This is a genomic window from Salmonella sp. SA14318, from assembly GCF_029866905.1.
Classification (GTDB): Bacteria; Pseudomonadota; Gammaproteobacteria; order Enterobacterales; family Enterobacteriaceae; genus Salmonella; species Salmonella enterica.
In genome coordinates this window covers 1841911-2069718 of the sequence record NZ_CP123282.1, presented here as the reverse complement: position 1 = coordinate 2069718, position 227808 = coordinate 1841911, and the positions used below count along the sequence as shown (strand labels likewise).

General features: G+C 51.7%; 235 protein-coding genes, 8 tRNA genes, 12 pseudogenes and 2 riboswitches (2 of these 257 cut by a window edge). Of the genes and pseudogenes, 106 read left to right on the top strand and 149 right to left on the bottom strand.

The window, feature by feature from the left end; genetic code table 11:
- A protein-coding gene (gene ycgR, locus QEN32_RS09880; RefSeq protein ID WP_023203199.1) for a flagellar brake protein YcgR crosses the window boundary here: on the top strand, positions 1-372 show its 3' portion. 363 nt of this gene lie to the left of the window's left edge; only the last 372 of its 735 coding nucleotides appear in the window; its start codon lies off the left edge, out of view; the stop codon is at positions 370-372.
- A gap of 13 nt (positions 373-385) precedes the next feature.
- Here ycgR and emtA read toward each other — a convergent pair whose 3' ends face one another.
- The gene (emtA, locus tag QEN32_RS09875; RefSeq protein WP_000776974.1) at positions 386-997 is read right to left on the bottom strand and encodes a membrane-bound lytic murein transglycosylase EmtA; all 612 of its coding nucleotides are present in this window, start codon (positions 995-997) and stop codon (positions 386-388) included.
- A gap of 170 nt (positions 998-1167) precedes the next feature.
- Between emtA and ldcA the strand changes: the two genes are divergently transcribed.
- Together ldcA and QEN32_RS09865 are read left to right on the top strand one after the other, a co-directional pair.
- Positions 1168-2082: a muramoyltetrapeptide carboxypeptidase gene (gene ldcA, locus QEN32_RS09870; protein ID WP_061425105.1), complete on the top strand. Its 915-nt coding sequence runs from the start codon at positions 1168-1170 to the stop codon at positions 2080-2082.
- Positions 2083-2178: 96 nt separating this feature from the next.
- A complete protein-coding gene (locus QEN32_RS09865; RefSeq protein ID WP_000338376.1) occupies positions 2179-3912 on the top strand; it encodes a potassium/proton antiporter in 1734 nt (577 codons plus the stop codon).
- A gap of 61 nt (positions 3913-3973) precedes the next feature.
- Here the strand turns inward: QEN32_RS09865 and dadX are convergent, their stop codons facing one another.
- Both dadX and QEN32_RS09855 read right to left on the bottom strand, forming a co-directional pair.
- Positions 3974-5044 (bottom strand): catabolic alanine racemase DadX, encoded by a 1071-nt coding sequence (dadX, locus tag QEN32_RS09860; protein WP_023138816.1) that lies wholly within the window; start codon positions 5042-5044, stop codon positions 3974-3976.
- 13 nt (positions 5045-5057) lie between these two features.
- Positions 5058-6356: a D-amino acid dehydrogenase gene (locus QEN32_RS09855; protein WP_265322389.1), complete on the bottom strand. Its 1299-nt coding sequence runs from the start codon at positions 6354-6356 to the stop codon at positions 5058-5060.
- A 322-nt stretch (positions 6357-6678) separates the two neighbouring features.
- On the opposite strand from QEN32_RS09855, the gene QEN32_RS09850 reads away from it, so the two are divergent.
- A complete protein-coding gene (locus tag QEN32_RS09850) occupies positions 6679-8211 on the top strand; it encodes a SpoVR family protein (RefSeq protein ID WP_000190831.1) in 1533 nt (510 codons plus the stop codon).
- A gap of 46 nt (positions 8212-8257) precedes the next feature.
- Here QEN32_RS09850 and fadR read toward each other — a convergent pair whose 3' ends face one another.
- Positions 8258-8977, bottom strand: a complete 720-nt coding sequence (fadR, locus tag QEN32_RS09845; RefSeq protein ID WP_000234826.1) for a fatty acid metabolism transcriptional regulator FadR — start codon at positions 8975-8977, stop codon at positions 8258-8260.
- 219 nt (positions 8978-9196) lie between these two features.
- Between fadR and nhaB the strand changes: the two genes are divergently transcribed.
- From nhaB to QEN32_RS09830, 3 genes are all read left to right on the top strand, one after another.
- Positions 9197-10741, top strand: coding sequence for a Na(+)/H(+) antiporter NhaB (nhaB, locus tag QEN32_RS09840; protein ID WP_000406444.1), 1545 nt, complete (start codon positions 9197-9199; stop codon positions 10739-10741).
- A gap of 141 nt (positions 10742-10882) precedes the next feature.
- Positions 10883-11413, top strand: coding sequence for a disulfide bond formation protein DsbB (dsbB, locus tag QEN32_RS09835; RefSeq protein ID WP_000943475.1), 531 nt, complete (start codon positions 10883-10885; stop codon positions 11411-11413).
- 108 nt (positions 11414-11521) lie between these two features.
- Positions 11522-11863, top strand: a complete 342-nt coding sequence (locus QEN32_RS09830; RefSeq protein WP_000018967.1) for a DUF1971 domain-containing protein — start codon at positions 11522-11524, stop codon at positions 11861-11863.
- A 70-nt stretch (positions 11864-11933) separates the two neighbouring features.
- Here QEN32_RS09830 and QEN32_RS09825 read toward each other — a convergent pair whose 3' ends face one another.
- The 5 genes from QEN32_RS09825 to QEN32_RS09805 all read right to left on the bottom strand — a co-directional run bounded on the left by QEN32_RS09825 (position 11934) and on the right by QEN32_RS09805 (position 14329).
- A complete protein-coding gene (locus QEN32_RS09825) occupies positions 11934-12107 on the bottom strand; it encodes an addiction module toxin, GnsA/GnsB family (RefSeq protein ID WP_001083582.1) in 174 nt (57 codons plus the stop codon).
- A 191-nt stretch (positions 12108-12298) separates the two neighbouring features.
- Positions 12299-12436 (bottom strand): hypothetical protein, encoded by a 138-nt coding sequence (locus QEN32_RS09820; protein ID WP_001519337.1) that lies wholly within the window; start codon positions 12434-12436, stop codon positions 12299-12301.
- Positions 12437-12787: 351 nt separating this feature from the next.
- Positions 12788-13234 (bottom strand): YcgN family cysteine cluster protein, encoded by a 447-nt coding sequence (locus QEN32_RS09815; RefSeq protein WP_001285703.1) that lies wholly within the window; start codon positions 13232-13234, stop codon positions 12788-12790.
- 92 nt (positions 13235-13326) lie between these two features.
- A complete protein-coding gene (locus QEN32_RS09810; RefSeq protein ID WP_280144451.1) occupies positions 13327-13986 on the bottom strand; it encodes a fumarylacetoacetate hydrolase family protein in 660 nt (219 codons plus the stop codon).
- 49 nt (positions 13987-14035) lie between these two features.
- Entirely contained in the window at positions 14036-14329 is a 294-nt protein-coding gene (locus QEN32_RS09805; RefSeq protein WP_001525604.1) for a YcgL domain-containing protein, read from the bottom strand.
- Between the two features lie 125 nt (positions 14330-14454).
- On the opposite strand from QEN32_RS09805, the gene minC reads away from it, so the two are divergent.
- The 3 genes from minC to minE are packed head-to-tail and all read left to right on the top strand — an operon-like array spanning position 14455 to position 16268.
- Positions 14455-15162 (top strand): septum site-determining protein MinC, encoded by a 708-nt coding sequence (gene minC, locus QEN32_RS09800; protein WP_000072527.1) that lies wholly within the window; start codon positions 14455-14457, stop codon positions 15160-15162.
- A gap of 23 nt (positions 15163-15185) precedes the next feature.
- A complete protein-coding gene (gene minD, locus QEN32_RS09795; RefSeq protein ID WP_000101047.1) occupies positions 15186-15998 on the top strand; it encodes a septum site-determining protein MinD in 813 nt (270 codons plus the stop codon).
- A 3-nt stretch (positions 15999-16001) separates the two neighbouring features.
- Complete coding sequence (gene minE, locus QEN32_RS09790) at positions 16002-16268, top strand: cell division topological specificity factor MinE (RefSeq protein ID WP_001185666.1); 267 nt, start codon at positions 16002-16004, stop codon at positions 16266-16268.
- Between the two features lie 121 nt (positions 16269-16389).
- On the opposite strand, the gene rnd is transcribed toward minE, so the two are convergent.
- The 5 genes from rnd to QEN32_RS09765 form a co-directional block, all read right to left on the bottom strand.
- Positions 16390-17517, bottom strand: coding sequence for a ribonuclease D (gene rnd, locus QEN32_RS09785; RefSeq protein WP_001109124.1), 1128 nt, complete (start codon positions 17515-17517; stop codon positions 16390-16392).
- 72 nt (positions 17518-17589) lie between these two features.
- On the bottom strand, positions 17590-19275 hold the full coding sequence (fadD, locus tag QEN32_RS09780) for a long-chain-fatty-acid--CoA ligase FadD (protein ID WP_000758418.1): 1686 nt from the start codon (positions 19273-19275) through the stop codon (positions 17590-17592).
- A 204-nt stretch (positions 19276-19479) separates the two neighbouring features.
- Entirely contained in the window at positions 19480-20061 is a 582-nt protein-coding gene (locus tag QEN32_RS09775; protein WP_265322388.1) for a Slp family lipoprotein, read from the bottom strand.
- A gap of 71 nt (positions 20062-20132) precedes the next feature.
- Complete coding sequence (gene tsaB / locus QEN32_RS09770; RefSeq protein ID WP_001221014.1) at positions 20133-20828, bottom strand: tRNA (adenosine(37)-N6)-threonylcarbamoyltransferase complex dimerization subunit type 1 TsaB; 696 nt, start codon at positions 20826-20828, stop codon at positions 20133-20135.
- A 57-nt stretch (positions 20829-20885) separates the two neighbouring features.
- On the bottom strand, positions 20886-22796 hold the full coding sequence (locus QEN32_RS09765; RefSeq protein ID WP_265322387.1) for an ATP-dependent DNA helicase: 1911 nt from the start codon (positions 22794-22796) through the stop codon (positions 20886-20888).
- Positions 22797-22926: 130 nt separating this feature from the next.
- On the opposite strand from QEN32_RS09765, the gene QEN32_RS09760 reads away from it, so the two are divergent.
- On the top strand, positions 22927-23271 hold the full coding sequence (locus QEN32_RS09760) for a RidA family protein (RefSeq protein WP_000029550.1): 345 nt from the start codon (positions 22927-22929) through the stop codon (positions 23269-23271).
- Positions 23272-23276: 5 nt separating this feature from the next.
- Here the strand turns inward: QEN32_RS09760 and QEN32_RS09755 are convergent, their stop codons facing one another.
- Positions 23277-23456 carry a YoaH family protein gene (locus tag QEN32_RS09755; RefSeq protein WP_000457328.1) on the bottom strand — a complete coding sequence of 60 codons (180 nt, stop codon included), beginning with the start codon at positions 23454-23456 and terminating at the stop codon, positions 23277-23279.
- An 80-nt stretch (positions 23457-23536) separates the two neighbouring features.
- Between QEN32_RS09755 and pabB the strand changes: the two genes are divergently transcribed.
- The 4 genes from pabB to QEN32_RS09735 all read left to right on the top strand — a co-directional run bounded on the left by pabB (position 23537) and on the right by QEN32_RS09735 (position 28850).
- Complete coding sequence (gene pabB, locus QEN32_RS09750; protein ID WP_265322386.1) at positions 23537-24901, top strand: aminodeoxychorismate synthase component 1; 1365 nt, start codon at positions 23537-23539, stop codon at positions 24899-24901.
- Between the two features lie 3 nt (positions 24902-24904).
- On the top strand, positions 24905-25483 hold the full coding sequence (locus QEN32_RS09745; RefSeq protein ID WP_000381531.1) for a CoA pyrophosphatase: 579 nt from the start codon (positions 24905-24907) through the stop codon (positions 25481-25483).
- 263 nt (positions 25484-25746) lie between these two features.
- The gene (sdaA, locus tag QEN32_RS09740; protein ID WP_000624276.1) at positions 25747-27111 is read left to right on the top strand and encodes an L-serine ammonia-lyase; all 1365 of its coding nucleotides are present in this window, start codon (positions 25747-25749) and stop codon (positions 27109-27111) included.
- 137 nt (positions 27112-27248) lie between these two features.
- Entirely contained in the window at positions 27249-28850 is a 1602-nt protein-coding gene (locus tag QEN32_RS09735; RefSeq protein ID WP_001192523.1) for a cyclic diguanylate phosphodiesterase, read from the top strand.
- A 21-nt stretch (positions 28851-28871) separates the two neighbouring features.
- Here the strand turns inward: QEN32_RS09735 and yoaE are convergent, their stop codons facing one another.
- Positions 28872-30431: a CNNM family cation transport protein YoaE gene (gene yoaE, locus QEN32_RS09730; protein ID WP_000421815.1), complete on the bottom strand. Its 1560-nt coding sequence runs from the start codon at positions 30429-30431 to the stop codon at positions 28872-28874.
- A 472-nt stretch (positions 30432-30903) separates the two neighbouring features.
- Between yoaE and manX the strand changes: the two genes are divergently transcribed.
- From manX to mntP, 5 genes are all read left to right on the top strand, one after another.
- Positions 30904-31872, top strand: coding sequence for a PTS mannose transporter subunit IIAB (manX, locus tag QEN32_RS09725; RefSeq protein ID WP_000150523.1), 969 nt, complete (start codon positions 30904-30906; stop codon positions 31870-31872).
- Between the two features lie 52 nt (positions 31873-31924).
- Positions 31925-32725, top strand: coding sequence for a PTS mannose transporter subunit IIC (gene manY / locus QEN32_RS09720; protein WP_000406918.1), 801 nt, complete (start codon positions 31925-31927; stop codon positions 32723-32725).
- A gap of 12 nt (positions 32726-32737) precedes the next feature.
- A complete protein-coding gene (locus QEN32_RS09715; RefSeq protein ID WP_001518647.1) occupies positions 32738-33589 on the top strand; it encodes a PTS mannose transporter subunit IID in 852 nt (283 codons plus the stop codon).
- Positions 33590-33647: 58 nt separating this feature from the next.
- Complete coding sequence (locus QEN32_RS09710) at positions 33648-34106, top strand: DUF986 family protein (protein ID WP_183060834.1); 459 nt, start codon at positions 33648-33650, stop codon at positions 34104-34106.
- 196 nt (positions 34107-34302) lie between these two features.
- Positions 34303-34404, top strand: a riboswitch (yybP-ykoY riboswitch).
- 111 nt (positions 34405-34515) lie between these two features.
- Positions 34516-35082 carry a manganese efflux pump MntP gene (mntP, locus tag QEN32_RS09705; RefSeq protein ID WP_001518359.1) on the top strand — a complete coding sequence of 189 codons (567 nt, stop codon included), beginning with the start codon at positions 34516-34518 and terminating at the stop codon, positions 35080-35082.
- Here the strand turns inward: mntP and rlmA are convergent.
- From rlmA to mgrB, 6 genes are all read right to left on the bottom strand, one after another.
- Positions 35079-35888, bottom strand: coding sequence for a 23S rRNA (guanine(745)-N(1))-methyltransferase (gene rlmA / locus QEN32_RS09700; protein ID WP_183060835.1), 810 nt, complete (start codon positions 35886-35888; stop codon positions 35079-35081). The genes mntP and rlmA overlap by 4 nt on opposite strands.
- Before the next feature lie 65 nt (positions 35889-35953).
- Positions 35954-37699, bottom strand: coding sequence for a peptidoglycan glycosyltransferase FtsI (ftsI, locus tag QEN32_RS09695; RefSeq protein ID WP_000730322.1), 1746 nt, complete (start codon positions 37697-37699; stop codon positions 35954-35956).
- A gap of 219 nt (positions 37700-37918) precedes the next feature.
- Positions 37919-38128: a transcription antiterminator/RNA stability regulator CspE gene (gene cspE / locus QEN32_RS09690; RefSeq protein ID WP_001062678.1), complete on the bottom strand. Its 210-nt coding sequence runs from the start codon at positions 38126-38128 to the stop codon at positions 37919-37921.
- A 12-nt stretch (positions 38129-38140) separates the two neighbouring features.
- Positions 38141-38284 (bottom strand): DUF2627 domain-containing protein, encoded by a 144-nt coding sequence (locus tag QEN32_RS09685; protein WP_001537930.1) that lies wholly within the window; start codon positions 38282-38284, stop codon positions 38141-38143.
- A 648-nt stretch (positions 38285-38932) separates the two neighbouring features.
- Positions 38933-39220, bottom strand: coding sequence for a YebO family protein (locus tag QEN32_RS09680; protein WP_001000660.1), 288 nt, complete (start codon positions 39218-39220; stop codon positions 38933-38935).
- 70 nt (positions 39221-39290) lie between these two features.
- Positions 39291-39434, bottom strand: a complete 144-nt coding sequence (mgrB, locus tag QEN32_RS09675) for a PhoP/PhoQ regulator MgrB (protein WP_000714547.1) — start codon at positions 39432-39434, stop codon at positions 39291-39293.
- 157 nt (positions 39435-39591) lie between these two features.
- Between mgrB and yobH the strand changes: the two genes are divergently transcribed.
- Positions 39592-39831, top strand: coding sequence for an invasion protein YobH (gene yobH, locus QEN32_RS09670; RefSeq protein ID WP_001236777.1), 240 nt, complete (start codon positions 39592-39594; stop codon positions 39829-39831).
- Between the two features lie 211 nt (positions 39832-40042).
- On the opposite strand, the gene kdgR is transcribed toward yobH, so the two are convergent.
- Complete coding sequence (gene kdgR, locus QEN32_RS09665) at positions 40043-40834, bottom strand: DNA-binding transcriptional regulator KdgR (RefSeq protein WP_001262195.1); 792 nt, start codon at positions 40832-40834, stop codon at positions 40043-40045.
- A 175-nt stretch (positions 40835-41009) separates the two neighbouring features.
- On the opposite strand from kdgR, the gene QEN32_RS09660 reads away from it, so the two are divergent.
- Positions 41010-42383 (top strand): MFS transporter, encoded by a 1374-nt coding sequence (locus tag QEN32_RS09660; protein WP_000416139.1) that lies wholly within the window; start codon positions 41010-41012, stop codon positions 42381-42383.
- A 47-nt stretch (positions 42384-42430) separates the two neighbouring features.
- Here QEN32_RS09660 and htpX read toward each other — a convergent pair whose 3' ends face one another.
- From htpX to QEN32_RS09640, 4 genes are all read right to left on the bottom strand, one after another.
- The gene (htpX, locus tag QEN32_RS09655; RefSeq protein WP_000984498.1) at positions 42431-43312 is read right to left on the bottom strand and encodes a protease HtpX; all 882 of its coding nucleotides are present in this window, start codon (positions 43310-43312) and stop codon (positions 42431-42433) included.
- Positions 43313-43504: 192 nt separating this feature from the next.
- The gene (prc, locus tag QEN32_RS09650) at positions 43505-45553 is read right to left on the bottom strand and encodes a carboxy terminal-processing peptidase (protein ID WP_001091237.1); all 2049 of its coding nucleotides are present in this window, start codon (positions 45551-45553) and stop codon (positions 43505-43507) included.
- A 19-nt stretch (positions 45554-45572) separates the two neighbouring features.
- On the bottom strand, positions 45573-46259 hold the full coding sequence (gene proQ, locus QEN32_RS09645) for an RNA chaperone ProQ (RefSeq protein ID WP_000431401.1): 687 nt from the start codon (positions 46257-46259) through the stop codon (positions 45573-45575).
- 97 nt (positions 46260-46356) lie between these two features.
- Positions 46357-46854 carry a GAF domain-containing protein gene (locus QEN32_RS09640; RefSeq protein ID WP_001518229.1) on the bottom strand — a complete coding sequence of 166 codons (498 nt, stop codon included), beginning with the start codon at positions 46852-46854 and terminating at the stop codon, positions 46357-46359.
- Between the two features lie 128 nt (positions 46855-46982).
- Here QEN32_RS09640 and yebS point away from each other — a divergent pair, with 128 nt between their 5' ends.
- The 5 genes from yebS to QEN32_RS09615 all read left to right on the top strand — a co-directional run bounded on the left by yebS (position 46983) and on the right by QEN32_RS09615 (position 53041).
- Complete coding sequence (yebS, locus tag QEN32_RS09635; RefSeq protein ID WP_001207293.1) at positions 46983-48266, top strand: membrane integrity lipid transport subunit YebS; 1284 nt, start codon at positions 46983-46985, stop codon at positions 48264-48266.
- A complete protein-coding gene (locus QEN32_RS09630) occupies positions 48235-50868 on the top strand; it encodes a PqiB family protein (protein ID WP_001521100.1) in 2634 nt (877 codons plus the stop codon). The genes yebS and QEN32_RS09630 overlap by 32 nt, the downstream gene beginning before the upstream one ends.
- A gap of 77 nt (positions 50869-50945) precedes the next feature.
- Positions 50946-52385, top strand: coding sequence for a 16S rRNA (cytosine(1407)-C(5))-methyltransferase RsmF (gene rsmF, locus QEN32_RS09625; protein WP_001604881.1), 1440 nt, complete (start codon positions 50946-50948; stop codon positions 52383-52385).
- A gap of 117 nt (positions 52386-52502) precedes the next feature.
- Positions 52503-52739 carry a YebV family protein gene (locus QEN32_RS09620; protein WP_024131167.1) on the top strand — a complete coding sequence of 79 codons (237 nt, stop codon included), beginning with the start codon at positions 52503-52505 and terminating at the stop codon, positions 52737-52739.
- 110 nt (positions 52740-52849) lie between these two features.
- Positions 52850-53041, top strand: coding sequence for a DUF1482 family protein (locus tag QEN32_RS09615; RefSeq protein WP_000457838.1), 192 nt, complete (start codon positions 52850-52852; stop codon positions 53039-53041).
- Positions 53042-53059: 18 nt separating this feature from the next.
- Here the strand turns inward: QEN32_RS09615 and pphA are convergent, their stop codons facing one another.
- The 4 genes from pphA to sopE2 all read right to left on the bottom strand — a co-directional run bounded on the left by pphA (position 53060) and on the right by sopE2 (position 55105).
- Complete coding sequence (gene pphA, locus QEN32_RS09610; RefSeq protein ID WP_061425091.1) at positions 53060-53710, bottom strand: protein-serine/threonine phosphatase; 651 nt, start codon at positions 53708-53710, stop codon at positions 53060-53062.
- Positions 53711-53727: 17 nt separating this feature from the next.
- Positions 53728-53943, bottom strand: coding sequence for a serine/threonine protein phosphatase (locus tag QEN32_RS22675; protein WP_306726691.1), 216 nt, complete (start codon positions 53941-53943; stop codon positions 53728-53730).
- Positions 53934-54098 carry a hypothetical protein gene (locus QEN32_RS09605; protein ID WP_001134851.1) on the bottom strand — a complete coding sequence of 55 codons (165 nt, stop codon included), beginning with the start codon at positions 54096-54098 and terminating at the stop codon, positions 53934-53936. Before QEN32_RS09605 ends, QEN32_RS22675 begins: the two co-directional genes overlap by 10 nt.
- Positions 54099-54382: 284 nt before the next feature.
- On the bottom strand, positions 54383-55105 hold the full coding sequence (gene sopE2 / locus QEN32_RS09600) for an SPI-1 type III secretion system guanine nucleotide exchange factor SopE2 (protein WP_265322385.1): 723 nt from the start codon (positions 55103-55105) through the stop codon (positions 54383-54385).
- A 684-nt stretch (positions 55106-55789) separates the two neighbouring features.
- Here sopE2 and QEN32_RS09595 point away from each other — a divergent pair.
- Both QEN32_RS09595 and QEN32_RS09590 read left to right on the top strand, forming a co-directional pair.
- Positions 55790-56185 (top strand): DUF1398 domain-containing protein, encoded by a 396-nt coding sequence (locus QEN32_RS09595; protein WP_000422887.1) that lies wholly within the window; start codon positions 55790-55792, stop codon positions 56183-56185.
- Between the two features lie 327 nt (positions 56186-56512).
- Positions 56513-56989, top strand: a complete 477-nt coding sequence (locus QEN32_RS09590) for a hypothetical protein (protein ID WP_023194965.1) — start codon at positions 56513-56515, stop codon at positions 56987-56989.
- Between the two features lie 254 nt (positions 56990-57243).
- Here QEN32_RS09590 and QEN32_RS09585 read toward each other — a convergent pair whose 3' ends face one another.
- Positions 57244-57417: a CZB domain-containing protein gene (locus QEN32_RS09585; RefSeq protein WP_001518512.1), complete on the bottom strand. Its 174-nt coding sequence runs from the start codon at positions 57415-57417 to the stop codon at positions 57244-57246.
- 1198 nt (positions 57418-58615) lie between these two features.
- Between QEN32_RS09585 and QEN32_RS09580 the strand changes: the two genes are divergently transcribed.
- The 5 genes and pseudogenes from QEN32_RS09580 to QEN32_RS09560 all read left to right on the top strand — a co-directional run bounded on the left by QEN32_RS09580 (position 58616) and on the right by QEN32_RS09560 (position 63797).
- The gene (locus QEN32_RS09580) at positions 58616-58861 is read left to right on the top strand and encodes a hypothetical protein (protein ID WP_223154444.1); all 246 of its coding nucleotides are present in this window, start codon (positions 58616-58618) and stop codon (positions 58859-58861) included.
- A gap of 183 nt (positions 58862-59044) precedes the next feature.
- Positions 59045-59248: a FimD/PapC N-terminal domain-containing protein gene (locus tag QEN32_RS09575; RefSeq protein ID WP_000775184.1), complete on the top strand. Its 204-nt coding sequence runs from the start codon at positions 59045-59047 to the stop codon at positions 59246-59248.
- 696 nt (positions 59249-59944) lie between these two features.
- Complete coding sequence (locus QEN32_RS09570; protein WP_280144450.1) at positions 59945-60958, top strand: acyltransferase family protein; 1014 nt, start codon at positions 59945-59947, stop codon at positions 60956-60958.
- 118 nt (positions 60959-61076) lie between these two features.
- A pseudogene (locus QEN32_RS09565) lies at positions 61077-61815 on the top strand (tyrosine-type recombinase/integrase); the annotation flags it as partial.
- An 889-nt stretch (positions 61816-62704) separates the two neighbouring features.
- Positions 62705-63797, top strand: a pseudogene (locus QEN32_RS09560) (lipopolysaccharide N-acetylglucosaminyltransferase).
- 235 nt (positions 63798-64032) lie between these two features.
- On the opposite strand, the gene QEN32_RS09555 reads toward QEN32_RS09560, so the two are convergent.
- Positions 64033-64452, bottom strand: a complete 420-nt coding sequence (locus QEN32_RS09555) for a GNAT family N-acetyltransferase (RefSeq protein WP_000354405.1) — start codon at positions 64450-64452, stop codon at positions 64033-64035.
- Positions 64453-64822: 370 nt separating this feature from the next.
- Between QEN32_RS09555 and QEN32_RS09550 the strand changes: the two genes are divergently transcribed.
- The gene (locus QEN32_RS09550; RefSeq protein ID WP_077248438.1) at positions 64823-65089 is read left to right on the top strand and encodes a hypothetical protein; all 267 of its coding nucleotides are present in this window, start codon (positions 64823-64825) and stop codon (positions 65087-65089) included.
- A 168-nt stretch (positions 65090-65257) separates the two neighbouring features.
- The gene (locus QEN32_RS09545) at positions 65258-65398 is read left to right on the top strand and encodes a hypothetical protein (RefSeq protein ID WP_001640444.1); all 141 of its coding nucleotides are present in this window, start codon (positions 65258-65260) and stop codon (positions 65396-65398) included.
- A 145-nt stretch (positions 65399-65543) separates the two neighbouring features.
- Here QEN32_RS09545 and QEN32_RS09540 read toward each other — a convergent pair.
- Together QEN32_RS09540 and sspH3 are read right to left on the bottom strand one after the other, a co-directional pair.
- A pseudogene (locus tag QEN32_RS09540) lies at positions 65544-66072 on the bottom strand (transposase); the annotation flags it as partial.
- A gap of 101 nt (positions 66073-66173) precedes the next feature.
- Positions 66174-68594: a type III secretion system effector SspH3 gene (gene sspH3, locus QEN32_RS09535; RefSeq protein WP_265322383.1), complete on the bottom strand. Its 2421-nt coding sequence runs from the start codon at positions 68592-68594 to the stop codon at positions 66174-66176.
- 267 nt (positions 68595-68861) lie between these two features.
- On the opposite strand from sspH3, the pseudogene QEN32_RS09525 reads away from it, so the two are divergent.
- A pseudogene (locus QEN32_RS09525) lies at positions 68862-69209 on the top strand (tyrosine-type recombinase/integrase); the annotation flags it as partial.
- Positions 69210-69591: 382 nt separating this feature from the next.
- Here the strand turns inward: QEN32_RS09525 and QEN32_RS09520 are convergent.
- Genes QEN32_RS09520 through yobA form a run of 3 tightly spaced genes read right to left on the bottom strand, consistent with a single transcriptional unit; the run spans position 69592 to position 71212 of the window.
- Positions 69592-69945 (bottom strand): YebY family protein, encoded by a 354-nt coding sequence (locus QEN32_RS09520; protein ID WP_000722368.1) that lies wholly within the window; start codon positions 69943-69945, stop codon positions 69592-69594.
- A 16-nt stretch (positions 69946-69961) separates the two neighbouring features.
- On the bottom strand, positions 69962-70837 hold the full coding sequence (copD, locus tag QEN32_RS09515; protein WP_000979699.1) for a copper homeostasis membrane protein CopD: 876 nt from the start codon (positions 70835-70837) through the stop codon (positions 69962-69964).
- A complete protein-coding gene (gene yobA, locus QEN32_RS09510; protein WP_000168394.1) occupies positions 70838-71212 on the bottom strand; it encodes a CopC domain-containing protein YobA in 375 nt (124 codons plus the stop codon).
- A gap of 137 nt (positions 71213-71349) precedes the next feature.
- Here yobA and QEN32_RS09505 point away from each other — a divergent pair, with 137 nt between their 5' ends.
- The 3 genes and pseudogenes from QEN32_RS09505 (at position 71350) to exoX (ending at position 73073) form a co-directional block, all read left to right on the top strand.
- The gene (locus QEN32_RS09505) at positions 71350-71580 is read left to right on the top strand and encodes a DNA polymerase III subunit theta (RefSeq protein WP_000856227.1); all 231 of its coding nucleotides are present in this window, start codon (positions 71350-71352) and stop codon (positions 71578-71580) included.
- 107 nt (positions 71581-71687) lie between these two features.
- Entirely contained in the window at positions 71688-72344 is a 657-nt protein-coding gene (locus QEN32_RS09500; RefSeq protein ID WP_000100257.1) for a carbon-nitrogen hydrolase family protein, read from the top strand.
- A 23-nt stretch (positions 72345-72367) separates the two neighbouring features.
- A pseudogene (exoX, locus tag QEN32_RS09495) lies at positions 72368-73073 on the top strand (exodeoxyribonuclease X).
- 36 nt (positions 73074-73109) lie between these two features.
- Here exoX and ptrB read toward each other — a convergent pair.
- The 4 genes from ptrB to yebG form a co-directional block, all read right to left on the bottom strand.
- Positions 73110-75161, bottom strand: coding sequence for an oligopeptidase B (gene ptrB, locus QEN32_RS09490; protein WP_000936990.1), 2052 nt, complete (start codon positions 75159-75161; stop codon positions 73110-73112).
- Between the two features lie 212 nt (positions 75162-75373).
- Positions 75374-76033 (bottom strand): tellurite resistance TerB family protein, encoded by a 660-nt coding sequence (locus QEN32_RS09485; RefSeq protein ID WP_000024707.1) that lies wholly within the window; start codon positions 76031-76033, stop codon positions 75374-75376.
- Between the two features lie 93 nt (positions 76034-76126).
- Positions 76127-76480: a protein YebF gene (yebF, locus tag QEN32_RS09480; RefSeq protein WP_265322382.1), complete on the bottom strand. Its 354-nt coding sequence runs from the start codon at positions 76478-76480 to the stop codon at positions 76127-76129.
- A gap of 67 nt (positions 76481-76547) precedes the next feature.
- A complete protein-coding gene (gene yebG, locus QEN32_RS09475) occupies positions 76548-76838 on the bottom strand; it encodes a DNA damage-inducible protein YebG (protein WP_000257723.1) in 291 nt (96 codons plus the stop codon).
- 130 nt (positions 76839-76968) lie between these two features.
- Here yebG and purT point away from each other — a divergent pair, with 130 nt between their 5' ends.
- Positions 76969-78147, top strand: a complete 1179-nt coding sequence (gene purT / locus QEN32_RS09470) for a formate-dependent phosphoribosylglycinamide formyltransferase (protein WP_000173429.1) — start codon at positions 76969-76971, stop codon at positions 78145-78147.
- 99 nt (positions 78148-78246) lie between these two features.
- On the opposite strand, the gene kdgA is transcribed toward purT, so the two are convergent.
- The 3 genes from kdgA to zwf all read right to left on the bottom strand — a co-directional run bounded on the left by kdgA (position 78247) and on the right by zwf (position 82447).
- Positions 78247-78888: a bifunctional 4-hydroxy-2-oxoglutarate aldolase/2-dehydro-3-deoxy-phosphogluconate aldolase gene (gene kdgA, locus QEN32_RS09465; RefSeq protein WP_080091241.1), complete on the bottom strand. Its 642-nt coding sequence runs from the start codon at positions 78886-78888 to the stop codon at positions 78247-78249.
- 37 nt (positions 78889-78925) lie between these two features.
- Positions 78926-80737, bottom strand: a complete 1812-nt coding sequence (edd, locus tag QEN32_RS09460; protein WP_001069124.1) for a phosphogluconate dehydratase — start codon at positions 80735-80737, stop codon at positions 78926-78928.
- Positions 80738-80971: 234 nt separating this feature from the next.
- Positions 80972-82447 (bottom strand): glucose-6-phosphate dehydrogenase, encoded by a 1476-nt coding sequence (zwf, locus tag QEN32_RS09455; RefSeq protein WP_000301711.1) that lies wholly within the window; start codon positions 82445-82447, stop codon positions 80972-80974.
- Between the two features lie 341 nt (positions 82448-82788).
- Here zwf and QEN32_RS09450 point away from each other — a divergent pair, with 341 nt between their 5' ends.
- Both QEN32_RS09450 and pyk read left to right on the top strand, forming a co-directional pair.
- Entirely contained in the window at positions 82789-83658 is an 870-nt protein-coding gene (locus tag QEN32_RS09450) for a MurR/RpiR family transcriptional regulator (protein WP_001056719.1), read from the top strand.
- Positions 83659-83781: 123 nt separating this feature from the next.
- Positions 83782-85224, top strand: coding sequence for a pyruvate kinase (gene pyk / locus QEN32_RS09445; RefSeq protein ID WP_265322381.1), 1443 nt, complete (start codon positions 83782-83784; stop codon positions 85222-85224).
- Between the two features lie 72 nt (positions 85225-85296).
- Here pyk and lpxM read toward each other — a convergent pair whose 3' ends face one another.
- The 3 genes from lpxM to znuA all read right to left on the bottom strand — a co-directional run bounded on the left by lpxM (position 85297) and on the right by znuA (position 88664).
- Positions 85297-86268, bottom strand: coding sequence for a lauroyl-Kdo(2)-lipid IV(A) myristoyltransferase (gene lpxM, locus QEN32_RS09440; protein WP_000448401.1), 972 nt, complete (start codon positions 86266-86268; stop codon positions 85297-85299).
- 116 nt (positions 86269-86384) lie between these two features.
- Positions 86385-87704 (bottom strand): murein DD-endopeptidase MepM, encoded by a 1320-nt coding sequence (mepM, locus tag QEN32_RS09435; RefSeq protein WP_001184028.1) that lies wholly within the window; start codon positions 87702-87704, stop codon positions 86385-86387.
- Positions 87705-87719: 15 nt separating this feature from the next.
- Positions 87720-88664 (bottom strand): zinc ABC transporter substrate-binding protein ZnuA, encoded by a 945-nt coding sequence (gene znuA / locus QEN32_RS09430; protein WP_000939597.1) that lies wholly within the window; start codon positions 88662-88664, stop codon positions 87720-87722.
- Between the two features lie 78 nt (positions 88665-88742).
- Between znuA and znuC the strand changes: the two genes are divergently transcribed.
- On the top strand, positions 88743-89498 hold the full coding sequence (gene znuC / locus QEN32_RS09425; RefSeq protein WP_000203023.1) for a zinc ABC transporter ATP-binding protein ZnuC: 756 nt from the start codon (positions 88743-88745) through the stop codon (positions 89496-89498).
- Entirely contained in the window at positions 89495-90280 is a 786-nt protein-coding gene (znuB, locus tag QEN32_RS09420) for a zinc ABC transporter permease subunit ZnuB (protein ID WP_000571508.1), read from the top strand. The genes znuC and znuB overlap by 4 nt, the downstream gene beginning before the upstream one ends.
- 78 nt (positions 90281-90358) lie before the next feature.
- Here znuB and ruvB read toward each other — a convergent pair whose 3' ends face one another.
- From ruvB to QEN32_RS09405, 3 genes are all read right to left on the bottom strand, one after another.
- Entirely contained in the window at positions 90359-91369 is a 1011-nt protein-coding gene (gene ruvB, locus QEN32_RS09415; protein WP_000568504.1) for a Holliday junction branch migration DNA helicase RuvB, read from the bottom strand.
- A gap of 8 nt (positions 91370-91377) precedes the next feature.
- Positions 91378-91989 (bottom strand): Holliday junction branch migration protein RuvA, encoded by a 612-nt coding sequence (gene ruvA / locus QEN32_RS09410; protein ID WP_000580335.1) that lies wholly within the window; start codon positions 91987-91989, stop codon positions 91378-91380.
- A 359-nt stretch (positions 91990-92348) separates the two neighbouring features.
- The gene (locus tag QEN32_RS09405; RefSeq protein WP_265322380.1) at positions 92349-93041 is read right to left on the bottom strand and encodes a hypothetical protein; all 693 of its coding nucleotides are present in this window, start codon (positions 93039-93041) and stop codon (positions 92349-92351) included.
- 209 nt (positions 93042-93250) lie between these two features.
- Between QEN32_RS09405 and QEN32_RS09400 the strand changes: the two genes are divergently transcribed.
- Positions 93251-93850: a YebB family permuted papain-like enzyme gene (locus QEN32_RS09400; RefSeq protein ID WP_265322379.1), complete on the top strand. Its 600-nt coding sequence runs from the start codon at positions 93251-93253 to the stop codon at positions 93848-93850.
- Between the two features lies 1 nt (position 93851).
- Here the strand turns inward: QEN32_RS09400 and ruvC are convergent, their stop codons facing one another.
- From ruvC to aspS, 4 genes are all read right to left on the bottom strand, one after another.
- A complete protein-coding gene (gene ruvC, locus QEN32_RS09395; RefSeq protein WP_023203216.1) occupies positions 93852-94373 on the bottom strand; it encodes a crossover junction endodeoxyribonuclease RuvC in 522 nt (173 codons plus the stop codon).
- A gap of 36 nt (positions 94374-94409) precedes the next feature.
- Positions 94410-95150 (bottom strand): YebC/PmpR family DNA-binding transcriptional regulator, encoded by a 741-nt coding sequence (locus QEN32_RS09390; RefSeq protein ID WP_000907242.1) that lies wholly within the window; start codon positions 95148-95150, stop codon positions 94410-94412.
- Positions 95151-95179: 29 nt separating this feature from the next.
- Positions 95180-95632, bottom strand: a complete 453-nt coding sequence (gene nudB / locus QEN32_RS09385) for a dihydroneopterin triphosphate diphosphatase (protein ID WP_000653693.1) — start codon at positions 95630-95632, stop codon at positions 95180-95182.
- Between the two features lie 93 nt (positions 95633-95725).
- The gene (gene aspS / locus QEN32_RS09380; RefSeq protein ID WP_001258633.1) at positions 95726-97498 is read right to left on the bottom strand and encodes an aspartate--tRNA ligase; all 1773 of its coding nucleotides are present in this window, start codon (positions 97496-97498) and stop codon (positions 95726-95728) included.
- A 324-nt stretch (positions 97499-97822) separates the two neighbouring features.
- Between aspS and QEN32_RS09375 the strand changes: the two genes are divergently transcribed.
- Genes QEN32_RS09375 through cmoB form a run of 5 tightly spaced genes read left to right on the top strand, consistent with a single transcriptional unit; the run spans position 97823 to position 101404 of the window.
- Complete coding sequence (locus QEN32_RS09375; RefSeq protein ID WP_000916144.1) at positions 97823-98389, top strand: hydrolase; 567 nt, start codon at positions 97823-97825, stop codon at positions 98387-98389.
- The gene (locus QEN32_RS09370; RefSeq protein WP_280144449.1) at positions 98386-99204 is read left to right on the top strand and encodes a DUF72 domain-containing protein; all 819 of its coding nucleotides are present in this window, start codon (positions 98386-98388) and stop codon (positions 99202-99204) included. The genes QEN32_RS09375 and QEN32_RS09370 overlap by 4 nt, the downstream gene beginning before the upstream one ends.
- Before the next feature lie 52 nt (positions 99205-99256).
- Positions 99257-99652 (top strand): MAPEG family protein, encoded by a 396-nt coding sequence (locus QEN32_RS09365; RefSeq protein WP_000252975.1) that lies wholly within the window; start codon positions 99257-99259, stop codon positions 99650-99652.
- A gap of 40 nt (positions 99653-99692) precedes the next feature.
- A complete protein-coding gene (gene cmoA, locus QEN32_RS09360; RefSeq protein WP_000019607.1) occupies positions 99693-100436 on the top strand; it encodes a carboxy-S-adenosyl-L-methionine synthase CmoA in 744 nt (247 codons plus the stop codon).
- Positions 100433-101404, top strand: a complete 972-nt coding sequence (cmoB, locus tag QEN32_RS09355; RefSeq protein WP_000569034.1) for a tRNA 5-methoxyuridine(34)/uridine 5-oxyacetic acid(34) synthase CmoB — start codon at positions 100433-100435, stop codon at positions 101402-101404. Before cmoA ends, cmoB begins: the two co-directional genes overlap by 4 nt.
- A gap of 235 nt (positions 101405-101639) precedes the next feature.
- Here cmoB and cutC read toward each other — a convergent pair whose 3' ends face one another.
- Positions 101640-102386: a copper homeostasis protein CutC gene (gene cutC, locus QEN32_RS09350; RefSeq protein ID WP_001185780.1), complete on the bottom strand. Its 747-nt coding sequence runs from the start codon at positions 102384-102386 to the stop codon at positions 101640-101642.
- Positions 102387-102405: 19 nt separating this feature from the next.
- Positions 102406-102975, bottom strand: a complete 570-nt coding sequence (locus QEN32_RS09345) for a VOC family protein (RefSeq protein ID WP_197400559.1) — start codon at positions 102973-102975, stop codon at positions 102406-102408.
- Positions 102976-103211: 236 nt separating this feature from the next.
- Between QEN32_RS09345 and argS the strand changes: the two genes are divergently transcribed.
- Together argS and mrdA are read left to right on the top strand one after the other, a co-directional pair.
- Positions 103212-104945 (top strand): arginine--tRNA ligase, encoded by a 1734-nt coding sequence (gene argS / locus QEN32_RS09340; protein ID WP_076937173.1) that lies wholly within the window; start codon positions 103212-103214, stop codon positions 104943-104945.
- Between the two features lie 188 nt (positions 104946-105133).
- Entirely contained in the window at positions 105134-107005 is a 1872-nt protein-coding gene (gene mrdA / locus QEN32_RS09335; RefSeq protein ID WP_265322311.1) for a penicillin-binding protein 2, read from the top strand.
- A 53-nt stretch (positions 107006-107058) separates the two neighbouring features.
- Here mrdA and QEN32_RS09330 read toward each other — a convergent pair whose 3' ends face one another.
- The 15 genes from QEN32_RS09330 to flhD form a co-directional block, all read right to left on the bottom strand.
- Positions 107059-108198: a glycoside hydrolase family 105 protein gene (locus QEN32_RS09330; protein ID WP_000989908.1), complete on the bottom strand. Its 1140-nt coding sequence runs from the start codon at positions 108196-108198 to the stop codon at positions 107059-107061.
- A gap of 236 nt (positions 108199-108434) precedes the next feature.
- The gene (gene flhe, locus QEN32_RS09325; RefSeq protein ID WP_001233619.1) at positions 108435-108827 is read right to left on the bottom strand and encodes a flagellar protein FlhE; all 393 of its coding nucleotides are present in this window, start codon (positions 108825-108827) and stop codon (positions 108435-108437) included.
- Positions 108827-110905, bottom strand: a complete 2079-nt coding sequence (flhA, locus tag QEN32_RS09320; RefSeq protein ID WP_280144448.1) for a flagellar biosynthesis protein FlhA — start codon at positions 110903-110905, stop codon at positions 108827-108829. The genes flhe and flhA overlap by 1 nt, the downstream gene beginning before the upstream one ends.
- Entirely contained in the window at positions 110898-112049 is a 1152-nt protein-coding gene (gene flhB, locus QEN32_RS09315; protein WP_000797081.1) for a flagellar biosynthesis protein FlhB, read from the bottom strand. Before flhB ends, flhA begins: the two co-directional genes overlap by 8 nt.
- 193 nt (positions 112050-112242) lie before the next feature.
- Positions 112243-112887: a protein phosphatase CheZ gene (gene cheZ / locus QEN32_RS09310; protein WP_000983586.1), complete on the bottom strand. Its 645-nt coding sequence runs from the start codon at positions 112885-112887 to the stop codon at positions 112243-112245.
- 10 nt (positions 112888-112897) lie between these two features.
- Positions 112898-113287, bottom strand: coding sequence for a chemotaxis response regulator CheY (cheY, locus tag QEN32_RS09305; RefSeq protein WP_000763861.1), 390 nt, complete (start codon positions 113285-113287; stop codon positions 112898-112900).
- A gap of 17 nt (positions 113288-113304) precedes the next feature.
- Positions 113305-114354 carry a protein-glutamate methylesterase/protein glutamine deamidase gene (gene cheB, locus QEN32_RS09300; RefSeq protein WP_000036392.1) on the bottom strand — a complete coding sequence of 350 codons (1050 nt, stop codon included), beginning with the start codon at positions 114352-114354 and terminating at the stop codon, positions 113305-113307.
- Positions 114351-115217: a protein-glutamate O-methyltransferase CheR gene (gene cheR / locus QEN32_RS09295; RefSeq protein ID WP_000204363.1), complete on the bottom strand. Its 867-nt coding sequence runs from the start codon at positions 115215-115217 to the stop codon at positions 114351-114353. Before cheR ends, cheB begins: the two co-directional genes overlap by 4 nt.
- Positions 115218-115377: 160 nt before the next feature.
- Positions 115378-117039, bottom strand: a complete 1662-nt coding sequence (gene tar / locus QEN32_RS09290; RefSeq protein ID WP_000483265.1) for a methyl-accepting chemotaxis protein II — start codon at positions 117037-117039, stop codon at positions 115378-115380.
- Between the two features lie 236 nt (positions 117040-117275).
- On the bottom strand, positions 117276-117779 hold the full coding sequence (cheW, locus tag QEN32_RS09285) for a chemotaxis protein CheW (protein WP_000147295.1): 504 nt from the start codon (positions 117777-117779) through the stop codon (positions 117276-117278).
- A 20-nt stretch (positions 117780-117799) separates the two neighbouring features.
- Positions 117800-119815: a chemotaxis protein CheA gene (gene cheA, locus QEN32_RS09280; RefSeq protein WP_172496954.1), complete on the bottom strand. Its 2016-nt coding sequence runs from the start codon at positions 119813-119815 to the stop codon at positions 117800-117802.
- Positions 119816-119819: 4 nt separating this feature from the next.
- Positions 119820-120749: a flagellar motor protein MotB gene (motB, locus tag QEN32_RS09275; RefSeq protein ID WP_000795653.1), complete on the bottom strand. Its 930-nt coding sequence runs from the start codon at positions 120747-120749 to the stop codon at positions 119820-119822.
- The gene (gene motA / locus QEN32_RS09270; RefSeq protein WP_000906312.1) at positions 120746-121633 is read right to left on the bottom strand and encodes a flagellar motor stator protein MotA; all 888 of its coding nucleotides are present in this window, start codon (positions 121631-121633) and stop codon (positions 120746-120748) included. The genes motB and motA overlap by 4 nt, the downstream gene beginning before the upstream one ends.
- A 124-nt stretch (positions 121634-121757) precedes the next feature.
- Positions 121758-122342, bottom strand: a complete 585-nt coding sequence (gene flhC, locus QEN32_RS09265; RefSeq protein WP_000605987.1) for a flagellar transcriptional regulator FlhC — start codon at positions 122340-122342, stop codon at positions 121758-121760.
- Positions 122339-122680 carry a flagellar transcriptional regulator FlhD gene (gene flhD, locus QEN32_RS09260; protein WP_001518146.1) on the bottom strand — a complete coding sequence of 114 codons (342 nt, stop codon included), beginning with the start codon at positions 122678-122680 and terminating at the stop codon, positions 122339-122341. The genes flhC and flhD overlap by 4 nt, the downstream gene beginning before the upstream one ends.
- Positions 122681-123362: 682 nt before the next feature.
- On the opposite strand from flhD, the gene QEN32_RS09255 reads away from it, so the two are divergent.
- Both QEN32_RS09255 and uspC read left to right on the top strand, forming a co-directional pair.
- Positions 123363-123479 (top strand): hypothetical protein, encoded by a 117-nt coding sequence (locus tag QEN32_RS09255; protein ID WP_001617301.1) that lies wholly within the window; start codon positions 123363-123365, stop codon positions 123477-123479.
- Complete coding sequence (uspC, locus tag QEN32_RS09250; RefSeq protein ID WP_000122606.1) at positions 123476-123904, top strand: universal stress protein UspC; 429 nt, start codon at positions 123476-123478, stop codon at positions 123902-123904. The genes QEN32_RS09255 and uspC overlap by 4 nt, the downstream gene beginning before the upstream one ends.
- Before the next feature lie 17 nt (positions 123905-123921).
- Here the strand turns inward: uspC and otsA are convergent, their stop codons facing one another.
- The 4 genes and pseudogenes from otsA to QEN32_RS09230 all read right to left on the bottom strand — a co-directional run bounded on the left by otsA (position 123922) and on the right by QEN32_RS09230 (position 127195).
- Positions 123922-125343 (bottom strand): alpha,alpha-trehalose-phosphate synthase, encoded by a 1422-nt coding sequence (gene otsA, locus QEN32_RS09245; protein WP_079971492.1) that lies wholly within the window; start codon positions 125341-125343, stop codon positions 123922-123924.
- Positions 125318-126121 carry a trehalose-phosphatase gene (otsB, locus tag QEN32_RS09240; protein WP_000840114.1) on the bottom strand — a complete coding sequence of 268 codons (804 nt, stop codon included), beginning with the start codon at positions 126119-126121 and terminating at the stop codon, positions 125318-125320. Before otsB ends, otsA begins: the two co-directional genes overlap by 26 nt.
- A 222-nt stretch (positions 126122-126343) precedes the next feature.
- Positions 126344-126520: pseudogene (gene araH / locus QEN32_RS09235) on the bottom strand (L-arabinose ABC transporter permease AraH); the annotation flags it as partial.
- 117 nt (positions 126521-126637) lie between these two features.
- Positions 126638-127195: a DJ-1/PfpI family protein gene (locus tag QEN32_RS09230; RefSeq protein WP_265322310.1), complete on the bottom strand. Its 558-nt coding sequence runs from the start codon at positions 127193-127195 to the stop codon at positions 126638-126640.
- Positions 127196-127745: 550 nt separating this feature from the next.
- Between QEN32_RS09230 and QEN32_RS09225 the strand changes: the two genes are divergently transcribed.
- The gene (locus QEN32_RS09225) at positions 127746-128249 is read left to right on the top strand and encodes a non-heme ferritin-like protein (RefSeq protein ID WP_000741707.1); all 504 of its coding nucleotides are present in this window, start codon (positions 127746-127748) and stop codon (positions 128247-128249) included.
- A gap of 178 nt (positions 128250-128427) precedes the next feature.
- Here the strand turns inward: QEN32_RS09225 and QEN32_RS09220 are convergent, their stop codons facing one another.
- On the bottom strand, positions 128428-129066 hold the full coding sequence (locus QEN32_RS09220; protein ID WP_265322309.1) for an RpiB/LacA/LacB family sugar-phosphate isomerase: 639 nt from the start codon (positions 129064-129066) through the stop codon (positions 128428-128430).
- Between the two features lie 255 nt (positions 129067-129321).
- Between QEN32_RS09220 and QEN32_RS09215 the strand changes: the two genes are divergently transcribed.
- Positions 129322-129657 carry a YecR-like lipofamily protein gene (locus tag QEN32_RS09215; protein ID WP_000803229.1) on the top strand — a complete coding sequence of 112 codons (336 nt, stop codon included), beginning with the start codon at positions 129322-129324 and terminating at the stop codon, positions 129655-129657.
- A 239-nt stretch (positions 129658-129896) separates the two neighbouring features.
- On the top strand, positions 129897-130394 hold the full coding sequence (gene ftnA / locus QEN32_RS09210; RefSeq protein WP_000920618.1) for a non-heme ferritin: 498 nt from the start codon (positions 129897-129899) through the stop codon (positions 130392-130394).
- Positions 130395-130439: 45 nt separating this feature from the next.
- Here the strand turns inward: ftnA and QEN32_RS09205 are convergent, their stop codons facing one another.
- Positions 130440-130679, bottom strand: coding sequence for a YecH family metal-binding protein (locus QEN32_RS09205; RefSeq protein WP_000377240.1), 240 nt, complete (start codon positions 130677-130679; stop codon positions 130440-130442).
- 226 nt (positions 130680-130905) lie between these two features.
- Here QEN32_RS09205 and tyrP point away from each other — a divergent pair, with 226 nt between their 5' ends.
- Positions 130906-132117: a tyrosine transporter TyrP gene (gene tyrP, locus QEN32_RS09200; RefSeq protein ID WP_001562965.1), complete on the top strand. Its 1212-nt coding sequence runs from the start codon at positions 130906-130908 to the stop codon at positions 132115-132117.
- A 74-nt stretch (positions 132118-132191) separates the two neighbouring features.
- Here tyrP and QEN32_RS09195 read toward each other — a convergent pair whose 3' ends face one another.
- From QEN32_RS09195 to uvrY, 10 genes are all read right to left on the bottom strand, one after another.
- On the bottom strand, positions 132192-132857 hold the full coding sequence (locus QEN32_RS09195; protein WP_000781519.1) for a UPF0149 family protein: 666 nt from the start codon (positions 132855-132857) through the stop codon (positions 132192-132194).
- A gap of 238 nt (positions 132858-133095) precedes the next feature.
- Positions 133096-133422, bottom strand: a complete 327-nt coding sequence (locus QEN32_RS09190; RefSeq protein WP_000240837.1) for a glucose-6-phosphate dehydrogenase — start codon at positions 133420-133422, stop codon at positions 133096-133098.
- 212 nt (positions 133423-133634) lie between these two features.
- Positions 133635-135074 (bottom strand): SH3 domain-containing C40 family peptidase, encoded by a 1440-nt coding sequence (locus QEN32_RS09185; RefSeq protein ID WP_242106015.1) that lies wholly within the window; start codon positions 135072-135074, stop codon positions 133635-133637.
- Between the two features lie 213 nt (positions 135075-135287).
- Complete coding sequence (locus tag QEN32_RS09180) at positions 135288-135620, bottom strand: hypothetical protein (RefSeq protein WP_023139758.1); 333 nt, start codon at positions 135618-135620, stop codon at positions 135288-135290.
- A 250-nt stretch (positions 135621-135870) separates the two neighbouring features.
- Positions 135871-135957: transfer RNA gene (locus QEN32_RS09175), tRNA-Leu, on the bottom strand.
- 11 nt (positions 135958-135968) lie between these two features.
- Positions 135969-136042: transfer RNA gene (locus QEN32_RS09170), tRNA-Cys, on the bottom strand.
- Between the two features lie 52 nt (positions 136043-136094).
- A tRNA-Gly gene (locus QEN32_RS09165) sits at positions 136095-136170 on the bottom strand.
- A gap of 151 nt (positions 136171-136321) precedes the next feature.
- A complete protein-coding gene (gene pgsA, locus QEN32_RS09160; protein WP_001160195.1) occupies positions 136322-136870 on the bottom strand; it encodes a CDP-diacylglycerol--glycerol-3-phosphate 3-phosphatidyltransferase in 549 nt (182 codons plus the stop codon).
- Between the two features lie 56 nt (positions 136871-136926).
- The gene (gene uvrC / locus QEN32_RS09155) at positions 136927-138759 is read right to left on the bottom strand and encodes an excinuclease ABC subunit UvrC (protein ID WP_001289468.1); all 1833 of its coding nucleotides are present in this window, start codon (positions 138757-138759) and stop codon (positions 136927-136929) included.
- Positions 138756-139412 carry a UvrY/SirA/GacA family response regulator transcription factor gene (gene uvrY / locus QEN32_RS09150; RefSeq protein ID WP_000611323.1) on the bottom strand — a complete coding sequence of 219 codons (657 nt, stop codon included), beginning with the start codon at positions 139410-139412 and terminating at the stop codon, positions 138756-138758. The genes uvrC and uvrY overlap by 4 nt, the downstream gene beginning before the upstream one ends.
- A 311-nt stretch (positions 139413-139723) precedes the next feature.
- Between uvrY and QEN32_RS09145 the strand changes: the two genes are divergently transcribed.
- Positions 139724-139879, top strand: a complete 156-nt coding sequence (locus tag QEN32_RS09145; protein WP_000546186.1) for a hypothetical protein — start codon at positions 139724-139726, stop codon at positions 139877-139879.
- The gene (locus QEN32_RS09140) at positions 139876-140100 is read left to right on the top strand and encodes a DUF2594 family protein (RefSeq protein ID WP_000106483.1); all 225 of its coding nucleotides are present in this window, start codon (positions 139876-139878) and stop codon (positions 140098-140100) included. The genes QEN32_RS09145 and QEN32_RS09140 overlap by 4 nt, the downstream gene beginning before the upstream one ends.
- A gap of 66 nt (positions 140101-140166) precedes the next feature.
- On the opposite strand, the gene sdiA is transcribed toward QEN32_RS09140, so the two are convergent.
- From sdiA to QEN32_RS09090, 10 genes are all read right to left on the bottom strand, one after another.
- A complete protein-coding gene (gene sdiA / locus QEN32_RS09135; protein ID WP_058821550.1) occupies positions 140167-140889 on the bottom strand; it encodes a transcriptional regulator SdiA in 723 nt (240 codons plus the stop codon).
- A gap of 231 nt (positions 140890-141120) precedes the next feature.
- Positions 141121-141873 (bottom strand): L-cystine ABC transporter ATP-binding protein TcyN, encoded by a 753-nt coding sequence (gene tcyN / locus QEN32_RS09130; protein ID WP_001273034.1) that lies wholly within the window; start codon positions 141871-141873, stop codon positions 141121-141123.
- Entirely contained in the window at positions 141870-142538 is a 669-nt protein-coding gene (tcyL, locus tag QEN32_RS09125) for a cystine ABC transporter permease (protein ID WP_001158238.1), read from the bottom strand. Before tcyL ends, tcyN begins: the two co-directional genes overlap by 4 nt.
- 20 nt (positions 142539-142558) lie before the next feature.
- Positions 142559-143545: a D-cysteine desulfhydrase gene (dcyD, locus tag QEN32_RS09120; protein ID WP_001128188.1), complete on the bottom strand. Its 987-nt coding sequence runs from the start codon at positions 143543-143545 to the stop codon at positions 142559-142561.
- A 153-nt stretch (positions 143546-143698) separates the two neighbouring features.
- On the bottom strand, positions 143699-144499 hold the full coding sequence (gene tcyJ, locus QEN32_RS09115) for a cystine ABC transporter substrate-binding protein (protein ID WP_058821548.1): 801 nt from the start codon (positions 144497-144499) through the stop codon (positions 143699-143701).
- A 146-nt stretch (positions 144500-144645) separates the two neighbouring features.
- Positions 144646-145197 (bottom strand): flagella biosynthesis regulatory protein FliZ, encoded by a 552-nt coding sequence (gene fliZ, locus QEN32_RS09110; protein ID WP_020898906.1) that lies wholly within the window; start codon positions 145195-145197, stop codon positions 144646-144648.
- A 58-nt stretch (positions 145198-145255) separates the two neighbouring features.
- A complete protein-coding gene (locus QEN32_RS09105) occupies positions 145256-145975 on the bottom strand; it encodes an RNA polymerase sigma factor FliA (RefSeq protein ID WP_001087453.1) in 720 nt (239 codons plus the stop codon).
- Positions 145976-146171: 196 nt separating this feature from the next.
- Positions 146172-147377, bottom strand: coding sequence for a flagellin lysine-N-methylase (gene fliB, locus QEN32_RS09100; RefSeq protein WP_265322308.1), 1206 nt, complete (start codon positions 147375-147377; stop codon positions 146172-146174).
- Between the two features lie 78 nt (positions 147378-147455).
- The gene (locus QEN32_RS09095) at positions 147456-148721 is read right to left on the bottom strand and encodes a FliC/FljB family flagellin (RefSeq protein ID WP_135369691.1); all 1266 of its coding nucleotides are present in this window, start codon (positions 148719-148721) and stop codon (positions 147456-147458) included.
- Positions 148722-148738: 17 nt separating this feature from the next.
- Positions 148739-148960 (bottom strand): hypothetical protein, encoded by a 222-nt coding sequence (locus QEN32_RS09090; RefSeq protein ID WP_012210043.1) that lies wholly within the window; start codon positions 148958-148960, stop codon positions 148739-148741.
- A 16-nt stretch (positions 148961-148976) separates the two neighbouring features.
- On the opposite strand from QEN32_RS09090, the gene fliD reads away from it, so the two are divergent.
- The 4 genes from fliD (at position 148977) to amyA (ending at position 152726) form a co-directional block, all read left to right on the top strand.
- Positions 148977-150380: a flagellar filament capping protein FliD gene (fliD, locus tag QEN32_RS09085; protein WP_265322307.1), complete on the top strand. Its 1404-nt coding sequence runs from the start codon at positions 148977-148979 to the stop codon at positions 150378-150380.
- Between the two features lie 14 nt (positions 150381-150394).
- Positions 150395-150802, top strand: coding sequence for a flagellar export chaperone FliS (fliS, locus tag QEN32_RS09080; RefSeq protein ID WP_000287764.1), 408 nt, complete (start codon positions 150395-150397; stop codon positions 150800-150802).
- Entirely contained in the window at positions 150802-151170 is a 369-nt protein-coding gene (gene fliT / locus QEN32_RS09075; protein WP_000204899.1) for a flagella biosynthesis regulatory protein FliT, read from the top strand. Before fliS ends, fliT begins: the two co-directional genes overlap by 1 nt.
- Before the next feature lie 71 nt (positions 151171-151241).
- Positions 151242-152726 carry an alpha-amylase gene (amyA, locus tag QEN32_RS09070; protein ID WP_265322306.1) on the top strand — a complete coding sequence of 495 codons (1485 nt, stop codon included), beginning with the start codon at positions 151242-151244 and terminating at the stop codon, positions 152724-152726.
- Positions 152727-152765: 39 nt separating this feature from the next.
- On the opposite strand, the gene yedD is transcribed toward amyA, so the two are convergent.
- A complete protein-coding gene (gene yedD, locus QEN32_RS09065) occupies positions 152766-153179 on the bottom strand; it encodes a lipoprotein YedD (protein WP_265322315.1) in 414 nt (137 codons plus the stop codon).
- 185 nt (positions 153180-153364) lie between these two features.
- Between yedD and yedE the strand changes: the two genes are divergently transcribed.
- The 3 genes from yedE to QEN32_RS09050 all read left to right on the top strand — a co-directional run bounded on the left by yedE (position 153365) and on the right by QEN32_RS09050 (position 155452).
- Positions 153365-154570: a selenium metabolism membrane protein YedE/FdhT gene (gene yedE, locus QEN32_RS09060; protein ID WP_265322305.1), complete on the top strand. Its 1206-nt coding sequence runs from the start codon at positions 153365-153367 to the stop codon at positions 154568-154570.
- Positions 154567-154800, top strand: a complete 234-nt coding sequence (yedF, locus tag QEN32_RS09055; protein WP_265322304.1) for a sulfurtransferase-like selenium metabolism protein YedF — start codon at positions 154567-154569, stop codon at positions 154798-154800. The genes yedE and yedF overlap by 4 nt, the downstream gene beginning before the upstream one ends.
- 265 nt (positions 154801-155065) lie before the next feature.
- Positions 155066-155452 (top strand): hypothetical protein, encoded by a 387-nt coding sequence (locus QEN32_RS09050; protein ID WP_265322314.1) that lies wholly within the window; start codon positions 155066-155068, stop codon positions 155450-155452.
- Positions 155453-155571: 119 nt separating this feature from the next.
- Here the strand turns inward: QEN32_RS09050 and fliE are convergent, their stop codons facing one another.
- Positions 155572-155886 carry a flagellar hook-basal body complex protein FliE gene (gene fliE / locus QEN32_RS09045; RefSeq protein ID WP_000719042.1) on the bottom strand — a complete coding sequence of 105 codons (315 nt, stop codon included), beginning with the start codon at positions 155884-155886 and terminating at the stop codon, positions 155572-155574.
- 216 nt (positions 155887-156102) lie between these two features.
- Here fliE and fliF point away from each other — a divergent pair, with 216 nt between their 5' ends.
- From fliF to rcsA, 14 genes are all read left to right on the top strand, one after another.
- Positions 156103-157785, top strand: coding sequence for a flagellar basal-body MS-ring/collar protein FliF (gene fliF, locus QEN32_RS09040; RefSeq protein ID WP_039590427.1), 1683 nt, complete (start codon positions 156103-156105; stop codon positions 157783-157785).
- A complete protein-coding gene (gene fliG, locus QEN32_RS09035; RefSeq protein ID WP_000067735.1) occupies positions 157778-158773 on the top strand; it encodes a flagellar motor switch protein FliG in 996 nt (331 codons plus the stop codon). The genes fliF and fliG overlap by 8 nt, the downstream gene beginning before the upstream one ends.
- Positions 158766-159473, top strand: a complete 708-nt coding sequence (gene fliH / locus QEN32_RS09030; RefSeq protein ID WP_000064158.1) for a flagellar assembly protein FliH — start codon at positions 158766-158768, stop codon at positions 159471-159473. The genes fliG and fliH overlap by 8 nt, the downstream gene beginning before the upstream one ends.
- Positions 159473-160843, top strand: a complete 1371-nt coding sequence (fliI, locus tag QEN32_RS09025; RefSeq protein WP_000213257.1) for a flagellar protein export ATPase FliI — start codon at positions 159473-159475, stop codon at positions 160841-160843. Before fliH ends, fliI begins: the two co-directional genes overlap by 1 nt.
- 21 nt (positions 160844-160864) lie before the next feature.
- Complete coding sequence (gene fliJ / locus QEN32_RS09020) at positions 160865-161308, top strand: flagellar export protein FliJ (RefSeq protein ID WP_000046981.1); 444 nt, start codon at positions 160865-160867, stop codon at positions 161306-161308.
- Complete coding sequence (gene fliK, locus QEN32_RS09015; protein WP_079966995.1) at positions 161305-162522, top strand: flagellar hook length control protein FliK; 1218 nt, start codon at positions 161305-161307, stop codon at positions 162520-162522. The genes fliJ and fliK overlap by 4 nt, the downstream gene beginning before the upstream one ends.
- Positions 162523-162626: 104 nt before the next feature.
- Entirely contained in the window at positions 162627-163094 is a 468-nt protein-coding gene (gene fliL / locus QEN32_RS09010; RefSeq protein ID WP_000132169.1) for a flagellar basal body-associated protein FliL, read from the top strand.
- A gap of 4 nt (positions 163095-163098) precedes the next feature.
- Positions 163099-164103, top strand: a complete 1005-nt coding sequence (gene fliM, locus QEN32_RS09005; protein ID WP_265322303.1) for a flagellar motor switch protein FliM — start codon at positions 163099-163101, stop codon at positions 164101-164103.
- Entirely contained in the window at positions 164100-164513 is a 414-nt protein-coding gene (fliN, locus tag QEN32_RS09000) for a flagellar motor switch protein FliN (protein WP_001282115.1), read from the top strand. Before fliM ends, fliN begins: the two co-directional genes overlap by 4 nt.
- Entirely contained in the window at positions 164513-164890 is a 378-nt protein-coding gene (fliO, locus tag QEN32_RS08995) for a flagellar biosynthetic protein FliO (RefSeq protein WP_001648874.1), read from the top strand. Before fliN ends, fliO begins: the two co-directional genes overlap by 1 nt.
- The gene (gene fliP, locus QEN32_RS08990; protein WP_001253411.1) at positions 164890-165627 is read left to right on the top strand and encodes a flagellar type III secretion system pore protein FliP; all 738 of its coding nucleotides are present in this window, start codon (positions 164890-164892) and stop codon (positions 165625-165627) included. Before fliO ends, fliP begins: the two co-directional genes overlap by 1 nt.
- Positions 165628-165636: 9 nt before the next feature.
- Complete coding sequence (gene fliQ / locus QEN32_RS08985; protein WP_000187355.1) at positions 165637-165906, top strand: flagellar biosynthesis protein FliQ; 270 nt, start codon at positions 165637-165639, stop codon at positions 165904-165906.
- An 8-nt stretch (positions 165907-165914) separates the two neighbouring features.
- Entirely contained in the window at positions 165915-166709 is a 795-nt protein-coding gene (gene fliR / locus QEN32_RS08980; protein ID WP_000616949.1) for a flagellar biosynthetic protein FliR, read from the top strand.
- 281 nt (positions 166710-166990) lie between these two features.
- On the top strand, positions 166991-167614 hold the full coding sequence (gene rcsA / locus QEN32_RS08975) for a transcriptional regulator RcsA (RefSeq protein WP_000103971.1): 624 nt from the start codon (positions 166991-166993) through the stop codon (positions 167612-167614).
- Positions 167615-167652: 38 nt separating this feature from the next.
- On the opposite strand, the gene dsrB is transcribed toward rcsA, so the two are convergent.
- Entirely contained in the window at positions 167653-167847 is a 195-nt protein-coding gene (gene dsrB, locus QEN32_RS08970) for a protein DsrB (RefSeq protein ID WP_000867218.1), read from the bottom strand.
- A gap of 128 nt (positions 167848-167975) precedes the next feature.
- Here dsrB and yodD point away from each other — a divergent pair, with 128 nt between their 5' ends.
- Positions 167976-168203, top strand: a complete 228-nt coding sequence (gene yodD, locus QEN32_RS08965; protein WP_000844798.1) for a YodD family peroxide/acid resistance protein — start codon at positions 167976-167978, stop codon at positions 168201-168203.
- A 309-nt stretch (positions 168204-168512) separates the two neighbouring features.
- Entirely contained in the window at positions 168513-169328 is an 816-nt protein-coding gene (locus QEN32_RS08960; protein WP_131041806.1) for a mannosyl-3-phosphoglycerate phosphatase-related protein, read from the top strand.
- Here the strand turns inward: QEN32_RS08960 and dgcQ are convergent.
- The 3 genes from dgcQ to QEN32_RS08945 all read right to left on the bottom strand — a co-directional run bounded on the left by dgcQ (position 169307) and on the right by QEN32_RS08945 (position 172363).
- Positions 169307-171019 carry a cellulose biosynthesis regulator diguanylate cyclase DgcQ gene (gene dgcQ / locus QEN32_RS08955; protein WP_131041805.1) on the bottom strand — a complete coding sequence of 571 codons (1713 nt, stop codon included), beginning with the start codon at positions 171017-171019 and terminating at the stop codon, positions 169307-169309. The two genes, QEN32_RS08960 and dgcQ, sit on opposite strands and share 22 nt — an antisense overlap.
- Before the next feature lie 164 nt (positions 171020-171183).
- Positions 171184-171369 (bottom strand): YodC family protein, encoded by a 186-nt coding sequence (locus QEN32_RS08950; RefSeq protein WP_001521741.1) that lies wholly within the window; start codon positions 171367-171369, stop codon positions 171184-171186.
- 76 nt (positions 171370-171445) lie between these two features.
- Positions 171446-172363 (bottom strand): DUF808 domain-containing protein, encoded by a 918-nt coding sequence (locus tag QEN32_RS08945; RefSeq protein ID WP_086010514.1) that lies wholly within the window; start codon positions 172361-172363, stop codon positions 171446-171448.
- Positions 172364-172532: 169 nt separating this feature from the next.
- On the opposite strand from QEN32_RS08945, the gene yedA reads away from it, so the two are divergent.
- Complete coding sequence (gene yedA, locus QEN32_RS08940; RefSeq protein WP_001212263.1) at positions 172533-173453, top strand: drug/metabolite exporter YedA; 921 nt, start codon at positions 172533-172535, stop codon at positions 173451-173453.
- On the opposite strand, the gene QEN32_RS08935 is transcribed toward yedA, so the two are convergent.
- From QEN32_RS08935 to drpB, 4 genes are all read right to left on the bottom strand, one after another.
- Positions 173442-173912, bottom strand: coding sequence for a very short patch repair endonuclease (locus tag QEN32_RS08935; RefSeq protein ID WP_000785978.1), 471 nt, complete (start codon positions 173910-173912; stop codon positions 173442-173444). The two genes, yedA and QEN32_RS08935, sit on opposite strands and share 12 nt — an antisense overlap.
- Positions 173893-175323 carry a DNA cytosine methyltransferase gene (locus tag QEN32_RS08930; RefSeq protein WP_280144447.1) on the bottom strand — a complete coding sequence of 477 codons (1431 nt, stop codon included), beginning with the start codon at positions 175321-175323 and terminating at the stop codon, positions 173893-173895. The genes QEN32_RS08935 and QEN32_RS08930 overlap by 20 nt, the downstream gene beginning before the upstream one ends.
- Positions 175324-175396: 73 nt before the next feature.
- A complete protein-coding gene (locus tag QEN32_RS08925) occupies positions 175397-176092 on the bottom strand; it encodes a phosphohydrolase (protein WP_000377042.1) in 696 nt (231 codons plus the stop codon).
- 79 nt (positions 176093-176171) lie between these two features.
- Positions 176172-176483, bottom strand: coding sequence for a cell division protein DrpB (gene drpB / locus QEN32_RS08920; protein WP_079842788.1), 312 nt, complete (start codon positions 176481-176483; stop codon positions 176172-176174).
- A gap of 649 nt (positions 176484-177132) precedes the next feature.
- On the opposite strand from drpB, the gene ompC reads away from it, so the two are divergent.
- Complete coding sequence (gene ompC / locus QEN32_RS08915; RefSeq protein ID WP_023137975.1) at positions 177133-178344, top strand: porin OmpC; 1212 nt, start codon at positions 177133-177135, stop codon at positions 178342-178344.
- 259 nt (positions 178345-178603) lie between these two features.
- On the opposite strand, the gene QEN32_RS08910 is transcribed toward ompC, so the two are convergent.
- From QEN32_RS08910 to QEN32_RS08880, 7 genes and pseudogenes are all read right to left on the bottom strand, one after another.
- A complete protein-coding gene (locus QEN32_RS08910) occupies positions 178604-178792 on the bottom strand; it encodes a hypothetical protein (RefSeq protein WP_024131109.1) in 189 nt (62 codons plus the stop codon).
- A gap of 10 nt (positions 178793-178802) precedes the next feature.
- Positions 178803-179015 carry a cold-shock protein gene (locus tag QEN32_RS08905; RefSeq protein WP_000208509.1) on the bottom strand — a complete coding sequence of 71 codons (213 nt, stop codon included), beginning with the start codon at positions 179013-179015 and terminating at the stop codon, positions 178803-178805.
- A gap of 454 nt (positions 179016-179469) precedes the next feature.
- Positions 179470-180738: a Y-family DNA polymerase gene (locus QEN32_RS08900; RefSeq protein ID WP_000457658.1), complete on the bottom strand. Its 1269-nt coding sequence runs from the start codon at positions 180736-180738 to the stop codon at positions 179470-179472.
- Positions 180739-180740: 2 nt separating this feature from the next.
- Positions 180741-181160 carry a translesion error-prone DNA polymerase V autoproteolytic subunit gene (locus QEN32_RS08895; protein WP_000394196.1) on the bottom strand — a complete coding sequence of 140 codons (420 nt, stop codon included), beginning with the start codon at positions 181158-181160 and terminating at the stop codon, positions 180741-180743.
- A 749-nt stretch (positions 181161-181909) separates the two neighbouring features.
- Entirely contained in the window at positions 181910-182728 is an 819-nt protein-coding gene (locus QEN32_RS08885; RefSeq protein ID WP_265322301.1) for a hypothetical protein, read from the bottom strand.
- 475 nt (positions 182729-183203) lie between these two features.
- Positions 183204-183449 (bottom strand): annotated as a pseudogene (locus tag QEN32_RS22670) (hypothetical protein); the annotation flags it as partial.
- Between the two features lie 290 nt (positions 183450-183739).
- Positions 183740-183829, bottom strand: a tRNA-Ser gene (locus QEN32_RS08880).
- A gap of 88 nt (positions 183830-183917) precedes the next feature.
- On the opposite strand from QEN32_RS08880, the gene mtfA reads away from it, so the two are divergent.
- The 9 genes and pseudogenes from mtfA (at position 183918) to QEN32_RS08835 (ending at position 192354) form a co-directional block, all read left to right on the top strand.
- Positions 183918-184715, top strand: coding sequence for a DgsA anti-repressor MtfA (mtfA, locus tag QEN32_RS08875; RefSeq protein WP_000598920.1), 798 nt, complete (start codon positions 183918-183920; stop codon positions 184713-184715).
- Positions 184716-184815: 100 nt separating this feature from the next.
- Positions 184816-184891 (top strand) — tRNA-Asn (locus tag QEN32_RS08870).
- Positions 184892-185058: 167 nt separating this feature from the next.
- Positions 185059-185364: pseudogene (locus QEN32_RS08865) on the top strand (Arm DNA-binding domain-containing protein); the annotation flags it as partial.
- A gap of 421 nt (positions 185365-185785) precedes the next feature.
- A tRNA-Asn gene (locus QEN32_RS08860) sits at positions 185786-185861 on the top strand.
- A gap of 163 nt (positions 185862-186024) precedes the next feature.
- On the top strand, positions 186025-186549 hold the full coding sequence (locus QEN32_RS08855; protein ID WP_001219023.1) for a peptidase: 525 nt from the start codon (positions 186025-186027) through the stop codon (positions 186547-186549).
- Positions 186550-187023: 474 nt separating this feature from the next.
- Positions 187024-187887, top strand: a pseudogene (locus tag QEN32_RS08850) (integrase domain-containing protein).
- Between the two features lie 23 nt (positions 187888-187910).
- Positions 187911-188189: pseudogene (locus QEN32_RS08845) on the top strand (transposase); the annotation flags it as partial.
- Between the two features lie 683 nt (positions 188190-188872).
- A complete protein-coding gene (locus QEN32_RS08840) occupies positions 188873-190567 on the top strand; it encodes an SEL1-like repeat protein (protein WP_094964839.1) in 1695 nt (564 codons plus the stop codon).
- Positions 190568-190623: 56 nt separating this feature from the next.
- A complete protein-coding gene (locus QEN32_RS08835; RefSeq protein WP_000669114.1) occupies positions 190624-192354 on the top strand; it encodes a hypothetical protein in 1731 nt (576 codons plus the stop codon).
- Between the two features lie 57 nt (positions 192355-192411).
- Here the strand turns inward: QEN32_RS08835 and QEN32_RS08830 are convergent.
- Positions 192412-192516: pseudogene (locus tag QEN32_RS08830) on the bottom strand (DUF520 family protein); the annotation flags it as partial.
- A 47-nt stretch (positions 192517-192563) separates the two neighbouring features.
- Here QEN32_RS08830 and QEN32_RS08825 point away from each other — a divergent pair.
- Entirely contained in the window at positions 192564-192737 is a 174-nt protein-coding gene (locus QEN32_RS08825) for a hypothetical protein (protein ID WP_000957535.1), read from the top strand.
- 180 nt (positions 192738-192917) lie between these two features.
- A pseudogene (locus tag QEN32_RS08820) lies at positions 192918-193016 on the top strand (DUF4102 domain-containing protein); the annotation flags it as partial.
- A 248-nt stretch (positions 193017-193264) separates the two neighbouring features.
- Here QEN32_RS08820 and QEN32_RS08815 read toward each other — a convergent pair.
- Positions 193265-194719, bottom strand: a complete 1455-nt coding sequence (locus QEN32_RS08815) for an AMP nucleosidase (protein WP_265322300.1) — start codon at positions 194717-194719, stop codon at positions 193265-193267.
- 45 nt (positions 194720-194764) lie between these two features.
- Between QEN32_RS08815 and QEN32_RS08810 the strand changes: the two genes are divergently transcribed.
- Positions 194765-194926 carry a hypothetical protein gene (locus QEN32_RS08810; protein ID WP_023888257.1) on the top strand — a complete coding sequence of 54 codons (162 nt, stop codon included), beginning with the start codon at positions 194765-194767 and terminating at the stop codon, positions 194924-194926.
- On the opposite strand, the gene QEN32_RS08805 is transcribed toward QEN32_RS08810, so the two are convergent.
- The 4 genes from QEN32_RS08805 to QEN32_RS08790 form a co-directional block, all read right to left on the bottom strand.
- Complete coding sequence (locus QEN32_RS08805) at positions 194915-195241, bottom strand: DUF1493 family protein (protein WP_000228159.1); 327 nt, start codon at positions 195239-195241, stop codon at positions 194915-194917. The two genes, QEN32_RS08810 and QEN32_RS08805, sit on opposite strands and share 12 nt — an antisense overlap.
- The gene (locus QEN32_RS08800) at positions 195235-195699 is read right to left on the bottom strand and encodes an STM2901 family protein (RefSeq protein WP_000381834.1); all 465 of its coding nucleotides are present in this window, start codon (positions 195697-195699) and stop codon (positions 195235-195237) included. The genes QEN32_RS08805 and QEN32_RS08800 overlap by 7 nt, the downstream gene beginning before the upstream one ends.
- Positions 195700-196118: 419 nt before the next feature.
- Positions 196119-196194, bottom strand: a tRNA-Asn gene (locus QEN32_RS08795).
- Positions 196195-196334: 140 nt separating this feature from the next.
- Complete coding sequence (locus QEN32_RS08790) at positions 196335-197792, bottom strand: EmmdR/YeeO family multidrug/toxin efflux MATE transporter (protein WP_001538409.1); 1458 nt, start codon at positions 197790-197792, stop codon at positions 196335-196337.
- Positions 197793-197951: 159 nt separating this feature from the next.
- Here QEN32_RS08790 and QEN32_RS08785 point away from each other — a divergent pair.
- Positions 197952-198027: transfer RNA gene (locus QEN32_RS08785), tRNA-Asn, on the top strand.
- Positions 198028-198192: 165 nt separating this feature from the next.
- Positions 198193-198495, top strand: a complete 303-nt coding sequence (locus QEN32_RS08780) for an Arm DNA-binding domain-containing protein (RefSeq protein ID WP_045343308.1) — start codon at positions 198193-198195, stop codon at positions 198493-198495.
- Between the two features lie 18 nt (positions 198496-198513).
- Here the strand turns inward: QEN32_RS08780 and arsB are convergent, their stop codons facing one another.
- From arsB to QEN32_RS08755, 5 genes are read right to left on the bottom strand one after another with little or no spacing between them, the layout of a single operon-like run.
- Complete coding sequence (gene arsB, locus QEN32_RS08775; protein WP_045343306.1) at positions 198514-199563, bottom strand: ACR3 family arsenite efflux transporter; 1050 nt, start codon at positions 199561-199563, stop codon at positions 198514-198516.
- A gap of 17 nt (positions 199564-199580) precedes the next feature.
- Entirely contained in the window at positions 199581-201341 is a 1761-nt protein-coding gene (arsA, locus tag QEN32_RS08770; protein WP_265322299.1) for an arsenical pump-driving ATPase, read from the bottom strand.
- Positions 201342-201384: 43 nt separating this feature from the next.
- The gene (arsD, locus tag QEN32_RS08765) at positions 201385-201747 is read right to left on the bottom strand and encodes an arsenite efflux transporter metallochaperone ArsD (protein WP_000849417.1); all 363 of its coding nucleotides are present in this window, start codon (positions 201745-201747) and stop codon (positions 201385-201387) included.
- A 33-nt stretch (positions 201748-201780) separates the two neighbouring features.
- Complete coding sequence (locus QEN32_RS08760) at positions 201781-202257, bottom strand: arsenate reductase ArsC (RefSeq protein ID WP_001101539.1); 477 nt, start codon at positions 202255-202257, stop codon at positions 201781-201783.
- Positions 202254-202628: a helix-turn-helix domain-containing protein gene (locus QEN32_RS08755; RefSeq protein WP_001041817.1), complete on the bottom strand. Its 375-nt coding sequence runs from the start codon at positions 202626-202628 to the stop codon at positions 202254-202256. The genes QEN32_RS08760 and QEN32_RS08755 overlap by 4 nt, the downstream gene beginning before the upstream one ends.
- A gap of 413 nt (positions 202629-203041) precedes the next feature.
- On the opposite strand from QEN32_RS08755, the gene QEN32_RS08750 reads away from it, so the two are divergent.
- Positions 203042-203227 carry an Arm DNA-binding domain-containing protein gene (locus QEN32_RS08750; RefSeq protein WP_023195175.1) on the top strand — a complete coding sequence of 62 codons (186 nt, stop codon included), beginning with the start codon at positions 203042-203044 and terminating at the stop codon, positions 203225-203227.
- A gap of 148 nt (positions 203228-203375) precedes the next feature.
- On the opposite strand, the gene ldtA is transcribed toward QEN32_RS08750, so the two are convergent.
- From ldtA to pduF, 23 genes are all read right to left on the bottom strand, one after another.
- On the bottom strand, positions 203376-204305 hold the full coding sequence (gene ldtA, locus QEN32_RS08745) for a L,D-transpeptidase (RefSeq protein ID WP_001252817.1): 930 nt from the start codon (positions 204303-204305) through the stop codon (positions 203376-203378).
- 77 nt (positions 204306-204382) lie between these two features.
- Complete coding sequence (gene cobT, locus QEN32_RS08740; RefSeq protein ID WP_265322298.1) at positions 204383-205453, bottom strand: nicotinate-nucleotide--dimethylbenzimidazole phosphoribosyltransferase; 1071 nt, start codon at positions 205451-205453, stop codon at positions 204383-204385.
- A 26-nt stretch (positions 205454-205479) separates the two neighbouring features.
- Positions 205480-206223: an adenosylcobinamide-GDP ribazoletransferase gene (cobS, locus tag QEN32_RS08735; RefSeq protein ID WP_000039997.1), complete on the bottom strand. Its 744-nt coding sequence runs from the start codon at positions 206221-206223 to the stop codon at positions 205480-205482.
- Positions 206220-206765: a bifunctional adenosylcobinamide kinase/adenosylcobinamide-phosphate guanylyltransferase gene (gene cobU, locus QEN32_RS08730; protein WP_000973192.1), complete on the bottom strand. Its 546-nt coding sequence runs from the start codon at positions 206763-206765 to the stop codon at positions 206220-206222. Before cobU ends, cobS begins: the two co-directional genes overlap by 4 nt.
- Positions 206762-208282: a cobyric acid synthase gene (locus tag QEN32_RS08725; protein WP_080191307.1), complete on the bottom strand. Its 1521-nt coding sequence runs from the start codon at positions 208280-208282 to the stop codon at positions 206762-206764. Before QEN32_RS08725 ends, cobU begins: the two co-directional genes overlap by 4 nt.
- Positions 208279-209094: an energy-coupling factor ABC transporter ATP-binding protein gene (locus tag QEN32_RS08720; RefSeq protein WP_000881542.1), complete on the bottom strand. Its 816-nt coding sequence runs from the start codon at positions 209092-209094 to the stop codon at positions 208279-208281. Before QEN32_RS08720 ends, QEN32_RS08725 begins: the two co-directional genes overlap by 4 nt.
- A gap of 8 nt (positions 209095-209102) precedes the next feature.
- Entirely contained in the window at positions 209103-209780 is a 678-nt protein-coding gene (locus QEN32_RS08715) for an energy-coupling factor ABC transporter transmembrane protein (RefSeq protein ID WP_265322313.1), read from the bottom strand.
- Positions 209767-210048, bottom strand: a complete 282-nt coding sequence (locus QEN32_RS08710; protein ID WP_000753212.1) for an energy-coupling factor ABC transporter substrate-binding protein — start codon at positions 210046-210048, stop codon at positions 209767-209769. The genes QEN32_RS08715 and QEN32_RS08710 overlap by 14 nt, the downstream gene beginning before the upstream one ends.
- A gap of 1 nt (position 210049) precedes the next feature.
- On the bottom strand, positions 210050-210787 hold the full coding sequence (gene cbiM / locus QEN32_RS08705) for a cobalt ECF transporter S component CbiM (RefSeq protein WP_265322297.1): 738 nt from the start codon (positions 210785-210787) through the stop codon (positions 210050-210052).
- Complete coding sequence (locus QEN32_RS08700; protein ID WP_265322296.1) at positions 210784-211497, bottom strand: cobalt-factor II C(20)-methyltransferase; 714 nt, start codon at positions 211495-211497, stop codon at positions 210784-210786. Before QEN32_RS08700 ends, cbiM begins: the two co-directional genes overlap by 4 nt.
- Positions 211494-212288, bottom strand: a complete 795-nt coding sequence (locus tag QEN32_RS08695; RefSeq protein ID WP_061379573.1) for a sirohydrochlorin cobaltochelatase — start codon at positions 212286-212288, stop codon at positions 211494-211496. The genes QEN32_RS08700 and QEN32_RS08695 overlap by 4 nt, the downstream gene beginning before the upstream one ends.
- A gap of 2 nt (positions 212289-212290) precedes the next feature.
- A complete protein-coding gene (locus QEN32_RS08690; RefSeq protein WP_001001983.1) occupies positions 212291-213082 on the bottom strand; it encodes a cobalt-precorrin-6A reductase in 792 nt (263 codons plus the stop codon).
- Positions 213079-213804 carry a precorrin-3B C(17)-methyltransferase gene (locus tag QEN32_RS08685; RefSeq protein ID WP_000953643.1) on the bottom strand — a complete coding sequence of 242 codons (726 nt, stop codon included), beginning with the start codon at positions 213802-213804 and terminating at the stop codon, positions 213079-213081. Before QEN32_RS08685 ends, QEN32_RS08690 begins: the two co-directional genes overlap by 4 nt.
- Entirely contained in the window at positions 213804-214859 is a 1056-nt protein-coding gene (gene cbiG / locus QEN32_RS08680; RefSeq protein ID WP_265322295.1) for a cobalt-precorrin 5A hydrolase, read from the bottom strand. The genes QEN32_RS08685 and cbiG overlap by 1 nt, the downstream gene beginning before the upstream one ends.
- Complete coding sequence (locus QEN32_RS08675) at positions 214840-215613, bottom strand: cobalt-precorrin-4 methyltransferase (protein WP_000004859.1); 774 nt, start codon at positions 215611-215613, stop codon at positions 214840-214842. Before QEN32_RS08675 ends, cbiG begins: the two co-directional genes overlap by 20 nt.
- Entirely contained in the window at positions 215597-216175 is a 579-nt protein-coding gene (locus tag QEN32_RS08670) for a decarboxylating cobalt-precorrin-6B (C(15))-methyltransferase (RefSeq protein WP_000650989.1), read from the bottom strand. The genes QEN32_RS08675 and QEN32_RS08670 overlap by 17 nt, the downstream gene beginning before the upstream one ends.
- The gene (locus QEN32_RS08665; RefSeq protein ID WP_000958841.1) at positions 216165-216770 is read right to left on the bottom strand and encodes a cobalt-precorrin-7 (C(5))-methyltransferase; all 606 of its coding nucleotides are present in this window, start codon (positions 216768-216770) and stop codon (positions 216165-216167) included. Before QEN32_RS08665 ends, QEN32_RS08670 begins: the two co-directional genes overlap by 11 nt.
- The gene (cbiD, locus tag QEN32_RS08660) at positions 216764-217903 is read right to left on the bottom strand and encodes a cobalt-precorrin-5B (C(1))-methyltransferase CbiD (protein WP_265322294.1); all 1140 of its coding nucleotides are present in this window, start codon (positions 217901-217903) and stop codon (positions 216764-216766) included. The genes QEN32_RS08665 and cbiD overlap by 7 nt, the downstream gene beginning before the upstream one ends.
- Positions 217903-218535, bottom strand: coding sequence for a cobalt-precorrin-8 methylmutase (locus QEN32_RS08655; RefSeq protein WP_000558993.1), 633 nt, complete (start codon positions 218533-218535; stop codon positions 217903-217905). The genes cbiD and QEN32_RS08655 overlap by 1 nt, the downstream gene beginning before the upstream one ends.
- Before the next feature lie 10 nt (positions 218536-218545).
- Complete coding sequence (gene cbiB, locus QEN32_RS08650; protein ID WP_000153647.1) at positions 218546-219505, bottom strand: adenosylcobinamide-phosphate synthase CbiB; 960 nt, start codon at positions 219503-219505, stop codon at positions 218546-218548.
- Positions 219502-220881 (bottom strand): cobyrinate a,c-diamide synthase, encoded by a 1380-nt coding sequence (locus QEN32_RS08645; protein ID WP_000741255.1) that lies wholly within the window; start codon positions 220879-220881, stop codon positions 219502-219504. The genes cbiB and QEN32_RS08645 overlap by 4 nt, the downstream gene beginning before the upstream one ends.
- Positions 220882-220977: 96 nt before the next feature.
- Positions 220978-221153: riboswitch (cobalamin riboswitch) on the bottom strand.
- A gap of 325 nt (positions 221154-221478) precedes the next feature.
- Positions 221479-222390, bottom strand: coding sequence for a regulatory protein PocR (gene pocR, locus QEN32_RS08640; protein ID WP_000622326.1), 912 nt, complete (start codon positions 222388-222390; stop codon positions 221479-221481).
- 216 nt (positions 222391-222606) lie between these two features.
- Positions 222607-223401: a propanediol diffusion facilitator PduF gene (gene pduF, locus QEN32_RS08635; protein ID WP_001000023.1), complete on the bottom strand. Its 795-nt coding sequence runs from the start codon at positions 223399-223401 to the stop codon at positions 222607-222609.
- Positions 223402-223925: 524 nt separating this feature from the next.
- Here pduF and pduA point away from each other — a divergent pair.
- The 5 genes in view from pduA to pduE are tightly spaced (at most 18 nt apart) and all read left to right on the top strand, a layout consistent with a single transcriptional unit that may run on beyond the window.
- Entirely contained in the window at positions 223926-224210 is a 285-nt protein-coding gene (pduA, locus tag QEN32_RS08630) for a propanediol utilization microcompartment protein PduA (protein ID WP_001183618.1), read from the top strand.
- On the top strand, positions 224207-225019 hold the full coding sequence (pduB, locus tag QEN32_RS08625; RefSeq protein WP_000097500.1) for a propanediol utilization microcompartment protein PduB: 813 nt from the start codon (positions 224207-224209) through the stop codon (positions 225017-225019). Before pduA ends, pduB begins: the two co-directional genes overlap by 4 nt.
- Positions 225020-225037: 18 nt before the next feature.
- Positions 225038-226702 (top strand): propanediol dehydratase large subunit PduC, encoded by a 1665-nt coding sequence (pduC, locus tag QEN32_RS08620; RefSeq protein WP_001256896.1) that lies wholly within the window; start codon positions 225038-225040, stop codon positions 226700-226702.
- 10 nt (positions 226703-226712) lie between these two features.
- The gene (gene pduD / locus QEN32_RS08615) at positions 226713-227387 is read left to right on the top strand and encodes a propanediol dehydratase medium subunit PduD (RefSeq protein ID WP_000405049.1); all 675 of its coding nucleotides are present in this window, start codon (positions 226713-226715) and stop codon (positions 227385-227387) included.
- A gap of 14 nt (positions 227388-227401) precedes the next feature.
- On the top strand, positions 227402-227808 hold the 5' portion of the coding sequence (pduE, locus tag QEN32_RS08610) for a propanediol dehydratase small subunit PduE (protein WP_001090602.1). 115 nt of this gene lie beyond the right edge of the window; only the first 407 of its 522 coding nucleotides appear in the window; its start codon is at positions 227402-227404; its stop codon lies beyond the right edge, outside the window.

Sequence of the window (227808 nt, the reverse complement as noted above, 5' to 3'; positions counted from 1 at the left end):
CCGCTGTATCCGCCTTATTACGGCGTCACCACGCTACCGGACACCCGTACGTTACGTTTTCGCCTGTTTGATCTTTCCCTGGGCGGCATGGGCGCGCTACTGGAATCCGCCATCCCCGACGGACTAATCGAAGGCGCACGCTTTTCGCAGGTTGAACTGAACATGGGGCCATGGGGGATTTTTCACGTTGACGCCCAGCTTATCGCCATCAGCGAGCGTAAGGTGATTGATGGGAAAAATGAAACGATCACCACTCCCCGCCTGAGCTTTCGTTTCCTTAACGTTAGCCCGGCGGTGGAGCGGGAGTTGCAGCGGATTATTTTTTCGCTTGAGCGCGAGGCCCGAGAAAGAGCGAATAAAGTGCGAGAATAATCTTCACGCTAAACTACATGGCGTCCAGCGCCTGCTGAAGCTTCCAGATATAGCGCGGCGCCTGCGGCGCGGGATGATTATCAACAACATGCTCAAAAAACTCGTCCGCATCCAGATCGTTAATTTTTTCTATCGCCTTCTTCCTGTCGGATGAAAAAGTACGCAATAACGCGCCTGCGCCGTTAGCATAAGAGACGACCAGCGCATATTGCATCACCTGCGGATCTTTGATGCCGGCCAGCGGCCCATTTTCCAGAATGCTCAGATACGCCGCGCCCATTGAGATGTTACGCTCAGGGTTTTTCAGCTCGCTGGTGGTCGGTTCGCCACGCCAGCCCATACGACGGTAAACGTCGCGCCCGGAGGTCGACGCCTTTAACTGCATCAGGCCAATCGCATTGGATTTACTGACCGCGTTAGGGTTGCCGCCGGATTCAATGGCGATAATCGCGGTGATTAAATGCGGATCAACCCCCCATGCCGCCCCGGCTTTTTCACTGATGGGCATCCACTGCATCGCACGCTTTACAGGCACTTCGGCATTCCACGGCGGATTCCTGTAATCCTGTTTTGAGCTACAGCCAGCCAGTATTACTACCAAAAAAGCAAACCATCTTAATTTCACGTCATCTATCCTTATAGCCGTAACTTATCTGCCGAAGAGGTCATACCGCCCCGGCCAGGCACTTAGGTTGCCTCCCTGGTGCGCATCCAGAAACGTCGCACAACGAGGGACATCGCCTAATATATGCGGCATGATATACATTTGCATTCTATTGTCAGCAAGGAATTACCATGTCTCTGTTTCATTTAATCGCCCCCTCGGGCTACTGTATTAACCAACAGGCCGCGTTACGCGGCGTTCAGCGCCTGACTGACGCGGGTCATCAGGTGGAGAATGACGAGGTGATTCGTCGCCGCTTTCAGCGTTTTGCCGGTACGGACGCGGAACGGTTGGCCGATGTTAATTCGCTGGCCTCGCTAACTTCGCCGGATACGATCGTCATGCCGGTTCGCGGCGGCTATGGCGCCAGCCGCTTGCTGGATCGTATCGACTGGCAGGCGCTCGCCTCCCGGCAACAGCGCGATCCCTTACTGATTTGCGGTCATAGCGATTTTACGGCGATTCAGGCTGGACTCCTGACGCAGGCCAATGTCATCACCTTTAGCGGTCCTATGCTGGCGGCAAATTTTGGCGCCGAAACGCTGAATACGTTCACCGAGCAACATTTCTGGCTGGCGCTACGCAAGGCGCAATTTACCGTAGAGTGGCAAGGCGACGGCCCTCAGTGCGACGTACAGGGCACCTTATGGGGCGGAAATCTGGCGATGTTGATTTCCCTTATCGGTACGCCCTGGATGCCGACTATCGATAAAGGAATTTTAGTGCTGGAAGATGTCAATGAGCATCCTTTCCGGGTGGAGCGTATGCTTTTGCAACTGGAGTACGCCGGAATTTTAAACCGCCAGAGCGCCATCGTTCTCGGCAGCTTTAGCGGCGCGGCGCCCAACGAGTATGACGCCGGCTATTCTCTGGAGAGCGTCTACGCGTTTTTACGTTCCCGTCTGTCCGTTCCGCTGATTACCGGTCTCGACTTCGGGCATGAACAGCGTACGGTGACGCTCCCTATCGGGGCAAACGCGACGCTTAAAAATACGCGCCAGGGGACTCAACTCACTTTATCTGGTCATCCTACGCTGCAATTGTAAAAAAAGTCCCCGACAGGCTAAGTAAAACGCTGCCCTGGCCGTTATTATGTTAATGTTAAATAATACGAAGTCGTGTGAGTCAGGAGATATAAAACGTTGGATGCTGCAACAATTATTAGTCTATTTATTTTAGGTTCCATCCTTGTAACCAGCAGTATCCTGTTAAGTTCATTCTCATCGCGACTGGGTATCCCGATTCTGGTCATTTTCCTCGCCATTGGGATGTTAGCGGGTGTGGATGGCATTGGCGGTATTCCTTTCGATAATTATCCTTTCGCTTATATGGTCAGTAACCTGGCGCTGGCGATTATTTTACTCGATGGCGGCATGCGCACCCAGGCCAGCTCTTTCCGGGTAGCGCTGGGCCCCGCGCTGTCGCTGGCGACGCTCGGCGTGCTGATCACGTCGGGGTTAACAGGTATGATGGCCGCCTGGCTGTTTCATCTGGATCTTATCGAAGGTCTGCTTATCGGCGCGATAGTCGGTTCCACTGACGCCGCAGCGGTCTTTTCTCTGCTTGGCGGCAAAGGGCTAAACGAACGTGTAGGCTCCACGCTGGAGATCGAATCGGGAAGTAACGACCCGATGGCCGTTTTTCTGACCATTACATTAATTGAGATGATCCAGAAGCATGAAACCGGCCTGGACTGGATGTTTGCCGTCCATATTATCCAACAGTTCGGTCTCGGTATTGTTTTTGGCCTCGGCGGCGGTTACCTGCTACAGCAGATGATCAACCGTATTTCTCTGCCCAGCGGCCTGTATCCGATGCTGGCGCTCAGCGGCGGTATTCTGATTTTTGCTTTGACGACCGCGCTTGAAGGCAGCGGCATTCTCGCGGTCTATCTGTGCGGATTCCTGTTAGGAAACCGTCCGATTCGCAACCGTTACGGCATCCTGCAAAACTTTGACGGACTGGCCTGGCTGGCGCAGATCGCCATGTTCCTGGTCCTGGGACTGCTGGTGACGCCTTCCGATCTGTGGCCGATTGCCGTCCCTGCGCTTATTCTCTCTATCTGGATGATTTTCTTCGCCCGCCCATTGTCGGTGTTTACCGGCCTGCTGCCATTTCGCGGCTTCAATCTTCGGGAGCGCATTTTCATCAGTTGGGTCGGACTGCGCGGCGCGGTGCCGATTATTCTCGCCGTTTTCCCGATGATGGCCGGGCTTGAAAACGCTCGCCTGTTCTTTAATGTCGCTTTCTTTGTGGTACTGGTGTCGCTGCTCCTGCAGGGAACATCGCTGTCATGGGCGGCGAAGAGAGCCAAAGTGGTCGTGCCTCCGGTTGGCTGGCCAGTATCGCGCGTGGGGCTTGACATCCATCCTGATAATCCGTGGGAACAATTCATCTATCAGTTGAGCGCCGACAAATGGTGCGTCGGCGCGGCGTTGCGCGACCTGCATATGCCGAACGAAACCCGCATTGCCGCGCTATTTCGCAATAATGAACTGTTTCACCCCACGGGTAGCACTCGCCTGCAGGAAGGCGACGTACTCTGCGTGATTGGCCGGGAGCGCGATCTGCCAGCGCTGGGCAAATTGTTTAGCCAGTCGCCGCCGGTTTCGTTAGATCAGCGTTTCTTTGGCGATTTTATCCTCGAAGCGAACGCGAAATTCGCCGACGTGGCGCTTATCTACGGGCTGGAAGAAGGAACGGAATACCGGGATAAACAACAAACTCTGGGTGAAATCATACAGCAGCTGCTGGGCGCTGCGCCGGTCGTTGGCGATCAGGTGGAGTTTGGCGGCATGATTTGGACGGTAGCTGAAAAAGAAGATAACGTGGTACGCAAGATTGGGGTGCGCGTCGCCGAAGACGAAGCAGAATAAGGTCGTCGGACAACGTCGACCCGCCCCCGGTGGACCGGTCGACGCCTTAGCCTGAATTAGGTTACGTTGTCACAAACGGCACGCGCGGCGCTACGGCGCACAGTAGCTCATAGCCCAGCGTGCCTGCCGCAGAGGCGACATCATCAACCTTAATTTCTTTGCCCCATAATTCAACCGGCGTGCCGATTCCCGCCTGCGGACACGGCGTCAAATCCACCGCCAGCATATCCATTGAAACGGTGCCTACTGTTCTGGTACGGATACCGTCCACCAGCACGGGCGTCCCGGTCGGCGCATGGCGTGGATAGCCATCGGCATAACCCGCCGCGACGATGCCAATGCGTTGTTCCTGAGTCACAGAATACCTTCCGCCATAGCCTACCCTTTCACCAACGCTCAGCGTCTGCACGCCAATAATTTCGCTACTCAGCGTCATCACGGGTTTTAGTCCGGTATCGGCAATATCCCGCCACTGTCCTGACGGCGACGCGCCGTACAAAATAATGCCCGGCCTGACCCAGTCATAATGCGCCTGGGGATGCCACAGTGTCGCTGCCGAATTTGATAACGAGTATGAACACTGCAGGCCTTCTGTCGCCAGCGCAATACGCCTCATCGCCTCCCCGATACCTTCCGGATGATCGGCCTGAGCAAAATGTGACATCAGGGTCATTTCACCGACATTGCGCATTGCCCGCAATTGCTGCCAGACGGTCTGCGCCCGCTCAGGCTGAAAACCGAGTCGGTTCATGCCGCTGTTGACTTTGACATAGATATCCAGCGGCGCGTTAAGCCGCGCATTTTGCAGCGCTTTCAACTGCCAGTTACTGTGGATGCAGGTGGTCAGCCGATAAGTGTCATACGCCTCCAGGTCTTGCGCATGGAAAAACCCCTCCAGCATCAATATCGGCCCTTTCCACCCGCGCTCACGCAGGGTAATCGCCTCTTCAAGGTTGAGCATAGCGAAACCATCTGTGGCGCCCAGCGCGCTCCAGACGCGTTCAATACCGTGGCCGTAGGCGTTGGCTTTCACTACCGACCAGACGCGCGCCTCCGGGGCCGCCCGGCGCACAATAGCCAAATTTTGTTTCATTACCTGTAAATCAAGGCTGGCCTGTATAGGGCGGGTCATTTCACTTCCTTTATCAGTTATGCGCGCTATGCAAACGTTGCGGGCGGGTGGGCGTAAAATCGGAACGGTATCGCGCCACGCTCAGATCGTCGTAGGGTATCGCTGGCGTACGACCCGACAAGATATCGCTTAACAACTGGCCTGAACCGCAGGCCATCGTCCAGCCTAAGGTGCCGTGTCCAGTATTAAGCCACAGATTTTTATAACGGGTACGTCCTACTACCGGCGTGCCGTCCGGCGTCATGGGGCGCAGGCCGGTCCAGAATGTGGCCTGCTCAATATGACCGCCGCGCGGAAAAAGATCGCGCACAACCATCTCCAGCGTCTCGCGGCGCGGTTGCAGTAAGTCGGTATTAAAGCCCACGATTTCCGCCATTCCCCCCACGCGAATACGCTTATCAAAACGCGTAATAGCGATTTTGTAGGTTTCATCAAGAATCGTCGATACCGGCGCGCCGTCTGGCTCGACGATTGGGATGGTTAATGAATAGCCTTTCAGCGGATACACCGGGATATCAACAATGCCTTTAAGCATCGCCGTCGAATACGATCCAAACGCCATGACATACGCATCTGCTTTAATGATCTCATCGGCGCATTTCACGCCGTAAATCTGATCATTTTCGTACAGTAATTTTTCCACGGGAGTATTAAAGCGAAAGGTTACGCCCGCCTGCTCCGCCATGCGCGCCAGACGCTGGGTAAAGAGCTGACAGTCCCCGGTTTCATCATTCGGTAAGCGCAGTCCGCCGGTTAATTTATGCGCAACCTCAGTCAGAGCGGGTTCAACTTCCGCCAGTCGGCTGGATTCCAGGAGCTGATACGGCACCCCGGCATCTTCCAGCACGGCGATATCACGGGTGGCGTTCTCATACTGTTGCGCGGTGCGGAAGAGTTGTAGCGTTCCCCCCTGGCGGCCTTCATATTCGATACCGGTCGCGGCGCGTAGCGTTTTCAGGCAGTCGCGACTATATTCCGCCAGACGCACCATGCGGCCTTTATTTTCCATATAATGCCGGGTATCGCAGTTACGCAGCATTTGCCACATCCACTTCAGTTGAAACGGGGTGCCATCCAGACGCACCGCCAGCGGCGCATGGCGCTGGAACATCCATTTTATCGCCTTCAGCGGTACGCCAGGGGCCGCCCAGGGCGCCGCATATCCCGGTGAAATTTGTCCGGCATTCGCCGCGCTGGTTTCTTGCGCCGGGCCGGATTCGCGATCGATGACGGTGACATCATGCCCCGCCTGACTCAAATACCAGGCGCTGGTCACGCCAACTACGCCACTCCCCAGGATGACAACTCGCATAGCCACTCCGTTAATAGTAAAAGAACAATCTTCTGATTACATCTTGATAACCCAGATGAAAATATTATTCAACATATGACTTTTTTATGGTGACGTGCTTCACATATACCCTAAAGACAAGCGATCCCACTGGTTTGGGATCTCCTGCTACGCGGCATGGCTATACAGCATAAAATGATGCCAATACCCGTTTTTTTGCCGTTCAATGTGGAGGAAATCGCAAAGAAAAGTTTTCACGATCAAGTCGTTTTTTAACATGGTGTTCTATGCTTGAAAGGAGGCGCTCCATACAGAGAGCGTCGCCAACAATGAGGGTGCGCGAATGGCAACGATTGATTCCATGAACAAGGACACCACACGTTTGAGCGATGGACCCGACTGGACATTTGATCTGCTGGATGTCTATCTGGCAGAGATAGACCGCGTGGCGAAGCTCTACCAACTGGATACTTACCCGCACCAAATTGAAGTCATCACTTCCGAACAGATGATGGACGCCTACTCCAGCGTCGGGATGCCGATCAACTATCCGCACTGGTCGTTTGGCAAAAAGTTCATTGAGACGGAACGTCTGTATAAGCATGGTCAACAAGGACTGGCTTATGAAATTGTGATCAACTCTAATCCCTGCATTGCCTACCTGATGGAAGAGAACACCATCACCATGCAGGCGCTGGTCATGGCGCACGCCTGTTACGGACACAACTCCTTTTTTAAAAATAATTATCTCTTCCGGAGCTGGACGGATGCCAGCTCTATCGTCGATTACCTGATTTTCGCCCGAAATTACATTACCCGCTGTGAAGAACGCTACGGAGTGGATGAAGTAGAAAAACTGCTCGACTCCTGCCACGCGCTGATGAATTACGGCGTCGATCGCTATAAGCGCCCGCAGAAAATCTCGTTGCAGGAAGAGAAAGCGCGACAAAAAAGCCGGGAAGAGTATCTACAAAGCCAGGTGAATATGCTGTGGCGCACGCTGCCAAAACGCGAGGAAGAAAAAACTGTCGCCGAAGCACGCCGCTTTCCCGCTGAACCGCAGGAAAACCTGCTCTATTTTATGGAGAAAAACGCCCCGTTGCTCGAGCCGTGGCAGCGCGAAATTCTGCGCATCGTGCGTAAAGTCAGCCAGTATTTTTATCCGCAGAAACAGACGCAGGTCATGAACGAGGGCTGGGCGACCTTCTGGCACTACACCATCCTGAACCATCTGTATGATGAAGGCAAAGTGACGGAACGCTTTATGCTGGAGTTTTTACACAGCCATACCAATGTCGTATTTCAGCCGCCCTATAATAGCCCCTGGTATAGCGGAATTAACCCCTATGCGCTCGGCTTTGCCATGTTCCAGGATATCAAACGTATTTGTCAGTCGCCCACGGATGAAGATAAATACTGGTTTCCGGATATTGCCGGTTCCGACTGGCTGGAAACGCTGCACTTCGCCATGCGCGATTTTAAAGATGAAAGCTTTATCAGTCAGTTCCTGTCGCCAAAAGTGATGCGTGATTTCCGTTTCTTCACGGTACTTGATGATGACAGGCATAATTATCTGGAGATCTCCGCCATTCATAACGAAGAAGGTTATCGGGAGATTCGATCAAAACTGTCGTCACAGTATAACCTGAGCAACCTGGAGCCGAATATTCAGGTCTGGAATGTGGATTTACGCGGCGACAGATCGCTGACGTTGCGTTATATCCCGCATAACCGCGCGCCGCTGGATAAAGGCCGCAAAGAGGTGCTGAAACATGTGCATCGGTTATGGGGCTTTGATGTGATGCTGGAGCAACAAAATGAGGATGGCAGCGTAGAACTGCTGGAGCGTTGTCCGCCGCGCATGAACATGCTGTAATCGAGATGCTGCCCGGTAGTGTTTGCGCTTACCGGGCATCGCGGGATTATCGTCCCTGAATCGCTAAATCGCCGGGAAGATTTTTCTGCATCCGATGCCAAATCTCGCCGCTGTCATGCCCGTAACGTCGCACCGTTTCATATACCTGGTCGTGCGCGCCCTGCTCGCATAACGACGATAATTTATGATAGAAACCCAGTGCCAGACTGCGCGCTTCCGGATTGGCGAAATAGTGGCGACCAATGCGGGTGTATAACCCTTTCATGCCGTTCAGGATCAAGCCGTAAATAGGATTGCCGGAGGCAAATGCCAGACCACGAAAGATGTTATAGTCCAGATCGGCGAATGCATCGGCATGGTCGGCCACTTCGTGGGCAGTGGCCAGCACTTCCTGCGCCTTATCCGGGTGTTGACGCAACGCGGTACGAATAAAGATAGTAGAAATATTGGTACGCACCGACAACAAATTGTCGATCAGTTGCGGAACGCTTTCATGATCAAGGCGGGCCAGCGTTTCAAGGATATTCAGCCCTGACGTTTCCCAAAAATTATTAACCTTTGTCGGTTTGCCATGCTGAATGGTCAGCCAGCCATCTCGCGCCAGCCGCTGTAACACCTCGCGTAATGTCGTGCGCGTTACGCCGATCAGTTCGGAGAGTTCTCGTTCTGCCGGTAAGATCGTGCCAGGAGGAAAGCGGTTATTCCAGATACTTTCAATAATATACTCTTCCGCGAAACCCGCCGGGCTCTGCGCCTTAATGACCATAGTGAGATTTCCATTACACAGCAAAACATAGTTGTACTCATCATACCAGACGGGCGTAACACCTGATAGCGGACGCAATGAAGAAAAAGGGGATCAAGGCACCATTTCTGATATCGCCTGCCAATATCGTTAAGGACTTGCTTGCATTCGTCGCGCTCGCTACTCTCTGTGTTTAAACATAAAAACGCTATTTCATTTTTCTAGGTAAGGAAAAATTTCATGGAGATCTCATGGGGTCGCGCCATGTGGCGCAACTTTTTAGGCCAGTCGCCCGACTGGTACAAACTGGCACTACTTGTCTTTTTAATTGTTAACCCATTCATTTTCTTAGCTAATCCCTTTGTTGCCGGTTGGCTGCTGGTGGCAGAGTTTATCTTCACCCTGGCGATGGCGTTAAAGTGTTACCCCCTGCTGCCCGGCGGGTTACTGGCCATTGAAGCCGTCATCATCGGCATGACCAGCGCCGCCCATGTACGTGAAGAGGTTGCCGCCAACCTGGAAGTCTTGCTGCTGCTGATGTTTATGGTGGCAGGCATCTACTTTATGAAGCAGTTATTGCTGTTTATTTTTACCCGTCTGTTACTCAGTATCCGCTCGAAGATGGTTCTGTCGCTGGCCTTTTGCGTCGCCGCCGCGTTCTTGTCGGCTTTCCTTGACGCGCTTACCGTCGTTGCGGTGGTGATCAGCGTCGCCGTCGGTTTTTACGGGATTTACCATCGTGTGGCCTCATCGCGCGGCGAAGAGAACGATATGCTGGACGATAGCCATATCGATCCGCATTACAAAACGGTGCTGGAGCAATTCCGCGGATTCTTGCGTAGTCTGATGATGCATGCAGGCGTGGGGACGGCGCTGGGCGGCGTCATGACCATGGTCGGGGAGCCGCAAAACCTGATCATCGCTAAAGCGGCTGGCTGGCATTTCGGCGACTTCTTTTTGCGGATGTCGCCTGTCACCGTCCCGGTACTGGTATGTGGACTGTTAACCTGTATGCTGGTCGAGAAAATGCGCTGGTTTGGCTATGGCGAAACGTTGCCCGAAAAAGTCCGCGACGTTTTACAGCAATTCGACGATCAAAGCCGTAAGAAGCGCACCCGCCAGGATAAAATTAAACTAATAGTCCAGGCGATTATTGGCGTCTGGCTGGTTACCGCCCTCGCCCTCCATCTCGCGGAGGTGGGACTGATTGGTCTGTCGGTCATTATTCTGGCCACCGCGTTAACGGGTGTAACCGATGAACACGCCATCGGCAAAGCGTTTACCGAGTCGCTGCCGTTTACTGCGCTGTTAACCGTCTTCTTCTCCATTGTGGCGGTTATTATCGATCAACATCTTTTCGCGCCGATTATTCAGTTCGTCTTGCAAGCCTCTGAACACGCGCAGCTAACGCTGTTCTATCTCTTTAACGGCCTGTTGTCTTCCATCTCGGATAACGTCTTTGTCGGCACCATTTATATCAACGAAGCGAAGGCGGCAATGGAAAACGGCGCTATCAGCTTAAAACAGTTTGAGCTGTTAGCTGTGGCCATCAATACCGGTACTAACCTGCCATCGGTAGCGACGCCAAATGGTCAGGCGGCATTCTTATTCCTGCTGACCTCCGCGCTGGCGCCGTTAATCCGTCTCTCCTATGGCCGTATGGTCTGGATGGCGTTACCGTACACTATCGTACTGACCCTGATAGGGCTACTGTGCGTCGAATTCACTCTTGCGCCGGCCACCGAATGGATGACTCAGGCAGGATGGTTAGCAACGCTTTCGTAACGTTTGGCCGGGCAATACACCGCCCGGCTCCGATTTTTGCCTGATAATTATCCAATTACACATTATTTCATTTCCCGCTAGTGGCGCACGAATTGAATTGGTTTACACTGCGGTCTCTACGCATGTTGCAGGGAAATTATTATGTTGCGATTTTTAAACCAGTGCTCACGGGGTCGGGGCGCATGGTTACTGATGGCGTTTACCGCCCTGGCGCTGGAAATGGTGGCGCTGTGGTTCCAGCACGTCATGTTACTTAAACCTTGCGTGCTATGTATTTACGAACGTTGCGCCCTGTTTGGCGTGATGGGCGCGGGTCTGGTCGGCGCAATAGCGCCGAAAACGCCGCTGCGATACGTGGCAATGGTTATCTGGATTTACAGCGCCTGGCGGGGTCTACAACTGGCGTATGAACATACGATGATTCAGTTGCATCCCTCGCCGTTCATGACCTGTGACTTTATGGCGCGCTTTCCAGACTGGTTGCCGTTGGGTAAATGGCTGCCGCAGGTGTTTGTGGCATCCGGTGATTGCGCCGAGCGCCAGTGGTCGTTTTTAACGCTGGAGATGCCGCAATGGCTGTTGGGGATCTTTGCCGCTTACCTTGTGGTGGCGATAGCCGTCGTCATAGCCCAGGCATTTAAGCCTAAAAAACGCGACCTGTTCGGTCGTTGATACACACGCTCCTTCGGGAGCGTTTTTTTTGCCCGAAGCGTTGTTTGCCAGTGATTAAAAGGTGTATATTAAATACACCTTTTAATCACCACATCAGGGAGATGTCTTATGTCCCACTTACGCATCCCGGCAAACTGGAAAGTTAAACGCTCTACCCCCTTTTTCACCAAAGAGAATGTTCCGGCGGCACTGCTCTCTCATCACAACACAGCGGCAGGCGTTTTCGGACAACTCTGCGTGATGGAAGGCACCGTGACCTACTATGGTTTTGCGAATGAAACCGCGACAGAACCAGAAGTGAAAGTGGTGATTAATGCCGGGCAATTCGCCACCAGTCCGCCGCAATACTGGCATCGGGTAGAGCTGAGCGATGATGCGCGGTTCAACATTCATTTTTGGGTAGAGGAAGACCATCAGGGCGAGGAAATGTATCAACAGAAAAAAGCCTGACATCGGTAAACCAGTCACCACTGGGCGGGTCCCGCCCAGTAGCCAGGTGATTAATGGCGCTAATTAAACGCTAGAGTAGTTTAATTTTAACGTGGTATCCCTCAAGCCCTTTCATCGTTTCTCGCGGCGCGAACTCTATTTCGGAAACCTCTTGCCCGGTTTTCTTCCGTAGTTCGGCAACCTTTTTGCTAATGAGTGCCGCGATTTCCTCTTCTGCTTTATGTGTCAACTCTTCGCTGTTCATTGATTTCCTCCTTTGAACTCGCAAACGGCTAAGCGCAATAAGACAGTGTCGTCATGGACGCGCTACTATTTTAACGTACAAAAAATTATAGGCTATCTTTCTGAGGATTATCAGGATGTTTCGCTTTAGAAGATGTAAAAAACCGCCTGGCACAAACAGTGCATCAGGCGGTTGGTTAATAGCACAAGACGCTATCTACGAGGATCTTCAACCTCATTCTGGGTATCCGGGTCGAGAGGATCGTCTCCCTCTGGTGTATCCGGAATATTTTCACCAGGAAGCGGCTCATCCTCTGGTAATGGATCGACTAAATCAGGACGTTCAGACATAAAGCCTCCAACGAACCATAGTTATTAAAGATACCCTACAGCACTACTTTTGGTTTTTCTTTGGATTTTTTCCTTCGTCTTCGGGTGTCTTATCAGGCTTCCTGGGCTGATCCTTTGAAACGCGCAACGGTTGGTTATTCATGGGGTAACTCCTCAGGATAGGCAGCGATATACTGCTTTGAAAGTATAGAGTCGCCGCCATACGTGCGCGAGCGCAGCGACAAGGCGCGTGAGGGAGGAATAGAAGGCGGTGATAACGCCAGGTGACGGAATTTGCACGCAATTCCTGGTTTCAGGGGCCGCCCGGCGTAAATTAAAGAATTGTAAACAATCAGCCGTTTTGCCGAAGACTTATTCTGCCCACGACGGTTTATTTAAAATATGATCCTGCCAGTCCCGTACTTCGGATTCTTTAACCGCGATATGACGGACAGAAATTCGCTCGCCATGCATAGCAGCTTTCGATCCAGTCAGCAGCGGATGCCACGTCGGCAAGGGCTTACCTTCCGCCAACAAACGGTAGGCGCAGGTCATCGGCAACCATTCAAAGTCTGGCAAGTTTTCGCGAGTGAGTTTGATACAGTCGGGTTCAAATTCAAAACGGCGTTCATAATGACGGCACTGGCACGTTTTGATATTTAATTGCCTGCACGCCACGTTGGTGAAGTAGATTTCATCTGTATCTTCATCCATCAGCTTATGCAGGCAGCATTGACCGCAGCCATCGCACAACGACTCCCACTCGGCATCGGTCATTTCATCCAGGGTTTTACGTTGCCAGAAAGGTGTATCGCTCATTAAAGTATCCGCCATTGCACTAAAGCTGCACCTTATAACCAGTCTGGCCTGCAGATGCAAGTTTTACCGCCGCTGAAGGCGGCAAGCAGATTTTACAGAACGCGGGTAGACAACGTTTCGCCATTAAAACGAATGTCCAGCTCATCGCCGCTTAATAATGGCCCCACGCCTGCCGGCGTGCCGGTTAGCACCACGTCCCCGGCTTTGAGCGTAAAATAGCGGCTCATATAGGCGATAAGGGGCACAATAGGATGAATGATATCCGCGGTCGAACCTTGCTGGCGAACCTCGCCATTAACGTTAAGTCCGATAACCGTATTTTGCGGATCGCCGCAGAAGGCCGCGACAGGGATGAAGCCTGAAATCGGACATGCGTTATCAAAACCTTTGGCTTTTTCCCAGGGCTGTCCGGCCTTTTTCATTTTCCCTTGAATATCGCGCAGGGTTAAATCAAGCGCCACGCCATAACCGGCTATCGCTTTACGTACATGATCTTCGGTCGCCTGGCGGAGCGTTGCGCCAATCAGCACAGCAAGCTCAACTTCATGATGAACAGCGCCCATATCCGCCGGAATCGCCAGCGGCTGGCGAATATCACACAATGCGGTTTCCGGCTTGATAAAAAGCACGGGTTCTTCCGGCGTCGCGCTGCCCATCTCCTTGATGTGATTTGCGTAATTACTGCCCACGCAGACCACTTTACTTACCGGGTAATCAAGCAAGGCACCTTGCCAGTTACGATGTTGATACATATTTTCCCCTAAGATCATGATGGAATTCAGACGCGGCGCCGAATACCGTTTAACGGTCAGCGGGCGACGTATTTTGTCCCACCGAAGAAAGATGTTGTTTCAGCAAATCTTCCGGCGGCGGCGGCAATTGTAAATAATAGCCCTGCTCGCTTAACGCCTGTTTTACTTTTTCGAGCTCGGCATTGACTAATTTTTTACGTCCATCAAGCGGCAGCATCATCGCTAACTGCGGCTGACCGAATCCTTTCATCAACGCTTCAGGCACCCGCGAAAAATCGTCTTTTTTTTCGACATACAAATAGGTTTGATCGCGCTTGCTACTTCTATAGATCACACAAAACATACTTTTACTCTGAATTAACGGGATGGTGACTTGCCTCAATATAATACTGACTATAACATGCCTTCTGGACTTCGGAATATCACTCCGTATCGGAGATGATAAATAGCAAATTGAGTAAGGCCAGGATGTCAAACACGCCAATCGAGCTTAAAGGCAGTAGCTTCACCTTATCAGTGGTTCATTTGCATGAAGCGGAACCAGAGGTTATTCGTCAGGCGTTAGAAGACAAAATAGCGCAGGCTCCTGCGTTTTTAAAACACGCCCCTGTCGTTATTAACGTTAGCGGTCTTGAAAGCCCGGTAAACTGGCCGGAACTGCATAAGATCGTGACCTCAACCGGCTTACGCATTATCGGCGTGAGCGGCTGTAAAGACGCCAGCCTGAAAGTAGAAATCGATCGGATGGGTCTTCCTTTACTGACTGAAGGTAAAGAGAAAGCGGTTCGGCCTGCGCCCGTTGAGCCGGCAACGCCCAGCGAGCCGCCGCAAAACGCTAATCCCATCACAAAAACGCGATTAATTGATGTTCCGGTTCGTTCCGGTCAGCGCATTTATGCTCCACAATGTGATCTGATTGTTACAAGTCACGTCAGCGCTGGCGCAGAGCTTATCGCTGACGGCAATATCCATGTCTATGGCATGATGAGAGGTCGCGCGCTGGCAGGGGCGAGCGGCGATCGGGAAGCGCAAATTTTTTGTACCCATCTGACGGCAGAACTGGTCTCTATCGCAGGTGTTTACTGGCTGAGTGATAAAATCCCGGCAGAATTTTATGGCAAAGCGGCGCGCCTGCGTTTAGCAGACAACGCTTTGACAGTTCAACCGTTGAATTGATCCCTTTTTAACAAGGAATTTTTATGGCACGCATTATTGTTGTTACTTCGGGTAAAGGGGGCGTTGGCAAGACCACCTCCAGCGCGGCCATCGCTACAGGTTTGGCCCAGAAGGGAAAGAAAACTGTCGTCATTGATTTTGATATCGGACTGCGTAACCTCGATCTGATTATGGGGTGCGAACGTCGTGTCGTTTACGATTTTGTAAACGTCATTCAGGGCGATGCGACACTGAATCAGGCGCTGATTAAAGATAAGCGTACTGAAAATCTCTTCATTCTTCCGGCGTCGCAGACCCGGGATAAAGACGCGCTAACGCGCGAAGGCGTCGCTAAGGTACTGGACTCACTGAAAGCGATGGACTTTGAGTTCATCGTTTGCGACTCGCCGGCGGGTATCGAAACCGGGGCGCTGATGGCGCTCTATTTTGCCGATGAAGCGATCATTACGACCAACCCGGAAGTCTCTTCTGTCCGTGACTCGGACCGTATTCTGGGTATTCTGGCATCGAAATCTCGTCGCGCAGAAAATGGCGAAGAACCGATTAAAGAACATCTCCTGTTGACGCGCTACAATCCAGGCCGCGTCAATAAAGGCGACATGCTCAGCATGGAAGATGTACTGGAGATTCTGCGTATTAAACTCGTCGGGGTGATCCCGGAAGATCAATCCGTACTGCGCGCATCTAACCAGGGTGAACCGGTGATTCTTGACGCCACTGCGGATGCGGGTAAAGCCTATGCAGATACCGTAGATCGTCTGTTGGGAGAAGAACGTCCTTTCCGCTTCATTGAAGAAGAGAAGAAAGGTTTCCTCAAACGCCTGTTCGGAGGATAAATTATGGCATTACTGGATTTTTTTCTCTCGCGGAAAAAGAGTACCGCTAATATTGCAAAAGAGCGGTTGCAAATCATTGTCGCGGAACGTCGCCGTAGCGATGCCGAACCGCATTATTTACCGCAGTTACGTAAAGATATTCTTGAGGTCATTTGTAAATACGTACAAATCGATCCGGAAATGGTTACCGTCCAGCTTGAGCAAAAAGATGGTGATATCTCCATCCTTGAACTTAACGTAACGCTGCCGGAAGCCGAAGAGTCAAAATAAGCTCTTTTATGGGAAAATTCCTGGATTAAAAAAGGCAGAAGAATCTGCCTTTTTTATTTTTTTACATTATTCCGGATACGGACATTTATTTCACTGGCCGTTTTCCCGGCAATTACCGCCGTTAACGCGGGTACTCCTGCAACAGAAGAGTTAACTTCTCCGCCATCAGTTCGGCGCGCCAGCCGGAAATCAATTCCGGTTGCCCATTTTGCGGTTTTAATTTCCAGTGCCAGTTAAGCAACTGATTAATCTGCCGACGCGATGCCAGTAGCTCGCCGCTGACGTGATGCGACGCGCTCACCTCCGCCACCAGCGCTTTGATGGCCTTAAACGCTTTGCGATAGCCCGGCATGTCCATCAGATTCAACAGGGGTTCCGGCAATGCCTCTTCCGGTAACGCCTGTGCTTTCGCCACCAGCGATATCAACGTCTTGCCGTGAAAACGAATCTCGCTGCCGGAAAGCCCCAGGCTATCCAGCTCACCGAGACTGCCCGGCATATAACGCGCGACCGCCCACAGGTTTTCTTCACGCACAACAAAGTTCACCGCCATATCGCGCTCACGCGCCTTACGTAGCCGCCAGTCAGCTAAAAGTTGCAGACAGGCTAACTGGCGGGTACGCAGTTGCCAGGCATTAGTGATATCCCGCCATGCTTCTTCCGGTGCCTGAATCTCCTGACGACGCTGCTGCATCAATCGGCATTCATCAAGCGCGGCAGGCAGCCATCCTGCGGCTTCAGTTTCAATCATCAGCTTTTTGGCGATCGGTAACAGATACCAGACATCCGCCGCCGCGTATTCACACTGACGTTCACTTAAAGGCCGGGCTAACCAGTCGGTACGAGACTCGCTTTTATCCAGCGCCACGCCCGTATACTCTTCTACCATCGCCGCAAACCCCCACGACAGCGGGCGCCCGCAAAACGCCGCCAGAATTTGCGTATCAATCAGGGGTTCCGGCAGTTCGCCAAACGCATTCAGAAATACTTCCAGATCTTCGCTACCCGCGTGCAGAAATTTGGTGATTCCCGTATCGCGCAGCACCGCTTTTAACGGCGACCAGTCGCTGATGCCGAGCGGATCGATCAGGGCGACATTTGCCCCGTCAAATAACTGTATCAATCCTAACTGCGGGTAATAGGTGCGGGTACGGACAAATTCCGTATCTAAAGCAATAGCCGGACATGCGCGGACAGCCTCACACAGGCTCGCCAGCGCATCGTCCGTTTCAATCATTTGGTAATTCAAATCGTGTTCTCTTTGGTTCGCGCCAAAAAAAACGCCGGCTTAACCGGCGTCTCTCGTTAGCTGACTTAACGCTCAGGCTTTATTGTCTACTTTGCCACGGGCTTCGTCACGCAGTTCTCGTCGTAAAATTTTCCCAACGTTAGATTTTGGTAATTCCTCGCGAAACTCGACCTGTTTGGGCACCTTATATCCGGTCAGATGGCGACGGCAGAAGGTGATCAACGCATCGTCAGTCAATGCCGGATCTTTCTTAACCACAAAAAGCTTCACCGCTTCGCCGCTACTACCGGAAGGCACGCCAACCGCCGCAACTTCCTGCACGCCAGAATGCTGCATCACCACATCTTCAATTTCGTTTGGATAAACGTTAAAACCAGAAACCAGAATCATATCTTTCTTACGATCGACAATCCGCAGAAAGCCGTCTTCATCCATAACCGCAATATCGCCCGTATGCAGCCAGCCATCTTTAATGATTTCATCCGTCGCGTCAGGACGCTGCCAGTATCCCAGCATAACCTGCGGACCTTTCACGCAAAGCTCTCCGGCCTCACCCGGCGCGACTTCGTTGTCATCGTCATCCACCAGTTTGGCTTCTGTTGACGGTACTGGCAGGCCGATACTGCCGCTGTGATAATCAATATCATGCGGGTTGACGCTCACCAGCGGGGCGCACTCGGTCAGCCCGTAGCCTTCCAGCAGGTATTGCCCGGTCAGCTTTACCCAACGTTCCGCAACGACATTTTGTACCGGCATCCCGCCGCCGGCTGACAGATGCAGCGAAGAAAAATCCAGCTGTTGAAACTCTTTATTATTGAGCAGAGCGTTGAATAGCGTATTAACGCCAGTCATCGCCGTAAATGGATATTTCGCCAGCTCCTTGACCAGGCCGGGGATATCACGCGGATTGGTAATCAGCAGGTTTTGCCCACCCAGCTCGATAAAAAGCAGACAGTTCATGGTTAAGGCAAAAATGTGATACAGCGGCAGCGCGGTCACTACCAGCTCTTTCCCCGGGTGCAGCAGCGGCCCATAGGTCGCTTTCACCTGCTCCAGATTCGCCAGCATATTGCGGTGGGTCAACATCGCGCCTTTCGCCACGCCCGTCGTACCGCCGGTATATTGCAGGAAAGCCAGATCTTCAGCGACAACCTCGGGTTTTACATACTGCATACGGTAGCCATGCTGTAGCGCGCTGCGAAACGAGATCGCATCTGGCAAGTGGTATTTTGGCACCAGACGCTTGATGTATTTCACGACAAAGTTAACAACCGTACCTTTGGCGGTAGAAAGCTGGTCGCCCATCCGCGTCAGAATAACGTGCTGTACCGACGTTTTCTCGACCACTTTTTCCAGCGTATGGGCAAAGTTAGAAACAATAATGATTGCCGCCGCGCCGCTATCGTTAAGCTGATGCTCAAGTTCGCGCGGCGTGTAAAGCGGGTTAACGTTCACCACAATCATGCCGGCGCGTAAAATACCAAATAGCGCGACGGGATACTGCAACAGGTTTGGCATCATCAGCGCCACACGGTCGCCTTTTTTGAGTCCCAGCCCTTGTTGTAAATAAGCCGCAAATGCCCGACTACGTTCTTCTAATTTGCGGAAGGTCATTACCTCCCCCATATTGACGAACGCAGGCTGATCGGCATAGCGCGTCGCCGCATGTTCAAACAGTTCAACCAGGGATTGATAACGGTCAGGGTTGATCTCCGCCGGAACATCAGCAGGATAACGGTTAAGCCAAACCTTCTTCAATGCATCACCTCTAAAATGAGTGTTCGTCGTCATCACAACCCCAGTTAATAAACAAGTCGTTAACATTATATTAACTCAGCGTACCAGTTTATTAATTACGCAACTGAAAGGTTGCGAAGCGCGTCACTATTTATTTTTATTATGTCTCTATGAATGCAGAAACAGCGGACCAGCCGCTGTTTCTTTTATTGATAAAACAAAGAGTTACCCTGTTACTATCGTCTGAACCTCCGCGGGTCCAGGGTTATACCATCCCCAACCGCCATAGCCATAAGGCCAGGCACGTCCGCCGTAAAACCACGGATCGATCGGCTGTGGAGGCATGACGACCTGCTGAACAAGATGCCAGCGTTTATAGCCGGTAGCCTGCATCAGCATAAATTTATACGGCGTATTGCCGATTTTACCGTCAACCGTGCCGGTTATCGGGCCGACAACGGTAACTAACTGGCCACGGAAGTCCACCGGGTCCAGAAAACCGTTCACATCGGCAAAAATTCTGCCGCGCGAGGCTTCGCCCAGAACAGGACGCGCGCCGCTGTCGAGCGGTACGGTCGCGATTTCAAGCCGGGTTTTTCCCTGCTGATTTTGTACCGCCACAACTTTACCGCCGAAACGCGCCTCTTGCCCGATATAGAGCTGTGGCGCATTCATCACCCGCACCAAATCCTGCTGCGGCGTCGGACTCGAACCTTTAATGGCATCCGGGATAGTCACGCAACCACTCAGCATAAGCGCAAAAGCGCACGCCAGCGCCCCTTTTATTAACCTTTTTTGAACCGCCATGATGCGACTCCTTTTTCTCGACCTCTATTCCACCCCACAGCATAAAGTATGGGGGGTAATAGTAGTGAGAGTCATTCTTTGCCGGGAAGTTTCTTCCACGCCACTTCGTTACGCAAATAAACCGGCTCGGCATGTTCCACGGCAACGGTCTCTCCTGCCGCCAGCTTTTGACTGGCGATGGGCAACATATCTTCCGCTGCCGGGAGCGACACCTCCCCATCATGAAGCGTCAGGCCGCACTCCTTCGCCAGATCGGGCCACGCGGACCAACCCGTTCCTACGGTCGCCCACTCGCCGGAAAGCTGTTTCAACCGCTCGCCGACCCGTTCCGGTTTCAGCACCGCTTCCGTCTCTTCGCCCTGCCAGACGCCCTGCGCATCACGCTGGTATTCCGCCCAGTACACTTCGCCCATCCGCGCGTCAATCGCGGCGAGTACGCGGGTCGCGCCGGTTTTACGCCATGCGCCCTGCGCCATCGTGGCAAGCGTCGAAACACCGATCATCGGCAGATTTGCCCCTAACGCCAGCCCTTGCGCAATGCCAATGCCGATACGCACGCCGGTAAAGCTGCCCGGACCGCGCCCAAACGCCAGCGCATCTATCTCATTGAGCGAGGCGCCGCTGGCGGCCAGAATCTCCTGCACCATGGGCAGGATACGTTGAGTGTGTTCTCGTGGACAAAGCTCAAAGTGAGCATTGATAGTACCGTTGTTCCACAGGGCGACAGAACAGGCCTCTGTGGCGGTATCGATAGCCAGAATTCGCATGAGGTTTCGTGCTTAGATCAATAAAATAGCGCGCATCTTACCATACTCCGTAACAAATTACTCGGCGGATGGAATCGCAAGAAAGCGAACGGCACGGGCGATATCACGCGTGCGCGGCGCAGGAGGCAGGCTGGCGAGAAACGTGGCGCCATAGGGCCGCATCACCAGCCGGTTATCACAAATCACTAACACCCCGCGATCGTCCGCATCGCGAATCAGCCGCCCCACCCCCTGCTTCAGCGTAATCACCGCGTCGGGCAGTTGAACCTCATCAAACGGATCGCCACCGCGCAAACGACAGTCTTCCATTCGCGCTTTTAACAGCGGGTCGTCCGGGGAGGTAAACGGCAATTTGTCGATAATCACCAAAGATAACGTATCGCCGCGCACGTCCACCCCTTCCCAGAAGCTGCTGGTGGCGACGAGCAGCGCGTTGCCGGCGCTAACAAATTGCTGTAACAGTTGGCCTTTACTGGTTTCCCCTTGCAATAATACTGGCAGTGTCATGGTGGCGCGAAACTGCTCCGCCAGATCGCGCATCATGGCGTGCGAGGTGCACAGCATAAAACATCGCCCGTTATTGGCTTCGATAATCGGCCTGAGCATAGCCGCCAACTGTCGCGCCGCGCCGGGCTGGTTGGTTTGCGGTAGGTTACGCGGTACGCAGAGTAACGCCTGGCGCGTATAGTCGAATGGGCTGGGCAGTAGCATGGATTCTGCCTGTTCAATTCCCAGACGGGCGGTAAAGTGGTGAAGATCATCATTTACCGACAACGTGGCCGAGGTAAAAATCCAGCTACCGGGTTTCTGTTCCATCACCTCTTTGAATTTGTCCGCCACGGTGAGCGGCGTCAGCGCCAGGGTGAAATGGCGCGAGGTGCACTCATACCAGTAGCTGTATCCCGGCTGATTGATCTCTTTTAAGCGTTTCAGCCGTGAACGGTATAGCGTGGCGCGTTCAAAAGCCGCATCCAGCAGCGCCGAACGGCCCAGCGACAGCTTCGCCACGTCGTAACAAAGCTCCAGCGTATCATCCAGCAGTAAAAATGCCCGTTGGATACGTGGGTCGGCTAACAGTTCACGCAAATTTCCCCGGTAGCCGGGCTCCCCCAGTTGCAGACGAAAATCCTGGGCGCTCTGGGCAAGGCGATCGGCGCATTTTTGCAACTGTTGAGTGTCTTTCAGTTCCGTCCGGTAGGCGATGGTGATGTCTTTTGCTAAATCCAGCAACTGACGGCTGGAGAGCGATTGTCCGAAATACTGGCTGGCGATGTCAGGCAGTTGGTGGGCTTCATCGAAGATCATTACTTCAGCCTGAGGGATAAGTTCGCCGAACCCGCTCTCTCTAACCACCATATCCGCAAGAAAAAGGTGGTGGTTTACAATCACCACATCCGCGTCCATCGCCTTTTTACGCGCTTTCACCACAAAGCACTCTTTGTAGAGCGGGCAATCGCTGCCAAGGCAGTTGTCGTTGGTACTGGTGACCAGCGGCCAGGCCTGGGAATCCTCCGCCACGCTGACGCAGGTGCTGATATCGCCATCCCGCGTCTGATTTGACCAGGAGCGCAGCAATATCACGTCGCTTAACGTTTGTACCGGTAAATCGCCGCCCGCCAGCGCTTGTTGTTCCAGCCGCTCCAGGCAGAGGTAGTTTGAACGTCCTTTCAACAGGGCCGTCTTACCGGTAAATGCCAACGCTTTTGCTACCGTCGGCAGATCGCGGCTGTAGAGTTGATCCTGCAACGCTTTCGACCCGGTCGAAATAATGACTTTTTTCCCGGCGCGCAACGCCGGAGCGAGGTAAGCATAGGTCTTCCCGGTTCCGGTGCCGGCTTCAACAACCAGAGGCTGCGCATTTTCAATCGCTTGTGTCACGGCAACCGCCATTTGCCGCTGTGGTTCGCGCGGTTTAAAGCCAGTTATCGCTTTGGCCAGTTGGCCATCTGCTGCAAAATCGTCCGTCACACTGCCCCCTGTTAATTTGCACAGGGATTATGTCAGGGTAGAAAGGCTTACGCCAGCTACAGAGGTGACGGCGACGACACATTGTGGCAGTCTTGAGCCATTCAAATGAAAAGCAAATGAGGAATAAGTGATGTCTATCGTGCGTATTGATGCCGAAGATCGTTGGTCAGACGTGGTGATCTACAATAATACGCTGTGGTATACCGGCGTGCCGGAAAACCTGGACGCCGATGCTTTTGAGCAAACGGCGAATACTCTGGCGCAAATTGATGCGGTGCTGGAAAAACAGGGCTCCAGTAAGTCACGTATTCTGGATGCCACTATTTTCCTGAGTGATAAAGCGGATTTTGCCGCCATGAATAAGGCGTGGGATGCGTGGGTCGTCGCAGGCCATGCGCCGGTACGCTGTACCGTACAGGCCGGGTTAATGAATCCGAAATATAAAGTTGAGATTAAGATTGTCGCGGCGGTATAAGCCGGTTATTCGTCTTCATCCTCAAAACGCGCCACTATCCGTTCGCCGGTATGGTTGGCGCGAAGTTCGCCCGCCACCTGGGCAATCGCTTCTCCGCTGCTCATACCTTGCGACATCAATTCCTGGATACGTTCTACGGCTTTTTGCTGTTGTTCATGACTGAGTGAAGGTAAACCTGCAAACATGATTAACTCCTGCTAAATTGTTAGCGCTAATTATTTCACGCTACCCGGCGGTAAGCCAGTAGTGTTGTAACGAGTCAGGAATGATGAAGACGTTATCTCCCATTGTTATCACCTTACCCTGGCGTCCGGACGCCGCTGAACACTATTTTGCGCCCGTAAACCATTTGCCATGGGCGATGCTGCTGCATTCAGGTGATGCTATTCATCCCTATAACCGTTTTGATATTCTGGTCGCCGATCCTGTCACCACGCTGACCACGCGCGCGCAGGAAACCACGGTATGTACTGCGCGCACGACTACCGTCACTCTCGACGATCCGTTACACGTTTTGCAGACTCAACTGGAGGCGCTGCCTTTTCATCCTCAGCCTGACCCTGACTTACCCTTTCAGGGCGGCGCGCTGGGTCTGTTTGGTTATGATTTAGGGCGGCGTTTCGAAATTTTGCCCGATACTGCCGCGCGCGATATCGCTTTACCCGATATGGCGATTGGCCTTTACGACTGGGCGCTGATTGTCGATCACCATAAACAGGTAGTGTCGCTGATAAGCTATCACGATGCAGACGCCCGATATCGCTGGCTCACCAGCCAGCGCGCGCCGACCCGCACGCCCTTCAGGCTTACCTCAGCCTGGCAATCCAATATGACGCGTTGCGAGTATGGCGAGAAGTTTCGTCAGGTGCAGGCCTGGCTGCACAGCGGGGACTGCTATCAGGTCAATCTTTCCCAGCGTTTTCAGGCGAGCTACGAGGGTGATGAATGGCAGGCTTTCGAACGCCTTAACCGCGCAAATCGCGCCCCGTTCAGCGCCTTTCTTCGTTTACATGACGGCGCCATATTGAGCCTTTCTCCCGAGCGTTTTATCCAACTGGAGAATGGTCATATTCAGACGCGCCCGATCAAAGGTACGCTTCCACGGCTTAACGATCCGCAGGCGGATCGTCAGCAGGCGCAGAAACTGGCTAATTCAATGAAAGATCGCGCTGAAAATTTGATGATCGTCGATTTGATGCGTAACGACATTGGCCGGGTCGCCGTGCCGGGTTCGGTGAAAGTGCCGGAACTGTTCGTCGTCGAACCATTTCCTGCCGTTCACCATCTGGTTAGCACCATTACCGCCCGTTTACCGGACTCGCTTCATGCCACCGACCTGCTGCGCGCGGCTTTCCCCGGCGGCTCCATTACCGGCGCGCCTAAAGTGCGGGCAATGGAAATTATCGACGAACTGGAGCCGCAGCGACGCAACGCCTGGTGCGGTAGCATCGGTTATCTGAGTTTCTGCGGCAAGATGGATACCAGTATTACTATCCGCACCGTCACGGCAACGCAGGGCCAACTCTATTGCTCAGCCGGCGGCGGTATCGTGGCCGATAGCAACGAAGAAGCGGAATATCAGGAAACTTTTGATAAAGTTAATCGTATCCTGCACCCACTGGAGAACTAATACGTGGATACCAGCCGTCTGACGCTCGATCATTTCTTATCGCGCTTTCAGCTTTTGCGCCCGCAGATAACTCATGAAACGTTAAACCAACGTCAGGCCGCCGTACTGATCCCTGTGGTTCGCCGCCCCCAACCGGGGCTGCTGCTGACCCAGCGGGCTATTCATTTGCGCAAACACGCCGGACAGGTCGCCTTTCCCGGCGGGGCCGTGGACAGTACCGATGCTTCGCTTATCGCCGCAGCGCTTCGCGAAGCGCAGGAGGAAGTCGCCATCCCGCCACAAGCCGTGGAAGTGATTGGCGTTTTACCGCCGGTAGACAGCGTGACCGGTTTTCAGGTCACCCCGGTGGTCGGCATTATTCCGCCAAATCTCCCCTGGCGCGCCAGTGAAGACGAAGTGTCTGCTGTGTTTGAAATGCCGCTGGCGCAAGCGTTGCAACTGGGTCGATATCACCCGCTTGATGTTTACCGTCGCGGCAATTCGCACCGCGTATGGCTCTCCTGGTATGAGCATTATTTCGTCTGGGGCATGACCGCAAACATTCTTCGTGAGCTGGCGCTGCAAATCGGCGTAAAGCCCTGACTGTACACAACGCCATTCACGTTGCCTCAAGGCGGTAACAATCGCCTCCCCCAAAGAGGCAGCCTGAAGGGCAACGTGTATATACTTAACTTTACGCGCGCAAGACACGACTTGAGATTACTGTCGCAATATTAGTAAAAACGCGGTTATTCATTAGTTTAATTCATGTGAATAGTTAAGCTGATGCCAGCGTTCCCTCTTACACTATGCGCAGTTATAACATCGTAACCGGAAGCCCCGGTTGCCCTGTCAGGAGTATTATCGTGATTAGCCTATTCGACATGTTTAAGGTAGGGATTGGTCCCTCCTCTTCCCACACTGTTGGCCCGATGAAGGCCGGTAAACAGTTCGTCGATGACCTGGTCGAAAAAGGATTACTGGATAACGTTACCCGCGTCGCTGTCGATGTCTACGGCTCGCTGTCGCTGACGGGGAAAGGTCACCATACCGATATCGCCATTATTATGGGTCTGGCGGGTAATGAACCCGCTACCGTGGATATTGATAGTATCCCCGGTTTTATTCGCGACGTCGAAACGCGCGAGCGTCTGTTACTGGCCCAGGGACGTCACGAAGTCGACTTCCCGAAAGATGACGGAATGCGTTTTCACAACGGCAATTTGCCGCTGCATGAAAACGGGATGCAGATCCACGCCTGGCATGACGACACGGTCATTTATAGCAAGACGTACTATTCCATCGGCGGCGGCTTTATCGTTGATGAAGAGCATTTCGGCCAGGAAGCGACGAATGAGGTTACTGTACCTTATCCGTTTAAATCGGCGAAAGAAATGCTGGAGTATTGCAACAGTACCGGCCTTTCACTCTCCGGCATGGTGATGCAAAACGAACTGGCGCTGCATAGCAAGAAAGAGATTGAAGAGTATTTCGGTCACGTCTGGCAAACCATGCAGGCTTGTATTGATCGCGGTATGAATACCGAAGGCGTTCTGCCGGGGCCGCTGCGCGTACCGCGTCGCGCCTCCGCGCTGCGTCGTATGCTGGTTTCCAGCGATAAGCTTTCCAACGATCCGATGAACGTCATTGACTGGGTGAACATGTTTGCTCTGGCGGTGAACGAAGAGAACGCCGCAGGTGGTCGCGTCGTGACGGCGCCAACCAACGGCGCGTGCGGCATCGTGCCTGCGGTACTGGCTTACTACGACCATTTTATTGAGTCTGTCAGCCCGGATATTTACACCCGCTACTTCCTGGCGGCAGGCGCTATTGGCGCGCTGTATAAGATGAACGCGTCTATTTCCGGCGCGGAAGTCGGCTGTCAGGGCGAAGTCGGGGTCGCCTGTTCGATGGCGGCGGCAGGCCTTGCTGAACTGTTGGGCGCCAGCCCGGAACAGGTTTGCGTTGCCGCTGAAATCGGCATGGAGCATAACCTGGGGCTGACCTGCGACCCGGTTGCCGGTCAGGTGCAGGTGCCGTGTATTGAGCGTAACGCCATTGCTTCGGTTAAAGCGATCAACGCTGCGCGTATGGCCATGCGTCGAACCAGCGCGCCGCGCGTCTCGTTGGATAAAGTCATCGAAACGATGTACGAGACCGGAAAAGACATGAACGCAAAATACCGCGAAACGTCGCGCGGCGGGTTGGCCATTAAAGTCCAGTGTGATTAAACGCCATTTCCCCTCCCTTCGCCCATCTGCTACGGATGGGCGAAATTTTTATCTCTTCCTCGTCGACTCCACGTTTCCCCACTACACTTGCTGTGTCGCGGTTGGCTTTTGTCGCCAACGCTTATTGGGCGGCCCGCATGCAAACAGCACAACGGATCATCAATCATTATCGCCGTAATCGTTTCATTGTTTGCACGATTTGTGCACTGGTCACGCTCATTCTTACGCTGAGCATCCGATTTATTTCGGAGCGGAACTTAAATCACCATCGCACGGTTGCATTCGCGAATCATGCCGTTGATGCGCTGGATAATGTGCTGCATCCTCTCCTGGTCGGACGAAACATACTGCTACCCTTGCTTGAGCTTCCGTGCGCGACCGCGCATTTGCCGTTGCGTAAGCAAGCCGCGCGCCTGCAAACCATTCGTTCTATCGGGCTGGTGAAAGAGGGAATTCTCTATTGCTCAAGCATTTTTGGCGCCCGTAATACTCCCATACGCCAGCTTCAACCCGATCTTCCCGCAGTCGGCGATCTGCTGCTACTTTCCACGGATCAATCGTTACTCAAGGGAAGCCCGATTCTCATTCAGTGGTATCCCGCCTCTGCCGATGGCCAGGATGGCGTGATGGAAATTGTGAATATTGACTTGCTGGCGACCATGCTACTTGAGCCACAGCAGCCGCAAATTACCAGCGCCAGCCTGACGGTCGGCAAACGGCACCTGTTATATGGTCGGGGCGTGGTCGATACTCTTCCGGAATTAAAAAAAGATGAAGAGCGTTACCAGCTTTCATCGCGGCATTTCCCTTTTACTATCAGCGTCAGCGGGCCGTCGGCAGGCGTACTGGCGTTCAAACATCTCCCGACACAGTTACCGCTGGCCGTATTGCTTAGCCTGTTGATCGGTTATATCGCCTGGCTGGCGACGGCCAGCAGAATGAGCTTTTCCTGGGAGATTAATCTGGCCCTTGCCGAACGGGAGTTTGAGCTATTTTGTCAGCCGTTGCTTAATGCCCGCACGCAGCAGTGTACCGGCGTTGAGATCCTGTTACGCTGGAACAACCCGCGCCAGGGCTGGATCTCTCCGGATGTTTTTATTCCTATCGCTGAAGAGCATAACCTGATAGCGCCGCTGACCCGCTATGTGATTGCGGAAACCATTCGGCAGCGGCACTACTTCCCCATCAACCATCAGTTTCATATCGGCATCAATGTGGCGGCAAGCCATTTCCGACACGGCGTGCTTCTCAAAGATCTTAATCAGTACTGGTTTAGTGCGGAACCTGTTCAGCAACTGGTGCTGGAGCTCACGGAACGCGACGCGTTGCTTGACGTTGATTACCGCCTGATGCGCGAGCTGCATCGTAAAGGCGTGAAGTTAGCCATCGATGATTTTGGCACAGGAAACAGCTCGCTCTCCTGGCTGGAAAAACTGCGGCCGGATATTTTGAAAATCGATAAATCCTTCACCGCCGCCATCGGTACCGATGCGGTCAATTCAACGGTGACCGATATTATTATCGCGCTGGGGCAAAGACTGAATATTGAACTGGTGGCGGAAGGGGTCGAAAACCAGACGCAGGCACAGCATTTGCGCCAGCATGGCGTGCAAATGTTACAGGGCTATCTCTATGCGAAGCCGATGCCCATTAGCGAATTTCCACAGTGGCTGGCGGGCAGCGCGCCGCCGCCCGCCCGGCATAACGGACAGATTATGTCCGCGATGCCGCATCTATAGACTTGATTCCTGCGTGTGACGTTATTCCTCTTCGTCGTGGGCAGGCTGTTCTTTAACAATCCGAACCAGATCGACACGATAGTCGTTGGCCTCGACAATGGTGATCCGCAGGGGCGGAACATCAATGACATCGCCTACACGAGGAATATGGCCATTAGCGGCGATCACTAACCCCGCGACCGTCGCAATATCGCCCTCTTCGTTCACCAGATGGTCAACTTCCAGCGCCTGCTGTAGCGCATGGAGATCGGTGCCGCCCTTCACTATCCAGCCCTCGGCATCGGCAACGATTTCCGGCGTTTCATCGGCATCCGGGAACTCACCGGCAATCGCTTCCAGCACATCCAGCGGCGTAACCAGCCCCTGCACCACGCCGAACTCGTTAGTGACGATAACGAAACTGCCGCGCGCGCGACGCAAAACGCCTAACAGATTGATAGGATCAAGCGTTTCCGGCACCACTATCGCCGGAGAAGACGCGGCGATAGCCGCAACGTCCGCGCCCTCTTCCAGCGCCACCAGCAACTCTTTCGCCCGAACGATACCGATAATTTCATCCAGCTCGCCCCGACATACCGGGAACAGGCTATGCGGAGAAGAGAGTAACTGCTGACGGATTTCAGCTACGCTGAGATTCGCATCCACCCAACTAATTTCGCCTCGCGGCGTCATAATGCCGCGCAGGGAGCGCGACGCCAGAGTCAGTACGCCGTTAATCATGTAGCGTTCTTCTTCGGCGAAGGCGCCTTCCGACACCGATATCGCGGCCGGGCTATCCGTCTCATGTTGCGTACTCGCCTGGCGTTTACCGCCCATCAGACGCAGGATAGCGTCCGCAGTACGCGCGCGTAGCGGCAACGTGGACTGATGACGAATAAAGTTGCGGCGCGCAATCTGGTTAAACACCTCGATAACGATCGAGAAACCAATTGCCGCGTACAAGTAGCCTTTCGGAATATGGAAACCAAACCCTTCCGCCACCAGGCTCAAGCCGATCATCAGCAGGAAACTCAGACAGAGCACCACCACCGTCGGATGCTGGTTGACAAAACGGGTCAGCGGTTTTGACGCCAGTAGCATCACCGCCATCGCAATCACCACCGCCGCCATCATAACCGGCAGATGGTTTACCATACCTACCGCCGTAATCACGGCGTCCAGCGAGAAGACCGCATCCAGGATGACAATCTGCGTGACTACCACCCAGAAGCTCGCATAGCCTTTACCGTGTCCGGTGTCATGCTCGCGGTTTTCCAGACGTTCATGCAGCTCGGTGGTCGCTTTAAACAGCAGGAATATACCGCCCAGCAGCATAATTAAATCGCGGCCGGAGAAGGTAAAATCCCAGACGGTAAAGAGCGGCTTTGTTAAGGTCACCAGCCACGAAATAATGGACAGCAGCGCCAGACGCATAATCAGCGCCAGCGAGAGCCCGATAAGACGCGCTTTGTCACGCTGCTTTGGCGGTAATTTATCGGCGAGGATCGCGATAAAGACCAGGTTATCGATACCCAGGACAATTTCCAGGACGACGAGCGTGAGTAAACCCACCCAAATTGAGGGATCCATTAATAATTCCATGACAAGCTCCTGCTTAAGGAATGACTAAACGGCGCCCACAACATCTCAAAGGATGCAGGCGGTAACGCAATAAACAAAGTAAGGCTATGGCAAGATATGCCAGGTTGACAGGCGCAAAACGGCCAAAGAGTGAAATGACGTCGGTGACGATCCATACAACGGGCTGCTGCCCTATACCCCATTCTAATTAAACGGAAGCTAAACATAACAGAGACAACTGGTTTTTGGCAAAGATTTACCTTCCTTTGCAAAGAGATGTAACCGGGATATTTTACACTTCGAAATTTCTCATTATCGAAAACAAAATTACGGATCTCCATCACACAAAATATTTTTTTCGATATCTAAAATAATTCACGAAAATCATGCGTTTTTCGTTGTAACCCTCATCTGAATCGATTCGCTTGCGGACGGCGATTCAAAAAATACATCTGTCAAGTTGATGTGTTGACAATAATAAAGGAGGTAGCAAGTGACCATTGCTATTGTTATAGGCACACATGGTTGGGCTGCAGAGCAGTTACTTAAAACAGCCGAAATGCTGTTAGGCGAGCAGGAAAACGTCGGCTGGATCGATTTCGTTCCAGGCGAAAATGCCGAAACGCTGATCGAAAAGTACAACGCTCAGTTGGCTAAACTCGATACCAGTAAAGGCGTGCTATTTCTCGTTGATACATGGGGAGGCAGCCCGTTTAATGCTGCCAGCCGCATTGTCGTCGATAAAGAGCGCTATGAAGTTATTGCCGGCGTCAACATCCCGATGCTGGTCGAAACGTTTATGGCTCGTGACGACGATCCGAGCTTTGACGAGCTGGTCGCACTGGCGGTAGAAACCGGTCGTGAAGGCGTAAAAGCGCTGAAAGCGAAACCGGTAGAAAAAGCCGCGCCAGCGCCAGTCGCCGCCGCGCCAAAAGCGGCCACGCCGGCAAAACCGATGGGCCCGAATGATTATATGGTTATCGGGCTTGCCCGTATTGATGACCGCCTCATTCACGGTCAGGTCGCTACCCGCTGGACCAAAGAGACCAATGTCAGCCGTATTATTGTTGTGAGCGATGAAGTCGCGGCGGATACCGTACGTAAAACGCTGCTGACGCAAGTTGCGCCGCCGGGCGTTACGGCGCATGTGGTTGACGTCGCGAAGATGATTCGCGTCTACAATAACCCGAAATACGCCGGCGAACGCGTGATGCTTCTGTTTACCAATCCTACCGACGTCGAGCGCATCGTTGAGGGCGGCGTGAAAGTCACTTCCGTGAACATTGGCGGTATGGCCTATCGTCAAGGTAAAACGCAGGTGAACAACGCCGTTTCCGTCGATGAAAAGGATATCGAAGCCTTTAAAAAGCTCAACGAGCGCGGCATCGAGCTTGAGGTGCGTAAAGTTTCCACCGATCCGAAACTGAAAATGATGGATTTAATTGCCAAAGTGGCGAAATAACCGCCGGCATTTAATTAGCTTTCACACTTAAGATAGCAATAGGAGAAGTACAATGGAGATTACCACTCTTCAGATTGTGCTGGTGTTCATCGTCGCATGTATCGCAGGTATGGAGTCGGTACTTGATGAATTTCAGTTCCACCGTCCGCTGATCGCCTGTACCTTAATCGGCGCCGTTCTGGGGGACATGAAAACCGGTATTATCATCGGCGGTACTCTGGAAATGATCGCTCTGGGCTGGATGAACATCGGTGCTGCCGTTGCGCCTGATGCCGCACTGGCATCCATCATCTCTACCGTTCTGGTCATCGCCGGGCATCAAAGCATTGGCGCCGGTATCGCGCTGGCGATTCCGCTGGCGGCAGCAGGCCAGGTACTGACCATTATCGTACGTACCATCACCGTGGCATTCCAGCACGCGGCGGACAAGGCGGCTGAAAACGGCAACCTGACGGCGCTCTCCTGGCTGCACGTTTCTTCTCTGTTCCTGCAGGCAATGCGTATCGCTATCCCGGCGGTTATCGTTGCCATCTCCGTAGGCACCAGCGAAGTACAGGGAATGCTGAATGCGATTCCTGAAGTCGTCACAGGCGGTCTGAACATCGCCGGCGGCATGATCGTCGTGGTTGGTTATGCGATGGTTATCAACATGATGCGCGCAGGCTACCTGATGCCGTTCTTCTACCTCGGTTTCGTCACCGCGGCTTTCACAAACTTCAACCTGGTCGCACTGGGTGTCATCGGCGCAGTGATGGCTATTCTTTACATCCAGCTGAGCCCGAAATACAACCGTGTAGCGGGCGCGCCTGCAGCGGCTGCTGGCAATAACGATCTCGACAACGAACTGGACTAACAGGTGAGCGAAATGGTTGATATGACTAAAACTACCACCGAGAAAAAACTCACTCCGAGCGATATTCGCGGCGTATTTCTTCGTTCTAACCTGTTCCAGGGGTCATGGAACTTCGAACGTATGCAAGCGCTGGGCTTCTGCTTCTCTATGGTGCCGGCGATTCGTCGCCTGTATCCGGAGAATAATGACGCGCGTAAACAGGCGATTAAACGTCACCTGGAGTTCTTTAACACTCATCCTTACGTTGCGGCGCCGGTACTGGGCGTGACCCTGGCAATGGAAGAAAAGCGTGCGAACGGCGCAGAGATTGACGATGGCGCTATCAACGGTATCAAAGTCGGTCTGATGGGACCGCTGGCAGGCGTCGGCGACCCTATCTTCTGGGGTACCGTCCGTCCGGTATTCGCGGCGCTGGGCGCAGGTATTGCAATGAGCGGCAGCCTGCTTGGTCCGCTGCTGTTTTTCATCCTGTTTAACCTGGTGCGTCTGGCGACCCGTTATTATGGCGTGGCTTATGGCTACCGCAAAGGCGTCGATATCGTTAAAGATATGGGCGGCGGCTTCCTGCAAAAACTGACTGAGGGGGCGTCAATCCTCGGCCTGTTTGTCATGGGGGCATTGGTTAACAAGTGGACGCATGTGAATATCCCGCTGGTGGTCTCCACCATCACCGGTCAGGATGGTCAGACACGCGTTACCACCGTGCAAACCATTCTCGACCAGCTGATGCCGGGTCTGGTTCCGCTACTGTTGACCTTTGCCTGTATGTGGCTGCTGCGTAAGAAAGTTAACCCGCTGTGGATTATCGTGGGCTTCTTCGTCATTGGTATCGCCGGCTACTCCGTAGGACTGCTGGGCCAGTAAGACTGTTGTACACTACCGGGGCCAAACGGCCCCGTTTTTTTATTTCTCTGGAGGATAAATGACTATCACGGACCTGGTGCTGATTCTCTTTATTGCCGCATTATTGGCTTACGCTCTCTACGATCAGTTCATCATGCCCCGTCGTAATGGCCCCACTCTGCTTTCTATAGCCCTGCTCCGCCGCGGTCGCGTAGACAGCGTTATCTTCGTTGGGCTGGTCGCCATCCTTATTTATAACAACGTAACCAGCCACGGAGCGCAGATGGCCACATGGTTATTAAGCGCGCTGGCGTTAATGGGGTTTTATATATTCTGGATCCGCACGCCACGGATCATCTTTAAACAACGTGGCTTTTTCTTCGCCAATGTCTGGATAGAATATAACCGTATTAAAGAGATGAATTTATCGGAAGACGGCGTACTGGTGATGCAATTAGAACAACGACGCTTGCTTATCCGTGTACGCAATATCGACGATCTGGAAAAAATATATAAACTTCTTATTGAAAATCAATAATCTAAGATATAGCCTCAACTATGTTTTTCGAATTTTATTTCGAATCATAATATAGCTAAGGCTATATTTTCTATTGGCCAATTGTTATTTAATTTAACGTTTTATTGATGAATAAATCTAAATGAAAATCGTTTTCAATTAGAAGGCAAATAATATTTTATCGCTGTTGTTTTATATTCTAAAAATATGTTAATGTTGCGCCGTCAATTGGGGAGTAGCCGATTTCCAGACTCCGGAAATGTACGCGTCAACATACTCGTTGCAAAACGTGGCGCGTACGGACCAGCCGCCGCTGGTCAGGCGAGACCATAGGCGCATCAACTGCTGTGTATTTCGTCACAGAATGGCGACATGCATGTTTGCTGGGGGCAGTGATGTGTTTAATGGATACCCCGGTCAGGACGTTGTCATGCACTTTACTGCTACTGTTCTTCTCGCTTTCGGCATGTCGATGGATGCTTTCGCGGCATCAATTGGCAAAGGCGCCACCCTACATAAACCCAAATTCTCAGAAGCGTTGCGTACCGGCCTTATCTTTGGCGCGGTTGAAACGCTGACCCCGTTAATCGGCTGGGGGCTGGGGATATTGGCGAGTAAATTCGTTCTGGAATGGAACCACTGGATAGCCTTTGTTCTGCTGATCTTTCTGGGCGGACGCATGATCATCGAAGGTATCCGCGGCGGTAGTGATGAAGATGAAACACCGTTACGCCGCCACAGCTTTTGGCTATTAGTCACGACGGCTATCGCGACCAGCCTCGATGCGATGGCGGTTGGCGTCGGTCTGGCGTTTTTGCAGGTAAACATCATCGCTACCGCATTAGCTATCGGTTGCGCCACGCTTATCATGTCCACCCTCGGAATGATGATCGGTCGCTTTATCGGCCCAATGCTGGGTAAGCGTGCTGAAATTCTCGGCGGGGTCGTACTGATAGGAATTGGCGTCCAGATCCTCTGGACGCATTTTCACGGTTAACGGTTACGCTGCCAGAGATGAAGGTTGAAATCCGTCTGGCAGCTAAGTCCGGCGCTGGCAGCCAGTTGTTCCCACACTTCTGGCCTGGCGCGCCAGGCAAATGGCGTCATTTGCAACAGTGCTACAGCCGCTTCGGCGGTGAGCTGCATGTGATAAGCAAGGCGGATACTCTGCTGCAATGTGAATCCGTCGAGCTGCTCGGTATACGGCGCATGTAAACGCACCTCATCATAAATGAGCCCTTTTAGTTCCATCAGATGATGCGGCCCTGGCGTGGCGGTAACGACCCAACCACCAGGTTTCACCACACGCGCCAATTCCTGCGCCTTACACGGGGCGTAGATTCTGATCACCGCATCCATTGACGCATCGGCAAAGGGCAGTCGATGGCTTGACGCCACACAAAACTTCACCTGCGAATAGCGTTTCGCCGCCGCTTTGATCGCCGTTTTAGCAACGTCCAGTCCAAACGTGGTGACTCCCGGCAACGCCTCGGCAAAAGCATGAGTGTAATACCCCTCGCCGCAGCCGATATCCAGAATCGCCGTGGCCGACTGATCCAGCCGCTCGCGCAACAGGTTAATCACGGCATCGCGCAGCGACTGATAATGGCCCGCATCAAGAAACGCTCTCCTCGCCTGCATCATTTCGGCGCTGTCGCCCGGATCGCGCGAACGTTTATGCTGTACCGGCAGCAGATTGATGTAGCCCTCTTTCGCCACATCAAACTGATGGCGCTGTGGACATATAACGCTGTTATTCATCTGCGTAAGCGGCTGATGGCAAAGCGGACAGGTAAACGACATGACAACTCCGGACTGGGGCGCTAAAGGGCGCAAGTGTAACGCGAATTGCGCCCCGGGAAAATCCTTTACGAGCCCGGAACCGCAACGTGGCTGCCATGCATCACCAGAAGGTGATCTGAATCGGCTGGCATACCGTCTGGCTCAACATTTTCCAGCCGCAGCACATCGCCCATGATCTGGCTGAATACGGGCGCAGATACCGCGCCGCCATAATAAGCCCCATTTTGTGGATTATTAATCACCACCACCAGCGCAAACCTGGGGTTACTTGCCGGCGCGACGCCTGCGGTATATGCCACATACTTATCGACGTATTTACCATCATCGCCAATTTTTTTCGCCGTCCCGGTTTTGACCGCAATACGGTAGTCTCTTACTGCGGCTTTTGTTCCGCCGCCGCCAGGCAACGCGACGCTCTCCATCATATGTTCCACCTCGTGCACCAGTTCTTCCGGCATTACTCGCGTGCCGATCACGGGTGGATCAACTTTGGTGATCGATAACGGACGGTAGATACCAAAGCTGCCAATCGTGGCATAAACATGCGCCAGTTGCAGCGGCGTCACCATTAATCCATAGCCAAAAGCGAAGGTAGCGCGATCTAAATCACTCCAGTAACGGCGTTTCGGTAATAACCCGCTGCTCTCTCCGGTGAGACCCAGTCCGGTAGGCACGCCGAAACCAAAGCTTTTATAAGTATCCATTAATTTCTGCACCGGCATCGCCAGAGAAAGGTGAGAAACGCCGGTATCGCTGGATTTTTGCAAAATGCCGGTTAATGTCAGTTCCGGATAGTAACCGACGTCGCGGATACGGTGTCCATCGAGAGTAAAAGGATGGGTATCGATAACGCTGTCCGGCTGCACGATGCCCTGCTGTAACGCAGTCATAATGACCAATGGCTTCACAGTAGAACCGGGTTCGAAAGTGTCGCTAATCGCGCGGTTACGAAAATCGTCCAACTGCGCGCCTTCACGATTGTTCGGGTTGAAATCCGGGTAGCTCGCCATCGAGAGAATTTCACCCGTTGGGATGTTAATCAATACGGCAGCGCCGGATTCCGCTTTGTTCCAGATGACGGCGTTATCCAGCGCATCTTCGGTAACCGTTTGCAGACGTTCATCAATGCTAAGCTGAAGTTCATGAGCAGGAACCGGATTCACTTCCGTAATGTTCTCAATAACGTGACCAAATTTATCTTTACGCACCAGTCGGGAGCCCGGTTTTCCCGTCAGTTGCGCGTTAAAGCTCTTTTCAATACCTTCTATTCCCTGCCCGTCGATATTGGTAAAGCCGATCAAATTGGCCGCTACGTGTCCGGCAGGGTAAAAACGGCGCGACTCTTCCCGCAGGTTGATACCCGGTAGATTCAGTTTATCTATCCATTCGGCTTGCTGGGGTGAAACCTGGCGCGCAAGGTAGATAAAACGGCCTGCCGGGTTACTGTTTACCCGTTCCGCAAGCGTACTGAGCGACAGATGCAGGGCGCTGGCCAGCGCCTGCCAGCGCTCATTGTAGCCAACGCCGCCTTTGCTTATGATAGTCTTCGGATCGGCCCAGACAGCATTAACCGGAACGCTCACCGCTAAGGGCCGCCCTTCTCTGTCGGTGATCATGCCGCGTGGAGAGGCCGTGGTCACTTCACGAAGCGAGCGCATATCTTCTTGTTTCACCAGTTTCGACGGCGTAACAATTTGCAGCCATGCCACCCGCCCTAACAACAATGCCATACTGAGCAGAATGGCAGTGCAAAGTAGTGCAAAACGTATGGGCGTAAAATTACGGGTATCGCCGTCGCTTTTCTTTTTCACCTGATCTCCAGCCGAATCATTTTTCAGGTGATTGATTTAACGGGAAACGGCCGGAAAAACCAGAAAAAACAATGCTAATAACCTCGCGCCTTTGCAACAAATCGCTAACGAGAGCGCATCCAGACACATTTTGAAGGATATTGAATTAAAAAGCCCCGCTTTTAGCGAGGCTTTATATCTGAGGCTGACGCGACAAACGCATCAAATCAGTGGTGTCGATCAGATAGCTGTTACGTTAACAGCAGCCGGACCTTTCTGGCCGTCCTGAATTTCGAACTCAACGTTCTGGCCTTCAGCCAGAGTTTTGAAACCATTGCCCTGGATAGCGGAGAAGTGTACGAACACATCTTTGCTGCCGTCAGCCGGAGTAATGAAGCCAAAACCTTTGGATTCGTTGAACCACTTAACTTGACCTTTAATCTTTGCCATTTGCAAAATTCCTTAGAGTGTTTTCTTTGCCCGTAGGCATAACATAGATAAAACTGAGACATTACTGCTTGAGGCACTAATATAAGGTTCGGCAGAGAAGCGGTATTCAACGTCAACGTGTTTACTCAGGACTTCTTTACTGAAAATGCCACACATAAACAGAACTGTACCTCGTTTAACCCAAAGCCTGTTATCACATACAACGTTAATTATGGCAAGCCATTTTTAAACGTGTCTCGATCCGTCGCACAAATTACGAGAACCTTCACAAATTGACAGCACGTTTATGCAACAAAATTGCGAAAGATATATCCTCACGCGCTGACGGACTCCTGACAACGTCACTGCTGAAAAGCCATTTTTCTACCATAGCTCAATAACTTCGCTTCTTCCAGTGCATCAAATCACATTTAAAAGCTGTATTTTTCATATCACTTTTTATGCTGAGTTATGCATAAATTGTCACAATGATAAAAAACACCTTTTAATCAAAATAATAGAAAAGAAAAGCGATTTTCGACACCGCTTTTTGTGATGTTCTGCGTCTTTACAGAATGCCTTAAAATAATGAACAAACAATGACAATCCATAAAGAGAGAGAAACGTTTCGCTTTTAATAGAGAATGAGCGGTATCACAAAAATGCCATATGTCCATTTGTTATACATATAAAACTATGTTGCATATAAAGCCATATATTATGTAAGGTGTTGATGCTGTAGTATCAGTTGCAAACGGCAACGCGGAGAGATCCGACGGGGAAATGGGGCGTATGGCACTAGCGCCATTTGCGCCCCGGTAAGCATTATCGTTCTGCAACCAGACGAATGATGTCCTCATCCTCTTTTGGTTCGCTTGCCGCTGTTGCGGGTTCCGCTTCTTTTTCTGGTTCGTTTGCTTCGCAAAGACGGCGTAACAACGCGTTTTGCCGCTTCTGTTGATCCAATAACGCTTCGAGCAATTCTATCTGCTCGTTGGCACGGGAACTTGCCCGGTTGACAAAGAACCAGAGCGCCAGCCCCACCACCAGAACCACCATTGATACTATTAAAGATGCAAGAGAAAACGCACCAGAGTTTAAAACGTCGTTCATTTCACCACCTCAATGTAGAGACGTCATTCTACCACTGCTACACGGGAAGGAAATCTCTGGTGTAAAACGTTTACCAGGGAATAAATTTATTGATGGCGCAAATACCGCTGAAAAATTGTACATCCTGATCGCACATGATATTAAACACCTGCGCCCACAGCAACAGGCATACTACCACCACGATGCCGAGAACGACCCATCGAAATTTTTTCACTCCACTCTCCGATCTTACATCTTATGTCGCTAAATTATCATGAGTTACTTAAACCAGGAGTAACTGTAGCGGCATTATATGTTTTTAGGAATGATTCACTTGTTTCAATCAATGTACACGCTACTCTTATTTTAACTAAAAAAGAAAAGAGGTAGTAATGCGTTTGATCATTCGCGCAATTGTATTGTTTGCCCTGGTGTGGATAGGCCTGCTGATGAGCGGCTATGGCATCCTGGTGGGAAGTAAAGTGAACGCTGCGGGGCTGGGTTTACAGTGCCATTACCTGACCGCACGCGGCACCAGCACGGCGCAATATCTCCATACCAACAGCGGCATTATTGGCTTTTCCGACTGTCCCATTTTCAGAAAAATCGCCACCGTGGTGGATAATGGCTAAGCGGCAATAAATAATTTCACAGTGAAACTATCACCAATAATTCCCCTATATTGGCTGTTGTTCATAAGTACTGTTAAATAATATTTTAATAACCGTTAAATAAGCCGACAGATATTATCTACTTTTACGATTTCATCCCACCCGATGTTATAAAAAAAGCAGCTACATTTTTCGTAGCTGCTTTTTTTTAACGTCATGCAAATAACGTTGCTTAGAAGGGATAATCGTTGTAACCCATTTGTTCAGAAATTTTACGCGCGGCGGCGTGTAACATAGCCACATATTCCTGTAGGCGTTCTTCTGAAAAACGCAGCGTCGGGAACGAAATGCTTAACCCTGCGATGACTACGCCAAAACGGTCAAATACCGGTACGCCGATACAACGTAACCCTTCTTCCTGTTCTTCGTTATCTTCACCGTAGCCTTGCGCACGCACTTCATCCAACAGCGGCAGCAACGCTTCAGTGCTGGTAATCGTGCGTCCAGTGCTTTGCTTATACTCTACGCCGTCGAGAATCTGCTTAACCTCATCACGGTCGCGCCAGGCCAGAAGCACTTTACCGATGGCCGTACTGTACAGCGGATTACGACGCCCAATACGTGAGTACATCCGCAGATTGTACATAGAGTCAATTTTATGGATATAGACAATACTGTCTTCATCCAGCGCGCCAAGATGGATAGTTTCTTTTGTCAGACGAGACAGTTCGCGCATCTGAATGTCCGCACTGCGGATGAGATCAACATTTTGCAACGCTCGTGCGCCCAGCTCAAACAGCTTTAGCGTCAGAGAGTATTTTTCAGACTCCCCCTCCTGAGCCACGTAGCCCAGCGTTTTCATGGTTTGCAAAAAGCGATAAACGGTGCTTTTCGACATCATGACGCGCTGCGATAGCTCGGTAATCCCTATTTCACGCTCTTCACCCAGCGCCTGCAGAATGCCGAAAACTTTCAGCACAGAAGATACAGAATCAGGCTGCTTATCCAGATCTGCGTTTGCCATTTATCACCTCATTACGAGCGTTTTATAAAATTCAGAACGAGTTTTTATTATAATTTCACGCCAGGTCGCCCGCAATCCATCTTTGCTTACTTCGTTACAAATCTGCGACATAACAACTCAGTATTAATGCTAACATTATTATTCAGCTCATAATTCCCCTTATTACAAAATACTTATGGAAAAAACACGGGCCGATGGCCTGCCCCTCCCGCAGAGATACGGCGCTATCCTGACGATTATTATCGGTATTTCGATGGCGGTTCTGGATGGCGCAATCGCTAATGTCGCGCTGCCAACCATTGCGACTGATTTACATGCCTCCCCTGCCAGCTCTATCTGGATTGTCAATGCGTACCAAATCGCCATTGTCGTCTCACTGCTTTCCCTGTCTTTTTTAGGCGACATGTTTGGTTATCGCCGGATCTACAAATGTGGTTTAGTGGTATTTCTGCTTTCATCATTGTTTTGCGCGCTTTCAGACTCGCTACAGATGCTGACGCTGGCGCGTATCGCGCAGGGATTTGGCGGCGCGGCGCTAATGAGCGTAAACACGGCGCTGATTCGTCTTATCTACCCCCAGCGTCATCTGGGACGAGGCATGGGAATTAACTCTTTTATCGTCGCAGTCTCTTCCGCCGCGGGTCCGACGATCGCCGCAGCGATTTTGTCCATCTCATCATGGAAATGGCTGTTTCTGATTAATGTCCCGTTAGGTATCATCGCGTTAATTCTGGCCATACGCTTTTTACCAGCAAACATCGCCCATGACACTAAGCCGCGCTTTGACTTACCGAGCGCGGTAATGAATGCGCTCACATTTGGCCTGCTGATTACCGCATTGAGCGGCTTTGCCCAGGGACAGTCGCTAACGTTGATTGGCGCAGAGCTGCTCGTTCTGGTCGTGGTCGGGTTTTTCTTCGTGCGCCGCCAGCTTTCTTTGCCCGTCCCTTTGTTACCCATCGACTTGTTACGCATTCCGCTTTTTTCACTCTCGATCGGCACGTCAATTTGCTCGTTCTGCGCGCAAATGTTAGCCATGGTCTCGCTACCTTTTTATCTGCAAACCGTGTTGGGCCGTAGCGAAGTAGAAACCGGCCTGTTATTGACGCCCTGGCCGCTGGCAACGATGGTAATGGCGCCGCTGGCGGGATACCTGATAGAACGTCTTCATGCCGGTTTGCTGGGGGCGCTGGGAATGGTGATAATGGCAGCCGGGTTGTTTGCGCTGGTCATGTTGCCAGCCTCCCCCTCCGATCTGAATATTATCTGGCCGATGATCCTTTGCGGCGCAGGGTTTGGCCTGTTCCAGTCGCCGAATAATCACACCATTATCACTTCCGCGCCGCGTGAGCGCAGCGGTGGCGCCAGCGGGATGCTGGGCACGGCGCGACTGTTAGGCCAAAGTACTGGCGCCGCGCTGGTAGCGCTGATGTTGAACCAGTTTGGCGATAGCGGTACGCATCTTTCGCTGCTTGCGGCGGCGATCCTGGCGACTCTCGCAGCGGTGGTGAGCGGTTTACGTATTACGCAACCACGCGTTCAGGCGTAAAAAAAGCGCGTCATTCGACGCGCTTTTCATACTTGCCAGTGGGCTTATTATTTCAGGTACTCACCGCTACGCAGCGCTTCAATGCGTTTATCCAGCGGTGGGTGCGTCATAAACAGCTCGCTTAACGATTTCGATTTACCGTTAATACAAAACGCCATCATGCTGGTCGCTTCTTGCGGCTCGTAGCTGGTTTTCAGGCGCTGCAGCGCGGCAATCATTTTTTCACGGCCAACCAGCTTCGCCGATCCCGCATCGGCATGAAACTCACGGTAACGGGAGAACCACATGGTGATAATGCTCGCCAGAATACCGAAGACCAGTTCCAGCACCGTCGCAACGGCGAAATAGATTAGCGGATTACCGTTACTTCCTTCGCCTTCATCGCGGTTGCCGCCCAGAAAACCAGCAGCAATTTGCGCGATAATGCGCGAAATAAAGATAACGAAGGTGTTAACCACCCCTTGAATCAACGTCATCGTCACCATATCGCCATTGGCAATATGGCTGATTTCATGCGCAATGACGGCTTCCGCTTCGTCAGGGCTCATGTTTTGCAACAAACCGGTGCTCACAGCGACCAATGAGGCGTCACGGCGTGCGCCCGTCGCAAACGCGTTAATGTCCGGCGCATGGTAGATAGCAACCTGCGGCATGGCGATACCGGCCTGGCGCGCTTGCGTTGCTACGGTGTTCATCAACCAGCGTTCTCTTTCATTGCGAGGCTGTTCAATAACTTCCCCTCCTACGGATTTTAACGCCATCCATTTGGACATCAGCAATGAAATAAAAGAACCGCCAAAACCAAACAGCAGCGCCATGATCAGCAAGCCTTGCACGCTGCTCGACTGTATCCCTGTCAGGCTCAGAACCAGCCCGAAAACGACCATCACGGCCAGGTTCGTCAGCAGGAAGAGCGCGATTCGCATCATAATTTTCTTTTAACCTCAATTTAACAAAGCGCACTATGCGATTACCCACATCGTATGGGTCTTATGGCTATTTTCAAGCATCACCAGGCGGTAAGTCACGAGAAAAACACAACTTTACATTTTGTAGCATTATCCTGACGACTTCTGCGCTTGTTAAAAAAAACAGGCACAATTTTTTGTGCCTGTTTAGCGTTACTTATTGGCTGCCGCCTGCTCCGCTGGTTTTTCTTTTTCAAGATGCGCCAGGTCCAGAGCAATCTTCACCGTTTCATCAAGGTACGGGTCCGGCTCCTGGTAATCCTTTGGCAGATCGTCCAGTTTCTTCAGCAACGGTTTACCCTCACGTTTAAACCGATCGTTAATACGCGCCAGACGCAGAGCGTCTTCTTCATTGTTCTCTTTCTCACGCTGCGCATAATTCAGAGAGACGATGTTGCGCTTATCCTTCATGGCATTGAAACGTGCGATATCCTTCATGATGTACTGAAACTCAGGATCTTTGGCGATACGCGCGTTGTGTTCTTTCAATAATTCCGGGCCAAACGGGGCCAAATCGTCCGATTTCACGTATTTCGCCGCATCAATGCTATCCCACGGCAAGGCGTTATCTTCAAATTTTTCTCCGGTTTCCGTCTCTTCATTGCCGGTCGGCATGATGATATCCGGCGTGACCCCTTTACGCTGCGTACTACCGCCGTTGACACGGTAAAACTTCTGAATGGTGTACTGCACCGAACCCAGCGCAGGCCATTCCGGGCGAAGCATCTGATCGTAAATTCGGTTTAGCGAACGATATTGCTGTACCGTCCCTTTACCGAAGGTCGGCTCACCGACAATCAGCGCGCGACCATAATCCTGCATCGCGGCAGCAAAGATTTCCGATGCCGAGGCACTGAAACGATCGACCAGCACCACCAGCGGGCCTTTGTAGTAGACCACGCCGTCGGTGTCGCTATCCTCACGCACTTTGCCGTTATTGTCGCGCACCTGAACTATCGGACCAGAAGGGATAAACAGACCGGAAAGCGAAACGGCTTCCGTCAGCGCCCCACCGCCGTTTGAACGCAGATCGATAACGATGCTGTTAACGTTCTGTTTTTCCAGCTTCTGAAGCTGAACTTTGACATCATCGGTCAAGCCGACATAGAAGCCTGGAATATCCAGTACGCCAACTTTTTCCTTGCCGACGGTTTTCACCGACATTTTAACCGCGCGATCTTCAAGACGAATTCGTTCACGCGTCAGCGTGATAATACGCGTTTTCGTCCCTTTGCCAGCCGGCAGTATTTCCAGTCGAACCTTGCTGCCTTTCGGCCCTTTGATCAGCGCCACCACATCGTCAAGACGCCAGCCAATAACGTCGACCATCGGTTTTCCGGCCTGCCCTACGCCGACGATACGATCGCCGACGCTAATCGACTTGCTCTTCGCTGCCGGGCCGCCGGCAACCAATGAGTTAATGACAGTATAATCGTCATCCATTTGCAGCACCGCGCCGATACCTTCCAGAGACAGGCTCATTTCGGTATTAAACTGCTCGGTATTGCGGGGAGAAAGATAATTCGTATGCGGGTCGATTTCACGCGCAAAAGCGGTCATCGCCAGCGAGAACACATCTTCACTGTTGGTCTGCGCCAGGCGACGAATAGCGAATTTGTAGCGACGCGTCAGCGTTTCGCGAATTTCTTTGTCGCTCTTGCCGGTGAGTTTCAGGCTGAGCTCATCGAATTTCACTTTGCCATCCCACAGCGCATTTAGCTCAGCCTCATCTTTCGGCCAGGGCGCTTTACTGCGGTCCAGGTTAAACGTATCGTTTCCGGTGAAATCCATTGGCCGTTCCAGCACTTTTAGCGCGTACTGGTAACGTTCAAACCGGCGCTTTTGCGCCAGGTTATAAAGATCGTAAAAAACATCCAGCTTACCCGTGCGCAGCTCATCGCCCAACACGGTTTTCTTTTTCGCAAACTGCTCGACATCGCTCGCCAACAAAACGTTGTGGCTATAGTCGAGAAGATTCAGATAGCGATCAAAAATCTTTGCCGAAAATGCCTCATCCAGATCGAACTGGCGATAGTGGGAGCGGGTAAAACGCGACGTTACGCGCTCGCTCACCGTCGCATGTTGCGTCTCTTCCTTTAGTACGGGAATTTGATCGGCACGCGTAATATCTTCCACGGCGAAGGACTGGCCTGCTAATGCAAGCAGGCCAGCTAACGCGGTAAGCCTAAAAAAAGTGTTCATGCCAGGCCTGGCCTCCGTTTCAGAACACCAGGTGTTCTGCGCGTACAATCAAAGACATACCCGAATTCAGCTGTACACGGACACCATCTTTGGTGATTTCTAATACGGTGGCATCCATCGCATTATTACCCGCTTTCACCTTGAGGGACTGCCCTACGGTCAATACTGAAATATCAGAAACCGGCGTGTGCTTCTCTTCGCGAGGCGCACGCGGCGCTTTCGTCGTCGGTTTATCAGCGCGAGGTTTACGTTCAGCGCCTTCTTTACGACGCGCTACCGGGCGAGGTTTACGCTCGCGTCGCGGCGCGTCTTCTTTTTCGCCAGCCGCCGCGGCAGCTTCGCGTTTTTTCGCTTGCTGCTCTGCGCGCTGCGCCTGAACACGGGCTTTGGCTTCTTCAAGCTGCTTACGCGCATGTTCGACATGCTGTTCTTCCAGCTCGCCGCACGGATTGCCATCAAGGTCGACGCGCGTTGCGCCCGGCTTAACGCCGTACAGGTAACGCCAGCTTGAAGTATAAAGACGTAAAGCGGAACGAAGTTGCGTTTTGCTGAGGTTCATTTCGCCCCCAACTCGCTCTACCAGATCCTGAAAAATACCAATTTTCAGCGGGCGAGCTTCGCCTTCCGCACTAAAACAGTGAGGAAAACGCTCGGCCAGAAACGCGATAACTTCTTTACTGCTATTCAACTTAGGTTGATTTTCCATGAAATTTCCTGATTACAACGGACGTAGCCAACAAGCAGCAGGCATGAACAGGCGTCATTATAATGACGCCATCAGTAATTGCTACGTTATCCGTTGATTATCCTGCGACGCTCGCAAAGAATTTTTTGTAATCCGTCGTTGCAAGCACGGTTTCAAGCTGTGCGACCAGCGTACGCAGGCCGTGTTCATCTTCTTCGGTAAAACGGCCAAACGCCGTGCTATCTATATCCAGCACGCCGATAATCCGTTCGCCAACCGTGACAGGCAGCACAATTTCGGCGTTGCTGGCGGCATCACAGGCAATATGGCCGTCAAACGCATGAACATCATCAATACGTTGAACCTTATTCTGCGCTACCGCTGCGCCGCACACGCCGCGACCAACCGGAATCCGCACACAGGCGATTCGCCCCTGAAACGGCCCCAACACCAGCGTATCGCCTTCGAGGAGATAAAACCCTGCCCAGTTCACCTCGGTAAGACGTTCGAACAGTAGCGCGCTGGTATTCGCCAGCGTGGCCAGAAAGCTGGTTTCACCTGCCATTAACGACTGAAAATCGCGGTTTAACGCCGCGTATAGTTCTGTTTTGCTCATTATATAATCACTTCGTGGTCTTACTCCTAAACACAGGCTATTAAAATAAGCATTAAATGCGTTCTTGCTCAAGATTATTCCTGTCATGAGTTAAGATTACATTATTCTAACACTTTGATTCACGATACATGGCTCTGAACACCTCACACGTCACGCCAACAAAAAAGCTAACGATCAGGTCAATTAGCGAAGCGCTGCCGCGCAGCCACTACCAGCGCTGCCCTGAATGCGACATGCTGTTCAGCTTGCCGGAGATGAGCGCTCATCAAAGCGCTTATTGTCCTCGTTGCCAGGCCAAAATTCGCGATGGGCGCGACTGGTCGCTGACGCGGCTGACCGCGATGGCGGTAACCATGCTGCTATTGATGCCGTTTGCCTGGAGCGAACCGTTACTCCATATCTACCTGTTGGGTGTACGCATTGATGCCAATGTGATGCACGGCATCTGGCAAATGACGCAACAGGGCGATCCGTTAACCGCCGCAATGGTGCTCTTTTGCGTGGTGGGCGCGCCGCTTATTCTGGTTTTTTCAATTGCTTACCTGTGGTTTGGCAGCCTTCTCGGCATGAATCTGCGTCCAGTCCTGCTGATGCTGGAAAAACTGAAAGAGTGGGTGATGCTGGACATCTATCTGGTCGGTATTGGCGTTGCCTCTATCAAAGTGCAGGACTATGCCTTTCTGCAGCCGGGCATCGGGCTTTTAGCGTTCGTTTCGTTGGTGGTTCTTAGCATTCTGACTATGATTCATCTGAATGTGGAGCAACTATGGGAACGATTTTATCCGCAGCGCCCTGCTCAACGTGCGGACGAAAGATTGCGCGTCTGTCTTGGCTGCCACTTTAGCGGCTATCCGGATGCAAAAGGACGCTGCCCGCGTTGTCATATTCCGCTACGGTTACGCAGAAAACAGAGCATACAGAAGTGTTGGGCGGCCTTGCTGGCGTCTATTGTCTTTTTGCTGCCGGCAAACCTGCTGCCTATCTCGGTAATCTACATTAATGGCGGGCGTCAGGAAGATACTATCCTGTCGGGCATTATGTCGCTTGCCAGCAGCAATATCGCCGTCGCCGCCGTCGTTTTTATCGCCAGTATTTTGGTGCCGTTTACCAAAGTCATCGTGATGTTTACGCTACTGTTGAGTATCCATTTTAAATGCGAACAGGGACTGCGGACGCGAATTCTGTTGCTGCGTCTGGTGACATGGATAGGCCGCTGGTCGATGCTGGATCTTTTCGTTATCTCGTTAACCATGTCTCTGATTAATCGCGATCAGATTCTGGCTTTTACTATGGGACCGGCTGCGTTTTATTTCGGCGCAGCGGTAATTTTGACTATTCTTGCAGTGGAATGGCTGGATAGCCGCTTACTTTGGGATGCACATGAGTCAGGAAACGCCCGCTTCGAAGACTGAAGCGCAAATTAAAACCAAACGCCGTATTTCACCTTTCTGGCTGCTACCGCTTATCGCGCTAATGATCGCAGGGTGGCTAGTATGGGATAGCTACCAGGATCGCGGCAATAGCGTGACTATCGATTTTATGTCGGCGGATGGTATCGTACCAGGCCGGACTCCCGTTCGTTATCAGGGAGTAGAAGTCGGCACCGTGGAAGATGTCAGCCTGAGCAAAGATCTGCGCAAAATTGAAGTTCGCGTCAGTATCAAATCAGATATGGAAGATGCGTTGCGCGAAGAGACGCAATTCTGGCTGGTGACGCCCAAAGCCTCGCTGGCGGGCGTTTCCGGCCTGGATGCGTTGGTCGGCGGGAATTACATCGGTATGATGCCAGGTAAAGGCAAGCCCAGAGATCATTTCGTCGCCCTGGATACACAGCCTAAATACCGGCTTAGCAACGGCGATCTGATGATTCATCTCAATGCGCCGGATCTCGGTTCGCTTAATAGCGGTTCACTGGTCTATTTCCGTAAAATCCCTGTCGGACGGGTGTATGACTATTCGATTAACCCTAACAAACAGGGCGTGACGATTGACGTTCTGATTGAGCGACGGTTTACCGATCTGGTGAAAAAAGGCAGCCGTTTTTGGAATGTCTCCGGCATTGACGCCGATCTAAGCCTGAGCGGCGCGAAGGTGAAACTGGAGAGCCTCGCGGCCCTGGTCAATGGCGCGATTGCGTTTGACTCACCGGACAATTCCAAACCCGCCGCCCAGGATGACACGTTCGGCTTATATAAAGATTTAGCCCACAGCCAACGAGGGGTAATCGTTAAACTTGAGCTGCCCAGCGGAGACGGTCTGAAAGCGGAATCTACGCCGCTCATGTACCAGGGACTGGAGGTGGGTGAGCTTTCTAAACTGACGCTCAACCCTGGCGGTAAAGTCACCGGAGAGATGACCGTCGATCCCAGCGTTGTTCCGCTGATGCGGGAAAATACGCGTATTGAGTTACGCAATCCCAAACTGTCGCTAAGTGACGCGAATATCAGTTCGTTGTTAACCGGAAAAACCTTCGAGCTGGTGCCGGGCGACGGCGAACCGCGCAGTGAATTTGTGGTGGTGCCGGGTGAAAAAGCCCTGCTGCATGAGGCGAATGCCTTAACCCTGACGCTGACGGCCCCGGAAAGTTACGGCATCGAACCGGGCCAGCCGTTAATTTTACATGGCGTAAAAATTGGCCAGGTCATTGAGCGCAACTTATCCAGTAAAGGCGTGTCATTCATCGTCGCGATTGAACCGCAGCACCGGGATTTGGTACAGGGCGACAGTAAATTCGTGGTCAACAGCCGGGTAGATGTCAAAGTCGGCCTTGACGGCGTAGAGTTCCTCGGCGCCAGCGCCAGCGAGTGGATTGACGGCGGAATTCGTATTTTACCCGGTACGAGCGGGAAGATGAAATCCACCTACCCGCTCTATGCTAACCTGGAAAAAGCGCTGGAAAATAGCCTCAGTGACTTACCGACTACCACCTTAACGCTGACGGCCGAAACGTTGCCGGATGTCCAGGCAGGTTCCGTCGTGCTGTATCGAAAATTTGAAGTAGGCGAAGTCATCACCGTTCGCCCACGCGCCAATACCTTTGACATCGACCTGCATATTAAGCCGGAATATCGCCACCTGTTAACCAGCAATAGCGTGTTCTGGGCGGAAGGCGGCGCGAAGGTGCAACTTAACGGCAGCGGCCTAACGGTACAGGCCTCGCCACTCTCCCGCGCGCTGAAAGGGGCCATTAGTTTTGATAACCTGAGCGGCGCCAGCGCCAGTCGGCGCAAAGGCGATAAACGCATTCTTTATGCTTCAGAAACCTCCGCTCGCGCGGTAGGCGGACAAATTACGCTGCACGCGTTCGACGCCGGAAAATTGGCGGAAGGGATGCCCATTCGTTACCTCGGTATTGATATCGGCCAGATCCAGACGCTGGAATTGATCACCGCACGTAATGAAGTGCAGGCAAAAGCCGTCCTTTATCCGGAGTACGTACAGACATTTGCCCGCGCCGGGACACGTTTTTCCGTTATTACGCCACAAATTTCCGCGGCGGGCGTCGAGCATCTGGATACGATTCTCCAGCCCTATATTAACGTTGAGCCAGGACGCGGCGCGGCACGGCGCGACTTTGAACTGCAGGAAGCCACGATTACCGACTCACGCTATCTGGATGGGTTAAGCATCGTCGTGGAGGCGCCAGAAGCAGGCTCGCTTAATATTGGTACACCCGTCCTGTTCCGCGGTATCGAAGTGGGAACCGTCACCGGAATGTCCCTGGGGTCGCTCTCCGATCGCGTGATGATCACCTTGCGCATCAGTAAGCGTTACCAATATCTGGTGCGTAATAACTCCGTATTCTGGCTTGCCTCCGGCTATAGTCTCGACTTTGGTCTGACAGGCGGCGTGGTGAAAACGGGGACATTCAATCAGTTCATCCGTGGCGGTATCGCCTTCGCTACTCCACCTGGTACGCCGCTGGCACCAAAAGCGCAAGCCGGTAAGCATTTCCTGTTACAAGAGAGCGAACCGAAAGAGTGGCGTGAATGGGGTACCGCTCTGCCACGTTAAACACCCGGCTCCGGCGTACTCGCGCCGGAGCGTTTTATGCTACACTGCGCGCCTGTTTTTTTGCCGGCGATACACCTGTGGCTCAACACGCTGTCTATTTTCCTGACGCTTTTCTGACGCAAATGCGTGAAGCAATGCCTTCCACGCTCTCTTTTGATGAATTTATTTCGGCCTGCCAACGCCCGTTGCGCCGCAGTATACGCATCAATACGCTTAAAATCTCCGTGGCTGATTTCCTTGCCCTAATCGCGCCCTACGGCTGGTCGCTCACGCCAATTCCGTGGTGTCATGAAGGATTCTGGATCGAGCGCGATGATGAAGAGGCATTGCCGCTTGGCAGTACCGCTGAGCATTTAAGCGGCCTGTTTTACATTCAGGAGGCCAGTTCGATGCTGCCGGTCGCGGCCCTGTTCGCCGATGATAATCATCCGCAGCGGGTCATGGATATGGCAGCGGCGCCTGGCTCCAAAACCACGCAGATCGCTGCCCGCATGGGGAACCGCGGCGCCATTCTGGCCAACGAATTTTCGGCCAGCCGCGTCAAAGTTCTGCACGCTAATATCAGCCGATGTGGAATCGCCAATACCGCACTGACGCATTTCGATGGCCGCGTATTTGGCGCTGCGTTACCGGAGATGTTTGACGCTATCCTGCTGGATGCGCCCTGCTCTGGCGAAGGCGTAGTACGTAAAGATCCTGATGCGCTAAAAAACTGGTCGCCAGAAAGCAATCTGGATATCGCGGCTACACAGCGGGAACTGCTCGACAGCGCTTTTCATGCTTTACGACCCGGCGGCACGCTGGTCTACTCCACCTGCACGTTAAATCGCCAGGAAAACGAAGCGGTCTGCCTCTGGCTGAAAGAGACCTACGCCGACGCCGTTGAATTTTTGCCGCTGGGTGATCTGTTTCCTGACGCTGACCGCGCCCTCACCCCGGAAGGCTTCCTGCACGTCTTCCCGCAAATTTACGACTGCGAAGGATTCTTTGTCGCACGTCTGCGTAAAATGTCATCCCTTCCAGCCATGCCCGCGCCGGGGTATAAAGTGGGGGCGTTTCCTTTTACCCCCCTCAAAGGCCGCGAAGCATTACACGTTACCCAGGCGGCCAACGCCGTCGGACTGTTATGGGATGAAAATCTCCATCTTTGGCAGCGTGAAAAAGAGGTCTGGCTGTTCCCGGCAGAGATTGAATCACTGATCGGAAAAGTCCGTTTTTCCCGGCTCGGCATTAAGCTGGCCGAAAGTCATAATAAAGGCTATCGCTGGCAACATGAGGCGACGATAGCCCTTGCCTGCCCGACTCATGCTCACGCGTTCGAACTCTCTGCGCAAGAGGCGGAGGAGTGGTATCGCGGTCGGGATATTTATCCGCAAACACCCCCTGCCGCTGATGATGTCCTGGTGACGTTCCAGCATCAGCCGCTTGGTCTGGCAAAACGTATCGGCGCCAGAATAAAGAACAGTTACCCGCGTGAACTGGTACGTGATGGCAAACTCTTTACTGGTAATAGTTAAAAGGCGCACAAAAAAACCGCACTTTTTGACTGGCGCTTTTGCGTACGTTGACTACGCTGAAAAATGGACGGCTAAACTGGTCGTACCACAATTAGCGTATTAACGGAGAGCACGATGATGAAAACCAGTGTGCGCATTGGCGCTTTTGAAATCGACGATGCCGAATTACATGGCGAATCGCCGGGGGAGCGAACGTTAACAATCCCCTGTAAATCCGATCCGGATTTATGTATGCAACTGGACGCCTGGGATGCCGAAACCAGCGTTCCCGCCATTCTCAACGGGGAACATTCCGTTTTGTTCCGTAATCATTACGATCCTAAATCTGATGCCTGGGTCATGCGTCTTGCCTGACTCAAAAAGAACCCGTCGCCAGGCGGGTTATTTATTCTTCCTTTTCTCATTTCCCCCCTGCGCTAACCTCTCCTACACTATCGTGTAAAGTAGTTAACATTGAGGATGTAATGTTCGCGCTGGTACTTTTTGTATGTTACCTGGATGGAGGATGCGAGGATATTGTCGTGGACATCTACGATACCGAGCAGCAGTGTCTTTATTCGATGGACGATCAACGGATTCGCCATGGCGGCTGTTTTCCGGTAGAAGATTTTATCGACGGCTTCTGGCGACCTGCGCAGCAATATAGCGATTTTTAACCCTGGTCGCTGATACCGCTATTGTATCCGCGCTAACGTCAATTGCCCGCCAAATACCGCGCCCGTATCAATATAGTGTACGTTGGCGAAATCCATGCGCCGACGCAACGGCGTATGGCCAAACCAAAAATGATCGGCACCGCTAATCCCGCCGCGCTTATTTATGAGCCGTTCGCGGCTCCAGAGAACCTGATGTAAGTCGACCTTTTTTTGCCATTGATAGGTTGATGCTGGATAATCTGCATGAGCGATCACATGCGTGCTATGGCGGCAGCGAACTTCCAGTATCCAGGGCAGCCGCTGACAAAGGATAAAAAGCGCTTCAGCTTGCGCAGCGTGTTCAGCGGTCAGGCGGGTAAACCAGTCGCCACCATTCATCAACCACAGCGTCGACTGCAATGAGGCCCGCGCATCCAGCGCCATTTGTTCATGATTGCCGCGAACCGCCGTCATCCAGGACTTACGCAGTAAAGCCAGGCAACCCAGGCTGTCCGGGCCTCTATCAATGAGATCGCCCACAGAAACTAACAAGTCTTGTTGCGGATCAAATCGACACTCACGTAACCTTTTCATTAACATTGAAAAACAGCCGTGAATATCGCCGACCACCCAGACATGCCGCCAATTCTTTGCCTCTATTCGCTGATAAATCTCTTCAGGCCGCATCATATTTTTCCTGTCGTTCATTATCCAGGACAGATATAAAAGGATAGCGTGTGCAGATTTTCTTGCTTAGTAAATGTGCTCTGTTGTAAATAGCGAATTTCATCAGTAGCGAGTAAATACTTTGTTATTATCGCAATAAAATATAACTGGCTGCGCCAGGGGAGTGTTATCCCCTGGCGCAGCCAGCTACTCACTATCGCCTGTTCACGTTCAATATTCTCCCTCCTTAAAAGCATGCCAAAAACATAAACCACATATCGACACCACAGGCTTCAGCACACTCTTGAGCTGAGTGAGTTGCAAGGCAAACCAGCGCCAATGCAGGTGTCGTTACCGTGGCGACCATCGCCCCCACAAACAGGAGCAGCATAATTTTTTTTAAAGGCGGCATAACCTCTCCTGACAGTTAACAGACCATTAATCCTTATCGAGACATCATCCGTGCGCGGGTATCATAGACTTAACAACACGCAGCGTTACAAAAAAAACTGTCTGGTTATGTAGGTATTTAGGGTAATAACAATTATTTTAAGTTTTAAGGGTATCCATTTTATTTTTATATTAAAATAAAGATGGCGACGTTTTGTTAAAAGCGTCGCCATAAAAATGAATATATACTTTCAGAAAATCTGCTATTAATTCATATGGTTAATAGCAGTATTGTGTTTGCTATCTTCAGGAGGCATTCTGAAGATGCTTATTCGCAATATCTTCTATAGTTAACTGAAATTGTTGTGGCGTCGGCATCGTCCCCTTATTAAACAGCGGCGCAACCTCTTTCATAACGATTTTCTCAGCATACGCTTTAAAAGACACCTGCTGATTATGATTTATAAACATATGCGGATATTTAATGCTCGCTGCAGCAATGAGGGGGACGACAAAAGGATTCGCTCCTGCCCCACCTGGAGTAAATACGCCGTTTTTTATCTCCCCAGGTAGCCCCGCATTCTGCGCAGCCTCTCCTATCTCTTTCAGAAAGGGGGTAATACTGACCCCTTTACTGATGAGTAATTTACAACAGTGATCTTTATTATTACTGTACACGGCTGATAACATGGCTTCGCATGTCTGACGAGCATAGGCCGGATCTTTACTCGCATTACCTTTGATATCCAGGCTATTGAGCTTTTGCAGCATAAAATCTTTAACAGTTTTACTGGTTAATACTGCCCTACCCTCAGAAGCGCTCCCACGATGAAAATGGCTAGTCGGTATGTCTGTTTGCAGATGCAGGCTAAAGCGATCAGACAGACTCGTCGACAGGCTGATAAAGCTATTTCTAACGGCAGTAATACTTTTTGCAAAAACGTCCTTATCCGTTGTTTTTTCTTTTACTGGTTCAACGTCACTTCTATGGATTCTATAGTGCTGGGTGGATAGTGTTATGTTAGTCACGGTAGTTCTCCTTTTGGGTACCTATGCATAGCTACACTTTATTTATATTTCTTGCTTTCAAAAAATAGCCACCTTCGCCACAACCATTTTTATTCATTGATCTGTATAAATTTTATTTTCCTGATGAATTTTGTTCTTCTGTCATTTAGCCTGTTTTTTTTCGGCGCAAGGAGATCGACTTTTATCGAGGAACATTTTTGCCGGGACAATCCTGAACAGGCAAAACATCACTTCAATTCAACTGCTGCGTCACGCAAAAACATTCATGAATATTATTATTTATGCTGATGTTGTTACGATTTTGCCCCTATTCAAACACTGACTGTCAGTTATCCTGCCTGCAGGTTAGCCGCTTTTTCAAAACCTATAAAGTCTCCACGCCAAACCTCTCCACCACTGTAATCATTATCTAAATATCAATTAATTAACTGATTTTTATATATTATGACTTTTCATGGCGTTCAGAAAAACTACAAATGAAATGGATTGACGCATCTATTAGTGGTCAAAAAAACGCGCTACGAGAAATAATCAGTAACAATTGCAACACTATTCCAATCATAACGTAAACTATATGATACCAGTCGATTATTATTGCTTTTAGGTAACATCTTTGTATAGCCGCTTTTAAGCAACAATACTCTAACACAACATATAACATTATAACTCACAATAGGTTAACAAATGGAATTACAGCTTATGCTTAACCACTTTTTCGAGCGCGTCAGAAAGGATGCAAATTTCAACGCATTTCTAATCGATCTGGAATATAATAATATCGCTTATTACATCTATTTTGTTGCTACCGGTAATGTGAAAATTATCACTCATGCAGGCCATTTCATTTCTATTAAAAGCAATAGAAAGCTGATTAAAGTCAATTCAACACCGAATACGCAATTAATAAAATTGACTTCAGCCAAACACTTTTCGGGGGAGCATTCCTATGAAAAATACTGTACCGATCTGGCAACGGCAGGCGTTTTTAAATGGATTGTAGAATTAAACCAAAAAACTCGACAATACTGGTCGAAAGACAACCAATTATTATATATAGAAAATGTGGTCATGCCGCTTTAACAAGCCAGGGTAATAATAGCGTCAGTCGTGACATCCGGCGTGTTACGACTGCGGGTTATCCATTTGAAACTATGATGAGAGTCTGACTACGAGAGTTATCCTGTGCAGTCCGACCGACGCAGCAACGTTTGACACGATGCTCGACAACAGCATCTCCTGATGCAGGAGAAATGATATTCAAAGCGATATCGACTAAAAGCTCAAAATATTTGTCTGCTATTTATATTCTATCTAATTAATACCCTCCAGGAAGTGTGGCATAATTGCAGAATCTGTCAGGATTCCGGGAGCATACCGGAGCGTAATCGGAAAACCATCTGGAGATGTATGAGCAAGGATGAAATCAGTTATCAAATTCTTTACCGGTACTCTCTGGAAAAGCTATACAGTACTCTTACCAGAAGAGTAGATAACGTGCTGTCATTCGCCCTCGTTTTTCTCGGGGTCGGCGTCACCATAAACGTCGGGAGTCCCTTTATTCTGGGGCCAGGCATTGTGGGTATCGCCATACTAAAAAGAGTACTCCGCTTCGGCACGCGATCAGCACAGGCCGACCGGCAGTCCCGCGCCTGGCTGAAACTTTTTAATACTCAGCACCGCTTTCCTTCAGATAAAACACTGTTCCTTGCCTTCACATCGCTTGAGCAAGGCGCGAGCGAAGTATGGTCCATGCTTATTGGTCCTGCCATCGTCATGACTGAGACCGCCCTCGGAAAAACGCCCATTGAGCCATTGACGGCGGGTGAAAAACTCTGCGCATTTTTGAGTGGCGCGACGAAATCCCAGCCAGCAGATCGCAATTGACCTGTCTTCTAAACGCCTGCGCCATACCACAGAGATTTAGTATAAAATTAATTAATGGAGTACTAACGCTGTCAGCAGGTTTCTCTGAGTGAAAGATTCGTATTATACGCACAGCCCAGTTTACAGTTTATATAACAGCGCTATATGTTTTTGTATCCGTACCATGCCGCCTACAAGCGGCTATCTGAGTACCTCTAGCCGTGCCAGGGGCGAAGGGCAATTAGTTAAACGCCATCCAGCCCTCCCCTTAGCAATTATTTTTTTATCATTTCATGGTAGAGAGAATGTATTTCTCCAAGCGAATGAAATACCGGTAAATGTAAGTACGCTCTTTTACCTTGCCCATGATACCACAGTCCCAGCACACACTTTCCAGCACTCATCAATTTCAGTGACACGCTATCATCTCCACCAAGAATAATCGCCATAAATACTTGCTCGCGCCATAAAAAATGCTTTATTGTGATAACCTACAAGTCGAGTATTTCAGCAGCATAACGCTGTTTGGCTAAAAAGATATAAATCCTTTCGGCAATTGAAGAGACCGTGATATGAAATTCTCTCAACTGCTGCAATAACAATTTTCGTCTAACCGGAGACAAAGGAATACTTCCAGAGTCGGCATATGTTGTATCTTTAACATTTCAGTGCTCAACACGACTGATAGCCAGACTACTCCAGTAGACAGTGTTAGCTGTAGTAGTTTCATACTATGTTCAGTGCTGCGAAGTACATGGCGACTATCGTGATGACCATCACAATTAAAGAAATATGCCGCTTCACCGATGAATCTTTATTGCATTTGAGCCTGGACAGTTTAAAACATTAGAATTAATAACCTTACATTTGATTTTGTAGCAGTATTTAATCCTGTTTTCGTTTCGGTCTGAACACAGACTTGAAATTATCATTCATGATATTGAGCTCTCCCGCAAAATAAAAGACACATTTCATCAATAATATTATAAAATATTTCACAATCATGGTAAACACTTACAAACAAGACATTCGACATGTTAGTTTTTTAAAAGTGCTTCTTTCATGATTACTCTTAAATCACAATCATAAACGTTTATCGTATCGATCTATTTTTTGTTATTTTGATTCAAATTCACTATTATTATCAATGAATTATATTAAATATCGGCGTCCTGGGAGGGGGCCAGACACTTTGGTGGTGTGGCTTTTATTATTGATACCCGCTTTACATGAACGTCTCTCATTAATATTTTCAGACCTATCTTCAGCCTGTGATCAATAATTCTCATTCGCTCAAATGACATTATCTATGCGTAATAAAATAATGCTTACCCTAGCGACTGTCGGTATGATATATGGCGCGTCGACTTTTACTGCTGGCGCTATTGCCACCACTGACGCTGGCGGGAGGGCGATGACCTCAGTGTCTCAGCCATTGATGCGTCGGACAGCATTGTGCCGGACAGCGAGAGCATCAAAGTAGACCAGGGTCTCAGCAGCAGGCAAGTCCTCGAGTTCGGTTTCAGTTATTATCAATCTTACCGGGTATTTATTTGAGGGCCTCGGAAGTACTTCAGGCGCGGGTGCCGCCACTATTCAACAGTGGCCATGACATTCCCGAGTGTTCTGCCCCCACTGGACGGTCATTTGGCTAAAGGAGAAATAGCAAATACTGCAAGCAATTCTGTTACTAATGTGGCTATTCAGCTTCTGACAGGTGATGGCGTTAATCCTGTGGACCTGAGCAAGGCACCTACAGCAGGTGATATTACGCTGGATATCTATTCGGCGACTAATAAGCTGAATTTCTTTGCACGTATGATAACCGCTGGAGGATCAATCTCCCAAGGCACTGTCGGCACCACAGTCATCTATAATCAGAAACACTTCTGATACGGCCCACAAGCCGATATTTATTTCAGATATTAATAAACAGTTTCGCTGTCCATTTATCTGGTATGTCCGGACGCCAGAATTGTTTATTTCTTCAGTGATGCGCTGTTATTTCACGGAACGGTTTAAATCAGCAGCGGCGGATTTTCATTTATACAGGCAACACGGATAGCGGCTTATACCATGAAACTGAATTGGCCTACACTGCTAATTACTCTGAATATACTGACGTTGCCAGTAGAGACGACGGAGTTCAGCGCCGATTCTCTTAAAAGCAGTGACCACCTCAGTGTGGATTTATCCGCCTTCAGCCGGGATGGCTATATTGCGCCAGGGGTTTACCTGCTTGATATTTACGTGAATGACAGACTCATTTACAATCAATAAAAAGTCAGTGTGGTGGAGATTAGCGACGAGCACTCACGGTTCTGCATCATCTCTGCACTGGCAGACATGCTCGGGTTAAAAGAGGAGAACCGCCGACTACTCGGGCCCGTCCGGCAGTGTCTGAAACTGAACACTACGCATGGTAAAGTAACATACAGCCCGGATAACCAATCTCTGTTAGTCACTCTGCCCCAAGTCTGGATAGAATACCAGAATCTGGCTTGAGTACCCCGCCCCGCTGAAGTGATGGTGTCACAGCCGCCCTGCTGAGCTATAACCTGATGACGAACCTGTGGTCTACATTCCACTGGTATTGGCATCTGAAGCTGCACGCGAAAGATCTGGCTGGAAAATGGCATAGCCATTCATAGTCTCAGCCAAGCATGTACTGCAATTGACCCTGCAGATCTCGTCAATTTTGAATCTCTGGCTGTCGCTTGCATATGCTGGGTTCTCCTTAGCCCCCTCGTTCCTAAGTTTGTAATGCAGAGACGGTTTTTATGTTTGTAAATTTTCTGGCGCGATGGTTTTGCTCACAAGTGGTAAGTTGTTTTTCTTTTCCAGTGTAATATGTTAAATTTCTCGCACTGATTAATTCACTTTTTGTACGACATGCACAATCTAACGCCAGAATTATTGCAAACTCCATCTGTAAGAAGCAACAGAGACAGAAGTCTTGATATAGCCAAGGGAATTATGATGCTGTCTGTTGTTGCTGGACACATTGCAAATTTCCCATTTGGGGAGGTATTCTATTACTATCAAGTTGCCGGATTTTTTCTGCTATCGGGTTATTTCTTTCATTACGACAAGTATGCTGACAGATTTAGTAAATTTTTAAAAAGCAGATCAAAGCTTATTTGTCAGTACCTTATTTATTCTGCGATAATCATATCGGCGCATAATTTACTTACTGAGTTTGGGTTACAACCTACAAATTACATTTATTACTCACCTACTGATTATGTCACAGCATTTATACGGTCTATAACAATACCATCTGAAGCACTGGCAGGTGCAATGTGGTTCATACCAGTATTGATTTTAATGCAGTTTGTTTTTTATTGGCTAAATAGAGTGGTTAAAGAAAATAAACTGCTAATTGGATCTTCAGTTTTAATTTTATTCTTCATTGGTTGGTGGATTGTAAAAAGCAATGCAATTGCTAACAATCCCTACATAAACACTCACATTCCAAACGCACAATACTTCGTCTATTTGCCGTTTTTCTACATAGGCTATGTATTTAAAAAATTTGGATTCAAATCCTTGAGCAGCATAAATGCTATGCTGCCAGCGCTAATCGTCATGGTCCTTAGTTACATTGTAATACGGCCAACTATGTATTTATACGGAAGCATTGATCCATATTGCTTTATCTTTTTATCGCTTATTAGCATTTCTCTCGTAATTGGTATTTCTTACCACATAAAATCTAACATACTCGTTAGATTTTTCACAACAATAGGCGAGAATACAGTACACATCCTCGCTATGCACTTCTTCTTTTTCAAGATAGCTACTCTTCTATTAACCATTGTAGGGCTCAAGCAAATTGATGATCTTCATCGCATTGACGGCCCATCTAATGGGTCAATCATTGAAACAATAACATATCTTTCATTCGGTATAGTTTTCCCATTAGTTCTTGTATCCTTAGTAAGGAAGATAAGAAGTAAGATTTTTGTAAATAAATATTCTCCGGCATAGCCGGAGGTTTTTCAGATGCGTCTGTAAGGCTATCTTACCCGCAGCCCCTAACAGGCGCATACGATCTAACATTTACATTAAGCTTCGTTACTTACGGCCCGTAAACGGACTGCCCGGATTAGGAGAAATGGTTCTGGCAGAAGTAAGCACGCGTCATGTTGCAGAATTTCTTGAGCTATGGATCGCGGAAGGTAAAAACACGATGGCGGGGGCGACGAGGTCTGTACTATCTGACATGTTTTGTGAAGCTGTTGTAGAAGGAAGAATAACACTGAATCCGGTTGAAAAAGCCAAGGTACCAAAAATTGAAGTTGCAAGGGAGCGCTTGCGAATAGAGGTTTATAATGCTACACGAGCATATGCCCTCATGGTTCCCTCTCGCGATGGATTTAGCACTCGTTACAGGTCAACGTAGGGAGGATATCGTAAACATGAAATTTAATGATGTTTTTGACAACCGCTTATACGTAACTCAAATTAAAACCGGAATGAAAATAGCTATTCCCCTATCCCTGACCCTTGAGGTGCCAGGGTTACGTCCGGGAACGGTTATCGATCGCTGCCGGCTGGTAAGCAGAACCGATTTCATGATCAGTGCAGGAATCAGGAAAAATAGCCCGACCGGGAATATTCACCCGGATGGGCTCACAAAGAAATTTGTAAAAGCCAGAAAAATTTCAGGTGTTAAATTCAGTGATAACCCACCGACATTTCACGAGATCCGTGGCCTGGCTGGTCGGCTGTACAAAGACGAACGCGGCGAGGAATTCGCTCAAAAACTACTGGGCCACACCTCAGAGAACACCACGAAACCCTATCTCGATGAACGCAATAATAAAGCTTACGTGATGCTCTGATTTTACTGTAAAAGAAATGTTAACCCGGATTTGGATGTGATCTAACCAAAAAGACCGGAATACAGAAATTTGAGGAAATTTCGAGGGGAAACGCATAACCAATTGATTTACAATAGAAATAAAAAGAGACCGAATTCGATTCCTGTTCTCACTAAAAATAAAAATTCACTTTAAATTCATATAGTTAAACAAAAAACCACTATTTTATCGTCTGAAATACGTTCCGTTGCGTTCTAATAGATTCAATTAGTTATCACTTTTTCCGTTTTAATTCGGGCAGATTACGGGCAAGTTTTCCTCTTATTATTAGCTCTCCTGACCGCATAAATAATAACGTTTTTTTAACGAATAACGATTTCGTTCTTAACTAGCTATGGAGTTTTATAAGTTCACCAGATGTCACATCCCACACTCGACATCTTTAGCTAGCACGCTAATCTATAATCTGAGAAAATGTTAAACACTTGCCGCTTGTGACAAAAAACAGATTTTAAGCGAAAAAGCGAGGGTCTGCTGTTAAATTTACCAATGATTCAGGCAGCTATCATTATACCGGGACACTGCAAGAATCCACTTTATTGCTTGTATTCTATTGAGTTTTCCGCAACTTCTTCGAACTAACCACCGTCATCCTACCGCCAAGTAGTGAGGTACTGCAAACCAGCTAGTTCATTGAGCACATCGCTGCGGCCATCATCAGTGTAAAAGTCGAAAGGTTCGCATACCCCAATAAATACATAGCAAGAATATTAATAGCTAACGAAGTTGTGAGTTGGTTCATGTTTTTTATCTGTTACGTATGAAATAAGAATTATCTGCAATGTTAATGCGAAGCGTCAGGCGCAGTCGCCTCGTTGAGTAAAAACTCAACAAGATTTACGGAGTTACAATGATCGATAAATTAGTGCTTACGGTTACACCAATTTTCTCCATCCCGCCGCGTGGTGCAGCCGCAGTAGAGATATGGATGTACCAAGTTGCACGGCGAACAAAAACTACCAAACAGAATCGCTTGTATTAAGAATGAAGGTTATAGCGATTTTTTAAAGGTAAATGACCATTGTTCTGTTCATCGCATAGGTTTCAGCGGACTCTATAAGCGCCTCTTTCAGAAGTGGACTCGCCTTGACCCGCTCCCCTACTCACAGCGCATTCTGAATATTGCAAAAGACTTTAACGTTACCGATGATAGTGTAATCATCGTTCATAACAGCATAAAGCTGTACCGCCAGATCCGCAAAAGAGCCCCAAAGGCAAAAATGGTTATGCATATGCATAATGCTTTCGAACCTGATGGGTTAGATCAAAACGTTAAAACGATCGTCCCCAGCATGATTTTGAAGAAGCATTATCAGGCGTACCTGCCGAATGCTGATATCGCTATCGTCCCTAATGGTATTGACCTGGAGGCCTATCAGAAAAACGTTGTACCACTGCAAAAGTCTGACCTGGGAATAACTCCGGAGAAAAAAACGATTTTCTTTGCAGGCCTTATATCACCGGATAAGGGAGTGACTTTGCTTTTACAGGCGTTCGAACAACTCCTCAAGGAACGCAACGATATAGAGTTAGTTGTCGTTGGTAACTATATGAGTAAAAGTAAAGGTGAAAAAGCAACCTATCAGCGTGAGGTGCGGGAATTAGCAAAACGGCTAAAACCACACTGTCATATGGTTGAAGGTGTAACGCCTGAAGAGATATACAATTACTATTCGTTAGCAGTTCTGGTTGTTATTCCCTTTCAATTCCAGGAACCGTTCTGCATGGTTGCAATTGAAGCAATGGGGGCAGGAAAGCCTGTACTGGTCAGTACACGCGGCGGGATGACTGAGCTCGTAAAAGAGGGGGATACCGGCTTCCATTTGCAGGAGCCAATGACCCCGGAGACCATTGCCAGGGACATTAATAAAGCGCTGGCATCCCCTGATTTAAACGATATTGCCTTACATGGACAACGTTGTGTGGAAGAGAAATTCCCGTGAGAAAAAGTAACCCAGCGGTTTGAGGAAGTGGTTAATAACTGGTTTAGATAATTAATGTGTATTAGCTCAAATGTGAGCTGACATATCTATGGCACAGCGCCAAACCTAATCTGACTGTCCGCCCTGTGCCAGAAGCGGACGCTGATCATAGTGTGTACAGGCCACCAGTACGATATATTATAAAGCCACCAGATTGCAGCTTTCATAAAGCTATGGGTATTCAAATGCAGCAAAGCTATAAACCGGGCTTAATTAAATAATGCCTTTGCGAACCTACTTTAGGAAAGTCCGGTAGCGACATTTGAAGTATATAACCCTGTTTTTCATAAAAAGGGAGAGCCTGGAAGCTAAAGGTATCTACAAGTCCATGAACACAGCCTTTGCGCAAACCTTCTTTTTCGGCCATCTCCATAAGTTGACTCCCCAGACCGCGGCTCCTTGCAGATTCACTTACCCAAAGATAGTCGATGCAAAGCCACGGACCTTTTCTGTCAGCAATTAATCCGCCTACCATTTCGCCGCTTTCGTTTCTGCAGTAGACCCCAAGCTGCCCATTTTTACTAAAATCGACGAACTGAGCATTGTAGCTTCTTAATCCGGCTAATAGTTCTTCTTTATCAAATTCAGTAACTTGATGTGTAATTTGAATGTCCATACATATCCAATTGAACAAGTTTGCATTTGGAATATAACGTTATAAATAAGTTAATTAAATGTATCAATAGAAAGTTTATTTTTACTCCTGCGGGGCAGGTCACGTCCACTACTCGCTTAAAGCAAACTGTCAGTTGGAGTCTGAGCTGGTACAATTAATGTGCCACTGGTTAGAAATCAGTAATACGATTTTATCAGGCTGATACTCTGGCCTGTCAGGATTTGAGGTATCCACCCGGTTTACCAGCCCACTGTATTTGGCACCAGTGGAACCCACTTCCCGATCCAGGATATCCAGTATCCACCGCCGAACCTCTTTCCCCAAAAGATATGTGCAACCTCAAGCGCCTTGTCTGGATGATGACCACGGTATGAAGTTTGATAACGCGTGGAATCAGGGCGTTTGGTACGCTCTCCGTTCAGCAACTGGACGCCCTTCTCCCCAGCCTTTCAGCGTTGAAGATTTGCCAGCGCTGGGTGAAGAGTGTAGGCGAATTATGAAAATCACTTCTGCCGTTTATACTTCGAAAAAGACGTTATCAGAAAGGTGGTTCGCAAGCGCGGAGTTATTAAACCTTTACTTAACGAAATACGGTTTAAGTTGCTTGAATTGCAGCAGAAAGAAAACGACGGCTTGATGATGCTGGACAAATTAAGCGAGCATGGCATCAATGGACTGATACGCCGTCAATAAAAGGAAGGGTGCATGGACGATCCCGTCACATCACCAATCACAACAGAAGAGCACAAAACAACATTTCACAGCGTAAAGGATAAAACACGATGCCATTTTCAATCAAAAACATATGTTCAGGTCCACAAGGACACTACCCAGAAATCTCCGGACCTATACAGAACAAGCCAGTACCGAGGAATTGCACACTGATCTCAACAACATGCAAAATACAGGAGTATACAGTATTCAGCAGATGTTCCTGCAGTTTTGAAATGCGACCACCCGGTACAGAAGAAAGAACCCCACGACTAAAACTCTCAGCAACAGAGCTCTTATGGCTATCTAAAACAATAGAAACAGAGATGCGCAACACAAAAGAATGAGCCTGTCAGTAATTCTGTGTAACTGCCCAGTTATTAAAGGTGATCGCTCAGGCGGTCACCGAACTCGATAATAAAACGGCTCATCGCCAGCCGCCAGTTCTGGATCGGCATACTCCATTTTTTTGACGCATCCTTGATTGCCAGATAAATAACTTTTCGTACTGAGTCATCTGTTGGGAACACCTTGCGTTTCTTAATCGCGGCACGGATCACGCAGTTCAGGGATTCGATTGCGTTTGTCGTATAGATGGCCTTGCGGATATCCGGCGGATAACTGAAGAGCGTATTGAGGTTTTCCCGGTGCGCACGCCAGCTTTTGCTGATTTGCGGATATTTATCGTCCCGGACTTTCGCGAACGCATCCATCGCCATCAGTGCCGCCTCTTCGGTCGGGCCTGAGGCCGCTGGTGGCGGCTTTGTAGTCTTTCCAGGACACGTATTTCAGGCAGTTACGCACCATATGAATGATGCACAGCTGGATATGGGGCTGCGGGAAGACGCTGTTTATCGCATCCGGGAAGCCCTTCAGACCATCCACACAGGCAATCAGGATGTCCTGAATATCAGGAAGAAGCAGGTCTTCATAGCCCACTATTGCGGCATCCCCTGCCCGGCGAGGTACAACGTCCCCCATTCGCCTGGCGCGGTGAATATCATGTTCAGTTAAGACGCTAGATAGCTACCCAGCATCTCCTCCACAAGAGGTCGCAGACCATCCAAAAATGTCTTTTTCGCGCTCTCCATCGCTCTTGCTCCGATAGTGCGCTCTGCATCGGTATTACCGACCAGCCCAGACGGCCTCAGCTCTGTGTCAGACAGCGTCCGGTACGTTTCCTCATAATCCGATATTTGCTTTTCACGAAGCGCGTTAACGCGTTCCGGCGCTTTGCGTTCCAGCACGCTGTGTAACGGCCCCCACTGCAGTATCCACTCCCTGAACTCGCTTTTTTCAGCGGCTTTCACCTGAAGCTCCGCGGCCTGAAGGTCTGAAACCGTCACGCCGGATATTCTAAAGAAACGCATTTCTGCCGTCACGCTGGTCAGCCCGAGTGATTTCTTCAGCTTATTCTGATACGCCAGCCAGACCTCAATTTCATCAACTAGAGCCAGCGTTCTGACCTTTTCCCGGGCAATCTGTTCCAGTTTTTCCAGACGGAACATCTCACGCCCCGTGGCAACCAGCGCCGCGAGATTGTTATCGTATTGCCCTTTTTCTGCATCATGTACCAGTTGTACGTTCTTCATCTGGTGCAGAGCAAGTGTGACCCGATCCTGGCAGCTTGCTGTTGCCTCTGTTGCCATGGCAAAGGTTTTTGCTCTCAGCGCCTCATCTTCAGCCAGTTGTACCAGCCAGGACGATATCTGTGCCTTAAATCCCGCGTCCTTTATGCAGTTTTCCGTCTCACCTAGTCTGTCCAGGAAGAGGCTGAAGGCAGCAGCGTTATCTTCCTGTCCGAACATATGCCATCTGTCTGCAGGAGCCGGTTCCCCCTCCCGGGCAGGCACCAGCCAGTCAGCGGCCGCCAGGTGCAGTGCCCGGGCTTCCCGGGGGGCGGAGGCCCCCGCCATATCGAATAGTATCCTGGGGCCTGAATAGCCTGGCGCGCTGGTGATCTCCCGCAGCGCCTGCAGAGTGCGTTCAGACAGAGGATTGCCTTCCAGATTTACGCTTGCCTCTGAAGACAGACCCGTGATGCTTTCCGGCAGGCGGGTCAGTTGGTTATTGCGGGCATACAACCGTTGTAGGCCTGACGGCAGCGCCGGCAGGCGGGTCAACTGTGGGTTAGCATCAACCGACAGCGTCTGTAGTCCTTCCGGCAACGGCGGCAGGCGCACCAGTTGTGGATTGCGCTCGAGCGTCAGCAACTCCAGTCCTGCCGGCAACAGCGGCAGGCTGGTCAGTTGATTATCTGATACCGACAGCACCTGTAGTCCTGCCGGCAACGGCGGCAGGCTGGTCAGTTGGTTACCTGCTACCAACAGCCTCCGTAGTCCTGCCGGCAACGGCGGCAGGCGGGTCAGTTGATTACCTGCTACCGACAGCATCTGTAGTCCTGCCGGCAACGGCGGCAGGCTGGTCAGTTGGTTACGTGCTACCAACAGCATCTGTAGTCCTGCCGGCAACGGCGGCAGGCTGGTCAGTTGGTTACCTGCTACCGACAGCGTCTGTAGTCCTGCCGGCAACGGCGGCAGACTGGTCAGTTGGTTACCTGATACCGTCAGCACCACCAGTCCTGCCGGCAATGGCGGCAGGCTGGTCAGTTGGTTATCTTCGACAGTAAGCACCTCCAGTCCTGACGGCAACGGCGGCAGGCTGGTCAGTTGGTTATCTTCGACAGTAAGCACCTCCAGTCCTGACGGCAGCGTCGGCAGGCTGGTCAGATAATTATTATGAGGAATAACCAATGTTGTTATATGCGCTGGTAAACGGTCTGGTAAGGCGGTAAGGCCTGACTCTCCCACATTAAGCTCTCGACTGCCGTTATTCAGGCAGGTACATATTCTCTGTACCGTCGCAGCACGACCGCGTAACTCTTCTGCTGGCGCAGCCCCCTTCCATTCTGACCAGACAGCATCATACTCTGCTGGTGTCTGTGGAGCCGCCGGAGCCGGAAGGGGGGATACCTGGAGTGTCCCGGATGCCCCTTCCGCATGTTCTGTACATTCCTCTCCCTGTTCTATGTCCATGGTGAAGCGATATGTTTCATTGTGCCCCTGGCAATTCACGGTATAGTTCCCGGCGTCATCAAGGGTGACCGACAATATCTCCTGGTTGTCTGCATCCAGGATACAGAAGTGGCTTTCCCCGTGGCGGCCGGAGTGAATGCTTTCCTCGTATCCGGCATACACGAGCATCCTGAGCTGTTCAAATCTGCTGACCACATCCTCCCGCGTCGTTCCGACCGAAGGGTGGCAAATCGTCCAGATACATTCCTGCGCTTCAGTCTGGTGCGTTGAGCAGAAAAACTCCTTAATTTTTTCCCATAAGCTCATTTCAGGCGGGGTTGCAGATTGGGCTATACAGTTAATACGAAGGTTAGTGATTGTGGCGGGAAGACATCCGCTTCCAACATGCAAGGGCATAATAAAAAACCTTTATAAATTTACACATAATGTCTGTCTGGCGGACATCCTCTTTCCCTGGTCTTAATTTCACAATAAGGTTATCGACGGATTCATGGTCGTCCTGCCATGGCGGGCTTCAGTAGGTGCAGAAGAAAAATCCGTTATGATGACCGGATGGCGGGACTGTCATTTTGCAGCTAAAGGTGTCGATTTTTTCAGGGGCGCTTTCTACGATGACCAGATCATCCGGCATCAGCGCCCGGGCGTTCAATTTTGGCAGGCAGATCCCTGACCCTTGAGGCGCCAGGGTTACGTCCGGGAACGGTTATCGATCGCTGCCGGCTGGTAAGCAGAACCGATCTCATGATCAGTGCCGGAATCAGGAAAAATAGCCCTACTGGGAATATTCATCCGGATGGATTGACAAAGACATTTGTAAAAGCAAGAAAAGCCTCCGGCGCTAACTTCAGCAATAATCCACCGACATTTCACGAGATCCGAAGTCTGGCCGGGCGGCTGTACAAAAACGAGCACGGCGAGGTGTTCGCCCAAAAACTCCTGGGCCACACATCAGCGAACACCACGAAACTCTATCTCGATGAGCGTGATGATAAAGCTTATATGATGCTCTAATACTCCAATTTTCGTTGTGAAATAAATGTTAAATTTAATTTGATTGTGATATAACCAAAAAGACCGGAATACAGAAATTCGGACAAATTTCGGACATTTTCGGACAAGCGTTTTTAATTGTTTGATTTGTAAGGAAAATAAAAAGAGACCGAATACGATTCCTGTATTCGGTCCAGGGAAATGGCTCTTGGGAGAGAGCCGTGCGCTAAAAGTTGGCATTAATGCAGGCTAAATCGCCTTGCCCTTTAAGAATAGATGACGACGCCAGGTTTTCCAGTTTGTGACGAAGGTGATTGAAAAAACCTGGCGTTTTGTCTGTCATCAGAGATAAAAAAACCGTAAGTCTTTTCGTGAAGATTTACGGTTTTTTATTAAAAATCAGTCAGCTATTGGATGGATCACAAAGCTTTTGCGCACGTTCGATAAACGGTGCCAGACTCATTTTCTCACCGGGCTTCGCCGGGTTATCGATTTGAATGACGGCAATAGGCTGAGCGCGCGTTTTACCCTCCGCTACTTGCTGTTCGGCAATGGCATTCAAGGGATACTGCACCAGCGTACTGGGGTTGATCACATAGAGCGCCTGGCCAGGCCGACAGGTCAACATGACCTCTTCCCGATTAAACGCCCACTTGTCTTTTCCTACTTCAAAACGACTTACGGTAATCACCTGCGGCGCCGCCAACGCTACGCCCGAAGTGGCCAGCAGAAGCGCCGGAAGGAGTATTTTTTTCATTCGTTATGCCAGTCCATCAGAAAGGTTCGAGGGTTGCAAACAGGCTGACGATCGCCAGAACTATGCCTCCAACTCCCCATTCAATTTGCGTCATCCTGACAAACCATAGGTCAGTCCGGGGATTTTCCTGTCGCATACGTGGTACGAGAACATACCGATTCGTCAGCGCAATTGCTACCATAAGCACCACCAGCGCACATTTTAACAAAAGCAACTGTCCATAGGTGGTCTGCCAGATAGCGGTAAATCCCGTGATAAATAGCGTGTTGCCAATGCCTGTGAGCAATACGCCCGCCACAAAAAAGTGACCATAACGAGAAAAACGCATCATGGCGCTAATAGCATGTTGACGCCAGCGTCCCTGAGCCATGCGCATACAATAAACCACTGGTAACAGCCCGCCAAACCAGGCTGCGGCACAGAGCAAATGCAGAGCATGGTTAATCTGCTGTAATGTTCCCGCTACACCGTCGCGCATCGTCGCATGTCCAACGCCTGCCAGCAGGATAAACTGAGCAACGGTTAGAATAAGAAGCCGTCGTTGCATTTTTACCGGCGCAATGACTACCACCGCCAGCGTGACCAGCGCGAGGATAATTTGCCATATCCAGACCGCGCCAAAGCGGGTTTGCAGTACCGCGCCCCACACCGAGACGGAAAAAACATCGGGCCAGCCGCCGCCCATCAGTCCGCCCTGAATCGCCAGCATGAAAGCCGCGCTGATAACGCTCCAGGCGGCGGCATGTCGTTGCAGATGTAAAAATCGACGCGTCATTAAACGACGAATTGGTGCGGGTGACAGCCAGGCGCCGTAAAGCGCGCAGCCGTAGACCAGCATCAAACTAGCAAAATGAATAAATCGGAGAGTTATCCAGACGAATGTCAGCATCATTTATTTCACGCTGAAGGTGTATTTCCCTTTTGTTTTATGTCCATCCACCGACACAACGTGCCAGTCTACCGTATAAGCGCCAGATTTTAACGGCTGCTCAAGCGGGATAATCAACTGCGTTTTATCCTGTTCATTTCGCTTTGCCGGGCGCGTTTTGATGAGCTCTTGCTGAGGGCCAGTAATGGTTGCGCCGCTGAATCCTGACTCAATCCCTTCAGAAAAATTCAGAGTCAGCGCCTGTGGCGAGGCCGTAACGGCAGCATTCGCCGCTGGATACTGATGCGTCAGGTGCGCATGTGCCCAGGCCGCTGGCGTCGCAAATGTCGATGCCAGCAGCAATAAAGCTAAACGTCGCGATGGTGCAGAAGAAGCCATATTCACTATTCCTTTTTGTTATGCCTACGTTACAAAGAATAACCTTCAACAATCAATGAGTCGAGGATCATCATTTCCATCTTGCCATTACCGCGGACTCTTAGTACCTTCTGGCGGCAACAAAAAAGGAGACGCGTATGAAAACGAATCTGGCTCAGCTTGAACAAGTGGAAATGGATAAAGTCAATGTGGACCTGGCGGCAGCCGGGGTGGCATTTAAAGAGCGCTACAATATGCCTGTTGTCGCGGAGGCGGTCGAACGTGAGCAGCCAGAGCATCTACGCGCCTGGTTTCGCGAGCGGCTGATTGCCCATCGTCTGGCTTCCGTATCACTATCCCGACTCCCTTACGAACCCAAAGTTAAATAAAAATTATATAACGTTACACTTCCTTACATGCAGACGACTACATTATAAGGCGATTCTTAACCTATGCTTTTTAGAATGGCTGTAGAGACTATGAAAAGGAAGTCATTATGTCCTCCTGGAAAATTGCTGCTGCGCAGTATGCGCCCCTGAACGCCTCGCCGGCGGAGCATGTCGCCCATCATCTGGAATATATTGAGCTTGCGGCTCGTCAACAGTGCGAACTGCTGGTCTTTCCGTCACTGTCGCTATTAGGCTGCGACGAAAGGAATAAATCGTTGCCCGCCCCGCCTGACGAGGCGCTTTTACAGCCGCTCACTCATGCGGCCGATACCCACCATATGACTATCATTGTGGGTATGCCTGTTGAGCATAACTGCCGCTTCGTAAAAGGCATCGCTATTTTTGCCCCATGGCTAACGTCGCCGCTCATGTTTCACAAAAGTCATGGCGCCTGTATTGCCAGGCAGCGAAGCGCTATCAACGTGGTGGATGAGCAGCCAGAAGGTGGTGATATAGATCCCTCATTTACGTTATTCACAACCAGTCAATGTCTTAACGAACCTGAACTCCATGCTTCTACCTCACGCTTACAACGTTTTTCGCATAAATATGCGCTGGCCGTACTGATGGCCAATGCCTGTGGCAGTAGCGCGCTGTGGGATGAAAGCGGGCAACTTATTGTTCGTGCCGATTGCGGTTCGCTATTACTGACGGGCCTGCGCACAACCGAGGGTTGGCAAGGCGATATCATTCCATTACGCTAAGGTCTTTCGGTGAGGAATGAATCATGTTGCGGATTATAGACACGGAAACCTGCGGGCTGCAGGGCGGGATCGTAGAGATAGCCTCTGTAGATGTCATTGATGGCAACATTGTCAATCCCATGAGTCACCTGATACGCCCCGATCGCCCTATTACGCCGCAGGCGATGGCGATACACCGTATTACCGAAGCCATGGTCGCCGATAAGCCGTGGATTGAAGATGTCATACCGCTTTATTACGGTAGTGAGTGGTATGTCGCTCACAATGCCAGTTTCGACAGACGCGTATTACCTGAATTGCCGGGTGAGTGGATCTGTACCATGAAGTTGTCGCGACGCCTGTGGCCGGGAATAAAATACAGCAATATGGCGCTCTATAAATCGCGCAAACTAAGCGTACAAACGCCGCCGGGGCTGCGGGCTGCACCATCACCGGGCGCTTTATGATTGCTATATCACCGCCGCCTTGCTGATTGATATTATGCGAACCACTGGCTGGACCGCGGAAGAGATGGTCAATATCACGGGCCGTCCTGCGCTGTTAACCACTTTCTCGTTCGGTAAATACCGCGGTAAGGCGGTATCTGAAGTCGCAAAACGCGATCCGGGCTATTTACGCTGGCTTTTTAATAACCTTGATAATATGAGCCCGGAACTTCGCCTGACGCTTAAACACTACCTGGAAGATGTTCAGGCTGGCGAGCAACGCAGCAATGGAACACCACAATAACCCGCGACGCTCACAAGCCGTTGCGGGCGCGCGCGTCTATGCGCTATGTAAGGTTCCCTGCGCCAGGCCGATTAAAAAGGCGAACTCCAGCGCGACGCCTTCGTAGGATTTAAACCGCCCCGACTTACCACCGTGCCCGGAGTCCATATCCGTACATAACAGCAGCAGACGTTGGTCCGTTTTTAGCTCGCGTAATTTTGCCACCCACTTCGCCGGCTCCCAGTATTGCACCTGGGAATCGTGCAATCCTGTCGTCACCAGCAGGTGCGGATAGTCCTGCGCTTTGACATTGTCATAAGGACTATAGCTTTTCATATAGTCATAATATTCAATATCCTGCGGGTTCCCCCACTCTTCAAACTCTCCTGTCGTTAGTGGGATCGACTCATCCAGCATCGTGGTTAATACATCAACAAAGGGTACCTGGGCAATAACGCCGTGGAAAAGCTCGGGGCGTTCGTTGATAGCGACGCCCATTAGCATTCCGCCCGCGCTCCCGCCCATCCCATAACACAGCGACGGCGAACCGTAACCCAGTTTTAATAAGGCATCGCAGGCATCAAGATAGTCATTAAAAGTATTCCGCTTTTTGAGGAACTTGCCATCTTCATACCACTGCTGCCCCAGCTCACCGCCGCCGCGAACGTGTACGATTGCGTAAACAAAGCCACGATCCAGCAAGCTCAGTCGGCTGCTGCTGAAGTCGGCGTCAATACTGGAACCGTAAGATCCGTAGCCGTAAACCAGAAGCGGATTTTGCCCTTTACGAAAATACTTCTGATGATAAACCAGCGATACTGGCACTTCGACGCCGTCGCGTGCGGTGATCCACAGGTGTTCGCTCTGATAACAGCCAGAATCAAACCCAGGCACTTCCGTCTGTTTAAGTACCCGTCGTTCTCCGGTATCCATATCCAGTTCAAACAAGGTATCTGGCGTCGTCATTGAAGAATAGCCGTAACGCAGCCGGGAGGTCTCAGGTTCGGGATTATAGGCAAGCCACGTCACGTAAGCCGGATCGTCAAAGGCGATGCCTATCACTTCACGGGTTTTACGGTTAATTTGCCGCAGGCTGGTAAGCCCCCGTTGACGCTCTTCGACCACTAACCAGTCGGTAAACAGGGTAAACCCTTCCAGCATAATATGCTCGCGCGGAGGGATCAGTTCTTCCCAGGCGTTTTCATTGCGCACGCGGGTACGGTATAACCCAAAGTTTTTACCGTTCCGGTTAGAACGCAGGTAAAACTTATGTTGATAGTGATCGAGACTATATTCATGGTCTTTGCGGCGCGGTAAAAATGAAAACGGCTCGGCATCGGCCAGTTCCGCGTCAAGTAATAGCACTTCGCTAGTGGTGGCGCTGGCAAGATGAATCACCACATAATGCTGCGAAGTGGTTTTATGCAGGCTGACATAAAAGGTATCGTCTTTTTCTTCATATACCAGTTCATCTTGCGATGACGGAGTGCCAATCGTGTGCCGCCAAACCTGATAGGGCAGCAGCGTCTTCTTATGCTTACGCACATAGTAAAGGGTCAGGGAATCATTGGCCCAGACGAATTCAGGCGCAACGTTATCCAGCAGTTCCGGATACCAGTTACCGCTTTCGAGGTTACGAAAACGCAACCCATACTGACGACGGGATAAATAATCTTCTGCCAGCGCCATGATGGTATTATCCGGCGTAATGGCAAGCCCGCCGAGCGTATAAAATTCGCTGTGCGCGGCCCGCTGGTTCGCATCGAGCAAGGTTTCCCACACATCCCACTCTTCGCTTAACGCCGATTGTCGTTGATAGATGGCATATTCGCAGCCGGGTTCATAGATATAACGGTAGCGATAGCCATTTTTCACATACGGAGCGGAAACTTCTCTGGGCGGGATGCGATCGATAATTTCTTTTAGAATGCGGTCCTGTAACGCCTGCTGAGAGGACATGACCTTCCGGCCATACTCATTTTCCTGATGCAGGTAATCAAGGACTTCCGGCTGCGAGCGAGTGTCATCTCGCAGCCAGTAATAATTATCAATGCGCGTATCGCCATGTACGGTCATGGCATAGGGAATTCGATTGGCTTTTGGCAACATGTCGTTTTTTCTTTTGCGTTAATATTTGTTATATATCACGCGGCAAACACAGCGGCTTAGCATGGTAGTCCCGGTCGCTCACCTCGGTAAACGCCTGAGATGTCACTGCTTCGCCGCTATCCTGCAACATGAATGACGTAAACTATCCATCCTATAAGGGTGGCAAAAGACACGCATGATGCAAGCGAAACATGTTACTTAATGGCAGGTTATCAGCCTGGTAGCGCTTGTTTTTGCTGCTGCAAGTCCTGCTCGATACCGTCCCGAACCTCTTGAGGAATTTTTAGCGCGTCTCCTAACGCATTCAGATAGCTACGTTCCATAAAGTGGTCAATATCAATGGCGGCGCAGCTCAGGAAGTAGATTTCCAGGGCTTCTTCTTCATTACGAACGCCCTGTGCCAGACGTTGTGGATCAAGCGGCTGCTCAATAGCTTTCTCGATAAACACACGCCCTTGCTCTTCAACACCTGACTCTCGCAGTTGGTGCTCAATCGCCGCGCGTTCTTTGGCATCAATATGCCCATCGCTTTTTGCAGCAAAAACCAGCGCCAGGATCAGTCGCTCAGTGCGAACATCCAGCGGCGTACTTTGGCTGCCGAATTGCGGCTCCCCCTGATGCGCGGCGCGTACTTTATCTTTGTACTTATTCCACAATACGGAACCCGCCACCGCGCCGCCGCCCACCAGCAAAGCGCCAGTACCGTATTTGGTTAATAATTTGCGCGAAGACTTATTGGCGACCAACAGTCCAGCCAGACCGCCCAGCGCGCCGGGAACCAGCAGTTTATTTAACCCCTGTTCACCGGAAGGCGATGCGGAAGCGCCTTTTTGTCCAAGAAGTGATTGTAATTGGTTCAACCAGTTAGCCATAGTACCCCTCAAATACAGACCAATAATGGTCAAGCGTACCTGAGGGGATGTCAGGAATTGTCTGTTCCGGCAAAAGAAGCGCAAATTACGCTGCTAGCGGGGCTTATATTCCGCCTTGCCGGCTTTGCAATCAACGATGACCTGATAATGAATATCGGCACTTTTACCGCGAACAGTTAGCGGAACTGTCCATTTATCATTTTGACCCACAACGTCCTGCACATTAACCCACGCGACCGGGTCAGCCTGACCGACCTTTTTTTGGTCGTCTGCCCACCGCACGATACGATGTTGCTGGTAGTCGCGCTTCACGCTTGCCGCAATCCCAGCGGCATCCAGCCCTTCGCACTGCGGAAACTTAACCGATTTACTCTCGGTGGATGCCGCAAATGCCGATACGCTGGCGGATAACAACAGCAGGCTCAACAACGCTCCTCTTTTATTCATACTTTTCTCCTTAGCACAATGATTCAGGAAAAGCATGGTACAAAACGCCGGGAGCGCAAGTACGGGTTCAGGCGGCTTGCTTTTTCGTTTTACTCGCGGCGTCCTTTTCAACCGCCTGCGGAGAAGGCAACTTACCGGTTTTGAGGATAGTGCTTAACACCTCTTTATGTTCCGCCAGCCACAGCGACAACGCTTCGCGCTGCCCATCTTCCAGCACGACTGGCGACTGCTCAAGCCAGGTATCAAGAAGATCGGCAGTATCGAGCATTTTGTCCCAGGCGTCGGCTTCCTTTTTACTGGTAAATGACATCTTCTCCTCACCCTCGCGAATGACTACGTATTTAACTTCAACCGCCATTTTGCAGCCCCTTATTTACCTGTGTTTATATACAGTGTATTGCAAGACAGCAAGAAAAGCAATCTATTCGAAAAGACATACGCAAACGTTTCCGTATATACTGCGCGCAGGTAAATAAGGGGACAGAAATATGACGCTATTAGGCACTGCGCTGCGTCCGGCAGCAACGCGGGTGATGTTATTAGGGGCAGGAGAATTAGGAAAAGAGGTAGCGATTGAATGCCAACGCCTGGGGATCGAGGTTATCGCCGTCGATCGCTATCCTGATGCTCCCGCCATGCATGTGGCTCACCGTTCACACGTCATTAATATGCTGGACGGCGAGGCGCTACGTCATGTGATTACAGAGGAAAAACCGCATTATATCGTGCCGGAAATAGAAGCGATCGCCACCGATACGCTGCGCGAGCTGGAGGGCGAAGGACTGAATGTCGTGCCTTGCGCTCGTGCAACGCAGCTCACGATGAACCGCGAAGGGATCCGTCGCCTGGCCGCAGAAGAATTAGGTCTGCCGACATCGACGTATCGCTTTGCCGACAGTGAGGCCAGTTTTCATGATGCGGTAGCCGCAGTGGGTTTTCCTTGCATCGTCAAACCGGTCATGAGCTCTTCCGGCAAAGGCCAGAGCTTTATCCGCTCGGCCGAACAACTCGCGCAGGCATGGGAGTATGCTCAACAGGGCGGACGCGCTGGCGCGGGTCGCGTGATTGTGGAAGGCGTGGTTAAATTTGATTTTGAAATTACGCTGCTCACCGTTAGCGCCGTCGATGGCGTGCATTTCTGCGCGCCGGTCGGTCATCGTCAGCAAGATGGCGACTATCGCGAATCCTGGCAGCCACAGCAGATGAGCGAACTGGCGCTGAAGCGGGCGCAAGAGATTGCTCGTCATGTGGTACTGGCGTTAGGCGGTCATGGTCTGTTCGGCGTTGAACTCTTCGTCTGCGGCGATGAAGTCATTTTCAGCGAAGTCTCCCCTCGCCCGCACGATACCGGAATGGTCACGTTGATTTCTCAGGATCTCTCTGAGTTTGCGCTGCATGTGCGCGCCTTTCTGGGAATGCCCGTAGGCGCTATTCGCCAGTATGGTCCCGCTGCCTCGGCCGTGATTCTGCCGCAGCTTACCAGTCAAAATGTGACGTTTGATAATGTACACGCGGCGGTAGGGGCCGGAGTGCAGGTACGGCTGTTTGGTAAGCCTGAGATCGACGGCAGCCGTCGTCTTGGTGTAGCGTTAGCGACAGGTGAAAACGTTGAAGAAGCGGTGATAAGAGCGAAAAAAGCCGCCAGCCGCGTGACGGTAAAAGGCTAATGCGCTATAGCCTGATGGCGACGTTAGCGCATTTTTATCAGGCCTGCCAGATCGCCACTCGTAAGCCCGATAAGCAAGCGCCATCGGGCATTTAACGGCTTACTGCTTCGCGCCTTCTACCGCTTCGCGCGCCAGTTTGGTGATGCGTTCGTAATCACCCGCTTCCAGCGCGTCAGCCGGCACCAGCCAGGAACCGCCGATGCACAACACGCTTTTCAGCGCCAGATAGTCACGATAGTTTGCCGGAGAGATGCCGCCGGTTGGGCAGAAACGTACCTGAGAGAACGGACCGGCAATCGCCTGCAACGCTTTAGTGCCGCCATTCGCTTCCGCCGGGAAGAATTTGAACTCTTTCAGACCATAGTCCATGCCCAACATCAGTTCAGAAACGGTGCTAATACCGGGAATCAATGGGATAGTGCCTGCCGTCGCGGCTTTCAGCAGTGGCTCAGTCAGTCCCGGGCTAATCGCAAACTGCGCGCCCGCTTCCGTCACCTCCGCCAACTGCTGCGGATTGAGAACGGTTCCGGCACCGACAATCGCTTCCGGCACGTCTTTAGCGATAGCGCGAATAGCATCCATCGCGCAGGCCGTACGTAAAGTCACTTCCAGAACGCGAACGCCCCCGGCCACCAGCGCTTTAGCCATCGGCACCGCGTGCTCCAGTTTATTGACTACAATGACCGGGACAACCGGGCCGGTGGTCAGGATTGCTTCTGCACTTGTTTTCCAGTTTTTCATCGGAATTCTTCTCTCGCCTGATTACTAGTGTGTCATCTTAAAAAGTGATACAGGTTGCGCCCTGCTCCGCACCCGACAGCTTTTCGCGCAGCGCGCCAAACAACTCACGCCCCGTTCCGACGCGCGACGCGCTCAGGTCCGGAATATGAGGCTGACGAGCGGCAAGTTCCGCCTCGTCGACCAGCAGAGTTAACTCACCTGTCTGCCCATTCACGCGAATGATGTCGCCATCGCGCACTTTTGCCAGTAAGCCGCCATCGTAGGCTTCCGGCGTTACGTGGATAGCTGAAGGCACTTTACCCGAAGCGCCTGAAAGTCGTCCATCAGTAACTAACGCGATTTTGAAACGGCGGTCCAATAATACACCAAGTGGCGGCATGAGTTTATGTAATTCTGGCATTCCATTCGCTTTTGGTCCCTGATGACGCACGACAACGACACAATCCCGGTCAAGCAGGCCCGCGTCAAACGCAGGCAGCACATCATGCTGACTTTCAAATACCATGGCAGGCGCTTCAATGATCTGGTTTTCAACCGGTACCGCAGACGTCTTCATTACTGCGCGCCCCAGATTACCGCTTAGCACCTTAGTACCGCCGTGAGGAGAGAACGGCTTATCAAAAGAGGCAATGACATCGTTATCCAGTGACCTTTCCGCGCCTTCACGCCAGTCCAGCTCGCCGTTGTTGAGCCAGGGCTCCAGCGTATAGCGTTTCAGGCCGAAGCCTGCGACAGTGTTAACGTCTTCGTGCAGCAATCCGGCATTGAGCAGCTCACGCATCAATACCGGTACGCCGCCCGCCGCCTGGAAGTGGTTAATGTCCGCCGGACCGTTCGGGTACAGACGCGCCATCAACGGAACCACTTCCGACAAATCCGAGAAGTCATCCCAGTTGATCAGAATGCCCGCCGCGCGCGCCATTGCAACCAGATGCATGGTGTGGTTGGTGGAACCGCCGGTAGCCAGCAGCGCGACAATGCCGTTCACCACGACTTTTTCGTCGATCATTTTACCGAGCGGCATCCACGTATTGCCGTTGCCGGTAAGACGTGTTACCTGACGTGCGGCAGCGGCAGTCAATGCCTCGCGCAGCGGCGCATCCGGATGCACAAACGAAGAACCCGGCAACTGCATTCCCATAAACTCCACCACCATCTGGTTGGTGTTGGCGGTGCCGTAAAATGTACAGGTGCCCGGCGCATGGTAAGAGGCGGCTTCTGACTCCAGCAGCGCCATTCTGTCTACTTTTCCTTCCGCATATAGCTGACGAATACGGACTTTTTCTTTATTCGGCAGGCCGCTCGCCATCGGGCCTGACGGAACAAAAATCGCGGGTAAATGACCAAAAGAGAGCGCGGCCATCGCCAGCCCCGGAACGATTTTGTCGCATACGCCGAGGAATAACGCGCCGTCAAACATATTGTGAGAGAGGCCTACTGCTGCCGACATCGCTATCACTTCGCGGCTGAGTAATGACAACTCCATGCCATCCTGCCCTTGTGTAACGCCATCGCACATTGCCGGTACGCCGCCTGCGACCTGACCTACCGCATTCACGGAATGCAGGGCCTGACGAATAATCTGCGGATAATGTTCATACGGTTGATGCGCAGAGAGCATGTCATTGTAGGAGGTAATGATGGCGATATTATTGCGCAACATACTTTTCAGCGAGGCTTTGTCCTCTGGCTGACAGGCGGCGAAGCCATGCGCCAGGTTGCCGCAGGCCAGTTGAGATCGGTGGACCGTGGCGGTTTTCGCCTGCTCAATGCGGGCAAGATAGGCTTTTCGGGTCTGCTGCGAGCGTTCGACAATGCGCTGTGTTACGCGTAACAAATTAGGATTCATAGAGGCTCCTGAAATTTATCTGTCCGGCTACCGGGTTTACCATGCGTTTCATCAATGTGGAAAGACAGTGAAATACATGATGTCCGGGGATAATGGGGCAAAATCGTTTCAGGCAGTGTAATAAAAAAAGCCTCGCAGGTGAATCCACACGAGGCTTAAAAGTGCAAAAATGATTCTACAATCTGTGTTAGATCATGTTACCGGTAAAATACCACTTGCGAGTAGGTGGTAAATTTACTCAAACTCATTCCACGAACGACCGTCACGGGTAATCATCGCCACGGACGCTACCGGTCCCCAGGTGCCCGCCTGATACGGCTTCGGCGCGTCGTTGTCCATCGCCCATGCTTCGGTAATGGAGTCCACCCACTTCCAGGCTTCTTCCACTTCGTCACGGCGGACAAACAGCGCCTGAATGCCACGCATCGTTTCCAGCAGCAGGCGCTCATATGCATCCGCCAGGTGCGTCTGATTAAAGGTCTCGGAGTAGCTCAGATCAAGCTTCGTGATCTGCAGATTATGCTTATGATCCAGCCCCGGTACTTTGTTAAGCACCTGAATATCTACGCCTTCATCCGGCTGCAGGCGAATCGTCAATTTGTTCTGCGGCAGGTCTTGCCAGGACTCTTTAAAGAGGTTCAGTTCAGGCGTCTTGAAATAAACCACGACTTCAGAGCACTTGGTTGGCAGACGCTTGCCGGTGCGCAGATAGAATGGCACGCCCGCCCAACGCCAGTTATCGATGTCGACGCGGATCGCGACGAAAGTTTCGGTGTTGCTGCTTTTATTCGCGCCCTCTTCTTCCAGATAGCCCGGCACCTTTTGCCCCTGCGCAAAGCCCGCGGTGTATTGACCACGAACCGTTTTTTCACGCACGTTGGAGCGATCAATACGGCGCAGCGATTTCAACACTTTGACTTTTTCATCGCGAATACTGTCGGCGCTCAGGTCAGACGGCGGTGACATGGCAATCATGCAGAGAATTTGCAGCAAGTGGTTCTGGATCATATCGCGCATCTGACCGGCCTGGTCAAAATATCCCCAGCGCCCTTCAATCCCCACCTCTTCCGCTACGGTAATCTCAACGTGATCGATAGTGCGGTTATCCCAGTTATTAACGAATAACGAGTTGGCAAAACGCAGCGCCAGCAGGTTGAGAACCGTTTCTTTGCCCAGATAGTGGTCGATACGGTACACCTGGCACTCTTCAAAGTATTCGCCGACCCGATCGTTAATCTCACGCGAGGTCGCCAGCGAAGTACCCAACGGTTTCTCCATCACGACACGCGCCGGTTTGGCGTTGAGTTTAGCCTCCCCTAACCCTTTGCAAATAGCGCCAAACGTGCTGGGCGGCATCGCAAAATAGTTAATGGTGGTGCGGTTTTTTTGATCCAGCATATCGCCCAGGCGACTAAACGCAGGCGTATCGTTCACGTCAAGATTACAAAAATCCAGACGGCCGCTCAGCGTATCCCACAAGCCTTCATCAATTTTTTCCTTCATGAAGGTTTCCAGCGCCTCACGCACGACGTGGGTATAAGCTTCTTTATCCCAGTCCGCGCGCCCCACCCCAATGATCCGGGTATCCGGATGGATCTGGCCGGCTTTCTCAAGCTGATACAGGGAAGGCAGCAGTTTCCGGCGCGCCAGGTCGCCTTTCGCGCCGAAAATGACCAGGTCACATGCCTGGGCTGTTTGCGTTACCGCCATGTCATTCTCCTCAGTTAATCTCCTGGTACTTTAGCCAGGATATCGTTGTAATTTTATTACACAGCACTGTACTGCTTTTACGAGATTACGGAAACCGTAAACGCCTTTTCATAGGTGAACCGGCGTTTGATTGGCAATATAATCGGCAAAACGCCTAATAAAATTGTCGCTTTTCCACACAAGCTGGAACTTAAAATCCGACGTCGGTCATGTAATGAAAAAAAACGACACCTTTTTTAGCCATTTTGCCCCCTTTGACAGCCGCCAGGAGTAATATCTAACAAAACGCGCTCGGTTTCGCGCATCATTGAAATCGCTAATACCCATGAGCCTTGCTAATCATGAATATGCTGGAAAAAGTCCAGTCTCAACTGGAACATTTAAGCAAATCTGAACGAAAAGTCGCCGATGTTATTCTGGCCGCCCCAGGCAGATCGATTCACTTAAGCATTGCCATGCTGGCCCAGGAAGCTAACGTTAGCGAGCCAACGGTGAACCGTTTCTGTCGCAGCATGAATACCCGCGGCTTTCCTGATTTTAAACTGCATCTGGCGCAAAGTCTGGCAAATGGCACCCCCTATGTTAATCGCAATGTGGATGAAGATGACAGCGTCGAGGCCTATACAGGAAAAATCTTCGAGTCCGCCATGGCCAGTCTCGACCATGTTCGTCAGTCGCTGGATAAATCGGCCGTCAACCGCGCCGTCGATTTACTGACCCAGGCAAAAAAAATCGCCTTTTTTGGTCTTGGTTCCTCCGCCGCGGTCGCGCATGACGCCATGAATAAGTTTTTTCGCTTCAATGTGCCGGTGATTTACTCCGACGATATCGTGCTGCAACGGATGAGCTGTATGAATTGTAACGATGATGACGTCGTCGTGCTCATTTCGCATACTGGCAGAACCAAGAGCCTGGTGGAACTGGCGCAGTTGGCGCGGGAAAACGATGCAATGGTGATCGCCCTGACCTCCGCTGGAACGCCGCTGGCGCGCGAAGCCACGCTGGCCATTACCCTCGACGTACCGGAAGATACAGACATTTATATGCCCATGGTCTCTCGACTTGCTCAGCTGACCGTGATAGATGTGCTGGCAACGGGATTTACTTTGCGTCGCGGGGCGAAATTCAGAGATAACTTGAAGCGTGTCAAGGAAGCGCTCAAGGAATCGCGTTTTGATAAAGAATTACTCATCAGGAGTGATGACCGCTAAAAGCAATAACAATGTTCTACCCTTTTCGTCATCCGGGGACGTTCATTTTATACCGTTAAGGTTTCAGAACGACCGGATCAATGTTCACGCAACACCAAGTTGTTTTAGTCAACGGAGTATTACATGTCCAGAAGGCTTCGCAGAACCAAAATCGTTACCACGTTAGGCCCGGCAACTGACCGCGATAACAACCTTGAGAAGGTTATCGCCGCGGGCGCAAACGTAGTACGTATGAACTTCTCTCACGGCTCGCCGGAAGATCATAAAATGCGTGCTGATAAAGTCCGTGAGATTGCCGCCAAATTGGGGCGTCATGTGGCTATTTTAGGCGACCTGCAAGGGCCAAAAATTCGCGTTTCCACTTTTAAAGAAGGCAAAGTGTTCCTCAATATCGGGGACAAATTTCTGTTAGACGCTAACCTGGGTAAAGGCGAAGGCGACAAAGAAAAAGTCGGCATTGATTACAAAGGGTTGCCGGCAGACGTCGTTCCTGGCGATATCCTGCTGCTTGACGATGGTCGAGTGCAGTTGAAAGTGCTTGAAGTCCAGGGCATGAAAGTCTTTACCGAGGTCACCGTCGGCGGTCCGCTGTCTAACAATAAAGGCATTAACAAGCTCGGCGGCGGGCTTTCTGCTGAAGCGCTGACCGAAAAAGACAAAGCCGATATTCAAACCGCTGCGCTGATAGGCGTTGACTATCTGGCCGTCTCCTTCCCGCGCTGCGGCGAAGATCTGAACTACGCACGCCGCCTGGCACGCGACGCCGGCTGCGACGCGAAAATTGTGGCTAAAGTCGAACGCGCCGAAGCGGTATGCGACCAAAGCGCCATGGACGATATCATTCTGGCCTCTGACGTTGTGATGGTCGCACGTGGCGATCTGGGCGTTGAAATCGGCGATCCGGAGCTGGTTGGTATCCAGAAAGCGCTGATTCGCCGTGCGCGTCAGCTAAACCGCGCAGTCATCACCGCAACGCAAATGATGGAGTCGATGATCACCAACCCGATGCCGACCCGTGCGGAAGTGATGGACGTAGCGAACGCCGTCCTGGATGGCACGGATGCGGTTATGCTGTCTGCCGAAACCGCAGCCGGTCAGTATCCTTCTGAAACCGTTGCCGCAATGGCGCGCGTCTGTCTGGGCGCAGAAAAAATCCCCAGCATCAATGTGTCTAAACACCGTCTCGACGTGCAGTTCGACAACGTTGAAGAAGCCATTGCCATGTCTGCGATGTATGCGGCAAACCATCTGAAAGGCGTTACCGCGATCATCACCATGACGGAATCCGGTCGTACCGCGCTAATGACTTCCCGTATCAGCTCCGGCCTGCCGATTTTCGCCATGTCGCGCCATGAACGCACGCTCAACCTGACCGCGCTCTACCGCGGAGTAACGCCGGTGCATTTTGATAGCGCGGCTGATGGCGTTGTCGCGGCGCATGAAGCTGTTAATCTGCTGCGCGATAAAGGGTATCTGGTTTCCGGTGACCTGGTTATCGTGACCCAGGGCGATGTCATGAGCACCGTCGGCTCAACCAATACCACGCGTATTTTGACCGTTGAGTAAAACTCCCCCACACCTGTTCATCAGGTAGTACAGGGTTTGTCAGCATAAAGCCTCTCTTACGAGAGGCTTTATTTATTTGATGGGATAAAGATCTTTACGCTTATACGGCTGAATCTCGCCTGGCTTGCGGGTTTTGAGCAGCTTCAGGATCCAGGTGTACTGTTCCGGATGCGGGCCGACAAAAATTTCGACCTCTTCGTTCATCCGTCTGGCGATAGTGTGGTCGTCAGCCGTGAGCAGATCGTCCATTGGCGGGCGAATCTGGATAGTCAGGCGATGCGTTTTACCATTATACACCGGGAAAAGCGGTATCACGCGTGCGCGGCACACTTTCATCAGCCGACCAATTGCAGGCAGCGTCGCTTTGTATGTCGCAAAGAAATCAACGAATTCACTATGCTCCGGGCCGTGATCCTGGTCCGGCAGGTAGTAACCCCAGTAGCCCTGACGAACAGACTGAATAAAGGGTTTAATCCCGTCATTACGCGCATGCAAACGTCCGCCGAAACGCCGACGCACTGTGTTCCAGATATAGTCAAAAACCGGATTACCCTGATTATGAAACATCGCCGCCATTTTTTGCCCCTGAGAGGCCATCAGCATGGCTGGAATGTCGACGCCCCAGCCATGCGGTACGAGAAAAATGACTTTTTCGTCGTTACGACGCATCTCCTCAATGATTTCCAGACCTTCCCAGTCAACACGCTGTTGAATTTTTTTCGGACCGCGCATCGCCAACTCAGCCATCATCGCCATTGCCTGTGGCGCGGTGGCGAACATCTCATCGACAATCGCTTCGCGCTCAGCTTCGCTACGCTGCGGAAAGCACAACGACAGATTAATTAGCGCCCGGCGACGAGAACTCTTCCCCAGCCGTCCGGCAAAACGCCCCAGCGTCGCCAGCAAAGGGTCGCGGAATGATGCCGGTGTTAATGCGATCCCCGCCATTGCCGCAGCGCCCAACCAGGCGCCCCAATACTGCGGATAGCGAAAGGATTTTTCGAATTCAGGGATATACTCACTATTATTTTTTTTGGTTTCCATGCTTTTCCAGGGTCTGCTGACGCGAAAAGGAATTGTGAATAGTGTAGCGACGTCTGCGTCTCACACAAAACAAAAAAGCCGGCACACATCGCGTACCGGCTCTGTCAGCGCATTTGTTAATCGAAGCGCAGTTGTGGCAGAACCTCTTTCACCTGTGCCAGGTATTCACGACGATCTGACCCCGTCAGACCTTCCGTGCGCGGCAATTTTGCTGTCAGAGGGTTAACGGCTTGCTGGTTTATCCATACTTCATAATGCAGATGCGGCCCTGTGGAACGCCCGGTGTTACCAGAAAGCGCAATACGATCGCCACGTTTCACTTTTTGCCCCGGTTTCACCAGCAGCTTACGCAAGTGCATGTAACGTGTGGTGTAGGTGCGTCCATGACGAATCGCAATGTAGTAACCGGCAGCGCCGCTACGTTTAGCGACCACGACCTCGCCATCCCCCACCGACAGCACCGGCGTACCCTGCGGCATCGCAAAGTCAACGCCACGATGCGGCGCAACGCGTCCGGTAACCGGGTTCAGACGACGCGGATTGAAATTGGAGGAGATGCGGAACTGTTTGGCGGTCGGGAAGCGTAAAAAGCCTTTCGCCAGGCCAACACCGTTACGGTCATAGAATTTACCGTCAGCGGCGCGAATGGCGTAGTAATCTTTACCATCGGAACGCATCCGCACGCCCAACAACTGACTCTGTTCACGCTTGCCATCCAGCATCTCGCGCGACATCAGAACCGAAAATTCATCGCCCTTTTTCAGCTTGCGAAAATCCATCTGCCACTGCATGGCTTTTATCACTGCGCTGATTTCGCTGCTGGTTAAACCGGCCTCTTTCGCGCTGGCGACAAAGCTACCCCCTACCGTACCTTTCAGCAGACTGTTGACCCAGTCCCCCTGCTGCATTTCACTGCTCATTTTAAAACCGTTGGCAGTGCGATCGTAGGTACGCGTTTCACGGCGGGAGACTTCCCATGTCAGACGCTGTAAATCGCCATCGGCGGTCAGTGTCCAGGAAAGCTGTTGGCCAATTTTCAGATTGCGCAGCTCCTTATCAGAAGCGGCAAGTCGGCTAATATCGCTCATATCGATGCCGTACTGATTCAGAATGCTGCTTAACGTATCGCCTGTGGAGACGACGTATTCATGGACGCCGACTTCGCCTGCGGTTTTATCGTCCAGCTCATCCTGAGGAATAGCTTCATCTTCCTGCGCGGCCTGATCGATGGGTTCGCTGGCCTCCGGTAAGAGGGAACGAATCTCGCTTTTCTCCAGTTCAATAGTTTTAACGATTGGTGCGGATTCTGGGTGGTAAACATAGGGCCGCCATACGGCGACGGCCAGTGTCAGAACGGTAAGTGACCCCAGCATAACGCGGTGGGGTCGGGGCAGATTATTAAATGCCAGGGCGACAGAGCGGGCTATCTGTTGCACGTATTCACTTCCTCGTTAATCTCCTTTCAGGCAGCTCGCATACTGGTTGGCTAATTGGCTTAAAAACGCTGAATAGCTTGTTTTACCCAGTTTAATGTTCGTCCCGAGGGGGTCCAGTGTTCCCATTCGAACGGATGTCCCTCTCGCCACGGCTTCCACGACCGCTGGCCTGAATTGTGGCTCAGCAAAAACGCAGGTTGCTTTTTGCTCAACCAACTGTGTTCTTATTTCATGTAAACGCTGCGCGCCAGGTTGTATCTCAGGGTTCACGGTAAAGTGACCGAGTGGGGTGAGTCCGTAGTGTTTTTCGTAGTAACCGTAGGCGTCATGAAAAACGAAATACCCTTTCCCCTTGAGCGGCGCGAGCTCGTTACCGACCTGTTTATCGGTTGCGGCTAATTGTGCCTCAAAATCCTTCAGGTTGGCGTCGAGTTTGGCTCGACTTTGCGGCATAAGTTCCACTAATTTTTCATGGATTGCAACCGCTGTAGCCCGCGCTATCTCTGGGGAGAGCCAAAGATGCATGTTATATTCGCCGTGATGGTGATGTACGTCACCTTTTTCCTCATCGGCGCCCGTATGCGCATGTTCATCCTCATCATCATCCGCGCCCTTCATGAGTAACGGTTTTACATCGGCAAGTTGCGCAATGGTAACCTGCTTATTATCAGGGATATTCCTGACCGACTTCTCCATAAAGGCTTCCATTTCCGGGCCAACCCAGACGACTAAGTCCGCGCCCTGTAAGCGTTTTACGTCTGATGGACGCAATGAATAATCATGCTCGGATGCCCCATCCGGAAGTAATACTTGCGTATCCGTAACGCCATCAGCAATGGCGGAAGCGATAAACCCAAGTGGTTTAAGCGAAGCGACAACGGCGGCGTCGGCAGCCTGGGTTGCACTCCCCCAAAGCGCGGCGGATAATGCTGCGAAAAGAAGCGTATTTTTCTGTAACATAATGCGACTAATCATCGTAATGAATGTGTGAAATGTGATATTATAACATTCTATCACTTCTGCAAGCCTAAAATTAACATGACAAGTTTAGTTTCACTGGAAAACGTCTCGGTCTCATTTGGTCAACGCCGCGTCCTCTCTGACGTGTCGCTTGAATTGAGCCCCGGAAAAATTTTAACGCTTCTCGGCCCTAACGGCGCGGGGAAGTCAACGCTTGTACGCGTGGTTTTAGGACTGGTAGCCCCTGATGAAGGGGTGATCAAGCGCAACGGGCAACTCCGTATCGGCTATGTCCCGCAAAAGCTCTATCTCGATACCACGCTTCCGCTGACGGTAAACCGGTTTTTACGTTTACGTCCCGGCACGCAAAAAACGGATATTCTCCCGGCGCTTAAACGCGTTCAGGCCGGACATTTGATTGACGCGCCCATGCAAAAACTCTCCGGCGGCGAGACACAGCGCGTACTGCTGGCGCGTGCTCTGCTTAACAGGCCGCAGTTGCTGGTACTTGATGAGCCGACGCAAGGCGTGGATGTCAACGGCCAGGTCGCGTTATACGACCTTATCGATCAGCTGCGTCGCGAACTCGATTGCGCCGTGTTGATGGTGTCACATGATCTACATCTGGTCATGGCAAAGACGGATGAAGTGTTATGCCTGAACCATCATATTTGCTGTTCCGGCGCGCCGGAAGTGGTGTCTATGCATCCGGAATTTATCTCTATGTTTGGCCCGCGAGGCGCGGAGCAATTAGGGATTTATCGCCATCATCATAATCATCGCCACGATTTACAGGGTCGTATTGTACTGCGCCGGGGAAATGGTCACTCATGATTGAATTATTACTGCCCGGCTGGCTGGCCGGGATGATGCTGGCCTGCGCCGCTGGTCCTTTGGGCTCATTTGTGGTCTGGCGTCGGATGTCCTATTTTGGCGATACGCTGGCTCACGCGTCGCTTCTGGGCGTGGCGTTTGGCCTGTTGCTGGACGTTAACCCCTTTTATGCGGTAATCGCCGTTACGCTGCTGCTGGCCGCCGGTCTGGTATGGCTGGAGAAACGCCCTCACCTCGCGATTGATACCTTACTGGGCATTATGGCGCACAGCGCCTTATCTTTAGGACTGGTCGTGGTCAGCCTGATGTCCAACGTCCGCGTTGATTTAATGGCTTATCTGTTTGGCGATTTGCTGGCCGTCACGCCGGAAGATCTTATCTCGATCGCTATTGGGGTCGTTATTGTGCTGGCCATTCTCTTCTGGCAGTGGCGCAACTTGCTGTCAATGACTATCAGTCCGGATCTTGCCTTTGTCGATGGCGTGAAGTTACAGCGCGTGAAGCTGCTATTGATGCTGGTAACGGCATTAACTATTGGCGTGGCGATGAAGTTTGTCGGAGCGCTGATCATTACGTCGCTGCTGATTATCCCCGCCGCAACCGCGCGTCGCTTTGCCCGTACGCCGGAGCAGATGGCGGGCGTCGCCGTTGGTGTAGGTATGATAGCGGTTACAGGTGGACTGACCTTCTCAGCCTTTTATGATACCCCGGCAGGGCCATCCGTAGTGCTGTGTGCCGCGCTGCTGTTTATCTTCAGTATGATGAAAAAGCAGGCAAGCTAAGCGTGTGTTGCCCGGTGGCGCTGCGCTTACCGGGCCTACAAAATCGCCCAGGTCTGATGAGCGCAGCGACTTCAGGCGCTAAGGCATCTCTGGCGGCGTGATCCCGAAATGGTTCCAGGCGCGCACCGTTGCCATACGCCCACGCGGTGTGCGCTGCAAAAAGCCTTGCTGAATCAGATACGGCTCCAGCACATCCTCAATGGTTTCACGCTCTTCGCCAATCGCCGCCGCCAGGTTATCCAGTCCCACCGGACCACCGAAGAATTTATCAATAACCGCCAGCAGCAGCTTGCGATCCATATAGTCAAACCCTTCCGCATCGACGTTCAGCATGTCCAGCGCCTGCGCGGCAATTTCCGCTGAAATAGCCCCGTCATGCTTCACCTCGGCGAAATCACGCACACGTCTGAGCAGACGGTTGGCTATACGCGGCGTACCGCGCGCCCGACGCGCCACTTCCAGCGCGCCGTCATCGCTCATCTCAAGCCCCATGTGCCTTGCGCTGCGCCCGACGATGTGCTGCAGATCGGGCACCTGGTAGAACTCCAGGCGCTGCACAATACCAAAACGGTCACGTAGCGGGGACGTTAACGACCCGGCGCGCGTCGTCGCGCCAATGAGCGTAAACGGCGGCAGATCGATCTTAATTGAACGTGCAGCAGGCCCTTCGCCAATCATAATATCCAACTGGTAATCTTCCATCGCCGGATAGAGTACCTCTTCCACCACCGGTGAAAGCCGGTGAATCTCATCAATAAACAGCACATCATGCGGTTCAAGATTGGTGAGCATAGCCGCCAGATCGCCTGCTTTTTCCAGCACCGGGCCGGACGTGGTTCGGAGATTGACGCCCATTTCATTGGCAACGATATTCGCCAGAGTCGTCTTACCTAACCCTGGCGGGCCGAAAATCAGCAAGTGATCTAGTGCGTCGCCACGCAGTTTTGCCGCCTGAATAAAGATCTCCATCTGGGAGCGCACCTGCGGTTGGCCGACATATTCCGCCAATAACTTCGGGCGAATGGCGCGATCGGCGACGTCTTCTGCGATCGTGGCGCCTGCTGAAATCAGGCGATCTGCTTCTATCATCCTTTACCTCATAACGCGGCGCGTAACGCGTCGCGAATCAGTGTTTCACTGCTTGCATCCGGACGGGCGATCTTGCTTACCATCCGACTGGCTTCTTGCGGTTTATAACCCAGCGCCACCAGCGCAGCAACTGCTTCTTGTTCTGCATCTTCCGAGGTTGGGCTGGCCGGCGACGTCAATACCAAGTCGACCGCTGGCGTAAAGAGATCGCCATGTAGCCCTTTAAAGCGGTCTTTCATTTCGACAATCAATCGTTCGGCAGTTTTCTTGCCGATACCCGGCAGCTTCACCAGCGCACCAAGCTCTTCGCGCTCAACCGCATTGACGAACTGTTGCGCCGACATGCCGGAGAGGATCGCCAGCGCCAGCTTAGGCCCGACGCCATTCGTTTTAATTAGCTCTTTAAATAGCGTGCGCTCTTGCTTATTGTTAAATCCGTACAGCAACTGCGCATCTTCACGCACCACGAAGTGGGTGAAGACGATTGCCTCCTGCCCGGCCTCCGGCAGCTCGTAAAAGCAGGTCATAGGCATATGTACTTCATAGCCTACTCCCCCTGTCTCCAGCAGCACGATCGGGGGTTGTTTTTCGAGAATAATGCCTCTGAGTCTGCCTATCACATGACGCTCCTGCGTAAAGGGCTGAAAAGATAATGCACTATCATAAAAAAAGACTGGATGTTTATCCAGATGAAAAACACGTATCCCGATATTTCTCTACTCCGAAAACCCGCGATGGTTAACGACGGGTACGCTCCCCGCTGCGTACAAAATAAGTCGTACACTCATTGACAACTTTTTGCGTCCTACGCGAATAACTTTTTGCCAACATGCCGTGGCGCACGTTCGGTAGTCTTCAATAATGAGTATCCTGATAATACTAATAATGTATCCAGTACGAATGCCAACAGCGGAACATCGGGCCTCCAAAAAAACAGACCCGAGAATAGATTTAATAATATTAACCACTAGCGCTGAATTTAATCGCATGTTGTTTTATCGTCGCGCGCAACAGATTTTAATTCGCCATGACACAATAAATATTGTACAAACTCATTTTTCATGCCATCGAAATTCACGGCTGGTATCCCTTCTGAATAACTATAATAAATATTCACATACTCTTCGCTACTAAAAAGTGCCTGTCGTTTTGCTGCTAACCCACGGCCTTTTGCTGCAATATACTGGAAGCAGTGGCCGCTGGCGCCACAGCTCCGCCCATCATCAACAATATATATATCGGCAGCGTTAAACAGCTGTTCCAGCCAGCACTGGCGAATCGTTCCGGCCGCACAAACCAAAAATAATGATGCGCTAATCATCCACCCGGATTTTTTTACTGATGTCATAGCCAGGAAAGCCATAAAGTACGCTGCCTGCAGGCACAAAACCAGTTCTTTATTCCCGGCAACCAAATGCCACTGGTTAAATACTAAGGTAATGAAAACTGAACTCAATGTTGCCAACAGTCTGGTCCTGAACCGCCTGGCAGGGAGAAGCAAAAATAATAATGAAATCGTCCCTGGCTTTAATAAAAAAACAACAGTATTAGCCTCTGCCATATCAATACTCAAACAATAACAAAAACTAATAAACAGATGAAAGATAATAGCAACAAAAATATAAGAAAAATAAAATACCCAACCTATTCTCATTGGTTTATCATCAACCACGTCATACTCCCTGTCAATATGAGAGATCAGATGATGAGAAATTTACCACCTTAATTCCCCCCCAAATATATTTGCGACATTAATTCCAATAAATGAAATATTCACCATACATATTTCGATGACACTAAGGCTTGTCATTTATCTGGTATAATGCTAACTACCCTGTAGAATAAATAAAAGGAATTTATTTCAAATAATGGAATGCAGAGATGAAAAAACATTATTCTGTCCAATATGAAACCGGGGATATCGTCTTTACCTGTATAGGTGCCGCGCTTTTCGGCCAGATATCCACCGCTTCACAGTGCTGGAGCAACCATGTTGGGATTATTATTGGTCATAATGGTGATGACTATCTGGTGGCGGAAAGTCGCGTCCCCCTCTCAACCGTCACCACGCTGTCACTGTTTATACAACGTTCAGCCGGACAACGTTACGCCGTTCGTCGCCTGTGCGGCGGCCTGACGGTCGAACAGAAACTCGCCATCATGGAACAGGTTCCCGCCCGGCTGAATAAGTTTTATCACACGGGGTTTAAATATGAGTCATCGTGCCAGTTCTGCTCGAAATTTGTGTTTGATATCTATAAAGAAGCATTATGTATTCCGGTAGGCGATATTGAGACATTCGAAGAATTACTTCACAGCAATCCTGATGCGAAACTCACCTTCTGGAAGTTCTGGTTTTTAGGTTCAATCCCGTGGGATCGTAAGACGGTGACGCCCGCCAGCCTGTGGCAACATCCCAATTTAGAATTAATTAGCGCCTGTGGAATTGAAAACCCTCAACGCGAAGCTGAGGGAGAATGATTTAGCGCAACCTTCCCCGCGCCAGATTGAGTCGGTTCTCGCTCATTTGCATCGCGTTCTGGCTGACGTGGCAATGCGTAATGGCGATAGCCAGCGCATCCGCGGCATCGGCCTGCGGGTTGGCGGGGAGCTTCAGCAACGTACGAACCATATGCTGTACCTGGCTTTTTTCCGCGCTACCAATACCGACGACGGTTTGTTTCACCTGCCGCGCCGCGTATTCAAACACGGGCAGTTCCTGGTTGACCGCGGCGACAATCGCGACGCCGCGCGCCTGTCCCAGCTTGAGGGCTGAATCGGCGTTCTTCGCCATAAACACCTGTTCGATAGCGAAATAGTCCGGCTGGAACTGCGTGATGATTTCCGTCACGCCTGCGTATATGAGCTTCAAACGAGACGGCAAATCATCGACTTTGGTGCGAATACATCCGCTGCCCAGATAGGTCAGTTGTCTGCCTACCTGGCGGATAACGCCATAACCGGTAATGCGCGAGCCGGGGTCAATACCGAGAATAATCGACACGCTATACCCCCTACCCGCCGGCGTTTAACAGCACCATTACAGGGTCGCCGCCACCTCATCAGAGATCTCACCGTTATGGTAGACTTCCTGAACATCGTCACAGTCTTCCAGCATATCGATCAGACGTAGCAGTTTCGGCGCGGTTTCCGCATCCATATCCGCTTTGGTTGACGGGATCATGGACACTTCGGCGCTGTCCGCTTTCAGACCCGCCGCTTCCAGCGCGTCACGCACTTTGCCCATCTCTTCCCAGGCAGTGTAAACATCAATCGCGCCATCATCATAGGTCACAACATCTTCCGCGCCAGCTTCCAGAGCGGCTTCCATGATGGTGTCTTCATCGCCTTTCTCAAAGGAGATGACCCCTTTCTTACTGAACAGGTACGCCACTGAGCCATCGGTACCCAGATTACCGCCGCACTTGCTGAAAGCATGACGCACTTCCGCTACGGTACGGTTACGGTTGTCACTCAGACACTCAATCATAATGGCCGTGCCGCCAGGACCATAACCTTCATAGATGATGGTTTCCATGTTTGAGTCTTCATCACCACCCACACCGCGAGCGATGGCACGGTTCAGAGTGTCGCGGGTCATGTTGTTGGCCAGCGCTTTATCTACGGCCGCGCGCAGACGCGGGTTGGCATCCGGATCGCCGCCGCCCAATTTAGCTGCCGTTACCAGTTCACGAATAATTTTAGTGAAGATTTTACCGCGCTTGGCATCTTGCGCAGCTTTACGATGTCTGGTGTTGGCCCATTTACTATGACCTGCCATAAATATTTCCTCAAAAAAAGCGCGCCTTTTCAGGCGACGTTAATGACAAACTCTTCAATCGCTTGCCGGTTACTCCAGGACTTGGTAAGCGCCGCCGCGTCAGGCGCATCAAGCCACTGGTACGTCAGATGTTCAGTGAATATCACCTGCCGCTCATGCGGTAACGCAAGGCAGAACCAGAATTCTGTATTGTGCATGACGCCCGGCGCATAGCGATGACGTAAATGTGAAAAAATTTCAAACTCCACCGTACGTTGGCAGTCGATTAAGGTCAGTTGCTCTGCCGCAACATCAATCGTGACCTCCTCTTTGACTTCACGTACGGCGGCCTGCAACGCGGTCTCCCCTTCTTCTATGCTGCCAGTCACTGACTGCCAAAAATCCGGGTCATCGCGTCGCTGCAACATTAGCACCCGTTTCGTATCCTGCGCGAAAATAACCACCAGGACCGAAACGGGGCGCTTGTACACTTTATCCTTCACGCGACCTCGTTGTTGGCTGTTGGGTGACGGATGAGACTCGCCCCTGCGGGCCGCCGCGATATCACGCGAATGATGTCGTGTACATTGTTCATATCAGTTATTCTCGGCTTTCTTTACAACCTGAATCCCCAACTCCGTCAACGCTGCCTGGTTGGCGAAACTCGGCGCTTCGGTCATCAGACACGCGGCGGCGGTCGTTTTCGGGAAGGCGATAACATCACGAATATTATCGGTGCCGGTCAACAGCATGGTCAGACGGTCCAGACCAAACGCCAGGCCCGCATGCGGCGGCGTACCGTATTTCAACGCATCCAACAGGAAGCCGAACTTCTCGCGCTGCTCCTGCTCATTGATACCGAGAATACCAAATACGGTTTGCTGCATTTCACCGTTGTGAATACGCACCGAACCGCCGCCCACTTCATAGCCGTTAATCACCATATCGTAAGCGTTAGCGACGGCTTCTTCCGGCGCAGTTTTCAGTTCAGACGCCGTCATGTCACGCGGGGCGGTGAACGGATGGTGCATCGCGGTCAGACCGCCTTCGCCGTCGTCTTCGAACATCGGGAAGTCAATCACCCACAGCGGCGCCCATTTGTCTTCGTCGGTCAGGCTCAGGTCTTTGCCCAGTTTCAGACGCAGCGCGCCCAGCGCATCAGCAACCACTTTTTTGTTATCTGCGCCGAAGAAGATCATGTCGCCGTCCTGCGCGCCGGTACGTTCAAGGATAGCCTCGACGATGTCGGCGGTCAGGAACTTGGCCACCGGACTGTTAATCCCGTCCAGACCTTTCGCGCGCTCGTTAACTTTGATATACGCCAGTCCTTTCGCGCCGTAGATCTTAACAAAGTTACCGTAATCGTCGATCTGCTTACGGCTAAGCTGTGCGCCGCCAGGCACACGCAGCGCTGCCACGCGGCCTTTCGGATCGTTAGCCGGGCCCGCGAAGACCGCGAACTCTACCGATTTCAGCAGGTCAGCGACATCTACCAGTTCCATCGGGTTACGCAGGTCTGGCTTGTCGGAACCGTAGCGACGTTCCGCTTCGGCAAACGTCATGACCGGGAAATCCCCCAGATCCACGCCTTTCACTTCCAGCCACAAATGGCGCACCAGCGCTTCCATCACTTCGCGCACCTGTGGCGCGGTCATGAAGGAGGTCTCGACGTCGATCTGAGTAAACTCCGGCTGACGGTCAGCACGTAAGTCTTCATCACGGAAGCATTTGACTATCTGATAGTAACGGTCGAAACCGGACATCATCAGGAGCTGTTTGAACAGCTGCGGCGACTGCGGCAGCGCGTAGAATTTACCTTTGTGCACGCGCGAAGGCACCAGATAGTCGCGCGCGCCTTCCGGCGTGGCTTTGGTCAGCATCGGCGTTTCAATATCAAGGAAACCGTGATCGTCCATAAAACGACGCACCAGGCTGGTAATTTTGGCGCGAGTTTTCAGGCGCTGCGCCATTTCCGGACGACGCAAATCCAGATAGCGGTACTTGAGACGCGCCTCTTCGGTATTAACGTGGTTAGCGTCAAGCGGCAGTGAGTCTGCGCGGTTGATGATAGTGAGAGAGGACGCCAGCACTTCAATTTCGCCGGTCGCCATATCCGCATTGACGTTTTTCGCGTCACGCGCACGCACGGTGCCCGTAACCTGAATGCAGAACTCATTACGCAGTTCAGAGGCCAGCTTTAACGCGTCCGCACGATCCGGATCGAAGAACACCTGCACAATACCTTCGCGGTCGCGCATATCGATAAAGATCAGGCTGCCAAGATCACGACGACGGTTGACCCAACCACACAGAGTCACCTGCTGCCCCACGTGGGACAGACGTAGCTGTCCGCAATATTCTGTACGCATGAGATATCCCTTAACTTAGCCGCAGGCGGATTGTTGCCTGCCATGCAGGCGACGAAGTCGCAGCTTTAGCTGTATGTCACAACTGGATGAAAAAAGGCGGCTATTATACTGGAAATTCTGCCGCACGATAAGAGTCAATCCAGCATGGGAGCGATAACTTGCCCGTTTCATGCGGTATCGACGCCTGGTTCATACTGACTGTACCCGGCTTTTTCACGCGGGTATTGCGTATGCTCACAAAAATTAACAATATTTGTCGCCGCTTTCCTCTTTAATCGCGCTTAAGGTGTAATGAAATCCGCTATTTTTAGGAGAGTGATTATCATGCTGAAACTCAACGCGACCACAACCGCCCTGGTGGTTATTGATTTACAGGAAGGAATTCTTCCGTTTGCCGGCGGCCCGTATACGGCAAATGAGGTGGTCGCCCGCGCCGCGCGGCTGGCGGAAAAGTGTCGCGCCAACGGCTCGCCCGTGGTTATGGTACGCGTTGGATGGTCTGATGATTATGCCGAAGCGTTAAAACAGCCGGTGGATGCCGCAACGCCTGCGCACGCGTTGCCGGAAAACTGGTGGACCTGGCCTACGGCATTGGGTAAAAAGGACAGCGATCTGGAAGTGACTAAACGCCAGTGGGGCGCGTTTTACGGCACCGACCTGGAATTACAGCTTCGCCGCCGGGGTATCGACACCATCATATTGTGCGGAATCTCAACCAATATCGGCGTCGAATCCACAGCGCGTAACGCCTGGGAGTTGGGATTTAACCTTATTATTGCCGAAGATGCCTGTAGCGCCGCCAGCAGTGAGCAGCATCAGAGCAGTATGACGCATATTTTCCCGCGCATTGGCCGGGTACGCAGCGTAGAGGATATTTTAAACGCCTTATGATCTACATTGGCTTGCCGCAATGGTCGCACCCGAAATGGGCGCGGCTCGGCATCACCAGTCTGGAAGAGTATGCCCGCCACTTTAACTGCGTGGAGGGCAACACCACGCTTTACGCGCTGCCGAAAGCGGAAATTGTCGATCGCTGGTATGCGCAAACTACGGACGATTTCCGTTTTTGCTTTAAATTTCCCGCCACCATTTCTCACCAGGCCGCGCTGCGCCATTGCGACGATCTGGTACAGGCGTTTTTTACCCGCCTGGCGCCGCTGGAAACGCGTATTGGCCAATACTGGCTGCAGCTGCCCGCCACCTTTGGACCGCGCGATCTCCCCGCCTTATGGCAGTTTCTTGATGCGCTCCCCGCCACGTTTACCTATGGCGTAGAAGTTCGTCATCGGTGTTTTTTTGACAAAGGTGAGGATGAACAGCGGCTCAATCGCGGGTTACACGCGCGCGGCGTAAACCGCGTGATCCTGGATAGTCGTCCGGTACATGCCGCCCATCCCCACAGCGAAGCCGTCCGCGACGCGCAGCGAAAAAAACCCAAAGTCCCGGTACATGCGGTCGTGACGGCCAGCCATCCGATGGTGCGTTTTATCGGTAGCGATAATATGGCGCAAAACCGTGAGTTTTTCGCCGCCTGGTTGCAGAAACTCCCGCAGTGGCGGCAGACCACCACGCCTTTTCTGTTTTTACATACTCCGGATATCGCGCAGGCGCCGGAACTGGTGAATACGCTTTGGCATGATTTACGCAGCGTCTTACCGGAAATCGGCACTGCTCCGTCCATTCCACAGCAATCTTCTCTTTTCTGAAAATGCCCCCTATCATAGACAGTGCCATCAGCCATTTTAAAAGGGAGTTTGTATGGTAAGCGCGCTGTATGCCGTTTTGGGTGCGTTATTATTAATGAAGTTCTCTTTTAATGTCGTTCGCTTGCGAATGCAGTACCGTGTCGCCTATGGCGACGGCGGTTTTAGCGAATTGCAAAGCGCCATCCGTATTCATGGCAACGCGGTGGAATATATTCCTGTCGCGCTGGTGCTGCTGCTGTTTATGGAAATGAACGGCGCCGAAACGTGGATGGTGCATATCTGCGGCATCATTTTAATCGCCGGTCGGCTGATGCATTATTACGGTTTTCACCACCGCCTGTTCCGCTGGCGGCGGGCGGGGATGAGCGCGACCTGGTGCGCATTGTTGCTGATGGTGCTGGCAAACCTGTGGTATATGCCCTGGGAGTTGGTTTTCTCCCTGTATTAGCGCACAATATGCGCCTTTATTTTTCCCGGATGTATACGTTATGTCTCACCGCGACACGCTTTTTTCTGCGCCTATCGCCCGTCTCGGCGACTGGACTTTTGATGAACGAGTAGCCGAAGTTTTCCCCGACATGATTCAGCGTTCGGTACCAGGCTACTCCAACATCATCTCCATGATCGGCATGTTGGCTGAACGCTTTGTGCAGCCGAACACGCAGGTCTACGATCTGGGCTGCTCGCTGGGCGCCGCGACGCTGTCTGTTCGGCGTAATATCCGCCATGAGCATTGTCGCATTATCGCCGTCGATAACTCCCCGGCCATGATTGAACGCTGCCGCCGTCATATTGATGCGTATAAAGCGCCTACGCCGGTTGAAGTCGTTGAAGGCGATATCCGCGATATCACTATTGAAAACGCCTCGATGGTGGTGCTGAATTTTACCCTGCAATTCCTTGAACCTGCCGAACGCCAGGCATTGCTGGATAAGATTTACCTGGGGTTGAATCCCGGCGGCGCGCTGGTACTGTCGGAAAAATTTAGCTTTGAAGACGCGAAAGTGGGCGAGCTGTTATTCAACATGCACCACGATTTTAAACGCGCGAATGGGTACAGCGAACTGGAGATCAGCCAGAAGCGCAGTATGCTGGAAAACGTGATGCTCACCGACTCGGTGGAAACACATAAAGCGCGCCTGCGTAAGGCGGGTTTCGAACACAGTGAACTGTGGTTCCAGTGCTTTAATTTCGGGTCGCTTGTCGCGTTAAAAGCCGGAGTTGCCGCATGATCGAGTTTGGTAATTTTTATCAGCTCATTGCTAAAAATCATCTCTCCCACTGGCTGGAAACATTGCCCGCGCAGATTGCCGCCTGGCAACGCGAGCAGCAGCATGGCTTGTTTAAACAGTGGTCGAACGCGGTAGAATTTTTACCGGAAATGACGCCCTGGCGGCTGGATTTACTGCACAGCGTCACGGCGGAAAGCGAAACGCCGCTCAGCGAAGGTCAGCTAAAGCGTATTGATACATTGCTGCGTAATCTGATGCCGTGGCGTAAAGGCCCGTTCTCGCTTTATGGCGTAGATATTGATACCGAATGGCGCTCAGACTGGAAGTGGGATCGCGTACTGCCGCATCTGTCAGATTTAACCGGCCGGACGATCCTTGATGTCGGCTGCGGCAGCGGCTATCACCTGTGGCGGATGATTGGCGCGGGCGCACATCTGGCGGTCGGCATCGATCCTACACAGCTTTTCCTCTGCCAGTTTGAGGCGGTGCGTAAACTGTTGGGTAACGATCAGCGCGCGCATCTGCTGCCGTTGGGCATTGAACAACTCCCGGCGCTGAAAGCATTTGATACCGTCTTCTCGATGGGGGTGCTTTATCACCGTCGCTCGCCGCTGGAACATCTGTGGCAGTTAAAAGATCAGTTGGTCAACGAGGGTGAACTGGTACTGGAAACGCTGGTCATCGACGGCGACGAAAATACCGTACTGGTGCCGGGTGACCGCTACGCGCAGATGCGTAACGTCTATTTTATTCCTTCCGCGCCGGCATTAAAAAAATGGCTGGAAAAATGCGGCTTTATTGACGTGCGTATCGCCGATGTCTGCGTCACTACCACCGAAGAGCAGCGCCGTACCGAATGGATGGTTACCGAGTCGCTGGCCGATTTTCTTGACCCGAACGATCGCAGCAAGACGGTGGAAGGCTATCCCGCCCCGCAGCGCGCGGTGCTGATTGCGCGTAAACCGTGATGGATTGTCGAATGATCGTTACGTATAGCACCGTTTCTCCAAAATAGTTCAAGTTGCAGCAAGGCGGCAACGCAGCAAATCCCCGGGAACGTAGGTAGTTACGTGACCGGGGTGCGCGAGGCGGCCAACGCTGCTGCGGCTTGAAATATGAAGGAGAAAAAAAGGCCCCTGTTGAATTGGCAGGGGCCTGGTACGAGCAAGCATCATATTGGGCGACATGATGCAACGGTAAAAATCATTTGGCCTGATGGCGAACAATGATTCCTTTCATTTCAGCGACCGCCGCACCCTCTACTCTATAGCGAGAATACTCGTCCGCCTGTATATCGGCAGACATCGATAACCCCTGATTGCGATAGCGCATCGGCGAAGGCAGTAAGACTCCGGCGGAACTGTGTACTTCCCGTACTCCGGCATCGAGGAAATTCTGCAGGTTATTTGCACGAACCCCCGCACCAGCCATAATGGTTGGAGCATCCCCCTGGGCAATAAGTTCCATAATTATTGATAAACCTTGCGCCGCATCGGCTTTTTGTCCGGAAGTCAGTACTCTTGCTACGCCTGCGTCAGCCAGATTCTTTAGCGCATTGAAGGGATTAGCGCACATATCGAAGGCGCGGTGGAATGTCACCGCCAGCGGCCCGGCCGCCGCCATTATTTTTTCCATTCGCGACATATCGACATCCCCATCAACGGTCAACACGCCAGTCACCAGCCCGGGAAAACCCAACTCTCTGACGAGGCGAATATCTTCCAGCATGGCGGCAAATTCGCCGTCAGTGTAATAAAAATCCCCGCCGCGAGGACGAATAATCGGATGTACGGGAATCGTAATATGCTCGCGCACGCTGCGTAAGACGCCCAGCGAAGGCGTAAGCCCGCCTTCTTTCGGCGCGGCGCACAGTTCGATACGATCCGCGCCGTTTCGCTGCGCGGTGAGCGCGCATTCCATGCTGTAACAACAGATCTCAAGTAACGCCATATTCACTCCGTTCGGCAGGTTAATGGGCCGCCTGTTCGCTGGCGACAATCGCTTCAATCGACCATGGATGAAATTTTACCGTGACGCGGCCATCGGTCACAGCCAGCGTAGGGTTTGGCAAACGTTCATGCTCGCCCTGTGGCGAACTGGTTTTAACCACGATCCCCGGCTGACTAAGCCCCTCATCCGACAACAACGCCAGGGCCCTCGCGTTCAAGGTCTCCGGCTCGCCGGGCAGCACGATTTCAATATGCTCCCACCCTTCGTGTGGATAGCGTTTTTCTCCCGGCCACGGTAATTCAATAACAAAAAACCGCCAGTGTTCCACACATACCGGTTCATGCAGTTTAAACAGACAAATCGGCCTGCCGTTGATGATATTTTCCGACAGTAGCTCGCCGCATTGTTCAAAACCGCGACGCCAACGCTCCGCCGTCGTATTCTGGTGACAGCGCAATGAAATGTGATCGGCCTCAAGGGTGCTAATCTGCAGACCAAGGCGAGTGGAAAGTTCTCTGAACGCCAGAGTGAATCGCGGTAAATCTGCGGAAATATCATGCAGTTCATCAATGTGTTGCCAGTTCGCCATATCAGGACGCTCTTCTTGCTGTGAAAACCGCTAATTTACGCTGTTGCGCCCCGGCAACCAACCTTTGATTTGATTGGGCGTTTATTGAATGCTTATGCAGATTATTGTTGCGTATATTTCAGGCGACGCGCCGCTCGCGCAATGCTGACGCCAACGGGCATTTGCAGTATACTCCCGCCCTAATTCTTAAACTGGCGCGGGCAATACAGCCCGCTTCATAAACGTAAGGTATTCCGGTGAATATTCAGGCTCTTCTCTCAGAAAAAGTTAGTCAGGCCATGATTGCTGCAGGCGCGCCTGCAGATTGCGAGCCCCAGGTTCGTCAGTCAGCCAAAGTTCAGTTCGGCGACTATCAGGCCAACGGCATGATGGCAGTTGCGAAAAAACTGGGTATGGCCCCCCGACAACTTGCAGAGCAGGTGCTGACTCATCTGGATCTCAGCGGCATCGCCAGCAAGGTTGAAATCGCCGGCCCTGGCTTTATCAATATTTTCCTCGAACCGGCTTTTCTCGCTGAACAGGTGCAACAGGCGCTGGCCTCCGATCGTCTGGGCGTTTCTCAGCCGACTCGTCAGACGATTGTCGTCGACTACTCCGCGCCCAACGTCGCGAAAGAGATGCACGTCGGTCATCTACGCTCCACGATTATCGGCGATGCGGCAGTACGCACGCTGGAGTTTCTGGGCCATCATGTTATTCGCGCTAACCACGTCGGCGACTGGGGCACCCAGTTCGGTATGCTTATCGCCTGGCTGGAAAAACAGCAGCAGGAAAACGCGGGCGACATGGCGCTGGCGGATCTCGAAGGATTTTACCGCGATGCGAAAAAGCATTATGACGAAGATGAAGCGTTTGCCGAGCGCGCGCGTAACTACGTCGTCAAATTGCAGAGCGGTGATACCTATTTCCGTGAGATGTGGCGTAAGCTGGTTGATATCACGATGACGCAAAACCAGATCACCTATGATCGCCTGAACGTCACTCTGACGCGTGACGATGTGATGGGCGAAAGTCTGTATAATCCGATGCTGCCGGGCATTGTCGCCGATCTGAAAGCCAAAGGCCTGGCGGTTGAAAGCGAAGGCGCAACGGTGGTTTTCCTTGATGAGTTTAAAAACAAGGAAGGCGACCCGATGGGCGTCATTATTCAGAAGAAAGATGGCGGTTATCTGTATACCACTACCGATATCGCCTGCGCCAAATACCGTTACGAAACGCTGCACGCCGACCGCGTGCTCTACTACATTGACTCCCGTCAGCACCAGCACCTGATGCAAGCCTGGACCATTGTGCGCAAAGCCGGTTATGTACCGGATTCCGTTCCGCTGGAACACCACATGTTCGGCATGATGTTGGGTAAAGACGGTAAACCGTTTAAAACTCGCGCGGGCGGTACGGTGAAACTGGCGGACCTGCTGGATGAGGCGCTGGAGCGCGCGCGTCGTCTGGTGGCGGAGAAGAACCCGGATATGCCGGCTGACGAGCTGGAAAAACTGGCTAACGCCGTCGGTATTGGCGCGGTGAAATACGCCGATCTGTCAAAAAACCGCACCACTGACTATATCTTCGACTGGGATAATATGTTGGCTTTCGAAGGCAATACAGCTCCTTATATGCAGTATGCCTATACGCGTGTGCTGTCTGTTTTCCGTAAAGCGGACATCGACGAGCAGGCGCTGGCGAGCGCGCCGGTTATCATTAGCGAAGATCGCGAAGCGCAACTCGCTGCCCGTCTGCTGCAGTTTGAAGAAACCCTGACGGTGGTCGCGCGTGAAGGTACGCCGCACGTCATGTGCTCGTATCTGTATGACGTCGCCGGGCTGTTCTCCGGCTTCTACGAGCACTGCCCTATTCTCAGCGCCGAGAATGACGCGGTTCGCAATAGCCGCCTAAAACTGGCGCAACTGACGGCGAAGACGCTGAAACTGGGTCTGGATACGTTGGGTATCGAAACCGTAGAACGCATGTAAACGCGCCGTCGTTAACATCATCAGGCCTGACTCCGGGTAACGGACTCAGGCCTTTTTATTGCCACAGCGGTATATCTGTAACAAATCACAAGGAATGACACATTTCTATAGAGAGATGGAACATCTTTTACCTGTGCTGGCGCTGACCGCCCCGTATCATTAGGCGGCGGATTGTTCAGGTACAGGTAATGACTTTTAAAGACTTTGATGCGGAAGAGAAACTCTTCCTGAGACGTGTGATTGTGGCGTTTGGTGTAGTGGTTGTCTGCTTTGGTATCCTGATCTTCAACCTCTATAACTTGCAAATCCGCCAGCACCACTACTACACCACCCGTTCGAATGAGAACGATATCAAGATGCTACCCGTCGCGCCCACGCGCGGCATCATTTACGATCGCAACGGCATTCCGCTGGTGCGTAACGTAACCTGGTATGATATCGCGGTTACGCCCTATAAAATTGCCGATATGGATGCGCTGCTAAAACAGCTCACCCCTATTGTTGATCTCTCCCCCGACGATATCGCCAACTTTCGCCGCGCGCTAAAATCCAGTAGCCGCTATCGTCCGGTAGTGCTCAAAAACGCGCTAACGGATGTTGAAATCGCACGCTTTGCGGTCAATCAGTTTCATTTCAACGGCGTCACGATCAATAGCTATCAGGATCGGCAGTATCCTTACGGCGCGGAGCTGGCGCATGTTCTCGGTTACGTGTCAAAGATAAACGATAACGACCTTAAAGCGCTGGATAAAAAAGGGCTGGCAGAGAATTACGCGGCGGACCATAACATCGGTAAACAGGGGATTGAGCGTTACTACGAAAACGATCTTCATGGCAAAACCGGTTATCAGGAGGTCGAGGTGGATAATCACGGGCGTATTGTCCGCCTGCTGAAAGACGTTCCTCCCATCGCGGGTAAGAACATTCACCTGACGCTGGATCTCCATTTACAAGAGTACATTGAAAGTTTGCTGGCCGGGCAGCGTGCTGCCGTACTGGTTGAAGATCCACACGATGGTTCAGTGCTGGCGATGGTATCTATGCCCAGCTACGATCCGAACCCCTTTGTAAAAGGCATTAGCTATCAGGATTACGGCAAACTGCTGCACGATAAAAATCTGCCGCTGATCAACCGCGTGACGCAAGGGCTTTATCCCCCGGCGTCAACGGTTAAACCCTATATGGCGATGTCCGCGCTGTTATGCGGGATTATTACGCCGCAAACCACCTTCTTTGGCGCGCCAACCTGGACGCTTCCCGGCACGCAGCGGCATTACCGGGACTGGAAAAAAACCGGACACGGTATGCTGGATGTCACTAAAGCGATTGAGGAATCTGCGGATACCTTTTTCTATCAGGTCGCTTATATGATGGGTATTGACCGTATCGACACGATGTTGTCTCAGTTCGGCTATGGCAAACCGACGGGTATCGACCTTAATGAAGAGTATGACGGGCTGCTTCCCAGCCGCGCATGGAAACAGCGGGTCCATAAAAAAGCCTGGTATCAGGGCGATACCATCTCTGTCGGCATCGGCCAGGGCTACTGGATTGCCACCCCCATCCAGATGGTTAAAGCGATGGTGGCGCTCATCAACAACGGTAAGGTGATTGCCCCTCACCTGTTACTCAATGAAGAGAGCGGCAAAACGGTGGTTCCGTATCGTCCTTCAGGAACACCGGCACAGATAGCCGATCCGGCGTCGCCATACTGGGGACTGGTGCGTCAGGCGATGTATGGCATGGCGAATGCACCCAACGGAACGGGCTATAAGTTCTTTCACACCGCGCCCTACGGCATTGCGGCCAAAAGCGGCACGTCGCAGGTGTTTAGCCTGAAAGAAAATCAGACCTACAACGCGAAAATGATCCCCATTCGCCTGCGCGATCATGTGTTTTATACCGCTTTTGCACCGTATAAAAACCCTAAGGTCGCTATTGCCTTGATTCTGGAAAACGGCGGAAGCGACGGCGTTACCGCCGCGCCCATCATGCGAAAAATCCTTGACCACCTGTTTGATCCACAGGCTGATACCACACAGTCGGGTCAGGCGCCATAGTCAAATAAGCAAAGCGCCATCAGACAAGGATACGCCCGGAATATCTGCATACATCAGAAATAGTTACGCAGATATTCCGTCAAACACAGCATTGCCATCGCCTGCCCGTAAGGCATAGAGGTCAACGGAATATGACGGTAAAAATCGAGATCGTGGCCCATGCCAGTGCCAAATGACGTTTGCAGCAGTTCACCTTCCGGCGAGATATGTTTCACTATCCCCCGAATAGCTTTTTCCGCCACCTGCGCATAGTGCCGTTCGACATAGCGTTTGCGCACCGCTTTAAGAATACCGTAGGCAAAACCCGCCGTCGCCGACGCCTCAAGATAAGAGTGCGGATCGTCAAGCAGCGTATGCCACAAACCGCTTTCATCCTGACATTTCGCCAGCGCGGCGATCTGCGCATTCAGTACCTGGACCAGATAACGGCGCACGGCATTATTTTCCGGCAAGTCCAGCAGTTCAAGAAAATCCGGGATCACAATGGTCAGCCAGCTGTTGCCGCGCGCCCAGCGAGCGTTAGCGAAGTTATGATGACCGTCATAGCTCCAGCCGTGGAACCACAGCCCCGTCTCTTTATCCATCAAATTCTGCACGTGTAGCAGGAACTGATAGGTTGCCTCTTCCACATATTCCGGCCGGTTCAACAGCTTACCGATTTTCGCCAGCGGCAGCACCGTCATCATTAGCGTGTCGTCCCACATCTGCTGATGATTTTCCTCCGCCAGCGTGATGTGCTGCATTCCGCCGTGATCGGTTCGGGGCATTTCATTCATCGCCCATTCGGCCCACGTTTCCAGCCACGGTAAATACGCTGGATTACGCGTCTCTTCATAGCGATACGCCAACGTTAAAAACGGCGCCATCGTATTAACGTTTTTCGTCGTCGCGCCTTCCGCAAAACGATCGGCAAACCAGTCATCAATGATCTTACGCATCGTCTGGTCGCCGGTCTGTTGGTAATAGTGATACATTCCGTACAGGCCCACGCCGTGCGTCCACTCCCATCCGGCCCAGCCTTTAGTATCGATCACGCGTCCGTCGTCCAGTCGCAATAAAAATTCGCCTGTCTCATCTTTAATATTGACCAGGTTATGCGTCACCTTTTGCACCAGGGCTTTTAGTTCATCTCTGGCGATAAAATGCTCAGGCTGACGCAATAGCGGACTGTGTTTGACTGGATAAACCATCATTTGCTTAACCTCTGTGTAATGTCGAATTCAGTGCTGCGTGCAGTTTTACCGCCGACGCAGTCGATTCGCTACAGTAAAAGCTAAGCTGGGCGGAAACCTTTTTGTTTCTGCCATTGCCAGAGCGTAAATGGCAAAAACGCAAAGAGTTCGGCAACCTACCTCACCATTTTATAAAACGGCGTTTCTATTTATTCAAAAAGAGAGTCAGGTCTGTTACCTGGCAAAGAAAGGGGCGGTTAGCGGTAGTTCACAATCACCTGATTGCTCCGCACTTTTAACGCCGGGATAAGTCGGCCGCCGCCGGGGACTTCCCAGACAAAGCGGAGCGGCTCGACTGCGGGAACATGAGCAAAACCGTGGGTCGTGCCACTCTGACCATCAAGTTCTACGCAACGGGACTGGGAACATAAACGTACCCGTAATCCTGCGGGGGTCGGGCCATTCAGTTCATAACGCCAGGCGACCAGCGTCATCACACCGGAAACCGGCTGACGCGCCGACAATGGCGAAGACGATGCGGAAACACCCCGGTAATTTAAGGTTACACCCATACCACTATCCTGCCACGCGCCTTCGCCTGCGGCCTGAACCGTCAGGGGAAAGAGCAACAACGCCAGCCATTTACGCATTATTTTCCTCCAATGGTCGCCGTCATGCGGATATGACGGTTATCGGAAAGCTCAAGGTTCGACAACACCACCAGCTGCGGTAAACTGCGCCGCAAAAAGCGGGACAATAATGGACGTAGCGCATGGTTAACCAGTAATACCGGCGGCGCGCCAAGCATTTCCTGGCGAGAAAGCGCCTCTTGCGTCTGCGCCAGCAGGCGAGCCGCCAACCCAGGCTCAAGACCGCCGCCGCCCTGCAATGCCTGAAGCAGCAAACGCTCCAGCGCGGTATCCAGGCCAATCACCTGCACTTCTTCATTACCGGGGAACCACTGTTGCGTAATCGCTCGTCCTAATGCCACGCGTACCACGGCGGTTAATTCATGCGGATCGCTTTGTAACGGCGCATGTTCCGCCAGCGTTTCCAGAATGGTGCGCATATCGCGAATCGGGACTTTTTCCGCCAGTAAGTTTTGCAGGACTTTGTGTAAAGTCGTGAGGGTCACGACGCCGGGGACCAGATCTTCCGTGAGTTTAGGCATCTCCTGAGAGACACGATCCAACAGTTGCTGCGCTTCCTGGCGGCCAAACAGTTCGGCGGAGAATTGGCCAATCAAGTGGTTAAGGTGCGTCGCCACAACGGTACTGGCTTCAACAACGGTAAAGCCCTGAATTTGCGCCTGCTCTTTCAGGGCGCTTTCAATCCAGATGGCATCAAGGCCAAAAGCTGGATCGACGGTTTTCTCGCCCGGTAGCGTTCCCGCCGCCGTGCCGGGGTTAATAGCCAGCCAACGTCCCGGATAGGCGTCCCCGCTGCCAATCTCTACCCCTTTCATCAAAATACGATAGCGCGCAGGCTGTAAATCCATATTGTCGCGAATATGGACCACCGGCGGCAGGAACCCCATATCCTGCGCGAATTTTTTACGAATGCTGCGAATACGTCCGAGCAATTCGCCATCCTGTTGAAAATCCACCATCGGGATCAGGCGGTAACCCACTTCCATTCCCAGTGAATCCTCAAGCTGTACGTCATTCCAGGTGGCTTCGACCACCGAGTTATTTTCCGGCATTTTTACCGGCTGCGGCTCCTCTGGCGCTTTTTCTTCACGCCCGCGCAGCCACCATGCCAGGCCGAGCAAAGCGGCGGTAAAAAGTAAAAATACCAGGTTAGGCATTCCTGGCACCATGCCAAGCAGCCCCAGCACCGCCGCCGCCAGCAGCATCACCCTTGGATTACTGAACAGTTGGCCAACCATCTGCTCGCCTACATCCTGATCGGTACTGACGCGGGTCACAATGACGCCCGCCGCCGTGGAGATAACCAGCGCCGGGATCTGGGCGACCAGGCCGTCGCCAATGGTCAGCAGGGTGTAGCTTTCCGCCGCGCTGCCCATGCTCATTCCGTGCTGCAATACGCCGACCAGCAGCCCGCCGACCACGTTAATGACCATGATGAGAATACCGGCGATGGCGTCGCCGCGTACAAATTTACTTGCCCCGTCCATCGAGCCGTAGAAGTCGGCTTCCTGAGTGACTTCCGAACGCCGTTTTTTGGCCTCGTCTTCACCAATCAGACCGGCATTAAGATCGGCGTCAATCGCCATTTGCTTGCCGGGCATACCGTCCAGCACAAAGCGCGCGCCGACTTCGGCAATACGTCCGGCGCCTTTGGTGATGACCATGAAGTTGATAATGACGAGGATGATAAAAACCACAATCCCGATCGCGAAGTTACCGCCGACCAGGAAATGACCGAACGCCTCCACTACCTTTCCCGCCGCCGCCGCGCCGGTATGCCCTTCCATCAAAATAATGCGCGTTGAGGCTACGTTAAGCGCCAGACGCAGTAGCGTGGTAAACAGCAGGATGGTCGGAAACGCGGCAAAATCCAGAGTGCGCTGGGTAAACATCGCCACCAGCAGCACCATGATCGATAGCGCAATATTAAAGGTAAACAATAAGTCGAGGATAAAAGCAGGCAGCGGCAGCACCATCATCGACAAAATCAGCAGAATGAGGATCGGCCCGGCAAGAATTTGCCATTGCGTCGATTTCAGGTTGCTGGGCAGGCGCAGCATCGCGACCAGATTAGCCATCAGTATTCTTCTCGTTCATAAAATCCAGCGCTTCTGGCACCGGAAGGTTCTCAGGTTGTGGAGGACGTTGCCCGCCAGCAAGCCGCCAGCGTTTAAGCTGCCAGACCCAGGCCAACACTTCCGCAACGGCAGCATATAACTGCCCGGGAATTTGCTGACCGATTTCGGCGTGGCGATATAATGCCCGCGCCAGCGGCGGCGCTTCTAAAGTGGGAACCCGATGTTCAGCGCCGATCTCGCGAATGCGTAGCGCTATTAATCCAGCCCCCTTCGCGACCACTTTCGGCGCGCTCATTTTGTTTTCGTCATACTGCAGCGCCACGGAATAGTGCGTCGGGTTAGTGACAATGACGTCCGCTTTCGGCACATCTTCCATCATGCGGCGCTGCGCGGCGGCGCGTTGCATCTGGCGAATTTTGCCCTTAACATGCGGATCGCCTTCGCTCTCTTTAAATTCGTCGCGAATGTCCTGCCGCGACATGCGTAATTTTTTCAGGTGGCTAAAGATCTGGAAAAACACGTCAAATCCCACCATCGGAATCACGCCCAGTACCACCAGTAACGCGCAGAGTCCAACCAGATCCAGCGCATTCCCCATTGCGACGATCGGCGACTCCGCCATCAGGCGCATCATTTGCGGCCAGTGATGCCAGAGATAAAAGCCGGTAACGCAGCCGACCAGCGTGGATTTCAACACCGCTTTTAGCAGTTCCGCGCCGGTCTGCGCCGAAAACATGCGCTTAATTCCCGGCAGCGGGTTTAATTTAGAAAATTTTGGCTGTAGCGACTTACCGCTAAAAATCAGGCCGCCAAGCATAACCGGCGAGATAAGCGCCACCAGCACCACGCCCGCGATGAGCGGTAGCAGTGCCATCATCGCCGCTTTAATCAGCAAAATTATCTGCCCCAGGATCAGGTTAGGATCGTTCACCATACGGTGATCGAAGTGCAGGCCTGCTGAGAGCATTCCCGCCAGCTGCCGCGCTAACGACTCGCCGCCGAACCAAATAATACAAACGCCCACCAGCAATATCAGCAGTGAGGTCAGTTCTCTGGAACGGGGGATCTGCCCTTCTTCCCGCGCTTTTTCAAGTCGGTGGGGTGTGGGAGCTTCTGTTTTGTCGTCGTCGCTCTCTTCTGCCACGCAGCAAACCCTGGATAGATTGATAAGCGAGAATGATGCCAGAACCGCTTTACGCCAATGGGCAGAGTAAGCGGTAAAAAAGGCGGGGTTTATGGCGTTAATAGAGATAGCCGGATACGATAAGAAAGTATCGTATCCGGCCGGGTTGACGGATTCGGACCCGATAAGCGCAGCGCCATCAGGTCAAAAAAGCTTAAAAGCCAAGACTGTCCAGCAGGTCGTCCACCTGATCCTGACTGGCGACGACGCCAGCTTTCGAGGTATCCACCTGCGGGCCGTTGAGTAAGCTTTCGTTCTCGCGTTTTGGTCGCGCGCTCTGTTCCGGGATGTTTTCCAGCAGCACCATTAACAACTGGCGCTCAATCTCCTGAATCACGTCCATCATGCGTTTGATCACCTGACCCGTCAGATCCTGGAAATCCTGCGCCATCATGATGTCCAGCAGTTGCGCGTTAGTAAAACTAGTATGGCCCGGGACATCCCTGAGAAACTGGCGCGTATCCGTCACCAGTTCACGGGCGTCGGAAAGCTCGATCGGATTGTCAAACCACTCGTCCCAACGTTGGGTTAGCGCTTTCGCCTCTTTTTCCATCGCATCCTGATGCGGCTGCGAAGCTTCGACACTGTTTAGCGCGCGTTCCGCCGCCTGCGCCGTCATCTGGACGACGTAATCCAGACGGTCGCGCGCATCAGGGATCGCCTCCGCCGCTTCGGCAATCGCCTGGTCCAGCCCCAGTTCACGCAGGCTGTCGCGCAGCATTCGGGTCAGACTACCGATGCGCGCAATGATGTCTCCTGCTGAGCCTTCATCAGCAGGCTTGATAGATGGTTGCATCATCATCGCATCCTCACATGCCCAGTTTCTCAAAGATTTTGTTGAGCTTCTCTTCCAGAGTCGCTGCGGTGAACGGTTTTACGACATAACCGCTGGCGCCAGCCTGTGCGGCGGCGATAATATTCTCTTTTTTGGCTTCCGCCGTGACCATCAACACGGGTAACGCCGACATGGCGCTATCGGCGCGAATGGTTTTCAGCAGCTCCAGGCCATCCATGTTCGGCATGTTCCAGTCGGAGATAATAAAACCAAAGCCGCCCGCCTGGAGCTTGTTCAGTGCGTCGACGCCGTCTTCGGCCTCTTCCACATTGTTAAATCCAAGCTCTTTTAAGAGGTTGCGCACGATACGACGCATGGTCGAAAAGTCATCCACAACCAAAAATTTAAGCTCTTTATCCGCCATAAAATACTACTCCTGGTTCAAATACGTATCGCCTGTCCGGCACTGATTTTCGCCAGCATCTGCTGGCTTACCTGGCTAAGATCGACCACTTCGCTTACGCCACCCATATTGATGGCCTCGCGCGGCATGCCGAACACCACACAACTTGCTTCGTTTTGCGCAATGGTCCAGGCGCCAGCCTGGTACATCGCTAACATTCCAGCGGCGCCATCGTTGCCCATCCCCGTAAGAATGACGCCTACGGCGTTGCGCCCCGCGTGTTTCGCCACCGAATGAAACAGCACATCCACGGAAGGCCGATGTCGGTTTACCGGCGGGCCATCATGAATTTTGATTTGATAATTCGCCCCGCTACGCGCCAGCTCCATATGCTTGTCGCCGGGCGCAATGTAGGCATGACCTGGCAATACGCGTTCGCCGTCCTCCGCCTCCTTCACGCTGATTTGACAGAGTTTATTCAGACGCTCGGCAAATGAGCGGGTAAAGCCAGGCGGCATATGCTGCGTAATAATCACTGCCGGACTGGAAAGCGGCAGCGGTTGCAGCACATGTCGGATAGCTTCAGTACCGCCCGTTGAAGCGCCGATAGCAATCAGTTTTTCCGAACTGAGCAGCGGACCGGCTTTTAAGGTTGTCGGGGCCGCCATCGGTTTATGTGCGGCGATGCGGGCCCGCGCGGCGGTACGCACTTTTTCGGCGATCATCTCGCTATACGCCAGCATACCTTCACGAATGCCAAGCTGCGGTTTAGTGACAAAATCGATGGCCCCCAACTCCAGCGCCCGTAGCGTCACTTCGGAACCTTTCCCGGTCAGCGAAGAGACCATCACCACCGGCATCGGTCGCAGGCGCATCAGTTTTTCCAGAAAATCGAGGCCGTCCATACGCGGCATCTCAACGTCCAGGGTCAATACGTCCGGATTAAATTTTTTGATGAGATCCCTGGCGACCAACGGGTCCGGCGCAGTCGCCACCATCTCCATATCGCTATGGCTATTAATAATTTCAGTCATGATTTGGCGCATTAGCGCGGAATCATCAACTGACAATACCCTGATTTTACTCATGCTTTATCCTTACTTAGCGCATACACCGTCTGTCCGCGCAGGCTAAACTCGCGCACGAGGTTGCTAAAGTTTTCTGAGTGACCGGCAAACAACAGTCCGTCAGGTTTAAGGAGTGGAACAAAACGGCGCAGAATGTCCTCCTGAGTCGTTTTATCAAAATAGATCATGACGTTACGGCAAAAAATCGCGTCAAAGGGACCGGGTACGTTGTACTGCTTTTCCAACAAATTAACGGAGGAAAATTCAACATAACTGGCCAGTTCCTGACGCACGCGCACCAGTCCTTCATGCGGCCCCGTACCGCGCATGAAGTAACGTTGTAGCTGCTGCGGCGATAACGTTTTCAGTTCGCTGAGGCGATAAATACCGCTTCTCGCTTTTTCCAGCACTTCAGTATCAATATCGCTGGCGAATACTTTCCAGCGACCGGGGGCCATCCCCAACGCATCCGCCAGCGTAATGGCGATACTGTAAGGTTCTTCTCCTGTCGATGCCGCCGCACTCCAGACGCGGTACTCGCCGTGGCGGCGACGCGCATGTTCCGCAAGGATGGGAAAATGGTGCGCCTCGCGAAAAAAAGCGGTCAGGTTGGTAGTCAGAGCGTTGATAAAAGCCTGCCACTCAGCGCTGTTTTGATTAGCCTCCAGCATACTGAGATAACGGCCAAAATCATCCAGTCCCAGGGCACGCAGCCGACGGACCAGGCGGTTATAAACCATATCCCGCTTATGGTCGGCCAGCACGATCCCTGCACGCTGGTAGATTAATTGACATATCCGACGAAAATGCGCGTCGGACAGCGCGAGGCGCTGTGTCATCTGTAACAATACTGACGTTTGCCCGGAGGGCAGAGATGATGTCATAGCGCCTTCTTAATCACATTCAAAGTACAACGGGCGCGCCCTGCGGCAGCGCCATGCTTCCCGTATTACACATTTTTTGCTTTTATCTATGCGAACCAGACGAAAGAGATCGGCGGGTTCGCAAATTAATCGATAACCGACAGCACACAGCGCACATCGATCAGAAGGTTTCCCAGTTCGCATCATCCCCGGCGGCTAAGGGCCGCGGCGTATTGCCGGACTGAGCGTCCACTGATAAACGCATCTCAGGTTTATTTACCGCCAGCGGTCGCGATGCCAGGCGGAAAGCCGATACCGCCTGGGTCAGACGGCTGGCCTGCTCTTCCAGCGCGGCGGCGGCCGCTGCGGATTCCTGAACCAGCGAGGCGTTCTGTTGCGTTACGCGATCCATTTCGGAAACGGCCAAAGCGACCTGATCGATACCCCGGCTTTGCTCATCCGAAGCGGAGGCGATTTCGCCCATGATATCCGTGACGCGCGTAACGGCATTGACGATGTCAGTCATGGTTTCCCCGGCGCTTTCCACCAGCACTGAACCGGTATCGACACGCGAGACGGAATCTTCAATCAACGCTTTTATTTCTTTCGCCGCCTGGGCGCTGCGGCTGGCCAGATTACGCACCTCGCCTGCCACGACCGCAAAACCGCGCCCCTGCTCTCCCGCGCGCGCCGCTTCTACCGCCGCGTTCAGCGCCAGAATGTTAGTCTGGAAGGCAATACCGTCGATAACGCTGATAATGTCAGCGATTTTTTTCGAACTGTCGGCAATTTCGTGCATAGTGTTTACTACGCCGTCGACCACTTTGCCGCCATGACGCGCGGTCTCGGAGGCGCTTTGCGCCAGTTGCGAAGCCTGACGGGCATTATCGGCGTTTTGCTTCACGGTGGCCGTCAGTTGTTCCATGCTGGCCGCCGTCTCCTCCAGAGCGGAGGCTTGTTGTTCGGTACGGGAAGAGAGGTCGGTATTACCGGCGGCAATTTCACTGGTGCCGGAATAAATCGCATCCGAACCTTCACGAACCTGCGTCACGGTGTCAATCAGCGAGCGTTGCATATGTTCAACCGTTCCCGCCAGTTCGCCAATTTCATTACGTCCTGAGACGGTGAGCGTTTTCGTCAGATCGCCGCTGGCAATTTCACGGATATGAGTAATCACTCGCGCTAATGGGTTAAGCAAGGCATGACGAATGCCGAACCAAACCACCATCAAAATCAGCACCAGCACGACCGCAAGCCCCCCCAGTTGCCATTGCGCAAAACGGTAGTCATGAGCGCTTTGATCAAATGTCTGGCGGTACAGGTTTTCGCTCACCCGGGCGTAATTGCCCAGCGCCTCGCCCAACGCGTTTTGCATTCCCTGGGTTGGCTGGGCGAAGTAGGCATCCATATTGCCATTGTCCAGAAACTGAATAAGTTCGGCTAATGCGGCCTGATAGCGCTGATATTTTTCATCGACGTTCGCGCTGGCCTCCGCCATCGCTGGCAATGGCGTCATGTTTTTGAAATTGGCGTAGTGCGCCGCCGCCTGTGCGAGGGTCGTTTTTGCATTCTGGAGTAAATCCGTTTTGGCGCTGCTCTGCTGGTTAGAAGCGTCCATCATCATGCGTGCGGCGGAGCGGCTCAGGTTAATGCGCGTTTGCAGCATTAAGTCCCATGTCGACGTGAGTTCGCTTTGTTGCTGACGTAATTCGTTAGAAATAACAAAACCTTGCTGGTTATGCTGTAATGAAGAAAACAGCAAACCACCGGAAACAAGCTGTAGCAGTGCGAAAACCCCCAGCACCATCATCAGCATTGTGACAACGCGGATACGGTTAAACATAAGGCACCTTCCTGATAACGAGTTATCAACGTTATCGGCACCTGCGGTGATAACTTTACTTTTGCAAAAAGGAAATACGTTGTTCCGGAAGACGATATTGACAATAACAGCGTCGCAGCGGCGATGTCGGCGCAAAATGCAGGGGCTGGGCGCGGGCGATGAATAGGCACTCTCACCGCTGGAGGAAGCATAACGGTGAATATTGCCGGATGGCGCGACGCCATCCGGCAACGTTATTACGCGACGTGTGATGCTGCGATATCCAGCAGCGCCATCTCTTCGCTGTTAAGCAGTTTTTCGATATTCACCAGAATCAGCATACGCTCGCCGAGCGCGCCCAATCCCGTCAAATATTCTGTTGACAGGGTCACGGCAAATTCTGGCGCCGGACGGATCTGTTCCGCCGTTAACGACAGTACGTCAGACACGCCGTCTACCACTATCCCGACGACGCGTTGCCCCAGATTCAGTACGATCACTACCGTATTGTCATCGTACTCAACGTCGCCTTCGCAGAATTTCACGCGCAGATCGACAATGGGGACAATCACGCCGCGCAGGTTAGTCACCCCTTTTATAAAGGCCGGTGTATTGGCGATGCGCGTCACCTGGTCATAGCCACGGATCTCCTGTACTTTCAGGATATCGATGCCGTACTCTTCATTTCCCAGTGTAAACACCAGGAATTCCTGACCTGACGGCTCGCCGGCCAGTTTGCTTACATTACTCATACCGGTCATATTATTCCCTTCTCACTCAATCAGGCGGCTGTGATCGCCATACGTTGTTCGCGGTTTAAACCCTGCAATGCGGAAACATCAACAATCAGCGCGACGCTGCCGTCGCCCAGGATCGTCGCGGCGGAAATCCCCGGTACCTTGCGATAATTGCTTTCCAGATTTTTGACCACCACCTGGTGCTGACCGATGAGCTGATCGACCAGCAGCGCGTAACGGCGTCCCGCGCTTTGCAGGATCACAACAATGCCCTGCGTGGCTTCGGTTTTCGCCCCGTCCACGTCAAACACTTTCCACAATTCGACCAGCGGCAAATACTCGCCGCGAACTTCCAGAACCCGTTCGCCGCCCGCCAGCGGATGAAGATCCTCTTCACGCGGTTGCAGCGACTCCATCACCGCATTTAACGGCAGGATAAAAACTTCCCCCGCCACGCGAACCGACATCCCATCGAGGATGGCCAGCGTCAGCGGCAGCAGAATACGAATCGTGGTGCCGGAGCCTTGTTTTGACTGGATCTCAACGTGACCGCCCATCTCCTGAATGTTACGTTTCACCACATCCATGCCAACGCCGCGACCGGAGACATCCGTGACCTGTTCCGCAGTTGAGAATCCCGGCGCGAAGATCAACATGCCTACTTCATCGTCGGTCATGTTTTCATTCACCGCCATCCCCTGCGACATGGCCTTCGCCAGGATACGCTCACGGTTAAGCCCCGCGCCGTCATCGGTCACTTCAATACAAATATTCCCGCCCTGATGTTCTGCGGAAAGAATCAGGTTGCCGACAACATTTTTCCCCGCCTCAAGGCGTTTTTCCGGCATTTCAATCCCGTGGTCGAGACTGTTGCGCACCAGGTGCGTCAGCGGGTCGATAATGCGTTCGATCAGGCTTTTATCAAGTTCAGTGGAGCTCCCCACCAGCGTCAACTCTACCTGCTTGCCCAGTTTGCCCGCTAAATCGCGTACCAGACGCGGGAAACGGCTGAAGACATACTCCATAGGCATCATGCGAATCGACATCACCGACTCTTGTAAGTCGCGGGCGTTACGTTGTAACTGACCCATACTGGTAATGAGATCGCCGTGGTTTACCGGGTCCAGCTCGTTAGAACGCTGGGCCAACATTGACTGGGTAATCACTAACTCGCCGACCAGGTTTATGAGCTGATCTACTTTCTCTACCGCCACGCGAATACTGGTGGATTCGCGTTCACGCGCAGGTTTTTCACGCCCCGCATGATGTTCATGCGCCGCGCTTTTGGCGGCTGGCGCAACGACTGCCGGAGACGCTACCGGCGCTACCTCGGTTTTCTCTTGCACTTTTTCCACGGGCGCGGCGACCACTTTTTCAAAAGCGATCTGATCGGCCTCGATGACAAAACAGAGCACCGCGACAATGTCATCTTCCGCGACGCTGCCATCCAGAGTTGCCGACAGTGAATCCGTTCCCTTAACGACATCCGTCAGAGTAGCCAGATTGCCCAACTCTTCTTCAAGCAGATCGACCTCATTGGCTTTCAACCGTGAAAGTACAATGCGCAGTTTACTCTCGTCACGAGGCGATTCGGTTTCGGCTACGCTCTCTTCCTGGATCGCCGCGCTTAGTGCCGCGGTTTCTACGACCGCCGGCGTGGTTTCGCCTTTCGCCTCCAGCGCCAACTGGCGTAGCGCATTGCAGATATATTCGAAGCTTGCGGCATCCGGCTCTTCGGAGTTTTTATAGGCGTCGAGCTGTTCCTGCATAATATCTTTCGTTTCCAAAAACAGGTTGATAATGTCGGTATTGAGCTGCATTTCACCGCGTCGGGCTTCATCCAGCAGGTTTTCCATTAAATGTGTGGTTTCCTGCAGAATAGTGAAGCCGAATGTGCCCGCGCCGCCTTTAATGGAGTGCGCCGCGCGAAAAATGGCGTTCAGTTGTTCAGCGTCCGGGGATTCCGGCACCAAATCCAGCAGATGCTGCTCCATATCAGCCAACAGCTCGTCAGCTTCATCAAAAAATGTCTGATAAAAATCGCTAATATCCATGCTCACGCTATCACCTCGGTTCCGCTTTTGGCGATGTGGGTACGCTTGCCGGCGGGGCTGCCGCAGGCTGTTGTAATACACTTACCGGCTCATTCTGGCTTTCAGCGTTTTCATGCAAAATGGCCTGTTCCGCCTGTTTGTTTAACACCAGCAGGCTTATACGGCGGTTGATGGCGTCATCAGGACCGCGATCGCTCAGCCGCATCGTGGCGGCCATGCCAACCACCCGTAATACTTTTCCGTTATCCAGCCCGCCAGCGACCAGTTCGCGACGCGAGGCATTGGCGCGATCGGCGGATAACTCCCAGTTGCTATAGCCTTTTTCGCCGTTCGCGTAGGGAAAGTCATCGGTATGGCCGGCCAGGCTAATGCGATTAGGTATACCGTTTAACACTGGCGCAATCGCACGCAGGATATCGCGCATATACGGCTCAACTTCGGCGCTGCCGGTTTTAAACATCGGGCGGTTCTGGCTGTCGATAATCTGGATGCGCAACCCCTCCTGAACTAAATCAATTTTCAGATGCGGACGTAACGCGCGCAGTTTGGGATCGGACTCGATCAGTTGATCCAGATCGCCGCGCAGTTTGTTTAAGCGACTCTGCTCCATCCGTTTTTTCAGCTCGTCGATATTCGGCTGCTTTTCCACTTCACCCTGCTGTTGGGTGTAATCATCGCCGCCGCCTGGTATCGGGCTCTCGCTATTGGCAATCCGGTTCCCCCCCGTTACCGCGGTGGCCAACGGCGTACGAAAATATTCGGCAATCTGAATTAATTCTTTAGGGCTGGAGATGGAAATCAGCCACATCACCAGAAAAAAAGCCATCATCGCCGTCATAAAATCGGCGTAGGCAATTTTCCAGGAACCGTGCGCCCCGCCGCCGTGCGGTTTGTGCCTGCGGCGTTTTACGACGACAATGGGATGAGCCTGATTTTTCATGCTTCCTCAGTCGTCTGCTGCTGGTTTGGGTTTCTCACTGCGCGAACGTGTTCTTCCAACTCAATAAACGATGGACGCTCACTGGAATAAAGCGTTTTACGACCAAATTCCACGGCAATCGGCGGCGCATAGCCGTTCAGATTAGACAGCAGTGTAATTTTTACGCACTGCATCATCTTGGTGGTTTCGGCGCTCTTCTGGCGCAAAACGGTCGCTAACGGTGAAATGAATCCATAAGCCAGTAAAATACCGAGGAACGTACCTACCATGGCATGGGCAATCAGCGCCCCCAACTCCGCTGCCGGACGATCGGCTGAAGCCAGAGCGTGAACCACCCCCATTACCGCCGCGACGATACCAAAGGCAGGCAGCGAATCCCCCACCATCGCCAGACTGTTGGCCGGGACTTCCGCCTCGCTTTCATGGGTTTCAATCTCTTCATCCATCAACGCTTCAATTTCGAACGTATTCATGTTGCCGCTGATGATCAGGCGCAGATAATCGACAATAAAATCAAGCATTACCGCATCGGCCAGAATACGCGGATAACTGGCGAAGATTTCACTCTCTTTCGGATTTTCAATATCGCGTTCAAGGGAGAACATCCCCTGCTGGCGTGATTTGGCCATCAGGCGATAGAGCAACGCCAGCAAATCCATGTACATAGATTTCGTGTATTTCGAACGACGAAATAACAACGGGATCGCTTTCATCGTGCCTTTGATGGCCTTCCCGTTGTTGCCGACAATGAACGCCCCTATCCCCGCGCCGCCAATGATGACCAGTTCAGCAGGTTGATAGAGTGCCCCAAGGTGTCCGCCGGTCATGACATAACCGCCGAAAACTGTACCGATAACCACCAGGTAACCTAATAAGATAAGCACGACATCATCCTTCCGCTGTTGACTATGACAGGATGCGCAGTCGGGCGATTAACGCGAAGGCAAGGCAAAAAAAAGCAGCGGTAATGACTTACCGCTGCTGGAGTGTTTGTCCACACCGTTTCGGTTAAACAGCCTGTTCGATCTGTTCATCCAGCAGTTGTGGAATAATATCGGCAGCATCTCGGGAAAGTTTACGTCTTTTTACTGCGCGGGATGGCGGCTGGCATAAACTACACGCAAAGCTGCCCACGGGCTGATGCGCATGGGTAATAAAGTTCCCACCGCAGCAGTTACAGCTCGACAATTCAAGCAACCCACTTTCAACAAAACGCACCAGCGTCCATGCGCGAGTCAGCGCCAACAACGGCCCTTCAGGCGGTTGCGGACACTGCTCAAGATAAAGCCGATAAGCTTTAATCACCGCATCCACACCGCTGCATAAGCCGGTCTTCAGTAAAAATTGCCAGGCGTTGCAGAACATGGAGGCATGAATATTTTGCTCCCAGGTCATAAACCAGTCTGTCGAAAATGGCAGCATCCCTTTAGGCGGCGGGCTACCGCGTAATTCTTTATACAGCCTGATGAGGCGACCACGGCTGAGCTGTGTTTCGCTTTCCAGCATTTGTAGACGAGCGCCAAGATTAATCAACTCCATCGCCAACTGGATATCGCGAGCTTCCTGAACAATGCTTTTTTCACTCATTATCATGCCCTTTTCTTACGCGCCGTATCGTCCACTTCATTGAGCAGACGCGTTGAAAGCATGATACCTGTGTGAATCTGCTGTAAATCATCGACGCGCGAATCCTGAGTCAAACGGGTGATCGTCTGATGATCGTCAAACCGGAAATGACAAACTAACTGGTTCGTCTCCGCCAGTTTGACCATCTGCGGCAGGGTCAACGCGCCCAGTGTGTTTGCCATCTCTTCGTTGATACCGAGGCGGAACATCGCAGATGCTTTGTCCTGGACGATCAAACGCTGTGCAAGGAGTAAATATGACAAATTGATGTCATAAATGTGTTTTAGCAACTCGGATGTATGCATTGTTCCCATCCAGAATAACCAACTTTATTTTTGTGCGACGTAGCCGCACCCCGTGATGTCGCCGGGAAGGCCCGGTAAAAGAAGCAAAAAGGTCAAATGCATAGCAGCGCTCAGACATTGTGGACATTGTGACGTATAACGCAGCTTCCCACTGAGATTCGCCTTACACGTTTACATCAATTTTTACAAATGCCTAAGATTTTTCCTAATTCGACGCAACTCTACTCGTCAGCTTCGTGACATACAACGGAGCGGGACGGCGATTTTAGAAAATATGTGATGTAGATCACATAATTTAACGGAATACTTACGATAAAACCATCAGCATGGCTTTTACTTTGTTTAATTAATAACCTAATGTTCACTTTTTCTATTCCACACTGCTGAATAGGGGTACGTCAACACCAAATTCTTTTTTGTTTCTCTCTGTTAAAATAACGCCTGGATAATAGATAACAGGCTATTATTTCTATTTTAGAAACGATTTTATTTTACCTTTAGTAAACAGTAGCTTAAATATTAAACGTTATTAATTAATCTCGTCACAGCATACGCCCTCCGCTGTTAAAAATAAGCTCATTTGATTTAACTTTTAGCTTTCCTTGTTCACCCGTTTAAATGAAGCATCCTGGTGGTGTGTAAAAAGTGTCTTATGCCACGATTCTTTACATAAGAATAATTAATGATTAATTATGATGTCCTTCACATTAATGTGGCATTAGCGCATTGCAGAAATGCGATAAACAGAGTAAAGCTAAAGCACAATCTCATATTCTTGCAATCAAGGAGCGAGTTATGAGCTACACCCATATTCTTGTCGCCGTTGCCGTCACCCCGGAAAGTCACCAGCTACTGGCTAAAGCTGTCTCTATCGCCCGCCCTGTCCAGGCGAAAGTAAGCCTGATTACTCTCGCTTCCGATCCTGAACTGTATAACCAGTTCGCTGCGCCCATGATGGAGGATTTACGCGCGGTTATGCATGAGGAAACCGAGAATTTTCTTAAGATGCTGGGGGAAAAGGCGGATTATCCGATTGAACAAACTTTCATCGCATCAGGTGAGTTAAGCCAGCATATTTTGGCTGTGTGCCGCAAACACCATGTTGATCTGGTCATTTGCGGCAACCATAACCACAGTTTCTTTTCGCGCGCGTCCTGCTCGGCAAAAAGTGTCGTCAGCGCCAGCCAGGTAGATGTGTTGCTGGTACCGTTAGCGGGCGACTAGTCGCCGCTCGCGATATTTCAGGCCAGCTTAGGGAACGTCGCCACGTTGTTCTGCTGCTGACGCTCAGGGCTACGCGGCGTGACCTCCTTTAGGTCATGAATAAAACGCTCCTGCCAGCGGTTAATGTCATTTTTAACGATCACGTCCAGCATTTCCGCATGGCGCGAAATACGCTCGGCAAGGGGCATCGTTAACGCGCGATTGAGCGCCGCCGCCACGTCATCCCGATCGTAAGGATTGACGATTAACGCCGACATCAGTTCATTCGCCGCGCCGGCAAACTGTGACAGTACCAGGACGCCAGGATTAGCGGGGTCCTGCGCGGCGACAAACTCTTTTGCCACCAGGTTCATCCCGTCACGCAACGGGGTGACGAGCCCGACGTCTGAATAACGGAATATCTTCATTAACAGTTTACGGTCGAAATGCTGATTCAGATAATAGAGCGGCGTCCAGCCCAATTGTCCATATTTCCCATTAATCCGGCCTGCTTCCGTCTCAAGCTGGTGGCGAATATCCTGATATGCCTGTACTTCGCCGCGTGACGTAGGCGCAATTTGGGTATAACGAATTTTTCCCCGATGCTGCGGGTAGTTTTCCAGTAGCGCTTCATACGCCAGAAAACGTTCCGGCAGCCCTTTCGAATAATCCAGCCGCTCAACGGAAAAAATATTCTTCACATTTTTCAGTTCCGCCTTGAGCTGCGCCAGTTTAGGCGGCAACGGCCCGGCAGCCTGCAGAGCAATCTCATCGGGCTCAATACCGATAGGATACACTTCTGTCTGGAAGTCTTTACCCCACGCGATATGCTGCTTGCCGCTGCGAGTCGTGACTCGCGTTTGACTCGAAAGGCTATCCAGAAAAGCCAGGCGATCATTTTCGGTCTGGAACCCTAGCAGATCAAAGTCACACAACTGCTCCAGCAGTTCATCATGCGGCGGTAAAGCGTTAAAAATCTCCGGGGTCGGGAATGGAATATGCAGGAAAAAACCAATTCGGTTGTTCACGCCGCGTTTACGCAGCTCGCTGGCGAACGGTAACAGGTGGTAGTCATGCACCCAAATGATGTCGTTCTCTTTAATGAGGGGCAATAACTTATCCGCTAATAACGCATTCACCCGCATATAGCCTTCCCATGCAGGACGCTGAAACTGTACCAGGTCCAGACGATAGTGGAACGCAGGCCAGAGAACCGCATTGGAAAATTGACAGTAATAATCTTCGTAATCTTGTTCACTCAGGTTAAACGATGCCCAGGTAATATTACCTTTTGTCACCTTTTTTAATGGCTCATCCTCGTTACCTGTCTCGCCACTCCAGCCGAACCACAACCCGCCAGCCGCTTTTAGCGCGCCAAGCACGCCAACGGCGAGGCCGCCGGCGCCGCCTTTATTATCCGGGGGGGCAATTCGATTAGATACTACGACTAAACGACTCATAGCCATCTCTCCTGTTATTCATTACTTGTTGTTCTTGTTGTGGATAATTGATTTGCTCCAGCCAGCGCCAGACATCGGGTACGCTTTCCAGCCGCCATGCCGCCTGGGTTGCCCCGACGCCCACTTTTACGGAAATTCCGCCAGCGTGATTCACCACGCCAAAGCCAGCCTCATCGGTCAAATCGTCGCCCACAAAAACGGGAATCCGTCCCGCAAAGGGCGCCTCCTGCATAAAGGCGGCAATCGCTTCGCCTTTATTAGTTCCCTTAGGTTTGATTTCCACAACACATTTACCAGGCTGCAACGCCAGTTGCGGCCAGTGCTGCGTAACGTGTTGCGCAAGCGCCAACAGCGCCGCTTCATGTTCCGGAGCCTGACGGTAGTGCAGCGCAAACGCCATCCCCTTCGTCTCCAGCTCCGTTCCGGGCAGCGCTACAAGCGTCGAACGTAATAACGCCTCCACCTCACGGACTACCGCTTCAGGAAGGCGCACGATATGGGTTTTACCATTGATGTCACGACGCTCTGCTCCGTGAACGCCAGCGAGCGGAAAGCGAAAAGGCTTCGCCAAAGCATCCAGCTCAGTCATTGAACGCCCTGAAATCAATGCCAGTGCCCCTGCGTTGTGCGCCGCGAGACGGTCTAACAACTGAAGGATTTTATGCGGTACCACTACCTGATCGGGATGAGGCTTTATCTCTGCCAATGTGCCATCAAGGTCAAAAAAATACGCATAGTTCGCAGTGAGTTCGGGGGATACGGTTAACGGTTCTGCCACCCTGGTCTCCTCCTTATCATCATATTGAGACTCACAAACGGTCTCATTAGTCATGTAAGTATAGACAGTGTGACGCTGCTCGCCATTTAGAAAGACCATCGCCAGCCGGGGTAGCGGTTGGCGATGACGTGAAGCTATACTGTTTAGTTGAGTGTTAATTCATCAAATCATACGCTTCGCTTTTTGCTTATAATGGTCGAAGATAACTGCTGCCAGAAGGATTCAGCCGCGAACCACGTACTGTGCAAAAGGTGAAATGTTGAGCAGGTTCATCGCGTTCTCCACTGCTCCTGATATCAGTACGCTCGCCACCACATATGAGACTTTTCCGAGGCCGCCTCTCAGGAAAACGCCCCCTAATACGCACGCAGAAATAACGATTAACTCATAACCCAGGGAATTCATTAGCCAGCATGACATAACCCAGAGCGAATTCATCAGCCAAAAGGCAGGAAAGCCAGCCCATTAATCCATAACATCAGCCAGCTAATCCTTACGGCCCTGGGTGAATAACGATTACCAGGGATAATAGATATGTTCAGCCTGTTCGCGAACCGGCGCATCGTCTCCCAGCAGTCTGGCGGAAAGGGTTAGCGCGAAATCAAAGACATGACCCAAGCTTTTACCGCTAATTAAATTACCATCTTCAACAACGGGCGCATCCACATAGACACCTTCCGGAACCGCTTTCCACAGGTCGCCGGAACAGACATAACGACGCCCCTTCAGCAATCCGTGAGCACCCAGCACCCTTGCCGCCGCGGAACAGATAGGACAAATAAATTTGCCTGCCGCATCATGACGCGCAACGAAAGCGATCACCGCCGGATTAGCCGCCAGATTAGCGCTCCCCTGCGGACCGCCCGGCAGCACTACCGCATCGAAAAGCGCCTGCTGGCGTTCACTCAGCGTGCTGTCCGCAACCATAGGAATATCATGGTAACTCACCACCGCCCGTGATTCAGCACACGCCAGCGTTTCGACGTCGATATGCAAACGTCGCAGAATATCAAGAGTAACAATGGCCTCTGCTTCTTCAAATCCTGGTGCCAACAGCACCGCGACCTTTTTCATTGACTGCTCCTTGTTAACGAGTCACCCATCAAAACTGCGCTCAACCGAATAACGTACTCGTATGATTAATGACATTAAAAATGATCTACCGCAAAATCGGCTAGTTTATAAAAACAGGCATATTTGCTCTCAACCGTTTATGCGTGTGATATCCAGACTGACTAATGTTTATTTTATTGAAATTACCATACTTGAAAGGCTTACCCCATGATCTGAAACAATGTTTCATAAATTACAAATCTATATAATATCATTTAAATTTCAAATGGTTGTAACTTCTCCACACCAAAAATCATTACACCTGAAAAAATCACACCGCTGAAAATGTAAAAAAAGATAAACAATTGCATTTAAGGATTTTCTTATTTTTATTGACGCGCTATTCTCATTACCGATCGATAAACAGGAAATGAGATCGCATAAGGGACTGGCGGAACGGAGTTCTTCTGCTAAGAGTATTTATTGTGCATAGAGGTAAGAATGTGACAACGGCCCGTTGCATTCTCGTCTGTCATGCACATCAACACTTTCTGGAAATAAGGATATTGTTATGGCAGCTGTAGGAATGGTTCAAAAGCTCAACACGCCAATGAACCTTGAGTTTTACGCATCAAATCTTTACCTCCATCTAAGCGAATGGTGTTCTGAACACAGTTTAACAGGCACCGCCACCTTTCTTCGTACCCAGGCGCAAGGCAACGTGACGCAAATGATGCGCATGTTTAATTTTATGAAAAACGCCGGCGCCACCCCTATCGTTAAAGCCATTGACGTTCCGGGTGAAGAGCTCTGCTCTCTGGAAGAATTGTTCCAGAAAACCCTGGAGGATTATCAGCAACGCGCCAGCACGCTGTCGCGTCTGGCAGATGAAGCGAAAGCGCTGAATGATGCCTCAACGCTTGATTTTCTCCATACCCTGGAAAAAGAGCAGCAGCAGGATGGCGTACTTTTACAAACTATTCTCGAAGAAGTTCGCAGCGCTAAACGAGCAGGGCTATGCCTGGCGCAAACCGATCAGCATCTCCTTAACGTCGTGACCTATCAGCATCACTGATAGCGGCACCCCGAGCGACAATATTGAGACGTTATTAGCCGGATAGCAACGCGAAGCAGCTTATCCGGCCTACACCGTTTCTGGTCTGTTTGCCAGAGGTGGTGCCTGTCGCTACTGGCGTATTATCGGCACATCATGCCAGCCGACAGGCGCGATACGCCTCTGTCTTGTCCAGGCATTACCCCAGCATCTCACGTACAAACGCTTCTATTTCTTTATTCTGGCCGTTTTCAAACAAACATTGCTGGAAACGCGGCCCTGAAACCGCCGTTTTAACCAGTTCAGGATCGATAGCCCGTAGTGTATCCAGATAATTCTCTTTGACGACCGCGGCCTTAACCTGGTTCAAAATGCCCGCATTGCGTACCTGCGGCGCTTTGCGCTCAGGCGGATACCCCTCGCCTTTACGCCCGGTAAACGCTTTTTCAAAGATGAAACGCACGTTCAGCTCAGCGCCCCAGCCAAAGCCTTTCGCAAATGGCAGGGACAACGCATTGCCGTTGTTGATCTGCGCAAACAGAAAAGCATCTGCCGGATCGATGCAATAGCCACAAATGACACCTGGATGAATATTTAACGACATCAGCGCGCCCTGCCCGGTGCCACAGCCAGTAATCACAAAATCAACCGCGTTTGCATTAAGCAAAATACTCGCCATGATGCCTAAATGAATGTACGTCAGGTGATGGTCATTTTCGTCGCACATGCCGACGTTAAAAACGGGAAATCCCTTTTCATTGGCAACGGCGCTAAGTTCGTTATAAATGATGGCATTTTTGCTGGCCTGGCTATTTTCCATCATCAGTGCAATTTTCATCGTGTTCCTCCTGAATGCAGACGGTCGCGTCTGCGTAAATCATGACGTTTTGCCCACACTACACACTTAAGAACACGCATTCAAATTTAATGAAACCAAGTTTCATTAAATGAAGAGACGCTCACACATTTTCTGTTCCCGCTGTAAACCTCCTGCCGTTACCTTTAATCAAGGCGAATCCGTAAGTTATTCCAGCCATTGACGGTGCAAGACACGAGTTAGCATGGTCTGATACCGAATTGTCGGAGCGATTTTATGAAGCCTCTTATTTTTACTCTTTCACTGCTAGCCCTGACGGGATGCACCATTACTCGACAAGCGCAGGTCAGCGAAGCCAGCCCGATAAGCGGCATCGTGCGCCTGACGTATAACCAGCCGCTATTTTTTACTTCACGGACAGATGATTATGTATCTCACGGGACCGCAACACGCGAATGCCAGCAGATGGGCTATGCCGATGCCGTTTCGTTTGGTCAGCCGGTAGGAACCTGTAGCATTTATGCGGGCTCGTTGTGTCTGAACACCCGATTTACCCTCTCCTGGCAGTGCCGGGGCGTTGCCGTCCCGCAAATCATGCCGCTTTATTATTAAGGCGGCTGGCTTAACGCCGACACCATGTACAATAGAGGAGAGTGCAGGGTCGCTATTGCCAGCATGAAGGTGCTGGCTTTCCTTTATTTTTATACGCTATACACTGGCGTTAATGCGTTTTATTCCCATTCGTATTTTTAATAATTAAATTTAATATTTTACCTTTTGCAAATAATAAAATAACAAATTATAGTGGCGCCACATTACTGTATATCTTTTGCTATTTGTGGAGCGGAACCATGCTGAAAACAGAAATGATCGACAAACTGAATGAGCAAATGAATCTGGAGTTGTATTCCTCCCTGCTCTATCAACAAATGAGCGCGTGGTGCAGCTATCACAGCTTTGAAGGCGCGGCCGCATTTCTTCGTCGCCATGCGCAAGAAGAGATGACGCATATGCAGCGCCTGTTTGACTACCTTACCGATACCGGAAGCCTGCCGCGCATTAATACCGTTTCTTCGCCCTTCGCTGAGTACACCTCACTGGATGAGCTGTTCCGCGCGACCTATGAGCATGAGCAGATTATTACGCAAAAAATTAATGAACTGGCTCATGCCGCAATGACCAGCCAGGATTATCCGACATTTAATTTCTTGCAGTGGTATGTGGCCGAGCAGCATGAAGAAGAAAAATTATTCAAATCTATTATTGATAAATTAACGCTGGCGGGAAAAAGCGGCGAAGGGCTTTATTTCATTGATAAAGAACTCTCCACCCTGGATACGCAAAATTAATCCAGCAAGTCCTTACACGGTGAGACGCGCTCTCACCGTGGCGTATTAATGGCGGCAGATTTTACTCTCATGCGTTGAAAAACCGTTCTCCACGGCAATAAACTTTCCTTTCGCCGCCAGAAACGCGACCAGTTCCGCCGCCGTCATATCTGACGCTGAACAGGTGTGAAATCGTGCCCGCTCGCCAAAGCGCGCTTTTATTGCCGCCTCCAGCGAGGTATGCGTGTACTGCTCGCCAGACTCAATCATCATGTTGAGCACTTCGTGACCGTGAATGGAATCCATAACCCCTCCTGAATAAAACTCGTAGCCTAATGTGTCCGTGTGCGAGCGACTTTGCGCTAGCGCAGGTTTGCGGCGGTTGTCCGCGTCTCCTCCCATATTCGCTTTTACGCCCGGAACTGTAAATTTTACAGTACACCCATTGTAACGACCATTTGACGAAAATAGCGTAATGCCTTACCCTGCGCCGCGGATATCACCGTTCTTTGTTACCGGGGTAGTAGAAAGCGTGAAAAACAGAACTCTGGGCAGTATTTTTATCGTGGCAGGCACCACTATCGGCGCCGGGATGCTGGCAATGCCGCTGGCAGCGGCTGGCGTTGGTTTCAGCGTCACGCTGGGATTGTTGATTGGCCTGTGGGCGCTGATGTGTTATACCGCGCTACTATTACTGGAGGTATATCAACACGTTCCGGCGGATACCGGGCTGGGCTCGTTGGCAAAACGCTATCTTGGACGTTACGGACAGTGGCTTACGGGATTCAGTATGATGTTCTTAATGTATGCGCTCACCGCCGCCTACATTTCCGGAGCCGGAGAATTACTGGCATCCAGTATTAATAACTGGCTTGGCGCCACGCTCTCGCCCGCTGCCGGAGTACTGCTGTTCACCTTTGTTGCCGGTGGGGTGGTGTGTGTGGGAACCTCGCTGGTCGACCTTTTTAACCGCTTCCTGTTTAGCGCGAAGATCATTTTTCTGGTCATCATGCTTGCGTTGCTCACGCCACACATTCATAAAGTAAATCTTCTTACGCTTCCTTTACAGCAGGGGCTGGCGTTATCCGCCATACCGGTCATTTTCACCTCGTTTGGTTTTCACGGAAGCGTACCGAGTATTGTGAGTTATATGAACGGCAACATTCGCCGGCTGCGTTGGGTCTTTATGACGGGTAGCGCCATTCCGTTAGTGGCCTATATTTTTTGGCAGCTCGCCACGCTGGGAAGTATCGACTCGCCGACATTCAGAGGGCTACTGGCCAGCCATGCCGGGTTAAATGGCCTGCTGCAGGCGCTCAGAGAAGTGGTCGCTTCGCCACATGTCGAACTGGCGGTCCACCTGTTCGCCGATCTGGCGCTGGCGACCTCTTTTCTGGGCGTAGCGCTAGGATTATTTGATTACCTGGCCGATCTATTCCAGCGCCGCAGTACGGTGTCCGGACGCCTGCAAACCGGGCTGATTACCTTTCTGCCGCCGCTGGCGTTTGCGCTTTTCTACCCACGTGGATTTGTGATGGCATTAGGCTATGCCGGCGTAGCGCTGGCAGTGCTGGCACTACTCATCCCTGCCATGCTGGTCTGGCAATGCCGTAAACAGAGCCCTCAGGCGGGATATCGTGTGGCAGGCGGCACGCCAGCGCTGGCGCTGGTGTTTATCTGCGGCATTGTCGTGATTGGCGTCCAGTTTTCGATCGCACTGGGGTTCCTGCCCGATCCGGGTTAATGTCAGGCAAAGATTACCGGGCCCGGACGCCGTCCAGGCTCGATAATCATCACGCTATGGCCGTTTACGAGCCATTAATGCAGGCAGCACTGCTTAAATTTTTTGCCGCTCCCGCATGGGCAAGGATCGTTACGCCCCACTTTCACCTCTGCTTTTATCGGCATCTGTAGCGGCGTCGTGTGCGGATGCGCCATCCACCAGGCATGCAGCTCAAGCGCCGCGATACGGATAGCGTCAACGCTTTTATCGAACGCTTCCGGGCTCATTTTATCCAACAGCGCAAAGTTTTCTTCCGTGCCATGTAAGGCAATCGCTTCCAGCGCCGGTTTTAGCGTATCCGGCAAGTCAGACCAGTCGGACAGCGACACTCCGCGCATGTAACCAAAGCACCATTCTTCAACAATCGTTAATTCATGGCCATCAACTTCTCGCAGGCCAAACAGCGGCTCGAACTGTTCTGGATAGTCTTCAAGCCGGGCGGCTGTGTCCGCCATGTGCTGGAACACCAGATCCATAAATCGCGTCATTTCTTTTTCAGATGTCCAGCGCGGTACGTACGCGGGCCCCCCCCATATCGCGACCAGCCACTGTTCCGGCTCGATGGGGCGCGGAGAGCTTAGTGCCGCAGTAATCAGACCGTCCAGCTCCGCGACATCCAAAATGGCCTGATCGGTATTGTATTTCGTCAGCACATCATCCAGCCATTCCAGCTCGTTCTCGTTTAATGGTTCCATTTTCATAACGCTTTTCCTCAGTGATGACTTCCGCCTGTAGGCCTCTTACATTGCAGCGGATAAAAATAATTTTTTTGCAGGCAGTTTGGATGGCAACCATCAGGGGCCAGATTAACACGAAATGAGGAGGATTCCGGAAGTTAACGCACAAAAGGAGGATCAGGGCGCAGATTTTCCGCCAGGAAGCGCTCGCCCCACACAAAAGCGAGAGATAGGTTTCTCGCTATATTATACTCATGCTAACTTATACCACCGCCGCGGACAGATAAAACCGCCCTCTCAAATAGAGCTTATTTTCAGTAAAAAAGTGTTTAATGAGTTCGTCTACCGCTTCTCTGTCAGCAGAAAAGGTTATTTCCATAAACAGCGTATCGTACCCTATTTTGATATTTTTTTTCTTACAGTAAACACGGATCTCATCCTGCACACTCAGCAACGGCAGGCTAAATGTGTATAGCGGTTGCGGTTCTTTTTTCGCCGCTTTCTCAAAAACTTTAGTGACCAGATCCCCAAGATCGCGCTCCGACCGGGCACCGTTATTAAAATGCAATAAATTACGTCTTTTTACCACCCAGCCTCCAGCCAGATACCGCCAACAATAACTCTCACTTCAATGTGTGAGGCACATAATCACATCCAGAATCAGCTCCAGATAGTATTTCAAATAAACAGCCCGCACTATAGCGCATACTTTTTTCAGACACAGTTTACAGGGATACTCTCTTTATATCCACGCGCACGGCTGCCTTAATCATGTCTTCCGCGATAACACAGTTTGTCAACCTATTCTATATAACCAAGCTTAAACAGAACCTTACCAGCCAGCGATATCAGCTCAGGATTTTCAGGATAAAAACGCAGTAACGGCAAAAATACTGCCTCACCGATAATGCTCCGGCTATTAGCATGGTTTGGGCGCAATCCCCAGATATTCTGATAAGTCATCGGCATAACCTGCCCATTCATGGTTGTGTTACCGATATACAGCATAATATGCCCTGGAATATAGACCAGCGTAGTAAACGGCTTTCCGTATCTGGTGAGATAATCGATCCGCATTTGGGGATTTTTATGACTAAGATCGACCACCCGTCCAGCAGACTCTACCTGCGCGGATGAATGTCTGGGCAGGAATATGCCAAACGGCATTAACAGGCTGCGGACTTCGGCTGAACAATCATTATAAAAGTTAAAATTTCCCCAACCGTAGGGGGCGCCGTGCATTGCTTTCATTAGCACGGCGATATTTTCCGGCGTCATTTTCCACGGCATAGCCGTAAACTCGTTACCGCTTAGCCAGACCCAATGGATAAACGCACGACCATTGCTGTCGCGAACTGGCGCCGCAATCAGGAACTGGCCCGCCCGTTGATGTCGGAACGGTAAAATAGTGCCCGGTCGCCCGGTGAAATAATAGACGCCTGCGGCATGGACAGAAACCGGCGCGTTGATAAATGCCCCCAGTTGCTTATGAGCAAGCAAAACCCACTGTGTTATAAATTTCTGATCCGTACTGGCAATATCTTCACTATGAACCCAGCCAGTTACCGCTGGTGAAACGACATATTGCCAGCGTTGGTCTTTGCTCTTCGCCAGCGTATAGACCGGCGTACCGGGACGCAGCGAAGACATTTGTAAATTATCAAACGGATACCCCTCGCCCGCCTGACGGGGATCGTTAAAGAGCGGGTCGTCCGTTGGCAGCGCTCTGACTAAACTTTCTCTGACCATAATGCCTCGCCGGGAGGCATGATAGATATTGTCAATCTGCGTATCCGTATTCCCTCTAACCTCCTCTTTCCAGCGAGAGGTATAAAGTCTGAAGTTTTCCCCCCAATAAGCACTGCCGTCGCTAAGAAACTGCTTAATACTGGCATCCCGGGCCTGTGCTGCGTTTTTTTTCAGCAATGCGGTAATATAAAAATCATTCCACGGCGAGTGCGCTTCACTGTCCATTCCGAAATAATGAGATTTTAGTGCGTTAAAGTAGCGTTGTTGGGTAGCACTATCAATAACCGGAATAGTGTAATCAGCCGAGTCCGGAGGTATCCATTTATCAACCGACTGTGAATAATCCGCTAACGGAAAGCGTGTTTTTGTCGGGTCAATATAGCTCCCTGTGAGAATTTCATCTTTGGCTGTTGATCGGTTGGTCGTCTGGTGGCAAGCGGTGAGGCACAATGGTATCAATAAAACGGCCCAGGTTTTCTTTTGCATCATCATCTCCGTAAAGCGGGGAAAGCATAATATAGAGACTGACCAAAACCGCCATTCACGAAAACCCGAAATTATCTGTAGTTGACCTGTTATTAAGACAATATTGCAAAACGTGATTAAAGCATGATGCGGATCACATTACCTTATGATGAATATTAGTTCGCTATCTACCTTTAATTAAATTGTGCAGAAAATACCCCTGAACAGTTATATACTCGTTTAATTTGCATAAATACTCCACTGACCCGCCCCTGTTTTTTTCAGACAATACATACTGTAGCGCGTCAGTTCTACTTTTTTTATATACTCTGCAAAGTCGTTTTCATCGACGTAGCCAATAAAATTACGCGCATCACATGTTGAAGAGGAAGGCTCTCCTGGAAGAGAGTAGGTTACGATTGCACTCTCAGGCTCATACAAAATAAAAAAAAGTAAAAAAGCGCAACCTACAATCCCAATATTAATGAAGCTAATAAATAATTTTGCATTATCGGTATATTTCACTGGCAGACCTACTCTCTTTAATAAAGCAGGCATAAAACATATCAGCATTTTTTATAGAGATTAATGGATTTTATCGGCTGATTTACCCGATGTTTAGTATTTACCAGCCATAAGTTCTTGCGGGTCGGTAGCACATAACTGCTGTGCTGGCAGAAATGCCGCTACCGGTGTTTTTTTACTGTGTATCGCGCTGGAAAGTTCACGCTCGCGGTCGGCATACAAACTGAAGGCACAAAAAAACCACCCGTAGGTGGTTTCACGACACTGCTTATTGCTTTGATTATTCTTGTCTTTCCCATGGTACCCGGAGCGGGACTTGAACCCGCACAGCGCGAACGCCGAGGGATTTTAAATCCCTTGTGTCTACCGATTCCACCATCCGGGCTCGGGAAAAATTGGAGGCGCGTTCCGGAGTCGAACCGGACTAGACGGATTTGCAATCCGCTACATAACCGCTTTGTTAACGCGCCAAATTTTTTTGGCTTTTCAGCCAGCATCCGCTTTACGCCAATGCTTTTAAACTGGAGCGGGAAACGAGACTCGAACTCGCGACCCCGACCTTGGCAAGGTCGTGCTCTACCAACTGAGCTATTCCCGCAGTATCAAGCAACTTTGTTAATCACTTGATTTTGTTATCGTCTGGCAATCAGTGCTGCCGTTCGATGCGTTGCATTCTACTTACCTGACGCACTGAGTCAACGATATTTTTCGTCACTCACGATCGTTTGCTGAAATTTGCGGCGAAACGATCACTGATCAAGCAAATCTCCGCGTGCAGCGCTCAAATATTGCAACATGGACCACAACGTTAGTACCGCTGCGACAAAGAAAAGCGCGATCCCGGCATACTCTACCCAGATATTCGGACGCCACAAGAGCCACGCCAGCGCCACCATCTGCGCGGTAGTTTTGACTTTACCGATCCAGGAGACCGCTACACTACTGCGTTTGCCCAGCTCCGCCATCCATTCACGCAGAGCAGAGATAATAATTTCGCGGGCGATCATCGTCGCCGCAGGTAACGTTACCCACCAGCTATGATAATGCTCGGTGACCAGCACCATGGCGATCGCCACCAGCACCTTGTCGGCGACGGGGTCGAGGAAAGCGCCGAAACGCGTACTCTGGTTCCAGCGTCGCGCCAGAAAGCCGTCAAACCAGTCGGTAATAGCGGCAATACAGAAAATCAGCGCGCTGACCATCGGCGCCCAGGTGAACGGCAAATAAAACACCACGACAAAGAATGGAATCAGGATGACGCGAAACAGCGTGAGCAACGTAGGGATATTAAATTGCATAGTGACGGGTAACTATCTGTTGTCAGTGAAATTACCCCTATGTTGCTACAGTGGCCTCAATGTTTCAACGACCAGAAGATCTTTTCTGCCAGACCTTGCGAAATACCCGGCACTTTTGCAATTTCTTCTACGCTGGCGTTACGTAGTCCTTGCAAACCGCCCATATATTTCAGCAGCATCTGGCGACGTTTAGGCCCAACGCCTTCAATAGTTTCCAGCGTACTGGTATTTTTAACCTTCGCGCGTTTTTTACGGTGCCCGCCGATCGCGTGATCGTGCGACTCATCGCGAATATGTTGAATAACATGCAGCGCCGGCGAGTCCGGCGGCAGGCTAAACCCCTCGCCTTCCGGTTCAAAAAAGAGTGTTTCCAGACCGGCCTTTCTGTCCGCGCCTTTGGCGACGCCGAGCAGCAAAGGACGATGCTTATCCCAGGGGACATCCAGCTCAGCGAAAACGGCTTTCGCCTGGGCGAGCTGCCCTTTTCCGCCGTCGATCAGAATAACATCCGGAATCTTACTTTCTTCTATGGCCTTGCCATAACGCCGACGTAGCACCTGATTCATCGCCGCGTAGTCATCACCCGGCGTGATGCCCGCGATATTATAACGACGATACTCGGCGCGTAACGGCCCGTTAGCGTCAAATACCACACAGGATGCGACCGTTTGCTCCCCCATGGTATGGCTGATGTCAAAACATTCCATCCGCTTGATCGCAGGAAGTTTTAATACCGCCGCCAGCGCGGTCAAACGCTGCGTGATGGTGGACTGCTGCGAGAGTTTAGTGATTAAGGCCGTTGCCGCGTTGGTCCGCGCCAGCTTGAGATAACGGGCGCGATCGCCGCGCGGTTTTGTCTGGACATGAATACGCCGTCCGGCAAGTTCCGACAACGAGTCGGCCAGCAGCGTTTTATCACTCAGATTAAAATCGAGCAGTATCTCGCCCGGTAGCGTGCGCATCTGGCTACCCTGCAGGTAAAACTGCCCGACAAAGGTTTCCACCACTTCGCCCAGTTCCGTACCGCCAGGTACTTTTGGAAAATAGCTGCGGCTGCCCAGCACCTTACCCTGGCGAATAAACAGCACATGCACACAGGCCATACCCGCATCAAAAGCCACGCCGATCACGTCGAGATCGTCGCCCGCATTGGAGACAAACTGTCTCTCCGTGACCCGGCGTACCGCCTGGATCTGATCGCGAATACGCGCCGCCTCTTCAAATGCCAGATCCTGGCTGGCCTTTTCCATCCGGGCAATCAGCTGTGTTAAGACCTGGTCGTCCTTACCGGACAAAAACAACCGGACATACTCCACCTGTTGCGCATACTCCTCCTCGCTGACCAGTCCTGCAACGCAGGGGCCTAAACAGCGGCCAATCTGATATTGCAGGCAAGGACGCGAGCGGTTGCGATATACGCTGTTTTCGCACTGGCGGATAGGGAAAATTTTCTGTAACAGCGCCAGCGTTTCCCGCACGGCATAGCCATTAGGAAATGGGCCGAAGTACTCGCCTTTCGCATGTTTGGCGCCACGGTGCATCGCCAGACGCGGATGGGTATCGCCGCTCAGAAAAATAAAAGGATAGGATTTATCATCACGCAACAACACGTTGTAACGCGGTTGATACAACTTGATGTAATTATGCTCAAGCAGCAGCGCTTCCGTTTCGGTATGCGTTACCGTGACATCAATGTGTTGAATTTGCGCAACTAGCGCTTCGGTTTTACGCGAAGCCAGGTTGCTGCGAAAGTAGCTGGAAAGACGCTTTTTCAGGTCTTTTGCTTTACCGACATAGATAACCGTACCGCCGGCGTCATACATACGATAGACACCGGGTTGGCTGGTAACGGTTTTCAAAAACGCCTTTGCGTCAAATATTTCACTCACTGGCTTGTTAACGTCTCCGCATTACACAGGCCATGGCGGATTGCCAGGTGAGTCAGCTCAACATCACCATGAATGTTTAATTTACTGAACATACGATAGCGATAGCTGTTCACCGTTTTAGGACTGAGATTCAGCTGTTCTGAAATCTCATTGACCTTCTGACCCTTGGTGATCATCAGCATAATCTGCAACTCGCGTTCAGACAAACTGGCGAACGGCGTTTCCGTTTTTGCAGGCTCGATCTGACTGAGCGCCATCTGCTGAGCGATATCGGAGGCGATATAACGTTGTCCGGAATACACCGAACGAATAGCGCTCACCACCTCCTGAGGCGCAGCGCCTTTGCTGAGATAGCCAGCTGCGCCAGCCTGCATCACTTTGGCGGGCAACGGGTTCTCCGTATGGACGGTCAGCATGATCACTTTGATATCCGCTGTCGAGCGGGCAATTTTACGCGTCGCCTCAAGGCCGCCAATACCGGGCATGTTCATATCCATCAGCACGACGTCAACGGCGTTAGTACGGCACCATTTTACCGCATCCTCTCCGCAGCACGCTTCACCGACAACTTTAATGCCCTTTATATCTTCAAGAATGCGTCGTATCCCTGCGCGCACCAGTTCGTGGTCATCAACAAGAAGAACGTTGATCAAAGGAATATCTCCAGAATAGGGATAACGCTACTGATAGTTAATCGCCCTTATATTAGCTGGTTTTATCTCAACTTTGAAACGTAAAAAAACACCGGGTATTCGATTTTGCTCTCGTTTTTGGAAATTATGTTGTACGTCGTGTGGCAACTGCCAACGTTGTAGCCCCTTCTGACGGCGCTGTCCCGGGCTGCTATTTCATAATGGTGACAAAAATTTCACGTTCCGCTGTCTAAACACTAATTAGGGAATCAACTTTGTAACAATAATTAACGAGTAAAATACGCGTAATAAACAAAGAATGAAGAAAATATATGCATCACGCGGCAACGTTTATTTTGTGGGTAACCCCTCCGCTTTTTGATCAAAAAACAACCACTGCTATTTTTAGCGTAGCTTATGGTATACTCCGCCGCCTTAACATCTGCTATCGCACATTTTCACTGAAACATAACGAGGAAAATAAATGAGTACGCCTGATTTTTCCACCGCTGAGAATAATCAAGAACTGGCTACTGAAGTCAACTGCCTGAAAGCCATGTTAACGCTGATGCTGCAGGCGATGGGCCAGGCCGATGCAGGGCGCGTGATTCTTAAAATGGAAAAACAGATCGCGCAGATGGATGATGAAGCACAAGCGGCGGTATTTTCCAGTACGGTTAAGCAAATTAAACAGGCTTACCGCCAGTAGTAAAAAACCGGCTGTTAGCATCGCTTTCAGCCGGTTTCGCGTCTGGCGCGAAGCATCGTCAGCACGTCATATCAGACCTGTCGCCGCAGCGTAGCAGGCAATCTGTGTTTTATTTGGCGCATTGAATTTCTTCTGCATGTTTTTCTGATGGAAGTTAACGGTATTTTCAGAAATCGACAGAATAATGGCGATCTCCGATGAGGTCTTCCCTTCCGCCGTCCACTTCAGAATCTCTTTCTCACGTTTACTGAAACGCATCTCAGGCGCCATCACCATGTCGTCTTCAAATCTTGTCAGCGCCGAAAGACTCTCCCGCGCCAGCAGTTGTAACCTCAGCTCCACTTCATCGTAGGTAAACGAGGAGCAGCGTAAACTGCTACGGGAGAAAGATAAAAAGCCCAGCGCCCGGTTCGGCAACATCACACATTGGGTTACGCCTCTGCGTAATCCGAAACGCTGGGCGGCATCCCACATCGCCTGCGCTTCATGAAATAGCACGTCATCCCAATGTAAATGACCCTGCCTGAAATTTTCCGGCTTTAATACCGGATCGATCGCGAAATAGTTTTCGGACTGGTAATGCGTTACCCACGCCTGAGGATAGGTGGTACGAAGCGATATTTTAGGCCGGGTAAAGGGAACGGGATGGCGAACACACAGGGCATAATAATCAAATTCCAGCCGCTGTGTCTGATATTGCAATTCAGTATAAACATCCTCTGCTGTCGCCATCTCCTGAAAGCGTAACAACATTGCGCGTCGCCAGGTGAAGAAATCATTTTCCTGCATATTTTATGGTCACGCCTTTGATATTGATAATCATTATTATGAATGACTTAAATTAACACATAAATAGCGTTTATATATAAGAAATATCGGACGAAACGTAGAATACTTGAGCGGCATTACACTTTTTGGCTTCCGCCTGAGAGCGAGGTTAATAATCTGGCAGAATGACTTCATAATTATTCATTGCGCTCGCCCAAGGCGCGGCTAATTCGGGCGAGCGTTGAAAAGGTATTATTTCACTAAAAATTTCTCAAGGAACTGGCGGGTACGCGGATGCTGAGGCTCGGCGAACAAGGTTTTCGCCGGCCCCTGCTCGACGATTTGCCCCTGATCCATAAATATTGCCCGGTCAGCCACGTCACGCGCAAAGCCCATTTCGTGAGTAACGATCACCATCGTGCGCTTTTCCTGCGCCAGCTGGCGAATCGTATTAAGCACCTCGCCGACTAATTCAGGATCAAGCGCCGACGTGGGCTCATCAAACAGAATCACTTCCGGGCGCATCGCCAGCGCGCGCGCAATCGCTACGCGCTGCTGTTGCCCGCCCGACAGGCGGCGCGGATAACGGGTCTCTTTACCGGCCAACCCGACTTTGGCTAACAGTTCCCGCGCCAGCGCCGTCGCCTCGGCTTTCGGCTCTCCCTTTACAATCACCGGACCTTCAATGATATTTTCCAGCACGGTACGATGCGGGAACAGGTTAAAACTCTGAAAGACAAAACCGACATGCTGGCGTAGCTGGCGAATCAACCCTTTTTGCTGGCTGAATGGGCGGGCGGTATCGATGATAATATCGCCCACTTTAATGGTGCCCGCTTCCGGTTGTTCCAGCAGGTTAATACAGCGTAATAACGTTGTCTTCCCTGAGCCGCTCGGGCCGATAATGGCGACGACTTCTCCGGGCTTCACCTCAAGGTCAATACCGTGCAGCACCGTTTGACCATGAAATTTTTTGACCAGGTTGGTAACTTCGATCGCACTCATTTTGGCTCTCTCTCCTGGCGGTTAAGCTGGTTTTCAAAATAGTTTTGCAGTGCCGATAAGACGGTCGCCATTACCCAGTAGATTAACGACGCGGCCAGATACATGGTAAACACCTCCAGCGTTCGCGAGGTAATTAACTGCGCCTGGCGGAACAACTCCGGCACCTGAATCGTCGCGGCGAGCGACGTATCTTTCACCAGGCTGATAAAGCTGTTGCTCAACGGCGGAAGCGCAACGCGAGCCGCCTGCGGCAAAATAGCGCGACGTAGCGTTTGCCACGGCGTCATGCCAATGCTCGCCGCCGCTTCCCATTGTCCCTTGTCGATAGCCGAGATCGCCGCGCGCAGCGTCTCGGACGTGTAAGCCGCGGTATTGAGCGATAAACCAATCATCGCCGCCGGGATAGGGTCCAGCTCAATCCCAAATTGCGGCAGGCCGTAATAGATCATAAATAACTGGGCGATAAGCGGCGTACCGCGAAAAATCGAGATATAAAAGCGCGCCAGCCAGCGAACCGGCCATAGCGGAGACATCCGCATCAGCGCCAGCACAAATCCCAGCAGCAGACCAAAAAACATACCGCCAATACTCAGTTGCAGGGTAAAGACGGCGCCTTTAAGCAAATACGGCAGCGATTCAATAACCAGTTGGATACTTTCTTGCATTCGCGTTGATTACCTGGAGGTTATACATGAGGATGGTAGGCAAACAGCGCAGGCGCCCCACCGGTGTGAATAAAGAGAATCGGCCCGTCATCGTTAAAGCGTTTCTGGCTGATGCCGTCTATCAGACCCGCCATCGCTTTACCGGTATATACCGGATCCAGCAGCACTCCCTCCAGGCTCGCCAGCAGTTTCACCGCCTCCATCCCCGCGTCATTTGGCACGCCGTAACCCGGGGCAAAATAGTCATCCCATAAATGAATATCCGCCGTCGCCGTCAGCGCCAGCTGACCGGCAATAGCCTGCTGCAAGGCAATCACTTTAGGTTTCTGCTCGGCGACAGAACGTGAAACGGTCACGCCAATCAGTTCGACGTCAGGCATCAGATGTTCCAGCCCGACAGCTAACCCGGCGTGCGTTCCGGCGCTGCCGGAGGCCACCACCACCGAAGAGAGCCCGACGACTTCTTCACACTGCTGGGCGATTTCCAGGGCGCTCTCTACGTATCCCATTGCGCCCAGCGCGCTGGAGCCGCCGACCGGAATCACATAGGGCCTGAACCCTTGCGCTTCAATACGTGTCGCCAGCGTTTGCAGCTGCGCATCCGGATCGGTCAGCGCATCGCACATCTCAATTTGCGTATTAAATAAATCCAGTAACAGGCGATTACCATTCGTCAGGTAATTTTCCGCGGTGGTACCGATTGGATTTTCCAGCAAGGCGACGCAATGCAGCCCCAATTTGGCCGCGACCGCCGCCGTCTGACGGACATGGTTCGACTGAATCGCCCCTGCGGTTATCAGCGTATCCGCCCCTTCTCGCAGCGCGTCGGCCACCAGAAACTCCAGCTTGCGCAGTTTATTGCCGCCCATTGCAATGGGCGTAACGTCATCGCGCTTAATGTAAATCTCACGGCCAAGATAATCAGACAATCGCGGCAGGTATTCGAGCGGGGTCGGCGCGCCAATAAGCTCCAGGCGAGGAAAGCGCGTTAAGTGATGTAGTGGCATTGAGCCTCCGGTAACGTTGTGGTGTGTTCTTTTTATTATGCACGTTGATCTAACGGAAATAAAAAAGGCGCCGATTCACGCGCCTCCGTTTGCTGACATAGTATGAGGTTGATATTGCCCGGCGGCGCACTGCCTGCCGGGCAACGTAGAGCATTATTGGGTCACGTCAGCGCCAAACCATTTTTCAGAGAGGGCTTTTAAGGTGCCATCTTTTTGCATTTCCGCAATGGCGTTATCTACCGCCTTCAGCAAGTCTTCGTTGCCTTTACGTAACGCAACGCCGGACTCCTGACGCGAAAACGCATCACCGGTGACGGCCAGCGTACCTTTGGTTTTTTTCACCAGATCCAGCGCCGCCAGACGATCGACTAAAATCGCGTCAATACGGCCTACGCGCAGATCCTGGTATTTTGTAGGATCATCGTCATAAGTACGGATATCCACGCCCTGAACATGTTGACGTAGCCATTCTTCATAGTTAGTCCCCAGCCCAACGCCAACTTTTTTGCCCTGCAGATCGGCCGCCGTTTTGATCGTGCCTTCATTGCCTTTTTTCACCAGCGCCTGAACGCCGGAGACAGTGTAAGGCGTAGAGAAATCATATTTTTTCTTGCGGACGTCTGAAATCGTGACCTGGTTTATCACTACATCAATGCGTTTAGCGTCCAGCGACGCCAGTATTCCGTCCCATTTGGTCGGCTTCAACGACGCTTTAACGCCCAGATGTTTTGCCAACGCCTCGGCGAAATCGACTTCAAAACCGGTTAATTTGCCGTCTTCGCCCTGAAAGCTAAACGGCGGATAGGTGCCTTCCAGCCCTACCAGCAGCGTGCCGCGTTCTTTAACTTTGTTCAGCAAACCCTCATAGGCAAAGCTCTTCGCGCTCATTCCCGCCACCAGCGCTACAGCCATTACTCCCATCAGTGCCTGACGTCCCAGCAGTGCTAATTTCATAGTAACCCCGAATATTGCCGTTAATGACCATAGACTGTGTCCCGCCATGGCGCATCGTCACGTCTCGCGAACCTTTGGGGGACTCAGCCTAATGTAGAAGGTTTGCCACGTTTCACCAACACGACTCTGCTACATCTTATGCTTTTTTAATATATATCAGAACTGGCGGTAAAGGGGGATTTCTGTCTGGGCGCAATCTGCTGATGCGCTTTATATTGCTGGTATTTACGTAGTGCGATACGGTAATTATTGGTGCTGGTTTCCGGCAACCATGGCGCCAGGCTTTCATCGAGAAAACCGTCCTGCAGCAGATCGTGGGAAATGTTTTGCTCGCTGAGGTAGTTGCCAAGACGTCGTAAACGCACGACATATTCCCGCACCGTGCCATGGCTCATCTCGGTTTGTTCAAACAAATACTGTTTGAAACCGATAATATCGAAAAAATCACTCTGCTTTTTGCAGTGCAAATCGCCGCAAAAGCGACACAGCGCCACCCACTCCTTCTGCTCCCGCTGCCAGGCAGCCTCGTCAAGTAGCATATCCAGCTGTGAAATAGCGATTTTATTAACGATCTTGCCACGGCGAACCAGCGTAATGCGGTCGAGCAGTTTGTGACAATGCGCGCAATGCGTCTGGCTGTGTTTAAAGTCTTTAAGATAGCGGCTCAAGGGCCGCCTTTTAGGTTGCTGCACCGTCATGAGAACTCCTGGTAGTCTATACGTTGTGCGGCACTTTTCGGGTGCGACCATGCGCTACCTATAACTTACCCAGTTTGGTGCGTAATCGTTTGATGGCCTGACTATGCAACTGGCTGACCCGCGATTCGCCAACTTCCAGTACCGCGCCAATCTCTTTGAGGTTGAGCTCTTCCTGGTAATACAGCGTTAACACCAGTTGCTCGCGTTCCGGCAGCGATTCAATCGCATCCATTACCCGCTGTCGCAGGTCGCCCTCCAGCAGTTGATGTAACGGGTTTTCCTGTTGATGTTCTTCAGTCACCAGTTCGATGCTATCGCCATGCTCTTCCCGCCACTCATCGTAAGAGAAAAGTTGGCTGTTGTTGGTATCGAGCAACATCTGACGATACTCCGCAACAGGGATGCCAAGACGTTCCGCCACTTCGGTTTCCGTCGCATTACGCCCCAGTTCCTGCTCCAGTTGTCCCATCGCCTGCGCCACTTCGCGGGCATTACGCCGGACGCTACGCGGCACCCAATCGCGGCTGCGTAATTCATCCAGCATCGCCCCACGAATACGCTGCACTGCGTAAGTGGTAAATGCCGTTCCTTGCAAAGCGTCATATCGGTCGACCGCATTTAATAACCCGATGCCGCCCGCTTGTAGCAGATCGTCCAGTTCCACGCTCGCCGGCAATCGCACCTGCAGGCGCAATGCTTCGTGACGCACCAGCGGTACATAACGCTGCCACAGCGAGTGTTTATCCATTACACCTTCAGCGGTATACAGTGAATTCACGATAAACAGCCCTGCGTTAAATGAGTTATCGGCATGATTATCCGTTTCTACAGAGGGTTCTATCGAAGGAATAAGGCTATAAAAGAAGGGTTATTTCACTTATGTAACCTGTAGCGCCTTTTTAGCGGCTAAAAGAGCAGAATAAAATCAGCCAGATAGGATAAACGGGATGCGCAAAAGCCCACCCCGAACAAAACTATGTCAGAAGATGAATCATCGACAGATCGTCGCCAGTACGCACCGTTTCTATATGGCGATGAAAATTCGCCGCCACCTCGCTGTTATGCTGGCTGCGGGAGTGAAAGCTATACACAATATTAGTAACGTCATCCCACTCAAGCCGCCCGCGCTCATGCACGCTGGCTGCCGTTAATAGCTTAATAAACGCATATTCCGCCACGATAATATACAGCGCGCGTAACGGGTCGACATTCGGCTGGTTGGGGAAATTATTTTCCCAAATTTTATAGAGAATTAAATTTCTGAAAGCCCAGTTCTTCTGCTGCTTATCCGCCTGTAAACAGCGCGCTAATGAGGACTCAATATCGCTCACCTTCTGCTCCATTGAAACGCCCTCTTCCGCCGTCAGCACCCGCAGAAGGCACTGGATGTAGTGATCGAGGATAACACTGCCACGACTAAGCGGGAGCGAGCGGAAATAGTCCTGCATCAACAGTACCAGGGATGTTTTGAATTTCTTATCCGGCGTAATATTAGCGAGTTCCTGAGTTAACGAACCGGACTGCAACTGGGAAACTAACGTGCCATACACTTGCTCAATCTCCCCTAATGCAGCGTCATCAATCCGGGGAAACTTCTGCACATACATTACAAACTTGATCAACGTGTATAATGCCGCATCCGGATTGCTGGCAGCATGGTTAATCAAACTCAGGCAAAACAAGTTAAGTAGTTTTTGCTGTGGGGAGAATAGCGGCGCGGTATTGTACTTCTGCTGAATGATCGCCTTTTCATTGAGTGTTACCGCATCGGGGTCGTTTAAAAGGTGGGCTGTCACTTCCGGGCAGGCAAGGCTTAGAGAGTTACGCACCTCATTTTTGTAAGTGTGATATATCCGTGGGAAGATAGTACATGTCCGGCTTAATGCTTTTGCCCCCATTTTCTTTTGTACCAAACATAAGCGATCTTCATCCAGATAGGGACAATTCCCCAATGCAGAAGGTAATTTAATCACCCCCCAGTCAGATATGGCTTTTTTCACTAAAATTATATTGTCTTTGGCGATAGTACGGATAACGATATCTTTACTGGAAAGATACTTTTTAACCGTCGCTTTATCCAACGCAATCCTCCAGCCCTTACAACAGTGGTCGCGACAGGCCGAGCCAGAACAGGAAAAACGGGTGACAAAGGCAGGTTCAGTGACGGTAATTTCTTTCATTGCACAGGCTCCGGAATTAAAAAAGGCAGCTTTCGCTGCCTTGATTGTGTACCACGTGTCGGTGAATCAATCGCCGGATTAACGCAGTAAAGAGAGGACGTTTTGCGGAACCTGGTTAGCCTGCGCCAGTACGGACGTCCCTGCCTGCTGCAGAATCTGCGCACGAGACATGTTGGAAACTTCGGTCGCATAGTCGGAATCTTCGATACGGCTACGTGCAGAAGACAGGTTGTTGACGGTGTTGCCCAGGTTAGTGATGGCAGATTCAAAACGGTTCTGCACCGCCCCCAACTGGCTACGGAAAGCGTCAACGGTTTTAAGCGCATCATCGATTTTTGCCAGCGGATCAACGTTTGCAGCCAAGGCTACGGCAGTGCCCTCTGTTACTTTGCCGTCACGCGCTATAACGGCAGTCTTATAGGTCGCATTACCTTTATTATCAAGAGTTTGAACGGCATACTGTTCTTTACCATCATCCCCTTTGTATTTTACTAATGATTTATCATCCGTAAGTCCACTATCTATCGTTACTTCTTTGGACAAAGAAGTAACATCCGTAAGTTTAGATGTATCTTTCGTTGTCTCTTTACCTGCCCCAGAAGTAAATTCTATTTTACCTGTAGCAGTATCTACAGTCGCATCATAGTATTTACTGGCTGTTTTATCGTAGGCAAAATAATTTCCGGATTTATCCTGCTTCAATTCTAAGTTTGCAGTTACTTTTGCACCAGTTGATTTATCATCAAAATCGGCATCCTTAACTGCAAAATCGGCTGTAAGCTTCGTACCTTCTTTAACGGTTGTGGCAATCCCTTTAGTCACATCTAATTTATCTAAACCCAGCTCGGTTTTATCGATTTTCTGAAGATCGATTGTGATAGTTTCGCCGTCATTCGCCCCAACCTGAATGGTCAACTGTCCATCTTGGCTTAATACTTTTTTCCCGTTAAAATCGGTTTGCTCCGCGACACGGTTAATTTCGTTCAGGCGCTGATCGATTTCATCCTGGATGGATTTAAGATCAGAATCAGAGTTCGAGCCGTTTGCTGCCTGGACGGACAGTTCGCGCACGCGCTGCAGGTTGTTGTTGATTTCATTCAACGCGCCTTCAGTGGTCTGCGCAATGGAAATACCGTCGTTCGCATTACGGGAAGCCTGAGACAGACCTTTAATGTTAGACGTGAAACGGTTAGCAATCGCCTGACCTGCCGCATCGTCTTTCGCGCTGTTGATACGCAGACCGGAAGACAGACGCTCGATAGCAGTGCCCAGAGCGGACTGGGATTTGTTCAGGTTATTCTGGGTCAACAGCGACAGGCTGTTTGTATTAATGACTTGTGCCATGATCTTTTCCTTATCAATTACAACTTGATGTTATTGGGCTGTTGCCCACGGTTTCTCACCGTAACCCTTGTATCGGCACCTGAATTTCGAACTTTAGAAAATTTTTCACTTCCCCCAATTTTTTTCTTAGCCTGCGAAATAGCCGCTTTATGCATCATTATTCCGCGCATTATTTTTGCAAAATTATCATTAAACTTTGCCTCCAGATTGCCGATAACGCGCTTAACTACTGTTTGCAATCAAAAGGAATCAGGCATGGCTTCATTTTCATCATTGGGCGTTGGCTCAGGCTTACCACTAGATACATTGCTGACAAACCTGACTATTGCTGAAAAAAAGCGCTTAAACCCGATCACTCAGCAACAAACCGATAATACTGCTCGCTTAACCGCATACGGTACGTTGAAAAGCGCCCTGGAAAAATTCCAGACAGCGAATAGCGCGTTAAACAAAGCTGAACTGTTCAGAAGCAGTAACGTCACTAGCAGCACTGAAGATCTGAAAGTATCCACTGAAGCAGGCGCCGCGCCCGGGATTTACACGATTAGCGTGTCGCAATTGGCTCAGGCTCAGTCGTTAAGCACGACGACGAAAATAGCCTCAACGAAAGAAGCGTTGGGTGACGCCGCTGCCACACGTACCATTAAAATTGAACAGCCTGGCCGTAAAGAGCCACTGGAGATTACGCTTAATAAAGATCAGACCTCGCTAGATGACATCAGCAAAGCGATTAACGATACAGATAGCGGCATTTCAGCCAGTATTGTTAAGGTTAAAGAGGGGGAATATCGCTTAGTTTTGACGGCTGCAGAGGGACTGGAAAATAAAATGACCGTCTCCGTGGAAGGAGATAGCAAACTAAACGATTTGCTGGCCTATGATAGCAATACTGGTACTGGAGAGATGGAGGAGTTAGTCAGCGCACAGAATGCAAAACTAACGATGAACGGTATTGATATAGAACGTCCAAGCAACAAAATTACCGATGCACCTCAGGGGGTTACGCTTGAGCTGACTAAAAAAGTCACCGACGTGCGGGTCACCGTTACCAAGAGTAATGAAAAAGCGACTGAAGCGATTAAAGGCTGGGTCGATGCCTATAATTCTCTTATTGATACATTCAATACGCTCACCAAATATAAAGAAGTAGACCCCGGCGCGGAAACTCAGGATAAGGACAATGGCGCGCTGATAGGCGATAGCGTAGTACGTACAATTCAAACAGGAATTCGCGCTCAGTTTGCTAATGGCGGTAGTACTGGCGCATTTAAAACGCTTAATGAAATTGGTATTTCATCTGACGGTACGACTGGCAAACTAAAAATTGATGATACCAAGCTTAAAAAAGCGCTGGATGAAAATACCGCCTCTGTGCGCGAGTTATTAGTGGGCGATGGTAAAGAAACGGGCATCACCACCAAAATTGCCACCGAAGTGAAAAGTTATCTGGCGGATGACGGTATTATCGACAATGCTCAGGATAGCATTAACGCCACGCTGAAAAAACTGACCAAACAATACCTGGCTGTTAGCGCCAGTATTGATGACACCGTTGCCCGTTACAAAGCACAGTTTTCGCAGCTGGATACCATGATGAATAAACTGAATAACACCAGTAGTTATTTGACCCAGCAATTTACAGCTATGAACAAGTCCTGATAACAGAGGTCACCATGTACACCGCGAGCGGTATCAAAGCTTATGCGCAAGTCAGCGTGGAAAGCGCCGTGATGAGCGCCAGCCCGCATCAGTTGATTGAAATGTTGTTTGATGGCGCGAATAGCGCTCTGGTGCGCGCTCGCCTGTTTTTAGAACAAGGCGATGTTGTCGCGAAAGGTGAAGCGTTAAGCAAAGCCATCAATATTATCGATAACGGGCTGAAAGCCGGTCTCGATCAGGAAAAAGGCGGTGAGATTGCGACGAATCTTTCCGAGCTATACGACTATATGATTCGCCGTTTACTGCAGGCTAATTTGCGTAACGACGCTCAGGCCATCGAAGAAGTGGAAGGGTTACTCAGCAATATTGCAGAAGCCTGGAAGCAGATTTCACCGAAAGCATCTTTCCAGGAGTCTCGTTAATGACCTCAACCGTGGAGTTTATCAACCGTTGGCAGCGTATTGCGCTGCTCAGTCAATCGCTGCTTGAACTTGCGCAGCGAGGTGAATGGGATCTCTTATTGCAACAAGAGGTCTCCTATCTGCAAAGTATTGAAACGGTGATGGAAAAGCAAACTCCACCGGGCATTACGCGAAGTATTCAGGATATGGTCGCCGGATACATCAAACAAACGCTGGATAATGAGCAGCTCCTGAAAGGGCTGCTGCAACAGCGACTGGATGAACTCAGTAGTTTGATCGGACAATCCACCCGCCAAAAATCACTCAACAACGCTTATGGCCGTCTTTCCGGTATGTTACTCGTGCCAGACGCGCCTGGCGCCTCATAATATTTTCCCGTCTCGTATGAAAATTCTTCCATACTCCAGAGGTCGGCTAAACGACTTCTGGAGCACGGAAGATGAAAAACCCCACGTTATTGCAGTACTTCCACTGGTATTATCCCGACGGCGGTAAACTCTGGTCTGAGCTGGCGGAACGTGCTGATGGGCTGAATGATATCGGTATCAATATGGTCTGGCTACCGCCCGCCTGTAAAGGCGCCTCCGGCGGCTATTCCGTAGGCTATGATACCTACGACCTGTTTGACCTCGGCGAATTTGACCAAAAAGGAACTATCGCGACAAAGTACGGCGATAAACGCCAGTTACTGACGGCGATAGACGCGCTCAAAAAAAATAATATTGCGGTGCTGCTCGACGTCGTCGTGAACCACAAAATGGGCGCAGACGAAAAAGAACGTATTCGCGTTCAGCGCGTGAATCAGGATGACCGCACGCAAATCGATGACAACATCATTGAATGCGAAGGCTGGACGCGCTACACCTTCCCTGCCCGCGCGGGCCAGTATTCCAACTTTATTTGGGACTATCACTGTTTCAGCGGCATTGATCACATCGAGAATCCCGACGAAGACGGCATTTTTAAGATCGTCAATGACTATACCGGCGATGGCTGGAACGATCAGGTTGATGATGAGATGGGTAATTTCGACTATCTGATGGGGGAAAATATCGATTTTCGCAATCACGCGGTTACGGAGGAGATTAAATATTGGGCTCGCTGGGTCATGGAACAAACCCATTGTGACGGCTTTCGCCTGGACGCGGTAAAACATATACCCGCCTGGTTTTATAAAGAATGGATTGAGCATGTACAGGCGGTTGCACCAAAACCGCTGTTTATTGTCGCAGAATACTGGTCGCATGAAGTAGATAAACTGCAAACGTACATCGATCAGGTCGACGGGAAAACCATGCTGTTCGACGCGCCGTTGCAGATGAAATTTCACGAGGCCTCGCGCCAGGGCGCGGAGTATGACATGCGCCACATTTTCACCGGCACGCTGGTAGAAGCCGACCCTTTTCATGCGGTGACTCTGGTCGCTAACCACGACACACAACCGTTACAGGCGCTGGAAGCGCCGGTAGAACCCTGGTTCAAACCATTGGCCTATGCGCTGATCCTGCTTCGTGAAAACGGCGTGCCGTCGGTGTTTTATCCCGATTTATACGGCGCCAGCTATGAGGATAGCGGCGAAAATGGCGAGACCTGTCGGGTCGACATGCCGGTGATTAACCAACTGGATCGGCTGATCCTTGCTCGTCAGCGTTTTGCGCACGGTATACAAACTCTCTTTTTCGATCATCCTAACTGTATCGCCTTTAGTCGCAGCGGTACTGAAGAGAATCCGGGCTGTGTGGTCGTACTTTCCAATGGCGACGACGGTGAAAAAAACCTCCTGCTCGGCGACAATTACGCTAACAAGACCTGGCGTGATTTTCTGGGAAACCGCAGTGAGCATGTTGTAACTAATAATCAAGGCGAAGCGACGTTCTTCTGCAACGCAGGCAGCGTCAGCGTGTGGGTCATTGAGGACGTGTGATGAGCGTTCCCGGCGGCAGAGCGCTGCCGGGAAGCGAAATTACGGCAGCGGCGTCGGCAGCGGCGTTTTTTCTAACGCGGCGGCACACTCCGGCGTCGGACGAGCGACCCGTTGCAGCGTCATGCCATCATATTCCAGGGTATTCCCGTCGCGCTCAATCTCATAGAGCTCACGCTTAACCGTAACATTGGTTAAGTCATCGGAGAGCATGGTCAGCTTGCCCGGCAGAGCAATAACGCGCTGCCACTGGCGGCAGTCCAGCGTATCGCCTTCTTTAGTCACCACCAGGCTGGCGATAGCTTCAGGGCTCACCAGCTTACGTTGCGGGCCTTTTGACTGCCAGTACCCTTCCAGACCGGCCGGCGCGGGCGTTTTCACCACATCATTATAGTTATCCACCTCGGCGCATCCGGCCAGAACCAGCAATGCGCCAACGATCGCTACTTTTTTCATCATTCATCCTGCATCAGAAGAAAGAAGAATTGTGGCATTAAAGCCCTGACGCCGCCAGCCTTTCCAGGCGCTGGCCGCAATTTGATCCAGTCGGTATTACCGCTTATTAGGTGTAGGCAAATTCTGTGATCGGTGTAGTATGCGCACTTCTTGTTTCACACCTTCTGAGTTCAGAGGCTAAACACATGTCATGGCAACACTTCAAGCAAACCTGGTTAATTAAATTCTGGGCGCCGGCCCCTGCGGTGATCGCAGCCGGTATTCTCTCTACCTACTATTTTGGCATCACCGGCACGTTTTGGGCCGTGACGGGCGAATTTACCCGCTGGGGCGGGCAAATTTTGCAGCTTTTTGGCGTTCATGCCGAACAGTGGGGTTACTACAAGCTGATTCATCTGGAAGGTACGCCGCTGACGCGTATCGACGGCATGATGATCCTCGGCATGTTCGGCGGCTGTTTCGCCGCGGCGCTGTGGGCCAACAACGTAAAACTGCGTATGCCGCGCAGCCGAATCCGTATCGTACAGGCGGTGGCCGGAGGCATTATCGCTGGCTTCGGCGCGCGTCTGGCGATGGGGTGTAACCTGGCCGCCTTTTTTACCGGGATCCCGCAGTTCTCCCTACACGCGTGGTTCTTTGCGCTGGCGACCGCTATCGGCTCCTGGTTCGGCGCCCGCTTTACGTTGCTGCCGATATTTCGCATACCGGTGAAAATGCAGAAGGTCTCCGCGGCTTCGCCACTGACGCAGAAACCGGATCAGGCAAGACGGCGTTTCAGGCTCGGTATGCTGGTCTTTATCGGCATGATTGGCTGGGCGTTATTAACGGCAATGCATCAGCCGAAACTGGGGCTGGCGATGCTGTTCGGCGTCGGGTTTGGGCTGCTGATCGAGCGCGCGCAAATCTGCTTTACCTCGGCCTTTCGCGACCTGTGGATCTCCGGACGCGCCCATATGGCGAAAGCGATTATTTTCGGCATGGCGGTCAGCGCCATTGGTATTTTCAGCTACGTGCGGTTAGGCGTTGCACCTAAAATTATGTGGGCTGGCCCGAATGCGGTCATTGGCGGACTGCTGTTCGGTTTTGGCATCGTGCTGGCGGGCGGCTGCGAAACCGGCTGGATGTACCGCGCCGTAGAAGGCCAGGTGCATTACTGGTGGGTGGGCCTCGGCAATGTCATCGGTTCGACCATCCTGGCTTACTACTGGGATGATTTCGCGCCCGCGCTGGCGACCAGTTGGGATAAAGTTAACCTGCTGAATACCTTTGGTCCGCTGGGCGGTCTGCTGGTCACCTACCTGTTATTATTTGCCGCGCTGATGTTAATTATCGGCTGGGAAAAACGTTTTTTCCGCCGTGCGGGGCTGACGCCTGCTAAGGAATCTGTATGAAAAATATCGTCCCTGATTACCGTCTGGATATGGTTGGCGAACCTTGCCCGTACCCGGCGGTCGCCACTCTGGAAGCGATGCCGCAGCTAAAAAAAGGGGAGATCCTGGAAGTGGTGAGCGACTGTCCGCAGTCCATTAATAATATTCCACTGGATGCGCGCAATCATGGCTATGCGGTGCTGGATATCCAACAGGATGGCCCGACAATTCGTTATCTGATTCAAAAATAAGCGCATACTCCCGCTGTACGTTACGGCGGGAGACCTTTTTACGGCATAACCGGCAAAAATCTAAAACGCATAAAAGAAATCAGACAAGGTCGTCTTGTGCGCCGTGGCATAAATCTATTATATAACGTATACCGTTTTAATTTTGTTTGAGCCGATGAAAAACCCATGACTATTTTAAGCAAAACATAAAATAATTATTATTTTCCCTCTACGTCATAAAAGACTATCAGGTATTTATATTTTTACTCACTGACATTATCAGGTGATGATTTATTTATGCACAGCAGAAGCCAAAAAAATGATAAAAATTATTTTCATCTCCATTATTGGAGTCGTCTGTCTTGCCGCTGCCCGTTACTCACCCGTCACAGTGGTCAATGCACATCCGAGCGCCATTGCCCGCTGTCTCGCTGATAATCTGTCCCCGTATGGGTATATACTGAATCTCCATGAAACAGATATTCCAGGCATTAATAAAGAATTTACCGTGTATTATCGCAACGGCGCATATATTGCAGGAACATTCTGGATTGCAAACTCAATGACAATAGCATCAGAACGAATAGTAGGAATGAATGGCGTTAGTAAACAGGCGTACCCTATTTTTAATAAGTCCCTGCAACAATGTGCAACCCGCTTATCAATAAAATGAGCGCGCCTCGCAAAAATAAGCCCACATAATCACGCACTGGTTGCATGGGCGTCGCGTCCCCCGCCGCTGACGTAGGTAAGCGCCCGGGAGTTCGCTGCGGATGTGTTGTCAGCCCTGGCTTAAACCTGCATGGACATGACTTCCTGATACGCGGCGACCAGCTTGTTGCGCACCTGAATCCCCATTTGCATAGAGACGGACGCTTTTTGCATATCAGCCATCACGTCATTAAGCGCAATGCCCGGCTCACCCAGAGTGAATTTTTCCGCCTGAACGCGCGCCGCCGTTTGTCTGTCGCTAATACGATCCAGCGCAGCATGTAGCTGGCCGGCAAAACTCACCGTCGACTGCGAGTGTGTTTCTTGCCCGCTTGCGGCCATCGCCGTCGCCTGTAACTGGCTAATAACCCCTTCAATCCCCTGTATTGCTGCCATGCTATTCCCCTGGATGATTTTTTACGCAGCAGAGATTACCAGTTTGTCAATAAGATAAAGGCGTTAAATAACGATAAAAAACCTCGGTTTTTAGCGCATAGAAAAATTCGAAACCACAAATAATGAGACCGTCAATTTTTCGAGTTTGCTGACCCGGGAGTGAGTCTTGTTCCACTTTGCAAAAAACGCCGTCCACGATCAGTCACGAGGTGCGAGATGAGTGCGACTGCATCGACTGCAACCCAACCTAAACCTCTCGAGTGGCTTAATCGCCTACGCGCGAATCCCCGAATTCCGTTAATTGTGGCGGGTTCCGCTGCCGTGGCGATCGTCGTTGCGATGGTGCTGTGGGCCAAAACGCCCGATTACCGCACGCTATTTAGCAACCTTTCCGATCAGGACGGCGGCGCGATCGTCGCGCAGTTGACCCAGATGAATATCCCCTATCGCTTTGCCAATGGCAGCGGCGCGATTGAAGTGCCCGCCGACAAAGTGCATGAACTGCGTCTGCGTCTGGCGCAGCAGGGGCTGCCTAAAGGCGGCGCGGTAGGCTTTGAACTGCTTGATCAGGAAAAATTCGGTATCAGCCAGTTCAGCGAGCAGGTGAATTATCAGCGCGCGCTGGAAGGTGAACTGGCCCGGACGATCGAGACGCTGGGGCCGGTAAAAAGCGCCCGCGTTCACCTGGCGATGCCAAAGCCGTCGCTATTTGTGCGGGAACAAAAATCCCCTTCCGCCTCCGTCACCGTCACACTGGAACCGGGTCGGGCGCTGGATGAAGGACAAATTAGCGCCGTGGTACATCTGGTTTCCAGCGCTGTCGCCGGTTTGCCGCCAGGAAACGTCACTCTGGTCGATCAATCCGGTCATCTACTCACGCAATCCAATACCAGCGGTCGCGACCTTAATGACGCGCAATTAAAATTTGCTAATGATGTGGAAAGCCGCATCCAACGCCGTATCGAAGCCATTCTGTCGCCTATCGTCGGGAACGGTAATGTTCACGCTCAGGTAACCGCCCAGTTGGATTTTGCCAATAAAGAACAGACGGAAGAGCACTACAGCCCGAACGGCGATGCGTCGAAGGCCACCCTGCGTTCACGTCAGTTGAATATTAGCGAACAGGTAGGCGCGGGCTATCCCGGCGGCGTGCCTGGCGCGCTGTCGAACCAACCAGCGCCGCCTAACGAGGCGCCGATCGCCACGCCGCCGACCAATCAACAAAACGCGCAGAATACGCCACAAACCAGCACCAGTACCAACAGTAACAACGCTGGCCCGCGCAATACGCAGCGTAATGAAACCAGTAACTACGAAGTGGACCGCACCATTCGTCACACCAAAATGAATGTGGGCGATATTGAGCGTCTCTCCGTGGCCGTCGTGGTGAATTACAAAACGCTGGCAGATGGCAAACCGCTGCCATTGACCGCCGATCAGATGAAACAGATCGAGGATTTAACCCGTGAAGCGATGGGTTTTTCTGATAAACGCGGCGATACGCTAAACGTGGTGAATTCACCGTTTAGCGCAGTGGATGACACCGGCGGCGAACTGCCCTTCTGGCAACAGCAGTCCTTTATCGATCAGTTGCTCGCGGCAGGTCGCTGGTTACTGGTGCTGGTGGTGGCCTGGATTCTGTGGCGCAAAGCGGTACGTCCGCAGTTGACGCGCCGCGTTGAAGAAGCGAAAGCGGCGCAGGAACAGGCACAGGTTCGCCAGGAAACCGAAGAAGCCGTGGAAGTACGCCTTAGCAAAGACGAGCAGCTCCAGCAACGCCGGGCTAACCAGCGTCTGGGCGCCGAGGTGATGAGCCAGCGTATTCGCGAAATGTCAGACAACGATCCGCGCGTGGTGGCGCTGGTCATTCGCCAGTGGATGAGTAACGATCATGAGTAATCTTAGCGGTACCGATAAAAGTGTCATTTTGTTGATGACCATTGGCGAAGACCGGGCGGCAGAGGTGTTTAAACACCTCTCCACTCGCGAAGTGCAGGCGTTAAGTACGGCGATGGCTAACGTGCGTCAGATCTCCAACAAACAACTGACGGACGTACTATCAGAGTTTGAGCAAGAAGCGGAGCAGTTCGCCGCGCTGAATATTAACGCCAACGAATACCTACGCTCCGTACTGGTTAAAGCGCTGGGCGAAGAACGCGCCTCCAGCCTGCTGGAAGATATTCTGGAAACGCGCGATACCACCAGCGGTATCGAAACGCTCAACTTTATGGAACCGCAGAGTGCCGCCGACCTGATTCGCGACGAACACCCGCAGATTATCGCCACCATTCTGGTCCACCTCAAACGCAGTCAGGCCGCCGATATTCTGGCGCTGTTTGACGAGCGTCTGCGTCATGATGTGATGCTGCGTATCGCGACATTTGGCGGCGTACAGCCGGCGGCGCTGGCGGAGTTGACCGAAGTGCTGAATGGCCTGCTCGACGGTCAGAACCTGAAACGCAGCAAAATGGGCGGCGTAAGAACCGCGGCGGAAATTATCAACCTGATGAAAACGCAGCAGGAAGAAGCGGTTATTACCGCTGTGCGCGAATTCGACGGCGAACTGGCGCAGAAAATCATCGACGAGATGTTCCTGTTCGAAAATCTGGTGGATGTGGACGATCGCAGTATCCAGCGTCTGTTGCAGGAAGTGGATTCCGAATCGCTGCTGATCGCTCTGAAAGGTGCCGAACCGCCATTACGCGAGAAGTTCCTGCGCAATATGTCCCAGCGCGCCGCCGATATCCTGCGCGACGACCTTGCCAACCGTGGCCCGGTTCGTCTGTCTCAGGTGGAAAACGAGCAGAAAGCGATTCTGCTTATTGTGCGTCGTCTGGCGGAAACCGGCGAAATGGTGATTGGCAGCGGCGAGGATACCTATGTCTAATGAATTGCCGTGGCAAGTCTGGACCCCCGACGATCTCGCCCCGCCGCCGGAGACGTTTGTGCCGGTTGAGGCTGATAACGTGACCTTGACAGACGATACGCCGGAGCCCGAACTCACTGCCGAACAGCAGCTGGAGCAGGAGCTGGCGCAGCTAAAAATACAGGCCCATGAACAAGGTTATAACGCCGGGCTGGCGGAGGGACGGCAAAAAGGACACGCGCAGGGATACCAGGAAGGGTTAGCGCAGGGGCTGGAGCAAGGACAAGCCCAGGCGCAGACGCAGCAGGCGCCGATTCATGCCCGTATGCAGCAGTTAGTGAGCGAGTTTCAGAACACGCTTGACGCGCTCGATAGCGTTATCGCCTCACGGCTGATGCAAATGGCCCTGGAGGCCGCACGTCAGGTCATCGGCCAAACGCCGGCGGTGGACAACTCGGCGCTGATTAAACAGATCCAACAACTGTTGCAGCAAGAGCCGCTCTTTAGCGGCAAGCCGCAGTTGCGCGTGCATCCGGACGACTTACAGCGGGTGGAAGAGATGCTGGGCGCCACGCTCAGTCTTCACGGATGGCGGTTACGCGGCGATCCAACGTTGCATCACGGCGGGTGTAAAGTCTCTGCCGATGAGGGCGATCTGGACGCCAGCGTCGCTACTCGCTGGCAAGAGTTGTGTCGCCTGGCGGCGCCGGGAGTGCTCTGATGACCACGCGCCTGACCCGCTGGCTTACCGCGCTCGACAACTTTGAAGCCAAAATGGCGTTATTGCCGGCGGTGCGTCGTTATGGACGTTTAACCCGCGCCACTGGCCTGGTACTGGAGGCCACCGGTCTCCAGCTTCCGCTGGGCGCCACCTGCATTATTGAGCGCCAGGACGGCCCTGAAACCAAAGAGGTGGAATCGGAAGTCGTCGGTTTTAACGGCCAGCGTCTGTTTTTAATGCCGCTGGAAGAGGTCGAAGGCATTCTGCCCGGTGCCCGCGTTTACGCCCGTAACGGGCATGGCGACGGTCTGCAAAGCGGCAAACAGCTACCGCTCGGCCCGGCCCTGCTTGGTCGGGTGCTGGATGGCGGCGGTAAACCGCTCGACGGACTGCCTGCGCCGGATACGCTGGAAACCGGCGCGTTAATCACGCCGCCGTTTAACCCGCTACAGCGAACGCCAATCGAACATGTGTTGGATACCGGCGTACGCGCTATCAACGCGTTGTTAACCGTAGGGCGCGGTCAGCGTATGGGACTCTTTGCCGGTTCCGGCGTCGGTAAGTCGGTTCTGCTTGGCATGATGGCGCGCTACACGCGGGCGGACGTGATTGTCGTGGGACTTATCGGCGAACGTGGCCGCGAAGTTAAAGATTTTATCGAAAATATTCTCGGCCCCGACGGCCGCGCGCGTTCGGTGGTGATTGCCGCCCCGGCGGATGTTTCGCCACTGCTGCGAATGCAGGGCGCCGCCTATGCCACCCGCATCGCCGAAGACTTTCGCGATCGCGGACAGCATGTGTTGCTGATTATGGATTCGCTGACGCGCTATGCGATGGCACAGCGTGAAATTGCGCTGGCAATCGGCGAACCGCCAGCCACCAAAGGTTATCCGCCCTCGGTGTTCGCAAAGCTGCCGGCGCTGGTCGAACGTGCCGGTAATGGCATCCACGGCGGCGGCTCTATCACCGCGTTTTATACCGTGTTGACCGAGGGGGACGACCAACAAGATCCCATTGCCGACTCGGCACGCGCAATCCTCGACGGGCACATTGTCTTGTCCCGCCGTCTGGCGGAGGCCGGGCACTATCCGGCCATTGATATCGAGGCGTCAATCAGCCGGGCGATGACCGCGCTCATTACCGAGCAGCACTATGCGCGGGTACGGCTATTTAAACAGTTGCTTTCCAGTTTCCAGCGTAACCGCGATCTGGTCAGCGTCGGCGCTTATGCCAAAGGTAGCGATCCGATGCTTGATAAAGCCATTACCTTATGGCCGCAACTGGAAGCGTTTTTACAGCAAGGCATTTTTGAACGGGCCGACTGGGAGGACTCTCTGCAGGCGCTCGATTTAATTTTCCCGACGGTGTGATAAAGCAGGAGGGCGACGATCATGGCACAACATGGCGCTCTGGAAACACTCAAAGATCTGGCCGAAAAAGAGGTAGATGACGCGGCGCGTTTACTGGGCGAAATGCGTCGCGGCTGCCAACAGGCGGAAGAACAGCTCAAAATGCTGATCGATTATCAGAATGAGTATCGCAGTAATTTGAACACCGATATGGGCAACGGCATCGCCAGTAATCGCTGGATCAACTATCAGCAGTTTATTCAGACACTGGAAAAGGCGATAGAGCAGCATCGCCTCCAGCTTACGCAGTGGACGCAAAAAGTCGACCTGGCGCTGAAGAGCTGGCGTGAGAAAAAGCAGCGACTTCAGGCCTGGCAAACCTTACAGGACCGACAAACCGCGGCAGCGCTGTTAGCTGAAAACCGCATGGATCAGAAAAAGATGGATGAATTTGCTCAGCGTGCAGCAATGAGGAAACCCGAATGATCACCCTGCCCCAACTGATCACCACCGATACCGACATGACCGCGGGTCTGACGTCAGGAAAAACCACCGGTTCAGCCGAGGACTTTCTGGCGCTACTGGCGGGCGCGTTAGGCGCAGACGGCGCACAGGGCAAAGACGCCCGCATCACGCTGGCCGATTTACAGGCGGCAGGCGGCAAATTATCGAAAGAGTTACTGACCCAACATGGCGAGCCGGGCCAGGCGGTGAAGCTTGCCGACCTGCTGGCGCAAAAAGCGAATGCGACGGATGAAACGCTTACCGATCTGACACAAGCGCAGCATCTACTGTCTACGCTAACGCCATCGTTGAAAACCAGCGCTCTGGCCGCACTGAGTAAGACGGCGCAGCATGATGAGAAAACGCCCGCGCTGAGCGATGAGGATCTTGCCAGTCTGAGCGCCTTATTCGCCATGCTGCCTGGACAACCTGTCGCGACGCCTGTCGCCGGAGAGACGCCGGCTGAAAATCACATCGCCTTGCCGTCACTGTTGCGCGGCGACATGCCATCGGCGCCGCAGGAAGAGACACATACGCTCTCCTTTAGCGAGCATGAAAAAGGGAAAACCGAGGCGTCGCTTGCGCGCGCCAGCGACGATCGCGCCACGGGTCCAGCACTGACGCCGCTGGTGGTCGCTGCCGCCGCGACCAGCGCGAAAGTGGAGGTGGATAGCCCGCCCGCGCCAGTAACGCATGGCGCGGCAATGCCGACGCTCAGCAGCGCCACGGCGCAACCGCTACCTGTCGCCTCAGCCCCGGTACTCAGCGCGCCGTTAGGCAGCCATGAATGGCAGCAAACGTTCAGTCAGCAGGTCATGTTATTTACGCGTCAGGGACAGCAAAGCGCGCAGCTTCGATTGCATCCGGAAGAGTTAGGTCAGGTGCATATTTCGCTCAAGCTGGATGACAATCAGGCGCAGCTCCAGATGGTATCGCCGCACAGCCATGTCCGCGCCGCACTGGAAGCCGCCCTGCCCATGTTGCGCACTCAGTTGGCGGAAAGCGGCATTCAGTTGGGACAAAGCAGCATCAGTAGCGAAAGCTTTGCCGGACAGCAGCAGTCTTCATCGCAACAACAGTCTGGCCGCGCCCAACACACGGACGCGTTTGGCGCTGAAGATGATATAGCGTTAGCGGCGCCGGCCTCGCTTCAGGCCGCCGCGCGCGGCAATGGCGCAGTGGATATCTTCGCCTAACGCCAGAGGTAGCATGATTATCCGCGTCTTTTCCACGCTTTGTCGTGGACAGGACACGGGATAATCAGCCAATAAGCAGTACCGAAACAGGAAGCCCGTATCAGATGACTGACTCCGCGATTAACAAAAAGAGCAAACGCTCGATTTGGATACCTTTGCTGGTGTTGATTACCCTCGCCGCCTGCGCGACCGCCGGTTATAGCTACTGGCGTATGCAGCAGCAACCGACCACGAACGCTAAAGCGGAACCGGCTCCGCCGCCCGCGCCGGTATTTTTTGCGCTGGATACGTTTACCGTCAATTTGGGCGATGCGGATCGCGTGTTGTATATCGGCGTGACCCTGCGTCTGAAAGACGAAGCGACGCGCGCGCGATTAAATGAATATCTGCCGGAAGTACGCAGCCGTCTGCTGTTGTTGTTTTCCCGCCAGAATGCCGCCGAGCTCTCAACAGAAGCTGGCAAACAAAAACTGATTGCCGCCATTAAAGAGACGCTGGCCGCGCCGCTCGTTGCCGGACAACCAAAACAGGTCGTCACTGACGTGCTTTATACAGCTTTTATTCTGCGGTAACGATATGGGCGATAGTATTCTTTCTCAGGCTGAAATCGACGCGCTGTTGAACGGCGACAGCGACATCAAAGACGAACCCACTCCCGGTATCGCAAGCGATAGCGATATTCGCCCTTACGATCCCAATACTCAGCGTCGCGTCGTGCGTGAACGCTTGCAGGCGCTGGAGATTATTAACGAGCGTTTCGCACGCCAGTTCCGGATGGGATTATTTAACCTGCTGCGCCGCAGCCCGGATATTACCGTGGGTGCCATACGTATTCAGCCGTATCACGAATTTGCGCGTAACCTGCCGGTACCGACCAACCTGAACCTGATCCACCTGAAGCCGCTACGCGGCACCGGGCTGGTGGTGTTCTCGCCGAGTCTGGTGTTTATTGCCGTCGATAACCTGTTCGGCGGCGACGGTCGTTTTCCGACCAAAGTCGAGGGCCGCGAGTTTACCCATACGGAACAGCGTGTCATCAACCGTATGCTGAAACTGGCGCTGGAAGGCTATAGCGACGCATGGAAAGCCATTAATCCGCTGGAAGTGGAGTATGTGCGTTCCGAAATGCAGGTGAAATTTACCAATATCACCACCTCGCCGAACGATATCGTCGTCAATACGCCGTTTCATGTGGAGATCGGCAATCTGACCGGTGAATTTAACATCTGTCTGCCATTTAGCATGATCGAGCCGCTGCGTGAGCTGCTGGTGAATCCGCCGCTGGAAAACTCGCGCCATGAAGATCAGAACTGGCGTGATAACCTGGTACGCCAGGTTCAGCACTCTGAACTGGAGCTGGTGGCCAATTTTGCCGATATTCCGTTACGTCTTTCCCAGATTTTGAAGCTGAAACCCGGCGATGTACTGCCGATTGAAAAACCCGACCGCATTATTGCTCATGTGGACGGCGTTCCGGTACTCACCAGCCAATATGGCACCGTAAACGGACAGTATGCGCTACGCGTAGAACATTTGATCAACCCAATTTTGAATTCGCTGAATGAGGAACAGCCCAAATGAGTGACATGAATAATCCGTCCGATGAGAATACTGGCGCATTGGATGATCTGTGGGCTGACGCGTTAAACGAGCAAAAAGCGACCACCACTAAAAGCGCCGCCGACGCGGTTTTCCAACAGCTTGGCGGCGGCGATGTCAGCGGTGCTATGCAGGATATCGATCTGATTATGGATATCCCGGTCAAACTGACCGTAGAGCTGGGCCGCACGCGAATGACCATTAAAGAACTGTTGCGTCTGACGCAGGGGTCGGTCGTCGCGCTGGACGGGCTGGCCGGCGAGCCGCTGGATATCCTGATTAATGGCTACCTGATTGCCCAGGGTGAAGTGGTCGTCGTGGCGGATAAATATGGCGTACGTATCACCGATATTATTACGCCATCCGAGCGTATGCGTCGTTTGAGTCGTTAATGATGAAGACAGAGGCCACGGTTTCTCAGCCCACCGCGCCAGCCGGATCGCCGCTCATGCAGGTGAGCGGCGCATTAATTGGCATTATTGCGCTCATTCTGGCGGCGGCCTGGGTGATTAAGCGTATGGGATTCGCGCCCAAAGGAAATAGCGTCCGGGGGCTCAAGGTGTCAGCCAGCGCCTCGCTTGGCCCGCGCGAACGCGTGGTGATTGTCGAGGTCGAAAATGCGCGTCTGGTACTGGGCGTGACCGCCTCGCAGATCAACCTGCTGCACACCCTCCCGCCCGCGGAGAATGACACGGAAGCACCCGTTGCCCCACCGGCGGATTTCCAGAACATGATGAAGAACTTACTCAAGCGTTCCGGGAGATCCTGATGCGCCGTTTGTTATTCCTTTCTCTGGCGGGTCTGTGGCTTTTTAGCCCCGCCGCCGCTGCGCAACTGCCGGGGCTTATCAGCCAACCATTAGCGGGCGGAGGCCAAAGCTGGTCATTATCCGTCCAGACGCTGGTTTTCATCACCTCGCTGACGTTTCTGCCGGCGATTTTACTGATGATGACGAGCTTCACGCGTATCATCATTGTTTTTGGCCTGTTGCGTAACGCGCTGGGCACGCCCTCGGCACCGCCAAACCAGGTGTTACTCGGACTGGCGTTGTTTTTGACCTTTTTTATTATGTCGCCCGTCATTGACAAGATTTACGTGGATGCTTACCAGCCGTTTAGCGAGCAGAAAATTTCTATGCAGGAAGCGCTGGACAAAGGCGCGCAACCGTTACGCGCGTTCATGCTGCGCCAAACCCGCGAAGCCGATCTGGCGCTGTTTGCCCGTCTGGCCAATAGCGGTCCGTTACAGGGACCGGAAGCAGTACCGATGCGTATCCTCCTGCCCGCTTATGTCACCAGCGAATTAAAGACGGCGTTTCAGATCGGTTTTACGATTTTCATCCCTTTTTTGATTATCGACCTGGTGATCGCCAGCGTATTGATGGCGTTAGGGATGATGATGGTGCCGCCAGCGACAATCGCCCTGCCGTTTAAGCTGATGCTGTTTGTGCTGGTCGATGGTTGGCAATTGCTTGTGGGGTCGCTGGCCCAAAGCTTTTACAGTTAGAGGCGCAAAATGACTCCTGAATCCGTCATGATGATGGGCACCGAGGCGATGAAAGTCGCTCTCGCCCTGGCTGCGCCGCTGTTACTCGTCGCGCTGATTACCGGCCTCATTATCAGCATCTTGCAGGCCGCGACTCAGATTAATGAAATGACGCTGTCGTTTATCCCTAAAATCGTCGCGGTATTCATCGCAATTATCGTTGCCGGCCCGTGGATGCTCAACCTGCTGCTGGATTACGTGCGCACTCTGTTCAGCAATTTACCTTATATCATCGGATAAACAGAACGATGATACAGGTTACAAGCGAGCAATGGCTATACTGGCTGCATCTCTATTTCTGGCCTTTGCTGCGCATACTGGCGCTGATTTCAACGGCGCCCATTCTCAGTGAGCGCGCTATTCCCAAGCGGGTAAAACTGGGGTTGGGAATAATGATTACCCTCGTTATCGCGCCGTCGCTACCGGCAAACGATACGCCGCTTTTTTCTATTGCCGCCTTATGGCTGGCGATGCAACAAATTCTGATCGGTATTGCGCTGGGATTTACCATGCAATTCGCCTTTGCGGCGGTGCGTACCGCAGGTGAGTTTATCGGTCTGCAAATGGGGCTTTCCTTTGCCACCTTCGTCGACCCGGGCAGCCACCTGAATATGCCGGTTCTGGCGCGTATTATGGATATGCTCGCCATGCTACTGTTTCTCACCTTTAATGGCCATTTGTGGCTTATTTCGCTGCTGGTCGATACCTTCCACACTCTGCCCATCGGTAGTAACCCGGTGAACAGTAATGCATTTATGGCGCTCGCCAGGGCCGGAGGGCTCATTTTCTTAAACGGACTGATGCTGGCATTGCCGGTCATTACCCTCCTGCTTACGCTCAACCTGGCGCTGGGGCTATTAAACCGCATGGCGCCGCAGCTCTCGATATTTGTTATCGGTTTCCCGCTTACCCTCACCGTCGGCATTATGCTGATGGCCGCGCTAATGCCATTAATTGCGCCGTTTTGCGAACATTTATTCAGCGAAATTTTCAATTTGCTTGCTGATATTGTTAGCGAGATGCCGATAAATAATAACCCATAATTTTTATCCTGTTTTACTAAGGTTTATCCGAAAATAAATTTTAAAAAACATTCACCAGGATATATCCGCTGCCCCTTATTTGTTTTTACTTCACTCACATAACGCAACATTCACTTTACTTTAAGATGATTCCTGGCAAATTATATGTAACTTTACGGGATAGTAAGTTCGCCTGAAAAACCGCGTAAGCGTTGTCTAAGGTGACTATTCGTGTTCCGTCTGATTATGGTGAGTTATTCAGGTAAGGGGAATTATCGTTACGCATTGAGTGAGGGTGTGCCATGTCAACGATTATTATGGATTTATGCAGTTACACCCGGCTAGGGTTAAGCGGGTATCTGGTCAGCAGAGGGGTGAAAAAAAGGGAAATCAACGACATCGAAACCGTTGACGAACTCGCTATCGCTTGTGGCGCGCATCAGCCTTCGGTGGTGTTTATTAATGAGGACTGTTTCATTCATACGCCTTCAGACAGTCAACAAATAAAGCAAATCATTAATCAACATCCTGACACGTTATTTATTGTTTTTATGGCAATTGCTAATGTGCATTTTGATGAATATTTATTAGTAAGAAAAAACTTATTGATTAGCTCAAAATCGATTAAACCTGACTCGCTGGATACCATTCTTGGCGATATTCTGAAAAAAGAGTCGGGTATTTCAGGAACCATAAATTTACCAACATTATCGTTAAGTCGAACTGAATCCAGCATGTTGCGAATGTGGATGGAAGGTCAGGGAACCATTCAGATTTCTGACAGAATGAATATTAAAGCAAAAACAGTATCCTCCCATAAGGGGAATATAAAAAGAAAGATAAAAACGCATAATAAACAAGTGATCTATCACGTAGTGCGGCTGACAGATAACGTCACTAACGGCATTTTTGTTAACATGCGCTGAGACATCCGGACTGGCAATGTACCTCCAGTCCGGCTCAATTAGTCCTGCTCCGCCTTCTCGACAAAAATACCATCCTGGTGACCTGACTCATTGAAGAACCAGATGCCGAGCGGGTAATCCTCCAGCGAAACCAGGTACATTGTGCCTTCACTAAATTCTTCCACTGCCAGTACCACGCCCGGTCGGCGGGGACCGCCGTCCGTTTTAACGGTTACCCGATCATTCACCTTCATCATTTTCCTCCTGTCGCTTTGTGCCAGTGTAGAACAATTTTCTGCGTCTGACAGCGCCTTGCCGGCGTGTTTGCTGGTTTTCTCAACGGTCTATACTTAGGCTGTCAGGAACCCGTGAGGTAGTGAAGATGAAAACGGCAAAAGAGTACAGTGATACGGCCAAGCGCGAAGTGAGCGTCGATGTAGATGCGCTACTGGCGGCCATCAATGAAATCAGCGAAAGCGAGGTTCACCGTAGCCAGGAAGATCCTGAGCGGGTGAGCGTAGACGGACGGGAATATCATACATGGCATGAATTAGCTGAAGCATTCGAGCTGGATATTCATGATTTTAGTGTAACAGAAGTAAACCGTTAAAAATGGCCGAAAAAAATCCCGGCCCTACGGGTCGGGATCAAACTTGCTTATGCAAGAAGCACTTGAAAATTCGTTACACCAGGAAATCTGATGTGAGATTTACCTTATCTGCAATTTTTTTGCATGACAAGTAAATATTTTTTACATGAATGATTAAGCGCGCTAATAGTTCGGTAGCAAAAGTGTGACAACGCATGTGCTGCCTGGAAGCGACGGGATCGGTTCCAGTTAGCGTTCGACTTCTTTCGGGTGTGCTTTAGGACTTTTCCTGGAAATAAGCCCGCCGTTGCAACGGAAAATGAGGAAAAAATGCTCTCAATCCATGACCCCTTGCTGATTTTTACCGATCTGGACGGCACATTGCTGAACAGCCACACTTTTGAGTGGCAGCCCGCGGCTCCCTGGCTTACACGCCTGCATGAAAGCGGCGTGCCCGTGATCCTCTGTAGCAGTAAAACCGCGGCTGAAATGCTCCAGCTCCAGACGACGTTAAATCTACAGGGACTGCCGCTGATTGCGGAAAACGGCGCGGTGATCCAACTGGACGTTCATTGGGAAGACCATCCCAACTATCCCCGTCTGATAGCCGGTATTTCTCACAACGAAATCCGCCTCGTCCTGCATAAATTGCGTGAAAAGGAACAGTTTAAGTTCACCACGTTTGATGACGTTGACGATCAGGTGATAAGCGAATGGACGGGCCTAAACCGGGCACAGTCTGCCCTAACCCGTCTGCATGAAGCGTCGGTGTCGCTGATCTGGCGCGATAGCGATGAACGCATGGCGCAGTTTGTCGCCCGTTTAAATGACCTGGGACTGCAATTTGTCCATGGCGCCCGTTTCTGGCATGTGCTGGACGCCTCCGCCGGAAAAGATCAGGCTGCCAACTGGCTGATTGAAGCATATCGTCGGCAGTGGCACGCGCGTCCTCTGACGTTGGGGCTAGGAGACGGCCCCAATGATGCGCCCTTACTGGATGTGATGGATTATGCGGTTGTCGTTAAAGGGCTAAACCGGGAGGGCGTACATTTGCGTAACGACGATCCTCAGCGCGTCTACCGTAGCCAGAACGAAGGGCCGGATGGCTGGCGCGAAGGCATGGACTATTTCCTTTCCCGCTCCTGAGTCGCGTCGCTGGCGCAAATACGGTTACGTCCGGACTGTTTGGCGTAATAAAGCCGTTTGTCGGCCAGCGACTGCAACTGCTCAAAATCATAGTCGCCGTATTCCTCCGCGCTACTGATCCCCATTGACGCGCTGATACGAAGCGTCGTGCTTTTCGTCACCAGAATCTCTTTGTCATTAATGCGCTGGCGTATGCGTTCGGCAATCTGCAGCGCCTGCGCTTTCGTCGCGCCGGGCAGCACGATACAAAACTCTTCGCCCCCTACCCGTCCGGCGATGTCGTGCGCTCGAATGGTGCTGCCAATGAGCCCAGCGGCATGGGACAACACGCGATCGCCTGCCTGATGACCAAAGCGATCGTTAACGCTTTTAAAATAATCTAAATCCAGCTGTATCACAGAAAATGGCTGGCGGGCTTCCCGGTAGCGCTTTGCCAGCCTGGACGCTTTTTCAAACAGCGCGCCACGGTTATACAGCCGGGTCAGCGGATCGTGCCATGCCTGCCATTGCAGCGAATTTTGCAGAACAAACATGTTTTTGACCATATGTCGAATAACGCCCCAGGAGATCAACAGCATCGCCGTAAAAAGCACCCATAACAGCGTCAGCGCGATACTAATACTGCCAAAATTCCCTTGGATGCCTTCACGTAATGTATGCACGCGCAGCAGGACGCCATCAAAATGATCCAGCCGCTCCCAGCTTACATAATGCGTTCCTAAACGCAGCCCGCCCAGGGTATCTTTTTCTATTTCACGCGCCAGTAAGGCGCGCTCACGGTCATTTAACGTATTCGCGGTTTGTTGTTCCGGCGCGGAGTCCGTCAACAAACGGAGATGGTTATCGTATAGCTGATATTCCCCTTCAATATCCTTTTCGGCCGCATCGCGCAGGAACCGCTGTAATGACGCGACGGGAATATCCATTGCCAGTACGCCATACCAGTAATTATCGTGATCCAGCGGTAGACTGGCTGTCACTTTTTTCTGCTCGTCAGCAACATAGGGCTGTGCGGAGGTAAACCACCGCACGCCGCGCTGTGGATTACGCCGTTGGCTTTGCTCGATAAACCAGGGCTGGGTCACGTACTGATAGTAACGGGAGACAATATCGCTACCGTACGCCGTAGGGAGAGTTGAGAGGTAAAACCCTGAGCGAGAAACATACATCGTCTCCAGCGTCAGCATGGCGGATGAGCGCGCCAGACGCGCCAGATACCCTAACTCCAGCGTGGCGGTTAATTCATTTGCCAGGTCACGACTCTCCCGCGAAAGAAGCGTCGTCCGGGCGACAAATTGATCGGAAACGCCATATAACGGCAATGTCCGCCGCTTATCCAACTCCAGTTGCCAGAAATGTCTGACGCGTCGTTGCTCAAACTGCGTCACCGCGCTTTGCAATGCGGAAAAAGCCAGCGGCGCCACCAGCGCTTCATGCATACCGTTGCGTAAAAAGATCAACCTGTCCATGTTGAATTGCAGTTGGCGGTCAAGGACATTCGCGACGCTCCCCAGATGATTGCGCTGACTGGCGACATACGCGTCTTTCAGTATCATCACTTCCCGCCAGGTAAGTAGCGTCGAGAACAGCATCACGATCAGAAAACAGGTGTTGACGACATGACCGGGACCAAAACGCCGCGCCAGCTTTTTAAACCAGCCTTGATTATCTAACAGTGTTTCGTGCGGCACCCTGGTAACTCCTGGTTATTGATACAACGCCCCCTGATGGCTTACGGTAGCCAGACCTCATCAAGGGATACCACTCAATCCTGGCATAACCAGGTAGCAGCATGTCGCAGCGCGACGACTCTTTTTCTCCACAGCAAAACGCCCGGCATTAACCGGGCGTTTTGTCATCGGGCTTCGTCCCGCCCGCGCCTTTCCTTGCCTGGCACGAGCTCATTCTCATGGAATGCCTCCCGCTTTACGCCAAAACCATCATACCAGCGACACTCTACCATTCCGCTGGAATAACCGGTGACGATCATCCGGGGCCCACCCTCTTTCACGGTAACTTCCTCACTGACAGAAAAGACCATACCTGCCTCCTGTATCAGATGAAACGTTTTCACCTTAGACGAGGATGGGCAATTTTGCATAATTCATTGTAGAAAATCAGTGCGAAACACCGCGAATTTTCGCCACACCTTTCACCAGCGCCACCACAATGGCGCCGATAATAAAGCCGAGCACCAGATTCAGCCCCGCAGGGATCGTATGCACCATGAAAGCCCCCTGCTGCTGCGCAAAATGTTCAATGGCATGGTGTAGCGGCGCAATACCGTGTACGACAATCCCGCCGCCGACCAGAAACATCGCCAGCGTACCGACAATGGATAATGCTTTCATTAACCAGGGCGCGATAATCAGTAATCCTTTACCGACGCCCTGCGCCAGCACGCTACGCTTTTCCGCCAGCCAGTACCCCATATCATCCAGTTTGACAATAATACCCACCAGGCCATACACGCCAATAGTCACAACCAACGCAATCCCCGCCAGCACCAACACCTGATTAAGCAGCGGCGCCTGCGCGACAATCCCCAGGGTAATGGCCACAATTTCAGCGGAAAGAATGAAATCGGTACGGACCGCCCCTTTTACTTTATCTTTTTCAAAGGCCAAAGGATCTTGTGCAGCCAGCGCCTCAAGACGTTTTTGCCGCTCCGCCGGGTCTTCTTTGTGTTTTCGCGCCTCAAAGGTATGCAGGACTTTTTCTACCCCTTCAAAGCAGAGAAACGCGCCGCCTAACATTAATAAAGGCGTAATGGCCCACGGGATAAATGCGCTTATCAGCAGCGCCAACGGCACCAGAATAACCTTGTTGATTAATGATCCTTTCGCCACGCTCCATACCACTGGCAGCTCGCGATTAGCGCGAACGCCGGTCACCTGCTGCGCATTGAGCGACAGGTCGTCCCCCAGTACGCCCGCGGTTTTTTTCGCGGCCAATTTGCCCATTACCGAAATATCGTCCAGCAGCGTGGCGATATCGTCGAGTAATGTCAGTAAGCTACTTCCTGCCAAAATGATTTCCTCGGTCTTTTCTTCTAAGACGTTAAGTATGTAGCAAAACGCGCAATGCCGAAACCGGCGGCGCGGGTCAACGCCTTTTTATTCCAAAAGGACAATTATAATGCTCGCCAGCATAATAATTTTGACGTTTACTATATTCACCCTTTTTATTTCACCGTGAGTGATTATGCGTTTCCGGCAGTTATTACCTCTTTTTGGCGCGCTTTTTGCCTTGTACATCATTTGGGGGTCTACCTATTTTGTTATCCGCATAGGCGTTGAAAGCTGGCCGCCGCTGATGATGGCAGGCGTACGTTTTCTCTCGGCGGGGATGTTGCTCATGGCGTTTTTGCTGCTGCGCGGCGAAAAACTTCCGCCGCTGCGCCAGACCATCAACGCCGCGCTGATTGGTCTACTGCTGCTGGCGGTGGGTAACGGTCTGGTGACGGTGGCGGAGCATCAAAACGTGCCATCGGGCATTGCTGCCGTCGTGGTCGCCACTGTCCCGCTATTTACGCTGTGCTTTAGCTACTTTTTTGGTATTAAAACGCGCAAATTAGAATGGGTGGGGATTGCCATTGGACTTGCCGGGATTATTCTGCTGAACAGCGGCGGCAACTTAAGCGGCAATCCGTGGGGCGCGATTTTGATCCTGATAGGTTCGATGAGCTGGGCATTTGGTTCCGTTTACGGCTCGCGCATCGCCCTGCCTGTGGGCATGATGGCGGGCGCGATTGAAATGCTGGCGGCGGGCGTGGTATTGCTTTGCGCGGCGTTTCTTTCCGGCGAAAAGCTCGCCACGCTGCCTGGTTTATCGGGGTTTATGGCCGTCGGCTATCTGGCGTTGTTCGGTTCTATTATCGCCATTAATGCCTATATGTACCTGATTCGCAACGTCAGTCCGGCGCTGGCGACCAGCTACGCCTATGTGAATCCGGTTGTCGCCGTGTTGCTTGGCACTGGCCTGGGCGGTGAGAGGTTATCGCCCGTTGAATGGGCCGCGCTGGGTGTGATTGTGTTTGCCGTCGTGCTGGTGACTCTGGGTAAGTACCTGTTTCCCGCCAGGGCGGTGGTCACGCCGTGTAAAACGGAAGATTCACGCCAGTAGATGAATCCCCTGGGTGTCGATCTGCGCGCTGGCGCCGCCGCCGCAGATCCACTCTTCCAGGCGCTCCGCCAACGCCGCGTCGCTCAATTTCGCTCGTCCGCGCAAGGCACACTCCCAGACGATCAGTACCCGCCAGCCAAGCGCCTGTAAACGCTGAATATCGCGCTCATCGCGCTCAACGTTCTTACCGATTTTTTCCAGCCAGAAAGCCGTTCGCGTGGCCGGTACTTTGAACAGATAACAGTGGTGATGATGCCAAAAGCAGCCGTGAGTAAAAATCACACAATCATAGTCATTCACCACAAAGTCCGGCTTGCCCGGTAATGTCGCGTCCTGAGTATGAAACGTAATCCCCTGCGCGCTTAGCAGGCCGGCAAGACGTTTTTCAATAGCCGTATCGCGGGTCGCTATCGCGCGCATATTTTTACTGCGCGTGGCTTTATCGTGAACGTCCGCCATCTACCGTCTCTCTCTGACGCAGCGTCACCGCCTGGTGAATTTTGGGTTCCAGCAGCTTTGCTACCGCGGCAAATACCGGCACCACCACGGAGTTGCCAAACTGGCGATAGGCCTGCGTATCCGAGACAGGTATCCTGAACTGGTTCGTTTGCGGCGCCTCAAATCCCATTAAACGCGCGCACTCTCTCGGCGTGAGTCGGCGGGGACGATGTTGTTGGTTGCCAGCATCGTCGAAATTCACTTCGCCTTTCGCCATATCCCAACCACGATCGATCAGAATTTCGGCGCCATCTTTGTAGTAGCGAGCAGATAACGTGCGCGCCACACTTTCCGGATTGTCAGGATAAACCATGCCATAGCCAAAACCGTTTCCCCGCGCCTGGTGCTTTTTCGCGTAGCGATATAAATATTTCCACAGCACCGGCGTCAGGATATATTTGGCTTCGACGACGGGCTCCAGCAGTTCTGCCAGCGTCGGACGGCGCGGTGGATAACAGCGGGCGATATTGCGTAACGTAAAATCGGTTTTCAGGTTTAAATCGCGACGGAATCCCACCAACACAATACGTTCCCGATGCTGAGGAAGAAAATGCTGCCCGTCGATAATTTTCGGATCGTCCGGGCCATTGTCAGCGGCATCCGCCACGTCATATCCCAGTTCATCGAGCGTTTGCATAATAATGCGGAAGGTGTTGCCCTGGTCGTGACTTTTAAGGTTTTTCACGTTTTCCAGCACAAACAGCGCGGGGCGGCGAGCGTCGATAATTCTTACGACATCAAAAAATAACGTTCCCTGAGTCTCGCAGGCAAAGCCGTGGGCGCGGCCCAGCGCATTTTTCTTGGAAACGCCCGCCAGAGAAAATGGCTGACAGGGAAAGCCCGCCAGCAGGACATCATGTTGCGGAATATGCTGGCGAATGTGTTCCGCCGCCTCATCATCGCTGACCCCTTCCCGGTGGCTCAATGTGATATCGCGGATATCTTCATTAAAGCGATGTTGCAGCGGATCGCAAAAATAGTTCGCTTTATATGTCCGTACCGCGTGCTTATTCCATTCGCTGGTAAACACGCACTGTCCGCCTATCGCTTCAAATCCGCGGCGAATACCGCCGATGCCCGCGAAAAGATCGATAAAACGAAAGGCGTAATGCGGATGATGCGCTGGCGGCGTCGGCAACCCTGTTTTAAGACAGGTGAGTTCATTGTCGCTCAAACGATGCCATGCCGCGTTCATCATTACGCGCTTTAAGATGGCCGGGCTCCAGTGCTGCTCGCCCAGGCCGTTAAGGTGCGCCACCAGCGTTTTAACATCGTAGATTTCCAGCAATTGACTCAGCATCGCCTGGATCTCGCTTCCGGCGTCGTCGGCGATGAGGTTCCGGGCGTGTGTTACTGAAATATTTTCCTGCATACATTTAACCGGCCAAAAATGATTGCCGACAGACTAACATAAAATGACGCGCTTTACGTTTCAGCGGCAGGGGTTACTGATGCGTAGCAAACATCTGGATGACCGCCTCATCCCGTGTTTCATAGTCGCCTTTCAGCTCAGCGCTCAGTTTCGCCATGTACGACACCAGAAAATCCGCATTACGCTGCGCCAGGTACTTGCCCCGTTCAGTCTGCATCGTCAGCGGCAGTTTCAGCAGCTTGGTTTGAAAATGGTCGAGCGCGAATTGCTTATCGTTAAGAGGCCGTCTGTCGGCAAAGGGATCGTCGGCATCAAACAGCGCGACGCCCAGCGCGCCGGAGACCGCGAAGACCCGCGCCAGACCAATGGCGCCCAACGCCTCCAGCCTGTCTGCATCCTGCACGATTTTTGCCTCTGGCGTGGTGGGCGCAATTTTTGCGCTGAAACTATGCGCTTCGATAGCATGACAAATGCCCGCCAGTTTTTCTGCCGGAAAGTCAGGAAAATCCCGCAGAAAAATACGCCGGGTTTCTGCCGCCGCCAGAATGGAAGAACGATGCCGCTGCGGATGATTTTTCGCCAGGCTGACGATGTCATGGAAATAACATGCCGATAGCACCACCAGCCAGTCGACAGGACTGTTTTCCCCGAGCGTTTGCGCGGTTGCCCAAACACGACGAAAATGGAAGATGTCATGGGCGGCATCCTGTTCCTGGTGGTGGTGACGTAGCCAGTCTTCAAACTGCGATTGCCAGTATCCTGAGTCCATACGCCCTCTCTTTATAGCAGACCATTTTTATTACATGCCTGAGCACAGGGTTCGCTATCCTGACATATCCGCCACCACTTTACATCCTTGCGTGCTTGCGCGTTTCTGGCTGAGTGTCGGCGGGATACCCCCTGTTTTTGCGAGGCCGGGTGTACCAGGCAATACTCCCCAGAATAAGCCAGACGACGCCCAGCGAAAGCGCGTTAAGCCATTTTTCCGTTGTGCTGCCAGGAGTGCTGATTGGGCCGAGAACCGGCTCGGTTTGTATGGCGGACATCAGCCACACGCAACGCGCCATCGCCCAGATGAAGTAGCCGCAAAAGGTATAAAAAACCCATAACGCTAATTTACCGCCCATGCTACGGGTGGCGTTGTCCTCCCTGGTACTCAAACTTTACTCCGCTTTTGTGATGTAAGTCATATGACATTAATTACATTATAATGTGATATTAGTCACATTTCGACCATGGAATACCTTATCCACCTGTTCTGGTCATTCGCTCCACAAATAGTTTATTCTCAGTTAATGTTGTGTCAGGCGCTGAACCTGCTGTTAAATAAGGGAATGGTGATTGAATCGCACTCTGATGCAGAATAACCCATAACCAGAACAACTTATTTTTACGCATCGCGATAGCGTTTTATTTCATTAGCATTAAATGTCAGAATGATTCGGTTATTAGCCTTTTATCATTTATTTTATCATTACCCACATTACCGGCATTTATGCCGGTTTTTTTTATGCTTTTTCATAATCAAAGCATCAAATACATATAAAAAACAAATTATATTCACGCCAACATCCATCAAGCCAAAACATATAACTCATTGATAAAAAATGATAATTATAGAATATATATTCTTAGTTATTTATATAGCCAGTATTATAAAAAACCAAACGGAAACAAATTGAAATATTTTAAATAGCTTTGTTACATGTTATTTTTTAAATTCCATGAACTTCATAGAATAGTATCAATTTGTAGTTTTGTTGAAGTGGCTACATATTCATATAAATTATTATCATAAGGGAATACATAATGAACAGAAAAGTTCTGGCACTGCTTGTCCCGGCGTTATTAGTGGCAGGCGCAGCAAATGCGGCTGAAGTTTATAATAAAAATGGCAACAAACTCGACCTGTACGGCAAAGTTGATGGTCTGCGTTACTTCTCTGACGATGCAGGCAGCGACGGCGACCAGTCCTACGCCCGTATTGGCTTTAAAGGCGAAACGCAGATCAACGATATGCTGACCGGCTATGGTCAGTGGGAATACAACATGCAGGCGAGTGGCACTGAAGGTAACAGGGATACGTCCTGGACTCGTCTGGGCTTTGCCGGTCTGAAATTCGGCGAGTACGGCTCTTTCGATTATGGCCGTAACTATGGTGTTATCTACGACGTTGAAGCCTGGACCGATGTGCTGCCGGAATTCGGCGGCGACTCTTACACCCAGACAGATGTATATATGCTTCAGCGTGCTAACGGCCTGGCCACCTATCGTAACACCGACTTCTTCGGCCTGGTGGAAGGCTGGAACTTCGCGCTGCAATACCAGGGTAATAACGAAAGTGGCAATAACGGATTTGGCCAGGAAGGCTCCGGTAATGGAACTAACCGCGGTACAAATAAAGAAAACGGTGACGGTTTCGGCCTCTCTACCTCTTATGACTTTGACTTCGGGTTAAGCCTGGGAGCTGCTTATTCAAGTTCTGACCGTACCGATGCCCAAGTAGGTAATGGATATGGTGATGGTCATCGTTACTATGGCAACAATGATGCCGGCGGTGAAACTGCCGAAGCCTGGACCGTAGGTGTCAAATATGACGCCTATGACGTATACCTGGCGGCGATGTACTCTGAAACCCGCAATATGACCTCTTATGGAGACAGCGACTATCACTCTGCAGACGGTAAGTTGGGTGGCGGCGGTATCGCTAACAAAACCCAGAACTTTGAAGTGGTTGCACAGTATCAGTTCGATTTCGGTCTGCGTCCGTCCATCGCCTACTTGCAGTCTAAGGGCAAAGATTTAGGCGGCCAGGATATGGATAGCCATGGTAACTATCGTTACACCGACAAAGATCTGGTTAAATATGTTGACGTCGGTATGACTTACTACTTCAACAAAAATATGTCCACCTACGTTGATTATAAAATCAACCTGCTGGACGAAGATGATGACTTCTACACAAACAACGGTATTGCAACTGATGATATCGTAGGTGTTGGTCTGGTCTACCAGTTCTAAGACGCTTTATGTTATTCAAGCCCGTGCTTAGCACGGGCTTGTTATTATAGGGCAAGAATTAAATAACGGATAACGGCGCAAAGACAGGTGACCTGGCTTCATCGGATAGATGAAGACAACGTCGCTCTTTTCAGGCGCTGTCTGCAAGAGAAATAACACCTTTGGGGAAAGGTAAATGCCACTATAGATGATGGATGTCAGCGTCTATAGATGATAATCATCCGGGCATAAAAAAGCTCCTGTACGGAGCTAATATGAATTATTTTCTAAAATCTGGCGGAACCTGTCCTGAGCGAATGTATAATCCAACATTATCAAAAGTGATCATGGTTGACTTACAAAAAATACATTTCGCGCCAAACGGGTTTTGCTCAGTAACATCGAATGTCGATGTTCTGTATTGTGAACCATGGCAACATGGACACCGGAAGTGAATTTTATTAGTAATATCAGTTGCCTTAAAGCGCCACAACGTTAACCGCTGATGGACCTTTTGGTCCCTGCTCTACTGAAAACTCCACTTCCTGATTTTCATTCAGAGTGCGGAATTCATTACTTTGAATGGCGGAAAAATGCACAAACACATCTTTGCTGCCATCTTTAGGCGTAATGAAACCAAAGCCCTTTTCAGGGTTAAACCATTTTACTAAACCAGTGATTTTCGTCGTCATAATATTGTTGCCTTTTGAATGAGCCCTTGGGCAAAATGGCCTGAAGAAAATTATCAGAGAGAAAAAAACCTAAAGGAGATCTCAAGAGGAACAAATGATGAGAAATATTACAATCACTACTTCAGATAAGTTTGTATCAAACCGCACAACCATTAACGCATGGTTAACTGCACATAGCAAGCTTTAGTTTTGTTAAAAAAATATTAATTGTTTTTTAGTATTATCACGCTGATTGCCATACTCTTTTTATCCATGCCCGGCGCTACGGCTGAAACCAGGCGTAAATAAGTGACGTCTCACAACGCCTACCTGGCAATAAACGCGCCACATTTTCTGATGTCGTAAACCAGGATACATGCGCCTCATCGTGAGAGGTTCCTGTGATCTTGTGCGACCAAAACCGGTTAGAGAACGGGGATGATTTGGCAACCATCTCAGGCATTGATCGCACAAGTTACTTAACACGCAGTAGATCAGAGTATCTTGTGGTGTACCGAGGCGAAAGCATTTCTCGCTTCATAGCCCACTGTTGCGACATCCCCTGCCCGGCGAAGTACAGCGTCCCCTTCCCGTCTTTTGCGTTAAGATGGTCCAGTACTTCCATCAACTTCGCACTACCGGCGCGCGGCGCGTTATCGTCGAAAAGGTTGAGTTGCGCTACGCCCTGGCTGAAGAAGTCACCCAGCATCACCCCCGCTTTCTGGTAGCGATGGCCGTCGCGCCAGATTTTATCCAGACATTTCACAGCCGCATTGATAATGTCACGTGAATCCTGCGTGGGGGTGAGAAGCGTCACCGCGGCGCTGTTACCGTAGTAGGGCTCGTTCAGGGCAAAGGGTGATGTTTTGACGAATGTTGAAATGAAACGGCAGTACTGGTGCTCGCCGCGGAGTTTTTCTGCCGCGCGCGCAGCGTAGCTGTAAACAGCCTGGCGCATTTCCTCATAGTCTGTGACCCGCTCGCCGAAAGAGCGGCTACAAACGATTTCCTGCTTTGCCGGCGCAAACTCTTCAAGCTCCAGACATGGCTCTCCGCGAAGCTCTCTCACGGTACGCTCCAGCACGACATTGAAGTGTTTCCTGATGATCCAGGTACTTTGTTCAGAGAGATCGAGAGCAGTCTTGATGCCCAGGGCATTGAGCTTCTTACTGATGCGTCTGCCGACACCCCAGACATCCTCTACGGGTATCAGGGCCAGCAGCCGACGCTGGCGATCGATGTTCGACAAGTCAACCACCCCGCCGGTCTGGTGCTGCCACTTTTTCGCAGCATGGTTAGCCAGCTTGGCAAGGGTTTTCGTCTGGGCAATGCCTACACCGACAGTCAGGTGCGTGCGCTTCAGGACCGTCGCTCTTATCTCGCGCCCGAAATCTGTCAGATCCCGGCAGTTTCGTACCCCCGTCAGATCACAAAAAGCCTCATCAATGCTGTAAATTTCTACCCGCGGCACCATCTCCTCGAGTGTGGTCATTACCCGGTTCGACATATCAGCGTAAAGCTCGTAATTACTGCTGAAGCAAACAACACCGGATCGCCGGAAGCGTTCTTTCTGTTTGAAGTATGGCTCACCTGGTGCGATACCGAGCTGCTTCGCCTCGGCGCTACACGCGATAACGCAGCCATCATTGTTTGATAACACCACCACCGGTCGGCCACATAAATCAGGACGAAAGACCGTTTCGCAGGAGGCGTAAAAGCTATTAACATCGCAGAGCGCGAACATAATCAACTGACCGCTTTAATGATAAAGGTCACCACCCCGAATATGTCGAGCGTGTCTTCACTGCCGACAGGTATGGGTCGATAGGCGCCGTTCATGGGGATTAACTGCACTGTCGGGCGCAACTGCAACCGTTTTACGGTGAACTCTCCTTCAATTGCCGCAATTACAATGTCACCGTGGTCAGCGTTCCGTGAGCTATCCACCACCAGCAGGTCACCGTCGCTGATGCCTGCTTCAATCATTGAATCCCCCGAGGCTTTGACAAAATATGTTGAGCTGGGATGAGAAACGAGCAACTCATTAAGATCGATACGCTGCTCAATGTAGTCCGCCGCGGGGCTGGGGAATCCACACGGCACTAAGTAACTGAAAAATGGGAGAGGAATAATTTCGCGCAACTCTGTAGGTCTGAAAAATTCCATAATCCATACCTCGAATACTGTTTTTATATACAGTAGTATTATTTGAACATGCGCGCAAGATATCGGAGTCGCTACGGCTGTTTAAATCTTCGTCGCTTCGTTTGTAAGCTTCTCTCTCAATTCAAATTATGGGTTTTGTAAATTTTCCGGTTGTATTGTCATGTGTGCATATTTAAGCCAGCCTGGAGGCCAGATTTTCTGTACAGCGTCGACAGTCCCGCAGCGTAAGTTATCGCCACGCGCCAGCGCGTTTCCCTGACAGCAATTAATCTTCTGTCCGGCGCCCATGTCTACAGGGGAACATGTCGGGCAACAGGCCGGGTGCGACGATTACCGAGGACGACGGCGTTAAGTCGCCGCGAGTGACATCACTGTGAATCCCGATGGGGTACAGCGAGCTTCATGGATTGACTAAAAATATCACAGGCTCAAAAAATAGTTTTATTTTTCATTATCATTAATATCAGTTTGCATATCGGAAATAAGGATAACTGACCAGAACACCATGATAAACACTGACAACAAATTAAAAGCGTAGTATTTTTGATTTGCAGCAACAAAATTAATAAGAGTCATGGTAACTAAAAAAACTCTTTTTCTTTTCCTGTACAAATAAGATAAAAATCGCTTCATCCACCACCGCAAGAATATGTATATTATCTGTTATTACTATTTCGATCACACAATATCAAATTAAATATATCTCTATTACCTATCCATTAGTGTAATTTTCTTAAACTGAAAATTTATCATTTACAGCCCAAACTCTTACGCATTTTTTCTTTTAATGGCTCGGCTACTTCTGGACGTAATTTTGAGTATAAATTTTGTACATTTTCACAGCCAGCAGGTTGGCCTGATGATAAAGGTTCTATTTTCGTCAAGATATTCCACAAAATATAAATTGCAAATGCGATTAGCATTATACTTAAAAAATAAATACGGATACCCCGAGCATTAAACAACGCAGGGACATTTGATGTTTCTTGTTTAACGGATGGCACATAATTTACGACTGGAGCAGCAACCTCAGGAATAACAAGTTGTTTTCCATACGGAACGAAGTATGCAGAAATATGCTCTGGACTATAATGCTGTTCAACACGTTTCCACTCATCTGACGGAATGAGTAAGAACGATAATGTATCACTAAAAGTGCTGTTCTGATATACCCGCAAAGTATATCCACTGTTAGCCAATATATGCTCAATGCGCACCAGTTCTGTATCAAAACCATCGCTTCCCATTGGGTAGTGATGAAACACATACTGCGTATCAACCAAATTTATCGTTGCTGTTTCAATCTCACTGTCATAATCGAATTTTACCGTGACAGGCTTCTCTCCCTGATTATCTGAAAGTGCCTCAAGCAGGCTAAAAGTCCCCTCTTTCCAGTCAATATTAATTCCGTAGATACTCATAAACAGCGCCTGGTAGTCCTCTAATGCAGACTCAGACAACCACGGTTCTTTATGTTTCTCCAAAAAAAACTTACGCCTTAAAGAGGCTTGTTCATCATCATTGGCAGCAAAAAAATCAGAAAACTCATCCTGTTCTGGTAATTGCATCGTGGTTCCATCCAATATTTTATTAATCAAAAATCGATCCCAGCACCCAATTTCCCCTGCTGTCTATGATAGAATATGTGTTCTCAAAGCGTCAAGATGACAAGACCAAACGAGCACGCATCCATTCAATAAATGAATAAACCCTGTTAATACAAATAGTTTTAAAAATAATTTATCTGGACAACTGAAATTATCTTTATACTGATAGCAGTACAGCCATTTCTGTAAGTTTAAATGACAGATAAAAAACACGGACAAATCGTTTTACGTTATTTCCAATATTTTTCATTGTCTGCCCTCTGTTTTTTACGTAATCTCTATGTTGTCGCGACGGGAACAATAATAGCGAATTCGCTTATGACGTTTTAGGGGCATTCATAAAAGAGTTTTTTGAAAAATATGAAGAGAGATGAACGGAAAAAGGTTCGTTAAGGCTGGATGCGATCACGTTCGCTTACAGCGAACGTAACCCTTTTTACCTGGCTGCTTTTTTCTTCTTCTTTTCGTCCTCAACATGCTTATCAACAGGTGAGTCTTTTAAGCGATTGTTTTGCATTATGTCATCTTCAAGCGATTTTAGATAGCTTGCATCAGTCAGCAAGGCTATTGCCAGCGTTTTCGCATAAAATTGCGCGTGGCTTCGTGTCGTAGGATTTACCGCGTAGGTTCTGGCAAGCTCATGTCCAGGGGAGGCGGTATCACCACTGAAAAAGATTTCGCCTCTTTTCCTCCATCCTCCAGCAATCCATTTCCTTTAAGATACCCTTACAAGATCCGTGTGAAGCAACGGCAGTTAAACTGTTTTGTCACCAGAGATGTGAGATGGGCGTTGCAAAAGAGTGTGAGCTTGTGAGCTAAAGAAGATAAAAGTGGATGCCCGACGCGCAGCAAAATGGTAAAAAACAGCATCAGTAGTAAGAAAAATCGAACGAGTGAAAGAAATTTTAATGCAGGGATTTATGTATGACGAAATCAAAAACGCTTTGTCAGTGATTGATTTTGTTGAATGATTGGCGGAGAGAGGGGGATTTGAACCCCCGGTAGAGTTGCCCCTACTCCGGTTTTCGAGACCGGTCCGTTCAGCCGCTCCGGCATCTCTCCGTATATTGCAATGATGCCAGGTAATTTGGCATTTTAACAGACCCTATTCGGGTAATTTTGTTCAAGTGACGAGTTTACGAGCAAAACGATGATTAAGTGGCCCTGGAAAGCACAAGAAATAACCCAGAACGAAGACTGGCCGTGGGATGATGCGCTAGCTATACCTCTTCTGGTAAACCTCACCGCGCAAGAACAGGCTCGGCTTATTGCGCTAGCCGAACGTTTTTTGCAGCAGAAAAGACTGGTAGCGCTACAGGGATTTGAGCTCGACTCGTTAAAAAGTGCACGTATTGCGTTAATTTTTTGCTTACCGATCCTGGAGCTCGGTATTGAGTGGCTTGATGGTTTTCATGAAGTGCTCATTTATCCCGCGCCCTTTGTGGTAGATGATGAATGGGAAGATGACATAGGTCTGGTGCACAGCCAGCGTGTCGTACAGTCGGGGCAAAGCTGGCAACAAGGGCCCATCATTCTGAACTGGCTGGATATCCAGGACTCGTTCGATGCTTCGGGTTTCAACCTCATTATTCATGAAGTCGCGCACAAACTGGATATGCGTAATGGCGATCGCGCCAGCGGCATCCCTTTCATCCCGTTGCGCGATGTGGCTGGCTGGGAACACGATCTCCACGCGGCAATGAATAATATTCAGGATGAAATCGATCTTGTTGGCGAAAGCGCTGCCAGTATAGATGCCTATGCCGCCACCGACCCTGCAGAATGTTTTGCCGTGTTGTCAGAGTATTTTTTCAGCGCGCCAGAACTGTTTGCTCCACGTTTCCCGGCGCTATGGCAGCGTTTTTGCCAGTTCTATCGCCAGGATCCTTCTCAGCGCTTACGGGTAAGCGCTGCCGAAGGCGACTACGGCGAGGAATCCGAACATTAATTCCTCACTTTGTGGGTTAATTAACCAATTGAATTGGCGCGTTAATTTTACTGTTGACACGTTATAGCCGGCCCAGTATTATGCGCCTCGTTGAAACAATTCCTCTGTAGTTCAGTCGGTAGAACGGCGGACTGTTAATCCGTATGTCACTGGTTCGAGTCCAGTCAGAGGAGCCAAATTAAGGAAAGCAGACGTTTACTGACGTCTGCTTTCTGCATTTATATCAACTGATTATCCCTTTCTTCAGGTTCACTCTCGTTCACTAAAAACCACTCGCAGCCATACCCTTTTGCTGGTAAAGCTGGTTCGATTTGCGTTTTACCAGCACGCGGAGGGAACCGTCATGTCACTGACTGATACTAAAGTAAAAAATGCCAGACCAGCGGAAAAGGCCGTCAAGCTCACTGACGGGTTTGGCCTCTATCGATTCAAAATACTGGCAGACAGGCTATCGCTTCGATGGCAAACAGAAGGTGTTTTCTATTGGGGTTTACCTTGCTGTATCGCTTGCTGATGCCAGACAACGCCGTGACGAGGCCAAAAGGCTGCTGGCTCAGGGGATTGATCCGAACGCAAAAAACAGGCTGATGAAAAAATCCTTCAGGAAAAGCGCGATAAAACCCGCTCGTCCCGTGTCGTCGCCAAAAGCTGATGCGCCATAATTCTGCCTATGATATTGACGGAAATCTTTTCGCCTTCACCAGAAATTTATCTGCCATTTCCGCTACCGGCGTCAGACTGCCTGTATCAACCATTTTCACAAAATATTTCACGTCTAAAGTTCATTCTACCCCCTGCCCTTAATCTCTACGGCGTTATGTCTCAGAATTATTTGCCAAGTGCCTGCCAGTTTTTCACGTTTCATCAGACGCTGGTACATAGCCATTGCGGTAAGGTCACAGCATTTGACTTGTGCAATTACAGACAAAGTTGCGCCATGCCGGGGCAAAGCAGGGATTAGATCAAAACTTCAACGTTTTGTTGTTTTTGTCAGCAAACAAACGCGCAATCTTATTTCCCCCTTTGACAAGCCGATCGCACATCGTTACTATGCGCCCCGTTCACACGATTCCTCTGTAGTTCAGTCGGTAGAACGGCGGACTGTTAATCCGTATGTCACTGGTTCGAGTCCAGTCAGAGGAGCCAGATTTTAGTTTCGGGACATCCTGGCGAGTCCGGAGACATTTAAAAAACAAGAAGTTATCTTTGCCCGGTTGATCTGAGAAGATTTGCCGGGTTTTTTGACATCCATAGTTTTTGGGGCTTAATCGGGGCCTCACGGTTCGTTGAGTAAATAGAGCCCCCTCCTATGGCATTAACCGATACCGCTGGCGGCACGCAGACCGATCCGGGTACAGGAAAACCGTCAGAAAATCCACCCGCCGATCCACCGTCAGATGGTCCCGCTTCTGAAAAACCACACGACCCACCCGCCGATCCCAATAAGCCCACTCCACCGAAAGAAGAAACGCCGCCCGGCGCGCCGGAGAAATACGCGTTCACCGCCCCTGAAGGTCAGGAACTCGATACCAGCGCGCTGGCGCAGTTCGAACCAGTGGCGCGTGAACTGAACCTGACGCAAGAGCAGGCGCAGAAGCTGGTGGACGTCTATCCGAAAGTGCTGGCGGGAGTGCAACAACAGCAAGCGGAGTCATGGCAGAAGCAAACAGAAGACTGGGCTGCGGCAGTTAAAGCCGATAAAGACATTGGCGGTGACAAGCTGGCGTCTAATCTCGGCGCAGCTCAGCGGGCTATCGACACGTTCGGTACCAAAGAACTGAAAGAGTATCTCGATGGTACCTGCGCCAGATCTCTGGTCAATGCTGCACCGTGACGGAAGCGATTGCACCCGGCACCCGTTACCACATCAACGCCTTTTACTTTACGGGCTGCGGCCTGCAAAGACGTCCGGCTTTGCTGCCGCGTGACCGTAAAACAACACCAGAGTCTGCGATCTTTCGCGTACTGCACTCGACCAGTGCGTCGCTTTCGTCGCGCAAAGCGACAAAGTGACGCACAACCACTACACCGCGCCATGCCCCTGTTTTCGGGGTTCCGGCGTTCATTCCCGAATCTGACACGCCTTTTTGGGGCCGCTGTCAGCAAGAAAGAAGAAAAAAAGATCGATACCGAGGGGGGGCATGATGCCCCGGAGAATTCCTGCTCACGCAGGCAGCCTGTACCGCGTACAGTCTGAAACTCCCTATACCTCAACAAACTGCCACTCCGGCGTAAAGGTATCGTTCTGGCGCAGCCAAAGAGCATACGCCGGAGACTGTTTGTGTTCTCAAAATCATAGGAGAAGTGTATGGGCAAGTTAGGTGGTGAAATGAAGGCACTGGCAAAGCACTGTGGCGGTAGCCATAAAACGGTGAACGATCGCATTCATATCGTGCAGCGTTTCGATCACCACTTACGGGCTTTGAACGTCCATATCCAGCGGGTTGCGCAGATTAAGGTGCGCCACATTGAAAGCTATATTCATGAAAGGTTGGCGCAGGGGATCGGCAAACGCACGCTGCAAAATAAAATGGCCTCGCTGAGCGCTGTTCTGCAACAGGCCGGGCGTAAACAGGTGGCAGAGCATGAGTGGCTGACTAATAAATCGCTGGGTCTGGCTGGTGCATCGCGCAGCGGGACGCGACAGGCGATCACGCCTGAACATTATCATCATGTGCTGGAGACGGCCCGCATGAAAGATCCGGGACTGGCGGCGGCGCTGGAACTGGCGAGGCTGATGGGCTTACGTTCACAGGAAGCGGTGCAGAGCGTGCAATCGCTGAAAACGTGGAAACAGGCCATTGAACGCAGCGATACGCGCTTAACCGTGGTGTTCGGCACCAAAGGCGGACGGCCCGCGAAACGGTGATTCTGGATACTATAGCTGTCAGAAAAGCGCTGGATAATGCGCTGGCTATTGCAGAAAGCCGTCATGGCCGACTGATCGACAAACCGGATCTGAAAAGCGCGATGGACTACTGGCACAACCAGGCGGCGCGTATTGGTCTGACTGGCGCATATTCCCCGCATTCCCTGCGTTATGCGTGGGCGCAGGATGCCATTAGTCACTATCTGGCGCAGGGGTTCAACAGGAAAGAAGCGCTGGCAATTGTGGCGATGGATCTGGGGCATGGAGACGGGCGATGTGGCGCAGGTGTATGGGCAAATTTGACAGTTGGCTAAGAGCGAGCAGCGGATGGAGCTGGTTACCACAGTTCACAGTTAGTGAAAGACTGGGCGGAGGTGGTAAATATCAGGCTGCATTACCTTCCCCCTTACAGTCCAAACCTGAATCCGATAGAACGAATGTGGAAATTAATGAACGAACATGCCCGGAATAATCGCTACTTCAGCAGTACGCGAGAGTTCAGGGACGCAATATCTGTCTTTTTTAACCAGACGCTGCCGGATATAGCGGACTCACTGACATCCCGAATTAAAGATCACTTTCAGGTGCTCACTCCCGCATCTTGAGGTTTATTGGGTATATAATCGTTAATAATCATCAGCGCGTTATTACCAAATTAAAAACAACGCGCTCGTAATACTTAAATTATTCTTACTGGTAACTGAAGCAAACTCTCTCCTGCCAGAATATGCTCCTCGCATCCTTTACATTAACTCTTTGTTTCTATAGCATGAAATAAGTTTCAGGGAGTTATTATTCATACAAGGAGAACATCTTGAAGAAAATATTCATAACAATTATAGTTTCATTATATTGCGCGAATATATGTGCAAAACAATCCCCCAGTACAGAATCCAAACCCGTTAATTTCATCGCCCAAATTGAAAATATCGATTTTAATAAAACCGCCATTAGCAGTGACCTGAAACTTTTACTCGCCGACCGTTATTATTTTAAAGATAAAACACCCTGTAATACTAATACCCTTTCTGCGCGCGCAGAATCAATGGGACTGACGACAGAAAAATATATTAATAAAATACGCAGTTTAAGGCCGGCTATTCTCGATGACCGTTATTTTTACCTGACGGTCGATCAGTGCGATGCTGGCGGCACGCCCATGCTGACTGGAATCGAGCTATGTACCGAAGCGCTGTGCGGTGCCGAATACATGAAAAGATCGTCTGACTTGTGGCTGGATGATGAACTGCAACCGACGGTTAAACGTCAGGCAACAACAATAGTCCATATGCCCCTCCCCTATGACAAAGAGAAAAAATTATGGAAAGTCACCGGCTGGTATCTGGAATCCTCAGAAGAAACAGGGGAGGTGATGCAGAGTAAACAGATAGCCTTTGAAGGCTATACTAACGAAGAAAACTTCGCTAACCGACAACGTGTTTCTGTATTTAAATCTTTCTATGAAAGCGGCAATCTCAAAAGTATTTATCATTATAATGCGCAAAATAAGCGTGACGGAAAAGCTGAAACTTACTTTGATGAAAAAGACAAAATAGCGGAAACGCTGACGTTTAAAGATGGTCAACCCGAAGGGGAATACATCGTATACCATGAAAACGGAGCCGTTGAAAGTAAACGTTACTTTGCCCAAGGTAAAATTAAAGATGGCGAATGCCCACATTTTTATGATAACGGCGTTTTAAAACAAAAACACAGCTATTTAAATCAGAAACTGGAAGGCCCGGCATTTGAATATTTCCCTGATGGGAAAATAAAGGAGAAATATTCATACAGTAAAGGCACCATTGTCGGCACTAGTACGGAATATTATTCTACCGGTAAAATTCGTGGTGTTTACCACAGAAATAACCAAGGTGAAAACGACGGAACGTTCGAACAATACAGTGAAGAGGGCAAACTCCTTTCTAAAGCGACCTATAAAAATGGCAAACAGCTTTCTGCTCAGAGCTGGTATGGAAATGGGCATCCCAAAGAAGAATCCTCTTTTGATAGTGAAGGCCGTAAACATGGTGCGGTCAAAGAATGGTTCAGCAACGGAAAGCCTGCCTCATCCAAAATGTATAAACATGATGTGTTAGACGGGGATTCCGAAAAGTGGTACGAAAATGGTCACCGCGAATCAGTCTATCCCTATAAAAACGGTATGCTAAATGGGGACGCTAAGCACTGGAATGAACAGGGCAAACTCACCTATACCACCGAATATAAAGACGATAAAAAGCAGGGAGCCGATCGCCGCTGGAGCGAACGTACCGGTAAACTTGTTGAAGAGGTTATGTTTGCTAATGATGAAAGAAACGGCCTGAAAAGAGAGTTTAACGATCGTACGGGTAAGGTCTTAAGTGCGCTGCCCTATGTCGATGGCGACAAGGAAGGTACAGAAGAAGCCTATGATGAAGACGGCATAAAATACATCCGTTGTTACCACAACGATAAAGAGCTTTCAGAGCTATATGCACCGACTGACGTCACCAATAAGGCAAAGCAGGGTGACAGCACTGCGCAATATCATTTAGGTAAGTATGAGTTTGAATGCACAAACTACGATGCGGCGATGAAATGGTTAACTCAGTCCGCAGAGCAAAATCATCCCGGCGCGCTTCTCTTTTTGGCCTATGCGTACAACGACGGTGATGGCGTAGCGCAAGACAGCAAAAAATATCTCTCCTATTTATTCAAAGCGGCAGAGCTTGGCGAAAGTTATGCGCAGTTAGAAGTGGGATATTTAAATCTTATCGGCGAAGGAATGCCGAAAAACCTGCCGGAAGCCTATAAGTGGATTAAAAAATCCGCTGACCAGGGAAATGCTCAGGCGCACTATAACCTTGGACTCATGTACAGGAATGGTGATGGCGTTGAGAAAGACCTCAACAAAGCCAAACTTCATCTTACAGCGGCGGTAAAAGGCGGCGTCAAACCTGCACTGGCAGCCTTAAAGGAATTAACGCCTCAAACTAAGTAAATATGACTTTGCTGTAAAGAGGCTATTCAAACGGAACTGAAAGGATACACGTTGCTATGAAATTTAAATTCGCCACATTACTCACAGCCGCCACGGTTTTTTACTCTTATCAGAGCGTTGCACAAAGTCAGCAATCGCCTGATGTCTGGTCAGTTGTCGAACAGAAACTGCAAAATGCCGTCCCTTTAAATGAAAACACCACTTTTAAATCGCAGGCAGCCTGGTTTGAATTACACAGGGAACTGTTTATGTACGGCCCGATGAGCCGTGCGGATGCATTACTGAAAAAGCTGGACACACAATCGAATGATGCGAAGTTTTCGCTAAACCATGAGGCCTCGTGGATCGCTGAAAATAATAGCCCGGATGCCGCGATGGTTTTCCTGTCCAAAATTGGTCTCGATAAACCGTCGAGCATTACCGCCTACGAGAGCTACGTTGATGGCTGGGTTAATCGCAAACAGCCTGAAAAAGCCTTAGCCCTTCTTAGCAAAAATGCCGACGCGAGGAATTTTTATTTAGCCACGGTTTTAGAATCCTGGCACTCAGAGCCTGATAAAACCGCCGCTATTTATAATGAAAATTACGCTGATAAAATTGTTGTTCCTTATACTCAGCTAAAAATGCTGCTTATTATTGCGAAGCAGTACCATGCCAAGGGCGACACCGCAAAGGCGTTGGTTTACGCAGATAGCGCGCTGAAAATGTTTGATACGGCTATTGCTCAACAACCGAGTGCTGAAGCCTACCGTTATCAAGAGTATCTCGACCTGATGGAGATCTATTACGCCACGGGTAATAAAGAGAAGGCGATGGCGTTGTCTGCGAGATTGCGCAAAGCAACCGGCAATAAAGGAAGCTATTTCCAGTATTCATTATCGGGATTGCTCTCTTTTTATAAGAAAAACGAGCTGACACAGAATTATCAAGAGACGCTTTCAACCTATGTGACGCAGGTCGATAAAATATTCAATTTTGCCCCTTCACCGCGCATTGAAAGGGAGCTGATTGATTTATTAAGCAAGCTTGATGATGTTGCGCTGATGAATAAGCGTATCGATTTGCTGATGAGCGCGCCGGAATATACCTGCTACGACGACAGGTATTGCTACGAGTACAAAATCAAAGCGCTGAAGAATCTCTTTCAGCATAAGCAGAATGCTGTGGCGGAAAAGCATATCGCAACCCTCTCCGCCGAGGCGCAAACCCTGACGTTCGCCGAATGGGAAGATGCAACAAATGAAATGGGTGAAGTACTCGAAGAAATTGGTCATCCTGAGGCAGCGCAAAAATTAGCCGTCAGCGCCGAGGCGATTTACCTCAGCCAAGCAAAAGCCTGGCCTGATGAAGATATGTCGCGTTCCTTTCAAAGACTTGCGGAGCTTTACGGCTATGGCAACGACACGGTGAATGCCAAACGGGTGTTACACCAGCACGTTCCCTCTCTCGAAGAGGAGGCGATGATCGACCACTACATGAATGCAAAACAGTGGAGTCAGGCAAGGGAATTGATGATTAACGCAGATAGGGTCGATAATAAAAACCTGATGCTGTTACGCCAGATTTGTGCTGAAAACACGCCCGAGTGTCAGGAACATATTACCTTTACGCTGAAAAAATTAACCACGCAGGCGTCGATTACCCGCCAGGACGACACCGGTAATCAGCAGCTTTATCAGATTGGGAATATTTTTCACAGATTGGGTATCATACCGGGAGCGGAACAGCAGGCGCTGATTCAGGCGTTGTATAACAAGGCCGCAGAGACTAAAAAAGCCACGCCTTAATCGATTTACCCGCCCGGCCACCTTTCTCACATGCGGGAAGGCGGCGGGCGGGAAAAATCAATCGCGGAAGTTTTTGAACTGGAACGGCTGGCCCAGATTGCCGCCGCGCATCAGCACCATCGCTGCCTGCAGATCGTCGCGGGATTTACCGGTCACACGCACTAACGTAAATTCGAATCCAAACCCACAGAGATTACCGCAAGATATTAATGTTGACCCAACACCGCCTGCCGGAAGACCCGCGCTGGAACGCCCTGCACGAGGAGTTCAGCTTTGACGACGACGACAACCTGCTGGGCATGAACATGCCGCCCGAAGGTGGCGAGCATCAGGCGAAAGTCAAAGGCGACCGCCTGCTGCTACAGGGCAGACCACCACTATGAGTACGACGAGTTCGGCAATCCCATCGCTGACCGCTGGGGCAAGGCGCAGTGCCGGGAGCACCGATTTGAATGGAACGGCGAGCACCGGCTGGTGCGCTTTACCGACGTGCGCCACTATGATGATGAAGTCTTTTCGCGCCACTCGTGGCGCTATGAGTTCGATAATGGCGTGACCATCCTGTGTCTCTAACCAACGCACAAATCCGCAGTATCAAGCCTTCTGATAACCCCTTTAAGCTGATCGATTCTCACGGTCGGTATCTGCTTGTTAATCCGGGCTTGTGGGTCAGGCGCTCAAAGAGCGTGAAGTGCGGCGCAATGTTTTCGCCTTCCGGCGCGTTTCCTGACGTAGACGCGATTATCGGCGACAGATCTCCGGCGATGGTGATGGTGATGGAGCTCGCGGCACAATAAGGCCTTAGCGGGATGCAGAATCGCCGCCCGCTAAGGCTTCATTCAGCCACTTTCCATATCACATAAATACGCCTCTTCCGCTCCTGTCCAACAGCAGACGACAGCTCATTTCGTTAGCGAAACGGTGGCTCATTAAACGTGCGTAATTTACGTGAGTGCAAACGATCACCTTCTGCGCGTAGCAAATCAATAGCACGAATACCAATTTGCAAATGTTCTGAAATAGCCCCCTCATAAAACCGGTTTGCCTGCCCGGGCAGTTTAATTTCACCGTGTAAAGGTTTGTCAGAAACACAAAGCAGCGTGCCGTAAGGCACACGAAAGCGATAGCCCTGGGCTGCAATCGTCGAGCTCTCCATATCAATCGCAACCGCGCGGCTAAGGTTGAATCGCAGCGCCGATGCGGAATAACGAAGCTCCCAGTTACGGTCATCCGTGGTGACGACGGTTCCCGTGCGCAGTCGCTGTTTCACCTCTTCGCCGGGCATTCCGCTAACCGCTTTGGTAGCGTCGTACAGCGCACGCTGTACTTCCGCAATGCTTGGAATCGGAATATCAGGCGGCAGAACGGCATCCAGCACATGATCATCGCGTAAGTAGGCATGGGCCAGCACATAATCGCCAATCGCCTGACTTTCTCGTAACCCTCCACAGTGCCCAATCATAAGCCAGACGTCAGGCCGCAACACGGCCAAATGGTCGCAAATCGTTTTAGCATTTGAAGGGCCAACACCGATATTTACCAGCGTAATCCCCTGCCCATCTGCCGTTACCAGGTGCCAGGCGGGCATCTGATGTTTCTTCCAGGCCAGATCGGAAATAGCCTCTTCCGGCGCTTCCGTTTCTGCCGTGATCCAAATTCCGCCAGCACAGGAAAGCGCGACATAGGGACTGTCAGGATCAAGAATTTGGCTGCATCCCCAGCGCACAAACTCATCGACATAGCGGGTGTAGTTGGTAAACAAAACGAAGGGCTGAAAATGTTCAACCGGCGTACCGGTATAGTGCCGTAACCGGGCCAACGAGAAGTCAACACGACGCGCGTCGAAGTGCGATAACGGATAGAATTCGCCGGGGTGGAACAGACCGTCTGCTGTCTCATCGCCAATCTGCGCCAGTTCTGTGGTAGGAAAATGGCGCGTTAGCCCGGCGCTCATAGAACGATCCAGCGTCAGAGCCGAGCCATCGATCACGTAAGGATACGGGATCTCATGGTGCGAGGCCTCCACCGCAATATGCGCGCCATAATCATGGTAAACGAGGTTAAGCTGTTCCAGAAGATAAGCGCGAAATAGCGCAGGCCGCGTAACGGTAGTGGTATAACAGCCAGGATGAGTAAAGCGTCCAAAAGCGCGTGTTTTAGGCGGGTTCGGTGTCGCGCCATCCCAGCTTACAGACAGCGAAGGATAAACAAACAGTCCGTTAAGCCTGGCGTGGGGATCGGGCAGCGTACCGTTATCAACATAGTCAGCGATGGCTTCACGGAGCGCGTTAACCGACTGCTCGTACAGCTCCTCCAGGCGATCCAGCGCCTGCTCGGGCGTCAGGTTTGTGCCTTTATTTTCCATATTATTCTCCTTAGCGTTCACAGGTGAGGCACGTCATTCGATAGTATGACAGCAAAGGAGGAAACTAAAGGGGTTAGCGTAAGGGTGGCGGCAGTAAACATGAACCCTTTAAAAAGAAAAGAGAACTATCTTAGCGCCACCATCATCGCTCAAAAAGAAGGGTACTGGTACAGCCATTTGTTAAGTTCATTACAATTAGTCATATAACCATTTCCCGGCTTTTGCTGACTCGATCAGCATGCTGATAGTGAAATCTGGGACGGGTACAGGCTCCGTTTTCTTGAACGGATGCCATGAAAAAGGGTGATTAGGAAAATAGGTTTCTATTCTGAAGTTACCTCGCTCGACATTGAGTTTCTCGAAGAATTTATTCATGAGATCTTCGGCTTCAAGTTCATCAATGCTCAGATCAGTATCAAGGTCAATCTCTGGTGTTAATTCTACTTGCTTAATGTTGAAAAGATATGTGCCAGCATAAGGCCGTACAAGCTCGTAAACTTGCTGTTCAATATTGTCTACCATAACTTATCATTGCCCCGAGCAATGGTATTGTAGTCGCGTATAGTGCGATATGTTATTTGTGACACATCTGCGGCAAGGATAATTTCCCCGATCAAAGGAATGGAACGTCCAACAAACGGCGCAATGTTACGAACCATAACACGTCTGGCTGTCCATGGGGTGTAACCGCCTAACCATGTCGGAAGGGATATTCCAAAGGGAAATTTTGACTTTTTAAACACTGCACGTGCAGTCCTGGACGCGTATGATGTGCCTTTAGTCGCTCCAGCGGGTTTCGCCCTTGTCCAGAGATTATTACGACCTGATAGCAGAGCAACAACGGCCCCGAAATCTGCAACACCAATCCCAAACTGGCTTGCGGTATTCTCACAAAAAATCATAAACAGAAGTTCGGCAGCAGTCAGATTGGATTTTCCTGCATAGAAGTATGTTCCATTTAGTTCTTCTACTGTATCCATTAGAAACTCTATAGTTGCTATTTTGGTTTACTTATTGTACAGCCTTGTTTCGAATGAAAGAAATCAATCTTTTGGGAAAGAACGGATCAAGATCACGGGAAATATCTGAAATCAGATGAAAGAGACGGTCGCGATTCCCACCAGGGGCATCACCTCGCAAGCTTGTGTGATCGCTCCGTTTGAACCGAACACATCTATATGTCAGCATACTGATACGGGTTTGATCTTGCGGATAGCGGTATCGGTTAATGCCATACGTGGGGGCTCTATTTTTCCAACGAACCGTGAAGCCTCCGATTAAGCCCCAAAAACTATGGATATCAAAAAACCCGGTAAACCTTCTCAGGTCAACCGGGTAAAGATAACCTCTTGTTTTTTAAACGTCTCCGGACTCGCTGGGATATCCCGAAACTAAAATCTGGCTCCTCTGACTGGACTCGAACCAGTGACATACGGATTAACAGTCCGCCGTTCTACCGACTGAACTACAGAGGAATCGTGTGAACGGGGCGAATATTAACGAGGTGCCCCTGGCTTGTCAAAGCCTGTTTTCACAAAAAAAGTTCGTTTGCTGCTTTATTCCACACTTCGGTTAAAATTCACCGTTTCCTGATGATTTTCACAGCAAAAAGCGCTTACTCCCTCTTTACGCGCGGGTATCTCCACAGCCAGCGCCCGCTTACCAGACGCCAGTAAAACAGTGCGCCGCGCACGGCCCAGTCAAGAAACATCCCCAGCCAAACCCCTACAACCCCCATACCCAGCACAATACCAAGCGTATACCCTGCCACAACGCGACAGCCCCACATCCCCAGCATCGATACCCACATCGCAAATCGCACATCGCGCGCGCCTTTAAAACCCGACGGCAGCACCCACGCGGCCGCCCAAATTGGCATAAAGGCAGCATTAAGCCAGAGCAGAACTTTCACTACCTCTTTTACGTCCTGCTCCTGGGTATAAAATGAGGCAAACAGACCCGCGAACGGCGCCGTCCCCCAGGCAATTGCCGTAAGTACGATAGTCGACATCCAGAATACATGGCGCAATTGACGCTCTGCCTGACCAATTTGTCCGGTACCAAGACGCTTACCGGTGATAATAGTCGACGCCGAACCAAGGGCGTTACCCGGCAGGTTGATAAGCGCCGCCACGGAAAAGGCAATAAAGTTACCCGCGATAACATTAGTGCCCATTCCGGCGACAAACATTTGCGTCAGTAGTTTGCCACCGTTGAACAGCACTGATTCAATGCTCGCCGGAATACCGATACCCATCACTTCCCAGATAATGCCGAAATTCAGCGGCTTCAGATAGCTTTTCAGCGGAATGCGCAGCGCCGGATTAAAACCAATCATCAGCACCCAAATAATCGCTACCGCGCCGATGTAGCGCGAAATGGTTAATCCCAGCCCCGCGCCGGCAAAACCCAGCCCTTGCCAGGAGAAAGCCCCGTAAATCAGGATGCTGCTGATGATAATATTGAGAATGTTCATCCCGCCGTTAATCATCAACGGGATTTTCGTATTCCCTGCCCCACGCAGCGCGCCGCTACCGATTAGCGCAATTGCCGCAGCCGGATAACTCAGCACCGTCAGTTCAAGGTACGTTAACGCCAGCCCCTTTACTTCTGGCGTCGCCTCGCCTGCGACAATATTAATAATTTCACTGCCGAAATAATGAATGACCACTGCCAGCACAACGGCAAATAGCGTCATAATCACCAGCGACTGGCGCGCCGCCGCCCTTGCCCGTCGCCTGTCGCGCTTGCCCAGGCTAAAGGCAACCACCACCGTAGTACCAAGATCGATAGCCGCAAAAAAAGCCATAATTACCATATTAAAACTGTCGGCAAGCCCCACGCCCGCCATTGCTTCCTTGCCCAGCCAACTGACGAGAAAAGTACTGAGCACGCCCATTAGCAAAACACAGGTATTTTCCAGAAAAATAGGGATAGCAAGTGGGGTGATTTCACGCCAGAACAACACTTTGTAGCTCTTGCGTTTGGCATACCAGGGCGTACGGACGACAGCCTGGCGTAAGGCAGTGGAGACGTTCAAAATGGACCTTAAAGAAGAGAGTTGAAACCACATTTCAATAATGAGCGAGAAATCGTAAGGCTGCAAAGCTTTTTGCAGAAAAAATGTCTGCAAATGCAACAAAGTGATGAGATAACCCGCAATCGAATCTGTAAGAGGTTAAATGGGGTTTGACAAAAATTTTTCCGCCGCTAATATACGACCCCACACGATTCCTCTGTAGTTCAGTCGGTAGAACGGCGGACTGTTAATCCGTATGTCACTGGTTCGAGTCCAGTCAGAGGAGCCAGATTTTAGTTTCGGGACATCCTGGTGAGTCCGGAGACGTTCAAAAAACAAGAACTTATCTTTACCCGGTTAACCTGATAAGGTTTTCCGGGTTTTTTGACACCCATAGTTTTTGGGGACTTAATCGGAGGGCTCGCGGTTCGTTGAGAAAATGGAGCCCCCGCCGATGGCATTAACCGATACCGCTATCCGCAAGATCAAACCCACCGAGAAATCCTTCAAGATTACCGACAGTTCAGGACTCTACCTGCTGATCAAACCCAACGGCTCGAAACTCTGGTACATGAAGTACCGCATTGACGAGAAAGAGAAGAAGCTGGCTTTTGGCCCCTATGCGGTGAAAAAACAGTTAATCAGGTCGAACCCTGCGCAAAATCTGGATGGTGAGTTCACGCCGCCTGAAACACAGCATTACCCGGCCCTGCCCCTTGAGAAACTGTCTGAATGTTTGTCGCGAACGGATAATTAGAGAGGGATAATATCTCCGCTAAGCTCTCTCATACCACTCTTTCGAACGATTCACCACTCGCACAACCAGCAGCATCACCGGCACCTCAATGAGCACCCCAACCACGGTCGCCAGCGCCGCACCGGAATGAAAACCAAACAGGCTGATTGCCGCTGCGACAGCCAGTTCAAAGAAGTTCGATGCGCCGATCAGGCTGGATGGACAGGCAATATTGTGCTTTTCGCCCACCAGTCGATTCAACCCATAGGCCAGTGCCGAGTTAAACAGCACCTGAATCAGAATCGGCACCGCCAGCAGGGCAATGACCAGCGGCTGTTGCAGAATGGCTTCGCCCTGAAACGCAAACAGTAACACCAGCGTTGCCAGTAATGCCGCCATTGACCACGGGCCGATTTTCGTCAGCGCATTATCGAATGCCCCTTGCCCCTTGCGTAGCAGGGCCTTACGCCAGAGCTGGGCCAGAATAACCGGCACAACGATGTACAGTACCACGGAGGTTAACAGGGTGGCCCACGGCACGATGATTGAGGACAAGCCGAGCAGCAGCCCAACAATCGGCGCAAAGGCGAAAATCATGATGGCATCGTTCAGCGCCACCTGCGACAGCGTGAAATAAGGGTCGCCGTTGGTGAGTCGGCTCCAGACAAACACCATTGCCGTACAGGGCGCGGCGGCCAGCAGAATAAGCCCAGCGATGTAGCTGTCAAGCTGATCGGTTGGCAGCCACGGCGCAAACAGGTAACGGATAAACAGCCAGCCGAGCAGCGCCATTGAAAATGGTTTAACCAGCCAGTTGATAAACAACGTTACGCCGATCCCGCGCCAGTGCGCTTTGACCTGACCCAGCGCCCCGAAATCAATGCGCAGCAGCATAGGAATAATCATTACCCAGATAAGTAAACCGACCGGCAAATTGACGCGGGCAATCTCCAGACCGCCGATAACGCGAAAGACGCCCGGCATTACCTGCCCGAGCAGAATACCGATGGCGATGCAGAGCGCAACCCAGACGCTCAGGTAACGTTCAAACAGGTTCATGGCCGGAGCGGCCTGGGTTTGTGCGGACATGTCAGGCTCCTTTGGGTTTATTTTCCCGTTGTGCTCAGTTGTAGTAAACGCTCAACGCCGACAGGCTCTTCCGCCTGTAGCGGCACCAGCGCACAGCGTCGGGCATGGTGGGTACAGACGGCCTCAATCTGCGACCGTTCGCGTTCGGCACGCTGGCGCAGCAGCGGCGATGTAGTCGGCGTACTGATCAGGCTGTTATTAATGACCCAGCCCCACGGTTCAATCCCCGCGCGACGCAGGTCGTCCTGCAAATGAGCGGCTTCCAGCACCGGCGTGGTTTCCGCCAGCGTGGCGATGAGAACTTTCGTCTGCTCGCTGTCCTGTAGGCGCATCATGGGCGTCAGTACGGGCTGACCGTGTTCCCCGGCCAGTCGGGCAATCTCACGGTGGTAAGCGCCGGTGGCGTCAAGCAGTAGCAATGTATGGCCGGTTGGCGCTGTATCCATAACGACAAACTGCTTACCCGCTTCCTGAATGATGCGTGAAAAAGCCTGAAACACGGCAATTTCTTCCGTACAGGGAGAACGCAGATCTTCTTCAAGAACGGCACGCCCCTGTTCGTCGAGGTTTTTACCCTGCTCAGCCATCACCTGCTGCCGGTAACGCTCGGTTTCGGCCAGTGGATCGATACGACTGACGGTCAGACCGTCGAATGAGCCGTCCAGCGTGTCAGTCAGGTGCGCCGCCGGATCGGATGTGGACAGGTGAACAGGATAGCCGCGACGAGCCAGTTCAACGGCAATCGCCGCTGCCAGCGTAGTTTTCCCCACGCCGCCTTTGCCCATCAGCATGATCAGGCCATGTCCCTGCGACGCGAATCCGTCGATCAGTGATGACAATGAAGGAAGATCTACGGGGGAGATATCTCCGACTTCCGCCGGGGAGCCAGTTGAACTGTCGTCCAACAGACCCCGTAATGCCGCCAGCCCTACCATATTGAACGGTTTTAACGGCAGGCGATCGCAGGGCAATGCGCGCAGGTTATCAGGTAAATGTTGCAGCGCCTGTTGTTCACGCTGATACAGTGCCTGCGCCAGCTTATCGCGAGCGGTTTCCTGCTCAGGCAACAGGCCGTTAATGACCAGATACTGCTGCGTCAGACCAATGGCGGCCAGTTCGTCATAGGTACGCGATACTTCTTTCAGCGTTGCGGTTTGTGCTCTGGCGACCAGCACCATCCGCGTCAGTTCCGCATTTGCCAGTGCGTCTACGGCGGCGCGATACTGGCTGCGCTGTTTTTCCAGCCCGGCCAGCGGGCCGAGACAGGACGCACCGTGCTGGCTGTTGTCGAGATAACCGCTCCACGCGCCGGGCAGTTGCAGCATTCGTAGCGTATGCCCGGTTGGCGCGGTGTCGAACACAATATGATCGTACTCATCGCGCAGTTGCTGATTAGTCAGCAGCGCGGTGAATTCGTCAAAGGCGGCAATCTCGGTGGTACAGGCACCAGAGAGCTGTTCCTCAATACCCGCCACGATATCGTCCGGCAGAATTCCACGCACCGGTCCAACAATGCGCTCACGGTATGCCGCTGCGGCAGCAGATGGATCTACTTCCAGCGCGGACAGTCCGTTAACCGCTGCAACCGAGGTTATCTGATGGCCGATGGTCTGTTCAAATACCTGCGCCACATTGGAAGCCGGATCGGTGCTGACCAACAGTACACGTTTGCCAGAGGCGGTCAGATGAATCGCGGTAGCACAGGCCAGCGATGTTTTACCCACACCGCCTTTACCGGTAAAAAACAAAAAGGGGGGCACCTGCCGAAGCATCAGCATAAAAAAGACTCCTTTAAATTAAATAAAGCGGGAAATCAGTCCGTCAGCAGCACTTATCGCCGCCGCAACAGGAGGAAGCCGCTGGCGTAAAACTCGAATAGACGGTAAGCCCCATCCAACGCGCCAGTTCCTCTCTGCGAGGGTAGCGACCAGCCAGTGCGACTTCACCATCCACCAGAATCAGCGGTAGCGCCTCTTTGCCGGAACGGGCCAGAAAGCCTTTAACGATTTCGTTCTGTGCGAAGAGCAATGGTTGCTGCGCCAGATTGAAACGCTCAATATTGACGCCCTGCGTTCTGGCCCACTCAAAATCAGCGGCGAATGCGACCAGCGCCGGATCGGTTTCCGGGCCACAGACGCCGGAAGAACAGCATAATGCGGGATCGAAAATCTGAATCGTCTTCATTTGACTCTCCATCAATTATTGAAATACAGGTCGTTAAAAAATTTCGCCAATACGATCCAGTTCAACTTTCAGACGAGCGCGATCGTGCAGCAATTCATTCAGCGGCAGCGCCAGAAAAGCTTCAATACGCGCACGTAATGTCTGGTAAGCAGTGACAAAAGCCGCATCGATTTCGGCATCGCTACCGGTAGCACGAGCCGGATCGTCAACGCCCCAATGGGTACGCATCACGTTACCGAGCCAGGCCGGACAGGTTTCTCCGGCAGCGTTTGAACAGACTGTCACGACAATATCCGGCGTCTGCGGCAGGCCATCCCACAATTTGCTGAAATAGCCTTCTGTTGAAATGCCTTCCCGCGCCAACAACGCCAGTGCTCGGGGATGTACGTAACCCGCCGGGTGACTGCCTGCGCTCATGGCGCGCCATCCGGCAGGAGCCAGATGGTTAAACGTGGCTTCGGCCAGCACGGAACGGCAGGAGTTGCCGGTACAGAGAAAAAGTACGTTCATGATTTACTCTTTTTCGTGGTGTTGAGTGGTGGTAAAACGGCTTCTGAGCAGGAAGAAGCCGAACGAAAACCTGCGCATTGTTCCGGGTGGCCTGAACAACACTCCTCGGTCAGCCAGCCGATTAAATCCAGCATCAGTGGGATGTTGGCACGATAACGCTGGTAACGACCTTCCTGTTCTACCGTCAGCATCCCGGCCTGCGTCAACGCCTTTAAATGAAACGATAAGTTAGTCGGCGGGATATCCAGCGTTGAAGCGATCTCCCCGGCAACCATGCCCTCGGTACCCATTTTGATCAGTAGGCGATATACATCCAGACGCACGCCGGAGGAGAGGGATTCAAAGATGGTTGTGGCAGTTTGTTTGTTCATAATGTGGGGCGGCCCTCTATGATTCAATACTTCAATCATTATTGAATAATCGAATTAATTCAAGTATCCGTTAATAATATCTAGTGGAAATGGCAAGATGGGGGGAAATAATCCCACTTTTAAAATGTGATAAAAATCACATTCTTAGTGCATCATTACGATCGGGGCTTTTATAAGGGCCTTATTTTGAATTTAGAAAATAAATATTTTATTATTCAATGAGATAAAAAACGCACCCAGTCAGAGGAGCCAAATTCCTGTTTTCAGGCATCTCAGCATGTCTCAATAGTATTTTGATTCAGAGAGTTAGCGTAGAAAACTGTCTCAGTGCATATTGATTTATCTCTCCGCATCGGGACAAATTGGTGGTCTGATTTGGGGTCATTTCAGTTAGATAAAGGAGTGACCACCACATGCCCCTTACTGACAGTAAAATCCGCGCTACTAAACCTTCACCAACTCCCTTTAAACTGACCGCTTCTCACGGTCTGTATCTGCTTGTCAGTCCGGGCGGTTCCCGCCTCTGGTATCTCAAATATCATTTCGACCGAAAAGAATACTCGGCGCGGTGGATAAGAGAACCTTGCAGACGCATATGAAAAACCTCCGGCGATGCCGGAGAAAAGATTTATGACTTTGAGCTTAATCGGAGGGCTCGCGGTTCGCTGAGAAATGAAGCCCCTGCCATGACACTCACTACTAATACAGATACTCCAGCCCATGAAAACCAGCAATGTGGCAGGATATTTAAAGGCCAGACCTGCCCGCGCTAATGTTGACCGGCATTCCGGAACGGCGCTCCAGCACCTCATTAACCCGCGAAGTATCAACGTCATCCCCTTTGATAAACGTGCGCAGCACTGGCGTAACGGGCAATGGAACTTTTTTGTCTGACTCAAATTCAGCACGGTTACGAGAAAGCGGTTCGTGTACCTCCAGCCAACGACTGCCATCCGGCTCTACCGAAAATTTAACGGGCCTGTCGATAATCTGAACGCGGGTTCCTACAGGAACATGGTCGAATAAATATTTAATATCGTCATTGCGTAAACGGATACAGCCCTGACTGACGCGAAGGCCAATGCCAAAGTTAGCATTAGTGCCATGGATGGCATATAACCTGCCGATATATATTGCGTATAGCCCCATAGGGTTATCCGGCCCCGCAGGCACCATCGCGGGCAGCGTTTTTCCCTCTTTAGCATATTCCCGACGCGTATTAGCCGTTGGCACCCAAACCGGGCCATCTTGTTTGCGTTCAACCGCAGTTACCCAGTTGCGCGGCGTTTCACGGCCAGCCTGACCAATACCAATGGGTAGCACCTCAACCGTATTCGTGCCTGCGGGATAATAATAAAGGCGCATCTCGGCGACGTTTACCACAATACCTTCACGAACGGTGTCAGGCAGAATCAACTGCTGCGGCACTACCAGTGTGGAACCAGACTGAGGTAAAAACACATCCACGCCGGGATTCGCTTCAAGCATATTACTCAGCCCCTGACCGTAGCGGGCGGCAAATGACTCTAAGGGCTGAGTATTGTTCTGTGGTACGGCGATTGTGACAGGCTGTCCTACCAGACGACTGCCTTCGGGCGGCAACGGATAGCTTATAGCCAGCGAGAAATGGCTTACCAACAAGACGAAAAACGGAAAAAAAGGTGTGATACGACGCATTATATCCCTTCCTTTGTCGCGGCAGGTGTGCGTTAAGTATAGCTTTTTTCTCACATGGCTGGTGTTGTGCGCCCGGGTTATGTTGCGTTTGCGTTCCCCTCCGGCAGGACAATATTACTGGCCGCTAACTCCCCCATATTGTGGAACATGGCGCACGCGGCTTCCACGATCGGCATCGCCAGCGCCGCGCCGCTTCCTTCACCTAACCGCATCGCCATATGCAAATAGGGTTCCATAGACAAATGCGCGAGCGCGATGCGGGCGCCCTTTTCCGCCGAAAAGTGCGACGGGATCAGATAAGGTCTCACCGCAGGCGCAATCTGACAGGCCGCCAGCGCTGCCGAGTAGGAAAGAAAGCCATCCAGCAATACGGGTAAGCCACACCTTGCCGCGCCAAGCATCACGCCGGTCATCCCGACCAGATCGAAACCACCCACCTTCGACAACACATCAATGCCATCGCGCGGATTGGGCTGATTAATCGCAATCGCCCGCCGCACGACGTCCACTTTATTATCGATGCGGGAAGGCGGAAGATTCGCGCCAATCCCCACCACCTCTTTTGCATCACTTCCTGTAAAAACGCTGACCATCGCGGCGGCTGGCGTGGTGTTCGCCATTCCCAGCTCCCCTACGCCAAATAAGGTCACGCCGCGTTGCGCCAGGTCGCAGGTGTAGCGGGAAACCTCCAACAAAAGCGCTTCAGCCTGCGAGCGACTCATCGCCGGGCCAACGGCAATATTTCCGCAGCCGCGCGCGACGCGCATATCAACTACGCCAGGAATAGGTTCGGCATCAATACCGACATCAATGACATGCACCTTCGCACCGGCCTGAGCGGCAAGCACACATACGCCGGTTGTTCCCCGCGTCATATTCGCCGCCTGAATCGCCGTCACGATTTTGGGCGAAACCGCTACGCCTTCATCCCAGACGCCATGGTCGGCGCACATCACCAGCACCGCCTTTTCACCTACCTGCGGCGTACCGTTAAGACCCGGCATTCCCGCGAGCTGAATGGCTAAGGTTTCCAGTCTGCCCAAGCTGCCCGGCGGTTTGAGCAGGCCGTCAATATGTTGCTGCGCACGCGCCATCGCCTCGGCGTCCGGCGCAGGAATGTCACGGAGTAAAGCGTGTAGTGTCTGCATAAGATGTCTCGTCCGTAATAATCGGCTCATAACAGAGCCAGCAGAAAGATCAGTTCGCCAAGTTCGATCGCCGCGCCCAGCGTATCGCCGGTTTGACCGCCAAGCGTACGTTTAAGCAACTGGCCAAGGATGAAAATCGCCGCGCATGTGACCACCATTGCGGCCAGTCCTTGCATACCAGGCAGTAATACCGTGGCGACGATTACCGCCAATCCCAGAGTAATGCAGGTTTGCCGTCCGCTGACTTTACCGATAAATACATTGCCAAGCCCCTCTTCACGGGCGTAGCGATGACGGTACATCAATAAAACGGCGCTGCCGCGTCCGGCCGCACAGGCCGCCGCCAACGCCGCCAACATTGGCGTTCCACGTAACGCCAGTTCGCTGACCACCAGAATTTTTGCCAGTAGCACAAAAATAAGCGCCAGCCCGCCATGGGTTCCCAGACGACTATCGCGCATAATCTCCAGCATTCGCTCACGGCGGCGCGCGGAAAAAATGCCATCGCAGGTATCGGCCAGCCCATCCAGGTGAAAACCACCGGTCAGCAGCGCCAGCGCCAGAATACAGAACAACGCCGCTAGCGGAATACCGCACCAGGGTTGCAGGAGGATGAAAATCAGGCCGCTTACCCCTCCCAGAATCAACCCGATAAAGGGAAACATCACGATCCCACGCGAATATTGCTCGAAATCCAGTCCCTGCGACCAGCGTGACGGCACGGGCAAGCGGCTAATAAAAGCGAGCATGGCCCAAAACAGCTTACTCATTTAATTTTGACTCCAATACCTGAGACCACCAGCCAGACCTCATCCGCCGCTGCCGCCAGTCGTTGGTTGACCCGACCGGCAATATCACGAAAATGGCGCGCCAGACGGTTTTCCGGGACGATCCCCATTCCCACCTCATTTGTCACCAGTACCACTTTCGCCGGGCAGCGCTGGCAGGCTGCAATTAAAATCTGAATTTCATCGTCAATGGCGCGCTCCATCGCCGCATAATCCCACTGTTCGGGATCGTTTGCGCCTCCCAGCGCAAACAGCAGATTCGTCACCATGGTGGTAATACATTCCAGCAAAATCGCGTCGTCAGGGGCAAGATCCGCGGTAATCAACGTATCAAGATGCCGCCAGCATTCTGCGGTCCGCCAGTGTGCCGGCCTGCCATCTTTATGATGCTGAATTCTCGCCGCCATCTCGTCATCAAGAATCTGCGAGGTGGCGATATACAGTACCTGCGGCGCATCGCCAATTAAGGTTTCAGCATGACGGCTTTTACCACTACGCGCCCCGCCCGTCACCAGAATCATCATACCGGCTCCTGATGCTGTTGCATGATGGTATAAATTTTATCAATATCAATATGTTGCCGCATCGCTTCCGCCAGCAGATCAAATTGCCGCGCTTTATGCTCCGCATAACAAAAAGTCGTTTCCCACGGCGTAAGTCCTTTTCGCGCCCGTAACCCATTGACCACCGCACGGGTAAACGCATCGCTGTCAAACAGGCCGTGAAGGTAAGTGCCAAACGCCAGTCCATCGGCGGTGACCGCACCATCCGCCACAGAGCATCCATTTTTCTGTAACGTCATGGCCGTACAGCATCCTTCCTGCAGCACCGTTTCCCCCATGTGAATTTCATAACCGCGTACCGGTAGCCCCGCCGCGGCAGCCAGCCAGCCGGGCAGCTCGCCTGACATTGTCGCGTTAACCTGCGTCGTGGTTTTATCCTGTGCAAAGCGAGTGATTGTATTAAGCAGCCCCAGGCCCGGCTGCGTACCCAGCCCCGACTCCACCTCATCCACAATGGTGTCGCCCAGCATCTGGTAGCCGCCGCAAATCCCCATCACCGGCACGCCCTGCCGATGTGTCTGCAATACCGCATCCGCCATCCCGCTTTCGCGCAGCCAGGCGAGGTCGCTCAGCGTATTCTTACTGCCCGGCAGGATCACCAGATCAGCGTCAGTCAACGCTTCCGGGCGGCGAATATAGCGTATGCGCACATCCGGCTGCGCCGCCAGAGCGTTAAAATCCGTAAAGTTAGAAATATGTGGCAGTTGCACAATGGCAATAGTGATATCACGGGGGGCGTTACCGCGATATTTATCGTTTTGCAGCGCGACGCCATCTTCATCTTCCAGATCCACATCCAGCCACGGCATCACTCCCAGGACTGGGACGCCGGTAAGCGATTCGATTTGTTCGATACCGGAATAGAGTAGCGCCACGTCGCCGCGGAATTTGTTGATAATGACGCCCTTTACTCTGTCACGCTCCTGTTTATGCAGCAGCGCCAGCGTGCCATAAATAGCGGCGAATACGCCGCCCCGGTCGATATCCGCCACCAGAATAACCGGACACTGGGCCATTTCCGCCATTCCCATATTGACGATATCGCGATCGCGCAGATTGATTTCCGCCGGGCTTCCGGCGCCTTCCAGCACAATAACGTCATATTCCTGCGCCAGGCTGTTATAGACCGCAAGGATTTGCTCACGCAAACGCGGTTTATAGTCATGGTAACTCACCGCATCCATATTGGTCGCCACTTTCCCCATCAGCACGACCTGCGCCTGGCGATCGCTGGTCGGTTTGAGCAGCACCGGGTTCATACGCACATCTGGCGTGATCCCCGCGGCTTCCGCCTGAAAAATTTGCGCCCGCCCCATCTCTTTACCATCCGGCGTAATACCAGAATTAAGCGCCATATTTTGCGATTTAAACGGCGCGGTACGCAGACCATCCTGATAAAAAATGCGGCATAAACCGGCCACCAGCACACTTTTGCCGACGTCGGATGCCGTCCCCTGTAACATAACTGCCTGTGTCATGACGCCTCCCTGAATGCGCACTTTTGCATTCGATGAAAAAACTCCGTTTCTGTTTTACACAGCGGCAGTCCCAGTTGAGTATGAAGTTTGACCAGCCAGGGCTGGGTTAGCCCCGCTTGTTCCATCGCTTCCGTACACGCGAAAACCTCGCCAGGCGCGCCATGCGTCAGGATCTGGCCCTGGCGTAACACGTATACGGCATCGCTAATTTCATAAATAAGATCGATATCATGGCTGGAGATAATGACATGATTTCCCTGCGCCACAATCCGCCTGATGATAGCAAGCATCTGAGTACGCCCTGCGGGATCGAGACCAGCAGTGGGTTCATCCAGCAATAGATAGCGCGCCTGTAGCACCAGCGCTCCGGCGATAGCCACACGTTTTTTTTGCCCATGACTCAAACACTGAATGGGCTGATGGCGAAAATGTTGGGCGTCAACCAGCGTTAGCGCCTCGTCGACGCGGCGCGTGATTTCCGCCTCCGGCACCCCCAAATTACGTAAACTAAACGCAATATCGCTATCGATATCAGTATAAAAAATCTGCTGTTCAGGGTCCTGAAAAACCGTCGCAACTTGCTGGCGCAGCGCCAGTAGTCCGCGCTTGCTGTAATCCAGCGGTTTTCCCTGCCACAACACGGCCCCTTTTTGCGGACGCAACAGGCCGCTCAGGTTCATAAAAAGCGTAGACTTCCCACAGCCGTTCGCGCCCACCAAACCGGTAACAGGCGAGAGCGAAAAATCCAGATTTAACCCTTTAAGTACCGGCTCATCCTGATATCGGAACCACAGGTCTGAAGTGGCAAGCATAATAGTCCTTACAGGTGAAAATCACCCTGATACAGTTTGATATCCAGCGTGGTGGTCATTTGCTGATAACGCATTAACACCCGCGTAAACAGGAGTCCAGTCAGCATTGCCAGAGATCGATAGCCGTTCGGCAGGCTGCAATAACCAAAACGCAGCGTTTGCGCGCGACGAATTGCCGCCGCCTCATCCAGAAGAATAAAGAGAAAGCGCCACGTTAACAGGATTTGCTCGGTAAGCAGGCGTGGAATATGCGCGCGCTTAAGCAAGCTAATTAACTGCGGAAACGGTAGGTTCATCACCAGCCACAACGTCGCGGACAGCGCCGTCAGGCTACGCCAGAACGTGTCATTCGCCGTGACCACGCCCGCACGGGTAATCCCGATCCAGTACGGCCCGACAGATATGCCAGCCAGCAGCATTTGCGGCTCGCGGCTGATGCTGAAGATAATCGTTATCACGCCGACCAACAAAAATCCAAAAGGTATCGCCATCCATCGACACCAGCGCCAGAGGGATATGCGCAATAGCCAACAGCTCAATCCGGCAATGATCAGCAGCTCAATGCCCTGCCCTACAGGCGGCAGAACAAACACCAGTATCATCATCGCCAGCCACAGCAAAAACTTGCGCTGCGGCGCAACGTGTGCCCAGCGGCTTTGATAGCTGAGTCGATCAAGCCCGGTCATCACGGCGTTGTTTACCTTTGCAATACCCCAGGATATAAAAAATCACCGCCGCGCCAAGAGAGCCCTGAAGGGTAAACAGCAGGCTTTCAATTTCACCGCTGGCAGGTTCATATAACGGCTGAAACCAGGGTTTATACTGCGGCGCAATAGCCTGAATCTGGCTTTCCGCTTCGCCGTCTGAACCGCCATATTCACCGCCATGGTTAATAAAAAACGGCAGAATCACCAGCGCCACCACCATCGCTAACAACATCAACGTTTTTTTCATTTTAATGTCCTTGTACGGTAATCACTTGCCGTTTGGTTAACTGGTCATAAATCATGACGGTTAATAAACCTTCGGCAATGGCGACAGGAATCTGTGTGAGGCAGAAAATCCCCATAAACTTCACAACAGACCCTGTCGCTCCGGCATGGGGATCGGGAAACGCAACGCCAAGCTGGACTGAAGTCACAAAATAGGTCGCCAAATCCGCCAGCATCGCGCACAGAAAAACTGCGACATCACGGCGCAGTCCGGCACGGCAGGCCATTTTCCACACCAGATAACCGACAACCGGGCCAATCACCGCCATCGATATTCCATTTGCGCCAAGCGTCGTCAGGCCACCGTGCGCCAGCAATAGCGCCTGAAACAACAGCACAACCGCGCCGAGAATCGCCACCACCCCGGGCCCGAACAAGATAACCGCCAGACCAACGCCGGTCGGATGTGAACAACTCCCCGTTACCGACGGAATTTTGAGCGCGGACAGGACAAAAATAAACGCGCCGCACAGCGCCAGCAGTACCTTCTGATGATTATCCTCCTGCACAATACGCCGTAAGCGCACCAGTCCATACCACAAGCAGGGTAAAAACAGTAGCCACCAGGCCAGCGCCCACACTGGCGGTAAAAAGCCCTCCATGATATGCATCGCAAACGCCTGTTGCGGGACAACCATCAGCAATAGCGCTGCAGCCAGTCCACTGAAAGACAACTGTCGAAGCTGCTGTTCAAGTTTCATTCTGCATACTCCCACTGTTTATTGACCAGAATGGTCGAAAAATAGGGCAACGGTCGATCATCGTTGACCTCGTGGAGATGGCGCCAGCACTGCTCGCCGGGCAGCGTGGCCTCGGACATCATTAAGGCGCATTCCAGCAGGCCAGCCTGCGCCAGCAACGCTTTAATACGGGCGAACCGGCCATACACTTTCATCAGCACCAGGCTATCATGCTGTTGTAGCGCCTGGGCTATTTCCGCTTCCGGCGCGGTACAAGAAATAACCGCCAGCGATTGCCGTTCTATGGCGAGCGGCATTTTCGCGCGGGCGGCTATCGCGGCGAAGGACGTGACGCCGGGGACAATCTCCAGCCACTCCGGGCAGCCGATTCGCTGGAGTAAAAAAATCCAGGTACTGAATAGCATCGCATCGCCCAGGGTAATAAAACCGACCTGTTTACCTGCTTCCACCTCTGCGGTAAGCGCGGCGGCAACCTCGTTCCAGACCGCTTCTTTCTCGGCGCCGTCAGCGCTCATAGGGAAATGGCAACAACGTACTTCCGTCTGCTCGCCGAGATAGTTGCGCACAATCGACAGCGCCAGACTATCGCCCCCCTTACGACCGGCGGGCGCATACAGAATGTCCAGCGAGCCAAGAATCCGCGCTGCGCGGACGGTTATCAGGTCGGGCGCGCCTGGCCCGGTACTTAATGCGTATAATTTACCGTTCATGCCGCCTCCTCTACCGTCATGTTCAGCGCCTGGTGCAAATGCGCGACAAACATCGCCCGGATAGCCGGGTTTTCTCCCAGCCCGCTCAGCCACGGCGTCGCCGGAATGCCCGCCGCGTTAAAGCGCATTTTCCATGAGTCGCCGTCGTCTGAAGCCATATCATTAATGGCGTGATCGCCCGCCACCAGCATTAATGGCATCAAATGTACGCCGGTGACGCCTTCGTCACGCAGGCTGTCGATCAGGATGTCGACCTCCGGGTAGCTTTCTACGGCGCCGACGCGCGCCGGAAAGCGCTGCGCGGTCATCATATGATCGAGACAGGCATAAGCTGCGAATGCGTGATGGCTGGCGCCGTGGCCCATAAAAACGACTTTCTCCGTTTGTCTGAGCGATGGCATCTGTTGTCGCAACGCCTGCATTAGCTGCACATAATCGTTATGGCTGCTCAACAGCGGCACGCCCAGCGTCAGGCGAGTGAATAACGGACGCAAGAGTTGTACTTCACGGACAATTTTTTCATATTCGTCGCCGTTAATAATGTGCAACGACTGAATCGCCACGTCCTGATATCCCTGTGCGGCAAGCTTTTGCAAAGCCTGTAATGGCGTATCGATGTCGATACCGTCACGCTGGCGAAGCTTGCGAATGATCATTCCGGAAGTGAAGGCGCGAAACAGGTCGCGATCGGGACAGGACGCCGCCAGATCACGTTCGCACGCCACAATGTTTTTTTCACAGGTGTCGTGATAGCTGGTGCCAAAACTGACTACCAGAAGCGCTTTTTTCATTTTTACTCCTTAGCTGCGGCCAGCCAGCGCGATAAACGCTGCGCAAAGGCGGCCTGGCTTTCCAGTAACTCATCACCCGTCACAAGCGGCGTCGGGCGCGCAATAACGATGCAGGGAATGCCCGCATCCAGACAGGGCTGAACTTTTTCCTGATATCCCCCCTCCGCGCCGGACGCTTTGGTAATGACTACGTCGGCCCGGCACTGGTGGTAAAACGCGGCGTTAAAATCAGCGCTGAACGGCCCACACAGTGCGAAAATTTCTCCAACGCCGAACCCCAGTTCGCTGCAGCGTTGAATCACCTCCGCCACGGGCAGTACGCGCGCCAGCAACGTTTTTTCCGCCAGCCCGGCACGCCAGACGGCCAGATCTTTACTGCCGGTCGTCAATAACACGCGCGGACCAAAACGCCTCGCTATCTCGCAGGCATCGGCAATACTTCGCGCCGTATAGAGAAGCGGATGCGTCAGATTGCTAAGCTGCTCCGGACGCTGATAACGACTTAACAACACGCCTGCCGTTTCACAGGCGCGAAGGAGGTTATGGCTGACCATTTCTGCATAAGGATGCGATGCATCTATTACCCAGCGAGTACGGTTTTCTTTTAGCCAGGCGACCATCTGCCCGTACTCCAGACGACCACAGCGCACCTGTCCTTTAATGTCGCCAGCCAGCGCTTTTCCGGCTGGCGTCGCCACGGATAAGGTGTACGCGACGTTCGCCGCATCCAGTTGTCGGCATAACGCGCGCGCATCGCTGGTGCCGCCCACCACCAGCACCTCCCCCTCATTCACAACGTGTAACCTCGCGGCGTTATCATCAGCCCATCCTGAACATAGGTCGTTTTATTACCAACGATGACCAGACTGGTCATATCTACCGGTTCAAAATCCATATCGCCGAGCGTAGTCAGCCATTTTTCCTCTTTCTTACGTCCGGCGGATTTCACCACGCCAACCGGCGTTTGCGCGCTTTTACTGGCGGCAAGCAGGTCAAACGCGCGCGCCAGATGCCCTTCGCGCCCGCGGCTGCGCGGGTTGTAAAAACAGATAACAAAGTCTGCCTCTCCGGCGGCAACAATGCGTTTTTCAATAACCGGCCACGGCGTCAGCAGGTCGCTGAGGCTGATATGGCAGAAGTCATGCATCAGCGGCGCGCCCAGTAAAGAGGCGGCGGCGATGCTGGCGGTCATGCCAGGAATAAGGCGAACCTCTACATCCAGCTTCTGCTTACTCACCAGCTCCAGCACCAGTCCCGCCATGCCGTAAATACCGGCGTCGCCGCTGCTGATGAGCGCTACGTTATGCCCGGCCTGCGCCAGTTCAATAGCCGCCTGGCAGCGTTCAATTTCCTTACACATGCCGGTCTTGATCACCTGTTTGTCGCCGGTGAATGCTTTAACCAGATGGGTATAGGTTTTGTAGCCCACGACGATTTCCGCCGCCTGAAGCGCCTCAATCGCCTCCATCGTCATCATTGCCTGCGAACCGGGGCCAATACCAATTACGCTCAACATCAGTGTGCAACTCCTAAAGTAATAGTGACGCCCTGTTCTCGCAGGGTCTCGCCTAACAATTGTCCCTGGCTTAATAACCACGCAGCCGGGCCGGATACGCTGCCAACGCCCACCGTTTTTCTGACGAAGCCAGAACCGGGAAAATGGTGTTCGAATTCGCGCAACGCTTCGGCGGTAAAGGTTTTAAAAGGCACGCGGCAGCAGGAGGCGAGCTGAATAAGCCCCGGCTCCCCTTTTTTGAGCGTGACGCTGCCAATCGCTTTTAACGCCAGCGGATCGAGTTTCTGCGCTTCAAGCTGGCGCGCCAGTAATGTTGCTAACAGGGGAAATGGCGTATCGCGGCGACAGCCAATTCCCGCCACCACGCGCTGGGGCACCAGTTTCCAGTGCGGTACGGGAAGCTCAGGGAGGTCATTACGCAAAGAGACGCAGATAAGCGCATCCAGTTCAGGCAGCCGCTGCAAATCATCAACAGGGATAAAACCGCGAATATCACACTGGCCGATCTCTTCCGTTAGTTCGGCATCCCACCATAACCCTACACGTTGATGACTGACCAACATCTGGTTAACGGTTTTTACCGCCGTGCGAAGATCGGTCATGCGGGCGTTAAGCTGGAAAGCTAAGGTGTCCAACGCGGACATCTCATTGACATCCGTTGCCGTGGTAATCACCGGATCGGCGCCTAACATTCCTGCCAGGTAGCGCGTCAAGGCATTGGCCCCGCCCGCATGACCGGAAAGCAGGCTAATGACATGCTGACCACGTTCATCAATGACGACCACCGCCGGATCGCTGAACTTGTCGTTCACTAACGGCGCCAGGACACGAACGGCAATGCCGGCCGCGCCAATAAAAATAAGCGCGGTATAAGTGGTAAAAGCCTGCCGGGCGGTATTAGCGAATCCGCCATCAAAGGGAATAAATCCCTCTTCCCGCAGTTTTTCACTGGTAAAGCAGGTTAACGGCAGCATCGCGGCGAGTCTTTTTGCCAACGCCACGCCGCCGGGCGTCAGGCAAAACAACGCAATGGATTCAGGCTTTACGGTATTCATGGCTAAAGTCCGCTGCATAGAGTCTTGAGTAGTGATACTCCTTACCCAGAAAATTCCCGACCAGGATTAGCGCCGTCTTACGGATGCCAGCATCACGTACTTTGTCGCTAATATCCGCTAACGTGCCGCGAACGGTCTGGCTTTCCGGCCAGGTAGCCTTATAAATGACCGCGACAGGCGTAGTTGCCGGATAACCGCCGGCAATGAGACGTTCCGCCACCCGGTGAATACGCTGAACGGAGAGATAAATCGCCATCGACGTCTGGTGACTGGCGAACGCCTCCAGTTGTTCGCGCGCCGGTACTGGCGTACGCCCTTCCAGACGGGTAATAATGAGACTCTGCGATACCTCCGGTACGGTATATTCCACACCCAGCTCCGCCGCAGCGCCGAGAAACGCGCTGACGCCAGGCACTACCTGCCAGTCGATACCACGGCGGGTTAACTCTTCGCCTTGCTCACGCACGGAGCCGTACAGCGAGACATCGCCCGTTTGCAACCGCACCACCGTTTTTCCCGCTTTCACGCCCGCCGCCATCAGCTCGATAATCTGCTCAAGATGCAGTTCGGCGCTGTCATAGCGTTCTGCCTGCGCGGGGCAGTAATCCAGCAGTTCGGTATTGATCAGCGAACCGGCATAGATAACTATCTGCGCCTGTTGCAGCAGGCGGTAGCCTTTAAGCGTGATCAGCTCGCGATCGCCCGGCCCGGCGCCGACGAACCATACACAGCGTGGATCAAATGTCTCTGACATGGTTTTCTTCCTTCTGACAGGCGATAACAAAAACAGGATTGTTCGGTTTGAAATAGTGTCCCGCCCCCAGCGGCGTTAACGATGAAAGCTGAAGCTGTACACAGTCCATTCGACATGCGCCGATGAGCGCAAGATGCGCCAGCGCACTATGAAGGTTTTCCTGCAAGATAAAGGTCATCACCAGACGGCCACCGGGATGCAGATGACCCATCGCCCAGTCAATCAGCGCCGTCAGATGCCCGCCGCTGCCGCCCATAAACACCGCATCGGCTTTCCCGGTTATGGTCATTGGCGCTTCGCCGGGGAGAATATCGATATTGCCGCAGGCAAAGCGCTGACGATTCTCATCAAGCAGCCGTAGCGCGGCAGGATTACGCTCGATAGCCGTCACCTGCAACGAAGGAAATTGCAGCGCCGCTTCAATTGAGACGCTTCCCGTTCCCGCCCCGACGTCAATCAGGTGACTGGCGCGGTGGAGCTCAAGTTTCGACAGTGCCAGCGCCCGTACCGCCTCTTTGGTCATCGGCACGTTCTCGCCGCGCAGAAAAAGCTCATCTTTCATCAAGGATCACCACTGCATTCATTTCATAGTCGGCGTTGACCGCACTGACGGGTAGCCAGTGGATCCGCTCATTTTCCATCGCCAGATTTTCACCAATCACCATTAAGCGATGCCCTTTACCGCGCGCGACCAGTTCCCGCGCGATTTCTCGCGGCCCGCAGCGGGCATCCGTGACCATCGCCACTTTGCGATGGTTCGCCAACTGCTCGAAGCTGACGCAACGACCGTGGCTACTGGTCAACCACATGTCATTCATATCAATCCCAGCCTGTGCGCACAGATACTGTACGGCGCTGATGCCAGGGATAATGCGAACCTGTTCGATACCAAAATGCGCCACCAGGCGTGTACCGATGCCATAAAACAGCGGATCGCCGGAGGCCAGCACCACAATCCCTTTATCCCAACGGGCGGCAATCCAGGACAACAACGCGCCAATATCCGCGCCCAGCGTAAATCGTTCGCCGCCAAACGCCGGAAACTGCGCCAAATGGCGTTTACCGCCTGCCAGCGCATCGGCGTGGTCTATCGCTTCCAGCGCCGCAGGCGTCATCAAATGCCGTCCAGCGGGCCCCATTCCCACGACCGTTAGCATTGCAGCTCCTTAGCAATCTCGTCGACGGGACGATTACTGCCGAGAATATGGTTATCAAAAGAAAACAGGATGGCGTCGCAGACAGGCGGCGTTTTGGTAAAACGCAGCATCTGCATGACTCGCAAACAAATACGCCTGGCAAGATGGTTATAGATATGCCCGAAGCCATATGCTTCAATGTGCTCCATTGCCGCTTCAGTGGTATCGCAATCGCCGACCAGGGTGAGTAACTCCAGCGGCGCGCCCAGTAAAGCTAAATGCGCGACCAGCGTTTCCATGCGCGCATCGGCAATATGGCTATGGGTATGAAAGATCCCGGCGGCGATTTTGATCAGTTTTCCAGGATGCCCCACCAGCACTATCTGGCAAAATCCCAGCCGTACCGCCTCTTCAATCATGTAGCCGACAAAATTGCTCATGGTGACGACCGCCTGTGTGTCGACGCCCATTTGTTCGCGAACAAACCGTTCGCCGTGGTTGCCCGGCACGAGTATCACCCGCGTTAATCCTGACGCCCGTTTGATCTCCAGTTCCAGCGATAGCGAGCGTTTCCAGCTTTCTTCCGACATCGGCGTCACAATGCCGGTAGTGCCAATAATGGAAATGCCGCCAAGAATGCCAAGCCGCGAGTTATACGTTTTTTGCGCCCGCGCTTCGCCTTCCGGGGCAAAAATCTCCACATCGGCCCCACGCGCCGGGCCTATCGCTTCGCGCACCGCTGACTCAATGGTATGGCGCGGCGTACGATTGATGGCGGCGCTCCCGAGCGGCAGTCCAATCCCTTTACGCGTTACCGTACCAATACCTTCGCCGCCAGTGAGCGTAATCTCACCGCTGTCGTTGAGCGTAACGCGGGCAAAAATCAGCATTCCGTGCGTGGCATCCACGTCATCGCCGCCATCTTTACGAATTGCGGCTATCGCCTGCTGGCCTTCAATGTGCGGCGACTCCACGTTCAGGCATAGCGTGACGCCCGACGGCGTGACGATGGAGACCTGATGAATCAGATGTTGACGCAATACCATCAGCGCGGCGACTTTTGCCGCCGCCGTCGCGCAGGAACCGGTGGTATATCCTTTACGTAACGCTTTACCGTGGTGCCAGACCGGCGCGTCAAAAGAAAGCTCGCCCATCAGGCCTCCCGGAGGTGATAGAGCAGCGCATTGACGATAGCGGCAGCCACGTTACTGCCGCCTTTACGCCCTAACGCGGCAACCGCGGGAAAATGACTATGGGTGAGCGCCTCTTTGGACTCTGCCGCGCCGACAAAGCCTACCGGTACGCCCACCACGCCGCTCACCGTCACGTTATGTTCAAGCAAACGGAACAGGGCCGTCGGCGCATTACCGAAAACAAAGAGCTTGTTTTTCTCCTCCTCGGCGATAGCGATATCGACGGCGGCCATTGAACGGGTAATCCCCTGCGTTTTTGCGGCGCGCACCACGCGCGGATCGCTGATATAACAGCGACACTCGCCGCCAAACGTCGCCAGTAATCTTTTATTAATGCCGGACAGCGCCATCGTGGTATCGGTATAAATAATGCACGGTTGGCGTAGCGCATCACAAAGCTGCTCCAGCGCATCGGCAGAGAACCACAAAATGTCCAGCCAGTCGAAATCGGCGGTGGTATGAATAACCCGCTTTATAATGGCCTCATGGAGCGGACTGGCGAAACGGTAATCAGGACGCGTTTCGCGAATAATGTCGCTAATAATGGTGAAACTGTTGGCCTCAATGGTTTGGGGCTGCTGGATATAATGCATACTGTCGTCCTCAGGCCACGCCAGATAACCCGCACCGCGCCGCAATAAACAGCGCCAGCGCCAGGGTTGAAGCGACCCACATCAATCGAATCGTTCGGGAAATATCGTCCACGGAAATATCGCGCTGCGCGTCGCCGATCCAGGGCTTGTCCACACGCTCGCCAAAGTAGTTATTTGGGCCACCGAGCTGGATACCTAAGGCGCCGGCCACACACGCTTCCGACCAGGCGCAATTTGGGCTACTGTGGTTATAACGGTCACGCCAGCCAATACGCAGCGCCCGCCAACCACTCAGGCGACACAGTCCTGCCGCAATGCCCAGCAACAGCCAGCTCAGTCGGGCAGGAAGATAGTTCGCTACGTCGTCCATACGGGCGCTGACCATACCAATCGCCCGGTATTTTTCATGTTTGTAGCCCACCATTGAATCCAGGGTATTGACGGCTTTGTAGGCCATCGCCAGCGGCGCGCCGCCGAGAAAGAGGAAAAAGAGCGGCGCGATAATGCCGTCAACGGTGTTTTCTGCAACCGTTTCCACCACGGCGCGATTGATCTGCGCTGGCTGAAGTTGCGACGTATCGCGCCCGACGATCCAGGAGAGTTTTATTCGGCTTTCCGCAAGGTCGTTCTTTCGTAACGGTCGTTCAACCTCCTGCGCGGCGTGGGCCAGAGAGCGTCCGGCCAGCGTGGTAAAGATCATCCAGACTTCGACGCTCCAGCCAAACCAGGGGTGAATCCGCTGCGCCAGCGCCAGTACGCCCCATGCCACGCCCCAGGTCGCCCCGACAACCACAACCCACATTACGCCGCCGCCAATCCGCAGCGCTTTATCGCCGGGACAATAGCGACGCACAATACGCTGCACAAACGTGATTAAACGACCTATCCAGCGTACCGGATGGGGCCAGTGTTGAGGGTCGCCGATGATAAAATCCAGCACCCAGGCGATACACCAGGCAAGAATCGTCATAATACGCGCCTCGCCGCCGCCAGCCAGTGCTGCAACATTTCCGGACGCTGGGCGAAATGGACGTGCAGATAGCTGGCAAACGTGTTGCCTGTCTGCCAGCCGCCAGCCCATTCCTGTAACACGCGACCATCGCGAACCTTACGACAGGCCATAACGGCGGGTGTTTCGGGAATAAAATCTGAGTAGTGAAATTCATGGCCGCGCACTATCTCGCCAGGCACCGCCAATAGCGTTGGCTGCATAGCCTGCGCCTCACAGTAACCAAAGCGGGTAAGTCGCTTACCCATTTTGCTGTGACCGGGGATAATATTCGCCATCTGATGAATTTCCCCACCGCTATCCTCCAGAGTGCTCCCCAGATACATCAGACCACCACACTCCGCGTAAATCGCCACGCCGCGCTGATGCGCCGCCCGCAAATGTTTTAACATCGCCGTATTTGCCGCCAGATCCGCGGCGTATAATTCAGGATATCCACCGCCCAGCCAGATCATCTGACAATCAGGCAATGCGCGGTCATGCAGTGGGCTAAAACGCACAATGTTAACGCCGGCGCGCTCCAGCAAATCGATGTTATCGGGGTAATAAAAGTTAAAGGCCTCATCATCCGCCAGAGCAAGCGTCAGCCCTGCCCCCGCTGTGTTATCGGGGCGCTCAGGCCACATTCCCGTCGGAAGCGCTGATAACACGCTCAGCGAGAGTAGCGCATCCACATCCACTGTTTGTTCCAGCGAGGCGGCAAAATCATGCCATGATTGCTGATTGACGAGGGATTCTCTGGCGGTAATCAACCCCAGGTGGCGTTCAGGTAATGCGACGCCGTCGCAAGGAGGGACATACCCCAGTACCGGCAGTGAGCAATAATGTTCAATGGCATTTTTGAGGAGCTGATAGTGGGCGTCGCTAGTGACGCGATTCACAATCACGCCCGCGAGGTTGAGGGTCGGGTCGAAGTGCTGAAATCCCATAACGGTAGCCGCAAGCGACGTTGAAACAGCCTTGCCGTCCACCAGTAGGATGACCGGGCAACCAAGCTGTTTGGCCATCGCGGCTGTGCTGCAGTAATTGGGGTCGACGCCATAGCCGTCATACAGCCCCATGACCCCTTCAATGACAGCGATATCCGCCTGCCGCATTTGTTCGCAAAATAAGGCGTTGAGAACAGGAGGAGGAAGCATGAAACTGTCAAGATTACGGGACGCCACGCCACAGATAGCGGTATGCCAGCCGGTATCAAGGTAATCTGGCCCAACTTTAAACGGCTGTACGCGCAGCGCGCGTTTTTGCAGCAGCCTCAACAAACCAAGCGTCACCGTGGTTTTGCCGCAACCGCTTCCTGTGCCTGCAAGAATAAATGCGTGATGCCTTGCCGCCATTACCCTGATCCTGTTCAGGGTGGTAGGGGTATACAGGTACGCGCATGTTCAGTCTTTCGACTGTACGCGTCTTCGCAACCCACTTCCCACCGAAGTTGTTGGTTATCACCGACAGGCAGGTCTTCTGGCTTAGCGTCCTCCTCGCCCGTCCTTCCCAATCTTGCGATCAGTGGTCTTTACGGGGTCGTCAGCATCACAGCAGCGGGGGCTGCGGGGGATTTTCACCCCCTTCCCTACCACAAATGTGGCAAACCTGTTGGTTTACGTTATGGCTGTACGGCACACCCATAACGGCAATTAATAATGTGCTACGTTTTACATTTCTGTGAGCAATAGCCTGAGCGGTTGCTCATCTGACGTTAATCTACTCATCCTTATCGGTATATTGACGATAAAACGTATCGACAAAGCGTAATAAAACTTATCTTTCCTGACACTGAACTTCATCACAAAAATAAAAACTGGTGCAGTTTATGCCCTAAATTTTATTATTTTGTTGCGCTATGACAATTTATTGTTACACCAGATAAATTTTCTTTCTGAAATGATTAAGATACAAAAGACTATCAAAAATCGGCAATAGCAAAATATTGCTATTCATAACGATGGAGGATGAGAATTCTCATTTATCTGCTGGCGATAAGCCTGCGGCGTAACCTGATAGGTCTGGCGGAAGACTTTGCAAAAATAGCTGGTTTGCGAAAAGCCTAAATTACGCGCAATACTGGCAATACTCCAGTCACTATGGCAAAGCAATTCTCTGGCGCTAACCATTCTCTGGCGGTTTACCCACGCATTAAATCCGATTCCCTGATATTTCTTGAATAGTTTACTGAAGTAATAGGGGCTGAGATAGACATGTGAGGCGACATCCTCAAGACGAAGATCGTCGGACAAATGCGCATCAATATAGCGAAGCGCTTTTTTCATTTTACTGTCATGCGGAGTGGGACCACGAGTGGTTTTATTTGCCTCCGATTGCTGCGGATTGTCTTTGATAACCACGAAATTGAGCTGTTTTTTCAGGCAATTCTCAACAATCAGTTTAAGAAGATCGGCGGAAGCGATAACGCGTGAATAGTCCATCTCTGGCACATTCCGAAATTCATTCAAGAGCTCAGGGTCAGCCTGCCAGCGATCGTCGACATTAAGAATGTTTACCAGCTCCACGTCATTACTTAAACGAACCTGCCCGCATAAAACAAAGCCAACTAAATGCCCTGCGATTACCAGCGGAATAGAAAAATCCGTTAGACCGGCATGACAACGATAAATACAGGGTTGATCGGACTTCGATGCCTCCAGTCCCCCGCAGCGATCGCTCATACGACAACGTGTACTATGCTGGGGATGCTGCCGCATCAACTGACAAAACGGCGTGAAATTAAATAGCTCAGATATTTCATCACCATGAATATTGACAACCACAACCGCCAGACCGGTGGCTTGTGCAAAATCCTGTGCGATTTTATTAATGAGTTCTGAGTTCAGAGCGCTCGCAGAAATCATGATAAAACCCCTCAGTTAATTTATTGTTATAAACAAAACACATTATTTACATTCACTTTTTATTAGCATTATCCTGGCCCTGATAAAAAGTACAATGACAATATCAAAAGTCTCCCATTGCTGGGAGACGTTTTGATCAGTTCGTGAAAGCAGATCACGAAATTATCTCACCTGTTTTTACGATACATCATTGCTGTGAATCTGGTTCGCATTTTCTTACAGTTCACAGCGGTTACAAGGTAAATTCTTACCAATAAAATAGCGATATATGGCTGCTCCGGCACAGGCGCCGATAACAGGCGCGACAATCGGCACGATAAAATAAGGGATCTCTCGCCCACCGCTCATCGCCATGTTCCCCCACCCCGCTAACCATGTGAACAGTTTGGGACCGAAATCACGCGCCGGGTTCATTGCAAAACCGGTAAGGGGTCCAGTAGACGCGCCGATAACGGCAACCAATATCCCAATAAGCAAAGGCGCAAGCGGCCCTTTAGGAATGCCATTGCCATCATCCGTCAATGCCATGATCATGCCCATCAGAATCGACGTAATGACCACTTCCACCAACGCAGCCTGCCATACATTTAGCGCTGCGGCCGGATAGGTACTGAAAATGCTGGCTAATTGCAAACTTTCGACGCTACCGCGCACCATATGATGCGCAGTCTCAAATTCAGTAAAAAGGCTACTATAAAGCACATACGCCAGCAGAGCGCCGCCAAAAGCGCCGGCAAACTGGGCAATAATATAAGGCAATACTTTCTGTTTGGGGAAGCAGGCAAACAGCCACAGCGCAATCGTCACCGCAGGGTTAAGATGTCCGCCGGAGATGCCGGCCGTAAGGTAAACGGCCAGTGAAATCCCAAGCCCCCAAATAATGCAAATCTCCCATAATCCGAGGCTGGCGCCTGCGACTTTGAGCGCGCTCAAACAACCGATACCAAAAAACAAAAAGAGTCCGGTGCCTAAAAATTCCGCACCACATTGCGCCTTTAGAGAATCATTCATGTGACACCTTCTGAGCAAAGTTCGTGTCCTGGCCAGCGCAAGTTTCGGCTGGCGGTAGAGTACAGCTAACCTCACTATAAAAAGTGCCGCCTGTAAATTGTTGGCAACCTGCGGGCCTGCCTTCCGGAAAAATCGTGTTGCGATAGCAAAATTTTGCTTTTCCGATATTTTTATCAGCCCATCACACGGGAAATTTGAGCTATAAAATACGCCTGTTGAAATAATAAAATATTGCACAAGCCAACTTATCAATTTCGAATAAACATCACATTTTGCGTCTTTCGCCATATCAAATAAAAATACTCTCGTCACTAACAAAAATGTAAAAATGAAATAATAAAAACAAAATAATCATATAGATAATAATAAATTAAATGTTAATTATCAATGAGTTATAAAAACAAAAGACAATTTAGTCATATTGCTTTCCCATTATTTTCTGATGCTCAATAGCAAGTCAGCCATTCTTTTTCCTCGCATCTTCTTATAGTCCCAACTATCGGAACACTCCATGCGAGGTCTTTATGCAACAAGAAGCACTAGGAATGGTAGAAACCAAAGGCTTAACCGCAGCCATAGAGGCCGCTGATGCAATGGTTAAGTCAGCCAATGTGATGTTAGTGGGCTATGAAAAGATTGGCTCCGGGCTGGTAACCGTCATCGTGCGCGGCGATGTTGGCGCGGTCAAAGCGGCCACCGATGCAGGTGCCGCAGCCGCACGCAACGTGGGTGAAGTGAAAGCCGTACACGTCATCCCACGCCCTCACACCGATGTAGAAAAAATCTTACCGAAGGGAATTAGCCAATGAGCAGCAATGAGCTGGTGGAACAGATCATGGCGCAGGTGATTGCCCGTGTGGCAACGCCGGAACAACAGGCCATCCCTGGTCAACCCCAACCTATACGAGAGACGGCTATGGCAGAAAAAAGCTGCAGTTTAACGGAATTTGTCGGGACCGCCATTGGCGATACCCTGGGCCTGGTTATCGCCAACGTCGATACCGCCCTGCTGGACGCGATGAAGCTTGAGAAGCGCTATCGTTCCATCGGTATTCTCGGCGCCCGCACCGGCGCAGGCCCGCACATTATGGCGGCGGACGAAGCGGTGAAAGCCACCAACACCGAAGTGGTCAGCATTGAGCTGCCGCGCGATACCAAAGGCGGCGCGGGCCACGGTTCGCTGATTATTTTAGGCGGTAACGATGTATCCGACGTCAAGCGCGGTATCGAAGTCGCGCTGAAAGAGCTGGACCGCACCTTCGGCGATGTTTACGGCAACGAAGCCGGGCATATCGAGCTGCAGTACACCGCTCGCGCCAGCTACGCCCTGGAAAAAGCGTTCGGCGCGCCGATTGGCCGTGCCTGCGGCGTCATTGTCGGCGCTCCGGCTTCCGTCGGCGTACTGATGGCCGATACCGCCCTGAAGTCAGCCAACGTTGAAGTCGTGGCGTACAGCTCTCCGGCGCACGGCACCAGCTTTAGTAACGAAGCCATTCTGGTGATTTCCGGCGACTCCGGCGCGGTCCGTCAGGCGGTGACCTCCGCCCGCGAAATCGGCAAAACCGTCCTTGCGACCCTCGGTTCTGAACCGAAAAACGATCGCCCGTCCTACATCTGATACCCACGAGGCTGATTCATGAGATCGAAAAGATTTGAAGCACTGGCGAAACGCCCTGTGAATCAGGACGGCTTTGTTAAGGAGTGGATCGAAGAAGGCTTTATCGCAATGGAAAGCCCGAACGACCCGAAACCGTCGATTAAAATCGTTAACGGCGCGGTAACCGAGCTGGACGGAAAACCGGTTAGCGAATTCGACCTGATCGACCACTTTATTGCTCGCTACGGCATCAACCTGAACCGCGCCGAAGAAGTGATGGCGATGGATTCGGTCAAGCTGGCTAACATGCTCTGCGATCCTAACGTCAAGCGCAGCGAAATCGTCCCGCTAACCACCGCGATGACCCCAGCGAAAATTGTTGAAGTGGTTTCGCATATGAACGTGGTTGAGATGATGATGGCGATGCAGAAAATGCGCGCCCGCCGCACGCCATCTCAGCAGGCGCACGTCACCAACGTTAAAGACAACCCGGTGCAAATTGCCGCCGATGCCGCCGAAGGCGCATGGCGCGGGTTTGACGAACAAGAAACCACGGTTGCGGTAGCGCGCTACGCGCCGTTCAACGCCATCGCGCTGCTGGTTGGTTCTCAGGTAGGTCGTCCGGGTGTACTGACTCAGTGCTCCCTGGAAGAAGCTACCGAGCTGAAGCTCGGTATGTTGGGCCACACCTGCTACGCCGAAACCATTTCCGTTTACGGCACCGAGCCGGTCTTCACCGACGGTGACGATACGCCATGGTCGAAAGGCTTCTTAGCCTCTTCCTACGCCTCTCGCGGCCTGAAAATGCGCTTCACCTCCGGTTCTGGCTCCGAAGTGCAGATGGGCTACGCCGAAGGCAAATCCATGCTGTATCTGGAAGCGCGCTGCATCTATATCACCAAAGCGGCTGGCGTTCAGGGTCTGCAAAATGGCTCCGTAAGCTGTATCGGCGTACCGTCTGCCGTGCCATCAGGCATTCGTGCCGTGCTGGCGGAAAACCTGATCTGCTCGTCACTGGATCTGGAATGCGCCTCCAGTAACGACCAGACCTTCACCCACTCCGATATGCGTCGTACCGCGCGCCTGCTGATGCAGTTCCTGCCGGGTACCGACTTTATCTCCTCTGGTTATTCCGCGGTGCCGAACTACGACAACATGTTCGCCGGTTCCAACGAAGATGCGGAAGACTTTGACGACTACAACGTTATCCAGCGTGACCTGAAAGTGGACGGTGGTCTGCGCCCGGTTCGCGAAGAGGACGTTATCGCCATCCGTAACAAAGCCGCCCGCGCGCTGCAGGCCGTGTTTGCCGGAATGGGACTACCGCCGATTACCGATGAAGAAGTTGAAGCCGCGACCTATGCCCACGGTTCGAAAGATATGCCGGAGCGTAACATCGTCGAAGACATCAAGTTCGCCCAAGAAATCATCAATAAAAACCGCAACGGTCTGGAAGTCGTTAAAGCGCTGGCGCAGGGCGGGTTTACCGACGTGGCCCAGGACATGCTCAACATCCAGAAAGCCAAGCTAACCGGCGACTATTTGCACACCTCCGCCATTATCGTCGGCGACGGACAAGTGCTCTCTGCGGTTAATGACGTCAATGACTATGCCGGTCCGGCAACAGGTTATCGCCTGCAGGGAGAACGCTGGGAAGAGATTAAAAACATCCCTGGCGCTCTTGATCCCAACGAGATTGATTAAGGGGTGAGAAATGGAAATTAATGAAAAATTGCTGCGCCAGATAATTGAAGACGTGCTCCGCGATATGAAGGGCAGCGATAAACCCGTCTCGTTTAATGCGCCTGCGGCATCCACAGCACCACAGACCGCTGCGCCTGCGGGCGACGGCTTTCTGACCGAAGTGGGCGAAGCGCGCCAGGGCACTCAGCAGGACGAAGTCATTATCGCCGTCGGCCCGGCATTTGGCCTGGCACAGACTGTTAATATCGTCGGCTTACCGCATAAGAGCATCCTGCGCGAAGTCATCGCCGGTATTGAAGAAGAAGGTATCAGGGCGCGCGTGATTCGCTGCTTTAAATCTTCCGACGTGGCGTTCGTCGCCGTTGAAGGTAACCGCCTGAGCGGCTCCGGCATTTCCATCGGCATCCAGTCGAAAGGCACTACGGTTATCCACCAGCAGGGACTACCGCCGCTCTCCAACCTGGAGCTGTTCCCGCAAGCACCGCTGCTGACGCTGGAAACCTACCGTCAGATAGGTAAAAACGCCGCCCGTTATGCGAAACGCGAATCACCGCAGCCGGTCCCTACGCTGAATGACCAGATGGCACGCCCGAAGTACCAGGCAAAGTCGGCCATTTTGCACATTAAAGAGACCAAGTACGTCGTGACGGGCAAAAACCCGCAGGAACTGCGCGTGGCGCTTTGATAAAGGATAACTCCATGAATACCGACGCAATTGAATCGATGGTTCGGGACGTATTGAGCCGCATGAACAGCCTGCAGGGCGATGCGCCAGCCGCGGCTTCGGCGGCAGGCGGCACGTCCCGCAGCGCAAAGGTCAGCGACTACCCGCTGGCGAACAAACACCCGGAATGGGTGAAAACCGCCACCAATAAAACGCTGGACGACTTTACGCTGGAAAACGTGCTGAGCAATAAAGTCACCGCTCAGGATATGCGTATTACCCCGGAAACCCTGCGCTTACAGGCGTCTATCGCCAAAGATGCGGGCCGCGACCGGCTGGCGATGAACTTCGAACGCGCCGCCGAACTGACCGCGGTACCAGACGATCGCATTCTTGAAATCTACAACGCCCTTCGTCCGTATCGTTCAACGAAAGAAGAGCT

Excerpts from the sequence above, each read along its gene's own strand:
- ldcA (WP_061425105.1), top strand. The coding sequence starts at position 1,168 with ATGTCTCTGTTTCATTTAATCGCCCCCTCGGGCTACTGTATTAACCAA.
- dadX (WP_023138816.1), bottom strand. The coding sequence starts at position 5,044 with ATGACCCGCCCTATACAGGCCAGCCTTGATTTACAGGTAATGAAACAA.
- QEN32_RS09855 (WP_265322389.1), bottom strand. The coding sequence starts at position 6,356 with ATGCGAGTTGTCATCCTGGGGAGTGGCGTAGTTGGCGTGACCAGCGCC.
- QEN32_RS09850 (WP_000190831.1), top strand. The coding sequence starts at position 6,679 with ATGGCAACGATTGATTCCATGAACAAGGACACCACACGTTTGAGCGAT.
- fadR (WP_000234826.1), bottom strand. The coding sequence starts at position 8,977 with ATGGTCATTAAGGCGCAGAGCCCGGCGGGTTTCGCGGAAGAGTATATT.
- nhaB (WP_000406444.1), top strand. The coding sequence starts at position 9,197 with ATGGAGATCTCATGGGGTCGCGCCATGTGGCGCAACTTTTTAGGCCAG.
- dsbB (WP_000943475.1), top strand. The coding sequence starts at position 10,883 with ATGTTGCGATTTTTAAACCAGTGCTCACGGGGTCGGGGCGCATGGTTA.
- QEN32_RS09830 (WP_000018967.1), top strand. The coding sequence starts at position 11,522 with ATGTCCCACTTACGCATCCCGGCAAACTGGAAAGTTAAACGCTCTACC.
- QEN32_RS09825 (WP_001083582.1), bottom strand. The coding sequence starts at position 12,107 with ATGAACAGCGAAGAGTTGACACATAAAGCAGAAGAGGAAATCGCGGCA.
- QEN32_RS09820 (WP_001519337.1), bottom strand. The coding sequence starts at position 12,436 with ATGTCTGAACGTCCTGATTTAGTCGATCCATTACCAGAGGATGAGCCG.
- QEN32_RS09815 (WP_001285703.1), bottom strand. The coding sequence starts at position 13,234 with ATGAGCGATACACCTTTCTGGCAACGTAAAACCCTGGATGAAATGACC.
- QEN32_RS09810 (WP_280144451.1), bottom strand. The coding sequence starts at position 13,986 with ATGTATCAACATCGTAACTGGCAAGGTGCCTTGCTTGATTACCCGGTA.
- QEN32_RS09805 (WP_001525604.1), bottom strand. The coding sequence starts at position 14,329 with ATGTTTTGTGTGATCTATAGAAGTAGCAAGCGCGATCAAACCTATTTG.
- minC (WP_000072527.1), top strand. The coding sequence starts at position 14,455 with ATGTCAAACACGCCAATCGAGCTTAAAGGCAGTAGCTTCACCTTATCA.
- minD (WP_000101047.1), top strand. The coding sequence starts at position 15,186 with ATGGCACGCATTATTGTTGTTACTTCGGGTAAAGGGGGCGTTGGCAAG.
- minE (WP_001185666.1), top strand. The coding sequence starts at position 16,002 with ATGGCATTACTGGATTTTTTTCTCTCGCGGAAAAAGAGTACCGCTAAT.
- QEN32_RS09775 (WP_265322388.1), bottom strand. The coding sequence starts at position 20,061 with ATGGCGGTTCAAAAAAGGTTAATAAAAGGGGCGCTGGCGTGCGCTTTT.
- tsaB (WP_001221014.1), bottom strand. The coding sequence starts at position 20,828 with ATGCGAATTCTGGCTATCGATACCGCCACAGAGGCCTGTTCTGTCGCC.
- QEN32_RS09760 (WP_000029550.1), top strand. The coding sequence starts at position 22,927 with ATGTCTATCGTGCGTATTGATGCCGAAGATCGTTGGTCAGACGTGGTG.
- QEN32_RS09755 (WP_000457328.1), bottom strand. The coding sequence starts at position 23,456 with ATGTTTGCAGGTTTACCTTCACTCAGTCATGAACAACAGCAAAAAGCC.
- pabB (WP_265322386.1), top strand. The coding sequence starts at position 23,537 with ATGATGAAGACGTTATCTCCCATTGTTATCACCTTACCCTGGCGTCCG.
- QEN32_RS09735 (WP_001192523.1), top strand. The coding sequence starts at position 27,249 with ATGCAAACAGCACAACGGATCATCAATCATTATCGCCGTAATCGTTTC.
- yoaE (WP_000421815.1), bottom strand. The coding sequence starts at position 30,431 with ATGGAATTATTAATGGATCCCTCAATTTGGGTGGGTTTACTCACGCTC.
- manY (WP_000406918.1), top strand. The coding sequence starts at position 31,925 with ATGGAGATTACCACTCTTCAGATTGTGCTGGTGTTCATCGTCGCATGT.
- QEN32_RS09715 (WP_001518647.1), top strand. The coding sequence starts at position 32,738 with ATGGTTGATATGACTAAAACTACCACCGAGAAAAAACTCACTCCGAGC.
- QEN32_RS09710 (WP_183060834.1), top strand. The coding sequence starts at position 33,648 with ATGACTATCACGGACCTGGTGCTGATTCTCTTTATTGCCGCATTATTG.
- mntP (WP_001518359.1), top strand. The coding sequence starts at position 34,516 with ATGCACTTTACTGCTACTGTTCTTCTCGCTTTCGGCATGTCGATGGAT.
- rlmA (WP_183060835.1), bottom strand. The coding sequence starts at position 35,888 with ATGTCGTTTACCTGTCCGCTTTGCCATCAGCCGCTTACGCAGATGAAT.
- cspE (WP_001062678.1), bottom strand. The coding sequence starts at position 38,128 with ATGGCAAAGATTAAAGGTCAAGTTAAGTGGTTCAACGAATCCAAAGGT.
- QEN32_RS09685 (WP_001537930.1), bottom strand. The coding sequence starts at position 38,284 with ATGTGTGGCATTTTCAGTAAAGAAGTCCTGAGTAAACACGTTGACGTT.
- QEN32_RS09680 (WP_001000660.1), bottom strand. The coding sequence starts at position 39,220 with ATGAACGACGTTTTAAACTCTGGTGCGTTTTCTCTTGCATCTTTAATA.
- yobH (WP_001236777.1), top strand. The coding sequence starts at position 39,592 with ATGCGTTTGATCATTCGCGCAATTGTATTGTTTGCCCTGGTGTGGATA.
- kdgR (WP_001262195.1), bottom strand. The coding sequence starts at position 40,834 with ATGGCAAACGCAGATCTGGATAAGCAGCCTGATTCTGTATCTTCTGTG.
- QEN32_RS09660 (WP_000416139.1), top strand. The coding sequence starts at position 41,010 with ATGGAAAAAACACGGGCCGATGGCCTGCCCCTCCCGCAGAGATACGGC.
- htpX (WP_000984498.1), bottom strand. The coding sequence starts at position 43,312 with ATGATGCGAATCGCGCTCTTCCTGCTGACGAACCTGGCCGTGATGGTC.
- prc (WP_001091237.1), bottom strand. The coding sequence starts at position 45,553 with ATGAACACTTTTTTTAGGCTTACCGCGTTAGCTGGCCTGCTTGCATTA.
- proQ (WP_000431401.1), bottom strand. The coding sequence starts at position 46,259 with ATGGAAAATCAACCTAAGTTGAATAGCAGTAAAGAAGTTATCGCGTTT.
- QEN32_RS09640 (WP_001518229.1), bottom strand. The coding sequence starts at position 46,854 with ATGAGCAAAACAGAACTATACGCGGCGTTAAACCGCGATTTTCAGTCG.
- yebS (WP_001207293.1), top strand. The coding sequence starts at position 46,983 with ATGGCTCTGAACACCTCACACGTCACGCCAACAAAAAAGCTAACGATC.
- QEN32_RS09630 (WP_001521100.1), top strand. The coding sequence starts at position 48,235 with ATGAGTCAGGAAACGCCCGCTTCGAAGACTGAAGCGCAAATTAAAACC.
- QEN32_RS09620 (WP_024131167.1), top strand. The coding sequence starts at position 52,503 with ATGAAAACCAGTGTGCGCATTGGCGCTTTTGAAATCGACGATGCCGAA.
- QEN32_RS09615 (WP_000457838.1), top strand. The coding sequence starts at position 52,850 with ATGTTCGCGCTGGTACTTTTTGTATGTTACCTGGATGGAGGATGCGAG.
- pphA (WP_061425091.1), bottom strand. The coding sequence starts at position 53,710 with ATGATGCGGCCTGAAGAGATTTATCAGCGAATAGAGGCAAAGAATTGG.
- QEN32_RS22675 (WP_306726691.1), bottom strand. The coding sequence starts at position 53,943 with ATGCTTTTAAGGAGGGAGAATATTGAACGTGAACAGGCGATAGTGAGT.
- QEN32_RS09605 (WP_001134851.1), bottom strand. The coding sequence starts at position 54,098 with ATGCCGCCTTTAAAAAAAATTATGCTGCTCCTGTTTGTGGGGGCGATG.
- QEN32_RS09595 (WP_000422887.1), top strand. The coding sequence starts at position 55,790 with ATGGAATTACAGCTTATGCTTAACCACTTTTTCGAGCGCGTCAGAAAG.
- QEN32_RS09590 (WP_023194965.1), top strand. The coding sequence starts at position 56,513 with ATGAGCAAGGATGAAATCAGTTATCAAATTCTTTACCGGTACTCTCTG.
- QEN32_RS09585 (WP_001518512.1), bottom strand. The coding sequence starts at position 57,417 with ATGGCGATTATTCTTGGTGGAGATGATAGCGTGTCACTGAAATTGATG.
- QEN32_RS09575 (WP_000775184.1), top strand. The coding sequence starts at position 59,045 with ATGAAACTGAATTGGCCTACACTGCTAATTACTCTGAATATACTGACG.
- QEN32_RS09570 (WP_280144450.1), top strand. The coding sequence starts at position 59,945 with ATGATGCTGTCTGTTGTTGCTGGACACATTGCAAATTTCCCATTTGGG.
- QEN32_RS09555 (WP_000354405.1), bottom strand. The coding sequence starts at position 64,452 with ATGGACATTCAAATTACACATCAAGTTACTGAATTTGATAAAGAAGAA.
- QEN32_RS09550 (WP_077248438.1), top strand. The coding sequence starts at position 64,823 with ATGAAGTTTGATAACGCGTGGAATCAGGGCGTTTGGTACGCTCTCCGT.
- QEN32_RS09545 (WP_001640444.1), top strand. The coding sequence starts at position 65,258 with ATGTTCAGGTCCACAAGGACACTACCCAGAAATCTCCGGACCTATACA.
- sspH3 (WP_265322383.1), bottom strand. The coding sequence starts at position 68,594 with ATGCCCTTGCATGTTGGAAGCGGATGTCTTCCCGCCACAATCACTAAC.
- QEN32_RS09520 (WP_000722368.1), bottom strand. The coding sequence starts at position 69,945 with ATGAAAAAAATACTCCTTCCGGCGCTTCTGCTGGCCACTTCGGGCGTA.
- copD (WP_000979699.1), bottom strand. The coding sequence starts at position 70,837 with ATGATGCTGACATTCGTCTGGATAACTCTCCGATTTATTCATTTTGCT.
- yobA (WP_000168394.1), bottom strand. The coding sequence starts at position 71,212 with ATGGCTTCTTCTGCACCATCGCGACGTTTAGCTTTATTGCTGCTGGCA.
- QEN32_RS09505 (WP_000856227.1), top strand. The coding sequence starts at position 71,350 with ATGAAAACGAATCTGGCTCAGCTTGAACAAGTGGAAATGGATAAAGTC.
- QEN32_RS09500 (WP_000100257.1), top strand. The coding sequence starts at position 71,688 with ATGTCCTCCTGGAAAATTGCTGCTGCGCAGTATGCGCCCCTGAACGCC.
- ptrB (WP_000936990.1), bottom strand. The coding sequence starts at position 75,161 with ATGTTGCCAAAAGCCAATCGAATTCCCTATGCCATGACCGTACATGGC.
- QEN32_RS09485 (WP_000024707.1), bottom strand. The coding sequence starts at position 76,033 with ATGGCTAACTGGTTGAACCAATTACAATCACTTCTTGGACAAAAAGGC.
- yebF (WP_265322382.1), bottom strand. The coding sequence starts at position 76,480 with ATGAATAAAAGAGGAGCGTTGTTGAGCCTGCTGTTGTTATCCGCCAGC.
- yebG (WP_000257723.1), bottom strand. The coding sequence starts at position 76,838 with ATGGCGGTTGAAGTTAAATACGTAGTCATTCGCGAGGGTGAGGAGAAG.
- purT (WP_000173429.1), top strand. The coding sequence starts at position 76,969 with ATGACGCTATTAGGCACTGCGCTGCGTCCGGCAGCAACGCGGGTGATG.
- kdgA (WP_080091241.1), bottom strand. The coding sequence starts at position 78,888 with ATGAAAAACTGGAAAACAAGTGCAGAAGCAATCCTGACCACCGGCCCG.
- edd (WP_001069124.1), bottom strand. The coding sequence starts at position 80,737 with ATGAATCCTAATTTGTTACGCGTAACACAGCGCATTGTCGAACGCTCG.
- zwf (WP_000301711.1), bottom strand. The coding sequence starts at position 82,447 with ATGGCGGTAACGCAAACAGCCCAGGCATGTGACCTGGTCATTTTCGGC.
- QEN32_RS09450 (WP_001056719.1), top strand. The coding sequence starts at position 82,789 with ATGAATATGCTGGAAAAAGTCCAGTCTCAACTGGAACATTTAAGCAAA.
- pyk (WP_265322381.1), top strand. The coding sequence starts at position 83,782 with ATGTCCAGAAGGCTTCGCAGAACCAAAATCGTTACCACGTTAGGCCCG.
- lpxM (WP_000448401.1), bottom strand. The coding sequence starts at position 86,268 with ATGGAAACCAAAAAAAATAATAGTGAGTATATCCCTGAATTCGAAAAA.
- znuA (WP_000939597.1), bottom strand. The coding sequence starts at position 88,664 with ATGTTACAGAAAAATACGCTTCTTTTCGCAGCATTATCCGCCGCGCTT.
- znuC (WP_000203023.1), top strand. The coding sequence starts at position 88,743 with ATGACAAGTTTAGTTTCACTGGAAAACGTCTCGGTCTCATTTGGTCAA.
- znuB (WP_000571508.1), top strand. The coding sequence starts at position 89,495 with ATGATTGAATTATTACTGCCCGGCTGGCTGGCCGGGATGATGCTGGCC.
- ruvB (WP_000568504.1), bottom strand. The coding sequence starts at position 91,369 with ATGATAGAAGCAGATCGCCTGATTTCAGCAGGCGCCACGATCGCAGAA.
- QEN32_RS09400 (WP_265322379.1), top strand. The coding sequence starts at position 93,251 with ATGAAAAAACATTATTCTGTCCAATATGAAACCGGGGATATCGTCTTT.
- QEN32_RS09390 (WP_000907242.1), bottom strand. The coding sequence starts at position 95,150 with ATGGCAGGTCATAGTAAATGGGCCAACACCAGACATCGTAAAGCTGCG.
- aspS (WP_001258633.1), bottom strand. The coding sequence starts at position 97,498 with ATGCGTACAGAATATTGCGGACAGCTACGTCTGTCCCACGTGGGGCAG.
- QEN32_RS09375 (WP_000916144.1), top strand. The coding sequence starts at position 97,823 with ATGCTGAAACTCAACGCGACCACAACCGCCCTGGTGGTTATTGATTTA.
- QEN32_RS09370 (WP_280144449.1), top strand. The coding sequence starts at position 98,386 with ATGATCTACATTGGCTTGCCGCAATGGTCGCACCCGAAATGGGCGCGG.
- QEN32_RS09365 (WP_000252975.1), top strand. The coding sequence starts at position 99,257 with ATGGTAAGCGCGCTGTATGCCGTTTTGGGTGCGTTATTATTAATGAAG.
- cmoA (WP_000019607.1), top strand. The coding sequence starts at position 99,693 with ATGTCTCACCGCGACACGCTTTTTTCTGCGCCTATCGCCCGTCTCGGC.
- cmoB (WP_000569034.1), top strand. The coding sequence starts at position 100,433 with ATGATCGAGTTTGGTAATTTTTATCAGCTCATTGCTAAAAATCATCTC.
- cutC (WP_001185780.1), bottom strand. The coding sequence starts at position 102,386 with ATGGCGTTACTTGAGATCTGTTGTTACAGCATGGAATGCGCGCTCACC.
- QEN32_RS09345 (WP_197400559.1), bottom strand. The coding sequence starts at position 102,975 with ATGGCGAACTGGCAACACATTGATGAACTGCATGATATTTCCGCAGAT.
- mrdA (WP_265322311.1), top strand. The coding sequence starts at position 105,134 with ATGACTTTTAAAGACTTTGATGCGGAAGAGAAACTCTTCCTGAGACGT.
- QEN32_RS09330 (WP_000989908.1), bottom strand. The coding sequence starts at position 108,198 with ATGATGGTTTATCCAGTCAAACACAGTCCGCTATTGCGTCAGCCTGAG.
- flhe (WP_001233619.1), bottom strand. The coding sequence starts at position 108,827 with ATGCGTAAATGGCTGGCGTTGTTGCTCTTTCCCCTGACGGTTCAGGCC.
- flhA (WP_280144448.1), bottom strand. The coding sequence starts at position 110,905 with ATGGCTAATCTGGTCGCGATGCTGCGCCTGCCCAGCAACCTGAAATCG.
- cheZ (WP_000983586.1), bottom strand. The coding sequence starts at position 112,887 with ATGATGCAACCATCTATCAAGCCTGCTGATGAAGGCTCAGCAGGAGAC.
- cheY (WP_000763861.1), bottom strand. The coding sequence starts at position 113,287 with ATGGCGGATAAAGAGCTTAAATTTTTGGTTGTGGATGACTTTTCGACC.
- cheB (WP_000036392.1), bottom strand. The coding sequence starts at position 114,354 with ATGAGTAAAATCAGGGTATTGTCAGTTGATGATTCCGCGCTAATGCGC.
- cheR (WP_000204363.1), bottom strand. The coding sequence starts at position 115,217 with ATGACATCATCTCTGCCCTCCGGGCAAACGTCAGTATTGTTACAGATG.
- tar (WP_000483265.1), bottom strand. The coding sequence starts at position 117,039 with ATGTTTAACCGTATCCGCGTTGTCACAATGCTGATGATGGTGCTGGGG.
- cheW (WP_000147295.1), bottom strand. The coding sequence starts at position 117,779 with ATGACCGGTATGAGTAATGTAAGCAAACTGGCCGGCGAGCCGTCAGGT.
- motB (WP_000795653.1), bottom strand. The coding sequence starts at position 120,749 with ATGAAAAATCAGGCTCATCCCATTGTCGTCGTAAAACGCCGCAGGCAC.
- flhC (WP_000605987.1), bottom strand. The coding sequence starts at position 122,342 with ATGATAATGAGTGAAAAAAGCATTGTTCAGGAAGCTCGCGATATCCAG.
- flhD (WP_001518146.1), bottom strand. The coding sequence starts at position 122,680 with ATGCATACATCCGAGTTGCTAAAACACATTTATGACATCAATTTGTCA.
- QEN32_RS09255 (WP_001617301.1), top strand. The coding sequence starts at position 123,363 with ATGATTAATTATGATGTCCTTCACATTAATGTGGCATTAGCGCATTGC.
- uspC (WP_000122606.1), top strand. The coding sequence starts at position 123,476 with ATGAGCTACACCCATATTCTTGTCGCCGTTGCCGTCACCCCGGAAAGT.
- otsA (WP_079971492.1), bottom strand. The coding sequence starts at position 125,343 with ATGAGTCGTTTAGTCGTAGTATCTAATCGAATTGCCCCCCCGGATAAT.
- QEN32_RS09230 (WP_265322310.1), bottom strand. The coding sequence starts at position 127,195 with ATGAAAAAGGTCGCGGTGCTGTTGGCACCAGGATTTGAAGAAGCAGAG.
- QEN32_RS09225 (WP_000741707.1), top strand. The coding sequence starts at position 127,746 with ATGGCAGCTGTAGGAATGGTTCAAAAGCTCAACACGCCAATGAACCTT.
- QEN32_RS09220 (WP_265322309.1), bottom strand. The coding sequence starts at position 129,066 with ATGAAAATTGCACTGATGATGGAAAATAGCCAGGCCAGCAAAAATGCC.
- QEN32_RS09215 (WP_000803229.1), top strand. The coding sequence starts at position 129,322 with ATGAAGCCTCTTATTTTTACTCTTTCACTGCTAGCCCTGACGGGATGC.
- ftnA (WP_000920618.1), top strand. The coding sequence starts at position 129,897 with ATGCTGAAAACAGAAATGATCGACAAACTGAATGAGCAAATGAATCTG.
- QEN32_RS09205 (WP_000377240.1), bottom strand. The coding sequence starts at position 130,679 with ATGGATTCCATTCACGGTCACGAAGTGCTCAACATGATGATTGAGTCT.
- QEN32_RS09195 (WP_000781519.1), bottom strand. The coding sequence starts at position 132,857 with ATGAAAATGGAACCATTAAACGAGAACGAGCTGGAATGGCTGGATGAT.
- QEN32_RS09185 (WP_242106015.1), bottom strand. The coding sequence starts at position 135,074 with ATGATGATGCAAAAGAAAACCTGGGCCGTTTTATTGATACCATTGTGC.
- QEN32_RS09180 (WP_023139758.1), bottom strand. The coding sequence starts at position 135,620 with ATGCTGATATGTTTTATGCCTGCTTTATTAAAGAGAGTAGGTCTGCCA.
- pgsA (WP_001160195.1), bottom strand. The coding sequence starts at position 136,870 with ATGCAATTTAATATCCCTACGTTGCTCACGCTGTTTCGCGTCATCCTG.
- QEN32_RS09145 (WP_000546186.1), top strand. The coding sequence starts at position 139,724 with ATGCATCACGCGGCAACGTTTATTTTGTGGGTAACCCCTCCGCTTTTT.
- QEN32_RS09140 (WP_000106483.1), top strand. The coding sequence starts at position 139,876 with ATGAGTACGCCTGATTTTTCCACCGCTGAGAATAATCAAGAACTGGCT.
- sdiA (WP_058821550.1), bottom strand. The coding sequence starts at position 140,889 with ATGCAGGAAAATGATTTCTTCACCTGGCGACGCGCAATGTTGTTACGC.
- tcyN (WP_001273034.1), bottom strand. The coding sequence starts at position 141,873 with ATGAGTGCGATCGAAGTTACCAACCTGGTCAAAAAATTTCATGGTCAA.
- tcyL (WP_001158238.1), bottom strand. The coding sequence starts at position 142,538 with ATGCAAGAAAGTATCCAACTGGTTATTGAATCGCTGCCGTATTTGCTT.
- dcyD (WP_001128188.1), bottom strand. The coding sequence starts at position 143,545 with ATGCCACTACATCACTTAACGCGCTTTCCTCGCCTGGAGCTTATTGGC.
- tcyJ (WP_058821548.1), bottom strand. The coding sequence starts at position 144,499 with ATGAAATTAGCACTGCTGGGACGTCAGGCACTGATGGGAGTAATGGCT.
- fliZ (WP_020898906.1), bottom strand. The coding sequence starts at position 145,197 with ATGACGGTGCAGCAACCTAAAAGGCGGCCCTTGAGCCGCTATCTTAAA.
- fliB (WP_265322308.1), bottom strand. The coding sequence starts at position 147,377 with ATGAAAGAAATTACCGTCACTGAACCTGCCTTTGTCACCCGTTTTTCC.
- QEN32_RS09095 (WP_135369691.1), bottom strand. The coding sequence starts at position 148,721 with ATGGCACAAGTCATTAATACAAACAGCCTGTCGCTGTTGACCCAGAAT.
- fliD (WP_265322307.1), top strand. The coding sequence starts at position 148,977 with ATGGCTTCATTTTCATCATTGGGCGTTGGCTCAGGCTTACCACTAGAT.
- fliS (WP_000287764.1), top strand. The coding sequence starts at position 150,395 with ATGTACACCGCGAGCGGTATCAAAGCTTATGCGCAAGTCAGCGTGGAA.
- fliT (WP_000204899.1), top strand. The coding sequence starts at position 150,802 with ATGACCTCAACCGTGGAGTTTATCAACCGTTGGCAGCGTATTGCGCTG.
- amyA (WP_265322306.1), top strand. The coding sequence starts at position 151,242 with ATGAAAAACCCCACGTTATTGCAGTACTTCCACTGGTATTATCCCGAC.
- yedD (WP_265322315.1), bottom strand. The coding sequence starts at position 153,179 with ATGAAAAAAGTAGCGATCGTTGGCGCATTGCTGGTTCTGGCCGGATGC.
- yedE (WP_265322305.1), top strand. The coding sequence starts at position 153,365 with ATGTCATGGCAACACTTCAAGCAAACCTGGTTAATTAAATTCTGGGCG.
- yedF (WP_265322304.1), top strand. The coding sequence starts at position 154,567 with ATGAAAAATATCGTCCCTGATTACCGTCTGGATATGGTTGGCGAACCT.
- QEN32_RS09050 (WP_265322314.1), top strand. The coding sequence starts at position 155,066 with ATGATTTATTTATGCACAGCAGAAGCCAAAAAAATGATAAAAATTATT.
- fliE (WP_000719042.1), bottom strand. The coding sequence starts at position 155,886 with ATGGCAGCAATACAGGGGATTGAAGGGGTTATTAGCCAGTTACAGGCG.
- fliF (WP_039590427.1), top strand. The coding sequence starts at position 156,103 with ATGAGTGCGACTGCATCGACTGCAACCCAACCTAAACCTCTCGAGTGG.
- fliG (WP_000067735.1), top strand. The coding sequence starts at position 157,778 with ATGAGTAATCTTAGCGGTACCGATAAAAGTGTCATTTTGTTGATGACC.
- fliH (WP_000064158.1), top strand. The coding sequence starts at position 158,766 with ATGTCTAATGAATTGCCGTGGCAAGTCTGGACCCCCGACGATCTCGCC.
- fliI (WP_000213257.1), top strand. The coding sequence starts at position 159,473 with ATGACCACGCGCCTGACCCGCTGGCTTACCGCGCTCGACAACTTTGAA.
- fliJ (WP_000046981.1), top strand. The coding sequence starts at position 160,865 with ATGGCACAACATGGCGCTCTGGAAACACTCAAAGATCTGGCCGAAAAA.
- fliK (WP_079966995.1), top strand. The coding sequence starts at position 161,305 with ATGATCACCCTGCCCCAACTGATCACCACCGATACCGACATGACCGCG.
- fliL (WP_000132169.1), top strand. The coding sequence starts at position 162,627 with ATGACTGACTCCGCGATTAACAAAAAGAGCAAACGCTCGATTTGGATA.
- fliM (WP_265322303.1), top strand. The coding sequence starts at position 163,099 with ATGGGCGATAGTATTCTTTCTCAGGCTGAAATCGACGCGCTGTTGAAC.
- fliN (WP_001282115.1), top strand. The coding sequence starts at position 164,100 with ATGAGTGACATGAATAATCCGTCCGATGAGAATACTGGCGCATTGGAT.
- fliO (WP_001648874.1), top strand. The coding sequence starts at position 164,513 with ATGATGAAGACAGAGGCCACGGTTTCTCAGCCCACCGCGCCAGCCGGA.
- fliP (WP_001253411.1), top strand. The coding sequence starts at position 164,890 with ATGCGCCGTTTGTTATTCCTTTCTCTGGCGGGTCTGTGGCTTTTTAGC.
- fliQ (WP_000187355.1), top strand. The coding sequence starts at position 165,637 with ATGACTCCTGAATCCGTCATGATGATGGGCACCGAGGCGATGAAAGTC.
- fliR (WP_000616949.1), top strand. The coding sequence starts at position 165,915 with ATGATACAGGTTACAAGCGAGCAATGGCTATACTGGCTGCATCTCTAT.
- rcsA (WP_000103971.1), top strand. The coding sequence starts at position 166,991 with ATGTCAACGATTATTATGGATTTATGCAGTTACACCCGGCTAGGGTTA.
- dsrB (WP_000867218.1), bottom strand. The coding sequence starts at position 167,847 with ATGAAGGTGAATGATCGGGTAACCGTTAAAACGGACGGCGGTCCCCGC.
- yodD (WP_000844798.1), top strand. The coding sequence starts at position 167,976 with ATGAAAACGGCAAAAGAGTACAGTGATACGGCCAAGCGCGAAGTGAGC.
- QEN32_RS08960 (WP_131041806.1), top strand. The coding sequence starts at position 168,513 with ATGCTCTCAATCCATGACCCCTTGCTGATTTTTACCGATCTGGACGGC.
- QEN32_RS08950 (WP_001521741.1), bottom strand. The coding sequence starts at position 171,369 with ATGGTCTTTTCTGTCAGTGAGGAAGTTACCGTGAAAGAGGGTGGGCCC.
- yedA (WP_001212263.1), top strand. The coding sequence starts at position 172,533 with ATGCGTTTCCGGCAGTTATTACCTCTTTTTGGCGCGCTTTTTGCCTTG.
- QEN32_RS08935 (WP_000785978.1), bottom strand. The coding sequence starts at position 173,912 with ATGGCGGACGTTCACGATAAAGCCACGCGCAGTAAAAATATGCGCGCG.
- QEN32_RS08930 (WP_280144447.1), bottom strand. The coding sequence starts at position 175,323 with ATGCAGGAAAATATTTCAGTAACACACGCCCGGAACCTCATCGCCGAC.
- QEN32_RS08925 (WP_000377042.1), bottom strand. The coding sequence starts at position 176,092 with ATGGACTCAGGATACTGGCAATCGCAGTTTGAAGACTGGCTACGTCAC.
- ompC (WP_023137975.1), top strand. The coding sequence starts at position 177,133 with ATGAACAGAAAAGTTCTGGCACTGCTTGTCCCGGCGTTATTAGTGGCA.
- QEN32_RS08905 (WP_000208509.1), bottom strand. The coding sequence starts at position 179,015 with ATGACGACGAAAATCACTGGTTTAGTAAAATGGTTTAACCCTGAAAAG.
- QEN32_RS08900 (WP_000457658.1), bottom strand. The coding sequence starts at position 180,738 with ATGTTCGCGCTCTGCGATGTTAATAGCTTTTACGCCTCCTGCGAAACG.
- QEN32_RS08895 (WP_000394196.1), bottom strand. The coding sequence starts at position 181,160 with ATGGAATTTTTCAGACCTACAGAGTTGCGCGAAATTATTCCTCTCCCA.
- QEN32_RS08885 (WP_265322301.1), bottom strand. The coding sequence starts at position 182,728 with ATGCAATTACCAGAACAGGATGAGTTTTCTGATTTTTTTGCTGCCAAT.
- mtfA (WP_000598920.1), top strand. The coding sequence starts at position 183,918 with ATGATTAAGTGGCCCTGGAAAGCACAAGAAATAACCCAGAACGAAGAC.
- QEN32_RS08855 (WP_001219023.1), top strand. The coding sequence starts at position 186,025 with ATGGCATTAACCGATACCGCTGGCGGCACGCAGACCGATCCGGGTACA.
- QEN32_RS08840 (WP_094964839.1), top strand. The coding sequence starts at position 188,873 with ATGCCCCTCCCCTATGACAAAGAGAAAAAATTATGGAAAGTCACCGGC.
- QEN32_RS08835 (WP_000669114.1), top strand. The coding sequence starts at position 190,624 with ATGAAATTTAAATTCGCCACATTACTCACAGCCGCCACGGTTTTTTAC.
- QEN32_RS08825 (WP_000957535.1), top strand. The coding sequence starts at position 192,564 with ATGTTGACCCAACACCGCCTGCCGGAAGACCCGCGCTGGAACGCCCTG.
- QEN32_RS08815 (WP_265322300.1), bottom strand. The coding sequence starts at position 194,719 with ATGGAAAATAAAGGCACAAACCTGACGCCCGAGCAGGCGCTGGATCGC.
- QEN32_RS08810 (WP_023888257.1), top strand. The coding sequence starts at position 194,765 with ATGACAGCAAAGGAGGAAACTAAAGGGGTTAGCGTAAGGGTGGCGGCA.
- QEN32_RS08805 (WP_000228159.1), bottom strand. The coding sequence starts at position 195,241 with ATGGTAGACAATATTGAACAGCAAGTTTACGAGCTTGTACGGCCTTAT.
- QEN32_RS08800 (WP_000381834.1), bottom strand. The coding sequence starts at position 195,699 with ATGGATACAGTAGAAGAACTAAATGGAACATACTTCTATGCAGGAAAA.
- QEN32_RS08790 (WP_001538409.1), bottom strand. The coding sequence starts at position 197,792 with ATGTGGTTTCAACTCTCTTCTTTAAGGTCCATTTTGAACGTCTCCACT.
- QEN32_RS08780 (WP_045343308.1), top strand. The coding sequence starts at position 198,193 with ATGGCATTAACCGATACCGCTATCCGCAAGATCAAACCCACCGAGAAA.
- arsB (WP_045343306.1), bottom strand. The coding sequence starts at position 199,563 with ATGTCCGCACAAACCCAGGCCGCTCCGGCCATGAACCTGTTTGAACGT.
- arsA (WP_265322299.1), bottom strand. The coding sequence starts at position 201,341 with ATGCTGATGCTTCGGCAGGTGCCCCCCTTTTTGTTTTTTACCGGTAAA.
- arsD (WP_000849417.1), bottom strand. The coding sequence starts at position 201,747 with ATGAAGACGATTCAGATTTTCGATCCCGCATTATGCTGTTCTTCCGGC.
- QEN32_RS08760 (WP_001101539.1), bottom strand. The coding sequence starts at position 202,257 with ATGAACGTACTTTTTCTCTGTACCGGCAACTCCTGCCGTTCCGTGCTG.
- QEN32_RS08755 (WP_001041817.1), bottom strand. The coding sequence starts at position 202,628 with ATGAACAAACAAACTGCCACAACCATCTTTGAATCCCTCTCCTCCGGC.
- QEN32_RS08750 (WP_023195175.1), top strand. The coding sequence starts at position 203,042 with ATGCCCCTTACTGACAGTAAAATCCGCGCTACTAAACCTTCACCAACT.
- ldtA (WP_001252817.1), bottom strand. The coding sequence starts at position 204,305 with ATGCGTCGTATCACACCTTTTTTTCCGTTTTTCGTCTTGTTGGTAAGC.
- cobT (WP_265322298.1), bottom strand. The coding sequence starts at position 205,453 with ATGCAGACACTACACGCTTTACTCCGTGACATTCCTGCGCCGGACGCC.
- cobS (WP_000039997.1), bottom strand. The coding sequence starts at position 206,223 with ATGAGTAAGCTGTTTTGGGCCATGCTCGCTTTTATTAGCCGCTTGCCC.
- cobU (WP_000973192.1), bottom strand. The coding sequence starts at position 206,765 with ATGATGATTCTGGTGACGGGCGGGGCGCGTAGTGGTAAAAGCCGTCAT.
- QEN32_RS08725 (WP_080191307.1), bottom strand. The coding sequence starts at position 208,282 with ATGACACAGGCAGTTATGTTACAGGGGACGGCATCCGACGTCGGCAAA.
- QEN32_RS08720 (WP_000881542.1), bottom strand. The coding sequence starts at position 209,094 with ATGCTTGCCACTTCAGACCTGTGGTTCCGATATCAGGATGAGCCGGTA.
- QEN32_RS08715 (WP_265322313.1), bottom strand. The coding sequence starts at position 209,780 with ATGACCGGGCTTGATCGACTCAGCTATCAAAGCCGCTGGGCACACGTT.
- QEN32_RS08710 (WP_000753212.1), bottom strand. The coding sequence starts at position 210,048 with ATGAAAAAAACGTTGATGTTGTTAGCGATGGTGGTGGCGCTGGTGATT.
- cbiM (WP_265322297.1), bottom strand. The coding sequence starts at position 210,787 with ATGAAACTTGAACAGCAGCTTCGACAGTTGTCTTTCAGTGGACTGGCT.
- QEN32_RS08700 (WP_265322296.1), bottom strand. The coding sequence starts at position 211,497 with ATGAACGGTAAATTATACGCATTAAGTACCGGGCCAGGCGCGCCCGAC.
- QEN32_RS08695 (WP_061379573.1), bottom strand. The coding sequence starts at position 212,288 with ATGAAAAAAGCGCTTCTGGTAGTCAGTTTTGGCACCAGCTATCACGAC.
- QEN32_RS08685 (WP_000953643.1), bottom strand. The coding sequence starts at position 213,804 with ATGTTGAGCGTAATTGGTATTGGCCCCGGTTCGCAGGCAATGATGACG.
- cbiG (WP_265322295.1), bottom strand. The coding sequence starts at position 214,859 with ATGAATACCGTAAAGCCTGAATCCATTGCGTTGTTTTGCCTGACGCCC.
- QEN32_RS08675 (WP_000004859.1), bottom strand. The coding sequence starts at position 215,613 with ATGTCAGAGACATTTGATCCACGCTGTGTATGGTTCGTCGGCGCCGGG.
- QEN32_RS08670 (WP_000650989.1), bottom strand. The coding sequence starts at position 216,175 with ATGAAAGATGAGCTTTTTCTGCGCGGCGAGAACGTGCCGATGACCAAA.
- QEN32_RS08665 (WP_000958841.1), bottom strand. The coding sequence starts at position 216,770 with ATGCTAACGGTCGTGGGAATGGGGCCCGCTGGACGGCATTTGATGACG.
- cbiD (WP_265322294.1), bottom strand. The coding sequence starts at position 217,903 with ATGGGCGAGCTTTCTTTTGACGCGCCGGTCTGGCACCACGGTAAAGCG.
- QEN32_RS08655 (WP_000558993.1), bottom strand. The coding sequence starts at position 218,535 with ATGCATTATATCCAGCAGCCCCAAACCATTGAGGCCAACAGTTTCACC.
- cbiB (WP_000153647.1), bottom strand. The coding sequence starts at position 219,505 with ATGACGATTCTTGCCTGGTGTATCGCCTGGGTGCTGGATTTTATCATC.
- QEN32_RS08645 (WP_000741255.1), bottom strand. The coding sequence starts at position 220,881 with ATGGCGGCAAGGCATCACGCATTTATTCTTGCAGGCACAGGAAGCGGT.
- pocR (WP_000622326.1), bottom strand. The coding sequence starts at position 222,390 with ATGATTTCTGCGAGCGCTCTGAACTCAGAACTCATTAATAAAATCGCA.
- pduF (WP_001000023.1), bottom strand. The coding sequence starts at position 223,401 with ATGAATGATTCTCTAAAGGCGCAATGTGGTGCGGAATTTTTAGGCACC.
- pduA (WP_001183618.1), top strand. The coding sequence starts at position 223,926 with ATGCAACAAGAAGCACTAGGAATGGTAGAAACCAAAGGCTTAACCGCA.
- pduB (WP_000097500.1), top strand. The coding sequence starts at position 224,207 with ATGAGCAGCAATGAGCTGGTGGAACAGATCATGGCGCAGGTGATTGCC.
- pduC (WP_001256896.1), top strand. The coding sequence starts at position 225,038 with ATGAGATCGAAAAGATTTGAAGCACTGGCGAAACGCCCTGTGAATCAG.
- pduD (WP_000405049.1), top strand. The coding sequence starts at position 226,713 with ATGGAAATTAATGAAAAATTGCTGCGCCAGATAATTGAAGACGTGCTC.